Raw genomic sequence first — 226184 nt, 5'->3', positions numbered from 1 at the left:
CGCCATCGAGTGTCTGTCCCGGGTAACCCGCAGATCCTCACCCAGCACTACCCGCACCATCCCAATGGGCGCAGTGTCCACCAGCCGAAACCGCGGCCGCGCAGCGAGGCGGAGGTCGCGTTCCTGGGCATCGGGCCGGGCGCCAAGCGGTGGCTGACCGAGGCCGGACCAGCCGGAGCCGTGCGCATCCGCGCCAAGATGGCACGCGCCGTCGAACTGGCCGCGGTGCTCGGCGCTGAGCGTGTCGATGAGGCACTCGGCCTGGCCGCGATCGCCGGCCGCTTCGCCGACGACGACCTGCCCGCCATCGTCGACCATCTGAGCGACCACCGGGCCGTTGGCGAACTCGTGCGCGCCGATGAGACGCATTCGGCTCAGCCCGGCACCGCCTCCTGGCAGGCCCTGGGCCAGTGACCACCCCACCACCCGCCCGGCCTGCGCGGCCGGGCGGGCGCCCACGATGAGGAGAACCCCACCCCATGACCTCGCCCACCCCACCGGCTCTGCCCGACGAACTGGACCGGCTGCTACGCCGGATGCGCCTGCCCTACCTGCGCAAAGCCGCCCCCGACGTGCTGGCCACCGCCCGCGCGCAACGCTGGGACCCCGCCGAAGTCCTGCGGATTCTCATCCACGAGGAGGTCACCGGCCGCGACGCGGCCACCCGGCGGCTGCGCCGCACCTCGGCCAACTTCCCCACCGGCAAGACCCTCGCGTCCTGGCGACCGGAGGAGTCCTCCATCCCCGAACCCACCCAGAACGCCCTGGCCACGCTGGAATGGATCGGCCGGGCCGAAAACCTCGTGATCGCCGGCCCGTCGGGCACCGGCAAATCGCACTTCACCGAGGGCCTGGCCCACGCGGCCATCGAGAAGGACCTACGCGTGGCCTGGTTCACCCTGGAAACCCTCACCACCACGATCGGCAAGGCCAAAGTCGACGGCTCCATCGCGCGCACCGTCGCCCGCATCTGCCGCGCCGACCTCATCGTCATCGACGACATCGGCCTGCTCCCGGCCGGAACCGACGCCGCCGAGGCGTTCTACCGGATCATCGATGCCGCCTACGAACGCCGCTCGATCGCGATCACCAGCAACATCCACCCGAGCGGGTTCGACACCATCATGCCCAAGACCCTGGCCACCGCCTCGGTCGACCGGCTCCTCCACCACGCCCACCTGGTCCTGACCAAGGGCGATTCCCACCGACTCGCCGAGGCTCTGGCGGGCAAGGGCGTCACCCCGTTGACCTGACCACCCATCAGGACCACCCCGGCCATCAGCATGGATTTCTGGTGGCCACCAGCCGAGAGAACCCAAGTCCACCTACCTGGGGATCTTCATGACCGTTGACAGCTGGGACGGCAGAGATCTGGCAGAGAGCGCAGGTAGGTACCTGTGGCGCAGGCGTGGGGTGCCGCGGCCAGAAGCGGTCGCGGCGCTTGGCGCCGGGATCGCGATGAGTTTTGCAGGCCGGTCCGGTCCTTGTTACCACCGACGAGAGGAGACACGACGTGACCGCATCTGAAGTGCTGATGGAGGGAGTCGTGTTCGGCGAGTCACCGCGCTGGCACGACGGACGAGTGTGGTTTTCCGATTGGGGCGCGAACCGGGTGATCGCGCTCGGCACCGATGGCAGCCACGAGGTGGTGGCGACCGTTCCGTCGTTCCCGATGTGCATCGACTTCCTACCCGACGGGCGGCTACTGGTGGTGGACTCCGCACAGCGACGGCTTCTGCGCCGTGAGTCCGATGGGTCGCTGGTCACCCATGCGCACCTTGCCGAGATCTCGAAGAAGCCGTGGAACGACATCGTGGTCGACGACCGGGGCAACGCCTACGTCAACACGATCGGTTTTGACTTCCCCGGCGGCGAGTTCGCGCCCGGCCTGGTCGTCCTCGTCACGCCGGACGGCCACGTCCGTCAGGTCGCCGACGACCTCGCGTTCCCGAACGGGATGGCGATCGTACCGGACGGCAGGACGTTGGTTGTTGCCGAGTCGTACGCCAACCGGCTCACGGCCTACGACATCGGGCTGGACGGCGGCCTGAGCAACCGCCGGGTCTGGGCGGAGACTCCAGGCGATCACCCGGACGGGATCTGCCTGGATGCCGAGGGCGCGATCTGGTACGCCGACGTGGGTAACCAGCACTGTGTGCGCGTGCGGGAGGGAGGTGAGGTGATGGACACGGTGGATCTGGACCGGGGTGCCTTCGCCTGTACGCTCAGCCGGGGGGAGGATCCGCACTTGTACGTCGTGGGCCAGAACTGGGGCGGACCGGAGCCCGCGCAGCCCAGCGGGCTCGTCGTGGCGTTCCCGGCGCCTGCGCCGGGCGCCGGGAAGCCCTGACCTCGCCCATATGGTTGATGGCCGGCCATGTGGCTCCGACGCCTCCGGCCGTCTGTCGACCCCGAAGATGCGAACGATGTCTGGACGTATCGAGGGGTTCACTGGCCTGAGTCCAGATTCGCCCCTCGCGCCGATCCGGCCGTTCACCGCCGAGCAGAGCGGATGTCTTCCCTACTCGTCAAGGTCCTTTGCCCGGCGTGGGTTTACTCGAACGAGGCTCTCCGTTCGGGCATCGGATCATGGTCGACTCCGCCGATAAGACCGTGCACATAAGCAGCTCCGACGACAGTCAACGAATCCTCCAAGCTGCGCACGTGCCTATGAGAGGGGGTTGAGGTTGGCGGAAGAGGCTTGCAGAGGCTGGAATATGAGAAGGAAACGCCTCGTGGCGTGCGGTGACCCGCTGCGGGCCCGCGGTGCATTCGGCCGGTTCTGCCTTCGGTCGCGCTGTTCGCGGCCGCGGCCGCAGCCGTGCAGGGTTGCGGCCCTGCACGGCTCCTGGTGGTGACGCGGGCACATCACGGTTCGGGGTCGGTGCATGGTGTGTCCGGCCGGACCGGCCTGAGCGGGGAGCGGCAGGCCTGCGCATGGCCGGTCGGTGCGGCGGAAACCGCAGCAGCGGCTCATCGGCCGCCCTTCTGCTGTTTGTCCTCGTCCACGATCTCGGCGTCCACGACGTCCTGTTCCTGTTCGCCGCCTCCCTGCCGGGCATCAGCGCCCGGGCCGGCGCCTGCGGCAGGGCCCTGTGCCTGCGCGTAGATCGCCTGACCCACCTTCTGGGCAGCGGCCGACAGCTTCTCACCGGCCTGCCTGATGGCGCCGACGTCCTCGCCCTTCAGCTTCTCCTTCAGCTCGGCGAGCGCGGCCTCCACTTCGGCTCTCACATCCGTCGGCACCTTCTCCGGATTGTCGCGCAGCACCGTTTCCGTGGAGTAGACGAGCGACTCGGCGTTGTTGCGGGTCTCGGCGGCCTCGCGCCTGCGGCGGTCCTCTTCGGCGTGCTGCTCGGCCTCGCGCACCATCCGGTCGATGTCGTCCTTCGGCAGCGCCGAGCCGCCGGTGATCGCGATCGACTGTTCCTTGCCGGTGCCGAGATCCTTCGCGGAGACGTTCATGATGCCGTTGGCGTCGATGTCGAAGGCGACCTCGATCTGCGGGACCCCGCGCGGCGCGGGTGGCAGACCGGTCAGCTCGAACATGCCGAGTTTCTTGTTGTACGCGGCGATCTCGCGTTCGCCCTGGTAGACCTGGATGGCCACGGACGGCTGGTTGTCCTCGGCCGTGGTGAAAACCTCCGATCGCCTGGTCGGGATCGTGGTGTTGCGCTCGATGAGCCGGGTCATGATGCCGCCCTTGGTCTCGATGCCCAGCGACAGCGGGGTAACGTCCAGCAGCAGGACGTCCTTGACCTCCCCCTTGAGCACCCCGGCCTGCAGCGCGGCGCCTACCGCGACGACTTCATCGGGGTTGACGCCCTTGTGCGGCTCCTTGCCGCCGGTCAGCTCCCGTACCAGGTCGACCACGGCCGGCATGCGGGTGGCGCCGCCGACGAGAATGACCTGGTCGATGTCGGACACCTGGAGCCTGGCATCCTTGACCGCCTGGTGGAAGGGCCCCTTGCAGCGGTCCAGCAGGTCCTGGGTGAGCCGCTGGAACTGCCCCCGGTTGAGCTTCTCGTCGAGGTGCAGCGCGCCCTCGGCGGAGGCGGTGATGTAGGGCAGGTTGACCGCGGTCTCCGTCACCGTGGACAGCTCGATCTTGGCTCGCTCGGCGGCTTCCCGCAGCCGTTGCATCGCCATCTTGTCCTTGGACAGGTCCACCCCGTAGCCGTTCTTGAACTGCGTGACCAGGTGATCGGCGATGCGCTGGTCCCAGTCGTCGCCGCCTAGGTGAGTGTCACCGGCGGTGGCCTTCACCTCGACCACGCCCTCGCCGATGGACAGCAGCGACACATCGAACGTTCCGCCGCCCAGGTCGAAAACCAGGATGGTCTGGTCGTTCTCCTTGTCGAGGCCGTAGGCCAGGGCGGCGGCCGTCGGCTCGTTGATGATCCGCAGCACCTTCAGGCCGGCGATCTCGCCTGCCTCCTTGGTGGCGGTTCTTTGCGTGTCGTCGAAGTACGCCGGCACGGTGATGACGGCGTCTGCGACGCTCTCGCCGAGGTAGGCCTCGGCGTCGCGCTTCAGCTTCTGCAGCACCCGGGCGGAGATCTCCTGTGCGGTGTAGCGCTTGCCGTCAATGCTGTCTGTCTCGGGAAAGCGCCAATGCGGATCGCCCATGTGGCGTTTCACGGATCGGGCGGTGCGCTCCACGTTGGTGATCGCCTGCCGCTTGGCGATCTCGCCGACCAGCACCTCACCGGTCTTGGCGAACGCGACGACCGAAGGAGTCGTCCGCGATCCCTCGGTGTTGGTGACGACGGTCGGCTCACCGCCTTCCAGCACGCAGACGACCGAGTTGGTCGTTCCCAGGTCGATGCCGACGGGTCGTGTCATCGCAGGCCTCCTTCCTCACCCCCTGACAAGGAGGCGGGACCGCTGCGGCCGGGCTCGGCCTCACAGCAACCAGACGTGCGCCGTGCCCCAGGGAGTGTCGTAGCCGAGGAGGGGCATGTCATGCCTGTCCCGGCGGCTCGGCGAAAGCCGGGACGGGCCCACCCGCAGGAGCACATGCGCCCGCGGCCCCACGTCAGGGAATGGATCAATTGTCATACCGAGGCCGAGCACGTCGGCGAGAGTCCGTCGACGGCCGGCTGCCGACGGCACGCCGGTGTCCGGGCTTGGCGTGCGGGTGACCTTGACGGGGACGGGCCGGCCGCTGACAGCGTCTGGAGCAGCGCGTCCGAACTCAGCGTCGTAGGCCGCGCGCCGGGCGGGGTCGCGCAGGACGGCGTAAGCGTCGACCACCTCGGCGAACCGATCCCGCGCCGCCGGCCCAGCGGGACGGGCATCCGGGTGCAGCACACGCACCAGGCGGCGGTAGGCCGAGGTGATCTGCGCTGTGGATGCCGAGGGTTCGACCCCGAGCACCATGTAATGGTCCCGGCGGGGCCACGTGGCGTCATACGGTGTGGGCACCGCGTTCACCTCCTGCGTCAAACCGTCGGCATGCAGTCCCGACCTGCAGGTATGAAACGAAACCTCGAGAGGGATTTTATCGTGCAGCCACGGCAAGATATGCCACGATGACCGAATTATGCCCATAACCAAGGTTCCCGGGGCTCGGTGTCACAAGTCAAAACCCCCAATGCCAGGAATTTACGTTGTATCGATAAAGAATCGACCCATATCGCCGCGTGGTTGTCCTAGATCTGGAACTGGGATGGGCCATGCGGGCGATACACCGGGATGTCCCGCCGAGGGCTCCGCGGCCGAGGTGCTGGGCGGGGCGGGGTCCGCCGCAGCCGTCACGAGATCGAAAGCGCGAGCTGAAGGAGGGATCGGCATGACGACCTTGAGCATCATCAAGGCTGACACCGGGGGATTCGTCGGCCACGGAGCCGTCCACCCGGACATGATGGACGAGGCCCGCCGTGAGCTCGGCCGGGCCATCGACTCGGGACTCCTCATCGACGGGCACGTCGCCAACTGCGGCGACGACATCTCGCTCATCATGACCCACACCTACGGCGCCGATTCCGCGCTGATCCATTCGTTCGCGTGGGACACCTTCCAGGCCACCACGCACATTGCCAAGGAACTCGGCCTGTATGGAGCGGGCCAGGACCTGCTGTCGGATGCCTTCTCCGGCAACCTGCGGGGGATGGGCCCCGGCTACGCCGAACTGGAGTTCCAGGAGCGGCCGTCCGAACCCGTCCTCTGCTTCCTGGCCGACAAGACCGAACCGGGAGCCTGGAACCTTCCGCTGTACAAGATCTTCGCCGACCCGTTCAACACGGCCGGCCTGGTCATCGACACCAAGATGCACACCGGCTTCGCTTTCGAGGTCTACGACCTGCAGCAGGAGAAGCGCATCACCTTCGACTGCCCGGCCGAGGTGTACGACATGCTCATGTACATCGGCGCCCCGTCCCGCTACGTGATCCACAGCGTCCGGTCCAAGACCCTGGACGAGACCGCGGCCGCGACCAGCACGCAGCGGTTGTCCCTCATCGCAGGCAAGTACGTCGGCAAGGACGACCCCGTGATGATCGTCCGCTGCCAGTCCGGGCTGCCCGCCGTGGGGGAGGCTCTGGAGCCGTTCGCGTTCCCGTACACCGTGGCCGGCTGCATGCGCGGCTCGCACCACGCGCCGTTCCTGCCGGTCTCGACCGACCACGGGCACCCGTCCCGCTTCGACGGACCGCCACGCGTCGTGGCCCTGGGGTTCCAGATCCACGACGGGAAAATGATCGGGCCGCGCGACATGTTCGCCGATCCGGCCTTCGACCGGGCGCGCGACCAGGCCGGGGAGATCATGGACTACCTGCGCCGGCACGGCCCGTTTGAGCCGCACCGGCTGCCGCTGGAGGACCTCGAGTACACCACCATGGCGGAGCTCACCAAGCGGCACGCCGACCGCTGGACCTCCATGACCACCGAGGTGATGACCACCGAGGACGCCGAGTCCGGCGCCGGGGCCGCACGGGTCGGCTGAGCCCGGACCGGGCACCGGACCGCCGGAGACCGGACGGCAGCCCGGCCTCCGGCGGGTTGCGGGAATCGCCACATGATCAAGTCTGATCCGGCCGCTTGGTCCACCGCGTGACCGGCACTCTTGCCGGGCGAGGGCGCCGAGACGTGAGTGAGTAGCCTGCCGGACAGCCCTCTCCCCGCAGGTCAGCCCGCTTCAAGCGGTCGGACCCTTCACCGCAACCGACCCGAGCCGTGTCGCTTCCGACGTCACCATCTGGACCGTTCAGGCATCTCGAGCACACGCAGCCCTCACCATAGACCCCTCGCCCGACCTCTGAAACAGGCCCTGGAGCTCATCGATGATTTCGGTGGCCACAGCACGATCAGGGCGTGAATCAGGCGGGCTGAATGCCGCGCAGGGCGTGCGCGATGAGCGTGCGGAGTTGCTCAGCGTCGGGCATGCCGAGGTGGAAGACGAGCCGGTGGTAGATGGGACCGTAGATCAGGTCGAGGGCGACGTCGAGGTCCGCGTCGGGGGCCAATTGCCCGCTGGCCTGGGCTATGCGCATGCGTTCCTTGAACGCGGTGATGCGCGGCCGGATAAGTCGTTCCCGGAGGTCGTTTGCCAGGTCTTTGTCGTGGAGGGCTTCGGCGATGAGCCCGGTGATGGCGGAGTTGTTCGGCGGGGTGAGCAACTCGATGACGGCAGACAGCTGGGTGTGCAAATCGGCGGCGAGGTTGCCGGTATCGACGTGGTCGGCGAGCAGGTTCGCCATATCGTCGATGGCCTCCAGGATGACGGCTCCTTTGGAGGGCCACCACCGATAGATCGTTTTCTTGCTGACGCCGGCGTGGGCGGCGATGGCCTCAATCGTCAGCCGCCCGTAGCCGTCCTCGGCACACAGCTGCAACGCCGCCTCGAGGATGGCCCGGCGGCTGGATTCATTGCGGCGCAGCGGGTTCGGCGGTGTGGACATGGCTTTGACCCTAGCAGGAAACGGCACGTGTCGTGTTGACAGCTCGGCCATGCGACCTATAGCGTGCCGGCATCTGACTACACGACACGTGCCGTGTCGCCAGAACGATCCCGCAGCACTCCTCCCGGAAAGTAGATCATGTTCATCACTTACGTCACGGTGACCATCCTGGCCGCCCTCTTCACCGGCAGCGCCGCCGTCTTTTACCTGATGGGCCACGACTACCCCAAGGCGCAAATGAAGATGAAGCGGCTGCCCCTGTCGTGGGGACCGATGTTGGGCGGCTTGCTGGCGGCGGGGTCTTTGGGGCTGGTGGCCGGGTTCGCGGTGCCGCTGCTGGGGCTGCTCGCCGCTATCGGTCTGGAGCTGTACTTCATCGGCGCGTTCATCGCCCACCTCCGGGTGGGCTCCCGGAAGCTGGTCGGCTGGGCCGTCTTCTTCGTCACCGAGTCCGCCGCCCTGGCCGTCCACCTCGGTTACCACGGCCTTTCGTAGCTCGGCACCGCATGCCCAGCTCGGCCGAGTGAGTCCGCCTCACACGCTGTCGCAACGTCCGATCAAGCGGTGTCTAGAAGTCGAACGCACACCAGAAACCGAAGCTTGATCGAGCACCTGGCGCGCGAGGCACACAAGCCGGGTTCGTACACCTGGAAAGTCAAGGATCCCAACCGCCCGGAGCGGCTGCAGGCCAAGCGCGGCAAGGCGCCGGCCGTCCGCTGAACGACGAGGACCCTGCTGTGAATGCACCCGACCCGGCAACCGAGACGTTCGTCGCCCATCGCAATCTGCTGTTCACCGTCGCCTACGAGATGCTCGGATCAGCGGTCGACGCGGAAGACGTCCTGCAGGAAACCTGGCTGCGCTGGGTCAAGGTCGACCAGGCGCAGGTGAGCGACCAGCGCGCCTACCTGCTCCGGATCACGACCCGGCGCTCGCTCGACCAGCTGCGTACCATGAAGCGGCGCAAGGAGGCGTATGTCGGCCCCTGGCTGCCGGAGCCGCTGCTCACCGCGCCGGACGTGGCCGAGGACGTCGAACTCGCCGAGAGCGTGTCGATGGCGCTCATGCTCGTCCTCGAAACGCTGATGCCGACCGAGCGCGAGGTCTTCGTGCTGCGCGAGGCCTTCGATGTCAGCTACGACGAGATCGCGGCTGCCGTCGGCAAGAGCCCCGCGGCCGTCCGCCAGATCGCCCACCGCGCCCGAGGGCACATCGGTGCCCGCCGCTCACGCCAGGTGGTCTCCGAGAGCGAAACCCGGGCAGCTCTGCAGTCGCTTCGGTACGCGCTCGAAACGGGTGACCCGCAGCGCCTGCTCGACGTGCTCCAGTGAATCCACCGTGGTGAACGGCAACCCGGCACTCATCCTCCGCCTTAACGGCGAACTCGACGGCGCCCTGGCAGTCCGTGTGGATAAGGCCCGCATCAGCGGCATCTCCTACGTGCGCAATCCGGAAAAGCTGACCCGCGTCGAGTCCGAAACCCCGCTCACCCGGCGATGAACTCCCCCTTCTGAAGGAGAAGTCATGTCCACTCAGGCCGCGCCCGTCGCCCGGAGACCTCTTCTGTTGTCGATCTACGACATCCGGCACCTCAGAACAGCGGACTCCTCCATTCACTTCTGAAACACGCCTAGGGTGGTCCGCCGTGGACAGCACCGCCACTGACCGCTTCGACACCAGTCGGTTCGAGGCCAGCCGAAACCGGCTGACCTCGCTGGCGCACCGGCTGCTGGGCTCCGCCGCCGACGCCGAAGACGCCGTGCAGGATGCGTTCCTGCACTGGCAGGCCGCCGACCGGCAGCGGATCAAGGTGCCGGAAGCATGGCTGACCAAGGTCGTCACCAACCTGTGCCTCGACCGGCTCCGCTCGGCACAAGCCCGCCGCGAACGCACCGTCGGCGTCTGGCTGCCCGAACGCTCCTCGACGACCAGCGTCCAGACCTCGATCAGGTCCCCCGGCTCCCAGTCCTGCCGCACCGTACCCTCCGCCCCACCCGCGATCACTCGTTCAGCTCAACGAATCGCCCGGCAGGGGGAAACGACGGCCCAGGAGGGTCTGTCCAGTGATCGGTGTATCTCGATCTTGACTTGATCTATCGGGTGGTCGGGGTCAGGCGGCCTTCGAAGGTGATGGCGAAGGCGTTCAGAGCGGCCTTCCAGCGGGTGATCCAGCGTTTGCGGCCCTTGCCGGTCGGGTCCAGGCTCATGATCGCCATGTAGACGCACTTGAGCGCGGCCTGCTCGTTCGGGAAGTGGCCGCGGGCCTTGACCGCCCTCCTGATACGGGCGTTGACCGACTCGATGGCGTTGGTCGAGCAGATCACCCGGCGGATCTCGGTGTCGAAGTTGAGGAAGGGCACGAACTCGGCCCAGGCGTCCTCCCACAACTTCACGATCGCCGGATACTTACCGCCCCAGACCTCGGCGAACTCATAGAACCGCTCGAGCGCCGCCGCCTCGGTCGGCGCGGTGTAGACCGGCTTGAGCGCCTTGGCGATGGCGTCCCAGTGCTGGCGGGCGGCATACCGGAACGAGGCACGCAGCAGGTGAACGACGCACGTTTGGACGACGGCCTGCGGCCAGACGGTCTCGATGGCCTGCGGCAGCCCCTTGAGCCCGTCGCAGACCACCATCAGCGCATCAGCGACGCCACGGTTCTTAATCTCGGTCAGCACGTGCAGCCAGAACTTGGCGCCCTCGCCGCCGTCGCCGGCCCACAAGCCGAGGATGTCGCGCTCGCCATCGACGGTGACCGCCATCGCCACGTAGACCGGCCGGTTGGCCACCTGGCCGTCCCGCAGCTTCACATGGATGGCATCGATGAAGATCACCGGGTAGACGGCGTCGAGCGGCCGGTTCTGCCACTCGGCCATGCCGTCCAGCACCTTGTCGGTGATGGTGGAGATGGTCTGCTTAGAGACTTCGGCGCCGTAGACCTCGGCCAGGTGCGCGGAGATCTCGCCGGTGGTCAGGCCCTTGGCGGCCAGCGAGATGACCATCTCATCGACGCCGGACAGGCGCCGCTGCCGCTTACGCACGATCTTCGGCTCGAAGCTGCCGTCCCGATCCCGCGGGACGGTGATCTCCACCGGGCCGACGTCGGTGATGACGGTCTTGGACCGGGTCCCGTTGCGCGAGTTGCCTGTCTCGCTGCCAGCGCGCTCGTGCTTGTCGTAGCCGAGATGGTCGGTGATCTCGCCTTCGAGAGCGGACTCCAGCACCAGCTTGGTCAGCCGGCCCAGCAGCCCGTTCTCACCGACCAGCTCCACCCCTTCGGCTCGCGCCTGGTCGACCAGCCTGGCCACCAGCTCCCGATCCGTCGAGCTCTCCGACTTCTTACGCGCCACCGCGGCGTCCTCCAGGTCGATCTCCGTCGATGCCTGGATCACAGTACTCATCAGGTGCGTTCTCCTTGATCAGGAGTTACACCGAAGACCGTACAGTCCCGCCCAGGACCGCCACTCAGCGCTACACGCCACCTGGCCGTAGCTATACGAGGACAGGGCCGACCACGGCGAACCGGTCGACACAGCAGTGAGTATGTGATCATCTCGGTACTTTGCGCCGTGGGTCACGGATAGGAGTCAGGAGCCCATACGGCACGCCTACCTGAGGGCAGGTGAGGCGCTGGTGGAGGGGTGACTGGTCGGCGTATGCCCAGATCCCGGTGCGTCTTGCCGCCAGCTCGGATGAACTGGAGGCAAGGTCTGACCTACGTCGCCCGCTCTTGGCACGGACGCGTCGTCCACCCGGATAGGGCTTACTCCTGCAGGATGGACAGGGCTCGGGACGGGCACAGGGTGACGGCGTGGCGCGCCTGTGCCGCGCTCTGGTCGTCTGGGTGGTCGGTCAGCAGGGCCACGATGCCGTCGTCGGCTTGGTCGAAGACGGCCGGCTCGGTCAGGACGCACTGGCCGGAGCCGACGCAGAGGCCGGTGTCCGCGTTGATCCGCATCATGTCCTGCTCACCAGGTGACCGGGAGTTCGTGAACGCCGTAGATGACGGCGTCGGTCTTGAACGGCAGGTCCTCGGCCGGTGCGGCGAGATGCAGGGTGGGGATGCGGCGGAACAGCGTGTCGAAGACGATCTGCAGTTCCAGCCGGGCCAGGTTCTGGCCGAGGCACTGGTGCGGGCCGAAGCCGAAGGCGAGGTGGTGGCGGGCCCCGCGCTCGACATCCAGTTCGGCCGGATCCTTGAACGCCGCCGGGTCCCAGTTGGCCGACAGGCCGGAGACGATGACGCCCTCGCCGGCCTTGATGCTCACCCCGCCGATCTCCACGTCTTCGGTGGCCAGCCGGGAGGTGACCCCGTCGGCGATGGTGAAGTAGCGCAGCAGTTCCTCCACGGCCATGGGTGTCTTGCCCGGGTCAGCCTTGACCAAGGCCAGTTGCTCCGGATGGGAGAGCAACCCGACCACGCCGAGCGAGATCATGTTCGCCGTGGTCTCGTGTCCGGCGGTCAGCAGCAGGAAGGCCAGGCTCACCAGGCCCGCGTGGTCGAGGGTGCCCTGCTGGCGTTGCCGGGCGATCTGCCGGCCGAACAGGTCATCGCCGGGTTCGGACTCCTTGCGGGTGACCAGGTCGTCGATGTAGGCGCGCAGGTCGGCGAAGGCTCGCCGGCGGTCTTCCAGCGAGGTCCGGCGCACCATCATGGTGGTGCGGCTTTGGAAGAAGTCGTGGTCGGGGTAGGGGACGCCGAGCAGTTCGCAGATCACCAGGGAGGGAACCGGCAGGGACAGCGCCTGCACCAGGTCGACCGGCCGCTGGTCGGCGGCGAGCATGTCGTCGATGAAGTGGTCGACGATGTCCTGGATCCGCGGGCGTAGCGCGGCCAGGCGCTTCACGGTGAACTCGCCGATCACCGGGCGGCGGGCCGCGGAGTGTTCCGCGCCGTCCATGCCGAGCATCAACGGCGGCTGGCTGCGGAGCTGCTGCAGGGTCGCCGCATCGAGGGTGAAGAGCGGGAAGCCGTCCTTGCGCTTGTCGGAGGAGAAGCGGCCGTCGGCGAGGACGGTACGGGCCTCGTCATGCCCGGACACCCACCACGCCTTGCCGCCGCTGGTCAGGCGGACCTTGCTGATCGGCGCCTGCTCGCGCAGTCGCTCGTAGGCGGCGGGCGGGGCGAACGGGCAGCCACGCTCGACCGGCAGTTCCAGGCTGGCGAGTTCGCCGGCGACGCTCTTCGTCATGAACAACCTCCTAGTAATGGATCTGGCTGGGATCTGTTCTGCGTGCCGGCGACCTCGGCAGCGTGATCGACACCGCCGCCATCGGGTTCCCGACCTGCCGGACCGTGCTGCACAGGACGAGAGGCTCTTGTGCCACCGTCAGGCCCAGGTCGCTGCGAGGTCGCGGGCCGGCTTGTCACCGTGTTGATCGCAGGGTGAGCGGGGTCTCGGATCCGATGCGGGTCAGCTTCTCCGGGTTACGGACGTAGTAGAGGCCGGCGATGCGGGCGTCCTCGACACGGACTGCTATGACGCCGTCGATCTCGCCGTTCACGCGGAGGACGAGTGCCGGGTTGCCGTTGACCAGCGTGTGGTCGCTGGTGAGCACGACGTCGGCCTTGCCGAGGCCGCCGATGATGAAGCGAGCCACCTTCTCGGCACCGGTGATCGGCCGCGGCGCGGCCTGCTTGACGCCGCCGCCGTCGCTGATCAGGACGATTTGCGGGGTGAGCACGTCGAGGAGGCCCTGCAGGTCCCTGGTTTCAAACGCGCGCTGGAACGACTCCAACACCGCCCGGGTCTGGCCCGGGGAGACCGCCTCGCGCGGGCGGCGGGCATCGACGTGCCCTCGGGCGCGGTGGGCGATCTGGCGGACGGCCGCGGGGCTTTTGCCGACGGCGGCCGCGGGGCTTTTGCCGACGGCGGCCGCGATCTCGTCGTGACTGATACCGAAGGCCTCGCGCAGCACGAAGACGGCGCGCTCGGTCGGCGACAGCGTCTCCAGGACGATCATGAGCGCCATCGAGACGCTCTCCGCGAGCTCGACGTCCTCGGCCACGTCCGGCGCGGTGAGCAGCGGCTCCGGCAGCCAGGAGCCGACATAGTCCTCCTTACGGCGACTCATGGTGCGCAGCCGGTCGAGCGAGCGTCTGGTCGTGATTCGGACCAGGTAGGCCCGCTGGTCGCGTACCTGCTCCATGTCGACCTTCATCCACCGCAGCCAGGTCTCCTGCAGGACGTCTTCGGCGTCGACCGCTGATCCGAGCATCTCGTAGGCGACGGTGAAGAGCAGGTTGCGGTGGGCGACGAACACCTCGGTCGCGGCGTCCATCCGGCCGCCGGCGAGCGGTTCGGCTGCGCCCGTCGTCGGCTCGCTGTGCTCGTTCAGTGCCGGCTCCTGCCTGTTCGCCCTCAACTGCGCTCCATGCACAAGACGCCGGCCCGCACCGCTGTGTGACACTCGTGATCGGTGGCGCACGTCACATGACCGCCCTGTCGCAGAAGCCGGGGGTCGCCGGCGCCTCATGGCGTCAGGACGCCGCGCGAACGATCCGCGCGGCCGCACCTTCGTCGAGGCCGCTCTGTCCCGCGGTGACAAGGTGGCCGCGACCGCCCGGAGCACCGAAAGCCTCGACGAGTTGGTCGCCGCCCATGGCGACGCAGTGCTCCCGCTGGAGCGGGACGTGACCGACAAGGCCGCCGTCTTCGAGAGCGTCAAGCGGGCCACGGAGCACGTCGGCCGTCTCGACGTCATCGTGAACAACGCCGGCTACGCCCAGATGGGCGCGATCGAGGAGCTGACCGAACAGCAACTGCGCGACCAGCTGGAGACCAGCGTGTTCGGCGCGGTGTGGGTGATCCAGGCCGCGCTGCCCTACCTGCGTGAGCAGGGCGCAGGGCACATCATCCAGATGTCCTCGGCCGCCGGGCTCATCGCGATGCCGCTCGGCGGCGTGGCTGCGCCTGCAGATCCCCCTTTCCGCGCCCCGCCAGCATGCTGGTGCGCCCGGCAGACGGTGGAATCGACGCTCACATCCCAACCGATCGTCCCTGCCGCGTCCGCCCGGGCCTGTAAGGGCTGGTCGGGTAACGCGGACCCGGCGGCGCGGAAAGAGTTGCTTGCCCTGCTCGTGGCGGCGCACCGGCTGACGTCGACGCCGTGCGTGACAGACGGCTATTACTGTGACGCCACTGGCGAGCACCTACGCGGCTCATTCACCGGGTCCCTGTCGTCCCGTCTCTCCATCACGCCAGGTAGACCCGGCACCTAACCACGCCAGGTGCCCCGTCTACCCCAGCGGACGGCAGCACATGGCTAACCGGCTTTTCGCTCACATTACTGGTACCTGACGACGAGTTTGATGAGCTCATAACTGCTTCCCCGTCCAGCGGTTCCGGGGTTGGCGGTGACGGTCACCGTATTGTTCGCTGCGTCGAAGTCGGTGACAGGGATCCCAGTGATATTCGCCGCTTGCTTGATCGCATCGGGATCCGTCATCCACATGACGTGCCCGGAAAGAACCTGCGTGACATCCGTGTTTGCGAAATGCAGAGTGATGGCCTGGTTGGACAGCTCCTTCGAAGGGATCAGCACCGTGACGGTCTTGTTGCTGACATTGTGTGAGGCCACCGTTTCCGGGGTGCCGGTGGTCGCAACCGAATATCCCATCATCTCCTTAGCCATCCACCTGAATGCCTGACCATGCGGCAAGTCCTGGTAAACCCCATCGCTCACCTCGTTAAGCAAGCCGATTCCCGGCGCGATATCCGGTGCCGGCCAGTAGGACATGGACGTCACTCCGGCCCTGATCATGGCGTGCATGACGATTACCATGTTGTTCACCGAACGCAAGGCTCTCTTGTTGCCCACGGAGTTTGCCTTGGTGGCCGCCCATTCCGAGGCGAAGATCTTCGTCTTGCCGGTTCTCGATTTGATAGCTTCTAGGTTGCGGGGGATGTTTCGGTAATCTGTGGCGGAACCGTCGTCGCCTGCATAGATGTGCAGATCCACACCATCCACGTAGCGCCAGGCGGATGTGGCGTCGAACCCGTTCCTGATCCAGGTGAACTCCCACGGAGCCGTCCAGTCGCCGGTCACGTACACATTGATCGCGGGGTTGGCGGCCTTCATTTCCTGCGCAATGGCCCGTGCAACGGTCACGTATCTGCGGATTTTGTCCTGCCGGTCGCCCCCTCCAGCAGACTGCAGCCACCATTCGTTGCCGATCAACCAGTGCTTCACTGTGCCGCCGTGCGTTTGCACCAGGTTGCCGGCCTGGTTCCTTAGCATGTTCAGATTGGCTGTAGTCGGGTTACTGATATATGGACTCGTTTTGACCACGAATGCTATACTTGCAGCGGCCGCTTTTGCCTGTGCCGCATTCGCGCCAGGCTGTGGTGGGGATTGGCTCCAGCCCGGTGTGGTATTGGTTGCCCAGTCGTAGTGTTCCGATTCCCAGCCACCCGGAAATCGCAACAGCCGGTATCCGAAGCTCTGTAGTTTGGTATTGAAGGCCGGGAACTCGGCGCTGGTGATTCTGCGCCATTCATTGTTCACGCCGTACACCGTCGGCTGGATGGCCACCCTGTTGCCGGGATAAACCCAGACATGCAATGGGGCGTTGGCCGCGGAGGCAGGGACCCCAGAAGGGACGGCAGCCACAAGGCCGACGAGAAAGACGGCGGCGGCACGTACCGAACGCCGGAGAAACTGACGCATGATTCCGCCACCTGCACGAGATCGTGACTCTTGGTAGTCGTCACATGCACACAGTATGATCCACGTGGATGCGCTGCCACGTCCGCCACGGTAAGGAACGTGTCTAGGCATGCGCGGCGGAGCGGCCGGCGTCCGGTGCGGGGTTGGAGGGCGGCAGGGCCGGTCAGCGCCGAGCTCGGGACGGCCGTGTAGATCGCCTGCAACACCCAGTCGGCACGGGCATGGAGGGTCCCACTACGGGAGACGCCTAGGGATGGGACGGCCAGCCCACCGTGGCGGTTGTGCTGGCGAGCGCCCGCGGCTCATTCAGCGGGTCCCTGCTTCCCCGCTTCACCAGCACACCGGCTAGACCCGGCGCCTGGCCACGGCAGGTGCCGCCCGGTCCTATACGCGGTCCTGCATTCGCCGACGATCGTTCGCACCCGCCAGCCCCAAGCAAGGGCGATGTAGCAAAGGATCGGTCACCGCCGAGTTCCGTCAGTGGCGACGTCGCCCCCTGGAGTTGAGCCGCGGGGCCTCAACTGTGCGCGGCGTGGCCCCGCAGTCGGCCGGGTCGGGTGTGATGGTGAAGGCGCTGGTCAAACCAGTTATGTCCAGGACGCGGCGTACCCTGCCGTGTACGTGAGTCAGCTCCAGGGCGCTGCCCGCACTGGTGATCTCGCGTTGGGCCTCCCGTAGGGCGTCTAGCCCGTGAGAGTCGCAGAAGGTCAGTCCCGCCATGTCTATCGTCAGTGGGCGCTGTTCTGCCGCCAGTGCCTCGGCGACGGCGGACAGCAGGCAGGGAGCCGAGCATAGGTCCAGTTCGCCGTCCAACGCTACGACGCTGTGGTCGGCGTGGTGCGTCATCCGCGCCGAGAGGGTCATCACGATCATCCGTCCGGCAGGTCGGCAGTCGCTGCCTTCCACTTTCAGGCTATGCCGTGACCGTGGGTCACCTCTTTGTCGCGTGGTGGCGCAGGACCGCGGCGGTGGGAGCCCGGGACGGATCCCACGGAACGAGGACGTAGACGCCGTCGATCTCGACGTCAGAGTAGTCGCCATCGAGAGGGACAGGATGGCGCACGAGGACGGCCATCAGTGACTACACCTACAGTAACACTGTGTTGCCATTACGGTACGTTCAGTGAAGATTCGCTGTCGGCAGGAAGGGATCCGCATGGCAATCTCCCGGCGTACTGTCCTCGTCTGCGCAGGCGCCCGAGCCGTGATGGCACTCGTTGGGATGGTCTGGCTGATAACCGGGGCGTTCGTGGCCATGCCCGCGGCGGCCAACACCGATGGTCGCATCCGGGTCGATCTGGCGAGGGGCACAGGACCGGCCGTGACCGGCTGGGGTTTCGACATCAAACAGTCGGGCAAGGCGGGGGGCTCGCGACTGATGCGAGCCTAGCGAAGCGGATCTTCGGTGACACCAGCGTCGGTGGGCTCGGGATGTCGGTGCTGCGGATCCCGATCTATGCCACGTCCGATGTGCATCCGCGTGCGGGGAGCGTGAACGACAATGTCACGGGCAAGAGCTACCGCACCGTCGCCCAGGCGGTGACGAACGCCAAGGCGGCCGCCACGCCTCGTCGCGTGCAGGTCTTCTCCAGCCTGAAACTCGACGACGGCGGCGGTCAGAGCTTCGCCGGCTGGACCAAGTCGGCCAACGACGGGGTCGACCCGGAGCGGTACGCCACGCTGCTGCTGGACTACCTGAACTGGATGACCGACCACGGCATCCGGCCCGACGTGCTGGGCGTGGACAACGAGAGCAGATTCAACGAGGGTCGGATCACACCGGAGAAGCACGCCGCGATCGTGCGGTGGCTGCGTGAGAAGATCGCCACGCACAATGGGAACACCCCTGACCCGGCGAAGAAGATCCGTGTGCCACGGTTCATCGCGCCAGAATCCTTCCAGCCGCAGGAATGGTTCCTTGACCGGCTCGCCCAGAACGGCGCCTGGGGCACGGTCGACATCGTCGGCGTGCACTACTACAACACCCTGCGCCGCAACTATGCGGGATACCTGGCCAGTTGGCGCCGTTTCGCCGCGAAGGCGCGGGAACAGGGCAAACCGCTGTGGGACTCAGAGTTCCACTGGGATCGTCTGGACGGCCTTGCCAGCAGCCCGGGAGAGCAGTACCGCATCTCCGTTAGCGGCATGGTTGGCGCGGCCGACCACTTCGACCAGGGCTTCACCGGGATCACCTGGTGGGCGTTCGCCACGGACGGGTCCTACCTGGCGCAGGTGCAGGCAGAGTTGGTGCGATCAACCGCCGGCGCCCGGCCGTATGCCAGCGTGGACGACGGCGACGGCCCAGCCGCTGCCAGCGGCACGCTCACCACCCGCGCGTTTCGCCAGGGCAATGCGATCGTGGTGTGGATCATCAACGACACGGCGGGACAAGACCGCTCCAAGTGGATCCAGCTCGCCGGCGCCCCGGCAGTGTCCAGGCCGCAGTTCGACCGCTGGCAGTACGTAGACGGGCAGCTGAGTCGTGCTCAAGGCACCGGTTCGGTGGTGTCAGCCGACGCGGTCGCCGTGCCGGTGTCACCGCACTCGATCCAGGTGGTGCGGATCTCGGGGGTGTTCTGACCCACGAGTCGGAGGAGTGGGGCTTGGTCGGGCGTCTTCGGGGCCGCACTGGCAGAAAGGGGCCGCGAGGGCGATCGGCGCAGGCGGTGCAGCCACTTGGTAACGGCCGAGAGCGAGGGGCCAGGACGTAGCGGCGCTGCTCATCGGTGACATCGACTGAACTCGTCGCCGGGCTCAAGGTGCCGTCGATTGGGAAGGTCGTCAGGTCCTGCGGCAGGGGCTCGGACCAGGACGTCGGCGGGGCGTCTACCGGACGTTCACTATTAGCGTTCCTATTAGCGTAGGTAGGGCAGTCCCTAGGAAGAGAAACCGTCGTAGAGGTACCATCGGTGCTATGGCTAAGAACGCATCGTTCAGCTTGAGCGAAACCGTGCTCGACCTCATCGCGGCCGGCGCCGAGCGCGAGGGATTGAGCAAGTCCGCATGGATGGAGCGGGCCGCCGTCTACTATGCCGTGGTGAAGGGCGCACCGGCCGACCAGAGCAGTGACGAGCTCCTCGCCGAGGCACTTGCCGATGAGCAGGAAGCCGCCGCCGCCGATGACGAGTTCCACGAGCGAGGCGCAGCGTGATCCAACTCCAGACCGGCGGGGTCTACCTCTACGCCCCCAAGGGCATCGACCGGGAGCGGCTGATGCTCGTCATCTCTGCGCCCGGCGTGGTGGACTCCCGCCGGCGGTTCATCACCGGCCTGACAGTCATGTCCTCTCACGACGGCGACACGCTCACGGTTCCGATCACTGTCGAGGGCGCCCGCCGCTACGTCAACACCACCCAGCCGCAACGGCTGATACGTGACTGGTTCCTGGAGTACCACGGATCCCTGTCCCCCCAGGAGATGGAAGCCGTAAGGGCTTACCGGCGCCTCGCCGAGGATCTGTAACCGGCGACGAAGCGCTGAGAGACTCAACGAGGGACGTCGGCCACAACCGAACCTCCCTGCGGTTTCCGGTTCAATCACCCCAGAGCAGGACCCTACGTCACCAAAGATAACGCTTCGCGATTCTCGCAAATGATCAGTTGTTGAGGTCCGCGGTGCTCGGGTTCCGTGAGTCATTCGCTCAGGTCGCCGTTCGCAGAACTCCTCTTACGACGCAGGCGATCTGCAAGGCGGTTCTGAGACGACCTGCCTGCTCGGACGCTGTAGTTCTCGGGGCCGACATCGAGTGGGCAGGTAGCCGCTTACCAGCTGGTGCTGATCCGTTCGGACCTGTTGATCCCAGCAAAAGACAGGGTGGAGACGATCTGGCCGCGCCACAGGAGCAGGAAGTCGCGATCACCCCACAGCCGCGGCCGGTCGGGTCGCTGGGTCACGTTGGTTCTTCTTCGAGAGTCGGCAATTCTCACCGGAGCTGCATTGGCTCCCCGAACGGATCCCACTTCACTACGACGAGACCGCCATATCGCTCGGCCAGCCTGTGGCGCAGATCCTGGTCAAAGGTGTTCGTTCGACGACAACCCGGTTGACCTTCGCGTCGATCCCCATCCCGAGGGCGCCGGGCTCGTCAAGCAGCCCGTCCCCGTCAAGCACCCGCCTCAGCGCCGCTTGACTGTTGGCGACCCGCCGCACCTGCGGCACGATGTCGTACCTGACCTGTTTCCCCTCGGACCAGTACGCCCCCGAGAGCGCCGGAGCGGCCAGCGCGCGTCCTCGCGCCGTGACGTAAGGGGCGACGAGCCGGTACGGTCCGCCGTGGGCGATGTAAGGGGGAGCGAGGTCGTCCGGATACGCCTCCGCCCGCTGCTCCGCGATTGCCTGCGCCCGATTGAACGGCTCGATGCCCTCGTACGACCGGAGCATCACGGGTGAGACGGGCTCGTAGTACACCTCGACCGCGTCGTCGGTAGCCGGCTGGACGACCACCCGCAGCTCACCGGGCAGGAACAAGGGCGCCGCCGTGATGGTGTAGAGCACGAGCAGCATGAAGATCATCTTTAATCGCATGCGCGCAGAGTGTACGGGAAACCGCACCACCGTACTGAACACCAGACAGATCTGGGCTCGGCTGGGATCCTGCTGATCGTCGGTGGCGATGCGGGTCAGCAGCTCGATCGCCTCCCGCTCGCCGAGCACGTCCAGGGGTAGCACTCGCGCGCCCAGCCGATGCCAGCCCTCGCGCAGCCGGCTGGTCACCAGCACCTGTCCGGTCAGCATCCGCGCCAGCAGCGGGGCCACATCGGCCGGCTCGACGACGTCGTCGAGCACCACCAGCCAACCCTCATGAGCAGCCAGCCAGTTGGCCGGCCCGGTGCGCCAATGCCTCCAACGGCAACGCCGTGGCCAACTCCGGCTGCAGCGCCAACGCCAGTGCGGCCAGGCCCGCCTGCACCGAGGCGGCGGAATCAGCGGTGATCCACCACACCGGATTGAGCCTGCCGCCATCGCGCCGTACAGCCTGCGCCCGCGCGTAGCGGGCGGCCAGCGTGGACTTGCCGACGCCGCCCAGCCCGTGCACCGCGGCCACCACTACCTCGCCCTCGTCGCGCAGCACCGCCTCCATCGCGGCCAGCTCATCGTCGCGCCCGACGAACACACCAGTGTGCCCAGGCACGGTAACCATGCGTGGCGGCGCGGCCACCTCGGTGACCGAGCGCAGCGCCGCATCCGGCAGCACCACCTCGGTGATCATCTGATCGTGCCCGGCCTGATAGGCCCGGCCGTGCCCAACAGCCGTGGCCTGCATCCGCGTCGGCGGCTGCTGGTGCCCGGGATCGCTCGATGCCGGAGGGATGCTCACTTCTCGTTGATGGTCTGGTCGCGGCCTGCCTGATAGACGCGGCCGCGTCCGCTGGCGGTCGCCTTCATCATCAGCGAACCGACACGCGCTTGGTCGGCCGGCTCCAGCGCCGGGGTGAGGACCTCGTCCACCACCCGCTTAATCTCGTGTGCCAGGGACGGGTCGGCGCGCAGCAACTGCTGCAGCCGAAGCTGCCAGGAGCCGACCAGGGCCTGTTCGGTGTCGGCGTCGCCATCCCGCCGGGCCTCGAGCACCTGCTCGCGCACCTCGACCAGCTCCGCGTCGACGACGTCGACCTGCTCGGGGCGGGCTTTACGCCATAACGCGACCACGCCATCGCGAGCCGACTGCCAGGCGTCGGTGACCATCGCCGTCACCAGCTCGGTACCCGCGGCCACAACGATCGGATCCATGGCGGTCCCTCTCCCGGCCGACGCACGGCCTCGGGGCCCACGTTGGCCAAGCGCAGATAAGCATCGCCAGTCGCTCGGCAGCACGATCACCAGCGGCGGACCAGCGGTTCACCGGAACATCGCGGACGATCTAAGACTCGTTACCGCTGATAAGAGCGCACTATCTGCGATAGCTGACCCAGTTCTCAAGGGCACGTGCCCTTCAGGAGGGGGCGCCAGGCCCACCTCGAAGGGGGACTCGATTGCGTCGCGTGCCCCCCGGTGCAGATCCTTGGCGTTGAACGCCGAGCTCGGTGCCCCGCCCCGGGGCGCCCACGCTGAAAGGTTGTGCATGCACGAACCCTCGCGCGCCTGCGCGTAGGCAGCCGTGGCACTTACGCGGAAGGGCTCAATGAAGTGGCGTCCCGTGTCACATTCCAGGAGGCTGCGTCGTCAGACTACTGAGACAGCAGAGACCGTCGCCAGGCGAGCTGGTTGCGGTCAGATTCCTTGAACGGAGGATGCGATGACTTCACCTACCACGATTCGCATGAAGAGCATGCTATTAGCAGCCCTCGTCGCAGCGGCGACGGTCGTCGCCATCGCTCCTGGCGTGGCGCACGCGGATCCACCACCAAGCGGGTGCAAAAGCGGGATCAGCCGCAGTGAGCCATCCACCTGGGCCGGGTGCACGACCGGATCGGGATATGTGCGGGCCGTCGCAACCTGCGCCAATAAGTCTGACAAAACAACAAGTTTGGGCCGCTGGGTGTCAGTTGGTCTTTACTCCTGGGCCTTCTGCCCTGCCAGCCACCCCACGCCTGTAGCCCATGCATACAAGATCAAAACATACTAATGAACAGATTCCGGCTCTACCTCGGGTGCCACCGGAATGCCCAGGAATCGTCGTCAAGTTCCCCTCTGCTCAAGGCTGCCGCCCGCCTGCTTCTGAATGACGCCCGCGAACGGCCAACCCTGCGCGAGGCAGCCCATGAACTCATCACCACTTTGTGATCTGGCCCACGAGCGCACACCTTCACGCAAATGCTCTTTGGTTGCGGGCGGCCCCGGGTGGTGATCAGCGGGTCGTTAGCATGCCGGGAGTGGGGAGAGGGGTCTGGCCTTTCCTGGAGGAACGTCAGGCCCCTCCACCAAGCTCTGGATTCTTGGGTTCGGCCTCGTGAACCGGTAGTTTGGGGTGCCGGTAACGCCCATGCCATCGGGCGCACTATCTGACCAACGTGATGGCAGAGCACATGGGGTTCTATGTGATCTCTACCAAGCGGCAGTACATTCGCCCGATCGTGGAGGAACGGCTCCTTGAAGAGGTGCGGGCCGAGCTCGGCTACAACCTGGAGGCGCACGAGGGCTCTGTACAGGCCATGGTGAAGCATTTCACCACAACCCTTCAGGGGGTCGCGGCCCGTACTGCCGGACCGCTGGGCACAGGTGGCTCCCTACATCGAAGACACCTGCAGGCAACTGCGATCTTCGTCGTTGAAGTGGGCCGGCAGGGAAGAGCTGACAAGCGATCTTGCCGAAATCGCTTCCCGGGTACTCGGGGAGGACGCCAGGTGGCGCACCGTGTAGGCCCAGGTCCATGGCTAGCCTAATACTCCAGCCGTAGATCGTGATCTTCGTGGTCGTGGAGTGGCGTGGAACAATGGCGCCAGCGAGCCGGGGGTGTTCCTGCCGAACAGCGCCGGTCACGGACACCCGTCTGCGAACGTGTTATCAGGTTCCAACGCCGCTTGATGGTTGCATTGCCGGGCGGAGGAAGGTCCGGTCGAAGCGGCGGATGCAGCGGGTCTTCGTGCTCAGCTGCCAGAGCTGCTGAGCATCCGGATCTTGCCGGATGGCAGCACGGTAGTCCTCGTAGGCAGCCAGGCTGGGGAAGGAGAACAAGGCGTAGGCGATGTCGTTGGCTCCTTCGTGCGGCAAGAAGCAACCGTGATGCGTGCCGCCGAAGCGGGTGACGATCGGGATCCATCCCGTCACGTACGTCTCGAACGCTGCAGTCTGGCTGGGGTCGATTTCGTAGCGCAGATGACAAGTGATCATATGAATATTCTTCCTGGCTCGGTGAGGTGCCCAGTTCGGTTCGAGCGCTGAGCGCCTCGGCGGCGGGCTGGCCGAGATGCGGGCTTCATGATTGGAGGGCGGCCTGGCGGTGGTAGTGGCTTGCGCGGGCACGGGCTTGGTGACGCCGTCGCCAGCGGGACCAGTGCAAGACGAACGCGATGCTGCGGATAGGTCCGCTAGTCAGGCGCGTGAACAGGCGCTGGGCTTCGGGCAAGGTCATCGGCACGAGGTCGGGCTGGGCGTTGTGGTCGCTGCGTTCGCGGGCGGTCACTGCGGCCAGGAAGGCGTGGGCAAGCAGGACCAGGGTGGTCCACCGATACCATGACGTCCAGGTGCGGACCTGGTGTTGGTCCAGTCCGGTCAGGCCGTTGCCGGTCTGAAACGACTCCTCGATGCGCCAGCGCGTGCCGGCCACCTTGACCAGGACCGGCAGCGGCACCGGACCGGGCGCATAACAGCGGTAGAAGGCCAGCTCGCCGGTGCGGTGGTGGCGGCGGATCAGCAGCCAGCGGCGGCCCGGCTGCTCGGAGGCGATGGTGATGAGCGCCCAGTCGTAGTAACGCTGTCCCTTGGCTCCGGCTCCGACCGACAGCCGTTGCCAGGCGGTCTTGGGCAGCCGGGCGGCGATCTCGTCGGCGCGCCGGGTTCCGGCCGCGGTGGTGATGCGATGGTTGGATGCCACCGCCATGGCGTAGCTGACCTGGCCTGTTTCCAGCACGGTGCGCAGCGGGGTGCTGGAGCCGTAGACCTCATCACCGGTCACCCAGCCGCGGATCCCCGTGGCCAGTGCGCGGCCGATCATCTGTGCGGCCAGCTCGGGCTTGGTCGCGAATCGCCGCTCGGCGGGTACCTTGGCCCGCTCACGCCGCACCTGATCACCTGACCAGCTCTCGGGCAGATACAGCTCCCGGTCGATCAACGCGTGCCCCGCTGCGGTGACGTAGGTCAGGAACACGCCGACCTGGCTGTTTTCGATACGCCCGGCGGTTCCGGTGTATTGGCGCTGCACCGCGACCGTCGCGTTGCCCTTCTTCAGATCACCGGTCTCGTCGATTACCAGCACCACGTCGGCCTCGCCGAGCTGTTCCACGACGTAGTCGCGGATGTCGTCGCGTACCGCGTCGGCGTCCCAGCGGGCCCGGGCCAGCAGGTGCTGCATGCCATCGGGGGTCAGGTCTCCGGCGTGTTCGGCCAGTGTCCAGCAGTTCTTGCGCGGTAGTTCGGACAGCAGCCCGGCGACGAACGCCGCTGCCCGTCGGCGCGGCTCGACGCGGGCGAACCGGCCAGCGATCCTGGCCATCAGCTCGTCCAGCATCGCGCTCCACCGGCCAGGCGTTACGCTATGGCTCGCGGCCACCGTTCGATCTTCGTTTGTCCTCACAAACACACGATGATCACGCGGTGGCCGTACGCATTCTCATCCGACCCAGTGCAAGATCACGATCTATGGCTGGAGTACTAAGCAGCTCGTTCGCTACCGTCGCATCATGGGCTTACCAAACAAGGCGACAGTGGTATACCTGATTGAAGATCATGATAAATGCCCAGGTGGAAGGCGCGTTATAAGCTGGCGGGGAGATGCCTGGTCAAACTGGCCGAGTACGAAAACCGGCCGGAAGCGCGACTTTCGTCGGGCGTCAACGTGAGATGTCCGATGTGCGGCACTTGATGCCGAGAACGCGGCTGCTGACGCTGACCGGTCCGGGAGGGGTCGGCAAGACCCGGCTGGCGTTGCACGCCGCCCACGCGTTGCGGTCGCGCTTTCGCGACGGGGTGGCGGTCGTAGAAGTGCATCCACTCACGCATGACGATCTGCTCGCCCCAGCGGTGGCCGCCGCGCTGGGAGCGCGGGACCTCCACCGGCCGGTACGGCCGCAGCTGGCAGAGCACCTGGCCGACAAGCGGATGCTGCTCGTGCTGGACGGCTGCGAACATCTGGTGCAGGCGTGCGCGGAGTTGACGCAGTGGCTGCTGGGCACGGCTCCCCGCGTGCGCGTCATGACGACCAGCCGGCACCGTCTGGGCGTGATCGGCGAGCAGGTGCTGGAGATCGGACCGCTGCCGTACGCCGACCAGCACGCCCCGGTACGCGAGATCGCCCGCAGTGACGCGGTACGGCTGCTGATTGAGCGGGCTGTCACCGCCCAGGTCGGCTTGAGGGTCGATGCCGCCACGATTCCGGTACTCGCCCGCATCTGCCGGCGGCTGGACGGCATCCCGCTGGCCATCGAGCTGGCCGCGGCGCGATTGCGCGCTTGCCCCCTGGAGCAGCTCGAGCGGGAGCTGGAGGACGACGGCACCGGCCTGGCCGGCCACAGCTCATCGCCGTCCGCCGACTTCCACGACAGTCTGCGTGCCACCATCGACTGGAGCTACCGGCTGTGCTCACCTGCCGAACGACGGCTTTGGGGGCGTCTTTCGCTCTTCCCAGGTGGCGTCGATCTGGAGACGGCCGAGGAGGTGTGCTCCGGTGCCGGCATCGCCGTCGAGGATATCGTCGACGTGATCGCCGCCTTGGTCGACCATTCGATCCTGTCAGCTCGGCCGTCGGCGACAGGCATGCGCTACTGGTTGCTGGACACCCTGCGCGCCTACGGGGGTCAATGCCTGACCTCCCACGATGAAGAGTTGCTGCGGGAGCGGTACTGCGCTCACTACCGGTCCCTGGCCGAACGGCAGTCGATCGACCGGCTCAGCCCCGACCAGCTCGAGAGCTTCCGCATCCTGCAGATCGAGTTGCCCAACGTGCGCACCGCTCTGAAGTTCTTCTATAGCAGTCCTGCCTCGGCTGAAGGCGGCCTGAACATGGCCGCCCGGCTTGGAGCCTTCTGGCTGCTGGCCGGGGCTTTGACCGAGGGCAGGCATTGGCTGGATCATGGCCTCGACCTCGTACCAGCGCGGACCCGGACGCGTATCACCGCACTGTGGGTTGACGCCCTGCTGGCGATCTACCAGCGAGATCCCGCTGCGGCCACGGCATGGCTTGGCCAGTGTCATGTCTTGGCCGAGGAGCTCGAAGATGAGACAGGCCGGACATACGCCGCCATGACGGACGGCATCGCCGAGCTGGCGGCCGGCAACACCGGACATGGCCTGGCCTTGATGGAGGCGGCACGCGCACGCCAGCGGGCGGCCGGCGATCTCGACGCGGTTGGCCTCAACCTCTATCTGGCCGCGACGTTCTGCGCCGCCGACGATCCCGATACCGCCGAGGCACTCGGCCGTGAGCTGCTGGCGTTGTGCGAGGTCCACGGCGCGCCTTTGTTCCGCGCGTACGCGCTGTTCCTCATCGGCGTCGCGGCCTGGAAACACGGAGACTCCCGCCAGACCGAGAGACTAGTCCAGCAGGCCACCGCGCCATGGATGGCCGTCAACGACCACTGGGGGCTGGCCAAGGCGTTGGAGGTGCTGGCTTGGACCGCCGAAGCCCGCCATGCCCACGAGCGCGCCGCCCGCCTGCTGGGCGCCGCCGAGGCACTGTGGCAAGAGATCGGCTTCGCCCCGACCCTGCTGCCCTACCACACCCACTCCCACCAGGACTGTGAGCGCGGCGCCCGCCAAGCGCTCGGACAACGGGCGTTCGCCGCCGCCTTCCGCCGCGGAGCCGAACTCGATCTCCACACCGCGGTGGCATATGCGATCAGCAACGACGATCGCCAATGAACGCCGAGCCTGGCCGTGACGTTCCGGGATCCCGGCCAGGACGCCTCGACATGCAGCCCGATGTCCTCATCGACCACCACCCACGACACCGACTCGTCGGCGGCCACCGCCCGCTCAGGCCGGTAGAACCGAGGCAGTGCACCTGACATGGCTGACATGCCTGAAGACCCCTAGATATCTGGTCAGGCAAGTACACGCCAACCTTACTTGCCTGACTACTAAGGTCACCCAAGATAACGCGAAGGCCTGGGGTACCATCCGGCCCCCGTTCTGGTGGAAGAAGAGGCGGCACGGAGCAAGGCACTCGCCGGTGACGTCGATCGCACAGACCGCATACGCTATCCGCCCTGGCGGGGGTCGTCGTGCCGGTCGAGGCCGTCATGGTAGCCCTGCTGCCTGGCCTCGGTCAGCGCACGACTGTGGTAGCGCCGGCCGGCCCGCAGGAGCAGGAACAAGCCCACGATGACCACCAGCATCCCTATGGCCTCGCGAAGCGGCAACACTGTGATGGACGCCTCCCGCGTGATGGTCTTCCCGTTTCCGTCGACACGCTGATCGAGGCGCGGCACAGGCACAACAGGGGCGGGTCGGTCCATTCGGCGGTGACGACGCGGGTGGAGGTGCCAAGCACGGTGAAGTCGGGGAACGCCAGTTTCTTCTCGCCCACCTGAGTGACCAGGCCGTGGGGGCGCACGTAGTCCTGGTGCACGTTGCCCCGGTTGTGCACGGGAAGGGACAAGACGACCGGCCCGCCCGAGGTGATCTTGGGGGCCTGGAGGTCTCCGAGGTCGATGTCGCGGGTCACGGTTCCGGGCACGGAGATGAGCAGCTTGGCGGCGATGGACCGCTCCAGCAGGACGTTCTCGGCCGCCTGCACCGGCGGGGCCTTGAACAGCAGCCCGACGTAGCGCTCACCCGGTTCCGGGCGGTCGGGGGACGGTGATCTGCACGCGGACTTTGCGGGTGCGGCCGGGCTCCAGTGTGAAGTGCTGGGGCCGCGTTTGCACCCAGGAGGCCGCCGACCATGATCCGGCCGGGTGGAAGGTGAGGGTGCCGTCAGAGTCTTGGGTGAACTCGGCCGCGCCCATCTCGATGGACGCCGCGGCGCTGCCCCCGTTCTTGATGTGCACGACCGCATTCTTGAGAGGTGGACAACCCGTGTGGCCATACCCCTGATTGGCGGCTGGGGCCGTCGAGATAGACTCCAAATAGTAGGTCACCCATAGTAATGATTCAAGTGCTGATCGCAAGTAGTGCGGCCCACAGATGGGGATGGGTAGCCGAGGAATCACACAGGATGGTGACGAGAGCGGCTCCCGCCATGGCCGCCCCTCGGCTGTGGTGTGGCGAGGGCGCGGCTTAATGGCCAGACAGCTCCGGATCTGCGCACGGTCCGCGGACTCGCCGCGCTCGGCCGGGGTTTGCCGGCCCGTAGCCCATCACGGCCGGGCCTGCAAGCACAGCTCGAACCAGATGACGCCGTCCTGGGTGCCCCAGCAGCAGGCCAGCCGCTCCAGCAGCGCGTGCACGCGTCGAGCCGGCTGCGCCGGCGCGGCGCCGGCCTGGTGTGCACGTCCGATCTCGCAGCGCAGCAGCCCATCCTCGGCCCACAGCGTGAGCCGGATCCTGTCGGCGCTGTGCCGCAGGGCGTCGGCGATCAGCTCCCCGGCCAGCAGCGCGGCAGGTTCGGCTGGCGCATGCAGGCGCCAAGCCGAAAGCCGGGCGGTGACCATCCGACGCGCGGCAGGCACGGCCGAGGGCCGCGCTGACAGCGTCCAAGCCGCCGTCCGCTCCTGGCCCAACCATCCCGCACGAACGGCCAGGTCATGTCCCATAGCCAGCAGCCCGTTCCAGGACCGGAGCCGCCAGGCAGGCGGAGGCGGCGGCAGGCCGCCCGACGTTGGTTGCATCTCACACATGACTCCCACGTTGACCCTTCCCCCGATGGCGTGAGCAGACCTCCAGCCTGTGCGCCACATCACACCGGACGACATGGGACAAATCCCCAGATAGCTACGTAGATGGGACTGCGTACCTAGCGCACGCGCGCAACTGACGAGGTCGTTAGTGATCGGCCATTCCAGCCGGAACCCGCCCGACCTCTTGGCCCAGCCCCTTACGCTTGGCCCATGACCTCCCTTGATGAGCTGAAGCTGACCTCAGAGGATCTGGAGCTGCTGGTTTCTCTATCTGCATCATCAAGCTCATGTGATAGGGGGAGGCGGTGGACGCCACCGCGGCGCAAACGCGAGACTTGCTCGCTCAAGAGATCATGACCAACGCGGGTGACCTGACTGAGGTCACCTTCTGGCTGATCCTGGCGGATATGAGCGTCCCCTGCCCCGGTCCACTCCTATCCCGCGCCGCCGGCCATTGTTCACAGCGACGAGCCGGTGGAAGTCAAGATTGAGATGCACCGACACCTCGACGGCGGTTACGGCTCGGAGACCGCTTCACCCCGCTGCTGACCGTCTTGGCCCTCTACAGCGAAGCCGCTCGAATCCTCACCCTCTCTGCCGACGACCCGTCCAAGCATGGCGAAGGTGGCCCTGAACGCTCCCTGACAGACGAATTTAAGCCGGATAGGGCCGCGTACGGCCGGAAGGGGCAGCGGGTCGTATCGAGCACCACGGCCTGGAAAGAACGTGGTGATGATCGTTATCTCGCCGGGCTTACCCCGTCATGGTCGAGCCGGAAACCGCCCCCTGATCTACGTCACGAGCTGATCGGGCAGAGAGCGTCGGCGATGTTGATGATCTCGGGCAGCGCATACCGTTCCCGCAGGTTCTCTAGCGCCTCCCAGTGCGCCATGGGCGGCTTCTCTCCGGTGGTGATCGTGGTGGTCACGTCACGCACGCGGACGATCAGCGAGTGAGCGAGCGCGAGCGTCTGCGTGTAGCTGCCCGCGTAGGGCAGCGCCACCTCGCCGGCCTCGGTGACCACGGCGATCTGCTGCTCGACCAGCCAGCGCGCGAACGGAGATTCCGCGGGCCGGATCACCACGTGGCTGTAGGCCCCGCTGTGCCCGAGCAGTGCAGCGGAGGGCTCGGCCTGCGCCGCCTCGAAATAGGCGACCAGCAACGCTTTCTCGAACCGCTCGAACATCATGATCAGGACTCTGCTCGTGGCCGAGTCACCGCTATCCAAGGTGCCGGTCAAGGCAGCCAACAAGGGGACTTCCCCCGCCGGCGCCATCGTGAGCAAATTCCTGCTCCGCTGGCAACGTGATACACATGCCCAGCCAGTGACCTGCGGACATACTGGCGAACACCGATCGGGGCTGCTCAGTCGAGCACCGCGAGGTGGTCGGCGGCGCCCCCGTGCCACTCGATCATGAAAAGGGTGGCGTCGTCGCTGGTGCGCCCGCCCCGTTCCCCCTTCAGCGTGTGCGAGAGCCGGCGCAGATCCGCCCGCACCCCCTCGACGGCTCATCCCCCAGACGGTTGACGCAGCGGATGAGACGTTCCTCACCGAACGGCTCCCCGCCGGCCACGTGTCGCTCCTCGACGATGCCATCGGTGTACGGGGTTGAGGAACCCAGGAACAGCCATTGGCGGTGAGAATGATCTTGAGCGAAGAGTGATGCCCAACGCCGGTGTGTGATTGCTTGGGGCGGGGCGATGATCCTGCGTTCTACGTGGAGGTTTCTGGCCCGTGGATGATGCGGTGGATGGTGGAGCGTCCGACGCTGTACTCGGTGGCCAGGTCGGCCAGGGACATCTCGCCCTCGGCGTATCGGCGGCGGATGGAACGTCGGGCGGATTCGGGCAGCTTGGGTTGTTTGCCCTTGAGCTTGCCGTTCTTCTTGGCCAGGGCCATGCCCCTCGCGGGTGCGCATGTGCCCGAGATTGGCCTCGAACTCGGCGACCATGGCCAGGGTCTGCAGGAACAGCCGCCCGAACGGGTCGTTCCAGTCGTAGACCGAGCCGCCGAGTCCGAACAGGACGCCGCGTCCGGACAGGTCGGTGAGGATCTCGTTGGCCTCGGCCATGTTGCGGGCGAACCGATCGAACTTGGTCACGGTGAACACCGGCCCGTTCCAGACGGCGGCGAGGGCCTGGTCGAGGCCGGCGCGGTTGCGACGGGTGGTGCCGGAGAAGCCGCGGTCGATGTAGATGCGGTCTTCGGGGACGCCGAGGGTCAGGAGTTGCTCGGTCTGGATCACGACGTCTTGCTCGTCGGTCGAGCAGCGGGCGTAGCCGACGCGAGTTCCGTTCACGCGCTCGAGTGTTCCGGATGGGGGGCCTTCACCGGAACAGTTCGCGGAACACCTATACGGAACACCCTGACCTGGGGCGGTTGTCCGGGCGGCTGGTGTTCCGGTGGGGGATCTCCTTACGGAACATTAGTTCAACCACAGGCAGGGACGAGGGCTGCCCGGTTTCAGGCGCCAGATCTCCTCCGGGAAGCGCATCTTTTTGGGATCATCAACACCAACCGGCGAAGATCTCAACGCGGAAGCGATGCTATGGCCGACCCCCTACGCGACAGCGATCCGACCCACATCGGCCCCTACCGGCTGCACTCACGGCTCGGCGGGGGCGGGATGGGACAGGTGTTCCTGGGCCGTTCCCCGGGCGGACGCCTGGTGGCCGTCAAGGTGGTGCGCCCCGAACTGGCCGACGACACCGACTTCCGAAGGCGCTTCGCCGCCGAGGTGGAGGCCGCCCGCAAGGTCGGCGGGTTCTATACCGCTCAGGTTGTGGACGCCGGCACCGACGCCTCCCCGCCGTGGCTGGCCACCGCCTATATCCCCGGCCCCTCTCTGCACCAGGCCATCGAAGAGCATGGGCCGCTCCCCTTGCAGTCGGTCGCAGTGCTGGGAGCCGGGCTGGCTGAAGGACTCGCCGCCGTGCATACCTGCGCGGTGGTGCACCGGGACCTCAAACCCGCCAACGTCATCCTCGCCGAGGACGGGCCCCGCCTGATCGACTTCGGTATCGCCCGGGCCCTGGACGCCACCAGCCACACCCAGAGCGCCACCGTGCTGGGCACCGCCGCGTTCATGTCCCCCGAACAGGCCATGGCCCAGAAGGTCGGGCCAGCCTCGGACGTGTTCTCGCTCGGCAGCGTGCTCGCCTTCGCCGCAACCGGCCACAGCCCCTTCGGAACGGGGCCCGTCCACGCGGTCCTCTTCCGCGTCGTGCACGCCGAGCCGGACCTGAGCGGTGTGCCCGCCCCGCTGGCCGCTCTGCTGACAGCCTGCCTGGCCAAGGACCCCACCGCCCGGCCCGACCTGCAGCAGGTGCTGGCCCACCTCACCGCGCTCGCTTCGCCTGGCACCGGCCCCGGCCAGGGGCGGTGGCTGCCGGAAGCGCTCACCCAGATCATCGCCGAACGCCGAACCCTGACGCTGACCGCTGTCGACCGCCCAGCTGCAGGCGGCACGGACAGTGACAATCCCCCGACGATGGCGCCACCACCGCCCGGCCACGCGGGCCAGCCGCGGCCACCGCAGCCGGTCAATGAACGCCACCACATGCACGGCGGCAGCCTGCCGTACCCGGCCACCGGCTACCGGATCGCCGTCTACGTACTGCTCGCCCTCTTCGCTCTGGTCTCCGTGAGCACGGCGATGCACCAGCTCGCCTACGCCGAAGACGCGGGACAGATGCGCCTGCTGGAGAACTACAACGACATCCACGAATTCAGTGAGACGTCCAGCACCATCATGTTGGCAGCCCAAATGATCGTGGGCGTGGGACTTCTGGTCTGCTGGCTGCTCTGGTTCTTCCGGGTGCGAGTGGGCGCCGAGCGGCTCGCACCCGGCCAGCTGCGGTACCGCCCCTCCATGGCCGTGTACAGCTGGTTCATCCCGATCGGCAACCTGTGGCTGCCCAAGCAGATCGCCGACGACATCTGGCGCGCCTCCAGCCCGCCCGGACGCAGCGGCACGATGGCCCCGGCCGGTCTCCTGCACACGTGGTGGGCCCTGTGGCTGGTCACTTTCCTGACCTGGCCCCTCTTCTGGTACGAGTGGACGGAATTTCTCAGCACACACAGCGAACACATGGCCTACGACGGCTCCCTGTACCATGCGTACGAGTACACACCAGCCGTCTGGGCCAGCCTGGCCCTGCACGTGCTGGTCGTGCCGACGGCGATCGTCACCGCTCGGTATGTGCGGAGACTGAGCGCCATGCAGGCGGCCAAACTCAACAGCTGACCGCCGAGCCCCCACACGGCTCAAGGAAAGCTTCGGTGGAAGGGAACGATCGCCGTGGCCGCAAGCCTGCGGTCTACACCCCCTCCTCGTCCTCCCCACCGCCGTCGGAGAGGTCGGCAGGTCGGGGATCTCGCCGAGGGGCCGCAGGCCCTCGGCCGCCGCGGAGGAGGAGATGGAGTAGCGGCCCAGGACGTTCAGGCGGGCGTGGCCGAGCGGGCTGAGCCGGGCGGCGTCCTCGTCCTTGACCGGGACGCCGTCGGCGCGCAGCCGGTCGACCGCGGCCGACAGATACTTCGAGTTCCACAGCGACCGCGTTGACGACGAGCCCCAGAGCCGCCTTCAGGCTCGGCATCCTGCTCATCAACAACGACGCCCCCCAAGAAGGCGTTCTGTTCCTCCAGCGCGCCGCCCGCGTGAACAGCAAGCTGAGGCTCACCCTGCCCGACCTCACCGTCCGCGACCGGCTGTGCGGCGCCATCGTCAGCGACGTCTGCCGCGACATCGCCGACGCCTACCGCGCCAGCGGCATGAAGACCAGGGCGAGAAGGTGGAATGCCTACAGTGACACCATCGACACCACCTTCCCGCTCGCCGCCCTGCTCTACCGCCGCACACAGCCCGCCGGCCGCCACGCACGCGACGTCACCCATGACTGGTCCGCCTTGAAGACAGCGAGATCAAGCAGATCAGCACCATCTACACGTTCAAGCGCGCCGCCGGCCCTTCACCCACGACGCCCCCGGGTGGCGCGGCGGCTCCCACCCTGTACCCCTCGTACCCCTTCGACAGCTCTCGGCAGGCCGACCTCTGGGATCAGATCTTCAGCAATCTCGATTCTGACGACGACTTCTGGAACGAGATCACCACAATCGGTTAGCAGGTGTACGAACAAAATCAGGCCGAGACGATGGACCGTCGTCATTGTTTGAGTGATCATTCGCGGCACTGCGGTCGACGCCGACGCCCTGAGACGGATGTGGGCGGAGGGGTCTGCCGACGTTCGGGGTCCGGTCGCGCTGATTAGAGGAGCCGCGATATCTCGGTCGCGGCGCTGAGCACCAGTGGGGCGATCGTGCTCTCATCCCGCACGCCGATGGTGACCACGCCCACGCTGGCGTTGGCCGGGCGCCGTGGCGTGGTGATCGGGGCGGCGACACCCCACGCCCCGGGCTGCAGCTCACCCGCGGTGACCGAGTAACCGGAGACGCGGGCCTCCGCTATCGCCGCGCGCTCCCCCGGGCAGGGCGGGCGGCCGGCCAGGATGGCGATCCCTGAGGCGCCGCGGTCTGCCGGATGCCGGGTACCGGGGCGATAGCTGACGTGGATCTGTGAGGCGCGCGGCTCGGCCACGGTGAGCACGACCGCCTGGCTCTCGTCGATGTCGAGCACCGTGATGAAAGCGGTGGCGTTGCAGGTGTCGGCCAGCATCTGGAGCGCGGAGGCGGCCGCGCTGCGGAGCCTGTGCTGCACGGCGGCGTTGAGCTCGACGATGCCGAGGCCGAGGGTGTAGCGGGTGCCGATCCGTGCGACCAGCCGGTGGTTGCCGAGGGCGGCCAGATGGCGGGAGACGGCGTTGCGATGGATCCCGGCCAATTGCGCGAGTTCGGTGATCGTCAAACCGTCCGGGTGGTCCCTGAGGATCTCCAGGAGCCGCAGTCCGGTGTCGATCGTCTTCGAGCCCGCCATGGAGGCGGCCGTGCTGTGGTGCTCCGCGGTCATCGGACGCCTTGGCGAGGTACGGGTGTGTAGCGTACGGGCAGGTGCTTGATGCCGCCGATGAAGTTCGACACCAGCCGGACAGGTGGTCCGGCGAGCTCGACGTCGGGCAGCCGCCAAAGAAGTTCGCGGTAGAACGCGCGGAGTTGCAGCCGGGCGAAATGGGAGCCGAGGCACACGTGCGGGCCGTTTCCGAACGAGATGTGGTCATTGGGCCGGCGTGCGATGTCGAAACGTATCGGGTCGGGGAACTGCCGCTCGTCGAAGTTGGCGGCACCGTGAAAGACGACGACCTTGTCGCCCGCGGCGATGGCTCGTCCGGCCAGGACGGTGTCGCGTACTGCTGTACGTCGGAAGCTGAGGACGGGGGGATGCCAGCGCAGCATCTCCTCGATGGCCGAGTCGAGGAGCTCAGGCTGATCGAGCAGCCGACGATGCTGGTCTGGATGGTCGAGCAAGGCGAGCATCCCGCCGGGCAGGGCCGAACGCACCGTGTCGTTGCCCGCGATGACCAGGAGAAAGAAGAACATCGAGAGTTCGGGATCGGTGAGACGCTGCCCGTCCACCTCCGCCGTGGCGAGCGCGGTCATGACGTCGGTTGCCGGGTTCCGGCGCTTGTAGGCGGCGAGGGAGTGAGCGTACTCGAACATGTCGCTGAGCATGGCCGGGGATCGCGGATTGACCGGCTTGCCGTCCGGGCCGCGTACGACGGTCGCGTGGTCGGGATCCTGGTAGCCGATCACGCGGTTGGTCCACTCCAGGATCTGGCCGCGATCGGCGGAGGGGATGCCGAGGAGATCGGCGAGGTTGTGGATCGGGTAGTCGTCGGTCACGTCCACCGGCAGGTCGCACTCGCCTCGCTCGGCGATCTCGTCGACGAGCAGGCGCGCCCGTGCCGCGATGCCGGTCCTGAAGCGCTCGATGCGCCTGGCGGTGAACACGCCGGAGACTATCCGCCGGAGCCGGCCGTGGTCCGGCGGATCGAGGTTGAGCATCGTGCGCCGGATGAACGACAGGTCGGCGGGGTCCGGGTCACGGATCTGGGTGGCGCCGAGCCAGGAGCTGTACTCCATCGGCGTGCGCAGCACGCGTACGACGTCCGCGTGGCGGGTCACCGCCCAGAACCCGGGCCCTGCCGGCCAGTCACCGACCTCGTGCTCCTCGTGCCAGTGCACGGGGTCGTGGTCGCGCAGCCAGCGGTACGTCTCATGCGGGATGCCTTGTGCGTAGATACGCGGGTCGAACACGTTGACCGTCGTATTCATGTCGATCATGGACATCCCATCTGGAGATCGTCAGGCGGACAGGAAACGTTCGATGGCGGACACCAGGGCCAACGGTGTCTCATCCATCGCGTAGTGGCCGGCGTCCGCGAATGTCAGCAGCTCGGCGTTCGGGTACCACTGCAGCCACGTACCCCGCATGACATCGGCGGAAAGTGCGGGGTCGTGCTCACCGGCGATGACGAGCACGGGCGTGGCGGCGCCGGCCACCTCGGTGTGGAAGTCGGTGCGCGCCCAGGCGTCCAGGTAGGCCCGGTAGGCGGTCACCGTGGAGTTCCGCAGCGAGTTGTCCACCATCTCATCGAGCCATGTGCCCGGAAGCCGGTTGCCGGTGGTGAGATCGATGATCGCACGACGGTTGGCGGGCTCCTCGGCGGAGCCGGAGAACAACGCCCAGCCCTGCTCGTCGAACGGCACGCCGGAGGCCGGCACCGGAGAGATGCCGACGAGCTTGCGGACCCGGCCGGGCGCGTCCAGCATCACCCGCTGCATCGCCGTGCCGCCCATGGAGTGACCAACCAGGGAGAAGCTCTCCCAGCCCAGCTTGTCGGCGAGTGCTATCACATCGCCGGCGATCTCGGCGAGGGTGTACTCGCCGGTGAGGTCGCGGGCCTCGCCGTACCCCCGGTAGTCGGGGAAGGCGTAGGTGAAGGCGTCGCCGTCCAGGTAGGGCTGGATCTTCCTGAAGGAGCCGCGGTCTCCCAACCAGCCGTGCAACGCGATTACGCGGTGCGGCCCGGAGCCGCGGACGTCGTGAGGAAGGACGACGGGGGACATGGGGGATTCTCCTTCGTGTTCGTGGCGCCGGATGGGGAACGCTCAGCGAATGTCCTGCCAGTCGGCACCTCGCCCGCCCGTCGGGCGCCGCCGAGGCACTCCAGGCTGAACCAGACGTACTTGCCGGCTTCGTGCTGGACGGCGCCCCACTGGTCGGCCTGCGCCTCCACCAGGAACAGCCCACGCCCGCTTTCGGAGAAGAAGTCAGGGGCTCGCTGCGTGGGGAGGGTCGGATCGGAGTCGCAGACCGCCAGCCAGACCGTGGTGTCCCCCACCCGCACGTTGATCCTTATACCGGAGGATCCCCGAGCGGGAGGGGCGGCGTGCTGGACCGCGTTCGTGACCAGCTCGCTGGTCAGCTCGGCGATCGTCGCCTCGTCGGCGGCGCAGAGAGACAGATCCCAGGAGGCGAGCATTGCCGACACCCAGCGGCGGGCGATTGATGACGCGATGGGGGAGCAGGGCAGATCGCACCAGCCGGAGAGCCGTCTGCTCGTGAGGTCGCTGACGATGGTCACCGCGCGCTCGCTCCGATCGGCGGTGAAGGGCAGGTCGGCGTGCCGTTACGGCACCGCGCCGCACTCCGCGGCTTGGCGGCTCCCGGGCCCGCGCCACCCTCCATGGGGCGCCTTGATAAGGCGGCGGCCGGCCCGCCCTCGGGTTTCAGGCAATGCATCGCGAACACGGCGTGAACTTCTCCCGGGATGCCCAAATATTGGGCATGGTGGTCAAAAGATGGGCGCGCAGAGAAGAAAGCATCGATCGGAATAAAGCTGTTGTCAACGCGAATGGCGCAAAACGTGGATCATTCGTGTTGAGGGCGGAATGCGGGAGCCCCGCTGCGGGGGGGTACGCCGTACTGACCTCGCTGGAACTCGAGCTGGAACCGGCCGGGCACCTGGCGGAGCTGGCCAGCGCGTTGGAGGGCGCCTATGTCCGGGTGCTGGATGGGCTCGGCGGCAACACCGCGGTGCAGTTCGTCGGCGGCCGGCTGCAGTTGGAGAAGCTTGGCCCGCTGGCCGAACCACCGCTGATGAAGGAGCTGCGCAGCCTCATCGACGGGCCGCCGAAGCCGACGCGTGGATCCTCGGCGCCGGCATCGGAAAGATCGCCCAACGCCTGCCGTCGATCAACCCGGCCGAGCTGTCGCCCGGCGACTTGATCAGGCTGATGGACGTGACGACGCAGCATCGGCGCAGCCTGTTCGGCGACCCGGCCGCCACCCTGGCGCCGGCCGACGCGGAGGCGGCCGAGCGGCAGGCCCGCCTGTCGGAGGAGCAAGGCCTGATGTTGTCCGAGGTGATTCGCCGCATCTGCGACGCGCTGCAGGGCGAGGTGCTGGGGCTGGTCACCGAACTGGCCGGGCCGCAAGACGGGGAGGACGGGCAGGCCGTGGAGCGGTTCGCCGCGACGGTCGCCGGCGCGGTGCGGACGCGCTGGCCTGCCTGGTTGTCCCGGATCGTGCCGGAGCAGATCGCCGCCGTCACGGGAGAGGAAGAGACACCGACATGGGCGAAACCCGCACCCACCCCCGAACGCTTGAGAGGACCCCAGCCGTGACCGACCCGCACGTGACCATCAACCTCACCTTCCGCACCCCGGCGGCCGCCCCCGTCGTGCTCGAACACATCGTGGCCGCCATCAACAAGCACGGCATGCCGTACCAGCTGGCGAACGCCGGGTGCGACAGCTTCGACCTCGACGAAATGGAGGAGACGTGACCGGCGGCCGGCCGCCCGTGAACGCCTCCGCGCGATACCAGAGGAGGTAACGCCTTGCCGATCAACGCGGACGCCTGCCCGGGCCCATGCAACCGCGCGGCCAGGCTGGCGTGAAACACCTATGACCAGGCCGTCGTCGACCACGGCATCGCGATGGACGTCTACGCGGACGCCTACGAGCGGTACAGGGCCGACCTGGAGGCCTGGCATCCGCCGCTCGCCTGGCCGAGCGAACCGCACCGGCCGGCCCGGCCGCAGCCTCCGACCTCGCCCGTCGCCGTGGGCGCGCCGGTCTGGTGCGGCCTCTGCCCGCGCATCATCGAGGCCGCGCTCGCCGAGCTCGACGACACCGCCGCCCTCCTGGCCGCGGAGGTCGACGGCCACTGCGGCGGCTGCACGACCGGACCGAACGGAGTCGCTGCCCCCACGCCCGAGACGATCGTGGACACGCTCGACGAGCTGTACGGCGTCCTCGTCCACGTCGAAGACCAGTGGCGGACCGCCCGCGGCTACCCGCCCCGGCCGCGTCGAGCCCGCGGCGCGCACGCGCGGGCTGTTGCCGTGGGCTGGCTGCTGGGCCAGTTGGACGACATCCTGCTGGACCCGTGGTCGGCCGATGTAGGACTGGACGTGCTCCACTGGCACCGCAAGCTGTTGCACATGTCCAAGTCGGATCCTGCCAGCCGGCGGAGCCCGATCGCCTGCCCGCGCTGCCGGGAGCGCCAGGTGATTCGACGCGATGACGGCTACTACGAGTGCGGCAGCTGCGGGCGGCTGTTGAATGAGACCGAACACGACCGGGAGTTTTCTGAGCAGGCCGACCAGCACGACCACTAGCAGCCCGAGATGACCACATCGTGATCGACGACCACGATGGGGAGACTGCCCTCCTACCTTCGCCCAGGCCGTCATCGAGCCTTGGTTCTGCGGTGGGGGGAATGAATACCGGAGGCACTCGGGGGCGGTTCGTCTCGCGCACTTGTACGCACGCGGCGCTGATGGGCAGGCGTCCGTCGGCGCTGGCAGCGACTTCGCCGAGCTGATGGAGGCTTTCGCGCATTTGGGCGAGAGTGAGCGGCGCCTCGCCGAGCTGCGCACGCTGCTCGTACGCACCACTACCGACGCAGGCGGGGGTCTGCTGGCGCTGCTCGGCCCGCCAACGCAGCACGATCTCGCGGCTGCTCTTGCTGACCCGTCGCGGCTCGAAGAAGGGCTGCTCGCCGCAATGCGCGGCGCTGTCGGCGACGTGAATGGACGAGTCGGCTCGGTGCCGTTCGTGCGGCTGCAGCTGTTACTCGCCCCGATCATCGAGTCGTGTCGGCGACTGCTCGACGCGCCCGTCCCCGACGCGCTCGTGCCCGACTTACGGTCGATCGCCGCACAGGCGTACACCCTCGCCGGCCGGTTCGCCTTCGAGACCCAAGCCGACGAGGCGTCGAGGGCGTTGTATGCCGCGGCGACCGATGCCTCCGGCAGCCTTGGTGAGCCTTGGCGCCGTGCCGTTGTCCACATGAGTCATGCGCTCGTCACGCTGTACTCGACGCCTGGCCTTGCTGCCGCGAGGGCGCTCGTCGACGCTGCAGTGCGTGATGCCCGCGCTGGTGAGAGCGTGACGGTCCGGGCTCGTGCTCACGCCCTGCAGGCGGAGATCGCAGCCCGAGCTGGTGCGGAGAAACATGCCCGGGCGGCGCTCGCGCTCGCGTGGTACGACATGGACAAGGACCACGATGGAGACCCCGCGACGAGCTCTTTTTCGCCTGCCCACCTGCGCGGGTTCGAGGGCGTCACCTCGCTGTATATCGGCGATCCAGCCGAGGCGCACGAGTACTTTGCCCGCTCGGCCGCGTCGCTTGTAGCTCCGCGTGAGCGGGTACAGCGGGCGATCGTCTCGACCGACCAGCCGCTCGCCCGCATCCTCCTCGGAGATCCCCACTCGGCCGCCGAGCTGCTGCACGAGTGCATAGACGCCGCATCCCAAACTGGCGGTCGAGTCGCTGCGATCCGCTTGCGCCGTGCGCGCCGCGACCTGCGTCCGTGGCGGCGCGAGACCTTCGTAGCCGACCTCGACGACCACTTGATCGAGTCGCTCGGGCCGTAGCAGCCGCTGTTGGGACTGCGTGCGCGACCTTGTACGGCATCCCCTGGTTCTCTCAGTCGGCGTCGGCCCAGAGCCGATCCATCTCCTCAAATAAAGTCGGTTCGCTCCTGGAACACCCAGTGACCGCACTCCTCGATGACGCCGCCGTGTACGTTCGTCGCGATGGCCTTTGCGCTGTCGATGCAGTGAGATCCGAAGGACGATCGGCCGCCCCATGCCATCATCGGCACGGTCAGCTTCTCCGCGGTCAGCTCCCTCATCTGCTCGGCCGACGGCGACGAACTGCCAGCCGATCGTCGCGCACGCCCAGGCCGGCGCCGCCAGATTGGCGGCGCCCACGGTGCCGGATCTGAACACCTCCAGCGGGACGAGCGGCGCGGGCCGCCGGCGCTCGATGAGGACGAAGGCGCCCAGGAGCAGCACGGCCACGACACAGGCCGGCCAGTTCCGCTCCGTCAGCGCGAACACCGCCATCAGCACGCCGCCAATGACCGCGATCGCGCCGGCGGCGTCGAACCCCTCGCGCGTCGCGAGCGGCCGAACGCCGCGTGGCAGCACCAGCGGCGCTCGGCGAGGCGCTACGCCTGCTGCATGACAACCCCGCCCACCGGTGGACGGTCGCCTCCCTGGCCACCAAGGTCGGCCTGTCCCGCGCCGCCTTCGCCCAGCGCTTCACCGCCCTGGTCGGACAGCCACCGCTGGGCTACCTCACCGACTGGCGCATGACCATCGCTGCCGACCTGCTCCGCGACACCCAGCAGACCGTGGCCCACCAGGTCGGTTACAGTGACCCGTTCGCGTTCAGCGTCGCCTTCAAGCGCGCCAGCGGCCGTACACCGTCGGCTTGGCGAGGCTCCTGCCAGCAGGGGTACGGCATACGGTGACGGCTTGACCACCCACCGAGCCGACTCCCTCCGCTCCCGCCGCCATCTAAAGCTCAACCAGGCCTAGCCCGGGCGGAACGATGCCGGCTGCTCGCCGAGGGTTGAGTGCACAACACGGCCGCGCCTCATCGTGGCCGCGGTCCGACCCAACACGACAGAGCGAGTCCCTTGGGGATGTTAGGCGCCTGCCGTACATGTGCCGCTCTATTGACGGCAGTGCACCTTAGAAAGTCCAGAACTCATGCGCGTTGTCCTTGATCGCCAGCTTGATGGGAACCGCCACCGACTTGGCGATGACCTGCCCCCTTGCAACCTTGATGGCGTCGTTCACCGCTCGCGAGCCGATCAGCCTCGGCTGCTGGGCGACCGTGGCGGCCATCGTGCCGGCCCGCACCGCCTTGATCCCGTCCGGCGTGCCGTCGAAGCCTACGACCTTGACCTGCCGCCCTGCTCTGTTCCCCAGCGCCTGGATCGCGCCCAGCGCCATTTCGTCGTTGCTCGCGAACACCCCTGTAATGTCGGGGTGACGCTGAATCAGGTTCGTCATGACGTCCTGCCCCTTGGCCCTGTTGAAGTCGGCTGGGTGCCTGGCGATGACCTTGATTTTCGGGTACGCCGCGATGCCGTCGGTGAAACCCCGGTCGCGGTCACGCGAGGCTGAGGTACCGGCTGTACCTCGGAGCACCACCACGTTGCCCTTTCCGCTGAGCTGCTTGGCCAACACCTGCGCACCCAGCTTGCCTCCGGCCACATTGTCGGAGGTCACGGTTTGTGCCGTCTCGTAGCCATTGACGCTGCGGTCGGCCGCGATCACCGGGATGCCGGCCTGACCGGCCGCCTTGACTGCCGGGGCGACCGCGTCGGAATCCACCGGGTTGAGGATGATCGCCTTGACGCGTTGTTTGGTGAAGTTTCGGATCTGGCCGGCCTGCCGCACGCTGTCGTTGTGGGCGTCGGTGACCGTCAACGTGACCCCCGAACGCTGCGCCGCGGCCTCCGCTCCGTCACGGAACTGGACGAAATAGGGATTGCTCAGCGTTGACACCGACATACCGATCGCGAGATCTCCCGAGACGTTGCCTGCGACGGGCGAGCCACAGGCGGCCAGACCGAACGCGCCGCCGAATATGAGAATCGCGAAAACTCGCATGACCTTTCTTCTTACCGGTTCGTGGCCTGCGCCGTCGGGTGTCAAGGAAGACCGCGAGCGCGGTCACCACCGTGCACGGCCCGTTGCCGAAACACTTGGATCGGCAGCAGGTTCAGGCCTGTTGCAGGACGGTCAGGATGGCGCGCTGACGAACGTGCCGAGCGCCGGGTCCTTCCCACCGGGCAGGTCGCGTGTCGATCACGAGGACCGCGATCACGCCGGCTCGTGGCCGGCCGACTCCTAGTCCCTCAAGACCAGGCCGCTGCCGGGCCCGATCCGGTCACCACCGCGAAACTGCTGGACACAGTGTATGTGATGAAATTCACGTTTCGGACACGCTGCCCGGCAGCGCGCCGGTAGCATGATCTGCCTCGAGGGTCTGCGCGGCTGAGAGATCACGCCGCTCGGCAGCGAGTTTCAAGGGCCTGCGTTTCGCCGGTGTGGATCCGCTCGCCTCGTCCCCGAACCGGTGTCGAGCGGCTCTGCTATACGCAGAACAGGCCGTTCTTGCTATGCGCAGCGGCCGGGGCGGTAACGGGCATCGGGCGGGGTAGTGTGGCGGTATGCGGGCCTGGCTCTTCGGCCGCTGAGTCTCAACCGTGGGGTGGTGTGGCGGTGGATGGCCCCAGGACGGTCAGGCGGGGCCTCGGTAGTCGGGGGTGAGCGCTGGCCCTCGAAGGCGGGCACCGGACGGCCGGGCAGAAACGTCTGCAGGAGTCCGAGATACGCCTCGCTCTGGTATGTGTCAGCGCCGAGGTAGGTGAGCGTGGCCGAGGGTAGTGCCCGCTGGAAGTCCCTGGCCGACGCCCAGCTCTGCTCGTCGCACCCGCCCTTGACGATCAGTATGGGCGCCCTCACCTTGGCCAGGCTCAGCCGGAGCGAGCGAGGCGCGGCCCGCCCGGTCAGGCCGACGTAACCCCCCGAAACCGGTTGCGGTGGCGGAGCAGGGATGCGAGGCTCCCCGGCGGACCAGGTGGAGGTAGGCGTCCAGTTCCCGATCATCCGCAAACGCGCGCGCCGCCCGCACCCACAACAACGTGAAGACGCCGCGTTGTTCTTTACGGGCTTGTCGGTGCTGCGACCGGCTTCCGTCCTTGCCCGGGCATGGCCCCGTCTCTCGTGCGTTCACTGGCTTAGGAGTTCAGCGAAGCGGTCCAGCGCACGATCGGTGCGGTGGCTGCACCGGCTACGAGACTACGACGTCGTGCCCATCGACTACCGCCAGCAGGAGGTCGCCAAGGTCGTACGCGCCGAGCACCCCGAGGGTGTCCGGATCGTCTACGACCACCTGGGCGGCCCTACCGTGCGCGCCAACCACCGCCTCCTGGCGCCAGGCGGCGTACTGGTCAACTATGCCTTCATCGGACGGCCTGGACACGTCCTGGCCGACACCATCCGCGGTGCGCTGCGGAACCGAATGCTGAACCTGCTGCCCGGCAAGCGCACGGCCATCTGCTCCCTCCCCCGGGAGATCGCCGCGGATCCATCACGACATCAGGCACTGCTCACACACTTGTTCGAGCTCGCACGAAGAGCGCGACGGGCGAGCCGAGTCCCTGCTCGGTGTCACCGCGTCGCCCACCGTGGGATTGTGCGGTCTGGGAGCCGTGGCCGCCGCTTGTGCTGCGGTGCCGCCTACGCGTCCGTATCCGCGCGGGCAGCCCCTACGGACGTGACGACCAGCGGGCCGTCTCGGACCTGAACTCGCGCGGCGACACGCCGTAAGCCGTGCGGAAGGCGCGGCTGAACTCGGCTGGTCGGCCGAACCCCCACCGGGCGGCGATCTCATGAATCGGCACGTCGACCAGAGCCGCGTCGCCGAGGTCACGGCGGGCGCGCTGCAGCCGTTGATCGCGTATCCACGCCGCCACCGTGTCGCCTTCTTCCTGGAAGAGCCGGTGTAGGTAGCTGACCGAGATGTGGTGGGCGGTGGCAACCGACCGCGGGGTGAGGTCGGGATCGTCCAGATGGCGCTGAATGTAGGTGCGAATGCGCAGGGCGAGGGTCTGCCGTTGGGAACCCGGCCGCGGGCCAGGCCCCGATTCCAGGACACTGGAGACACACGCGGCCACGAGATCCACCAGCACCATCCCCAGCCGCTGCCCATCCGCAGGGTTGAGCGACAGCTTCTCATCGGACAGATCCTCGATGAATCCCTTGAGCAGCCCGCTCACTCCACCGTCAACAGGCACGCCATGCCCGAGCAGCGGAGCCATCGACTCGCCCCCCAGCGGCAGCACCGGCTTCGGGATGGCGACCAGGGCCAACTCCAGAGCATCGTCGTCCCCGTCGGATTCCAGGCGTATCTCGTCGAGCTGGGCAAGGTCGTGGAGGTAAAGATCACCCACGCTCACGGTGTCCTGCCGCCCCGCCCACGTCGCGTTCACGGTGCCGCGCCTTGGCACGATGAGCTGGACAATGTCAGCATCTCCAGTCCACACCGGGTCGGTCTCCCACTGGAGGTGTATCGGGCGGAACCGCTTCACCCCCAGTGCGGCCACGCCGAGATCGACCACACGTGTGCCAGCGAAAAGACCACTCCCATCGACGGTGGCGAACTCACGACACACATCGGCATTGGTGATCCAGTCACTCCAGGCCGTCGCCCGCCGGCGAGCTATCCCTTCTCCACGCACTCGTATCCTCATTTCCAATAGATGGAACCGGGCGAGCGAGGCCGGATCCTCATGGTTTTGGGTCTTCCTTCTGTCCTGAGGGCCGGTCAGACGAGTTTGCTGCGACGGTCAGGCGTACACGTCCCGGGATCTGCCCGTGCGCTCCCGCAGCCACCGCGAAGATTCCTCCGGCGTGCGGTTGCTCGCGCAGCTCCGCCTCGGACAGGCCCACCCGGGCGGTGGTCACGTACAGTGTGCCGAGGCCGGCGCCGCCGAAGGCGCAGCTCGTCACCTTGCGTGCGGGGATGTCGACGGTCGTGACGAGCCGACCCTCCGGCGAGAACCGCTGCACCGCCCATCCCTCCCACAGCGCCACCCAGAGACATCCCTCCGCATCGACCGTCAGCCCGTCGGGACGTCCGCGCTCGATGTCGATCAGGCGGCACCGGTTGCCGAGGGCGCCCGTCTCCGGGTCGTGGTCGAAGGCGTCCACGCCGCCCGTGGGGGAGTCCGCGTAGTAGAACGTGCGCCCGTCGGGGCTCCAGCCGAGGCCATTGGAGACCGAGACACCGGTCACCATGGTGCGGAGCGTGCCGTCGGGGTCAAGGCGGTAGAGCGCGCCCGCGCCTTGGATGCCGGAGAGCAGGGTCCCGGCCCAAAAGCGTCCCCAGGGGTCGGCCTTCCCGTCGTTGAACCGTCCGCCCGGCGGATCGGTGTCCACCTCGTGCAGGACCGTACGTCCCGAGCCGTCGGCGGCGCAGCCGACGATCCCCGTCGCCGTCGCGAGCAGCAGGCCGCCGTCGTGGCGGGCGGCCACGGCGCCGACCGCCTCGCCCGCGGTGAAGCTCACGTTCTCGCCGGTCGCGGGGGAGAAGCGGTGCACCCGGCCCGCCGGGATGTCGACCCACCACAGCCCCTGCCGCACGGGATCCCAGATCGGGCACTCTGCCACCGTCGCGTGCGCGTCTAGCACCAGGTCGGCCGTCATGGGCGGGGCACCGCGATGCTCTGATGGGCGAGGAACGGCAGCAGGCCGGGCAGGCCGCCCTCGTAGCCGATGCCGCTGTCGCCGCGGCCGCCGAAGGGGATCTCCGGCGTGGTGGGGGTGGCCACATTGACGCTCGCGATTCCCACGTCGAGCCGGGCGAGCAGCTCTGCGCCCGCGGCGGCGTCGCCGGTGCAGACGTACCCGGCCAGGCCGTGCGCGGTGGCCGAGGCGTCGATGATCGGCTCTTTCAGGTCGGCGAAGGAGCGGACCAGCGCGACGGGGCCGAAGACCTCCTCCCGCCACTCCGGTCGGTTTGTTGCCGGATCGACGATCAGTGCCGGTGCGACGTACCAGCCGCTCGACTCCGGCCGCCGGCCCTGGTGCACCCGTGCGCCTGCCGAGCCCAGCGCGGCGACGAGACCTTCCAGGCGTGCGGCCATCTCGGGGGTGCGTACGGGGCCGAGGGTCGTACGTTCGTCCAGCGGGTCGCCGGGGACTAGGGCCGAGACCCGCGCGGCGAGGCGGTCGAGGAAGTCCGCGCGTATGTCGTGGTGCACCCAGATGTTGTTCGCGGCGATGCACGAGGCTCCGTTGTTGCGGAACTTCGCCACCATGAGTGTGTCCGCCGCCTCGTCGAGGTCGGCGTCGGGCAGCACGATGAACGGCGCGCGCCCGCCGAGCTCCATCACCACGGGCGTCAGGGCCGCCCCGGCCGCCCGGGCGATGGTCCGGCCGACGGCGGTGGAGCCGGTGAAGTGCAGCAGGCGGACGCGGCTGTCGTCCAGCCAGGCGCCGCTGATCTCCGGCCCGTCCCCGGCCACCGTGTTCAGCAGGCCCTCGGGGAGCTCGGACTCGCAGAGCTCGGCGAAGGCGAGGCTGGACAGCAGCGACAGCTCGGAGGGCTTGAAGACCACGGCGCAGCCGGTGGCCAGAGCGGGTGCGATCTTGCGGGCGGGAATCGAGACGGGGAAGTTCCACGGTGTCAGGACGGCGGCCACGCCCACCGGTCCGGTGCGTACGAGGTGCCGTAGGCCGGGACGTACCGAGTGCGCCTGGTCGGTGAGGGTGTGTGCGAGGTCGGCGTACCAGTCGAAGTAGTCAGCTGCCAGAGCGAGCTCGGCGCTCGCCTCGCGGAGGCATTTGCCGGTTTCGCGCGCGACCGTCTCGGCCAGGTCGTCGGCGGTGCGCAGTCGCCGGGTGATCGCGCGCAGCACCGCGCCCCGTTGCGGGGCCGGCGTGGCGCGCCATCCCTCCAGCGAGGCGGCGGCGACGTCCACGGCGCGTGCGGCGTCGCGGCCGGTGCCCGCGGTGACGTGCCCGATCGTCCGCCCGGTCGCGGGCTCCACCACCTCGTAGCGGGTTCCGTCACCGGCATGTTGCCGGCCGCTCAGCCGCACCCCAGAGATGTCGTCCTGCATGATTCGTCCCCCCTGCGTCATTGGTCCTCGCCGCCCAGCACGGCCAGGTAGTGGAGCGCGCCGTCGGCCAGCCGGTCCCAGTCCCTGTCCCTGACGGCATCCGCATCGACCAGCCCGGCGCCGACCCCCACCGTCGCGCACCCGGCCAGCAGGCACTGGCTGGCGAGCTCGGCGGTGAGCCCGCCGGTGGCGAGCAGCGGCACGTCGGGCAGCGGCTGGCGCAGTTGCCGGACGTACTCGGCGCCGACGGGGGCGATGGGGAAGATCTTGACAAGGTCCGCGCCGGCGGCGTGCGCCCGGACGACCTCGGTCGGCGTGAACGCCCCAGGGATCGAAACCAGCCCGGCCGCCTTCGTCGCCTGGACCACCTCGGCGTCCAGATGAGGGGAGAGCAGAAACGAGGCGCCCGCGTCCGCGGCAGCCTTGACGTGGTCGAGCGTGCGTACGCTGCCCGCGCCGATCAAGGCGTCACCGAACCGTCGCGACAGCCCGGCGATCGAGGTGAGTGCGCCGGGGCTGTCCATGGTCGTCTCAAAGGCCGTGACCCCGATGGCGTGGAGGGCGTCGGAGGCCGCGAGCACGTCGTCAGGGCCCAGGCCACGGTAAATGATCAAGAGTTCGGGAAAATCCATGTCTCTCACCAGTTCGTGAAGGAGCCGTCAGAGCGGGACAGACGTGGCGGCTCGTTCCAGGTCTCGGTACGGAAGGCCGCCAGCGCGTCGAGGTCGATCGGCAGGCCCAGCCCCGGCCCCTCCAGCGGCAGCAGGCTCCCGCCGCGCCACTCCGGCGCCGCCGGAAACACCTCGGGCAGCAGGTCGCCGGGCCGGTAGGGCTGTTCCTGGACGCCGAACGCGGTGCAGGCGAGGTTGAAGTGGAGCGCCGCGGCGGTGGCCACCGGGCCGAGGGGGTTGTGCACGGCCACGCGGATGTAGTGAGTCTCGCACCAGCCGGCGATCTTCGCGGCCTCGGTGAGCCCGCCCGCGATGCACAGGTCGATCCGAGTGTAGTCGATCAGCTCCTCCTCGATCAGCGGTCGGAACTCCCACTTCGACGCCAGTTGCTCGCCGGCCGCCAGCGGCACGGCCGTGCGTTCGCGAAGCCTGCGGTAGGCGTCGAGGTTCTCGCACCGCAGCGGGTCCTCGACGAACAGCGGGCGCAGCGGCTCCAGCTCGCGGCAGAGCAGGGCGGCCTCGGGCGGGTCGAGGCGGGTGTGGACGTCGAGGATCAGGTCGACGTCATCGCCCACCGCCTCCCTGGCCGCCGCGAATGTCTCGACGCCCGCACGTATCGCCGCGCGGGGCTCGAACGTCTCTCCGGACGCGGGGAGTGTCAGCCGCAACGCCCGCCATCCCGCCTCGCGCAGCTCCGTGCAGGCCCGCGCGACTTCGGCGGGACCGCTTCCGGCCGGCCGTACGTGCGTGTAGCACGCAACGCGGTCGCGGACCCGCCCGCCGAGCAGGACGTGCACGGGCACGCCGAGTGCTTTGCCCTTGATGTCCCACAGCGCGAGGTCGACGGCGGCGAGCGCCGAGGCCACCACCCGGTCGGCGGGGAAGAAGCCGCCGCGGGACATCAGCTGCCACAACCGCTCCGTGCGTAGCGGGTCCTGGCCGACCAGCAACGGCGTGAGGTGCTCGAGCGCTCCGCACACCGCCGCCCCACGGCTCGCGAGCCCCGACTCGCCTATGCCGAGCACGCCCTCGTCGGTGTCGACGAGCACGAACAGATAGGTACGCGGCCCGCCCCGTACGGGCACCGCACGAATGTCGGTGATCTTCACGCCGTCTCCTCGCTGAAGTGGCAGGCCGACCAGCGGCCCGGCGCGACCTCGCGCGCGACCGGCCGCTCGGTGCGGCAGATCTCCCGTGCCGCCCGCACCGCGCACCGCGTGTGGAAGGGACAGCCGGAGGGAGGTGACAGCGGGCTGGGCACCTCTCCCGACAGCGCCACCCGGCTCCGCCGGCGCTCGACCGCGGGGTCGGGCTCGGGTACCGCCGACAGCAGGGCGGCCGTGTACGGGTGCAGCGGCCGGGCGCACACCTCGCCGGCCGGTCCCTCCTCCATGATCTGTCCCAGGTACATCACGGCGATGCGGTCGCTCATGTGCCTGACCACGGCGATGTCGTGGGCGACCAGCAGGTACGCGATACCGAGACGGTCCTTCAGGTCGAGCAGCAGGTTGACGATCTGCGCCTGGAGCGAGACGTCAAGGGCGGAGACGGGCTCGTCGAGCACCAGCACCGACGGGCTGACGGCCAGGGCCCTGGCCAGGGCGATGCGCTGGCGCTGGCCGCCGGAGAAGTCGCGCGGCAGCCGGGCCGTCATGGCGGGGTCGAGGCCGACCAGCTCCAGCAGTTCGGCCACCCTGCGTTCGGCCTGGCCAGGGCCCGCCAGGCCGTGGACGCGCAGCGGCTCGGCCACCAGGCGGCCGACGGTGTGCCGCGGGTTGAGCGAGGCGTACGGGTCCTGCAGGACGAGCTGGACCTGCCTGCGCAGTCCGGCCAGCCCGCGGCGGTCCGTGGACGTCAGGTCGTGGTCCCTCACCAGCACGGACCCTGCATCGGGTTTCTCCAGGCCGAGCAGGATGCGCGTGAGCGTGGACTTGCCGCAGCCAGACTCGCCGACCAGCCCGAGCGTCTCGCCGGCGCCCAGCCGCAGGCTCACCCCGCGCACGGCCCTGACCTCGCCTTTGGCACGCCGCCCGATCCCGCGCCCGCGCACGGCGTAGCTCTTGTGCACGTCGCGCAGGACGAGAACGTCGGCGCCGGGCTCGTCAGGCCGCGGCGAGGGCTCGGAGGCGGCAGGCGCGCCCCCCGCCTGCGAGCGATCGGTCACGGTGAGGCGTAAGCCGTCGGCGGTGACCCAGCAGGCGGCCCGGTGGCCGTGGTCCCGCTCGGTCAGCGGCGGAGCCTCGGTGTGGCAGCGGTCCTCGGCGAACGCGCAGCGCGGTGCGAAGGCACAGCCGCCGGGAGGACGACGCAGGTCCGGTGGCCGGCCGGGGATCGCCTGCAGCCGGTTCGCGCCGCCCGTGAGCCGGGGCATCGACTTGAGCAGGCTCCACGCGTACGGATGCCGCGGCGCGTCGTGGAGCACGGCCACGGGGGCCTCCTCGACGATCTGGCCCGCGTACATGACCAGGGCCCGGTCGCACAGCCGGGCCACCAGGCCGAGATTGTGGGTGATGACGGCGATCGCGGTGCCCAGCTCCTGGTTCAGTCGCGCGAACACCTCCAGGATCTGGGCCTGCACCGTGACGTCCAGGGCGGTGGTGGGCTCGTCGGCGATGATGAGCGACGGGTCGCCCGCCAGCGCGATGGCGATCATGACACGCTGCCGCATGCCGCCGGAGAACTGGTGCGGATAGTCGGCCAGCCGCCGCGCGGGGTCGGGCACGCCTACGAGCTCCAGCAGCTCGGCGGCCCGGGACCGGGCGCGGCGGCGGTCGTGGCCGTGTGCCCGTACGGCCTCGGCGACCTGCTCGCCGATGGTCATGACCGGGTTGAGCGAGGACAGGGGGTCCTGGAAGACCATGCCGATCTCGCCGCCGCGCAGCCGGGCGAGCTCGGCCCCGGACATGTCGAGGACCTCGCGTCCCCGGTACCGGATGGAGCCGGAGGTGATCCGGCCCGGGTCGCGTACGAGCCGCAGCACGCTGCGGGCCGTCACGGACTTGCCGGAGCCTGACTCGCCGACGATGGCGAGTGACTCGCCGGGATGGACGTCGAAGCCCACCCCGCGCACGGCCCGCACGCGGCCCTGTCGCCCGGGGAACTCGACTCTCAGGTCGCGCACCTGGAGGAGGGCGTCTTGGTTGTCGTTCACGAATTCTCCAGGGGGTCTCCGGGGTCAGTGGCCGCGGCGCAGGGCCGCGTTGAGTGCGTCGCCGAGCAGGTTGAGTCCGATGACCAGGCCCGTGAGCACGGCGATGGGCGCCAGAACAGCCCAGTGCTGCTCCGCCAGGTAGGGGAGCCCTTTCTCGATCATTCCGCCGAGCGACGGGGCGGGCGGCTGGATGCCGAAGCCCAGCAGGCTGAGCGCGCCCTCCAGGAACACGGCGCCGGCCGCGGACATCACGAAGTTCACCACGAGCGCGTCGACCGCGTTCGGCAGGATGTGCGTCACCAGGATCGCGGCGCGCGAGGCGCCCACGACGCGGGCTCCGGTGACGTACTCCCGCTCGCGCTCCGTGAGCACGGCCGTCCTGGTCAGTCGGGCGGTGACGGGGATGCCGCTGATGACGATGACGATCAGCACGGTGGAGAACCCGGGGCCGAGGAACGCGGCCAGCGCCGCGCCCATGATCACCGTCGGGAAGGCCAGTTTGACGTCGAGCACCCGCTGGACGAGGACATCCACGATCCGGTGCGTGGTCGCCAGCAGCCCGACGACGATGCCGATGGCCTTGCTGAGCGGCACTGCCAGGACAATGATGATCACGTCCTGCCTGATGCCGTACAGCAGCCGGGACAGCACGTCCCTGCCCAGGTCGTCGGTGCCGAACCAGTGGCCGGCCGAGGGCCCTTCCAGCACCGCGCCAGTTTGCTGGAAGTCCGGCGGGTACGGGCTGAGCCACGGCGCGAGCACGCCGGCCGCGACCAGTACCAGGACGATCGCCGTGCCTGCCGCGCCCCCGGGGGAGCGCAGCGCGCCGGAGCTCGGGGGCATTCTCATGACGCCTCGCCCTCCAGCCTCACGCGCGGGTCGAGAGCCGCGTGGATCAGGTCGCCGGTCACCTGTACGACGATGAAGACGACGACGAAATAGACGACCAGGTCCTGGATGATCAGGTAGTCGTGGCTGACGACCGCGTTCGCCAGCACCTGGCCGAGCCCGGGCCAAGCGAACACCGCCTCGATGACCACGGCGCCGCCGAGTACGTGGCCGACGCGCATGCCCAGCACCGTGACGACTGGCGGCAGGGCGTTGGGCAGAGCGTGCCGCCAGAGCACCCGCCGGGCGGAGACGCCCTTGGCACGCGCGGTGTCGAGGTACTCCTCCTCCAGCTGCCTGCGTAGCTCCGTCTCCAGGAACCTGCCCACGACCACTCCGGAATGCAGCCCCAGCGCGATGGCGGGCATGGCCAGGTACTGGATGCCGATCTCCGGGTCTGCCAGCAGCGGCTCACGGCCGCCGGCGGGCAGCAGGCGCACGGTGATCGCAAACAGCAGGATCAGCAGGATGCCCAGCACATACTCCGGGACCCCGAAGATCAGCGCGCTGGCGCCGCGGATCACTGCCTGGGTCGCCCGCCGCCGTGCCGTGGCGGCGGCGATGCCGAACGCCGCGCCGGTGAGGGCGGTGACGATCAGGCTGGCCAGCGCCAGCTCCGCGGTCGCGCCCGCCGCCGCGCCGAGGGTCTCGGCGATCGGCGCGCCGGAGATGTAAGAGGTGCCGAGGTCGCCGGTGACCAGGCCGCGGGCCCAGTCCGCGTACTGCTGCACCATCGGCCGGTCCAGGCCCATGCGTTGTTCCAGGGCGGCCACGGCGGCCGGGTCGGCCTGGTCGCCCAGGATGACCGAGGCGGGGCTGCCCGGCAGCAGGCCGATGAGCAGGAAGACGACGACCGAGGTCAGGACGACGGTGAGCGCCGCGGTCGGCAGGCGGCGGACGATGTAGGACAGCACGCGTCAGGCCACCGTGGACTTCCCCAGCAGCACGTCGTCCCAGACGGTGTAGTCCCAGTCGGAGACACCGTGGGTGACCGCGGTGCTGGTGGCGTGCACGAGGTCGCAGCAGAACGCCTCGTCCAAGATGAACTCGGTGACGGCGTCGTAGGCCGCGCGCTGCTCGGACTCGCCCGTGGCGCGCAGGGCGGCCTGGGCGAGCTTCTCGTATCGCTCTGAGGCGAAGTTGAACAGGTTCTGCGTGGTCCGGTAGGGCATGGCGCTGTAAAGGAGGTTGGTGGGGGAGAGGTTGTTGTACCCGTGCTGGCCCATCCACATCCCCTCGAACGAGCGGCTCTCGATGCGTTCCTGCTGCTGGGTGGCGTTGAGCACGCGCAACCGTGGCTTGAGCCCGGCTTCGCGCAGGTTGAACTCCACGATCTCCGCGGACTTCCCGACCGGCTGCGCCGATTCCAGGATCAGCTCGGCGCCGTCGGCTCCGGCCTCCTTCAGCAGGCTCACGGCCCGGGTAAGGTCGCGGGCGTAGTGATCGGCGAGCCGCTGGTTGTGCGCCGGGCTGGTGGCCGACCAGGGGGTGGCGTTCGGGGTGGCCTTGCCGCGGTAGATCTCCTCCGCGATCCTGCGGCGGTCCAGCGCGTAGTGGACGGCCTGGCGCACCCGCTTGTCCTTCAGGGGGCCGGCGTTGACGTTGCAGCCAAGGTAGACGCCGGAGCTGTAGGTGTCGTACGGCGTCACGGTGAACGTCCGGTCGGACTCCACCTGCTTGAGCTCCATGGGGCCGACCCCGGTGGCCAGGTGCACCTGGCCCGAGCGCAGCGCCGACATGCGGGCCTCCGGCTTGGTGATCACCCTCACCAGGACGCTGTCGAGGGCGGGCCGGCCGGACTCCCAGTACTTGGCATAGCGGTCGAGCCGAAGGCTCGTGCCCTGCCGGTACTCGGCGAAGGTGAACGGCCCGGTGCCGATCACCCTGGCGCCGGTCGTGAGCTCCTGGGCCGACTCTCGGTCCAGCATGATCATCAGGGAGAGCGCGTCGAAGAGGTTGTTCACCGGCTCCTCGAAGGCCAGCCGTACGGTGCCGGAGTCCACCGCCTCGACGCCGGAGAGCCGCTCGAGCAGCCACGCGAAGGCGAACGGCGGCTGCATGTCGCGCTGGAACTCCACGGAGAACCGCACGTCGTCCACTGTGAAAGGGCGGCCGGAGTGCCAGGTGACGCCCTCGCGGAGGGTCAGGGTGGTGACGCGGCCGCCGTCGCTCGTCTTCCAGGCGGTCGCCAGCTCCGGGAGCACCTCGTGCGTCTTCCTGTCGAGGCGGATCAGGCTGTTGAAGACCTGCCTGCGCCAGGTGGCGTTCTGCGCGGACTGGTTGACCACGGTCTTGGGGATGATGTCCGTGCCCTGTGCGATGACGAGCCGGCCGCCGCGCGTCCCGGGCGTGCTCGTCCTGTTCCTGGCCTCCCGCTCGACGGCGGAGGTGCAGGCGCTCGCCCCCAGCAGGGCCAGGCTCGCGGCGCCCCAGCGCAGGATGTCTCTTCGCGGCACCAAGCCGTCGGGAGGGGGCTGGTTGCTCATGGTGGAATACCTCCGTCGCGCGTCGGCCCGCGGGGCCGTGGCTCGTCCGGCCCGGACTTCTGGCTGCTCAGCCGATTTAATTCCTGTCAGAAGTTAATCTCTGGGTGCCGGGGTCGTCAAGACGTTCCGGGGGAGAGGATTGACGTCCGTCCCGCGCGTTGACGCTCAGGGTCCCGACTATTATCTTCCGTAGACAACTTATGTATGACCAGATGAAAGGGCCCGAATGAGCATGCGCATCACCGACCTCCGCCTGCGCCGCTTCCGCGCCACTCACCGATCGACGTGGATGTTCCTCGAAGTCGAGACGGAGGACGGCCTGGTGGGGACCGGCGAGTGCTCCGACAGCGGGTGGCCGGAGCAGGTTCCGGAGACGGTCGCCCTGCTGGCGCCCCGCGTGCGCGGGACCGACGCGCTGGCCGGCGGGCAGGACCTCTGCGACCGGCTGCGCCGCGAGTGCGCGGCCCACGGCGACCCCAGGACGCGTTTCCTGCGGCGCACCGTCATCGGGGGCCTGGACATGGCGCTGGCCGACCTGGCCGCGCAGGCGGAGGGGGTGCCGCTGTGGCGGTGGATGGGGGGCGAGCGGCGGGAGGACGTCCCGGTCTACGCCAACATCAATCGCAGCGGCGGCCGGCGCCGACCGCAGGACTTCGCCGTCAAGGCCACCGCCGCGGTCGCCGACGGCCACGGCAAGATCAAGGTCGCCCCGTTCGACGGGCCGCCGCTGCCCGGTGAGTCCATCGTGGACACCGGGCTCGCCATCGCCCGGGCCGTACGCGAGGCCATCGGCGAGGACGCCGAGCTGATGATCGACGTGCATCACAAGCTCTCCAAGGACGAGCTCGCCGCGGCCGTGCCGCGGCTGGACGACCTCGGCGTCGCCTGGTTGGAGGACGCCGTGGACGTCACCGACCCGGAGGCCATGCGCTGGCTGGCGGCCCGAGCCAAGGCGCCCATCGCCGGTGGCGAGACGCTCCACACTGCGGAACAACTGGCCGCCGCCCTGTCCACGGGGCACCTGAAGGTGCTGCTGCTCGACCCCAAATACACCGCCGGCGTGACTCCGCTGCTGCGCCTGGCCGAGCGGATCACGGGCGTGGACGTCACGTACCACAATCCCTGCGGCCCGATCAGCACCGCCGTGTGCGCCCATCTGTCGACCGTTCACCCCGGCTTCACGCTGGTGGAGTACATGTACGGCGAGGACGTGGACCGCGCCGCCGTGGTCAGCCCGCGCGAGAGTGTGACCGCCGCGACCCTGCCCCTGTCCATGACGCGCGGACTCGGTGTCGCCCTCGCCCCTGGCCTAACGTTCCTCCCGGACCTTCCGGAATCGGCGTGAGCGGCGGCGGCGTGGCGGAGGGAGGGCCGGTGATCCGGGGCGTCAGCCCCGTGCTGCCGACTCCCTTCCGCGCCGATGGGTCGATCGACCGCCGCTCCTTCGAGCGGGTGATCACACACACCTGGGAGCTGGGCGTCGGCTCGGTCATGTTCCCGGGCTTCGCCTCCGAGTATTTCGCGCTGAGCGACCTGGAGCGGCTCTGGCTCCTGTCCGACCTGGCCGAGACCGTGCCGCCGGGACGCCTGCTGGTCGCCTCCGTGGCCGAGCACGCCACGCACCTCGCCGTCCGGCAGGTCAGGCGGTACGCTGACCTCGGCGCGGGCGCGATCAACGTCCTGCCGCCCCACTTCTGCGGCCCTCCCCGCGCCATGATCCTCGACCATCTGGCCGCGGTGCTCCAGGGGGCCGGGCCGCTGCCGGTGGTCGTGCAGCTCGCCCCGCGCGACACCGGCACCCGCCTCGATCCCGGCGACCTCGCGAGGTTACGCGCCGACCACCCCAACCTGGCCGCAGTGAAGGTCGAATGCCGCTCGCCCGGCTCCTACATCCGTGCGCTCACCCGGCATGGCGTGCCGTGCCTGGCGGGGAACGCGGGCATCGACCTTCCCGAAGCACTGGAGGCGGGGGCGGTGGGCATACAGCCGGGGGGCGGCTTCGTCGATCTCTACCTCCGGATCCTGCGGCTGTGGGACACGGGTGAGCGCGCGGCGGCCCTGGACCTGCACGCGCGGCTCGCCGCCTGGCTGGAGTCGTGGTGGCCGGTGCCGGGCGCGCCGCTCGCGATGGGCAAGGCGATCGCCTGGCGGCGCGGCATCATCGACGAGCCGCACTGCCGGGCACCCGGCCCGACGATCCCCTCCGGCTCAGTGGATCCGGCCCTGGCCGAAGTGGACCGGTTCATCCGCGAATTCTCCCTCGGCCGCCACGCCCCGGAATGACGGTGGCCGGCTCGACGGGGAGATGATCGGGGCCGGCTCGACGACCTGTCGCACGGCTCGCGCCTCGTGACCCTGACCGACCTGTCCACAGGCACCGGCGGTCGTTTGCCGGGCGCCCGCCATCGGGGGCGGCCCTCGGTCACGACGAGTACGAGGGCAGCCCCCGAGCCTTCGCCGCGGCCGTGCGGCGCCGCGCCCGGCCGCCCGACGAGGAGGCGCCGGTCTGCGCGCTGCTGGAGAGCCGGAGCGCGGGAAGCCCCGAACCGCAGGGGGACCGGGTCGTTCTCCGGTCACGCCGATACCGGTTCCGCCTCACGCCAGGTGAACTCCGGGCGCCAGCCGAGCATCCGGGCCGCCTTGCCGGTGTCCCACACGGACGTGTGCCCAGGCAGCGGACGGCGGATGATGGTGTCCGGGTGGTGGCGGCGCAGGAGCTCTTCGGTGGGTACGTCGCTCAGGGTGTCGCCCGCGGCCACCGCGAACACCTCCCACCCGATGCCGTCGGCGGCCACCGCGGCGGCGAAGGCCCGGGCCAGGTCGCGCACCTCGACGTACGCCCACAGGCCGCGGCGCAGGAAGCCCGGCTCCGCCCGCTCCCGGAGGACCCGCTCCCGCAGCAGGCCGGAGGTGCCGATGGCGGGGAAGCGCAGCGCCGCGACCGACAGCCCGGTGGCCCGGTGAAACATCGCGCACGCGGCCTCATCGGCCTGCTTGGACAGGGCATAGCCGTCCTGCGGACGTGCCGGGTGCTCCTCGTCGAGGGGCGCGTACAGCGGAGACAAGTCGTGCGGCCCGCCGGAGATGCCGAGCATCGACCCGCTCGACGCCGTCACCACGCGCGGCACGCCCTCCTCGGCGGCGGCGTCGAGTACGGCGTAGGTGGCCGCGGTGTTGGTGGTGTAGATCGTATGCCCGGGGCCGGTGCGCGGGTTCGGCATGGCGGCGAGATGGATGACGGCCCGGGCGCCCCGGAACACGGGCCGCAGAGCCCCGGGGTCCCTGACCGGCATGGTGTGCACACGCACGCCCGGGGGCGCCGGCGCGGCCTCGCGGTCCACGCCGACCACCCGGACACCCGCCGCCGCCAGGTGCTCGACGACCGCCCTGCCGAGCCGCCCCGCCGAGCCGGTGACGACGACGGCCTCCTGCCGATCGATCATGGTCCTCATATCATGTGGACGGATTCGGGGCGGTGAATGAGGTTCTTGAAGGTGTCGAGCCGTTCGCCGTCGAGCACCCAGGTGCCGTTCGGAGACTCCACCCCGGAGTTGAAGTACGACAGCGCGACCAGCCCCTGCTCCAGCGCGTACTCATAGGCGTGGGTCAGCCAGGCGGCGGACCTGCCCGGCTCCCGGTAGGCATAGCGGACGCCGTACTCGGCCACGAACAGCGGCTTGCCCCACCGGCGGCAGGTGGCGATGGGCTCGCCCCAGATCCTTTCCGGGGTCTTCCACGGACGGTAGTTGGGCTCCGTGGTGTCGTACGTCCACCAGGGATTGTAGTCGTCGACGCCGATGAGGTCGGCCTCCGGGATGTGCCACGCTTCGACGTCGTCGCCGCCCTGCCAGATCCAGCCGTTGAGAATCGGGGTCACCGCGATGTTGGGGAAGCGATGCAGGATCGGGGCGGCGTGCTTATACATCGCCCGGTAGGCCGCGGGTGTCTGCTCGCCGCGCGGCTCGTGGTGCAGGCAGAACCACACCGGGCCCGGCACGCTACCGAGACCTGCGGCCACGTTGCGCAGCCAGCCGTCGTGCTTGCCGTCGGCCACCTCCTGCCACGGGCCGGGCAGCTTGGTGGAGATGACGGGCACGCGATGGTTGTTGATGTCGTCGAGGGCGACCCGCCGCATGTCGCGCCACTGCTCGTCGTGGACGTACTTGAAGTAGCTGCGGTGGCAGCCGAGCGTCGTGCCGATGCCCTTCTCGAAGTCCGGCACCGTCTGCTGCGGGCCCATCGAGGACCCGTACACGATCTTGCCATTGCCCGGGTCGCCCGGGAAACGGCCCCTCCGCCACCAGGGCGTGGCCGCCGCGGCCGGGGCTGCAGGCAGCAGGCCGAGGCCCGCGGCGCCGAGCGCGGCCGCGCCGCCGAGCAGGATCGAACGCCGCGAGGGCGTGTTGTCGTCGGTCATACCGCTCCTCCATCAATTGAAGCCGGGATATAAACTTCTAACAGAAGTTAATCGACAAGACCAGCCCCTGGTACGATCTTCTGTAGGACGGCGCACCCATTGACGGAGCCTGGTCTCCGGATCTTTAATTTCAGCTGACAGAAAATTGGACGACGGGCAAGGGGAGTGATGGCCATGCGTAGCCCGAGCGCGGCCCCCCGGGCCGCGGCGACGCTCGACGTGCGCCGGCACAACGTGGCCGCGCTGCTGCGGGCCCTGCTCAGGGAGGGGCCAGCGCCGCGCATCGATCTCGCCGAGCGGCTCTCGCTGAGCTCCGGGGCGACGACCCGCATCACGGCCGAGCTGACCCGGGCGGGCCTGCTGGAAGAGCTGCCCGCGCTCCCGTCGCGCGACGCCGGCCGCCCGCGCGTGCCACTCGACCTCGCCTCCGCGCGTTTCCACGCTGTGGGGATCCACGTCGGCCTGCGGCGCACCACCATCGGCCTGGTGGACCTGCGCGGCCGTCTCGTCGGCGAGGCGGTGCGTATCGCGCACGACGGTGAGCTCGACCCCGCGGTCGTGGTCGCCGAGGCCGCCGAGCGCGTGGCCGAGCTCGCCGCCGACACCTCCGCGCGGATCCTCGGCACCGGCTTCACCACCGTCGGCCGGGTCGACGCGGCCTCCGGCCGGATAAGGGAGCAGGACGTGCTCGGCTGGACCGACGTCGACATCCCAGCCCTGGCGGCCGGTCGCTTCCCCGGCCTGCTCGTCGTAGAGTCGACCCAGCGCGCCCTGTGCCGGGCCGAAATGTGGTTCGGGGCCGATCAGGGCGTGCAGGACTTCGTGCACCTGTTCATCGGCAACGTGATCGGCGCGGGCCTCGTCGTCGGCCGCGAGCTCTACCACGGGCAGGGCGAGGGCGCCGGGCAGATCGCCCATCTCCCGCTGTCCCGGCCCGCCCAGATGCCCTGCGAGTGCGGCCGCGGCGGTTGTCTCATGTCGGTGGCGGGGGATCGCGCCGTCGTCGCCAGGGCCGTGCGCGAGGGGCTGCTCAGGGAGGGGCAATCGGTCCACGACCTGGCCGAGCTCGCCCGCGGCGGCGATGCCCTGGCCGACTACCTGCTGCGCGACCGCGCCCGCGCGATCGGGGAAGCCGTCGTGATCGTGATGGACCTGCTGGCCCCCGATCAGGTCATCATCTTCGGCACACCGTTGCTGGTTCCCGACCACATCACCGAGATCCGAGGGGAGGCGCGGCGATGGGTGCGCCGGGAGTTCGACGCCGACAAGGTGATCAAACCGAGCGCCCTCGACGACAACGCACCAGTGATCTCCGCCGCCACCTGCGTGCTCGAGCGCTTCTACGCCGACCCGTTCGCGCTCATCGGCTGAGAACGGCCTGGTCATTTTCTGCTGGACAAAGTTAAGCAGGGACGGCCGGTGGCGCCGGTCGGGTGGACCGGGCGTGGGCCGCGCCGGTGAAGCGCGTCCATACTGCCACTCCGATTAGGGCCGGGTGAGCCTGGTCGGCGACGCCGCATACTGCCCGGGGCCGGCGGTCGGTGCCAGCACCAGCATGGCGGTGATCGGGGCGCACGTGCTCGCCGGCGAGTTGGCCGCCGCCAGTGACCACACCGCGGCCTGGGCCGCCTACGAGCGTGAGATGGCCGATTACGTACGCAAGGCGCGGGCCCACGCCGCCCGGATGGTCAAGCAGGTCATTCCCGGCAGCCGGGCCCAGGTATGGACGGGCGCCCAGGCACTGCGCCTGATCGGCGGCCTGCCCACCCGGCTGGGCCGTGCCCTGGCCAAGCGCGCCAACAGCACGGGCGTCCACGACGACGTCGAGGTCAAGCACTACCCCGACAACATGCAGATCCGACGGCGGCAACTTCACGGTTCACTCCTCGATGATGCCCGCAGATCACGCCGGACGGGTGGTACCGCGGGTCCCGTGCCCCGGCGGTCCTGGCGGGCTCGGGCACGCTCATCGACGATCGTCCCCATGACAGAGGCGAAGACGGTGGCGCTGGTCACCGGAGCGAACAAAGGGGACCGTACGCCGCCAGCCCGCCAGGCGGTAGCGGCTCTTCCTGGCCGCGCGGGACCCGGGGCCCGCGGCATGCGGGCCGTGGACACGCTCGCGGCCGGCGGGCTCGACGTCGAGCTCGACGTGACCTCGGACGAGTCGGCCGCGGCGGCCGCCAAGGCCGTCGCCGAGCGGGTGGATCGGCTGGATGTGCTGGTCAACAACGCAGGAGTCGGCGGGCCTTCGCTGGATCCGGCCGACATGGACCCTGGCACCGTGCGGCGGCTCTACGAGGTCAACGTGTTCGGCCAGGTGCGGATCACCCCATTTGTTCCTACCGTTTATGCGGAAGTCGGAGCATCCACGCGTGGTCATGGTGTCGAGCGCGCTGGCGTCGCTGATCTACGCTGGCGACCGCGCCGCCTCGAGTACGGCTTCCTCAGCCTGGCCTATGCCTCGTCGAAGGCGGCGCTCAACATGATCGTGTCCCAGTACGCGCGGGCGCTGCCCACGTTCAAGGTCAATGCCGCCGATCCGGTAACCCCGCCACCGACATGAACCCGCGCACGGGTGTCCACACCGTCGCCGAGGGTGCCGCTCCGATCATCAGGCTGGCTACCGTGGATCATGACGGGCCGACCGCAGGCTTCTACGACCGTAACGGTCCCGTCCCCTGGTAGGAGCGAACGTGACCAAGATCCTCACGATCGAACTGCATTCGAGCGCGATCGACTACAGCAAGCATCCGGGCCTCGACGAGGCCACGCTCGCCGCGCGGATCGAGCAGGGCCACGCGGCGCCGCGGGCGGCGGGCTTCGACGCGGTGTCGTGCCTGATCGGCACCCACCCGGCGAAGCGGAAAGGACCATCCGTGAATGGCTGCCCGAGGGGCCCATCGGCGTGGCCATGATCGGAGCCGGGGTGCGCGTGGCTCCCGAGCACACCCTCCTCTTCGAACGGCTCATCAACGTGCTGGTGTCGGCGGCACCCGGCATCCGGTTCTGCTTCAGCACCTCACCAGAGACGACGATCGACGCCATTCGCCGCTGGACGTAGGCCGCGGGGGCACAGGCCACTGCACGGTGGCCATTTTGCGCTCCGTGCCCGACCACTGTGCGATGACTCGCCTGGCGTGCCGAAATCGCTCAGCGGTGCGACCCGATTTGCTGTGATTCTCTCCGACTTTCATCACGCGAACCGCTAGCGGATGTCGGCGTAGGAGGAACGAGACCGTGGAGGACACGCGGGCCGAAGGGCTGGAAGGGCTGTTGCGCGAGGTGCGGCGTCAGGTGCACAGCCCGGACGAGCCAGACGTACAGGAGGTGCTCGATTGGCTGCGCCGGCGGACCGGCATGGACGCCGCGCTGGTCGGGGAGGCCGCCGCCACCGTGGAGTCGGCCACCGCGGAATTTCCCCGGAGGATACTGCGTCCGCTCGCTCCGCTGCTCGCCCGGCTGTCCGGCGGGGAGATGGCCGCGGCCACTACGCAGGCTGGCCCGCTGTACGTGCACTGCGAAGCCCTCGGTGCCGACGATCCGCGCCCGGTGCTGGTGACGGCCTGCCGTTCGGCACCGGGTCCTGAGACGGTCGCGCTGGTTTCGCGCACCGGCAGCGTCATCGCGCTCATGCGCCGCGCCCAGGGCGCCGACCAGGCCAGGCACGGCTACCAGCACAAGGCACGCCAGCTGCGGTTCGCCGTGCTCTCGGCGCTGCTGGCGGGGGAGCCGACACTCGCCCGCCGGATGACGACAGGTGTCGTGCCGCCGCTGCTGGAGGCCGATCGGCTGAGGATCTTCCTGCTGCACTGCCCGACGACCGACCGTGACCGGATCTCGCGGGGCTTCCAGGATCCCTCCGGCTACCACGGCCGGGACCTGATGGTGGAGTGCCCCGTCATCAAGCAGCACCTGATCTGTCTCATCGCCGAGGACGCGGACGGACCCGGCGGGCGGGGCGAGAGCCTGCGCCGCCTGGTACGCGACAATCCGCGATACGCGCTGGGCATCAGCGGCCCGCACCCCCTCGGCGAGACAGCCGCGGCCTACAGCGAGGCGGCCCACGCCCTGGCCGCCGCCCTCACCGTCCCCGCCCGTGTGGCATTCCACCATGGCCGGACTCCGCTGGAAGGCGTCCTGCCCCGCGGCCCCGCCCTCGCCTGGGCCCGCGACCTGCTGCGCCCGCTGGACCACCTCCCGAAGGCCACCGCCGACATCACCCGCTTACTCATGAGCATGCCTCGATCCGCCGTGGCCAAGCTGCTCGGCCTGAGCCGCAACACCGTCACCGCGCACATCGTCCGCGCGGAACAGGCCCTCGGCCTCGACCTCGCCGACGTCCGCTCTCGCGCCGAAGTCCACCTAGCGCTCGCCGTCACCAGCGCATGCGCCCCCCCGAACCCGGTGACCGCCACCAGACCCTCACCCTGGACGACCTGCTGGGCACCGAACGCGCCGCTGCCTGGGCTCAGACGTTCCTCCGCCAACTGCGGGTCCCACACCGTCGCACCCTGCAGGCATGGATCGACGCCAACACCGACGCCCAGCAGGCCGCCCGCAGCCTCGGCATCAGCCGAAACACCGTCCGCACCCACCTTCGCACCGCCGAAGCTCTGCTAGGCCGCGACCTGCTGACCACCGGCACCGGCATCCACGACGTCGTCTACGCCCTCCTCATCACCACCGCCCGGATCACCTGAGCATCGTGCACAACCAGTACCGGAATTGAGCACCATGCACGGTGGCCCGGAAAGTGCGACGTCTTTTACGGTCTTGGCGACGGTCCATCTGTTGCGCGGGGACAATGCCGCCCGCCCGACGGGTGGAGTCTGTGAAGCGATCGAACGGTGCGATCAAGCGGGGAGAAACCATGAACGGTAAGGCTAAAGTCGGCATCGTCGCCGGCGTGGTAACGCTCGGAATGCTCAACGCGGGTACCGCCGTGGCGGCACCAGCGGGAGGGATGGGAATCGCTGTTCCGACAGCGAGGTCAGCCGCAGCCGCGGTGGACAGAGCCGGCAGTGCTTCTTATTCGGCCGCTGCGAAGCCCGTGAAGTGCGTGTCCTCCGTGGTTTGTGACCTGAGGAAGAAGAAGTTCATCGGGAAGAAGTGCAAGCTCACCCAGAACAAGATGATCGCAAACACAGAGGGCAGAGGCCCGACAACCCTGGTGATATCCAAAAGCAGGTCGGTGTCGGCGGAGGTGGAGACGACCATAGGGGTCGACTATGACCTGGTGTCCGCGGAAGTGGGTTTCAAGGTCACCAAGAGCTACTCGGTAGAGATACAGACGCGCTATGAGGTGTCGAAGGGAAGGATGGGATACGTGGAGGCCTACCCCTGCTACAAGGTGTACACCTTCGAGGTGTGGTCGAAGGCCGCGTTCGGAGCGGAGGAGAAGTTCCTTGGCTTTGGCCACGCCGCAAAGCCCGTCGGGGTTCACTTCAAGCAGTGGACCAAGAAGGCGTGACACGGTGAGCGTGTGAGGCCGTTCTAGGCTGAGATTTAAAAGATCACGACTGTTGGGCGTCGGTGATCGTTATAAGAAGAGGTCTCCGGTAGTTGGTTCAACGACCAAGAAGAACGAAACGCCGGAGGCCTCGTGGCCAGCGTAGCGGTGACGAGGCGGCACGACCTCCCCGACGCGCAATGGGTGCGGCTGGAGCCGCACCTGCCCGCCGCATCGGGCAAGGGGCGTCCGTCGATGCTCTGCCGGAACGTCGGGCGTGCTTCGCCGTGCCGTACCGGCACCCACGTCCGCTACGTCTCGTAGTTCACCCGAGGATGATCCGCACGGGCAACAGGTTAGGGGCAGCGTGTCTGATCAGACCTGGACGTTCGGCGTCGTGTTCGGCTGGACTGGGCCGGTCACGCCGCTCTACCTGCTCCGCAAGCACGGCACCCTCGAACAGGTCGACAGCGGCGATCACGCATGGACTGTCCCTGTGACCGGTGACCCGGGCCCGGGCACTGCGGACGAGAGAGCTGGCCGGGCCGAGTGGATCGCCCAGGAGGCGCTGGTCGCCCTGCTCGGCAGGGTGGCCGGGACGGACGAAAGCGACGACCCGGCCCGATACTTCGCCCACCGGTCCACAACGCGCGTCGCTGGAGACGGCGATGAGTGAGCGGTCTCCGGAGCTGATGGGGATCGCATTTCGTGTGCAGCTGCAGCGGCCCCCGGCGGGCCCCGGTGCCAGCAGGTCGTCATCGGCCTGCCGCAGCCGCCGCATATTGCCGCCTTCCTGCCGAGCAAGCGAGAGCCCCCGGATGGCGTTGCTACATTCCCGGCTGTCGCACCTGCGGCTGGCGTCAAAGGGCCTTCAATGCGCAGGCCGCGGACGCCGCGGGCGCTTCCACTACCTGACCCATCCCTACCAGCGGCCCGACCCGCAACGAACCGGGTCCACTACGATGGCCGGGTCCGCGAGGCGCCTCGCGCCCGGCCAGCGCGCACATTATCTGCCGCCCGGGAAACGCCGGTTTGACGATCATTGATTTGATATCAAGAGCATATTGTGTGACGCTGCCGATATGGCGAAGGCATCGGAGGCGGAGTGGGAAGCCGCGCGGGCCGCCCTCCGGAGCGCCTAGCGATCTTTGGTCTCGCGTTTCTGGACGTTTGTGTCAAGTTTCACGACGCCCGAGGGAGCCGAGCTTGGGTGGCGTAGTCGTCGACGTGCCGGGTGATGGTCTTGAGCGCGGCTCGGAGTTCGGGCGGCGCCTGGGCTTGATCGGCAGCGGTCAACGGGACGAGTAAACGGTTGTAGATCTTGGTGTAGAAGACGGCGATGCGCACGCCATCCTCGGTCAGGACGTAGCGGTTGGATCGGGGTAGCCGGCGGATCAGGCCGTTGAGCCGTAGGCGTCGTAAGTCGTAGGTCATCTGGCCCGTGCTGTAGCTGGTGGTGCCGAGCAGTCCGGTCATCAAGACGCGAAGGTTCTTGTTGGTGAAGCCGGTCGCGGCAAGCAGCGTCTGGCACAGGGCGCCGGCCAGGGCCATGACCCGAGGATCGCCGAAGCGTAGCGCCGGGGTCCTCCGCCCCAACCCCATCAGTGGTGGGGTGCGCGATCCGCTCAAAGGCTGGACTCGCAAGGACGCAACCCTGGCCGGCACGTTCGACCTCCAGTATGCGCCGGTTGGCGGCGCGGGCCTTGGCCTGAAGCTCCGGAGGCCACCGCGCGCCGGAACCGATCACCCAGCTGCTTGAACAGCACCGGCGAGGGAAACGGGAAGCCCAGATGCCCGGACAGGAACGCCACCACCTGCGAGCTGGTCTGCAGGATCGGCACGTAGGCGTTGAGGTAGATCCGGTCCAGGCACTCGATGTCCAGCCTCACGTGCCCGTCGAGCACATCATTCACCGTCACGACTCGCGCCATGGTGACCACCCACCGCAACCGTTTCTATGGTCGTGACGATGAACTCACCGATGCGAGATCGCCAGCGGAACCAGCAAACTCGGCGGTCCGAGGCGGAGCCTCAGTAGTACTCCAGTGACACTTCGCGATCATGGTCGGGATCTGCGCTGGTAGTGGCAGCGACGGGCGGTTGCTTGATGGCGGCGGCGCCATTGTGACCAGTGCAGGACCCGCCTTGTGGTCGGGTTGCCGGCCAGGACGAGGACGGCCAGCAGCCGGCGCATTTCGGGCATGGTCAGCGGAATGTGCTCCTCGTCGCAGGCGGGCTGGAGCGCGGCGAGGGCGGCGAGGAAGGCAGGGCGAGCATGGCCAGGGTGATGTGCCGGTACCGGGCCCTCCAGCCACGCACTTGGTAGTGGTCCAGCCCGACCTGGCCCTTGGCGGCCTGGAAGGACTCCGCCACCGCCCACCGGATGCCGGCGATCTTCACCAGGGCCCGTCAGCGGCATCGGAGTGGGTGTGTAGCAGCGGTAGAAGGCCAGCTCACCGGTGGTCAGGTTACGGCGGATCAGCAGCTACCGATACCTCTCGCGCTCGGAGGCGGCATCGTCGATGAGTGCCCAGGCCCAGGCGTACCAGCTCGGGCCCTTGGCGCCTTGACCGGCGCGGTAGTGGTGCCAGTACCGATCGGCCACGCCGGCGGCGATGTCGGCCGCGCTGCGGTCGAGCCCGGCCAGGTTCACCCGCCGGTTGCCTGCGATCGCCAGCACGTAGCCACCCGGCGCCGCTCCAGCAGGGCGCAGGCGCGGGTCTTGGCCGTAGACCTCATCACCGCTCATCCACCGTGCGGGCAGCCCGGCATCCAGCGCATCGGCGATCATCTCAGCGGCCAGGGCGGGCTTGGTGGCAAATGCGGCTTCCTCGGGCACCCCGGCCTTGACGCACCGGCCGGGATCGGCCAGCCAGGAATGCTCGGGCAGGTGGTCTTACCCGCCAGGTTGGGAGTCCCTGGGGCGCCCGGCCTTGGGCGTCGGCCTGCCGGCCCTGCCTTCGGGCGTTTGCCCCAGGTGCTTTCGAGGCCTACGAGTTCTGGGAGTAGGTGTTGGTGACGGCGGCGATCCGGTCGGCGCTGGTTGTCTGATCCTCGGCGTCATTCCCGAGGTCAATGCCACCGGACAGCCAGCCGCCGTCGATGGTGAACACGCTGCCGGTGATGAATGACGCGCTCTCACTGGCCAGGAACGAGACCAGGTTGGCGACCTCCTCGGTGCGCCCCGGCCGGCCCAGCGGAAACCGGCTGGCGACGCCGAGCTCCTCGCCCAGCCTCCGCATGAGATCGTTACTGACGATGTATCCAGGGCAGATGGCGTTGACCCGGATACCGACCGGTCCCAGCTCCAGGGCAGCCGACTTGACCAGACCCAGCACACCGTGCTTCGACGCCGCGTACGCCGGTGACATCCGCACACCGGTGAGCCCGGCCGCCGACGAGGTGACCACAACCGAGCCACCGCCCACGTCGCGCATCGCCCGACCCGCTGCCTGCAGACCGAGCAGCACACCCCGCAGGTTCACCGCCATCGTGCGGTCCCACTCCTCCAGCGGGTAGTCCAGAACACCGGCCCAGTGCCCTATTGCAGCGTTGAGATGTGCGATATGCACGGCGCCGTAACGGGCAACCGTCTCACGGACCATCGCCTCGTTGTCCTCCGGCGATGCCACGTCGACCCGCAACCCAAACGCCTCACCGCCGGCGGCCACGATCTTCTCGGCCGTCCGCTCGACTTTCTCGGCGGTACGGCCGGCGCAGCACACCCGCGCTCCCAGGGACGCCAGCGTTGCCGCGGTCGCCGCGCCAATACCGGACCCCGCCCCGGTCACCACCGCAACCCGCCCGGCCAGCGAAGCCCCTCCTTGTCCCACCACGTTCACTCTTGTTTCCTTTCCTGATCTAGATTCATGACATGTCTGACTGCAGGGTGTCGTTTCCCGTTAAGACATCGGGGACCGGCCCGCTCTCCCGGCTCGGGCGTCAGCCCGTCGTCCAAGGCCGGAGCTTCTCGGGATTCAGGACCGACCAGATGTGCCTGATCCGCTCGCCTACGACATCGAACGCCAGCACCACCACGGTGACACCGCCTTGCTGAACCACCAGGCCGGGCTGACCGTTGACCGTACGCTCCAGGATCGTCAGGCCCGGTGCCAGACCGGCGACAGTGACGAAAGTGCGGGCGATGCGCTCACCTCCTTCCATCGGGCGGAGCATGGCGCTGACCAAGCCGCCACCGTCTGCGGTCCCCGTGGCGTCGGGGTCGAGGAGACCGATGAGAGCATCGATGTCCTTGGCTTCCCAAGCCTTCTTGAAGTCCCTGACGATCCTGGCTTGCTGGGCCGTCGGAACCGCGGGCACCTCAGCCGCGTGAACACGGCGGCGGGCCAACCAGGCCAACTGGCGACATGCCGCCGGAGTACGGCCGACGATCTCGGCCACTTCAGCGAAGGAGTAGCAGAAGACGTCGTGCAGGATGAACGCGACGCGCTCGGCCGGATTCATCGATTCGAGCACGACGAGGAAGGCCATGTTGACCGACTCGTCAAGGGTGACCCGGTCGGCCGGGTCGACCCTGCCGCCGCCCGGCCGCCCTTCGGTCCACTCCGTACGATCGGGCAGCGGATCCGGGATCCATTCGCCCACGTACCTCTCACGCCGGGCCCGTGCCGAGCCGAGCAGGTCGAGGCAGATGCGACTGGCGACCGTGGTGAACCAGGCACCGGGCGAATCGATGACCTCCCGTTGCTGCCGAGACATGGCGTACCACCGGGCGTAGGTCTCCTGGACGACATCCTCGGCATCGGCCAAAGACCCGAGGAGCCGGTAGGCAAGGTTGATCAGCTGACGCCGCTCGCTCATGATCGCACTCAGGCTCGGATCGAGCCGACCATGTCCTCGCTCGGACGGGTTGGTCATGATGTTGCCGACTCCCTTGGTCGCAACTGCCCTCACCAGTTCGATGCGACAGCGCACCGAACTGTGAGATTCACACGTCGCCCCGTACTCCGAGGGGCTGCGTCGTCGAGGTGTTGTGTCGTCGCACGGCCGAGACGAACCTCGTTCCGCGCACGCCGGCCTCGAGATGGTCGATGTCGCTATCCATGCTGGCTGATCTGGTTGATCTGGCCTGTTTGGTAGTCGCCGGCGGGCTGCTGGGTGATGACGTTCAGCCGATTGACGGTGTTCATGATGGCGATGAGGCCCACCAGAACGGCGAGCTCGTCCTCGTCGTAGTGCTTGGCGGCGTTCGCCCAGACCTCATCGGAGACGCCACCGGCGGCGTCGGCGATACGGGTGCCCTGTTCGGCCAGTTCCAGCGCGGCCCGCTCGGCGTCGGTGAAGACCTTCGCCTCCCGCCACACCGCAACCAGATTGAGCCGCACCGCGGATTCCCCCGCGTGCGCGGCTTCCTTTGTATGCATGTCGACGCAGACGCTGCAGCCGTTGATCTGGCTCACGCGGATCGCCACCAGTTCCTGCGTCGTGGCAGGCAAGGCCGAATCGTGCGCAGCTTTGCCCGCGGACAGGACATGCTTCAGGAGCTTCGCCGCGATCGGGCTGCGAAGGAAGCTGAGACGGGCGTTCACGCTGTCCTCCTTGTCGTGTTGGCTCTTACACCCCACCGACGAAACAGTCCGGCGAGATGTCACAGCCAACCGAATGTGATCTGCGTCTCCTTCTCGCGAGGGCCTGTACGGCTGAAGCTTGCGTGGGTGGGGGCGATGGTCGAGCGGCAGGCGTACCGACCGAGCCGGTGATCGCGGATACCGGCCGCCTTGACCAGGGTGGCGAAGGTGTAGTCGACGGTGTTGACCTGGAGTCGGCCCTGGGCGGAGACGAAGAACGCGGGCGCGCCGACCGGGCCGACAGCCTGGTCACGCAGCTCGGCGTAGACGTGCAACTCGGTGACGGTGGAGGGGGACAGGAGCACCTGGCGCGATTTGCCGTACTTGGAATCGACGATGGCCAGGATGCCGGCGTCGAGGTCGACGTGCTCGCGGTCCAGGCGCACGGCGTCGCCGGTGCGCAGTCCGGTCACCGAGAGCAACCCGATCAGAAGCCGGTGGGTAGCGACGCGCAGCGCCTGCCGGAACACCCGACCTGGAGTACTCATCAGAGAGAGAATCTCCTGGTCGGAGAACAGATGCGGCGGAACACGGTTGGCGAAGCACGGCAGTATCCCGGGCGGCACCTCGCAGGCCGGATCCAGCGCGTTCAGGTGGCGGGCATAGCCGCGCACCACCGACAGCCTGCGCCGCCAATAAATCGGCTTGGCCCGGGTGGGCAAGGTGCCCCATGCCACCGCGGCCTCGGTGGTGATCGTGCTCAGCCCTGCCCGCTCGAGATGGTCGAGGAACTGCCGAAGCAGCCGCTCGTTGTCGGCCAGCTTGTAGCCGAGTGCTCGCCGTACCGCCACGGGGTCAGGTAGCGACGCCTGGCATAGCGGATGTCGTCCTCGCCATGCGTGTGGCCATCAGAGGCGACCGTGCGTATCCCGGTGTTGGTGCCGCAACCGCAGATCGCCAGTATGAGCCGCTCGGCCAGCACCTCGGGCCTTGAGGCTGGAGGCTACCCGCCACAGGGGTGACAGCGTTCAGGCGGCCGGTGTGCAGCACCGCCTCCTACGGCATGTCGATCTGCGCGCCGAACCCCAGCGGCGGCTCGCCTCGGACATGCGGGAACATGGCATGCCTAGTAGAGAAGTGTCTATAGTTGGAAAAGTATGCCTAGTAGTACTAGTTATCTTTGATCCTAGGAGAAACATGGTCGGGAAGATGATCGAAGGGCCGGACGGTCGCTACATCGTAGGGACGGTCAAGATCGGGGAGAAGGGGCAGATCGTCATCCCGAAGGATGCGCGGGATCTGCTCGGCCTGCAGCCGGGCGACACCCTGCTCGTCCTGCTCGACATCAAGCAAGGCATCGCGCTGGTCGACAACGAGCGCTTCCAGCAGTTCGCCAAAGGCGTGCTGGCCGTTCAGGAGGAGACGCCGGCCGACCCGGAGACCGACGGATGACCCTGCGCAGATTCGTCCGCACCGCATTGCTGGTCACCGGGGGACTGCTCGTGCTGGCCGCGCTGGCGGCAGGCGGCTACGTGTACCGGAACGTCACCTACGCCGAGCGGGACGCTGACGGCGTACGAGAGGCCGGCTTCGTCGAGAAGCAGACCACGGTCAACGGATCCCTGATGAACTACGCCGAGGGCCCCGACAACGGGACGCCCCTCCTGCTCATCCACGGCCAGTCGACGGACTGGCGCCACTGGAGCCGAGTGCTGCCCGATGTGGCCGAGCGCTACCACGTCTTCGCCATCGACTGCTACGGTCACGGCAAATCGGCGCGCGTCCCGGAGAAGTACACCGCCAAAGCCTTGGCGGCCGACACGCGTCAGTTCCTGGCCCAGGTCGTGAAGGAGCCCGCGGTCGTCGTCGGTCACTCCTCCGGAGGGTTGATTGCGGCCGTGCTCGCCGCAGACGCACCCGCCCAGGTCCAGGCGCTCGTGCTGGAGGATCCGCCGTTCTTCTCCTCCGTGCTGCCGCGCGCGGAAAAGACGTTCAACTATGTCGGCCTGGCTTCCTCCGCCCACGGCTTCCTACGCAGCGGCGAGAGCGACTTCACCGCTTACCAGATCCGACACGGCGCGATCTGGGACCTGTTCAAGGGCGCCAAGCAAAGCATGCAGAAGTACGCTCTCTCCTACCGCAAGGAGCATCCCCGTGAACCACTCATGATCTTCTACATGCCGCCGGAGTTCAACGAATCTTTTCGCGCCATGGACTCATACGACCCCCGTTTCGGCGAGACCTTCTACGACGACAGGTTCCACCAGGGATTCGATCATGCCGCCACACTCTCGGGCATCCGCGTGCCCGCCGTCCTGATCCACGTCAAGGACCTGTACGACGACAAGGGCATCCTGCTGGCCGCCATGAGCACCAGCGACGCCCAGCAAGCGCGCGCCCTGCTGAAGGACGTGCGGTTCTACCAAGTCGACTCCGGTCACGGCTTCCACTTCGAACGCCCCGACGAGTTCAATGACATCATGCTGGACCTCGAGAAGCGGCTGAAGAAATAGGCCAGGTTGGCACTGCTAGCCTAGCGGTAGTCCGTTGATCAGGGTGGCCGGCAGGACCGTCCAGCGTCCGATGGTGAGCGCGTCCTTGCCCATCTTGTGGATCTCTACGACATCGCCCGGCTTGAGCTCGTGCGCATCGACCAGGGCCGACCTGTCGGAGGGCACGGGGGAAGTCATGTAGCGAACGGTACTCTCACCGTCGCGACCAGTGAAGAAGCCTTCGACCGCCACGTACCGTCGTCAGCATGACGCTCACCTTGACGCCGGGATGCGGCAACTGCGACTGCCACGTCGTGGAGTGCGGGACCTTGTCCTTCACGCTGGGCAGCCAGGAACGGTAGGCAAGAGGCCGGTCAAGTACGGCCGGGAACGCCTCCGCAAGCTGGGACGCTCGCAAGCGCCGTGCGAGGTGCGCGGAGGAATCGACCATCCGCGCGTGCGCGATCACTGCCACGCCCAAGGCTGGATCCGGTGACGGCCGACAGCGATGCATGGGACGCCCGCCACCAGCAGAACCTCATCGATCTGGCCGACGACCTCGCCGAGCTGGACGCGGCGCTGATGGCGCAGCTGGACCCGGTCGACCGGGCCCGCCAAGCGCGCACGCCGGCTGGTGGCGCCGGGCCAGGTGGAGCGTTCGAAGGCCCAGGTGAAGCCGAGCGCCGAGCAGATCTGGGTGCACGTGGACGGCGCGCAGGCGCGACTGCCCGCGGCCGAGCTCGTGGCGGCAAGGGTGGGGCGGCTGCCGGAGAACCACCCGCTGGACCCGCGGATCGCGGCGGCGTAGCGCTGGCCGTGCGGCCGCCGGCGGTGTCATCGGGGACCGAAGTCCTGCCGCTCGCCGGGCCGCGCCGCGTCCAGAACCGCGGCGAGGTCGGCCGCGCCTTTGCCCGTCATCGTCTCCTCAAGGGATGGGCCGTCTGGCCCTTCGGACGCCCGCTCATTCATGGTCGCCGCGGCGGACTGGATCCGGCCCTCGGACTCACCGTCACCGATCACCCCACCGTCATACGGCAGCACCGAACTCTCCCCGAGTCCACGCCACTGGCCGGGGACTGTCTCCCCGCCATCGGTGAACGCGGGCACCCAGACGATGGCCAGGACGTAGGTGTGCCCGACCTCGATGCGGGGCCGGCCTTCCACCGCCAGCGGGCGCCTTCCCTGCTCGCTGAACGTCCAGCCGGCGGCCGGCCAGGCGAACTCCGCCACCGGGGCCGGCTTCGCGGCGCCGTCGCGGGACCACAGCGTGTTCTCGACCTCGAGGGTGACCTCACGGGGCAGGTAGCCCTGTCCGGCCTCGATCTCCTCCTGGTGTGCGGGCAGCTCGCGCTCCGCTTTGGCGGTGACGACGACCACGTGGTCGGCGTAGGTCACCCAGTCCGAGGCGGTGTGGTTCGGCAGCCGGTCCGACCCGTGGGCCAGGACGACCCCGTCCGCGCGGCCGCCGTCGTGCCCGGCCCGCTCCCCGTTCGCCGCGAGGGCCGACGCGATGACGACGCCGGCAAGAACCGCGCCCGCCGTGGCGGCCGCCCGTACTTTCCCAAGTTTCACGGCCGACTCCTCAGTAGACGCCGTTGATGTTGTCCTTGTTGACGCTGCCGAGCACGGCGTCGTATGGCGGGGTCTTCTTCATGCAGCCGAGCTGGTGGTGCTGGTTGCCCACCTGCGGCCAGGCGTTCTGCCCGTGCAGCAGCCCGACGGCATGTCCCGCCTCATGGCAGATGAGCCCGTTGGTGTAGGAGCCCTTCTGGATGCGCACCATGTGCTGGTCGCACTCGTACATTTGCACGGGATCATCGCACCAGGTGATGCCTTCGTTGTCCCCCGGCACATCGCCTTCGGCGAAAATGAGGTCCGTTTCGTTGTCGCCGGTCCATACCGCGTCGCTCGGGAAGTGAACCTCCAGGTCGGTGGGACCGAACTGCTCCTGCAGCACCGTCTTCACGCGAGTCTTCTCAACCGACTCGAGCGTGTCCTCCCGGAAGATCGTCCAGTAGGTGTTGTCGGTCTGGCAAACGGTCCCGCTGCCGTACTTGTCGCCCTTAACGCAGATATTGTCGTAATTGCTGTTCGGCACGATGTTCTGGATCTCGGCGTTCTGGATCTCGGCGGCCCACGCCGTGCTAGTGGTCACCACGAGCGCCGCCACGGCGATGGCCATGAAACGCCGCCACCGTCCTCGTACGAATGTCCTGACATCGGACACGTGCCACCTCATCTCTGGAAGTCCCAAGCCATGATGGAGGGGCCTGCGCCCTGCCGTCGTTAGCCTGGCGTCCACAGTGATGGTCGCAGAGTCCTCTCTTCGTCCACGCCCGGCGCAACATTCGATACTGGTTCCGCCAAGGACGGCGACGCCGCGTCGCCATGCGGCTACCCACGCGGCCAAGGCCACCAAGCCCGGTGAGGGCAGCCCGGTGCAGGTGGCGGTGTCGAAGGCGTCGCCGTTCATGCGGGCGAGCAGCCGGCCCAGCGTGCTGGCGGTCAGCCGGACCGTGCCGGGTAAGCCGGCTCGGGCGCGCAGCTCTGGGTCGTATCCGGCGATGAATCGGATGATCCTCGTGAGAGATGTTGCTCCGCCGAGTACGGCGAGCAGGGATAACGCCAGCAGCGGGCCGAGCCGGTAGCGGCGCCCCCGGCGACTGCGCGGGTCGGGGACGCCGCCCAGGACTTCGGCCAGGGTCGGCAGATCGAGCGGATCGGTCAGCGGGTCGGCGACGGTGACGTGCTCCAGGTGGCGGGCGAGCACGTCGATCGGGGATGACGGCACGCGAACGGCCCCTGTTCTTGATCGACTGGCGTAGACACCCAACGATCGTGAGGGGTCGCATTTGTCATCTGCAGCCCGGGTGCCCTCGACCACCCTGCCGTCTCAGTCCCTTGTGCGTCCCACCAACCGAGAACGCTTCAGCCCTGGCCCCCTCCTCCGGCGGCAACCGAACCATCCGCAGGAAGGCGTCCTTGGCCGCCGGCAGCCCTAGTGTTTCCGCGCCCTGAAATTCGCTGGAGATATCGGGCGAGGGAGCCGAGGTCTTCTTCGGCGAAGGGATGGGGCTATCTCCGAGGGGCGTCGTGCGTAGCGACACCTGAGCTAGCAAACCGTCGTTCTGCAAAGTCCTTGCCAGATCACATTGCGGCGGAAGACCCGACCGGATTTGTTGGCCAAGCCTGCATGCCGTGCGCAGAATCTGTCGATTCCAGGCTAACGACTACGGCAACGAAATCCGGAACACTTATATCTGATTGGTCGCGATGAGAGGGGGTGTCCTGCGTACCACCGGTTGGGGCTAAATCTGGGCTCTATATGCGGCAGCACTCCAGGGCGAGTCCTCGAGTGCTGCCCTAAGCCGTGCCCAATGGTCAACGTTTCCGAATGCCGAATATGAACAGGCGGCACCGTGGCGGGAATAGTGCGAGAATCTGCCCGCCTGACGCTGTTCGCTCAACTTCATCGAGGCCTGAGCGCTTTGCCTCCTACGCATTTGCCCTGGATCCTGTATACGGGCACAGTAGATTGCTTCGCGTGCCGTGTCCGGAATCATCGTCCTGGCAGGGCCAGGCAGCCATTAAGGTCGGCGTTATCGACCCGTTGGGACAGGCTAGGGCCCGCTGGGTCTGCGCGCGCGTGGATTGAGTTCCGATAATGGCTACGTTCGCAAGTCTGTTCAGGGTGCGGGAGTTCCGTTATCTCTATCCGGCCTATGCCCTTTCCTATCTGGGTGACCAGCTGTCGTCTGTCGCCGTGGCCGTCTTGGTGTTCGATCGGACAGGTTCGGCGGCGGTCACCGCCGTGGCGTTCGCGGCGGCTTTCCTGCCGTCCGCTCTCGGTCCGGTGCTGGGTTCATTCGCCGACAGGTTCCCTCGCCGGAGGCTGCTCATAGCTTGTGACCTGGCCCGTGCCGTACTGGTCGCGGCGCTGGCGATTCCGGGAATGCCGATGGGTGCGGCGATCGCACTGCTCTATCTCGCGCACCTGTTCACTCCGCCGTTCACGAGCGCCCGCGCCGCGTTGATGCCGGAGGTGCTTAGCGGCGAGGCGTATGTCATCGGCAACGGCCTGACCAATCTCACCTACCAGATCAGCCAGGTGGCCGGGTTCGCGATCGGCGGCGCCACCGTCCTCCTGATCACACCCGTTGGCGCTTTGCTCGTGAACGCAGCGACATTCGCGATCTCCGCGATGCTCATCTGGCGAGGGATCCGGCCTCGGTCCGCACTCGGGAGCCAAGGCGTCCATTGGTCACCCATCAGGGGCGCGGTGGAGGGTGTGCGGTACGTATTCGCCGATTCCTGGTTGCGGCAGTGCCTTCTCCTGGTCTGGCTGGTGCCGGCGTTCGCTTTCGGCGTCGAGGCGATCGCCTATCCCCTCGCCCGCGAGCTGGGTGGCGGCCCGTCGCTTGCCGGAATGCTCATGGCCACGATCGCCCTCGGCTACGCGACCGGAGCAACGGTCCTGACTCGGTGGACTTCACCGCCCGTGCGCGACCGCATCCTGGTACCGCTCGCCCTACTTCCCGGACTTGCGCTGCTTCCCCTGCTCGCGCACCCGCCCACACCCGTGGTTCTCATCCTGCTGTTCTGCTCCGGGTTGGGATGCTCGTTCAGTACGCCACTCAACGCGATGTTCGTCCTGCGGGCCGCCCCGGCTTACCGGGGACGCGCCATGGGCGTCGCGATCGCCGGCATCGCGGCCGGTCAGGGTGGCGGATTCCTTCTCTCGGGATGGGTGTCCGAGCTCGGGGTCACTGCTTCGGCCACCGTGGGATTGTGCGGCATCGGCGCCGTCGCCGCCGCGGTGTGCTGCGGCGCCGCCTACTCATCCGCGTCCGCGCGTTCGATGTCTACGGACGTGGCGTCCGGCGAGCCGTCCGGGACCTGAACTCGCGCGGCGACTCGCCGTAGGTCCGGCGGAAGGCACGACTGAAGTCGCCTGCCCGGCCGAACCCCCACCGGGCGGCGATCTCGTGGATCGGCACGTCGATCAGCGCGGCGTCTGCGAGGTCACGACGAGTGCGCCGCAGCCGTTGGTCGCGTATCCACGCCGAAACCGTGTCGCCTTCCTCCTGGAAGAGCCGGTGGAGATAGCTGACCGAGATGTGGTGTGCGGCCGCGACCGACCGCGGGCTGAGCTCGGGATCGGCCAGATGGCACTGAATGTAGGTGCGAATGCGCAGGGCGAGGGTCTGCCGTTGGGAACCCGGCCGCGGGCCCGGACCCGATTCCGAGAGACTGGAAAAGCAGGCGGCCACGAGATCCACCAGCACCGCCCCCAGCCGCTGCCCATCCGCAGCGTTGAGCGACAGCTTCTCATCGGCCAGATCCTCGATGAACCCTTTGAGTAGCCCGCTCACTCCGTGGTCACCAGGCACGCCATGCCCCAGCACGGATTCCATCGCCTCGCCCCGCAGCGGCAGCACTGGCTTTGGGATGGCGACCACGGCCAGTTCCAGAGACTCACGCCCGTCGGACTGCAGATTTACCTCATCGAGCTGAGCAAGGTCATGTACGTACAGATCACCCACGGTCACGGAGTCGTGCCGTCCCTCCCAGGTCACATCCACGGTGCCGCGCATGGGCACGACGAGCTGTACCACATCCTGGTCGTGAGTCCGTACCCGATCGGCCTCCCGCCGCAGGTGTACCGGGCGAAGTCTCTTCACTTCCAATACAGCCACGCCGAGATCGACCACACGCCCACCAGCCGAGAGATCGGTCCCGTCGGCGGTCGCGATCTCACGACACAGATCGGCATTGGCGAGCCAGTCCTTCCAGGTCGTCGCCCGCGAAGGAGCTGTCCCTTCCGGGCTCACCCGTATCCCCATTTCACATCGTCAATCCGTGGCCAGCGAGCCTGGTTCGCCTCGCGGGTGACCGCCCAGGCGTCCGCCAGCCGACCCGCCTGCCCGAGCTTGTCGGGGTTGATCACCGCGCGGATCGCCTGGATTCGCCCGTCGAGGATGTCGAGCGCCAAGGTGTTGAGCACCTTGGCATCTCTGTCACGGACGATCGCGCCCGGCTGGCCGTTCGCCTCGTACGGGTCCACGGTCTGGACGGACGGCGGGATGATCGCGGCGCACACCCGGGCCACGTTCTCAACGCCGATGATGGGCCTGGTTGCGTACGGGGCTTTGCCACAGTGGTCGGGGACCATGTGGACGTCGGCGGCGAGGAGCTCCCGCAGCCCGCCGACGTCGCCTTCCCTGAAGGCCTCGAGGAATCGCCCGGCGAGTTCCTCGCGCTCCCGCCGGTCGGCCTCGAACCGGGGCCGGAAGACCGCGCGCTCGAGCGGGGGCAGCCGCACGAGCAGGAGTAGCGCTGCCATGGACAACGAGTCAGTCGGCTGCGCCGAGCGCTCCAGGTCCTCATAGGGGTCGGTCAGCATCAGCTCGGGGAACCACGGCCCGACATACTCCTCTCGCCGGCGGCGGGTCGACCGCAGTACGTCGATCGAGATCCGGGTGACCACGGCCGACAGGAAAGCCTTGGTCGACGTGGGTTGCATCGGGGAGGCCTCGTAGCGCAACCAGGTCTCCTGGACCGTGTCCTCGCCATCGCTCACGCTGCCGAGGATCCGGTAGGAGACCGCGAACAGCAGCGGCCGCAACTCCTCAAACTCCTCAGCCTGGCTCATCCGAGGCCCTGCCGAACGCCCTGCCGCCAGGACGCGTAGTGCAGCTGCCGGCCGAGCTCCCGCTTGGCCTTGGCGTCGGAGAAGCCGCGCCCCTCGGTCATCATCGTTACCGCCACTTCCCCGACCGACAGCCGGGCCAGCCACTTGGGGACCCGCATGGCCATCACCTTCCTGATTTCAGAATTGACTCTCAGTCCAGAGACGAGACAGTCCAGGGCGTTTGTGACATGGGCAGGGCAGACGGTTGAGAGAAGATCGTCGGCGGTGGCTGGCCGATGCGCCCACTGTGTCAAGGGCTGGGGAGCTGGCTCCGTCCGCTTCGAGCCGCGAATCGCGCCCGATCTGTGTGCTATGACCACCCCCGCCAGTGGGGAAGATTGCCCACGTGGTAGAGGACGGCCCAGGATGGCGCGCCGAGCCCGATCGCGGTGAGCGTGTTCAGTAGGGCGGTGAACCGTCGCCGCCGTGCTACTCCAGAGCCCGGGGGTCAAGGCGTTCAACACCGTGTTCGCCGTCGCCTTGGAGCACGTACTCAGATTGCTGAAGCGGGAAGGCCTCCAGTGGTGGCGTTTTAGCTCAGAGAGCAGATCACCGCGATCACTAACCGCAACGAACCCTTCCACTGGTTCGCCGACTTGCTGACGTGCGGCGGCAAGCTGATCGCCCACAACCACCCCAACTACCAGGAGAAGGTCGTTAAGTTCAAGGAACTGATCGCCAGCTGCGTCATGTACTCCACCGTCGGCGACATCACCGACGCCGCCAACCAGCTCACGGCCGAAAGTCATGCCGTCGACCTGGACGACCTGGCCACCGTTTCGCCCTCCATCACCCTCACGGTCCGCCGGTTCGGCAGTGGGACCCTCACCCTCATCCCGCCCGGCCAGATCCACCACCCGGCTCGGCCTGAGGCCCGTCCACGTTTTCCCGCTCGCCCCGAGCTCGCTGAGGGAGGAGTGACCGGTCGCCTTGCCCCAGATCCCCGCTCGCCTTGCGTCCAGCTCGGATGTACTGGATGCGCTGGAGGCAAGGGCCGGCCTATCGCGCCGGACGTCGTCGCCCGTTACCGGGACGGACACATCATCCGTCCCGGACGTGCTCACTCCTGCAGGATGGACAGGGCACGGGACGGGCACAGGGTGATGGCGTCGCGCACCTGTGCCTCCGTCTCGTCGCTGGGGTGGTCGGTCAGCAGGACCACGATGCCGTCGCCGTCCTGGTCGAAGACGGCTGGCTCGGTCAGGACGCACTGGCCGGAGCCGACGCAGAGGCCGGTGTCCGCGTTGATCCGCATCATGTGCTCCTCACCAGGTGACCGGGAGTTCGTGAACGCCGTAGATGACGGCGTCGGTCTTGAACGGCAGGCCCTCGGCCGGTGCGGCGAGATGCAGGGTGGGGATGCGGCGGAACAGCGTGTCGAAGACGATCTGCAGTTCCAGCCGGGCCAGGTTCTGGCCGAGGCACTGGTGCGGGCCGAAGCCGAAGGCGAGGTGGTGGCGGGCCCCGCGCTCGACATCCAGTTCGGCCGGGTTCTTGAACAGTGCGGGGTCCCAGTTGGCCGACAGGCTCGAGACGATGACGCCCTCGCCGGCCTTGATGCTCACCCCGCCGATCTCCACGTCCTCGGTGGCCACCCGGGAGGTGACAGTGTCGGTGATGGTGAAGTAGCGCAGCAGTTCCTCCACGGCCATGGGCGTCCTGCCCGGGTCGGCCTTGACCAAGGCCAGTTGCTCCGGATGGGAGAGCAACCCGATCACGCCGAGCGAGATCATGTTCGCCGTGGTCTCGTGTCCGGCGGTCAGCAGCAAAAGGGCCAGGCTCACCAGGCCCGCATGGTCGAGGGCGCCCTGCTGGCGTTGCCGGGCGATCTGCCGGCCGAACAGGTCATCGCCGGGTTCGGACTCCTTGCGGGTGACCAGGTCGTCGATGTAGGCGCGCAGGTCGGCGAGGGCTCGCCGGCGGTCCTCCGACGACGACGTCCGGCGTACCGCCACGGCGGTGCGGCTCTGGAAGAAGTCATGGTCGGTGTAGGGGACGCCGAGCAGTTCGCAGATCACCAGGGAGGGAACCGGCAGGGACAGCGCCTGCACCAGGTCGACCGGGCGCCGGTCGGTGGCGAGCATGTCGTCGATGAAGTGGTCGACGATGTCCTGGATCCGCGGGCGAAGCGCGGCCAGCCGTTTCACGGTGAACTCGCCGATCACCGGGCGGCGGACCGCGGCGTGTTCCGCGCCGTCCATGCCGATCATCAACTGTGGCTGGCTGCGGAACTGCTGCTGGATCGCCGCATCGAGGTTGAGGAGCGGGAATCCGTCCTTGCGCCGGTCGGAGGAGAAGCGGCGGTCGGCGAGGATGGCACGGCCTTCCTCATGCCCGGACACCCACCACGCCTCGCCGCCGCTGGTCAGGCGGACCTTGCTGATGGGCGCCTGCTCGCGCAGCCGCTCGTAGGCGTCGGGCGGGGCGAACGGGCAGCCCCGCTCGACCGGCAACTGCAGGCCGGCGAGTTCGCCGGAAACGCTCTTCGTCATGAATGACCTCCCAGTTAATAGATCTGGCTGAGTTTGTTCTGGTTGTCGCACCCTCGGGAGCGGGATCGACACCACCACCACCGGTCCCCGAACTGCCGGACCGCCTTGCGCAGCGCCACCACGTCCCGCCATAGATCGCCGCTCAATAGCTCCACCCGGTCCCGCGTTCGCCCGCCGCCGTACCTGATCGTCATTTCGCCACTGGTGTTCATCGCAGGGTGAGCGGGGTCTCGGAGTCGACGCGGGTCAGCTTCTCCGGGTTGCTGACGAAGTAAAGACCGGTGATGCGGGCGTCCTCCACATGAACGGCGAGGACTCCGCCGACCTCGCCGTTCAGTCGTACGACGAGTGCCGGGTTGCCGTTGATCACAGTGGGGTCAACGGTGATCGCGCCTTCAACCCTGCCGAGACCACCGACGGCGAAGCGGGCCACCTTCTCGGCGCCGATGACCGGCCGCAGCGCAGCATGCTTGAGGCCGCCGCCGTCGCCGATCAGGACGACCTCAGGGGCGAGCACGTCGAGCAGACCCTGCAGGTCCCGGGTCTCGAGCGCGCGCCGGAACGACTCCACGGCCGCCCGGGCCTGGCTCGGGGAGACCACTTCGCGAGGGTGGCGGGCATCGACGTGCCGGCGGGCGCGGTAGGCGATCTGGCGGACGGCCGCAGGGCTCTTGCCGACGGCGGCCGCGATCTCGTCGTAGCCGACATCGAAGGCCTCGTGCAGCACGAAGACGGCGCGCTCGGTCGGCGACAGCGTCTCGAGGACGAGCATCAGCGCCATCGACAGACTTTCGGCGAGCTCGACGTCCTCGGCCACGTCCGGCGCGGTGCGCAGCGGCTCGGGCAACCAGGGGCCGACATACGCTTCCTTGCGGCGCCTCATCGTGCGCAGCCGGTTGAGCGACTGCCGGGTCGTGATCCGGACGAGGTAGGCGCGGTGGTCGCTCACCTGTCTCACGTCGACCTTGACCCACCGCAGCCAGGTCTCCTGCAGCACGTCTTCGGCGTCGGCCGCCGATCCGAGCATCTCGTAGGCGACGGTGAACAGCAGGTTGCGGTGGGCGACGAACGTCTCGGTCGCCGGGTCAGTGGCGTGGTCGCTCATTTCTCGACCACCCTCCTTCGCGGGCCGGCCCTGGTCGCAGAAGGCGTTCGAGTGTGTATCCACGGTAAGGTCCTTTCGCTGGCAGCAGTTCGATCCGCCTTCGCGGTCCGGTGCGGTGGTGAGCGGGACACCACCCGGTGCGCGGCTGCGACACGCCACGGTGACGGTGATCCGTCGCTCAGTCGTTCGGAGAACCGCCGATGAGCGCGTGCGTGAGGCGGCGCCCCGCGATGAGGGCGTCGCCGCACGCACGCGGTTCAGCTCCGTTGACGGTCGCCTGGGCCGATCGCGAATGCTTGGCTGGGCCGGCCGTTCAGCGGGTGGCCAGCGCTTCGCCGCGCCTGGCCTGCAGCAACTGCTGGCGCTTGTCATCCCTGATCCAGGCCGGCCAGTTGAGCGAACCGGGCTTGCATGCCTCCTTAGCGAGCATCTTGACAAGGCCCGAGCACACGAACTCCTTGACCTTCGCGCCCGGGCGCCCGCCGATGTAGAGCATCATCGCGGTGTCGTCCCGGTGGGCGAACTGGTAGATCCCGGCGCGACGACCCACGCTGATGCACTGGGCCGAGAGCGCCACGTGCAACGGGGCAGGCTGCTTGCCCGCGATCCGGCTGAGCACCGTGTCCGCAGCGTGCGGGCCCAGCTGAACCGCGGCCTGGCAGCTCATCCGGTACGGCAGATCCGACGGCGCCGCCGAATCCCCGGCCGCGACGATGCGCGCGTCATCCACGCTGGTCAACGTTTCGTCCGTGAGCAGGCGGCCCACGGCGTCGGTGCTCAGCCCGCTGCGCGCGGCCAGGTCCGGCACGCCGAACCCGGCGGTCCAGATGGTCACCGCGCTCGGCAGCTCGCGGCCGTCAGCAAGCTGCACGGTGTCGCGCGTCACAGCCGTCACCGTCGCGTCGGGGCCGTCGAGCACGGTCACACCGAGTCGGGCCAGCTGCTTGGCGACCGAGCGCCGCCCCCGCGGGTGCAGGTACGGGCCCAGCACCCCGCCGCAGAGCAGGGTGACGGCGCGGCCGGCCTCCGCCAGCTCGGCGGCGGTCTCGATGCCGGCCGGACCCGCTCCGATCACGGTCACCGCTTCCCTTGCGGGAGCGGCGTCGAGGACCGCCCGTAGCCGCTGAGCCTCCTCAAGGCTGGCGATCTGGTAGGCGAACTCGGCCGCTCCGGGCACACTCGGGTCGGCGCTGCCACTTCCCACCGCGTAGATCAGGTAGTCGTAGCCGATGGTGCCGCCGGTCGCCAACATCACGCGCCGCTCGGCCGCGTCGATCCGCGTCACGGTGTCGACCACCAGCCAGATACCCCCGGCCAAGATGTCGCGGTAATCGACGACCGCGTCGTGGGTTCCGCCCACCAGTTGGTGCAGGCGGATCCGGTCGACGAAGGTCGGGCGCGGGTTGATCAGCGTCACTGTCACGTCGTCGCGCTGCATCAGGCGATTGGCCGCCAGGACGCCGGCGTATCCGCCGCCGATCACCACCACATCGGTGTTCCCAGTCATGGTGTCTCCTTGCTTCTTGGGCGTTCAGCATCAAGACACCGCGTGGCCCATCGTTATAACAGCGTGTGAGACAGATCACTCGATCGGTGTGGACTCGGCTGAGAAATAGCCCCAGTGCTCACTGAGCCTCCTCCAGCTGATTTCACGCACGGACGGACCCGCGGGGGTTTCGGAGCTCCGTCCCGTCCATGCTCACCTGGCCAGCGGACCCGAATCCACCAGCCGGGCACCGGACGCCCACCGGGCATCCCCAACCGTCGTCCCCCGGCCCATTTACGAGGTCGGCAGAACCGCCAAACAGGGTTCCTCTGACCGGATGGGCGCCGGAGGGCGGGGTCACCGCCTCGGCCAGCGTGGGGCGGAGCGGCATCGGGTCCGTCGCTGCCGCGCTGTGCTGCGGCACCGCCCACCAATCCCTATCCGCACGTCCAGTATTTACGAACGTGACGACCGGCGGGCCGTCTGGGACCTGAACTCCCGTGGGGACACGCCGTAGGCCGTGCGGAAGGCGCGGCTGAAGTCGGCCGCTCTGGTGAAACCCCATCGAGCGGCGATTTTGTAGATAGGCACGTCGATCAAGGCCGCGTCGGCGAGGTCACGACGTGTGCGCTCCAGGCGTTGATCGCGTATCCACGCCGAGACCGTGTCGCCTTGCTCCTGGAAGAGCCGGTGAAGGTGGCTGACCGAGATGTGGTGTGCCGCGGCGACCGACCGCGGGGTCAGCTCGGAATCGTGCAGATGGCGCTGAATGTAGGTGCGGATGCGCAGGGCGAGGGCCTGCCGTGGGGGCCCGGCCGCAGGGCCGGCCTGGATTCGAGCAGGCTGGAAAAGCATGCGGTCACGAGCGCCACCAGGACTGTGCCCAGCCGCTGGTGGTCTGCCGCGTTGAGCGACAGCTTCTCATCGGAGAGCTTCTCGATGAATCGCTTGAGCAGCGCGCTCATTCCGCGGTCGCCGGGCATGCTATGTCCCAGCGCGGAATTGATCACGCCGCCTGGAAGGGGCAGCACCGGCTTCGGGATGGCGACCAGGGCCAGTTCCAGGGCATCTCGCCCATCGGATCGCAGGCTCATCTCCTGGAGCTGGGCCAGGTCGTGCGCGTACAAATCGCCCACGCTCACGGTGTCCTGCCGTCCGGCCCACGTCGCGTTCACGGTCCCGTGCAGGGGCAAGATGAGCTGGATGATGTCCTCGCCTTCGGCCCGCATCCGATCGGCCTCTCGCTTCAGGTTTGCCGGGCGGAATCGCTTCACCGCCAAAACGACCACGCCGAGATCGACCACGCGTGTGCCTGTGGAGAGATCACCTCCGTCGGAGGAGATGAGCTCACGACGAACATCCGTGCCGGTGACCCAGTCATTCCAGATCGTCACCCGTAAGCCCCCATCTACCCAGGGGGCGTCGTTCGGTCCACGGGCATCGGACGGGGCCGACGTGGCCGCGCGGAAACCGCTAGCTGGGGCGACCATGAGACGTCCTCCTCTTGTTACTGGTTGCCTGGGCTGTTGACATGCGGTTTCCTCTTCAGAGTCGATGTGATCATTTCGGATGGTTGTCGCTGCTCACAGCAGCGGGAGACACGGCTGCCGGTGTGCGGCAGGCGTCCGGGGCGGGTCACTTCTCCAGGACGGCCTGGATCTCGAGGCTGATCGACACCTTGTCGCCGAGCACGACGCCACCGCCGTCCGTCGGGATGGCGATGTCGATGCCGAAGTCACGCCGGTTGAACTGCGTGGTCGCAGAGAAGCCGGCCCGCTGCCCGCCCCACCAGCCCGGGCCGAAGCCGTGCTCTGCCGGCAGCACGCGATGGCCCAAGGGTCGCGGGGAGGCGGTTCATGGCTTCCTCAATGGATGTGGCGCGACGGCAACGCGGCGCGGCGGTGGCTGGGACACTGCGGCGCGCGGCGTTGGGATTGGGCTCAGAGCCGGCCGTGCTCAGGATGAGGCACGTTGCCGTGCCCTCACCCTGAGACTGTCGGGCGTTACCTGCTGTAATTCTTCCCCGGGGCCTTACCGGGGATCGGCTTGGCGATGAGAGCGACGGGGATGAAGAAGCAGATCTGGCTGATCGCCAGGGTCAGCGTCCAGAGCGCCTTGTCGTCGTAGTGGGCGGACGCCTTGGCGTACAGCTCGTCGGGGACGCGCTCCCCGGACGGGTTCGGGGTGAGGACGGCCTCCACGAGCTCCAGCGCGACCCGTTCGGCGTCGGTGAAGTAGGGGGCGTCCTGCCATGACGCCACGGCGGTGATGCGCTCCTCCGTCTCCCCGGCCTTGCGGAGGAGGCCGGTCTGCCGGACGGTGTGATACGTGCTGCCGACGATCTGCCCGGCACGGAGCTGCACCAGGCTGATGGTGGTCCGCGGAATCGAACCGTTCAGTGTGGCCTTGGACATGCCTCCCGCGATCTCCGCCATCTCGGGGAAGAACTGGGCGGGGTCGGGCAGACGCGACTGGAGGTCGTCCTGCTGAGGCATCGTGGGCGTGGACATGGAGGGATTCCCTTCTCAATCTCACCAGTGTTTCGAGGCTTGTGACCTGATGGAGTTGGTCATCCATCAAGGGAACGCGGGGACGATCACGCGTTCCGACACGGGTACTCAACGGCGATCCGCGTCCCGGCCGGGGTCGCTGAGCTTTCCTGCCTCCTGGATGGTGTCTCACTAGTCCGACGACACAGCCTCTCGAAATGTGAGGCGACGCGCCGACGTCACAATCCGGTGCGCTGTCTCGTCGATCTGGTGAGGGCAGATGCGACCAAGGGAGTCGGCGACACCATGACCACCCCATCCGACTCAGGACATGGCCGGTTCGATCCGACTCTGAACGCGATCGTGAGCGAGCGGCGCCAGCTGATCAACGTCGCGTACCGGCTTCTCGGTTCACTGGCCGACGCTGAGGACGTTGTTCAGGAGACCTACCTCCGCTGGTACGCGATGTCCCCGCAGCAGCGGGAAGCCATCGAATCCCCCCGCGCCTGGCTGACGAAGGTCGCCAGTCGCGTCTGCCTCGACCTGCTCGGCTCGGCACCGGCGCGGCGGGAGCGCTACGTGGGCGAGTGGGTCCCGGAGCCGCTGCCCGATCGTACGGAGTGGATCACCGGGCAGCCAGGCGGCACAACGGCCGACCCGGCCGACCGGGTCACCCTCGACGAGTCGGTCAACATGGCCTTCCTCGTCGTACTCGAATCGATGACCCCGGCCGAGCGCGTCACGTTCGTCCTCCACGATGTCTTCCGCTACTCCTTCGCCGAAGTGGCCGAGATCGTCGGCCGTACCCCGGCGGCATGCCGCCAGCTGGCCTCTTCGGCCCGCCGTCGCATTCGCGCCTCGCAGGCTCCTACGACTCCGGCAGCCCAGCGGTCCCGCATCGTCAGCGACTTCAAGCAGGCATGGCAAGCCAAGGACATCGACGCCCTCGTCGGCCTCCTCGACCCCGACGCGACGGCGATCGGCGACGGCGGCGGCCTCGTCGACGCAGGGCTCCACCCCATCGCAGGCAGCGAGCAGATCGCGCGCTACGCCCTGGCCATCGCCGGCAAGGCACCCGGCCTGACGGTCCTGGAGCGTACGGTCAACGGTCAGCCTGGTCTGGTGGCTCAGCAGGATGGCGTCACTGTGGTGGTGATGGCGTTCGAGGTCGCAGGCGACCGGATCAAGCACATCTGGGCGGTACGCAACCCCGAGAAGCTCCGGTCTTGGAGGATGGGGCCACAGCAGTAGGCCGCTTCTGATGTGGTGAATCCGGCAGTGTGGATGAGATCGTCAAGGGCCTGGTCGAAGGCGCGGTGCGCTTGTCGTGATCGGCTGTGCTGTGGCGGGTCGGGGTCGTGGAGTTCGGCCAGGCCGTCCGCAGGATACGGGCGTGAACCCGGGTGAGCAGCTGCGCGTGGCGGTGGCCGAGGTCGGTCATCACCGAGGGCGTCATCCGAGCCAGCGCATCGGCTACAAGTCGACCAAGATCAAGCAGTACCACAAGGAAGGCAGAGCCCTGCGGACCGAGACCCGAGGACTTCTACCTCGGCAAACGGCTGTCCGACCTACCCCCTCTGGCGCAGGTCGGCTTTCACGCCAATCAGCGTCTGTGGCTTCTTGCGGCCGTGGATGGATCTGCTTGGCGAACACTAGGCCGACCTTGTCGGGGTGGCCGATGTCGAGATTGTCGGGCAGCATCTGCTCGAAGAAGATCCGCCCGGAGACGGGCCGGTCGAGCATCAGAGCGAGGGAGAACTCGTCATCGTTTCGCCGCCGACCGGAGCCCTTTTCCGCCCACAGCAACCGGAGCCCCGTCAGGATTCATGGGGTGGGGCGCAGCCCCGGTAGTGGTCCGCGCTGGAGGTTTCTCAGAGGTTGACTTCGACTGCTGGGATGTGGTTGATCTCATCAGGGCATCGGTGTGGGAAGCCCTCCATGGCGATCCGCGTGGCACGTACGGCGATCTCCGCCATGGGTGCGGCGTCCTGCCCTTTGCCAAGGTTGGCCATCGAGGCGCTGATCACGGCGCCCATCACCGACCCGATGAGGGCGTGGGCGGTGATGTCGTCCAGTTCTCCCGGATAGGCCGCCTCTAGCGCCTGGGCCCACTCGTGCTGCGCGTCGAACAGCCATCGCAACGTGATCGCGCGCAGCGCAGGCACAGTCGTGATGAGACGGGTCCGGATCGCGGCGAGGTCGCTTTCACCCGGTGCGAGGACCCACCGCTTGGGGTCCAGCGCCGTCGCCATGCAGCGGGTGATCAGGGACTCCAGCGACTCGCCCGGCTGGCGACCGGCTATGAGGTCGCAGACGGCCGCGATCCGTTCGGGCTGGTCGGCGAAGACGAGGTCGTCCTTGCCCGGGAAGTGCTTATAAAACGCCGCAGGCGACAACTCGGCCGCCGCACAGATGTCGGCGACCGTGGTGGCCTCGTATCCTACCTCGTCGAAGAGGCGCATCCCGGTCTCGATGAGGGTGCGCCGCGTGCGCTGCTTCTTGCGCTCGCGCAGCCCGATCGGTTCGTCCATGACGGCCATGATAGTAAGTAGCCCATAATTGTATAGATTCTCTACTAAGAAGGAATCTCTACTTAAGGTGGAACATGGAGAACCTGTCTGGCGCGACGGCCTTCATCACCGGGGGCGCGCAAGGCATCGGGCTCGGCATCGCACGGGCTCTGGCCCGCCAGGGAGTGCGAGTGGCGCTGGCCGATATCGACGCCGCGGCTCTCGACGCGGCCAAGAGCGAGCTGGCGGCCCTCACCCCGGATGCTGAGAGCGTGCAGACCTTCGAGCTCGACGTCCGCGACCGCACCGCCTTCACCGCCGTGGCCGACGCGACCGAGCAGCGGCTCGGCCCGGTCACCCCGCTGATCAACAACGTCGGCGTCGGCCTCAGCCTGCGCAAGATCTCCGAGCAGGTCACCTATCCGATCTGGGACTACATCGCCGGTGTGAACCTCGACGGCGTGAACAACGGCGTGCAGACTTTCCTGCCCAGGATGCTGAGCCGGGGAGGACCCGGCCACATCGTCAACACCGCCTCGGTCGCCGGCCTGGGCGTCTTCCCGGGTCGCAGCGCCGCCTACGACTACACCGCCTCCAAGGCTGCCGTCATCGCACTGACCGAGGCGCTTCACTCGGCTTGCGCGACGAAGGCACCTCCATCGGGGCGAGCGTGCTCCTCCCGGGCCTGGTGGCCACAGGCATCCCGATCAACAGCCTGAACGCGGCGCCCGACGACGTCCTGCCGCCCGGGGAGCGGGCGCGGGTGGCGCAGCTGGCAAGGCAGGGGACCGAGATCATCGGCGCTCACGGCCGCGACATCGACACGGTGGGCGAGCAGGTCGTCGAGGCGTTCCTGGACGGCCGTCTCTATATCCTGACCGACCGGATGGCGGCCGACCTGGTGGCCTCCCGCGCCCGCGCCATCCTCGACGCGATGCCCGCCGAGGATGGCCGGACCGAGCGGGTTCTCGGCCTGGTCTCCGGTACGAGCTCGGGCACGGGGGAGTGACCGTTCGACGGGACCTTCCGCCGCTTCGAAAACCAAGTCCTGCCGTTCGGCTGATCAGGGCTGGGGCCACCTGGCGGTCGCACTCGTGAGCTAAGTAGTCCGGCCGGGAAGGCTCTCGTAGGTTGACGGATTGGGGCCGGTCGTGCGTCGGCGTTCAGGTGTCGATGCTGGTGACATATAGGTCGCACACCAGGTTCAGTCGAAGTCGACCACTTAGGTGGGCATTGAGATCCCGGCGCCGACGTCGCTTGTGGTCAATAATCCGGGCGGGGATCTCATCCACCTGCAGGACGTGAAGCGGTGGATGCCTTCCGGGCGGCGGGGGATGGGCATCTCCGCCCATCGTGCGCGCCGTCCGCCGACTGCTCAGGCAGCCCGGCTACCAGGTCACCCAGACGGTCCCCTGGGTGGCGGCCTGCGGCCTGATAGAGCGCGAGACCACGGCGAGTCCCAGCCGGTGTCACATTTCGGCAAGACGGTCTCGTCCAATGTGTATGAAGCTCCGCACCAAACGACTACTTGCCGCCGTGATGGCAGTGGTAGCGGCAGGCATCGGCGTGTGGGCGCAGTTCGCTCCCCACTCCTTCTACACCTCGTTCCCGCTGCCCGGGCGGCACTGGGTATCGGCGCTGGGCCCCTACAACGAGCACATGACACGCGACACCGGCGGCCTGTTCCTCTCGATGCTGCTCGTCAGCACCTGGGCGACGGCACGCCCGCGAACGGAGACGATGCGCTTGGCCGGAGCCGCATGGCTGGTGTTCAGCATCCCGCACTTCGTCTTCCACATGTTGCACCTGGACATGTACGACACGGTTGACAAGATCGCAAATATCATCGCGCTCGGCGGAATGGTCGTTCTGGCCGCACTGCTGCTCCTGCCCACCCGGCCGGCCATGCCCGTCAGCGTGAATGGAGAGGGGAAGACGTGAAGATCGCAGTGGCCGGGGGCACTGGCTGGGTCGGCAGGCTGGTTGTGGATGCGGTGTACGCCGCCGGCGACACCCCAGTGGTGCTCGCCCGCTCGACCGGCGTCGACCTGACCACGGGTGCGGGCCTTGAAGAAGCGCTCCATGGCGTGACGGCTGTGATCGACGTGAGCAATGTGGGCACCCTCGCCAAGAGGCAAGCCATCGCGTTCTTCGAATCCGCTACGACGAACCTGCTCACAGCGGGCGAGCGTGCCGGAGTTGTCCATCATGTCGCCCTCTCGATTGTGGGCAGCGACCGTGTGGACCTGGGTTACTACCTCGGCAAGCGGCGTCAGGAGGAACTGGTGCTCTCCGGCAAAGTCCCGGGGAGCGTGCTGCGGACGACGCAGTTCCACGAGTTCGCCGCGCAGACGCTGGCACGCGGGGGACCGTTCGTGTTCGTGCCCCAGCAGCTCAGCCAGCCCATCGCGGCCCGAGAGGTCGCCGAAGCCCTGGTCGAACTCGCCCGAAGGAGCACACCCACCGGTCTGGCTCCCGAGCTCGCCGGTCCCGAGAGGCACACGATGCCGGACCTGGTGCGCCGATTGCTCCGAGCGCGCGGCGAACACCGGCTTGTCATCCCGGTGCGCCTGCCTGGTCCGGTCGGCAAGGCCATGGGTGGCGGCGGGCTGCTGCCCACCGAGCCCGGGCCACGCGGCAAGATCACCTTCGCTGAATGGGTCGCCACCGACGCCAAGACGCCGGCGCCCGCCCACGGCCGAGACCGCAGCGCCGAACCCCACAGCATGCCGGGACCGGGCCGGTCGTGAACGCCCGAGAGAGCGAACTCGCCGCTGCCTACGAGCAGGTCCGGCCACGCCTCGTCCGTGTGGCGTATGCCGTGCTCGGCAGCCATGCCGAGGCCGAGGACGTCGTCTCCGAATGCTGGCTGCGTCTGATCGCCGCGGACGGCCGAGAGCCGATTGCCGACGTGGAGGCGTTCGCCACGACCACCGTCGCCCGCGCCGCCCTCGACACGCTGCGCTCTGCTCGTCTACGCCGTGAGCTCTACCTCGGACCATGGCTGCCCGAGCCCATCGTCGAACTCGGCCCGACAGATCAGGACCCGGCCGACCGGGTAACCCTCGACGACACGATCAGCTACGCGCTCCTGGTCGTCCTGGAGACGCTGACCCCGGCCGAGCGCACCGCTTGGGTCCTGCACGACCTGTTCGGCATGAGGTTCACCGACGTCGCACAGACGGTCGGCCGCACACCTGCCGCCGTCCGCCAACTCGCGGCCCGCGCCCGCGCGCACATCAACGCCCGGGCACCACGCGTCACAGTCCGTGCCACCGAGCACAACGAGGCTGTGACAAGGTTCCTCCAGGCGGCAATCGGCGGCGACCTGGCGCCCCTCCTTGAGGCGCTTGACCCGGACGTCATCTTGACCAGCGACGGCGGCGGCCAGGTCACCGCTGCCCGCCGTCCCGTGCACGGCGCCGATAACGTGGCGCGCTTCCTCAGCGGAGCGATCAGAATGCTCAAGCCGTCCGAGCATGCGAAGATCCTCAACGTCAACGGCACCCCCGGCCTCGGCTTCTTCGACGGCGACTCGCTGACCAGCGTCGTCTCGTTGACGCTCCTCGAGAACCGCATCAGCCGCATCGACATCATCCGCGCCCCCTCCAAGCTGCCTCGACCCTCTCGACATGACGAACCGTATGACCCGCGCCTCACGGCACACCCGCGCTCCGACACCTCGCACGAGCCGGTCGCCAAGCAACGCCCGGCTCGCCCAGTGGACCCGGGCCGCGATCAGCGGGGTGGCTAGGACGATCAGACCAATCATGGCCACGAGCCCGAGTGCCGCGCCATTGCTCAACCTGGGATTGCTGCGTTCGTCCAGCGGCACCAGGGCGGTGCCGCGGTTGTGCCGATCGTCGGGACGGTACCGCCGGACGGCCTTTGAGGCACCGGGGGCGGGGAGAGAGGAGGGTTACCACCCCACTCCTCCTGGGGCTGCGTCATCAAGGGTCCCGCAACGAGGTCGTCCGCGGACACCACCTGTCGGCGACTACGAGTCCGGCCAGTGGGGAAAGCGACACCGATCTGAGGCCGGGTGGGCGAACTCCAGGGCCCAGTCCCACCCCGCTTGACGCGACACAGTTCAACGCCTCGGGCCTGCATCAAGACACGACGTGAACCAGTTCGACGAGACATCTCAGCGGAGGTGAAGTTGCCGCGCCGCCTCGCATTTCGAGGGGCTGTGTCGTCGTACTGCTAGGCGGCTTGCCCTAGCTGTCCTCACTGAGGACGCAATAGCCACTGCGGCTTCACGACCGGAGTCGCCCATACCCCTGGAAGGAGAAACTTCATGGACGCAATGAACAACGGCGGCCGCCGAGCTCTGGTGGTCGGGCTGGGCATCAGTGGGATCGCGACAGCGCTGCGGCTGCGGCAGATCGGCTGGACGCCGGTCATCATCGAGCGGGCCGCCGGTCGGCGGTCCGGTGGATACTTCATAGCGCTGTTCGGCGCCGGCCGTGCTGCTGCCCAACGCCTGGGCATTTTGGACAAGCTGACCGATCGAGGTCCGGACGGCGCCGGTTACGACATCGACCGGGCTGGCAGGCGTCGGCCCGGGATGACCTTCAAGGACTTCGGCCAGCCGTGGATGATGATGCGGGGAGACGTGGAGGAAGCCGGTTTTGCCGCGCTGCCGTCCGATGTCGAGATCCGTTACGCCACCGTGCCGACCCGGATCGAGCAGGACGCCGACGGGGTGAACGTGACGCTGGCCGGCACCGCCGGCGGGACCTCGGTGACCGAGCGCTTCGATCTGGTCGTCGGCGCGGACGGGCTGCGCTCCACGGTTCGGCAACTGGTGTTCGGGCCGCACGAGAACCACCTGCGCCGGATGAACTACATGGCAGTCGCCTACCAACTGCCCGGCGCGCTCCCCGGCTACGACCAGAGCGATTCCGTCATCCTGGCCGAAGCCGGGCGTTCGATGTGGATCTTCCCGTTCAAGGACCGTCCGCCGACCGTGTTGCTGAGCTACCGTACCGACGATGTGGATGCCGAATTCACCCGGCCGAAGGCCGAGCGGGTGCGCGAGGTGTTCGGCCCGGAGCCGACCGGCCCGGTCTTGGGCGCGGCGCTGGACGCGCTGGAGTCGGCCGAGCATGTGCTGTTCGACTCGGTCGAGCAGGTCCACATGGACAGCTGGCATCGCGGCCGAGTGGTGCTCGTCGGCGACGCGGCCTGGTGCGTGACCCTGTATGCGGGGATGGGCGCCTCGACCGGGATGGCCGGGGCCGACCTGCTGGGCACCATGCTGGCCCGCCACCCCGGCAGCGTGACCGAGGCACTGACACAATGGGAGCAGCGGCTGCGTCCCTCCATCAGCTACCTGCAAAGCAACGGGATGCAGATGCGCAGCCTGTTCGTCCCGGCCACGCGCTTGCAACTTGCGTGGCGCAGGATGATGGTGCGAGTGAGCAAGATGCCGGTGACCTCCCCGTTGTTCTTTCGGTGGCGGACCAAGGGCAAGGCGGCCCGGATGAAAGACATTGATTTCGCCCACCCCGACTTGGCACACCCCGGTCCCGCCGAGCGCGTCCGCGCGCACGCGTGAGGGCCGATGGCGTGACGGCGCAGGCCGGCATGGCGCACCTGGTGGCACAGTATGCGATCCCTTTCCGGCCGAGGCATCCACGAGCTCCTGGAGGCGCCCCCGCGGTGCGCCTGCGCCGCGCCGTCCTGGCCCTGCTCGCGGCTCGCCAGCAGTACGGCACTGCACGGTTGTCATCCTCGCAACCAGGACAGGCTACTCAGGCTCGCGAGCCCGCAAGTACGAAGCGATCATCACCGCCTGAGATGTCACAACCGCGGCTGCCGTACCGTCTGGAGGGAGACGCATTGGCGACGACCGATTCGGCTCCTCATTGTGGTCCGGTCGACGCGTGGGCGACTGAGACAGTGACTGCCCCGCGGCGCGACTCCACGTCCTGGACGGCTGGGGCACGCATTCCAGTTCTCCTGCCCTGAGCCGTCAACCGCCACCTACGGGCGTTGTTGGCGGACTGACGCCGCTCGGACATTCCACGCGCGGCACCCCGCACCGACTGTGAGTGATCGGCTGAAACGGAAAGCATGGCAAAGTGTTCACCGCATATGTGATCGTCAGCGTCCTCACGATCGTGGCCAACGTCTGGGCCGCCATCGTTGACTTCGCCGGGGCCAGGTTCGTTCTCGCCAATCAGGTGGAACTGGGCCTTCCCACGTCCTGGATCCCTACGCTCGGCCTGCTCAAGGCCGCTGGAGCCGCCGGGCTGGTTCTCGGGCTCATGGGCGTTCGGCTCCTCGGCATCGCCGCCGCGATCGGGCTCGTCCTGTACTTTGCCGGCGCCATCGTCGCCCACATCCGCGCCCGCGTGCTCCTCAAGATCATATTTCCCGGATGCTATCTCGCGCTGGCAGTCGCCTCCCTTTCCCTGGCCGTGACGCAATAAACGCCCCATATGGACTCGCCCGGGGGTGGGCTCGGTGGCCCACGTCAGGTTCGCCGTCCACCAGACTTCACCGTCCGGGTGTACCGCGTGGGCGGAGAACGCGCGTACCGAAGATCGTTTTTGACCATGTTCGCCGAGCGCACTGGTGGCGATGCTCGGACCTCTCCCTGCCAAGATGGACAGATGTGGCAAACGGACATGTAACTCTGTGCCGAGGATGGGAAATAGACATCCCCTCGGGGAGCAAGCAAGCCGGATCCGGCATTCCCTGATCCTCAGTACGCGAACGATCACGTTCGCGCAGCTGGTCCGCCGCTCAAAGACCCTGACCGTGGAGGGGTACGACCAGCTCGACAAGGCCGGGGGCTCAAGGACACCATCTCACTGCGGCAGGGAAAGCCTGTGCAGATCATCACCCATTTCGACGGCTACCGCGGCCGCTATCTCTTCCACTGCCACAAGGTTGAACCGCCCGCCCCGCACCAATACCACGTCGTCACGGCGATCGCCTCCTTCCTACGGGCAAGCACAGCCTGGCACGCGGACCGGCGCCTGCGGCAGGGCCCTCAACGGGCGATGGCGTCCCATCGAGTGGTGTAGTTCGTGACGATCTGACTGAGATCTAGCACAAAGTGAGCCACCCTCTCTGTCAGGGTTTGTTGAGACTGATGTGACTACAGTTCATCTGACTGATGAGGGTGAGTAAGGATCTCAACGAACCGTGAGCATGAGACTGGCCGAGCGTTCCCCGGCGTCGATCGCCGATGATGGAGCAATGAGCTCGGGTAAGGGCAAGCAGGGGCCACGCGCGGACCGGCCGCGGCGGCGGACGTTCACGCCCGAGTACAAGCAGGCGATCTTGGCCGAATACGACGCGCTGACCGAACCGGGCGCGCGGGGCGCGCTGCTGCGGCGGGAAGGGCTGTACTCCTCGCATCTCGTGGAGTGGCGGCGGGCGGCCGAGGCGGGAGCGCTGGACGGCCTGGCCAAGGGCGGCAAACGCTCGGGCAAGAGCGGCGAGCAGGCCGAGCTGGAGCGGCTGCGGCGCAAGGTGGAAGCGCTCGAGGCCGAACTCACGATGGTGATCGGTGCCGCCCCGACCAGCGCACCCCGGAATCGCTGTGATGAATCACTCCGGCGTGCGGGCGGCGCTGGTGGATCGCCATCGCAGCGCGTCGGTCACCAACTCGGTGCGCATGTGCTCGACCATCGCCCAGCCGACGATCCGGCGGGAGAACACATCCAGCACCACGGCCAGATAGACGAAGTCCTGCCAGGTCGGCACGTACGTGATGTCGGCCGTCCAGATCCGGTTCGGCTCATCGGCGCAGAACCGGCGCCGGACCAGATCGGAGGCGGCCGCGGCACACGGGTCGGCGACGGTGGTGCGCAGCCCTTGCGCCGGCTCACTCCGGCCAGCCCGGCGGCGCGCATCAGCCGGGCCACTCGCTTGCGGCCCACCCGGACCCCATCCAGCTCGCGCAGTCCGGCCGTGGATGCGCGGCGACCCGTAGATCTCATCAGAGGCCTGGTGATGCCGGCGAATCTGCTCGGTCAGCTCGGCGTCGCGGCGCCCTCGTGCCGATGGGCCGCGTCCCTGCCGGGCCGCCCAGGCGTAGTAACCCTGGCGCGACACACCCAGCACCCGGGCCAGCAGGGAGACATCGTGGTGGTCCTTCTCCACATCGATCAGCCAGAACCTCATCTCGGCAGATCCGTCTCCCGGATGCTCCTATGTCGTCAAGCCGCCATGGCCATCTTGTGGTCACTCGTCTGGGAGGCGGTGGTGTCGGTGCGCTTGAGGGTGCGGTAGACCACGTCGGAGATGCGTCGGGGCAGCAGGCGGACGGCCTCGGTGCGGGTCTTGCCCTCGGCCATCAGGCGCTCGACGTAGGCCTTGCCCGGGCCGACGCCACGCGTCTGGGTCACGGCGATCATGTGCAGCGCTGAGTTCAACCGCCGATTGCCGCCACGGTTGAGCCGTACTCGGCTGCTGTTGCCCGACCAGACCGGGATGGGCGCGGTTCCGGTGAAGCGGGCGAAGGCCGCCTTGGACCGGAAACGGTGCACGCCCGCGGTCTCCCCGATGATGGTCGCCGCGCCGAGCACGCCACACCCCGGGATGGGTGTAGCTCTTCCGCAGTGACTGGTTAGATCAGGCTGTGAGGGTGTATCCGTCCTGGTGACGGCTGTGGCAAATGCGCTGGTTCTCGCGGTCGACATGGAAAGCCCAGTACTGATCGGGATCGCTCTTGGCGATGTACGTGATAATTCACCCGATGCCGGCGCGCCCGTGATCAATTTGTTCACGAGTCACTTACTCCAGCTGGACCGGCCGAACTCGTTCACAGCCTGCATGACGCTCTCGCGCAATTCAAACCGCGGCGCGACCAACCCTTGCCGGTGAAAACGCTCGAAGAGGTCCGCCGCCTCCGCAATGGGCAGACACCCTCCAAACGAAATCACCCGCTTCGTAGCGGCGATGACGGCCCCAACTCCCGCATCGTCCCAGGCGGAGACGCCACCCAGATCGAGGACCAAGCGCTGAGCGCCGATCTCGCCAAGACTCATCGACTCATCGCGAAGGCGAGCGTCATGGACGAACTTGCCCTCCACTCGTAAAACGATGCACTCAACGTGAATCGTTTTCTGCACCTCAAGCCCGAACTCGGGTTTCTCGCTCGGCGTTGCACAATTACTTTCCCGTTTCTGCTCGTTGCTGCCTATGTCTTCCTCTGCCTGGGCATTCGCACAGCGCCTACGGACGCCCGTCGCCTGGCGTGACCAGCCCGACCTCGTAGGCGACGATCACTGCTTGGACCCGGTCTCGTACTCCCAGCTTGGCGAACAGCTCGCTCACGCGGTTCTTCACCGTCGACATCGACAGCCCCACCTCCTCCGCGATCTGCGCGTTGGACAGGCCGCGCGCGATGAGCTCCAGCACCCGCAGCTCGCGCTCGCTCAGAAGGGACAACTCCGCGGGGGCCACGACCGCACGCGGGCGGGCCGGGCGCACGAACGTGCCGATCAGGCCGAGCAGCAGCCGAGGTGCCACCGTCGCCTCGCCCCGGTGCACGATCCGGATGCCCTCGATCAGTTCCTCCGGCGACACGTCTTTGGGCAGGAACCCGGATGCCCCGGCCCGCAGTGCCGCGACCACGTGCTCCTCCAGATCGAACGTGCTCAATGCCAGCACCCTGACCTCCGGCAGCTCGGAGATGATCCGCTCAGTGGCGGCCACCCCGTCCAGGCCGGGCAGGTGCAGGTCCATCAGCACGACGTCGGGACGCAGGTCATGGCTGAGGCGTATCGCGTCAAGTCCGTCGGCCGCCTCGCCCACCGTGGTCAGGTCGGGCGCGGTGTCGAGCAGCAGGCGCAGCCCCACGCGGACCACCGCGTGGTCGTCCACGAGCAGTACCTTGATCACATCTTCTCCGGCAGTGGGATGCGGACGTGTACGGTGAAGCCTCCCTCACGGGAGGGTCCGGCGTGTATCTCGCCGCCGCACAGCGACACCCGCTCGGCCATCCCCGCCAGCCCGAGCCCCGGCCTGACGGCGCCGGGCCGCGCCCGCCCGTCGTCGTTGATCTCCACTTCCACCAGGTCGGGCAGGTACGCCAGCCGTACCCGTGTCCGGGCCCCCGCTGCGTGCTTGCGCGTGTTGGTGAGCGCCTCCTGAACGATGCGGTAGACCGCGTGGTCCACGGTCGTCGGCAGCTCAACGGCCTCTCCCGAGACCTCCAGCGTCGCGTTGCCCGACTCCTCGATCAGCGTCGGCAGTCGCCGTATCCCGACGCCCGCCTGGTTCTCGATCGGCTCGCCGTCGGTACGCAGCACGTCCAGCAGGCGGCGCATCTCCGTCATCGCCTGACGGGCGGTGCCCTCACCGGTGAGCAGGGCGAGCTGGGCACGTTCCGGGTCGGTCGGGATCGTCCGCCTGGCCACACCCATGTAGAGGCCGACGACGCTGACATGGTGGGCGATCACGTCGTGCAACTCGCGGGCGATGCGGCGGCGTTCGGCACGTACCGCGTGCTCGGCGATCTGCTGCTCACGCCGGTGGGATAACTCGGCTTGCAGGCGCACGATGTGCCCGGCCGCTACCGGGAACGCCGGGGTCAGCGCGAGGGGCAGGATCATCACGGGCGAGCTGCCCGCGAGCGCCCCAGACAAGTTGTGGACCACCCAGCCGCCGACCACGGCCAGCGTCGCCATGGCGATCGAGGCAGGCGCCGGGGTATATCTGCCCACGGTGTAAAGAGCGATGAGCATGGCGCTGACCGGCGCATCGTAGGAGGACGGCTGCGCGCCCACCACGTAAAGCACGCCGACAAGCCCGGCCACGACGATCGGATACCGCCGCCGCACCACCATCAATCCCGCCGCCCCCACCGCGATCAACACCACCCTGACGTCCAACCCCGCCTGGGGGAAGCCGCCGAGCTCCGCCGCCAGCACCAGCGCGGCCGTCGCGGCGTCTGACACCCAGGGGCGGTTCCTCCAGATCGTGCTGATCATTCCTCCAGGGCATCACAGGCGGCGGCCGCGAGGCAATCGCCGTCGGGGATTCGCCGGGCGTGTCAGCACCAGCAGCCCGATCAGTGTCATCGCGCAGACCGGCATCCAGGCCAGCCGCAGTGTCAGCCAGGTTGCACTGGTCGGCGGGCTGGTCAGCCCGGCGACCGGTCCAAGCCGGACCGTGACCAGCGAGATGAGGGCGAGCGCCGTCTGATGCCAGAGGAAGAGCGGGAACGCGGCGTCGCTGATCACGACCGTGATCCTGGATCCTGCGGTGCGGCGGCCGAGCCGGTCGCCGGCCAATGCGGCGAGCCCGCACTGCGCGCAGCCAAAGGCCAGAAGGGCCGCAGTCGGCGGTGCGACATTCGACATCGGCGCGCCGGGCACGTCCACCATGCTGGTGGGGTAATCGCCGAGGGCGATCAGTGCCGCCGCGAGCATCCCGCCCCCGCCGAGCAGCCATGCCCCGTTGATACGGCCCTGCCTCCACGCCAGGCCCAGGAGGAACGGCACCGCCCAGGCCGAGACCGCGTTGACGTAGCCCAGCCATCCCGACGAGGGCCAGGTGAAGCGGACGAAGTCGACGAGGGCCACGCAGACCGCGGGAACGAGGGCCGTCGTCCAGCCGTAGCGCAGCACCGCCCGGCGCAGCCATGGAGAGATCGCGGTCAGCAGGAGGTACGGCACCAGGAACCACAGCGGCTGGAACGCAGTCCCGACAATCTCCCCGATGGTGGCGAGGGAGAACCCGTTGACCGACAGGACGGCCGTGCCCGCGGTCCAGGCGAGCAGGAAGATCAGCATCTTTCTCAGGCGCGGCGGACTTGAGGACTGTCCATGCGCGTATCCGCTTGCGAAGAAGAACACGGGCAGGGTCTGCAGCAGCCAGGTGGCGGGCGCCCACTCCGGCAGGGCCATGAGCGGGCTCGCCACGTGCAGGCCGTCTGCGACGTCGTAGGAGGTGACGAGCCATTGCCCGAGGACACCAGTCGTGATCGACGTGGCGAGCAGCACGTCGATTCGCTGCTCACGCTGCACGCTCGGTCCCCGTCACCGCGATGTGGGCGATCCGCGCCAAGGTCGGGCTGCCTGGCGTGAGGTACGTGTGATGCCGGGCATCGCCGCCATCGATGACCTGCGCGCCGAACTCGGCACTCACCGGATCGGTGCCGAACCCGAACGGTCCGATGAGCACGCCGGGGCGGAACACGTCGTCGTTGCTGCCGAGCGCCGCCCAGACCCGTGCCCGCGTACGCAGGTCCGAGACCTTTCTGACGCCCAGGCCGGGACTGCCGGTGACGATGAGGTCGTGGACCGGTAATCCCGCGACGGCGCGACCGCAGACCACGGAGCCATAGCTGTGGCAGACCAGGCTGATCCGTACATTCGGTGGCAGCGCGGAGAGGAAGGACCTCAGCCGCTCGGCCCCCCGGTCGGCCGGCCAGCTGGTGGCGATCTCCGGGTTGACGAGGTCCGGCGTGTCGTACCCCAGCCAGCCGATCACCGCGGTCCCCGGCCCCGACCTGGCGGCCTCGTCGTAGAGCGCGTGGGCCGCTCGCCCGGGACTTTCCGGGGAGTGGTCGAAGGAGGCCAGGCTCTGCCCGGAGCCGGGCACGTAGACGATGACCCTCGCCGCACCGGCGAGATCTCCCACGACCTCGATCGCCTGGCCGTCGCCCTTGCGGCTCAACGCCAGAAACTGGCGGCCGGGCCACGCGTGGCGTTCGTAGCGGTCCTGGAGCGCGGGAGCGCTGAAGGCGGGCGGAAGAGGCAACTCGTCCACCACCGGCCGGCCGGCGGCAGCTGTTCCCACGGCGAGCGCGACGGCCGGCAGCAGCGCTCGGAAGGGCAGCGAACGCGAACGAGAGGCATGCGCCGCCGTAGCCGAGCCGGGCTCCACCCGTTCGTACACGGTGACGGCGTACGGGCGCACCGGGTGCTCGTACGGGTGCTCGCTCACCTTGCGGAAGCCCGGGTTCTCGTCGAGGTGCCGGTAGAGGCGGCGGGCCTCGGGCCATTCGTGCACCAGGACCAGGACCGCGCCCGGCTCCATGAACGAGCGGAACCGCCCGAAGACCGAGCGTAGCCGTTCGCCGCGACCCGTGTAGTACAACGTTTCGGCGCAGATGACCAGGTCGAAGGTGCCGCCGGGATCCTTGTTGAGGAAATCCAGCGCCGCGAATCTCGCCGCCCCGCTTGCCTTCGTCGCCGCCCGGCTGACCGCCCGATCCGAGATGTCCACCCCCCAGCACTCTGCGCCCGGGTATGCATCCGCCAGTCGGCGAGTGAATGCCCCTTCGCTGCATCCCACGTCCAGAATCCGGCGGTAGGCACGGCGGGGCACGTGCTGCAACGTCATCTCATACTTGTCGATCTCATATGGCGCTGTGTCATATCGCCACGGGTCAGGGACATGATGAACCCACTCGAAGTAGTGGCGGAGGAAGCGACCCTGAACGGAGGTGGGAAGAAGCGAAACGAGTCGGAAGAGCATCCGGTGCAGGCGAGCGTGGACGGTAGACATGTGCTTAAGCCTGCTGATGCCCCTGCTCAAGTTCATCAACGGCAGGAACGATCTCTCGCCGAGACCACGTTCCTGGCGGTGCGCCGCTTTCAGTACTCCAGTACGGGGCACTGGGGTCTTCTGGCCAGGCCAGGCATGGAGACGGCGCCTGCGCCTCCGGCCGAACCACCGCGGGGAGCCTTCGCCCTCGAAATGTCTCTCTTCGATACTGATAAGCAGGTCACCCTTGGTCAGCGCGTCTCCCGCCCTATCCGCCCGATCGCCGGCTAGCGATTTTTGGTCTCGCGTTTCTGGACGTTTGTGTCAAGTTTCACGACGCCCGAGGGAGCCGAGCTTGGGTGGCGTAGTCGTCGACGTGCCGGGTGATGGTCTTGAGCGCGGCTCGGAGTTCGGGCGGCGCCTGGGCTTGATCGGCAGCGGTCAACGGGACGAGTAACCGCTTGTAGATCTTGGTGAAGAAGACGGCGATGCGCACGCCGTCGTCGGTCAGGACGTAGCGGTTGGATCGGGGTAGCCGGCGGATCAGTCCGTTGAGCCGTAGGCGGCGCAGGTCGTAGGTCATCTGGCCCGTGCTGTAGCTGGTGGTGCCGAGCAGTCCGGTCATCAAGACGCGAAGGTTCTTGTTGGTGAAGCCGGTCGCGGCAAGCAGCGTGTGGCATAGGGCGCCGGCCAGGGCCATGACCCGAGGATCGCCGAAGCGTAGCGCCGGGGTCCTGCGCCCCACCTCGTCGGTGGTGGGGCGCGCGATCCGCTCAAAGGCTGGACTCGCAAGGACGCAACCCTTGCCGGCCCGTTCGACCTCCAGTATGCGCCGATTGGCGGCGCGGGCCTTGGCCTGAAGCTCTTCCAAGTTGTGCAGGGGGCCTGACAGCCCAGATCACGAGCGGCGTTGACGACGGTCTCGATGCGCATCGCCCGGCCGTCCTTGAGGTACTGCTTGATCCGGGAATGCTTGTAGAACACGTTGACAGCACCCCGCCGTTGTCACGGCGATCGATCGCGGTGCGGAAAGTCCCGACGGTGTCACGGCGCACCCGCCGGGCGAAGATGATCTCGACGTTGTGCGGGCGGCCGATGTCGAGGTTGTCGGCGATGAGCGCTTCGAAGAAGCCGCGGGCGTGCCTGGGAGCGTCGAAGACCAGGGTGCGGGAGATCTCGATCTGCCGCATGGAGGTTTCCCACCAGTAGCCCGCGTCGTGATCTTTGTTGTCGAAGGGCAGCGGCAGCCGGTTCAGCCAGCGCTGGACGAACACGTTGATGGTGCCGGAGGTGAGCCGGTCGCAGATCTCTTGCAAGGCGAGTGGGTCATCGCAGGTGGCGAACCCGTTGGACAGTTCGGTGAAGCCGAGGCCGGCCTTGGCGGCTTGGCGTTTGGCCCACTCGTGACCGTTGACCCAGATCTTGCCCGGATAGGGGAAGTAGGCGCAGACCTTGATGAAGGCCGGGCCGAAGTCGGCGTCCCACAGATAGAAGTAGTAGCAGGTCACCCGCCGGCCGCGGACACTGCGGCCCGGCAATGATGGTGCGGCGCTTGTGATCGCCGCGGATGGCGCCGGACAGCCCGAGCCGGCGCATCAGCCGGGCAACCGTGCAGCGGGCCACACGCACGCCTTGGCGGTTGAGCGCCTTCCACATCTTGCGCACCCCGTACACCTCGAAGTTGTCGTTCCACAGCCGGATGATCTCGGCCGTCAGCTGCGCGTCTCGCTGCTCGCGGGCCGAGGGCGGCCGGTTCTTGGCCGCGTAGTACGTCGAGGGCGCCAGCTCGAGCGTCTGGCAGATCGGCTCGACGCCGAACTCGTCGCGATGGGCGTCGATGAAGGCGATCATCTGGGCGGTCGAGGGTCGAGTTCGCGGATGCTCCTATGTCGTCAAGCCGCCATGGCCATCTTGTGGTCACTCGTCTGGGAGGCGGTGGTGTCGGTGCGCTTGAGGGTGCGGTAGACCACGTCGGAGATGCGTCGGGGCAGCAGGCGGACGGCCTCGGTGCGGGTCTTGCCCTCGGCCATCAGGCGCTCGACGTAGGCCTTGCCCGGGCCGACGCCGCGCGTCTGGGTCACGGCGATCATGTGCAGCGCTGAGTTCAACCGCCGATTGCCGCCACGGTTGAGCCGTACTCGGCTGCTGTTGCCCGACCAGACCGGGATGGGCGCGGTTCCGGTGAAGCGGGCGAAGGCCGCCTTGGACCGGAAACGGTGCACGCCCGCGGTCTCCCCGATGATGGTCGCCGCGCCGAGCACGCCACACCCCGGGATGGCCAGCAGTTGTGGGGCCAGGGTCTGGACGAGCTTGCGCAGCTGGCTCTCCAGCTGGTTGATGCGCACGGTCAGCTGTCGGCAGCTTTCCAGCAGTTCACGGGCGAGCTGGAGATGGTCTTCACCATCTACACCAACGTCCTGGAGATCGATGAAAACGGCCAGGTGGACGACGGATACGCCCAGTACCGGGCAGCCCAATGGATCCGCCGATACTGCGACCCCACGTACGTGATCGATCCCCCGTACGAATAGTGGGAGACGCGGTTGATTGGTCCTTAACGCGGACACTGGCCGCCACCCGGTCCCGGGTTTCTGTCGATGTCGCTCCTGTCCAGACGGGGTGATCAGGCGGCGAGGTGGCGCCCTTCTCGGTGGCGGGCGTGGTGAACGCGGTGGTGCTCTTGATCAAGACGGAATCGCCAGTAGGTGGGAAAGTCGGCGTTGGCGATCAGAGCGCGAAGCTTCAAGATGGACTCGGCTCCAGCCAGACCCCAGTGAGCACCGAATCGGGGCCGGCTTCGGGGTGTCGACGGCGACCGCGTGGCGGTATGTGGAGGAGACGGTGACGCTGTTGTCGGCGCGCTCGCCCAAGCTCGGTCAGGCGTTACGGAAGGCCAAGCAGGACGGACTGCATTACCTGGTGCTGGACGGCACGCTGATCCGCACCGACGGGATCAAGGCCGACCGGCCCTACTTCTCCGGCAAACATCGCGTGCACGGCATGAACGTACAGGTCATCGCCACACCGGACGGGATGATCCTGTGGACCTCTGGAGCGTTGCCCGGCAAGACCCATGATCTGAGCGCCGCCCGCATCTGGGCTGTCCTGCGCGCCCTGGAGCAGGCCGGGATCATCACCCTGGCTGACAAGGCGTATCAGGGGGCCGAGGGCCTGGTCCTCACGCCCTACAAGGGCAAGGACAAGCCAGAGTCCCAGAAGCAGGCCAACCGCGCCCACGCCAAGCTCCGGGGACCCGGCGAACGTGCTAACGCCCAAATGAAGAGCTGGAGAATCCTCCGCAAGCTACGCTGCAGCCCGAGTAAGGCCGGCCACCTGTGCAAGGCCATCGCCGTTCTTCAGAACCACCGCGCCGCCCAGGCCGCGTGAAGATGAAAGGTTCAGTGGGGATCGCTCCAGAACGTGTACCACGGGCCCCACAGGGGCAATGTGTCGCCCGGCCTCCTGTCAGGGCTCCATATGTACGCGCGGTGGCTGTCGCTGAGGGAGAAGACCACCGCGTCGCCGTCCCAGTAGACCGCATCGAACGTGAGCACGCCGATTGTCTGGCGCTTGAGCACCTCGTCCTTCCCCAACGTGCGAGCGACGGCTTCCATCTGGGGAGCCGAGCCAGCGAACCGATCGTCCTCGCCGGGCGTGAGCCAGACGAGCCCCATGAGGAGGAGTGCACCGGCCAGGAGCACCGCTGCCCAGCGTAAGACCGGGCCGCCGGTGGTCGTTCGTCTCATGCGAGCATCTTCACATGCTTCCGCGCAGCAGCCTGTTCGTCTTCCCGTCCGATCTGGTCGATGGGGGAGTGGACGAGGTGCTGGCGCGCAGGCCATCCTCGTCCTCCAACTCGTCGAAGACGGCCGTTACTCGGGATGAAAAGAGCTCATTGGCCATCCTCATCCGCGGCCGCTGGTGCTCCGCCGGTGAATGCAACGGCGGTCGTCACAGCGGCGGCGGGGCCGGCGGTGAACGCGGCCATGCGGAGCTTGTCACCGAAGATGCTGCCGCCGGTGCAAGTGGAGGAGGCGTCGGCAAGCACGGCAACGCGGTGCCTCTGCCTAGTGACATGCGTGCCCCAGGACGTCGATGAAGGTGGGCTTGCCGACGCCCGGCACGCCCGAGATGCCGACCCGCCTGACCTCTCCCGACAGCGGGGTCATCTTCACCAGCAGGCGCTGGGCCAGCTCTCTGTGCCGGCCCGAGGGGGCGCGACCAGGGTGATCGCGCGTGCGAGCAACGTCAGTGAGCCCTCTGGCAGGTCTTGTACGTAGTCGTCGCGGTCAGGCGGTGTCATGTCCGAGCCGCCCGGAGAGGTCGCACAGCAGTCCTCAGCCGCGTCGGCGTTGACCGTGCCGGACGGGAAGATCGCGGCGTCGGCGGCGCGCAGCGCGTCGTGGTCGTCCGGCGGGATAACGCCGCACTACAGATCATGATGTGGTCGCGCGGCGTCTCGAACAACGGGCCGACCTCCACGTCGAAGCCGAGATCGACGATCACCGTTGATGCGTCATGTCTCTGGTGGTGGCCGCGGCGATCGCGGTCAGCGTCCGCCGCCCAGTTCGAGATCACCGGAGGATACCTCGCCGGTGTATCGCGCGGCAGTACTGCCAGAGACCCACGGTGAGCACCCACACGCCGATGTCGACGAGTGAGAACCGGGGTCCGAGGATGGCCCATCGGTCCATGAATCCGAACGTGATGACGAGGAGGCACAACTGAGAGGCTGCGGCGATCAACGTGGCTGGGGCCGCCCAGCGGGAGCGGAACAGCAGCAGCACAGCCGCCGCGAGTCCGGCGGCGATGTTGATGGTCCAGAAGACGGCCGGAATCGCCGGGTAGTCGCTGAAATACGCTATCTGGTCGGGTCCGTAGCCTTGTTCGTCAAAGTATCCCTGGTTCACGGTCCTGGCCAAGATGTAGTCGCGCCCGCCGACGAGGTACAGGGCCAGAAAGCCGAGCCCTACCACCCACAGATGCCACGGACCTGCCGTACGACGGTGCTGGGCGCGCTCAGCCTGATCCATCAGTTTCTCCCTTGTCGTCGAACTTTGCGGCGGACGGCTCGCCGAAGATGGTCTCGACCAAGCCGACCACCATCTCCTGAGAGGGGACGGCGATGCCTTTGCCGATGTCGGCGCGCAGTAGCAGGGTGTCGCCCGGGCTGATCTCGAACATGTCACGCATGTCTTTCGGATGACGATCGGACCCTTCTCGCCGACCCTCGCAGTGCCGGGCGACTTGCCTGGCGGCGGAGGTGGTACAGACATGCGCAGACTTCCCTTCGATGTCTCACTCGCCAACTCGCACCTGACCCCGCTGGGCCTTCTCGACCGGGGCCCACCCGCGCTAAACCGTCCTCGGCGCGCTGCGCAACGTGCACTCAACCTCCTGCCGGACAAGCGCACGACCATCCGCTCACTGCCACCGGAGATCGCCGCAAACCGCGGAGCACCAAGCGCTCCTCGGCCACCTGGTCTCCCTCGCACTCCGGCACCACATCGGCCGCGGATCGGCGCCTGCTTCCCACTCGCCGCACACCGGGCGCTGGAGAGCGGGAAATTCCCGGAAAAGCCATCCTCGCGATGATCGGATCTCCGACGGCCACCCTGTACCACCAATAAAGAGCGGATCATAGAGCCATCGCCACTCCATACATGATCAGAAAAACGAGCGGCAGGACGACTGATATCCAACTCCACCAGGGCACTGGCGTACGGTGGCCGAGTTCCAGGCGTGGCCATCGGAGGACGGCGAGGGCGATGGCCACCGCCAGCACACCAGCCCCAAGAATCCAGACAACAGGCGGTACGGCATCCCATGGACCTGCATTGCGTGTCAGCCAGAGCAGCAGCACTGCCCACAGCGCCTGGCCGGTGACCGACAGCCGCTTGATCCCGCGAGCGCGGGCCGCTGATACCACGAACCCGAGGCCGCTGAAGGTGAAAAGGATCATCACGACGGTCATGGCGGGGGACGAGTTTTCACCGTCCGGTCTCTCGATGCCGAGCAGACGCAGGCCCAAAGCGTCCACCCGCTTGTCGGTGTTGCTAAGGACGACCACACCGCGTCCGGTGGCCCGGTCGAAGCCCGCGTACGAGGTGAACCCGCCGGTGGCGCCGTTGTGCCAGGTGATGGTCCGGTTGTCGTACCGGGTGGTGAACCAGCCGTAGCCGATGCGCTGGCGATCGTTCTGGTTCCAGCGCGGGGTGGCGGCGTCGGCGCCCGGGGCAGTGTCGTTCATGACGGCGTTGACCAGCTTGGCGACGTCCTCCGCAGTGGACCACACGCCGCCGCCCGCCGCGGCATGACCGTGGGCGCGCCAGGGGTCCATGGCGAGGCCGTTCTCCGCCCGGCCGGTGGCGTGGCCGGGCGGAAGGCCGTCCCGAGGGCCGAGTGCCGTCGTGGACGTCATGCCCAGCGGGACGAGGACGCGGGTGCGGAGCAGGTCGGCGTAGGTCGTGTGGGAATGTTCGGCCAGGGCCAGGCCCAGCAGGGCCATGCCCAGGTTCGAGTAGGCGACCTTGCCTCGTTCGCCGGTCTTGACCGCGGCCGCGTCGGCCAGCACCGTCTCCGGCCCGGCTCCCCTGTAGGGATCGCCGCCGGTGTACGGGCTCAGCAAGGCTCCGGCGATGATCTGGGGCGTCAGGCGGAGCCGCGGCATGCCGGAGCGATGCGAGGCCAGCTCGGCCAGAGTCGCAGGGGCGGACAGGCCTGCGTCCGGCAGCAGGTCGCGGACCAGTGTGTCGGGCGACAAACCGTCCTCGGCCAGGTCCGCCAGGACCATGCCGGTCATGGCCTTGGCGATCGAGCCCAGCTCGTACGGGGTTCGCTGGTCGACGGGACGCGTGCCATCGGCGGAGCCGAGCCCGGCGAACCGGGTCCGGCCGCCCTCGATCAGAGCCACCGACAGGCTCTGGTAGCCGTCGGCCCCGGCGGCGCGCCGCACCTGGGCGGCCAGAGCAGGGTCGCCAGTCACTGGCGGGCCTAGCACGGGTGGCCGTGGGGCGACGAAGAGAGCGAGGGCGAATACCGCCAGAGCCGAGAGCGCAGCGATCATCTTCACGAGCACTTCGACTATCTTGAGCACCGCCAACGACGAAATCCATAGCACACGATCCGCACTTTCTTAGCCCAGCCTCCACTGGCGGCTGGACCGCCGCCCAGCGACATGTACACGGCACGGTTCAGGTGCGAGCTTGCCGTCGCGGAAGCGCCCGAATTCTGCGATGCATGCACGGCCGACCGCGCCGTCGCCGTCAAGCTGGATCGTGCCTGGGCGTGCGTTGGGACTGTACGGTCTTCGGTGTAACTCCTGATCAAGGAGAACGCACCTGATGAGTACTGTGATCCAGGCATCGACGGAGATCGACCTGGAGGACGCCGCGGTGGCGCGTAAGAAGTCGGAGAGCTCGACGGATCGGGAGCTGGTGGCCAGGCTGGTCGACCAGGCGCGAGCCGAAGGGGTGGAGCTGGTCGGTGAGAACGGGCTGCTGGGCCGGCTGACCAAGCTGGTGCTGGAGTCCGCTCTCGAAGGCGAGATCACCGACCATCTCGGCTACGACAAGCACGAGCGCGCTGGCAGCGAGACAGGCAACTCGCGCAACGGGACCCGGTCCAAGACCGTCATCACCGACGTCGGCCCGGTGGAGATCACCGTCCCGCGGGATCGGGACGGCAGCTTCGAGCCGAAGATCGTGCGTAAGCGGCAGCGGCGCCTGTCCGGCGTCGATGAGATGGTCATCTCGCTGGCCGCCAAGGGCCTGACCACCGGCGAGATCTCCGCGCACCTGGCCGAGGTCTACGGCGCCGAAGTCTCTAAGCAGACCATCTCCACCATCACCGACAAGGTGCTGGACGGCATGGCCGAGTGGCAGAACCGGCCGCTCGACGCCGTCTACCCGGTGATCTTCATCGATGCCATCCATGTGAAGCTGCGGGACGGCCAGGTGGCCAACCGGCCGGTCTACGTGGCGATGGCGGTCACCGTCGATGGCGAGCGCGACATCCTCGGCTTGTGGGCCGGCGACGGCGGCGAGGGCGCCAAGTTCTGGCTGCACGTGCTGACCGAGATTAAGAACCGTGGCGTCGCTGATGCGCTGATGGTGGTCTGCGACGGGCTCAAGGGGCTGCCGCAGGCCATCGAGACCGTCTGGCCGCAGGCCGTCGTCCAAACGTGCGTCGTTCACCTGCTGCGTGCCTCGTTCCGGTATGCCGCCCGCCAGCACTGGGACGCCATCGCCAAGGCGCTCAAGCCGGTCTACACCGCGCCGACCGAGGCGGCGGCGCTCGAGCGGTTCTATGAGTTCGCCGAGGTCTGGGGCGGTAAGTATCCGGCGATCGTGAAGTTGTGGGAGGACGCCTGGGCCGAGTTCGTGCCCTTCCTCAACTTCGACACCGAGATCCGCCGGGTGATCTGCTCGACCAACGCCATCGAGTCGGTCAACGCCCGTATCAGGAGGGCGGTCAAGGCCCGCGGCCACTTCCCGAACGAGCAGGCCGCGCTCAAGTGCGTCTACATGGCGATCATGAGCCTGGACCCGACCGGCAAGGGCCGCAAACGCTGGATCACCCGCTGGAAGGCCGCTCTGAACGCCTTCGCCATCACCTTCGAAGGCCGCCTGACCCCGACCACCCGATAGATCAAGTCAAGATCGAGATACACCGATCACTGGACAGACCCCGTGCGTTTGGCATGCAGCAGTGCTAGAGAAGCTTCGTCGAGGCACTCCTTAAACGTGTAAGCGCTGCCTGCGTTCTTGGTCTCGGGTGTCGGGGCCTACTTCTTGCTGGCCCTGCGCCTGTTTCCCTTGGTCGGCTACTGTCAATGTGCAACCGAGGTAGTCGCGGGGCGCCACGTCATGGCGGAGAGCGCGCTGCCGGCGCGGCATCGCGGGCGCGACGATGGCGCCTAATCGGCGGGGTCTGTCCAGCGTGGGCGAACGAACATACCTCTAGCACTTCTGGCGACTACTGCTCCTCGTAGGTGATCTCGTACTTGGCGGCGATGGTGTTGAGCTTCTTCGGGTCGAACTGTCCGTCAGTGGTGGAGGCGTCCGGTCCGGCCTCGGCGAGGTCCTCGATGTAGCACTCCCATCCTCCTGGCGTGGAGATCTGTATCACCCGCGGGGGATGGTCGGAGCCTCGGCGCAGGGCGTGCGGGACACCGTGCGGTAGCAGCACGAACCCTCCCGCGGCGACATGCTCCACACGGTCGTCGAACTCCACCTCCAGCACGCCGTCGAGCACGTTGATACATTCGTCGGCGACGCGATGGACGTGGCGGGGGATGTCGCGAGCCAGGATGACCTCCAGCAGGGACAGTCTGCCTTCGGTGTCCTCGGTCCTCGCCTTGAAGCCGAACACGGGTGGAACTGGGACACGGGCGGGCCGTACCTCGCCGGGGTTAAGCAGGATGAAACGGTCTTTCGACATGACGATGAGCCTTTCGGTCTTCCATGCATGACATAATAGGAATCTGGAGTCCGGATTCCGTTATTGAGTTAGACAGAGGACACCTGATATGTCAACTCCTCCCACCCGGCGTAAGCCGCGTATCGACGCCGAGCGCAACCGTGACCGTGTCCTGGAGGCGGCGCGGGCGCTGTTCGCCGAGCAGGGCTACGACGTGCAGATGACGGAGGTCGCCAAGGTTGCCGGAGTCGGAGTTGGGACCCTCTACCGGAAGTTCCCCACCCGCGAGGCCCTGATCGAGGCGGTCGCAGAGCGCAGGTCCGCCGAGATGGCGGCCTTCGCGCGGGCGCGATGCCTCGCCGAGGCGGATCCGTTCCAGGCGCTCCGCGTCTTCCTGTGCCACGTCGGAGAGGTGCTGGCGGACGATCGCGGCATGTCAGAGGTGATCGAGAAGGCTATGGGCTCGACCGAACCTCGTGGGGAGACACGCGCGGCCCTACTGGCCGTCATCGCGGAACTGATCCATCGGGCACAGGCCGGTGGCGTGATCCGATCTGATGTGACGACCGAGGACGTCAACATGATCGTTTGTGGTATGGCGGCCGTCATTCGCCATTCGGCCGGTGACTGGCAGCGGCTCGTCGAGATCGCGCTCGATGGCCTACGTCCCCGTTGACCACCTCATTGTCAAGCTCCAGGCCCACACCCGTCGCACGGCCGGCCCTCCACCCACGGGATTCCGAACGGCATGCCGTGGATAAGCCAACCGATCTGCCATGCGGGGCGCCGCTCGTGAACTCCAGATCGCGAGTCGCCCTCGCCGTTGGCGGTTCCTGGGGTTCAGACTTGCGACACCAGGGCAACGCTCCCGCCGAACAGCAGCACGCCTAGCTTGCAGGAAGAATGCTGCTGACCGTGCTGGCGACGGCCATCGTCCCCGGGCGCGTGCGTCCACCCTATGTCCTGGCCAAGGGCTGGCACTGGCGCAGTGGGGTTGGCCCCTTCTGACGTGCACGGGCTCTTACTGCGCGGCACTGGCCCGCCATTTGAGCGCTTCGGAATCGAGGTCCTGGAGGTCAATCAGCCCGACAAAGTCGCACGTCCACGCAGGGTAGGACTGACGCGTTGGGGCCGAGGCGGCGGGCCGTGCCTGTCCGGCAGCGCCACGGCTCTGGCCAAGGGCGGCGACGGACTGGTGGAAATGCTCAGTGTCGGCTGTTCAGACTGGCCAAAACCTCAGCTATCAAATCAAGATCACAGGCGATCAACCAGCTGAAGGCCGTTCTGGCTGCGGCCTAACCCGAGCTTCGTGACTCACTGGCAGGCCTGAGCAACCCCAAACCGATTCGCCGATGCCCTCTCTGTCAGGGTTTGTTGAGACTGATGTGACTACAGTTCATCTGACTGATGAGGGTGAGTAAGGATCTCAACGAACCGTGAGCATGAGACTGGCCGAGCGTTCCCCGGCGTCGATCGCCGATGATGGAGCAATGAGCTCGGGTAAGGGCAAGCAGGGGCCACGCGCGGACCGGCCGCGGCGGCGGACGTTCACGCCCGAGTACAAGCAGGCGATCTTGGCCGAATACGACGCGCTGACCGAACCGGGCGCGCGGGGCGCGCTGCTGCGGCGGGAAGGGCTGTACTCCTCGCATCTCGTGGAGTGGCGGCGGGCGGCCGAGGCGGGAGCGCTGGACGGCCTGGCCAAGGGCGGCAAACGCTCGGGCAAGAGCGGCGAGCAGGCCGAGCTGGAGCGGCTGCGGCGCAAGGTGGAAGCGCTCGAGGCCGAACTGGCCCGAAAAGACGCGGCGTTGGATCTGGTGGGAAAAGCACATGCGCTCTTGGAGACGCTCTCCGAGAGCGCGGCCTCAAAGCCGAGGTCGAACAGGCGATAGGCGAGGTCTTCGCTGACCTGGAAGCCGTCACCTCGACCAGCGCGGCGTGCGCGCTGCTGGGCAAGTCGCGGGCCAGCCTGTATCGCCAACGCGCCCGGGCCAGTGGCCCGCCGCGTAAGCCCGGCCCCGTCGAGCCGCCGCCCAACGCGCTGACGCTCGACGAGCGTGAGCGCGTGCTGGCAGTGCTGACCGAGCCGCGCTTCGCCGACAAGGCAGTCGCGCAGATCTGGGCCGAATTGCTGGACGAAGGGGTCTACCTGGCCTCTCAATCGACCATGTACCGGCTGCTGCGCGAGCAGGGACTGGTGCGCGAGCGGCGTCGGCTGGCCGCGCATCCGGCCCATGTCAAACCCGAGTTGGTGGCCCATCAGCCGAACGACGTGTGGAGCTGGGATATCACCCGCCTGCCCGGCCCGACCCGCGGCACCTTCTACCAGCTGTATGTGATGCTCGATATCTTCAGCCGTTACCCGGTGGGCTGGCGGCTGGAGGCGGCCGAGGACGCCGCCATCGCCGAGCGGTGGATGGCCGGACTGATCACGGCACACGGCCGGCCCAAGGCGATCCACGCCGACCGGGGCAGCGCGATGACGTCCAAGAACGTCGCTCAGTTACTGGTGGACCTGGGGGTGCAGCGCAGCCATTCCCGCCCGCGCGTGTCCAACGACAACCCCTATTCGGAAGCCCAGTTCAAGACGCTGAAGTACCGCTTCGACTTCCCCGAGCAGTTCTCCTCGATCGAGCACGCGCACGCCTGGTGCACCGATTTCTTCGACTACTACCGGCACGAGCACCGTCATGCGGCGCTGGGGCTGCACACCCCGGCCTCGGTCTACTTCGGCACCGCCGGGCAGATCCAGCTCCAGCGAGCTCAGGTTCTGGCCGCGGCCTATGCGGCCAATCCAACGCGGTTCGGCCGACCGCCGACCCCGCCCCCTATGCCCACCGCGGCGTGGATCAATCCACCGACCCCACAAGCGCTCATAGCGTCCACATAGCAAGAGACTGTCTCAAGATCCTTGACAGGTACCGATGCGCGGCTTGATACAGAGGCACCCGCCAGCATCACCTCTGCCGCCACCTACACTCTGCGGCTCCTGGCACAACGCATCAGTCACCGCACCCAGGAAAATCACCGATCTCGAGTCAGATCACCGCTGTTATCTCCGACTACGCTACCGGCCTACTCGACACCTACGGCGTCGGCCCGGACACCGCCTTCGCCCTGCGATCACCGCCGGAGACAATGCCGAGCGGCTTGGCAGCGAGGCGTCCTTCACGGCACTCTGCGGAGTCAGCCCTGTCGAGGTATCTTCCGGCAAGGTTCAACGCCACCGCCTCAATCGAGGCGGCGACGGACAAGCCAACTCAGCCCTGCATGCCATCGTCCTCCCGATCCCGCAGCACTTCCAAAGCCTTCTTGATCCGTCGTATGCGCGTCTCGGGCTTCTTCGCTCTTTCGATGGCCAGCACGTGCTCGCGCTTGTGGCTGTAGGGCAGGCGGTCGTAAACGCCGCGGGCAACCGGGTCGGCGTCCAGGGCGCGGGCAAAGTCCGCGGGCTCTACCACGGCAGGGGGCTCGGCATCCAATTCGACCTCGACCTCGACCTCGTCACCGGTCACGACACCGGCGGCTTGCCGGTTGGCGTTGCTCAGGCCGAGCAGGTAGCGGCCGCGCATGATGGCGACCCTGCTCTTCCATGCGTGCCCGTTGATCGTGATGGTCACCCTCGGCCGCTTACCTCCACCGAGCGCCTCCACAACGTCTTCGGGAACCTCAAGCCCCCTCATGGGCTCCGCAGACTCGACGTAGGCACGAAACTTCATGATCTGCTCTCGCTATCTTGCCAGCTCACTGCGGATCCAGCCCGCCCCGCCCCGAATACCGGTCTACTTTCCTCACCGAGGCTGCCGCCGCGCCCGGGACGGCTGCGGCAACGGTGATCAAGCACCGCGCCCGGTCATAGAGGAGGCGGCACACGTCCGGCCGTCCCCTGTCCGGGCCCTCGCGTTCTTGAACGAGGACCCGGGCTGGCCCCTGGCCTCACCAGTGTGGCGTGTCCGGGACCCTCCGTGACGTCTATCGGTCAGGAGGCGTAGGTGGTGACTTTCCACAGATAGCCGTCGGGGTCGCTGAAGTAGCCGAAGTACCCGCCCCACTGGGCGGGGGCCGCCTCCTTGACCACGCTGCCGCCGGCAGCCACCGCGTTGCGCATCATCTCATCCACCACTTCCCTGGAGTCGGGGTTGAAGTGGAATGAGGCACCGCGGAATCCGGATCCCTCCGGGGAGACGCCGGCGTCCTGTGCCGCCGCCTCCCATTCGTAGAGAGCCAGCTGCGGGGACCCCTCGCCCAGGTTGAACGAAACGAAATTGCGGGTGTCCTTGTCGATCTTGCAGCCCAGGCCTTCGGCATAGAACTTCTTGGCGCGGGCCAGGTCCTTGACGCCCAGCATGATGGAGCTCACCTGCAGTGACACGGTTTCTCTCCTGATGATTTCGGTGTATTTGCCGCCTGAACTGGCGGGCCGGACATCCGGGCCGGGCCTGGATGTCACATCGGCGTGGGTTCGCCGGTCAATTGATATGACCGGCGAAACGGAGGAATGTGACAGATGGTCGAGCAGGATTGGCTGAGCGAGCGGTTCGCCGAGCACCAGGACCGCTTGCACGCGGTGGCCTACCGGATGCTCGGCTCACCCGGCGAGGCCGAGGATGCGGTGCAGGAGGCGTGGCTGCGGGTCAGCCGCGCCGACACCGGCCAGGTGGAGAACCCGGCCGGGTGGCTGACCACCATCGTCGCCCGGGTCTGTCTGAACATGCTCGAGGCGCGCCGGGCCCGGCGCGAGGAGTCGGCCGGGGCGCTGCCGCCCGAGCCAGCCGGGCCGCAGGAGAGTCTCCACCCACCTGGCCAGGCCAGCCCCGAGGACGAGGCGCTGCTGGCCGATTCGGTCGGTGTCGCGCTGATGGTGGTGCTGGACACGCTGACTCCTGCCGAGCGGCTCGCGTTCGTCTTGCATGACGTCTTCGCTGTGTCGTTCGGCGAGATCGGCGCCATCATCGACCGCTCCCCGGTGGCGGCCCGGCAGCTCGCCAGCCGGGCTCGGCGCCGGGTGCAAGGAGCGGCCGGGGCATCGGATGCCGCGCGATCGGCGAAGCGGGACATCGTCGAGGCATTCCTTGCCGCCTCCCGGGGTGGGGATTTCGTCGCTCTGCTCGAGTTGCTGGATCCGGACGCCGTGGTCGGCGAGATCCGCGGCGGCCACGCGGTGGCGGCCTTCTTCGCCGCACGACGAGCTCAGGCCGCCCGGCTCGCTCTGGTCGACGGCGTCCCGGCGGCCGTCTGGTCGCATCTCGGCCGGCCGAAGGCCGTCTTCACGTTCACCATCAGCAAGGGAAAGATCACCCGCATCGATATCGACACCGACCCGGGCGGGCTCCGCAGCCTCGACATCGTCTTCCTTACCGCCAACAACAAGGAGCGGTGATGAGCCAGACTCCCCGACCGGTCCACAGCATGACCGGCCTGGATCTCAAGCTCTCGTCTCTTACCCTCGCTGTCCACGACCTCGACGAGGCGCTCGGCTTCTACCGTGACGTGCTCGGCTTCGAGGTACGCAATGACGTCGAGCGCGAGGGGAAACGGTGGGTAAGTGTCGGCCCGCCGTCCCAGCCGGACGTGCAGATCCTCCTCAAATCACCTGATGTGGACCCAGGTGTCTCCCTGTCCGACCGGCGGGCGATCGAGGATCTGATGGCCAAGGGCCTGCTGGGCTGTCTCGTCTTCGTGACCGACAACTGCGACGCCACCTTCGAGCACATCGAGGCGGCGGGCGCTGATGTGATGCAAGAACCGATCAACCAGCCCCACGGTGGCCGCGACTGTGCCTTCCTCGACCCCTCCGGCAACATGCTGCGATTCACTCACCCCCGCGGCCGGTAGTACTGGTACTCGCGTCGCGGCAGGTGCCGAGCTAGTCGTCGATGACCTGGCGGATCGCGCCGGTTATGTGCTGGTCACAGCACGCGCCGGCGGAGCACCCGTGAGCTGTCCGGAAGTGCGGGCAGTCCGGCTGCACGGGTCACTGTCGGCGACTGCTTCATGACCTGCCGCTGGCGGTCTCCAGGTCCAGATCCAGGTACATCTCACTGCACGGCGACTGAAATGCCGGAACGTGGCGTGCCAGGCCTGCACGTTCGCGAGCCGCCAGGCGGCGTGGCCGATCGGCACCCGTGCAGCAGCCAGCTGCTGCGGCGCATGCCGGAGCAGCTGGCGTGGGCGATGGCCGGCCGAGGCCGCTTCGCCGCTGCACGACACCGGCGGCCGAGACGACGGCCAGGCTGCGCCAGGGCCCGCGGGGCTTGAACAGCTCGGTCTTGTAGAGGCCGATCTGTGATTCCATCAGGGTGTTGTCGAGGGCTTATCCGGCTAATGACGCTGGTTTTGGGCGTTGGCCGGGTAACGCTTTCAGCTGACCCGGGTAGTAAGTCGGCGGAGTTGCTCTTCGTGGCGACGGACGCGTGCAGCGACGGCTTCCAGAGCGGTGTGGAGGTTTCGTATTTCGTCGAGGAGGCCGGTGAGGGTGCCGTTGGTGGCGGCGCGGCGGCGGTTTTCCTCGATGATGGCGCGGAGGGTGGCACTGCGGTAGAGGGTGGTGCGGCCTAGCCCGGTGAGGTTGGCGACGGCGATGAAGGTGACGGGTTGGCCGTCGCGGTGGAGCTGGGCGCATGCCTTCTCGACGCGGTGGAGGGTGTCGCTGCTGGTCATCCGGCGTGGGCCTCGCTGATCAGGTGGTCGAGTCGGGTGATGAGTCGGCGGTGTCGTTCGGCTTCGGCGATCCAGCCTCGATTCTCGGCGTCCTGGGCGAGCGCGTCTGCGTCGACACGCTGGGCGGCGAGGATGGGCAGCGAGCTGGGTTCGGTGTGGAAGCTGGGGCAGTGTTCGCAGATGTTGGCGTAGGTGCAGGCGCCTTGGGCGGGTGCGCGTAGGCAGAAGCCGCCGGCCATTCTGGGTTTGATCAGCGGGGTGTCTTTCCAGTCCTTGCCGCCGGTGATGTCGGCCAGGGGCAGGTGGACCCGGCCGGGGGCTGGGGTGCGGGCTTGTTGTTTGGCCAGGTCGAGGGCTCGTTCGTATTCGGCGCGGACTGTGGTGTCGAACAACCGTCCGTAGCGCAGGCTCATTTCTGCGGAGGCGTGTCCGAGCAACGCCATCAGCGCCTGCAACGAGACTCCGGCGTTCACCAGAGCGGTGGCGTAGGTGTGGCGGAGCTGGTGGGAGGTGATGTGACCGAGTCCGGCTTGCTGAGCGGCGCGATCGAGTTCGGCGCGGACGGCGCCTTGGCCGAGGCGGCGTCCGTGGTGGGTGAACAGGAACTGAGCCGGACGCCGGTAGCGGGGATGTGGCATGGGTCTGCCGTGTGTTCGGAGCTCGATGATGCGGTCGATCAGGTCGAGGATCTCTTCATCGAGGGGGACCATGCGTTCGGTCTCCAGCTTCCCGAGGCCGATCTTCAGCCAGTTGCCGTGGCCGGGAACTTCATGGACGCAGTCGAGCTCCAGGTCCAGGAGTTCCCCGATGCGTAGCCCGCAGGCGCGTTGCAACCTTAGGGCGCAGGCGGCCAGCTGGTTGCCGGGACGGTCGCGGAGCTCTTCGGTCAGGCGGCGATCGGCATCGACGGGCAGGTAGCGGGGCAGCACCTGCGGGAGCTTGGGGTTGTCATCGCGGAACACCAGCTTGCGGGCGGGTGCCTCGGCCCAGCCCCACTCGGTGATGTCGGTGAGGAAGCCGGTCAGCGCGATCACCCGGCGGGAGCGGTCGGCGACGGTGATGGCTTCGCCGTTCTTGGGGTTGACGGCGTCGACCAGGGCGGTGAGGTAGGGCTCGATGTGATGCTGCCGGTCCAGCTTGGCGATCGAGGTGAGTCCGGGATCGATGTGGGTGAGGAAGAGGCCGAAGTGTTTGAGCCGGGTGGCGATCGCGGAGACGGTCTTGGGCTGGCAGGTGGCGCGCTTGCGTTCCAGGTAGGCGATCATCGTGGTGCAGATCGGTTCTGCCACCTCGGCCAGCCGCTGTTCGAAGGGGACCGGCCCGCCCATCCTCGGCAGCGTGTCGATAATGCCCAGGTGGAACAGGACTCGCTGGGCGTTGCTGAGCGCGGACAGATAGTGGCGGTGGTCCTTGCCGGTGCGGGCGCTGCGGGCGACGCAGGCGGCGGCGAACTCTTCCAGGTCGGCCAGGGTGAGCTGTTCAAGGACGGGTCCGGCCTGGATGAGCAGCCGGGCCGGCACCTGAGAGCCGGTGGCCAGACGCACGCGCAAGGAGAAGCCGAGGTCCTCGGCGGCGGTCACGAAGCGCTGCACTCCCGCAGCGACGGGCGAGTCCTCCATCTCTCGCCAGAACGTGGACAGTTTGCGTTCCAGCAGGTAGTCGTAGCCGGGTCGTAGTCCGCGGTGCAGCATGAGGAAGGTAATGATCGGCCGAGTGTGCGCATCAGCCGACAAGCGGATCTCCAACGGTTCGGCGGCCCAGCACCCGGGGCCGGGCCAACGCTCGAAGAACACCCGCGCGGCCTGCTGATAGGGACGGTTGCCTCGCCCGGTCCGCTGCAGATAGTCGAGGTAGTCGGCGTGCAGGCTATTGCTGGGCGCGGATGCGGCTGCGTGCGGCATCGAACTCGGCTTTCACGTGGGCGGGTGCCAGATGGATATAGCGGGCGGTGGTGTCGACGTGCGCGTGACCGAGCAACGCCTGCATCACCGCCAGGTCGACTCCGGCTTCGGCCAGTGCGGTGCCGAAGGTGTGCCGCAGCGCGTGGGAATGACCTGCGGTGATCCCGCTGACGGCGCGGTGATAGCGGAAGATCGTGCGCAGCCCTGCTGCCGTGAGCGGTCGTCCCCGGTTGGGGCCCTTGGCCACCAGGAACAGCCGCTGCTCGGTCGACTCGGGCCGCTCGGCCAGCAGATATACCTGGATGACCGAGGCGACGTCGGCGTCCAACGGGACGCGCCGCTGCCGATCACCCTTGCCGAGCACGCTCGCCCAGCGGCCACCGATGTCGGCGTCGGCGACGTTCAAGCCGAGCACCTCGGCCGAGCGCAGCCCGCAATACAGCATCAGCCCCGCGATCGCTCGGTCGCGCCAGGTGTGGAAGCTGGCCAGCAGCTCCGCCGCCTGGGTCTGGGACAGTGCTTTGGGCAGGCGCCGGGGCTCGCGCAGTCGTAGCGAGGAGCGATTCTTCGGGCGGCGGATCGTGTGCGCGAGCATCCCGGACCGCTCGCCGGCCACCCGCCAGCGCGCCTCGCGTCCTTTCGGGACCGGGTTGATCGACTCCGGGTCGCGCATCGTGACGAACGTGAACAGCCCCGAGATGGCCGCAAGCCGCCGATTGATCGTCGTGGCGGCGTACCGATCAATCCGACGGCCCGACAAGGTGACCACGTTCGGGCCGGCGCGACGCCCGGGAACCTTGGCCTCACGACAGGCGTGCAAGAACTTCAGCAGCGTCTCGGTCGTCACCTCACCCAGCGACACGTCCTCGGTCGCCAGCCAGCGGCAGAACGCCAGCAGGTCATAGCCGTAGGAGCGGACGGTCTTGGGCGAGTAGTTCCGGTCGGCCAGATACGCCAGATACTCATCGACCAGGACGAACTGCCCGGCGGACGGTCCGGCCAGCATCCAGCTACCCTCATGTGCTTCCAGCCGGAGTCCTTGTTCGATCATGAGAACAGATGTACCCGCAATGACCTCATCCGGCTAGCAGGTAGCAGATCACGGCGAGTCGCTGACCTGGGGAAACATACGTATTAGCCGGTTAAGAGGGAATCGCCCACTGTTCCCATGGAACCGAGCAAGCCCGCATCCCGCAGCCGCTTGCCAAAGACCCAAGACGTATATTGCGTGCCGTGATCGGAATGCAGAACAGTCGAGCGGGCGTCCGGCTTTCGCCGAGCCACGGCCATCGCCAATGCATTCACCACGAGATCCGTATTCTGCCGTGCGTCGATGGACCAGCCGATGACGCGTCGTGAATAGGCGTCCATGACGGCGGCGCAATACACCTTCCCTCCGCCGGTGGGATGCTCGGCGATGTCGGTCAACCAGAGCCGATCGGGCGCCTCGACGTCGAAGCGGCGCTGCACCAGGTCCTCCTCGGTGGCCTGGTTGACCAGGTTGCTGCGGCCCTTGCGCCGGTAGACGCCCTGCAGGCCGGCCTCGCGCATGAGCCGCTCCACGCGTTTGCGGTTGACCTTCTCACCCAGCCCGAGTGTGAGCTCGGCATGCACCCGCGGCGAGCCGTAACTGCCGCGCGAGTCGGCATGTATCTGCCGGATTACTTTGGTGAGTTCCTTATTACGGAGTTCCCGCGGCGGCTCGGGCCGGCCGAGCCACTCGTAATATCCCGAGGTCGACACCTGGAGCACTCGGCAGGCCACCGCGACCGGAATGCGGTCGTCGGCGAGTTCGCGGACCAGCGAGTAGATTACCTTGGGAGGACGTTCTCCCGGGCGAAGTACGCCGCCGCCCGCTTGAGAATGTCGTTCTCCATCTCCAGCTGCTTGTTGCGGCGGCGCAGCTCGGCGAGTTCCTTCTTCTCCGCACTGGTCAGGCGGTCACCGGTACCGGCGTTTTCATCGGCGTCGGCCTGGTTGAGCCAGTTCTGCAGGCACGACCGGCTGACGCCCAGGTCCTTGGCGAGTTGGAGGAGCGGTTTGTCACCTTGGCGTGCGAGCTCGACCGCGCGGCGCCGGAACTCGGGAGGGTGTGGCGAGGGCATGAAGGACATCCTTCCTGATGATCAAGGGTGACCTCAGGTCAAGTATCCGGAGAACAGGGGGAAGCTCACACTGCTGCGGATCTGCTTGCCGCAGTGCCAAACGATCGCGACACGCCGACAAGTTGATCTTTTACGGCTTCACTACCTGCGCAACCTTCTGACCTGCGTCAATAAGGGGCTTCCCCCAAGGCCAGGTAGTTAGCGTTTTCGGGTGCCTGTCAAGGGGGTGGCAGGGTGGGCACGGCGGTGTAGAGGCCCGGGCTGATCTTGTGGATGAGTCCGGTTGCGGACCATCGGGACAGTTGCCGATACATGGTGTTCAGGGTGATGTCGCCGAGGTGGCGAGCGATGTCGCGGGCCGGCCAGGGGCGGTCGGGGTCGTGGTGGAGGAGGGCCAGGACCCGTTGTTGTCTGCGGCGGTCGGCCGGGGCGATGGGTCGCTCGTCTCGGGATGCGGCAGGCAGTGCGGGTGGGGGTGGCAGGAGGGTGATGTCGAGGCGGGTGATGGCGCGGCTGGTGTCGGGGCGGCCGTCGTCCAGCCGTTCGCCGTAGCAGGAGATCGGTGACTTGACCTTGCGGGTGCTGATTCGTGGGCGTCGTGGTGGGAGCAGCCTGGCCAGCACCCGGCGTCCGATCGTTCCGATGGGGTCGAGAGCTTCGGGCAGGACGCCTTCGGCTTGGATCACCGGGTCACGGGCCGCGTGGAAGGCGATGGTGAACCCGCATCGATCGGGATCGGTTCCGGGACGGGACTGCGCGGCGTCAACGATGACGGTGCGCAGCAGTTGGTAGAGCGTGAGCAGCGCCCACATCTCCTGCTCGACGCCGACCGGGTCGCCCGACCTCAGCACGCGGCCGCGCAGGATCGTGTGCCGGAGTGCGTAGTAAGCCGATTCGTGTTCCCAGCGCTGGTGATACAAGGAGACCAGGGCGCCGGCGGGGTGGCGGCGGGCGTTGGTCAGCGTGGTGACCAGCCGGTAGGAGGCGTTGAAGACGGTGCCGTCAGCGCAGGTCACGGTGATCTGGGCGTCGACGATCCGCACCGGGACCGAGCCGATCACCGACAGGTAGGAGCCGTCGGTCAGGAGGGACAGGATCGGGACGCGGCGGTTGCTGCGCAGGCGGCCGACGATCTGAGCTCCGGTGCCCGTCACCGCGGTGATGAAGTCGTTGCCATCGAATCCCTTGTCCCACAGCACGAGCATGTCCGACCTCAGCAGATGCAGCAGCCGCTTGGCGCATGCGGTCTCGCCCGTGGTAGTGGGCCGTGATCGGAGTGGAAGATCGCCCCGGTCATGCTGCCCCGCGTTGCGGCGGCGGCCTGTAGTGCGTCGGTCACCAGCTCGGTGCGCATGTGGTCGGCGATCGACCAGCCCGCCAGCCGCCGCGAGCACAGGTCCAGCACGGTCGCCAGATACAGGAACCGGCCCTCGCCGATGGGCAGATAGGTGATGTCGCCCACGTAGCGCTGGTTGGGGGCGGGCGCGGTGAAGTCCCGCTTGATCAGGTCGGGCACCTTCTGATGGGACGGCTCGGGCACGGTGGTGCGCATCTTCTTACGCAAGTGCAGCCCGACGATGCCGAAGCGGCGCATGACCCGCGCGACGCGCTTGTGGTTGACCTTCCGACCCTGGGGGCGCAGTTCGGCGGTGACACGGGGACTGCCGTAGGTGCCGTCGAACGCGCCGTGGATCTGTTTGATCTCCGCCGCCAGCGCGGCATCGGCCTCCGCCCGCTCCGCCTGGACCGGCGCGGCCTTGCGCCACCGGTAGAAGCCTGACCGGGAGACTTTCAGGACCCGGCACAGCCGCTTGACGCCGAAGGCGCCCGCGTGGTCGGCGACGAACTGGAAGCGGCTCACCAGTTGGTCTCGCCGGCGAAATATTTGGCCGCCCGGCGCAGAATGTCGCGCTCCATCTCCAGCTCCCGGATCCGGGCCTTGAGCTGCTTGTTCTCCTCTTCCAGCACGTCGTCGGACGATAGCGGGCGGTGCGCGGGCTTGTTCACCGGGCCTGCCCTCCTTCGCCCCCGCCGTGCCATCTGCCTGCGCCTGACGCACCCAGTTACGCAACGTCTCCCGGCTGATCCCCAAGTCCTGCGCCACCGACGCCAGCGTCCGCGCCGGATCCGATAGGTACAACGCGACGGCGTCCGCCTTGAACTCCGGCGGGTACGACTTCATCGCCACGTGGAACTCCTTGTCTCCGGATTTCCATCATCCGGTACGCAAGGTGTCCACACCTCGGGGGGAGCGCCCAAGGCTCCACTCGCGCCACCACCCACCCCGAACTCGACAAGGCCGTCGCCCTGGCCCGGGAACTGCGGGCAGCCGGGGTGGCGGTCACCCTCGCGGTCCACGAGCACAAACGACTCGGCCGCGGCCTCGACTTTGACGCCCTGGCCGAGCACCTGCGCGCCGCCGGCATCGGCCTGGAATTCCCCACCGGCGAACGACAGGGCACCCACGACCCACCCGGGGCCGTGTTCACCGTGCTCGCGGCACTGAACGTTTTTCAACCTCCCGAAAGCGCGGGAGTTCGCGGATTCCTGAGCGTGAAACAGCGAAAAACCGCGATGGGTGGGCGCAGAGCGTGCGATCGGTGCAGGTTGCGCTGTCTGAGCCGGAGAGGGTCTGAGGGATGTTGACGGGATCTCAGCCGAGCAGAAGCTGCGGTGATGGCATTCGACGACGCCATCGTTGCTGAGTGACAAGGAGCCGACGTGCTCGATCGGCGGCCGTCACCGACGGGATCATCCGGGTTCCTTGCCGGTTACGCAGCAGGACGCATGTGCCTGCTCCGCTTGTTTTATCGTTTTTCGATGCTATCGTGAGCTACGTCATCATCGATAAACGATAAAGGAGGCGGCCGATGCCCGGCAGCCCGACAGCAACCGCGCCCTCGGCAGTCGGCGCGTGGACCCGGCGCCTGCACGCGCTCCTGACCACCGCCCTCGTCCTTGGCGTGCTCGCTTCCCTCACGCGGCTGATTGCCGACGTCATCCTCGCCTTGCCGACGGCGAAGGCCGACTACGGCTTCACCGGGCTCTGGCCGTCGCACGCCAGCGTGTCGCTCGACGGGGCTCTGGCCCCGGGAGTACGCGCGGTGGACGTCATGATCGAAGCAACACTCTACGATCCGGCGCGCGCGCCGCTGCTGGCCGCTCTGCACCTGCTCGCCTGGCTGCCCGGCGCGCTGGTGATGCTCTTGCCCCTGTTCTGGCTCGTCCGCATCACCAGCCGGGGCGTGGCCGGAGACCGCGCGCTGTTCTCCGCCGACACGGTGCAAGACCTACGGAGGATCGGTGCGATCCTCACCCTTGGCTCACTGGCGGCCTGCGCCCTCGACTTCGCGGCCAAGACTGCGGCAGCCCGGATGATGACCATCGACGCGTATGTGGTGCCCGGCGACGTCGACTGGCCGCTCGTCGCCGTGCTGATGGGTGTGGGAGCGTTCGTGGTGGCTGAAGTGATCGGGCGCGGCCTGGCCATGCTCGACGAGATCGAGGGCACGATCTGAGTGCCACCAGGCGAACTTAATGGGCGCATCGAGATCCGGCTCGATGAGCTGCTCGCTCAGCGCGGCATGACGTTGACCGAGCTGTCCTACCGGGTCGAGGTGACGATCGCCAACCTGTCCATCCTCAAGACCGGCAAAGGCAAGGCCATCAGGTTCTCCACCCTGGCCCGGCTGTGCGAGGTGCTCGAATGCCAGCCGGGAGACCTGTTGCGCTACACGGACAATCCCGCCGACGACCCGTGACGGTTACATGATCGCGATGCTGATGTTCGGCCAGTGACGTGAAGAAGCTCCTGGTAGACGGGTTGATCACCACAACCCACCCCGTCACAACCAAGAGCTTCCGGTGCTGTTCTACCAGTGAGACCGGTGCTATCGGGAACGACTGCCGCTGCGGATGAAGTTGCAGAGGCAGGAAGTGTTCTCCCCTGAGGTTGACCCTTGTCTTACCTGGCCCTGGTCCTCCCGGTGCCATCGGCAGGATCTGTCGCCTCTTGCGGGGAGGCGCTCCCGAAGATGCGTGTCGGGCTGGCCGTGTGTGGCTTGATAGAAGCCTCGGCGGGAGAACCCGTCCCGTCACTGGTCTGCCTGCTCGGCCACCCCCGGCGCGCACCGCCTTCGGAAAATCCTCGAGCCCGATGAGGGTGCACATGACGGAGTTCAAGAAGCCCAAGGCACGTCGGATCGCGGGCGGCCTCGACACGCATGCCGACAATCACCACGCCGCAGTGGTGTTGATGAACGTGCGCCGGGTCGCCGATCGCGAGTTCCCAGCAACCAGAGCCGGATACGCGGACCTGCTGGAGTGGATGCGTTCCTTCGGTCGGCTGCATGCGGTGGGGGTCGCAGGTACCGGCTCCTACGGTGCCCTGGCTCGCCACCTGAGCAGCGCGAAGGTCAAGGTGGTCGAGGTCAATCGCCCTGACCGGCAGCAGCGCAGGGCCAAGGGCAAGTCTGATCCGCTGGACTCCTACTCCGCTGCCGAAGCTGTCCTGGCCGACAGGGCTCGCGCTGTCCCGAAGAGCGGAAACGGAATGGCCGAGTCGATCCGTGTGCTGCATCTGGTCCGCGCGGGTGCGGTGAAGGCTCGCACCGCCTGCCTCAACGAACTGCAGGCGCTGCTCGTCACTGCCCCGGCCGAGCTCCGCGAGCAGCTGGCCGACCTGAAGAAGGCCCGGCTAGTCGACGCCTGCTCGCGGTTGAGGCCCTCCACGACCTGGCCGACCCCGCTCAGAGCGTCAAAGCGGCGCTGCGGCACCTCGCTGCTGGCTCCCGCGCCCTCAGCGCCGAGATCGACGCCACCTACAAGCAGTTGAAGGCGCTGATCGAGCAGGCCCGGCCCGAGCTGCTCACCACCCAAGGCGTGGGTGTCGAGACCGCCGCGCAGCTACTGACCACCTGCGGCGACAACCCCGATCGACTGCGCTCCGAGGGATCGTTCGCGGCCCTATGCGAAGTGTCGCCCGGGAGATCCGCCGGCGCACCCACGTGGTCGGCATCTTCCCCAACCGAGCGGCGATCATCCGCCTCGTCGGCGCGGTGCTGGCCGAGCAGACCGACGAGTGGGTCGAAGCCCGCCGCTCCATGGGCTTGGACGTCCTGGCCAAAGCCCGGATCCGCGTGATCCCCGGCGACACATCCGCACAGAACCCACTGCCGCAGACAATTACCGCTTAACCTGCAGAAACAGGATCACGCGAAGATCGATACATACACCACGTCCGTGGACGTGACCGTGCCAAGGTCCAGCGGGTCGGTGCCGTACCCCAAAAACCGCGAGACCTGGAACACTCTCCGACATGTGCCAGTTGCTCCGGCCTCATCTGTACGACGGCTCATCACCGTCTCGCCGCGCCCCAGGTGACCACGGCGGTGCTCACGTCCGATGAGCTGTAGGCACGCCACTTGGGCAGACGCTTCCGCGGGGCACAGTCCCCTGTCTTGCAGGTGTCGTCGGACCGCCGAGATTACTGGTTCCGCCGGCGATCTGGCTCGGGTGAGTTCATCGTCTGTGGGCGCTCACGGGATTGACCCACCTTCGGCTCACGGAATTGACCCACGGGACGGTGAACGACGGCCGACCGACCGAAGCACAGTGCGGAGCCGACACGTCCGCACCAAGCTGCGGCCCACCTACTCCTCGCTGCTGCTTTTGCCCTGTCCGCTCGCCCGGACGGTGCCGTGGACGACGAGCGACCACACTGTCCACGGCGAGCGGACAGCGGGTCAATTGCGTGAGCGGATCACGCCCCAACGGGAACATTCCGTGAGCGCCGACAATCGTCACGACCATGGAAACGGTTGCGGTGGGTGGTCGCCAGCGCGGGTCGTGACGGTGAACGACGTTCTCGACGGGCACGTGAGGCTGGATATCGAGTGTCTGGATCGGATCTACCTCAATGCTTACGTTCCGATCCTGCTGACCAGCGCCCCAGGTGGTGGCCTTCCTGCCGGGGCATCTGGGCTTCCCGTTTCCTTCGCCGACGCTGTTCAAGCAGCTGGGTGGCCGGTTCCGGCGCGCGGTGGCCTCCTTCGCCGAGACCAACCGCATTCCCTGGATCACATTCACCAAGGACGAGGCCAAGCTGGACGTGATGACCCCGTATCTGGCCCGCCAGGCCGCCACCCGACGCTCCGGGGTCGCAGCGATCGGGGTGGAGCAGGATTTCCAGCGCGTGTGGACTGCGCACGAGGGCAAGACCTCCACCGGCACCCCGCGCTGGTCGTTCGTCAAGGCCGACCGGCGGGTGACCTGCTACTACTTGTATCTGTGGGACGCCGACTTCGGCCTGGCCTTCATCAAAGTCTGCGCCTACTTCCCCTACCCGGGCAAGATCTGGATCAACGGCCACGAGTGGGCCAAACGCCAAGCCACCAAGGCCGGCCTCGGCTTCACCGAGCTGTCCAACGGCTTCGCCACCTGCACCGATCCTGCCGCCCTTCAAGAGATCTGCGACCGGCTCACCTCCGGCACCGTCAACGTGTCGTCCAGCGGTGGCTGCACCGGCTGCTACTTCCGTTCGGCGAGAAAGACCATGATGCGGGCTACTGGTGGGAAGACCTCCATGCGGCGGATCGAGATCTCCCGCACCCTGGTCTTCGACGCTCCCAAGCACGCCCGCGGCTTCTTCAAAGCCCTCGTCGCCGACAACCTCGACTTCGGCCCCCCGCACCGAGACAGTCGTCAACGCGCCCCGTGACCTGTGCTGCAACGCCCGCCTGCCCAATCTTGAGGAACTTGAGGCCAAGGCCCGCGCCGCCAACCGGCGCATACTGGAGGTCGAACGTGCCGGCCAGGGTTGCGTCCTTGCGAGTCCAGCCTTTGAGCGGATCGCGCACCCCACCACCGATGAGGTGGGGCGGAGAGCCCCGGCGCTACGCTTCGGCGATCCTCGGGTCATGGCCCTGGCCGGCGCCCTGTGCCAGACGTTGCTCGCCGCGACCGGCTTCACCAACAAGAACCTTCGCGTCTTGATGACCGGACTGCTCGGCAACGCCGCCTACAGCACGGGCCAGATGACCTACGACCTGCGTCACCTACGGCTCAACGGACTGATCCGCCGGCTACCCCGCTCCAACCGCTACGTCCTGACCGAGGATGGCGTGCGCATCGCCGTCTTCTACACCAAGATCTACAACCGTTTACTCGTCCCGTTGACCGCTGCCGATCAAGCCCAGGCGCCGCCCGAACTCCGAGCCGCGCTCAAGACCATCACCCGGCACGTCGACGACTACGCCACCCAAGCTCGGCTCCCTCGGGCGTCGTGAAACTTGACACAAACGTCCAGAAACGCGAGACCAAAGATCGTTAGTTCACGCGAGCAGAGACCCAGTGAACAACGGCCTCTGGTCCGGGCTCGCAGACGCCGGCTACGAAGGCCGCCTTTCCGTGCCGAGAGGGCCTTGCCTGCCACGGCACGGTGACCGCTCCGCTCCTTTCGCATCTCATCACTGGCACCCAGTACTCAATGTTGCTACCCCGCCGATAGCCACGGGCCATGACGAATACTGGACGACTGGCTTTCCACTTGTAGACGAGTTTCCCCTTTGATTTACGAAGGTAACGGCAGCCGATCGACTCCGGACTCCACTTTCCCGAGCCGGGGGCGATGACGTGCCGCCCGCATGGACGATCCTGCGCCACGGCGGCCTGCGCCGGCAGCGAGGAAACCAACAGCAGGGCAGGCATCAGGAGGATCGGCACGCTTCTCAGTTTCCGCATTCCTTCACCATGCCCTTGGCCGCCGGCGCCGTCAGCTGCCTCGGACAAGGTGTGGAGCGAGCGCGAAGATTTTGTGCACTCGGTGGGTGGGCGGTCGATCGTCAGCGATGGACTCTCTGCGGAGGTCGCCGCCACAATGGGCCTGTCAGGGGCGGCCTCGACGCCGAGGCCGGCTGGAGATGGTCCACTTCGATCCGCGTGCGCTGCGTCATGGCTCACACTCGCTGGCGATGCTCGCCCTGGCCTTTCTCGCGTTTCTGCGCGCCACTCCAAAAAGGAGGTCCACCCCCTGTGGACAACCGCAGCCGACCGTGAGGACCTCCTCGCCCCTGGATGAACAGGGCCTGGTAGATCGCCTCGTGTGAAATCCGCATGGCGTCATCCTCGGGGAAATCGACCTTCAGCCGATGTGCGATCTGTTCGGGGCTCCATGATGTCGTCCAGTGGCGGTCCTGACGCCGGGGCTTGTTCCGCCCCTTCCAGGGCGCCGTCTGTGGCCCCGCCACCGGGGTGCCGTCCGGGTGGCGGATCTCCCCGGCCAGCCGCTCCTGCACATACTCGCGCAGCTGCTGGTCGGCCGCCAGTTTGGCGGTCTTCGGCCGGCGGGCTCGGCGCTCGGCGTGCCATTGCGCGACCGTCGCTCGATACTCACGTCATACGTCCGCGTGGGGCGTTGCGCCGGATCTCGCGGGAGATCATCGACGGCGACCGCCCAGACGCCGCGCGATCTCGCGCACGCCGACCTTCTGGGCACGGCATAACGCGATCTCTTCCCGCTCCGCGAGCGACAGATAACGGCCCGACACCGTCGGGGCAAGGCATGGTCCCACCCCGCCAGCCTGGCGAAACCAGCGCGTCCCCACCGCCGGCGACACGCCGATCTCCGCTGCGGCGTCCTCCGAGCTCAGCCCTCGAGCGATCGCTTGTCAGAACCGGACACGGTCCTGGCGCCAGGCGACAGTCGGCCGTCCCGGCGAGGGGATCTGACCGCGACACAACCGGACAGCCTGCTGTCTCTTGCCCAGGCCCATTCACCACACCTCCAACGACGAAGTGTTTCGAGCACCGGTCGAATTCACCTGCACTGATCGGAGTCGATGATCGTGCCGGTCGGCGGCGTGCGGTTGCCGATGGCCATCCCAAAGGCGCTGGTCACCAGCGTGGCGGTCTGGGTCGAGTCGATCGACCAGCCGACCACGCGGCGGGAGTAGGCATCCAGCACCACGCAGCGGTACACCTTGCCCTCCCGAGTGGGGTGCTCGGTGATGTCGGTGATCCACAGCTGGTTGAGCCCGTTCCGCGTGAACGCCCGCTCGACCAGGTCCCTGGCGATCTGGTCCGGCCCGGCGCGTCGCCACTTGGGCCGGCCGCTGAGGTCTGCCAGCCCGGCCCGGCGCATGAGCAGCTCCACCGCGCCGTGGCTGACCAGGACCTGGTGGCCAAGGGTCAGCTCAGCTGCACCCGACGAGCCCCGTAGGTGCCGCGCGAGCGCTGGTGGATCTGTCGGATCACATCGGTCAGCCAGGCGTGCCGGATGGCCCGCGGCGAGGGCGGCCGATCTCGCCAGGCGTAGTAGCCCGACACCGAGACCGCCAGGACGCGGCAGGCGACCTCGACCGGGATGCCTTCACCGGCCATCACCGCGATGGCTTCGAACCGCCTTTTGGGGCGCCGCCAGGTGTAGATCGTCTGGGTGCTAATGTCCAGATCACGGGCCAGCTCGGTGGCCGTGCGGCCTGCTTCGAGCAGATCCAGCACCTTGCGCCAGAACTCCGGCGGGTAGCCGCGTCGTCCCATGCCACTTTCCTCTCATCAAGTGGCACAAGAATCCAGAAATCCGCCTCCACTTAACCCGGGCACACCACTCCAAGAAACCTGGCGCGGTTCAGGACATTGCCAGCACGCCTCACTGCCATGGGTGGCCTGTCGACGTGCCCTGCAGCCAGGTTGGCGGAATGGTTTGTCAATGGCCTTTGAGCTCTCCCCGCTGGCGGCCAGATAGTTCACACGCTGGTGGCCATGAGGGGGTCCCCAACGGCGGCCAGATATCTCCCCGCCGTTGCTGGACTGATGGTTAGGAGAAGGGCTTGACGCCCTGTCCCGAGGTGGCCTGGGTGAGCCGGAAGCTGTCACCCTGCGTGACCACGATGTGAGCATGGTGCATGAGCCGGTCGACGGTGGCCGTAGCCAGGGTCTTGGGCATGATCTCGTCGAAGCCGGAGGGGTGGAGGTTGGAGCTGACGGCCAGCGAGCGGCGCTCGTAGGCGGCATCGACCAGCCGGTAGAAGCCTTCGGCGGCGTCCGGGGAGACCGGGAGCAGGCCGATGTCGTCGACGATGATCAAATCGGAGCGGATGACGCGGGCCAAGGCGCGGGCGATGGAGTCGTCGGCGCGGTGGCGGCGAACCAGGGCGCCGAGGTCTTCGATGGTGAACCAGGCCACCGTCATCCCGGCCTCGACTGCTGCTTGGCCGAGTGCCTCGCTGAAGTGCGATTTTCCGGTGCCTGACGGCCCGCAGACGCATAGATTCTCCCTTCGTCGCACCCATTCCAGGCTCTTGAGGGCATCTTGGGTGGGGCGGGGGATGGAAGAGGCGCCCTCGTCCCAGTCGCCGAAGGTCTTGCCTGCGGGAAAGCCCGCGCGTCGGCGGCGGGTGTGCAGGTTGGCCCGGTCGCGGCCGGCGGCTTCTTCGGCGAGCAGGACGCGCACCACCTCGGCAGGATCCCAGCGTTGGGCTTTGGCGGTGGGGATCAGATCAGCCAGCGCCCGGCGGATGTGCGGCAGCTTCAACCGTTTGGTGAGCTCGACGGCCTCGGCGAGCGGGTCTCCGGTGGAGGCGTGGACGGAGCGCAAGGGTGTGGCCATCAGAAGGTGTCCTCGTCGAGGTCGGTGCTTGCAGGGGCGGGGGTGGTGCCGAAGCGGGCCCAGGCGGAGGTGCCCGGCTGCAGGCTGTGAGTCTCGCTGGCGCGGGTCGGCTGGTCGCTGTCGTGTTTGACCTGGTAGTCCAGGATGGACAGCAGGTCGGCGTCGGCGAAGCGGCCGGTCAGCGCGGCAGTGCCGAGCGCCCGGTCGACCTGGGCGCTGGAGTAGAGCTTGGCCAGGGCGACGGCCTCGGCCATCTTGGCCTTGACGCGGCGGGTGCCCGCGGCGGCGGCCTCGACCAGCCAGGTGGCCGCGCCGGGGCCGATCATCAAGAACGCGGCCTCCTCGGCGCTGGTGGCTTTCGGGGTGCGGTCGGCTTCCTTGTTCTCCCGGGGCGGGTAGTGCGCGGCGTCGATAACGGGGGTGCCGGCCTGGCCGCGGGCGTGCCGGGCGATCTCGCGGGCGGTGCCGTCGCCGTCCACCGCGGTGACGACGAGCTCGTCGCCGTGGAAACGGGCCCAGACGCGGGTGTCGATCAGGTGGTGGGGCACCGAATAGCGCACCGCTTCCACCGAGATGGTGGAGTCCCAGCAGACTCGGCGGGTGGTGCCGAAGGCGACGGTGAAGGGCTGCTTGGGCAGGGGGTGCAGGCGCGTGCGTTCCTCGGCCAGCAACTCGATCGGGCGGCGCTTGGTCTCCCGGTGGATCCGCCCGTTGACCTCTTCGCCGAAGGCGCGGCAGGCCGCTTCCAGCTCGCCGAACGTGCGGTATTCGGCCAGCAGGTTGACCTCGGTAGGCACCAGGTCGGCCTTGGCGATGCGCACGGTCGCCTCGCTGCCGCCCTTGGACTCGGGGTCGGCCGGCACGCACGTGCGGATGGTCATCCCGTAGTGCCGGGCAATCTCGACGATCTCCGGGTTGCGCACCGCGATCCCCGCGATGTGGTCGGTGGTGACCGTCTTCTCGTTGTCGGTCAACGCATAGGCAGGCACCCCGCCGATCCGCCGCAACGTCGCATCCAGGCACGCGACGATCGTCGGCATGGTCTTGTCCCAGACCGGGATGACCACGCGAAACCGCGACCAGGCCAGCCATGCGCACCACAGGATCGTCTGCCGGCCCTTGATCACCGGGCCCCATCCCCAGTCCCACTGCAGCCACAGCCCCGGCTCAGTGATCCACGGCCGATAGATGCGCCGCTGCCCCGCGCGATGCTGCGCCTTCGCCTCGGCCACCGTGCGGCGGGTGGTGCGTTCCCCGCCGGTGAACCCCATCGCGACCAGCCGCTTGTGCACGACATCGGCGCGGATCTTCCCGTTCGAGCGGACCACCAGTTCCTCGATCTTCGGCAGGAACGCGTCGATCGCCCGCTCACGATGCCGCTTGTCGGCCGGGTTCTGCCCAGCAGCCCGCATCTTCACATACCGGGCCACCGTGTGGTGGTCACACCCGGCCAGCTCGGCCGCCGCGCGGTAACTGCCCGTGAGGTCGTACGCCTCCAGGATTTCCATGATCTCCCTGCTGTTCTTCACCCGGACGATGATCACCGTCCAGGTCGGACGGGACGAACCGGGGAGATATCTGGCCGTACGCGGGGAACCTCGTGGCCGTCAGTGGGGCGGTAAATGGCCGCCTATGGGGAGTATCTCGTGGCCGCTGTCAATGGTTCAGTTCCGTTGATGCCGTATTGAGTCAGGGAAGCACCTCTTAAGTGTGATGATCAGGGTTGCGGCAAACAGGAGCGCAAGACCAGCGAAGGTCTGTCTCAGCTCGAACGCCTCGGCGAACCAGCCGACCGCCATGGGACCGAGGATTTGCCCGCTGTAGGTAAGTGTCCCGACCTTGGACAGCGCGGCTGCGGCATTGGCAGCCTCGGCACCGGCGCCGTCGTGGCCGGCCGCGCTGAGAATGACGGGGATCAGGACCGACAGTCCCAAGCCAAGGATGGCGAATCCGGCGATGGCCGAGCCAGGGACGGGGCTGAACACGACGATGGAGAGACCGATGACGGCGATCAGGCCGCTGATCCGGACAAGAGTTGAGGAACCGAGGCGTTCGTGCAGGCGATCGCCCAAGAGGCGGGCGCCGGCCTCGCAGAGGCTGAAGCAGATGTAACCAAGCGCGGCGATGGACAAGGAAGCACCGAGGTCTTCGTGAAGGAACACCCCACTCCAGCTGCCCACGACTCCGGACAGGACGAAGACCAGAACGCCGGCGGCACCGAGCAGCAGGATACGAGAGTTCCAGCCGGTCCACGATGAAGCGCGGGCGACGGAGCGGCGCCGCAGGGCATTGCGGTCGGCGTGGGCCGGCAGCAGATGCCGTCCAGTGATGAGCGCTACGAGCAGGGCCAAGGCGGCGACGAGCACAAAATGCTGGGCGAGTGACAAGCCGGCATTGATGGCGGCACCGCCGAGCAGAGAGCCGACAGCGGCGCCGATGCTCCATGCAGCGTGGCAGGAGTTCATGACAGGCCTGTGGCGGGCACGCTCCACGGCGACGGCGTGAGCATTCATCGCGATGTCGATGAGCCCGTCGACCGCGCCGAACACCAGCAGGACGAGCCCGAAGGTCACCTGATCACGGACGAGAGCGAAAGCCAGAAGGGCCAGAGAAAGTGCGAGCGTGGTGACACGGACGAGGGGCCCACTGCCGAACCGGCCGACGAGCCGTCCCGTCAGTTGCATGGCGATCAGGCCCGAGACGATGGGCAGCGCCAGGAAGACGCCAAGACGGCCCTCGGACAGGTCGAGAGCGAGTTTCAGCGAGGGTATCTGGACGAAGTAGCTGGCGAACAGCAACCCCGTGATGAAAAACGGCGCGGCCGCCGCCCGACGAGCGCGGCGAAAGCCCAGCCAGTCACTGTCTGAGGAAAGATGCGGAGTCGAGGTGGGCATCGAGTGTCATGTCCTCCGGGTAGGTGGTGTGTTTCTCCTTGGTGGACATGACGAAGTTCATCCCGGCCTCCTCGATCGATCGGCGCTCTTGGGGGCAGTCCAACAAATCCGGCCGACGGCACGCAACTCTTTATCGACACCCTGCCGATCCATAAGGAACAGCGTTGACGCGCTTTGCCGCTGCGGTACCTGTCAAGGATCTTGAGACAGTCTCTTGCTATGTGGACGCTATGAGCGCTTGTGGGGTCGGTGGATTGATCCACGCCGCGGTGGGCATAGGGGGCGGGGTCGGCGGTCGGCCGAACCGCGTTGGATTGGCCGCATAGGCCGCGGCCAGAACCTGAGCTCGCTGGAGCTGGATCTGCCCGGCGGTGCCGAAGTAGACCGAGGCCGGGGTGTGCAGCCCCAGCGCCGCATGACGGTGCTCGTGCCGGTAGTAGTCGAAGAAATCGGTGCACCAGGCGTGCGCGTGCTCGATCGAGGAGAACTGCTCGGGGAAGTCGAAGCGGTACTTCAGCGTCTTGAACTGGGCTTCCGAATAGGGGTTGTCGTTGGACACGCGCGGGCGGGAATGGCTGCGCTGCACCCCCAGGTCCACCAGTAACTGAGCGACGTTCTTGGACGTCATCGCGCTGCCCCGGTCGGCGTGGATCGCCTTGGGCCGGCCGTGTGCCGTGATCAGTCCGGCCATCCACCGCTCGGCGATGGCGGCGTCCTCGGCCGCCTCCAGCCGCCAGCCCACCGGGTAACGGCTGAAGATATCGAGCATCACATACAGCTGGTAGAAGGTGCCGCGGGTCGGGCCGGGCAGGCGGGTGATATCCCAGCTCCACACGTCGTTCGGCTGATGGGCCACCAACTCGGGTTTGACATGGGCCGGATGCGCGGCCAGCCGACGCCGCTCGCGCACCAGTCCCTGCTCGCGCAGCAGCCGGTACATGGTCGATTGAGAGGCCAGGTAGACCCCTTCGTCCAGCAATTCGGCCCAGATCTGCGCGACTGCCTTGTCGGCGAAGCGCGGCTCGGTCAGCACTGCCAGCACGCGCTCACGCTCGTCGAGCGTCAGCGCGTTGGGCGGCGGCTCGACGGGGCCGGGCTTACGCGGCGGGCCACTGGCCCGGGCGCGTTGGCGATACAGGCTGGCCCGCGACTTGCCCAGCAGCGCGCACGCCGCGCTGGTCGAGGTGACGGCTTCCAGGTCAGCGAAGACCTCGCCTATCGCCTGTTCGACCTCGGCTTTGAGGCCGCGCTCTCGGAGAGCGTCTCCAAGAGCGCATGTGCTTTTCCCACCAGATCCAACGCCGCGTCTTTTCGGGCCAGTTCGGCCTCGAGCGCTTCCACCTTGCGCCGCAGCCGCTCCAGCTCGGCCTGCTCGCCGCTCTTGCCCGAGCGTTTGCCGCCCTTGGCCAGGCCGTCCAGCGCTCCCGCCTCGGCCGCCCGCCGCCACTCCACGAGATGCGAGGAGTACAGCCCTTCCCGCCGCAGCAGCGCGCCCCGCGCGCCCGGTTCGGTCAGCGCGTCGTATTCGGCCAAGATCGCCTGCTTGTACTCGGGCGTGAACGTCCGCCGCCGCGGCCGGTCCGCGCGTGGCCCCTGCTTGCCCTTACCCGAGCTCATTGCTCCATCATCGGCGATCGACGCCGGGGAACGCTCGGCCAGTCTCATGCTCACGGTTCGTTGAGATCCTTACTCACCCTCATCAGTCAGATGAACTGTAGTCACATCAGTCTCAACAAACCCTGACAGAGAGGGATGCGCGATCCGTTCCAGTGAAGAGATCAGAACGGAGCTACTGTGAACTCGGTACCTGCGTAGACCTCGCAGGACAGCGTCCTGGGCGACGTGTCTTAATCAGTATTTGGTCAGTGCTTCACGAGGATGTCGATCCGGGAGCGTCGCGAACTGGCCTGGGCTGGAGTGTCAATCCCGCCAGCCCAACCTCCGCGCTGTGCACATCCGCCGACAGGGTAGGCGTCTACGACATCATCAGCATGCCGATTATCCGGACTGCTGATCGACCACCTTTCCTCCCTCGTCTGCTGCAGTGGTTGCCCGTCGACGCCGGATCTGCAGGGCGCCACTGAGTGCAAAGAATCAGTGGACTCTCGGGTATCGACGCTCCCAGACTGTCAACGGGATCATTGACCTCGTTTCGGAACCTCTTCCGCTCGGTTGAAGGGCAGAGTGCAATGAATATCTTGAAGCGGGTAAGCATGCTTACCGGAGCTGCGGTTCTGGCACTGACCGGACTGTTGACTCCCAGCACTCCCGCGGTCGCTGATTCATCACCGATTTCCGTTTGTGGCGGCGGCCGATATCACGTTATCGACTCACATAAACTGTCCAAGAACAGAGTCGTCTACGCGACGATATACCTCCTCTACAACGGCTCAACTAACTGTGTGATCACATGGAAGAGCGGTTCACATATAGGCAACTCCGCCAAGCTCTACAGCTTCATTGCAAGGCAGAGCGACAAGAAGCAGAAATCAGACCTTGGAAGATATGACATCTATGCCGGGCCACGAAAGCTGAAGGCTCCGGGCGAATGCATCCGATGGGGCGGAGGCTACTATCCCAAGCGGGGAGAGCGGCTCTGGTGGTTCAGCTCGTGGGAACACTGTGGCTGAGTATTGATTGGCGGATTCAATCGGCACTCGCCGGAGCACAGGCATATCCGACTCCGATCGGGGTGTGCGGCGGCGGCAAAATGTACGTGATCGACAAGCACAGGCTTAAGTTCGGCGGCCATGGGAAGACCTACGCCACGATCTACCTGCTGTACGACGGCAGCAGGAATTGCGTGGTCACATGGAAAAGCCGCGAGTTCGCCGGCTCGACCCGGCTGCGCGTTGAGGCCTATCTGCAGGTCGAGGGGTCACCCACACGCGCGGCTAGGGACCGGCATCCCTACCTGTACGCAGGACCGGTCATCGCCAACGCGGCCAAGAAGTGCATCAAATGGGGTGGCCGGATCACCCTTCAGCCCCGTCCCGGTCATCCCGTGCTTGGCCAGCGCTGGCTGCCCAAGAACCCCGGGCACTGCGGCGCCTGACGCCGATCTTCATTCCATGTTCCGCCAGCGTGGCACCGCACGTCCCACGGCGTACTCACGCCGTCAACGTGTGGAGTGAGCGCGCGGATTCTGTGGACTCGGTGAACCGGACCGGCCGATCGAGCTTAGCCGCCTGGGTTGCGCTCTAACGAAAAATCCAACGCGAGGAGGTTCACGAAATGTGGGATCGAGTTCTCTGGGCGGGAGCCGCCGTCGCCCTGGCGGCGTCACTGTCCATCGTGTCGGCGCCCACCGCGTCCGCGTCGACCGCTCTGCACCCGGTGGCCGCGGCCACCGGTCAGGGCAAGTGCCTGGGTGACAACGCGGTCGCGGCGCCGATGCGGTGGAGCCAGTGGCGACACGCCTGTCGGCTGAAACTCGGCGCCAAGCTTCTCTATCGATGGGAGGCATCCAGCCGGGTCTGCGTGCAGGTCCGCGGCTACAAGCAGGACAAGCCATATCGTCGTTCCGCCGGGTGTGGCAGGAAAGGAGAGATCACTGTCTCCTGGACGGACCATCCCAAGCACGACACCTGCAAGACAGGGGACTGTCCCCCGCGGAAGCGTCTGCCCAAGTTGCGTGCCTACAGCTCATCGGACGTGAGCACCGCCGTGGTCACCTGGGGCGCGGCCAGACGGTGATGAGCCGTCGTACGGATGAGGCAGGAGCAACTGGCACATGTCGGAGAGCGTTCCAGGTCTCGTGGTTTTGGGTACGGCACTGACCCGCTGGATCTGGCACTGGAACGGTGCGCTGCTGAGCGTCAAACGGAGAGAGCCCTCGAGGATCCTGGTCCTCGAGGGCTGCGTCTTTCTCGGGGCACTGGCGGCGGCTCTGACAAATCGACAGTGCAGAGTGACCAAACACCACGCACAGGGTAACCACGCGGTTGCGGTGCGCACCGGCTCGGTTCTCGCGCGATCCGCTGTCGAGGCGGGCCGCCTGCAGAGCAGTACGCGGTGTCAATACCAGAGAGACCACATTCTATTGCTCGCGGGTCTACACATTGGCCGCACGCCCCGAAACGTCGATGAATCCTAGTGATTCTCCTGGTCAGTGTCTGTACGATCACGATCGTGAACAGAAAAGTCTCTGCTGCGCTCGTATCGGCTGCCGCTATCGCCGTACTCTCGCTGACGGCCGGCGTTGCGAAGGCGGATCCCCCGCCAACTGACTGCCACCATAATTTCGGTTGGCAGGATGACTACACGTGGGCTCGCTGCGACAAAGGTGCGGGTTATGTGCGAGCCGTCGCTCATGCTCAAACGGCAGCACCAAGAAGACTGCCCTGGGCCCGTGGAAGGAAATCGGCGTTCAGTCATCCGCCCACTGCCCGGACACGCACCCCAAGGCAGTGGGCCATAGTTATACCATCAAGACATACTGACCACCTTTCAATGTGAAATTCTCACATCACCATCGACCCGGTCGATGCCCGACGATTATCTCTGCAGAATCTGCTGGCCTCCACCCACGCTCTCCGGTGTACCGCACCGGCAAGCCGGTGGTCTGATGCAACTGTACGGATGATCTGGACGCTCTCGCCAACCGAATTCCGCCCAGGTTGATCGTTGGCATGAGAAAGTGCCGCTTAAGTCGGCCTCCAGGCGGGACGGTGCGGAAGCCATGATCTCGCACCAGCTTCTGGATGATCAACGTGCGGATCTGGACGAACTCCTTGTTGCCGTGCGTGGCCTCTCCGATCCCGACCACGCGTTTGCCTGCACATCGCACACCAATCGACCCTCAATCAGCTCAGTGCACGTTCAGAGGAGACTGGCGTCGCGTACTTTCATGGCGACTTGGACACGGCTGTCAACTCCCAGTTTCGCGAAGATCCGGGTGATGTTGGCCTTCACAGTGGCGACGCTCATGTAGAGGTGTTCGGCGATTTCGGCGTTGGAGTTGCCCTGGGCGACCTCGATCGCGACTTGCTGCTCGCGTTCGGTGAGTTTGGCCAGCTCCCGCTGCGCCTCCGGGCGCTGTGGTTCGCCTCCGCCGGTGGCTGCGGCGATCACCTGTCTTGCGACACTCGGCGACAGCACCGGCTCGCCCTTCGCCACGGTCCGGACCGCCTCGATCATCTTCGGCGGAGGCGTGTCCTTCAGCAGAAAGCCGTCGGCACCGAGTCGCAAAGCCCGCAGCACCATGTCGTCGGCGTCGAAGGTGGTGAGCACGAGGATCCGGGGCGGGTCCGGCTGGGCCAGCAGCAGTTCAGTGGTGATCAGCCCGTCCTGGTCGGGCATCCGGATGTCCATCAGCACGACATCGGGCCGCAGGTCACGGATCACGGTCATGGCCTGCCGTCCGTCCGCGGCCTCGCCGACGAGGTCCAGATCGGGCTCACCACCGAGAATGAGGCGCAGACCGGTGCGCACCATCGGATCGTCATCCACGATCACCAATCGAGTCACGGTGTAAAGCCTCCCATGGCAGCCGGGCGTCGAGGATGAAGCGCCCCTCCTGGGCGGCGTGGCTGAGAGTGCCGTCGGCCATCCGGATCCGTTCGGCCAGGCCGACCAGCCCCATCCTGCCGCCGGGTCCCGCGGCCGTACCGGACGGCGCCGGGTTGCTCACCCGGATGCGCAGGCCGTGCCCCGGCCGTCCGGCGAGCTCGACCGTCACCCGGCTGCCCGGCGCATGCTTACGGGCATTGGTAAGAGCCTCCTGCACAATCCGGTACGCATGCCGGCCCGTCTGCGTCGGCAGGAGTTCCCTGTCGGCGATGGTGTCGTCCACATCGACGTGCTGGCCGGCGGCGCACACCTCGTCGAACAGGGCGTCCAGGTGGCCCAGATTCGGCTGCGGGGCCTCTATGGCGCCGTCGCGCCGGAGCGTGCCGAGCACGGTGCGCAGCTCGTTCAGCGACTGGTGCGCGTTCTCCTGGATCGCCAACGCGACCTCGCGGGTCTCCTCGGCGGTGAGGTCCTTTCGGTAGGCCAGGCCGCCGGCGAGCATGGACAGCAGGGATATCCGATGCGCCAGGACGTCGTGCATCTCCTGAGCGATCTTGAGCCGTTCCGCCAGCTTGGCCTGCTCAATCAGCTGCAGCTGCTGGCGTTCGGCGAGCCATGCCATCTCCTGCCGCGAGGTGGCCAGCTCTTGACGGCCGCGAAAGTACAGGCCGAAGACGGTCAGCCCGCCAAGGATGATGGTTCCGGTCGCAATGGAGACGTCGGTCGCCTCGCTGATGGCGGGCAAGGTGGCGCGTCCCACCACGCACAGCCAGGCGACGGCCGCGACGGGGATGATCTGACGCCACCGACGATGCATGCACAAGGAGACATACGCGACGTATGCGGGGCCACCCGCCGTACTGGAGAGCGTGTGCAGCAGGGCGGTGGCCAGGGCGATCTGCCACGGCCAGCGACGCCGCCATCCCATCAGAACCAGACCGATCACACCGAGCCCCACATCGGCCAGCGCCATCGGAAGCAGGTCCGGGTTACGGGAAAGGCCCGAGCCAATGACAGTTACACGGAATAGCATCGGCAGCACGGCACACACGTAGGGCAGGGTGGTGCCCCATTGGTCCGGGGCCAGCCGGTTCTCCGTACGGTCGTGCACGCTCCACAGCATAGATACCGCCTGGTCGATGCCTTAGCTACCCAGGTCCAATCCGGGTGGCCGAAGGTCTACAGTCTGGGGCGAGCGATCTAGCCCTCGCGCCCGGCCGCCCTCGACCTGGGTTCGATGACGAGTGGCCGCGTGTCCTGTGGACTTGATCCATGATCGAGTTCGACCACGTCAGCAAGCTCTACAAGGACGTGAAGGCACTTGACGACGTGTCCTTCACCGTCGAAGCGGGAAGTATCACCGGGTTCCTAGGGCCCAACGGTGCCGGGAAGTCCACGGCTATGCGCATTCTGGTGGGCTTGTCCCGCCCTACATCGGGCTCGGCCACCGTACTAGGCCGCCCGTACACCGAATTGGGCTGTCCGGGTTCCCAGGTGGGCGTTCTTCTTGACGCCGGCGCTCAGCATCCCGGCCGGACCGGCCGGGAGATCCTGACCCTGAGCGCGATGCTGCTCGGACTGCCGAAGTCGCGGGTCTGCGAGGTCCTCGACATGGTCGGACTGGCGGCCAGGGAGAGCCGACGGACGGTCGGTGGCTACTCACTCGGCATGCGCCAGCGTCTCGGCGTCGCTCATGCACTCCTCGGCCGGCCCAAAGTGCTCGTCCTGGACGAGCCCGCCAACGGTCTCGACCCCCAGGGCATCCAGTGGATGCGCGGGCTGCTGCGCAACCTCGCCGACTCGGGACACACTGTGCTGCTCAGCTCGCACCTGCTGCACGAGGTGGAGCGGGTCGCCGACCGAATCGTGATGATCGGCCGGGGCCGCGTCCTCGCCCAGGGCACCGTTGACGAGCTCGGCCAGGGCCGCGACCTCGAACAGACCTTCCTCGAACTGACCGCGAACGCCAACCGGAGCGCAGCGTGACCGACACCGGCATCCCCGCAGGCAAGAGCGACCGGAATGGCACCATGACGCACGACGTCGGCACCGGCAGCCCCAAGACCACGGACCGGATCGAGGCCGCGATCCCGTTCCACCGGCTGCTGTCGGTCGAGACCCGCAAGCTTTTCGACACCCGCAGCGGCAAGATCATGACGGTGATCCTGCTCTTTCTGACTTTGGCGTCCATCGTGGCTCGCGGCGTCGTTTCCGGACCACAGCTGCAGACCCTCGTCCACACTGCCGGGATCGGATTCGGCATCTTGCTCCCCGTGATCGGCATCCTCACGGTGACCGGCGAATGGAGCCACCGCACCGCCCTGACCACGTTCGTTCTCGAACCTCGACGCCGGCGGGTGCTGGCGGCCAAGTGCCTGCCACCGCTGATCACGACTGCGGCGGCCTCTCTGTTCGCGATGCTGGTCGCGGTGCCGGTGACGGCCGCCGTCGCCAGTGCCCAAGCCGTCCCTGCCAATTGGGAGATCGCCTCTGTAACCCTTCTGGGCTGGGCCGTGGCGAACGTCCTCGTGGTCGCGATGGGTCTTTCCGTCGGCATGCTCCTCCTGAACGCGCCGGCCGCGATCGTGATTTACCTGGCGACACCGATGCTGTGGAGCGTCGTCGCTCAGCTCGGTGCCACCGGAGAGGTCCTGACCGAGTGGCTCGACCTGGGCACCGCCGCCGCCCCCCTGATGTCCGGCGACATGACCGGAGGCGACACCGCCCGGCTGGCCGTGTCAGTGATCTTCTGGATCGTCATTCCGATGACGCTCGGCGTCGCGCGCGTGACCCGCAAGGAAGTGAGCTGACATGGGGCGCAGGCTCCGAACTCTCCTGGGCATCGTCTTGATCGCTCTGCCGGCGACCGGATGCGGGGGTGTGGACACCTCGCGGGTGACGTCCGACACAGTGGTTTCCCTCGACCGGGCCTCCCTCGCCGACGCTGCCGGGAAACGTGTGGTCGGGATCGGTGAGGCCACGCATGGCAACAAGGAGTTCGTCCAGACCCGCTTGTTGATCATCCGAAAGCTGGTGCGCGAGTACGGCTTCCGCACTCTCGCCATGGAGGCAGACTACGGCGGCACAGCCACGGCCAACGACTACGTCATCAAGGGCCAGGGCAGCGCGCAGGACGCGGCGACAGCGCTCGGCTTCGACCTCTACCGGACCCGCGAGACGGCGAATCTGCTCCAGTGGCTCCATGACCACAACGCCGCCGTCGCTGACGTGGACAAGGTGCGTCTCTACGGCTTCGACATGCAGCGTTACGACCGGAACAAGGAGCGGCTGCTGCGCTATCTCGCGACGGTCGACCCTGCCCGGGTTCGTCCGGTCGAAGCGTCACTGGCCGCCCTCACCGATGCCACCAGGTCCGAACAGGACAAGGAGAAGGTCACTGCGGCCGCTACCGCAGCTGGGCAACTCGTCGGCCAAATGAAGGACAATCGGGAGAAGTACGTCACGGCGAGCTCCCAGGAGGCGTTCGCCCTCGCTGTGCACCACGCCGAGACAATCCAGCACGGAGCACAACTGCAGGTCTCAGGCAATGACTACGGCAGCAAGCGGGACGCATGGATGGCCGAGAACGTCAGGTGGATCGCCGACGTGGAGAGCGTCCGGGGACGAAAGAACATCATCGTGGCCGGTCACAACGGCCACATCGACAAGAGCGGTGCGGCATTCGTTTTCGAGTCGATGGGTCGGCGGCTGGCCAAGGCGTACGGCAAGGACTACTTCGCCATTGGCACTGACTTCGGCACGAGCACCTTCGTCAGCAAGGACGACGGCTCGGGCGAACGCAAGCAGTTCACTGTGAGCCACACCTCGCCTTTGGCCAAGCTGTTCGGCACCGAGCCGTTGGGCTACATAAACCTCGCACAGGCCTCGACGAAGCCCGGCAACCGCGAGTTGCTCACGTCGGAGGTCCGAATGGGGAACGTCGGCGACGGCTTCCGGTCGATCTACAGTTCGCTGAGCTGGACTTACACGGTGAAGATGGTGCCCGCCAAGGCATACGACGCTCTGGTGTACGTGCCGCAGGCCAGCCCAGTCACACCTCTGTGACGGCAGTCAGGTCGGTAGCCAGTTCAAAGCGTGAGCGCAACGGCGCGCTCGCGGCCCTCCCGGCGGGAACACGATCAATCTGAAGGTCTGGACGACCGGTCGGCCCACTTGGCGCTCTGATAGTCGGCAAGGCCCACTGAGCCGTGCCAGGCCATGCCGAGCAGCACGGCTGAACCCGTCCGGGTTCAGTCTCCGCGTGTACGAGCTTGGTGTTCGGGCGCACGCGCGGCGGACCGCGCCGAGATCGCCCACGTCGACGAACGTTGCCTGAATGCCGTACTTCTCCGGAAGCAGTTCGCTGAAGAGCCGCCAGACGGCCTCGTACGTCACGTCCGAGACCACCACATGGTCTCCCGTGCCCTGCTACCGATGTTGTTCTATGGCGCCATCTGGAGCTGGCTTGTTCTCCGGAACCCTGACCGGCTTCCGTCGGCTCTGATCGGCGTAGGACTCGGCGTGACCGGTCTGGTTCTGATGGGATGGCGGCGTCGCTGGCCGTGGCAGATCGCCCTGGCCACCGCCCTGCTGCACACGCTCTCCAGTACGGCGGGTGGCCCCGCATACGTCGCGTATGTCTCCTTGTGCATGCATCGTCGGTGGCGTCAGATCATCCCCGTCGCGGCCGTCGCCTGGCTGTGCGTGGTGGGACGCGCCACCTTGCCCGCCATCAGCGAGGCGACCGACGTCTCCATTGCGACCGGAACCATCATCCTTGGCGGGCTGACCGTCTTCGGCCTGTACTTTCGCGGCCGTCAAGAGCTGGCCACCTCGCGGCAGGAGATGGCATGGCTCGCCGAACGCCAGCAGCTGCAGCTGATTGAGCAGGCCAAGCTGGCGGAACGGCTCAAGATCGCTCAGGAGATGCACGACGTCCTGGCGCATCGGATATCCCTGCTGTCCATGCTCGCCGGCGGCCTGGCCTACCGAAAGGACCTCACCGCCGAGGAGACCCGCGAGGTCGCGTTGGCGATCCAGGAGAACGCGCACCAGTCGCTGAACGAGCTGCGCACCGTGCTCGGCACGCTCCGGCGCGACGGCGCCATAGAGGCCCCGCAGCCGAATCTGGGCCACCTGGACGCCCTGTTCGACGAGGTGTGCGCCGCCGGCCAGCACGTCGATGTGGACGACACCATCGCCGACAGGGAACTCCTGCCGACGCAGACGGGCCGGCATGCGTACCGGATTGTGCAGGAGGCTCTTACCAATGCCCGTAAGCATGCGCCGGGCAGCCGGGTGACGGTCGAGCTCGCCGGACGGCCGGGGCACGGCCTGCGCATCCGGGTGAGCAACCCGGCGCCGTCCGGTACGGCCGCGGGACCCGGCGGCAGGATGGGGCTGGTCGGCCTGGCCGAACGGATCCGGATGGCCGACGGCACTCTCAGCCACGCCGCCCAGGAGGGGCGCTTCATCCTCGACGCCCGGCTGCCATGGGAGGCTTTACACCGTGACTCGATTGGTGATCGTGGATGACGATCCGATGGTGCGCACCGGTCTGCGCCTCATTCTCGGTGGTGAGCCCGATCTGGACCTCGTCGGCGAGGCCGCGGACGGACGGCAGGCCATGACCGTGATCCGTGACCTGCGGCCCGATGTCGTGCTGATGGACATCCGGATGCCCGACCAGGACGGGCTGATCACCACTGAACTGCTGCTGGCCCAGCCGGACCCGCCCCGGATCCTCGTGCTCACCACCTTCGACGCCGACGACATGGTGCTGCGGGCTTTGCGACTCGGTGCCGACGGCTTTCTGCTGAAGGACACGCCTCCGCCGAAGATGATCGAGGCGGTCCGGACCGTGGCGAAGGGCGAGCCGGTGCTGTCGCCGAGTGTCGCAAGACAGGTGATCGCCGCAGCCACCGGCGGAGGCGAACCACAGCGCCCGGAGGCGCAGCGGGAGCTGGCCAAACTCACCGAACGCGAGCAGCAAGTCGCGATCGAGGTCGCCCAGGGCAACTCCAACGCCGAAATCGCCGAACACCTCTACATGAGCGTCGCCACTGTGAAGGCCAACATCACCCGGATCTTCGCGAAACTGGGAGTTGACAGCCGTGTCCAAGTCGCCATGAAAGTACGCGACGCCGGTCTCCTGTGAACACACACCTGGCTGGCCGCGGGGCTCACCCGCGTCCTTCAGGCGACGCTTGACCGCCAGGGTTCGGCATAGGCCGCGGCGGATCCGCCACGGCGGTAGACGAGAAAGTTCGGCACAGGCGTAGCGGCGAAGCCGGTGCGCTGGGAGGAAACCAGAAGTCAAGGCGGCGGCTGCACGCTGGGACCCCAATCTCGCCTGGGCGCCTATCTGCTCGACGATCAGGGGCACGTGGCCAGGCGCCGGCTTGAGTGTCGGCGTCGGTTTGGGCGAAGTAGGCGGCGTTCCGGCAACCGCTCCGCACTGACCGGCGAACGCAGGTGCTTCCGGCTCTTTGCGCACCTGGCGCCTCGTCCACCTGGCATACGTTCGCGCCAGCGCGGGACACACGCTGATCGACTCGCGGCAGTGGATCCTCACCGAGGATATCAGCGGCTCTGTCAAGGGGATCAGCACAGGGCCTGCCCCTGGAACTGGCATTCGCCACCAAGGGTGAGCTGGCCATTGATCTGCTCGCCGACAGCGTGCGCCTGGACTTCGTTGCGGGCGATGAGGTCTACGGCGCCTGCACGACACTGCGTACCTTCCTGGAAGAGCATGGCCACGCCTACGTGCTGCCGCATCCGCGCTACCGTCACTCTCACGCTCGGCGGCGGCACCTGCCTGATCTGCGAAGCAGTGGCCAAGCGCCTGAAGCAGAACGCAAAATGGACCGTCCGCTCGCCGGGACGGCTCCAAGGGCGAGCGCACCTACGCCTGGGCCTGGATCACCCACGGCCGGCCCGACCCACTATCTGCTGGTCCGCAAGCACCGCACGACCGGGGAGCTGGCCTTTCACTACTGCTTCGTACCCGACGGCAAGCCCGTCACCCTGCTCCACCTGATAACCGCCGGAGCTTGTCACCTGAAGTGTGTAAAGATCGTTTCTGGGTGATGGAGAACCCTCTTTACCTGATCCGTCCTGGATAGGGTCTGTCCAGTGATCGGTGTATCTCGATCTTGACTTGATCTATCGGGTGGTCGGGGTCAGGCGGCCTTCGAAGGTGATGGCGAAGGCGTTCAGAGCGGCCTTCCAGCGGGTGATCCAGCGTTTGCGGCCCTTGCCGGTCGGGTCCAGGCTCATGATCGCCATGTAGACGCACTTGAGCGCGGCCTGCTCGTTCGGGAAGTGGCCGCGGGCCTTGACCGCCCTCCTGATACGGGCGTTGACCGACTCGATGGCGTTGGTCGAGCAGATCACCCGGCGGATCTCGGTGTCGAAGTTGAGGAAGGGCACGAACTCGGCCCAGGCGTCCTCCCACAACTTCACGATCGCCGGATACTTACCGCCCCAGACCTCGGCGAACTCATAGAACCGCTCGAGCGCCGCCGCCTCGGTCGGCGCGGTGTAGACCGGCTTGAGCGCCTTGGCGATGGCGTCCCAGTGCTGGCGGGCGGCATACCGGAACGAGGCACGCAGCAGGTGAACGACGCACGTTTGGACGACGGCCTGCGGCCAGACGGTCTCGATGGCCTGCGGCAGCCCCTTGAGCCCGTCGCAGACCACCATCAGCGCATCAGCGACGCCACGGTTCTTAATCTCGGTCAGCACGTGCAGCCAGAACTTGGCGCCCTCGCCGCCGTCGCCGGCCCACAAGCCGAGGATGTCGCGCTCGCCATCGACGGTGACCGCCATCGCCACGTAGACCGGCCGGTTGGCCACCTGGCCGTCCCGCAGCTTCACATGGATGGCATCGATGAAGATCACCGGGTAGACGGCGTCGAGCGGCCGGTTCTGCCACTCGGCCATGCCGTCCAGCACCTTGTCGGTGATGGTGGAGATGGTCTGCTTAGAGACTTCGGCGCCGTAGACCTCGGCCAGGTGCGCGGAGATCTCGCCGGTGGTCAGGCCCTTGGCGGCCAGCGAGATGACCATCTCATCGACGCCGGACAGGCGCCGCTGCCGCTTACGCACGATCTTCGGCTCGAAGCTGCCGTCCCGATCCCGCGGGACGGTGATCTCCACCGGGCCGACGTCGGTGATGACGGTCTTGGACCGGGTCCCGTTGCGCGAGTTGCCTGTCTCGCTGCCAGCGCGCTCGTGCTTGTCGTAGCCGAGATGGTCGGTGATCTTGCCTTCGAGAGCGGACTCCAGCACCAGCTTGGTCAGCCGGCCCAGCAGCCCGTTCTCACCGACCAGCTCCACCCCTTCGGCTCGCGCCTGGTCGACCAGCCTGGCCACCAGCTCCCGATCCGTCGAGCTCTCCGACTTCTTACGCGCCACCGCGGCGTCCTCCAGGTCGATCTCCGTCGATGCCTGGATCACAGTACTCATCAGGTGCGTTCTCCTTGATCAGGAGTTACACCGAAGACCGTACAGTCCCAAAGTGGGCCAGAGCCGATCACTGGACAGACCCGTTTAATCAGACACCAGTGTCCACGAATTCCGCACTGTTGTCCTTTGCTCTGGATCGACAGATTCTTCGCGCGGCATGCAGTCAGGGGTTTCCGGAATCAGTCTCCGCGTCTTGAACAGTTGAGCGTTGATTTCATAGAGCTCCGTGGGCAGGCCGACCCGGCAGCTATGAACGGTTGTAGCGAGCAGGTCGCCCGGCTGCCCTCAGGTGGGCGCAAAGCCTCAGAACAGCCGAAAAATCGGTAGCATCGGCGATGGCAAGAGTGGTTGCCTAGCGGCATGTCTGGGTTTGATGATGCGGCGTTCTTCGGTGACCGATGGGCGGACCACTACGGCGACGGACCGGATCCAACTGCGGCAGTGGAGTTCTTGGCCGGGCTTGCAGGTGCGGGGCGGGTTCTTGAACTCGCGAGTGGCACCGGCCGCATCACACTGCCTCTCGCCGCACGAGGCATCGCCGTCGAGGGCGTCGAGGGTTCGGCCGCGATGGTTGAACGGATGCGCGAGAGACCAGGTGGAACACGGATTCCGGTCACTGTAGGCGACATGGCGGACGTGCCCGTCGAAGGGTCTTTCAGGTTGGTCTTTCTTGTTTTCAACACACTGTTCAACCTGCCGAGCCAGGAACGGCAGATGGACTGCTTCCACAACGTCGCGCGGGCTCTCCAGCCGGATGGCGCGTTCGTAATCGAGTGCTTCGTACCGGACCCGGCCAAGTTCGATCGGGGTTCGCGGGTTGAAGCGCTTGAGGTGACCGAGGACTCCGCGACGATCCAGGTTTACCGACATGACGCGGTCGCCCAGCGGTATGCGAAGCAGACCATCACCTTCACCACCGACGAAACTCGCATGTTGCCCGTGGCGCTTCGGTATTGCTGGCCCAGCGAGTTGGACCTGATGGCGAGCCAAGCCGGTCTTCAACTTCACGAGCGGCATGCGGACTGGGATCGTCGGCCGTTCGACTCGAACAGCACCAGCCATATCTCGGTCTACCGACCTGCCGCCGAGGTCACCAGGTAGGTCACTCGTCATAGGCGTCGCCCGACAGTGAGGGCGGTGGACCAGTGTCGGGTGAGCCCAATGTCCGGGCGGGCGGCGAGGCGACAGCGTATTTCGTGGTAGAGGTGTTCGCGTTTGGCGGGCTCCAGCGCGTGGTCGTCGGCGATCAGGACACGGATCACTGCGGCTCCACGGGCGGGGAGAAGGCGGACGGCGTACCCGCCGTCCGCGGCGGGACCGACATTCAGCGTTCCACCGTAGAGACGGCTGCTCCTGCATCCCGAGCAGGCCGTGCCCGGAGCAGGCCGACGGCGCTGCACGGATGAGGCCGGTAGTGCTTGTCTGGACGCGGCCGGCGGTGCTTGTCCGGTTCCGGGAACGTTGTCGACTTCCAGGCCAAGCTCCCAGTCTCCGTAGGTCACCTGGACCTCAGTGTCGGCCGCACCGGCGTGCCGCCGGAAGTTGGTCAGCGCCTCTCGGGCGATCCGGTAGGCGGCCGAGCAATCGTCAAGACCTGTGGACGGAGTTTCTAGGCTGCTGCCGATGAGGGTTGGTCATCGGGTCGTTCGACAAGCTTGCCGTTGATGAAGGTCGCTCCGGCGCGAACCAGAGCGACGAGGTGCGGGGCGTTGACGGCGCGCCAGCGCGCCTGGGCCGATTCGATCAGCTTGAAGGCCATGGCCAGCCCGGCCGCGCGCGAGCCCGGTCCCTTGGTGACCTTGGTGCGGTGCCGGACGGTGGCGAACGTCGACTCAATGGGGTTGGTCGTGCGCAGGTGGACCCAATGTTCGGCCGGGTATTCGTGGAAGGCCAGCAGCTCATCGAGGTCGTCGGCGACCTTGGCCACCGCCTTGCCGTATTTGGCGCCATAGGCGGACTGGAACGCCTTCACCGCGGCCAGGGCGTGCGTCTTGTCCTCGGCGTTCCAGATCTCCGCGAGGGCCTTCTTCGCGGCCGGGTGCGCGGACTTCGGTAGCGCCCCGAGCACGTTTGCGTTCTTGTCGAGGCCGTCAAGAAATAAGGCGTTGCTTTTCGATCTTGAGGTCGTTGGGATGGTATGGCGATCTCCCGCGAGGTCCGCGACCAGCTCGCGCGGAAACTCGAGGCATTACTCCCGCATCTAAACGAACGGCAGCAGCGGCTGGTGCTGGCGGCCGAGGCGCGGCTGCTGGGTCACGGTGGGGTGCGTGCTGTGGCCCAGGTCGCTGGGGTCAGCGAGACGACCATCCGCGGCGGCATCGTCGAGCGCGAAGAAGGTCGGGAGCCACTTGCGGCGGGTCGCGTCCGGCGGCCTGGCGGCGGTCGCAAGCGCGTGGAACACGACGATCCGGCCGTCCTGACGGCACTGCTGGGGCTGGTCGAGCCGGATGAGCGCGGTGATCCACAGTCCCCGCTGCGGTGGACGACTAAGTCGCTGCGGCACCTGGCCGCCGAGCTGACGCGGCAAGGACACGCGGTCTCGCCTCCCACGGTGGGGCGACTGTTGAAGTCGGCGGGGTTCAGTCTGCAGGCCAACGTCAAGACCCTGGAAGGGGCTCAGCATCCCGACCGCGATGCACAGTTCCGCTATATCAACGAGCAGGTCAAAGCCCATCAGACCGGCGGGGAGCCGGTGATCAGCGTGGATACCAAGAAGCGGGAGCAACTGGGTCGGCTGCCGATGGCGGGACGTGAGTGGCGGCCCAAGGGCGAGCCGGTCGAGGTCGAAGACCACCATTTCTTCTTCACCGGCCCGGATGTCGAGCAGGCGATCCCGTACGGAATCTACGACATCACCGCCAACACCGGCTGGGTGAACGTCGGGGTCGACCACGACACCAGCGTCATTGCGGTGGAGTCCATCCGCCGCTGGTGGAAGGCGCGCGGCAGCCACGACTACCCGGCCGCCTTGCGTCTACTGATCACCGCGGATGCGGGTGGCTCCAACGGCTACCGCTACCGGGTCTGGAAGAGCGAGCTGGCTGCTCTTGCCGCCGAGACCGGGCTGGCGATCACGGTCTGTCACTTCCCGCCGAGCACCCCCAAATGGAACAAGATCGAGCATCGGCTGTTCTCCCACATCACCCTCAATTGGCGCGGCAGGCCGTTGACCAGCCACGAGGTGGTGGTCAACTGGAGTTGCCCGGCGAACCCCCCTTCTTGGAGAAGATGCGGGTGACGCTTGCGGCCTTGAGTGAGTCGAGTTGACTGTCCAGCGACTGGCGGACGGTGGAGGCGCGGGCGTACCCGTTCCGCACATGCCCGGGTCGGCTCGACGCCGGTCACGGCCGGACGGGGTAGTTCGAACCAGGCCAAGCCCGGCTTGCGGATGGCCGGGGTCGGTATGTTGAGCGCCTTGGCGAGCGAGGGCACGAGCCGGAAGCGGGCAGTGTGGTATTGGATGGCCACCTTGCCGCGGCGGGTGCGGTAGGACGAGCCGGCAGGGACGGCGCAGGCGGTCATCGGGCAGGCATGGGCCCCGAAGCGGCAGGAGGGCGGAGGTGGGGGTTGTGAGCCCCCGCTGAGCTATTCGCGGCGTGATGCACGAGGTGATCCGGCACCTTCGACTTCGTCGCGGGTTCGGTGCGCCGCCGATTGGACAAAGCCGGTTGCCATATCGTTTTTCGATGCTATCGTTCCTCGATAGCATCGAAAAACGATAAAGATCGGAGCAAGCTGATGGCTGCACAGCACAGCATCATCGGACGAATGGCGCGCCGACCTGTGGTCTTCACGGCTCTCGTCCTGGTGACGGGGGTGATCACCGGCTTGGTGCTCTACTCAAGGGCCGGATTCTTCGGCCTGACCCATCAGGTCGTGGTGGCCCAGTCACCCAGCGGCTATGGCATCGGTCTCGATGAGCCGGCGTTCACGGAAAAGACCCGGCCAGGTGTCATGGCCCTGGCAGGTGATCTTCGATTCATCGACGGTTCTCCTGACACCGGCCAGTACATCCTGCAGGCTCTGACCACCTTCCCGGGCTTCGCCGTGTCGGTCGGCGCGTTCTTCCTGCTGTGGCGGCTCCTGTGGCGGGCTCGCGACGGTGTCTACCTGCCGCAGGTCGCGGGCCAGGTGCGCGTCTTGGGCTGGTGGCTGCTCGCCGGTGGCCTGCTGGCTCCCCAGATCGAGCACTTCGCGATGATGGCGCTGCTGGACACGATGGCCGTGGGCGAGTCCTACTATGGGATCAAGGAAATCCCGGTGGTCGTGCCGCTTGTCGGGCTCGGGTTGCTTGCGCTGGCGAGCGTCTTGCGTACTGGGGTGCGGATGCGCGACGACCTGGAAGGCACCGTCTGATGGCGTCGGCCGAGCCGGACGCCCACGCCATCACCGTTCACCTCGACCGGCTCCTGACCGAGCGTGACCTGACGCTCGGTCAGGCCGACCGGGTTGGAGTGACCGTCGCTAACCTGTCCATCCTGAAGAACGGCCGGGCCAAGGCCATCCGCTTCACCACGCTGACCAAGATTTGCGGGTACTCGACTGCCAGCCAGGTGACCTGCTCGGCTATCACCGCGCGGAAGAACGATAAGCGGACGCGTGCGCTCGCCCATCGCACCAGCCACACTGTCGGCGTGCTGATCGCCGCGCACGTGGTCGTCTTTTCCACGGCGCGCGGGTGGTGCTGATGACGGCGACGCCGCATCCCCGCCACGCCTGGTTTCCTGCTCGTGGCCTTGCTCTCACGGGCTCGGCCAGTGCTGGACATCCGCTCTGACCGCGAGTCGGTCCACGCTGTGCACACCGCCCCGAGCGGCCGCAGGCCCCGCTCCGGCGCCGAGGAGGCGATCGCGTAGCGGCCGAGGCAGTTGAGATGGGCGTGCCCCAGCGGGGACAGCCGGGCCACGTCCTCGTCTGCGATCGGCACGCCCTGGCCGCACAACTGGTCGACGCTCGCCGACAGATACGTCGCATTCCACAACACCACCGCATTGACGACCAGCCCCAGCGCAGTTAAGTGATCTTCTGGCCCTCCCGGTAGGCCTGCCGGATCTTCCCGGCGTTGCCGTGACAGATCTTGCGGGCCAGCCGATGCCGGGACTCATGGACCGACAGCTGCCTGCCCAGGCTGCGCCGGTAGGCCGAACCCATCCGGTCCAGCACGCTGGGCAGGTGCAGCGTCTTGTCGATCCGGCCGTACTCGGCGAATGCCCGATCCAGCGGGGTCGCGCGGTCCTGGTGGCCGAACCTGCGCAGCAGGTCGTAGGCACGCACCGGGTTGATCACCAGCGATCCGGCGACGCGCAGCATGCCCGGCCACTGGGTGATCACTTTGGTGAGGTTCACCTTCTGCCGGGCGATCACCTCCAACAGCCCGTACTCGCCGGTGGTGCCGTCGGGCAGGTTGGCCTGCCAGACCGCTGGTCGCCCAGATCGGCGAAGTGAGGCGCGAACCGGTAGCCGAGCATCGAGAAGATCCCGAACATCATGTCGCTGTCGCCGACCTGGTCGGTCGTGACCACCTCGGGCTTGGGTTCGGCGTCCAGATTGATCAGGCAGTCCAGGATGTGGAGGGAATCGCACGGGGTGCCCGGCACCACCATTTGCCCGATCCCCGCCACATGATCATTAACGGCGTTTAGCCAGGTGATCCCGCGTTCGTAGCCGTAGTACTTGGGTGAGGGACCGGCGTTGACCGTCTTGACCGGGACGACGAAGCGCAGCCCGTCCACCAAGGCCAGCAACCCGCCACTCCACGCCGCGACGATCGGCACGTCGCCCTGGTGTTCAGATCAGGATCGCGTTGGCCGCGGCGTGGGTCTCGGCGCGTACGCCGCACCATCGCCGCCAGGATCGCGGCCTGCGGGGTGGCCCCTCCAACCGCTTGGACTTTGGCCTCTTTGAGGAGAGCCCATACTGGAGTAGGCACCTCGACAAGCCCAGGTCGCCCCCGCCAGCCCAAGAAGACCACAGTCACAAAGCTCTTACCGGTACTTGCGGCTGGGGTCAGAGATAGGAGTCCGGGGGACACCATAGATCACAAAACCTGGCTGTAGTAAAGGCCTCGTCCAACAACGCGCGGTGGTTTGGCGTCGACACGATCCTGTGTCGACGCCAAACCTACTCCTCGGCACCGGTCACGCCGGTCATGCTGAGGGACCATCCGTTCAGAGAAGTCCAGCCAGCGTGCCCGACAATGGCCGCGTTACCGACACTCGCCAGAGGCTTCCTCGGCGGCTACTCCGCGTAGGGCTGATCCGTTCCCTGCGCGCTGTAGCCGAGACTCCAGATGTAGCCGTCCGGGTCCGCGAAGGAGCCGCCGTACCCGCCCCACGGCAGGGCGTCGGCGGGCTTGAGGATCGTGGCGCCGGCCTTCTCGGCCTCCGCGATGATCTCGTCGACCCGCGCCTCACTACGGACGACGTAGGTGAGGACCAGCCCGCTGAAGCCGCTGCCTTCCGGGCTGGTGCCCACCTGGTCGGCCAGTCCTTCGCGGCCGTAGAAACCGACGGGCGAGGCTCCGTCCGATTCGAAGAACACCGAGACGCCGTAGTCGTCCTTGACCTTCCAGCCGAGCCCTTCTGTGTAGAACTGCTTGGCCCGGTCCAGGTCCCGGACGCCGAGGAGGATCGAGCTAACGTGCGCTTTCATGCCTTGTCTCCTTTGTGCTTGAGGTGTATGTGCTGCCTGAACTGGCGGGCCGGACATCCGGGCCGGGCCTGGATGTCACATCGGCGTGGGTTCGCCGGTCAATTGATATGACCGGCGAAACGGAGGAATGTGACAGATGGTCGAGCAGGATTGGCTGAGCGAGCGGTTCGCCGAGCACCAGGACCGCTTGCACGCGGTGGCCTACCGGATGCTCGGCTCACCCGGCGAGGCTGAGGATGCGGTGCAGGAGGCGTGGCTGCGGGTTAGCCGCGCCGACACCGGCCAGGTGGAGAACCCGGCCCCGGGGACGAGGCGCTGCTGGCCGATTCGGTCGGTGTCGCGCTGATGGTGGTGCTGGACACGCTGACTCCTGCCGAGCGGCTCGCGTTCGTCTTGCATGACGTCTTCGCTGTGTCGTTCGGCGAGATCGGCGCCATCATCGACCGCTCCCCGGTGGCGGCCCGGCAGCTCGCCAGCCGGGCTCGGCGCCGGGTGCAAGGAGCGGCCGGGGCATCGGATGCCGCGCGATCGGCGAAGCGGGACATCGTCGAGGCATTCCTTGCCGCCTCCCGGGGTGGGGATTTCGTCGCTCTGCTCGAGTTGCTGGATCCGGACGCCGTGGTCGGCGAGATCCGCGGCGGCCACGCGGTGGCGGCCTTCTTCGCCGCACGACGAGCTCAGGCCGCCCGGCTCGCTCTGGTCGACGGCGTCCCGGCGGCCGTCTGGTCGCATCTCGGCCGGCCGAAGGCCGTCTTCACGTTCACCATCAGCAAGGGAAAGATCACCCGCATCGATATCGACACCGACCCGGGCGGGCTCCGCAGCCTCGACATCGTCTTCCTTACCGCCAACAACAAGGAGCGGTGATGAGCCAGACTCCCCGACCGGTCCACAGCATGACCGGCCTGGATCTCAAGCTCTCGTCTCTTACCCTCGCTGTCCACGACCTCGACGAGGCGCTCGGCTTCTACCGTGACGTGCTCGGCTTCGAGGTACGCAATGACGTCGAGCGCGAGGGGAAACGGTGGGTAAGTGTCGGCCCGCCGTCCCAGCCGGACGTGCAGATCCTCCTCAAATCACCTGATGTGGACCCAGGTGTCTCCCTGTCCGACCGGCGGGCGATCGAGGATCTGATGGCCAAGGGCCTGCTGGGCTGTCTCGTCTTCGTGACCGACAACTGCGACGCCACCTTCGAGCACATCGAGGCGGCGGGCGCTGATGTGATGCAAGAACCGATCAACCAGCCCCACGGTGGCCGCGACTGTGCCTTCCTCGACCCCTCCGGCAACATGCTGCGATTCACTCACCCCCGCGGCCGGTAGAACGGAACCGTCTCCGCGCTGCGGGCATACATGACCAGCAATAAAATTCCCCTGATTTCAGGCTGCTTGAGTTCACCGGCGCCGCGAGCCCCCGGCAGTCCGTCACCGCACTCCACGACACCTCGCGGCCTGCAGACCATCCCGCCGCGATGATGGACCGTGCCTTGTCCGTGGGGCAGTCGGCCGAGGCCAGCGAGTTGCGGCTGCTCGCCGACGATGTCGTGGCGCTGCCCGGCTACGCTCGTGGGCGTCTCAACGTCACCAGCGCCGGTCACCACCCCAAGGCCGCCGTCCATCCCTGGTGCCGCAGCTCCTTGCCGAGACGGGCCTGCCGGAGCAGGAGCTTCTCCACAAGCCGGTCCCCGCCGACGCCGCCCGCGCCGCCGACGTGTTCATCGTGCTGGGCGTGGCCACCAAATCCCCCGACGCATCCCAGGCCCGCGAGGCGGGCCGCGTCCTGCGCTGGACGTCGGCGGCGAGTGGAGGAGGACGTCAGGGCGCTGTGCGCCGACCTCGACCGCCGTGTCCTGCACCTGCTGGCCGACCGGCTCACCCCGCTAACCGTCTCATGACCGGCCCGAACCCGGCCGCCGGGCAGTGCCGCCCACGCTGCAGCCGAGCCGCCATGGCCGCCGCGTGGCGGCCATGGCGGTGCAGGTTGCGGCACACGACATCGTGGCCATCGCGGAGATGGTCCTCGGCCGTCACCTGCTGCTGGGGCTGGATCATCCTGACACCCTGGCTCTCCTCGACTGCTGGCCGGCGTGCTGGAGACGGTTGGACGCACTGAAGCAGGCGCTGCCCTTCGCGAGGTGACTTGGGAACGGTTGGGGCCCGGCGCCCGCCGAGCCGGCTCATCCTCTCCGTAACACGAGCTCCCATCCGGACACTGCTCTCTACCGAACTACCGAACTACCGAACTACCGACGGCACGGCGTGCGGCGGCTGCAGCAAGGGCGTACGCGCGCCTGACGAACAGGCCGCCGATGATTGATCTGCCAAGCGCGATCCGAGGAGTGTTCACCGCGGTCGCTTCGGCCACGCGTCACCTAAAGACCCTCTTCAGTGTCAACGGTCATGAAGATCCCCAGGTAGGTGGACTTGGGTTCTCTCGGCTGGTGGCCACCAGAAATCCATGCTGATGGCCGGGGTGGTCCTGATGGGTGGTCAGGTCAACGGGGTGACGCCCTTGCCCGCCAGAGCCTCGGCGAGTCGGTGGGAATCGCCCTTGGTCAGGACCAGGTGGGCGTGGTGGAGGAGCCGGTCGACCGAGGCGGTGGCCAGGGTCTTGGGCATGATGGTGTCGAACCCGCTCGGGTGGATGTTGCTGGTGATCGCGATCGAGCGGCGTTCGTAGGCGGCATCGATGATCCGGTAGAACGCCTCGGCGGCGTCGGTTCCGGCCGGGAGCAGGCCGATGTCGTCGATGACGATGAGGTCGGCGCGGCAGATGCGGGCGACGGTGCGCGCGATGGAGCCGTCGACTTTGGCCTTGCCGATCGTGGTGGTGAGGGTTTCCAGGGTGAACCAGGCCACGCGTAGGTCCTTCTCGATGGCCGCGTGGGCCAGGCCCTCGGTGAAGTGCGATTTGCCGGTGCCCGACGGGCCGGCGATCACGAGGTTTTCGGCCCGGCCGATCCATTCCAGCGTGGCCAGGGCGTTCTGGGTGGGTTCGGGGATGGAGGACTCCTCCGGTCGCCAGGACGCGAGGGTCTTGCCGGTGGGGAAGTTGGCCGAGGTGCGGCGCAGCCGCCGGGTGGCCGCGTCGCGGCCGGTGACCTCCTCGTGGATGAGAATCCGCAGGACTTCGGCGGGGTCCCAGCGTTGCGCGCGGGCGGTGGCCAGCACGTCGGGGGCGGCTTTGCGCAGGTAGGGCAGGCGCATCCGGCGTAGCAGCCGGTCCAGTTCGTCGGGCAGAGCCGGTGGGGTGGGCGAGGTCATGGGGTGGGGTTCTCCTCATCGTGGGCGCCCGCCCGGCCGCGCAGGCCGGGCGGGTGGTGGGGTGGTCACTGGCCCAGGGCCTGCCAGGAGGCGGTGCCGGGCTGAGCCGAATGCGTCTCATCGGCGCGCACGAGTTCGCCAACGGCCCGGTGGTCGCTCAGATGGTCGACGATGGCGGGCAGGTCGTCGTCGGCGAAGCGGCCGGCGATCGCGGCCAGGCCGAGTGCCTCATCGACACGCTCAGCGCCGAGCACCGCGGCCAGTTCGACGGCGCGTGCCATCTTGGCGCGGATGCGCACGGCTCCGGCTGGTCCGGCCTCGGTCAGCCACCGCTTGGCGCCCGGCCCGATGCCCAGGAACGCGACCTCCGCCTCGCTGCGCGGCCGCGGTTTCGGCTGGTGGACACTGCGCCCATTGGGATGGTGCGGGTAGTGCTGGGTGAGGATCTGCGGGTTACCCGGGACAGACACTCGATGGCGGGCGATCTCGGCCAGCTCCCCGCCGACGGCCCGGGCGGTGATGACGAGTTCCTCGCCGACCACACGCACCCAGACCTTGGTGTCGATGTGTCCGGGTGGGGTGGAGTAGCGCACCGAGGCGAAGCTGATGGTCTGGTCGTCATAGACGATCCGCTGCTCGCCCAGCGCCAGCGCGAACGGCTCGGCCGGCAGCACGTGCAACGCCTGCTGCTCGATCAACAGCTGCTCGGCGGGGACCTGGCCGCTGCCGCGATGCCGGCGGGCGTTGATCTTCTCGCACCAGGTCCGGCATTGTTCGGCCAGCTCGGCGAAACTGCCGTACTCGCTGCGGAGGTTGGCCTCGGTGGGTACCAGATCCGCCTTGGCCAGGCGGACGGTGGCCTCCACCCCGCCCTTGGATTCAGGATCGTAAGGCACGCAGGTCTCCACCGTGCAGCCGTAATACCGGCCCGCGGCGACGATCTGCGGATGCCGCACCGCGATCCCGGCGACGTGGTCGCTGGTCACCGTCTTGGCGTTGTCGGTGAGGACGTAGGTGGGGGCGCCGCCGATCCGCCGCAGCGTCGAATCAAGGCACGACACCAACGTGCCGAGCGTGCAGTCCCAGACCGGGATCACTACCCGAAACTTCGACCAGGCCAGCCAAGCGCACCACAGCCAGGTGCGTCTCCCGCCGACCCGCGGGCCTTCGCCCCAGTCGAACTGCAGCCACATGCCCGGCTCGGGGATCCACGGCCGGTAGGTGCGCCGCCGCCCGGCCCGCCACGCAGCCTTGGCGGCGTTGACCGCCCGCCGGGTGGAGCGGGGGCTGCCCCGATATCCCATCGCGACCAGCTTGTCGTGGGCGACATCAGCGCGGATCTTCGCCTTCGACGCCTCCACCCATTCTTCGATCTTCTCCAGGAACGGGTCGATCAGCTTCGGCCGGGCCGCCCGCTCATACGGGTTGAGGCCCAGCTGGCGCAGTTCGACGTAGCGTTTGACGGTCTTGGGGTCCGCGCCGGACAGTTGCGCGGCGGAGTGGACGGTCTTGGTCAGGTCGTACGCCTCAAAGATCTTCATGATCTCTCTGTCAGACTTTGTCACGGGACCTCTTCGGTCGGCTTGCGAAATGCGGCAAACATCAGCAAACCGGACTGGAGAGGTCTCCAAGGGGACAGGCGAAGATCAGGACACCCGAGGCCATCCACCGGGAATTCTCGTGGCCATCAGCCGGGACTCAACTGGCCGCCCACCAGGAGTCTTCCATGGCCGTCGGCAGTGCGCACTGGCCTCGCTGATCCATCCACGTTGTGTTGTAGCGCGCTACGCGTTCATGGGTGAGGGCTGACCAGTCCTGTTCGGTAAGCGATGACGACCAGTTGGGCACGGTCGCGCGCTCCCAGTTTCGCCATCGCGTGGCTGACATGGGTGCGCGCGGTGGCTGGGCTGAGAGACAGCGCCGTACCGATCTCATTGTTGCTCAGGCCCTGTCCCACCAGGGCCAGCACTTCACGCTCGCGCTCGGTCAGCACCGCGAGCCGGTCCTCCGCGGCCTGGGCAGCTTTACGATGCGCAGTGAACTGGCCGATGAGGCGTCGGGTGATCCGTGGCGCGAGCAGCGCGTCCCCGGCAGCGACCACCCGGATGGCATGCAAGAGTTCGGCCGGTCCGGCGTCTTTGAGCAGGAAGCCGCTGGCACCGGCTTGCAATGCTTCGAAGACGTACTCGTCTGTGTCGTAGGTGGTGAGGATGAGGACTCGGACCTGCTCCAACCCGTGCGTCTCGGCGATCTGGGCGGTGGCTTGAATCCCGTCCAGCTTTGGCATGCGGATGTCCATGAGGACGACGTCAGGGCGGGTGGCCCGGGCCTGCTCGACGGCGTCGGCGCCGTTGGTGGCCTCTCCAACCACCGCGATGTCGTCCTCGAGGTCGAGCAGGACCTTGAACCCGGATCGGACGAGCCCCTCATCGTCGGCGAGCAGCACCTTGATCGGAGGGTTGGTTGACGGTGACGCGGCCGCTGTGTTCATAGGCGCGACCCGGTCGGTGCGAGGGGCAGTCGTGCCTTGACTTGGAACCCGCCGCCCGGAAGCGGCCCGGCGTCGAGTTCGCCGCCCAGCAGTTGACAGCGCTCGCGCATGCCGAGGATCCCGCGGCTGGGCTTGGCTGAGCTGCCGGTGCTGGTCGGATGCTGGGCCGACAAGTGCTGGTCAGCAGGGTCATCGCCTGGGGCGGCACGGCGGCCCTCATCGGTCACGCGGATCTCCAAGACTTCGAACCCGGGGTTCAGCACCACCGTCACCCGAGTCGGGCCGACGTGGCGGATCACGTTGGTGATCGATTCTTGCAGGATTCGGTAGGCAGCGCTTTCCACCGCGCTCGGCAACGGCGCCGCGGCCGAGGTCGCCTCGAGCTTGATATCGAGTCCGGCCTCGCGTGCCTTGGCGGTCAGCTCGTCGATCTGCTCCAGCCCGGGGTACGGCACGCGCCCGTTGCCGTCGTCACGGAGGACCCCGAGGATGGCCCGCATCTCTCGCAGCGCCCGGGAACTGGTCTGCTCGATGGCTTGCAGCGCCTCGCGCGCCACTTCCGGCCGTTTGTCGAGCACGTGTGCGGTGACACCGGACTGGACGTTGATGATCGCTATGGCGTGAGCGACCGTGTCGTGGACCTCGCGAGCGATCCGGAGCCGTTCGGCGTCGACCCGCGCCCGCGCTTCCTCCTCGCGAGTCCGTTCAGCCAACTCCGCGCGCTCCTGAGCTTCGGCCGCGATGACCCGTCGGGACCGGACGGACTCACCAAGGGCCGCGCTCATGACCGACGCACCGATCCGGAAGAACACCCAGCCGATGGCGTCGCGTGGCTCGATGTCGGCCGCGGCGACGAGCCATCCGATAGCGAGGACTGCGGTGCCCACGCCGGCTGTCACCAGCGACCGGCGCCCGTCACCGTACGCGGCGAGGGTGTACAGGGCGACGAAAAGCCCGAGCCAGCCAGACCCGTTCGGAAAGTCCAGGCCGTAGTACACCAAGCTGGCGAGCGCCGTGGTGCCGAACACCGGCACCGGCCACCGGCGACGGGCGGCAACGACCACACCACTCACGATCAGCAGGACGTATCCCAGGTATCCGAAGTCGGTCAGGGGCCGCGACCCCACCTCGCCGGCACCGCGGGCCACGCTGCCCTCCACGTGAATCACGGTGATGAAGAGCGCGAGCAACACGTCCTGCGCCAGCACCGGCAGGCGTAATGACACGGCGCGGTGTTCCATGCCGCGATCCTAAGGTTCCCGCGCGCGAGAACACTCCCCCCAGAGGCGCGACCGCCTACGACGACGGGCGTATGAGGGTCCGGGTCGGCTACGCAGAACTGCGTAGACGTAGCCATCCGCTGTCGGAGGCCGCGACCGCCTCGACGGCGCGATGATCGATTCCGTCAGACCCTCCTAGGCGCTCGTTCACCGGCGCATCGACCGGCATGGGCCGAGCCACCGCGCTCCGGTTCGACGGGACGGCGGCATCCGAACGATGCGAGATTCCGGCAGTGGGCGCTGCCCACGTGGACCAGTGGACTCCCGGTCAGAAGAGATGAGGAACAGTATGCGAAATCTGCAACGTCGATCGACTGCGGCTATCGCCACCCTGGTGTTCGGCACGGTGCTGGCCGTCGCGACGTCGGCGGCGGTCCCGGCGACGGCCAAGACCGGTCCCGACGCAGCGGGCACGGGCAGGGCGGTGGCGGCCGCGGCGGCACCCGCCTTCCCGACGTTCGTGCATCTGCCGGCTGATCAGGCGGCGCATCCGAACGCACGCCAGGAATGGTGGTACGTGGTCGGCCATGTCAACGCCCACGGTCACCGATTCGGCTACGAGGTCATGATCAACGACGTCGAAGAGGCGCCGCAGGTTTCCATCGGGATCACGGATAAGACCACCGGCGAGTACTACACGCACAGCCAGCGCTACTCGCCTGACCAGGCCAGCTTCTCCACAACCGAGCTCGACGCACGTGTGCCCTCGGCGAGGCTGTCTGGGCCGATGCAGGCGATGCAACTGCACGCCACCCTGCCGGTCGGCGAAATCAAACTGACGCTCAGCGCGCGGGGACCCGCCATGTACAACAACGGGACCGGGCTGATGCCCTTTCTCGGCGGCACGAGCTACTACTATTCGCTGCCCAGCCTGGCGACACGGGGCACGCTTACCGTGAAAAACCGTACCTACCCGGTGACCGGCGAGTCGTGGTTGGACCGCCAGTGGGGTACCTGGGACTGGAACACCCTGCAGAAATGGACCTGGATGAGCCTGCAACTGTCCAACGGCGACCGGGTCAGCCTCTGGGACCTGTTCGCCCAGGGTGGTGAGTCTCCCTACGCCACTGTGCTCCGCCGGGACGGAACTCACGAGATTGTCGCGGTGAAGCCGCTCGCCGACGGCACCTCCGGCTTCTGGACCAGCCCGACCACCGGGAAGCGGTACGGCACTCGGTGGACCGTGAACATTCCCGCGCTGGATGCCCGTCTCACCGTGGTCGCCGAGCCGCAGGGACAGGAAGTCCAGGCGTTCGGTGGCGTCTACGAGGGTGCGGCCACCGTCGCTGGACGGTACCGGGGCAAGCCGGTCACGGGGCAGGCGTACGTCGAACAGCTCGGCAACTGGCGCTAGCGCTCCAGCACTTGCCCCGCTCCGAACGGCCCGTAAAAGGCCAGTTCCGCCGCCCTATCGTCACATTGACGCCCCGGTGGTGTGCGTCCTGCTGCTGGTTGCAGCCGCCGGAAACGCTTTCTGACTCCGCCCTGGTCGCGGGCCCAGCCGGGCCCCTCGAACCCCTGGGCGGCCGGCACCTGCATCGGCGGCGCCTACGCCGCGATCGCGCCGTACCGCGTGACCGCTGCCGACGTCGCCGCCTGGCGCGGCTCCAGGACCGACGAGGACCTGGCATGGCTCTGCGTCTTCGGCGCGATCATCGCCACAGTACGCGCCGAGGCCCTCATCACCCGAACACACAGGAGAAAGATCATGACCACACACCAGCACGTCGCCGCCTCTTCGCGGACCACGCAGGCGCTCCGGGCCGTGGTGGTGCTGCACGTCGTCGCGCTGCTGTTCCAGGCGGTGACGGCGGGAATGTTGTTGTCCTCGCCCGGCGGCCGGGCCCTGCATATGTCCTCCGGGATCGCCCTGGCCGTCATCGGGCTGCTGCACCTGGTCGTGGCGGTCCTGGTCTGGAGGCCCGGCGGCGGGTCGGCGCGGTTCATCGCCCCGGCCGCGTTGCTGCTGGTGTTCACGATCGTCGCGTCGACCCTCGGGGAGATGGGCGCCAAGACCCTGCACGTGCCGCTCGGCGTGCTGCTGTTCGGCGGCGGCGTCGCACAGCTCTTCAGGGTGCTGGCCCGGCCCGCGGCATGAACCCGAACGGACGCGACGTACTGTGCCTGATGGGCCTCGGCGCGGTGGCGGTGGCCGGGGTCCCGGCCTGCTCGCTGCCGGCCGGCACCCCGCAGCCGCAGCTTCTGGCCGCCGCGGCGGCGCCGCCCAAGCCGACGGCACGCTGCTGTACCGGGCGCTGTGCGACCGGCGGGGGTGCGGGAAGGTACAAGGGCGGCGTGCTCGGCGACGTGATCCTGATGAACGGGGCGTCGTGGCCGGAGTTGCGGTCGCCAGGGCCCGCTACCGGCTGCGGCTGTGCAACGGCTCCAACGCGCGCGTCTACGAGCTCGCCACCGGCGGGCCGATGATCCAGATCGGCAGCGACGGCGGGCTGCTGAGCGCGCCGCGCACGGTGAAGCAGATCAGGCTGTCTCCGGGCGGGGGCGCGGACGTGGTCGTCGACTGCCCCGCCTACAAGCTCGGTCAGCACGTCGAGCTGCGGAATCTGGCGGGGCAGGGCGCGCACGCCAAGGTGACCAGGGACTTCGAGTTCAGCAGCGGCAGCGTGAACGGCGGCGTCGGCTGGCTGATCAACGGCCGGCCGTTCGACCCGAAGCACATGGAGGCCAGGCCGAAGCGCGGCGACGTCGAGCTGCGCGACGCGCAGCCCGTCCGGCACCGGTACCCCGGCGGCGCGGCAGAGCATGGCGAACAACTCCATGGTGGAGACTTGGGTTCGGTCAGCGCGGAGCTGGTCCCGCTTGCTCAGGTAGATGACGGGCGATCAGGAGGATTGATGCCGCGCAGTCCTAGGCGGGCCACGCTGGCCACCGTCGCCGCCTCGGCCGGCGTGTCGGTGTCCACGGTGTCCAAGGTGCTCAACGGCCGCAGCGACGTCGCACCGGCCACGCGGTCACTGGTGCAGTCCCTGCTGCTGGAACACGGCTACGTCGCCCCCGCGTCAGGCCGGTGGCAGGCGGAGCCGTCGGCCCCGGTGGAGGTGCAGGTGGACGGAGAGCTGTGCGCCTACTCCAGCGAGATCATCAAGGGTGCGGTCGAAGCCGGCGCGGAGTTCGGTGTGGCGGTTGTCGTCGCCACCACCACAGGCATGGCCGGCGGCGCCTCTTGGGCTCGCGATCTGGTCGCCGCCGGACGGCGAGCGATGATCACTCTCATCAAGGAGCCGAGACCCGCCCAGCTCGCCGTGCTGTCGCGGGTCAGTCTGCCGGTGGTCGTCATCGACCCGCTGAACGTCCCCGACACCCTTGTGACCAGCGTCGGCTCGACCAACTTCGCCGGCGGCCTGGCCGCCACCCAGCATCTGCTGACGCTCGGCCACCGCCGCATCGCCTACCTCGGCGGCCCTGCCACCGCCGCCTCCAACCAGGCGCGCATGTACGGCTATCGCGCCGCGATGGAGGCGGCGGGTGTGCCCGTACCACCTCAATATGTTCGCGCCGCGGGCTACTGCCATCCCGACGGGCTGAAAGAGGGAGCCATCCTGCTCGATCTGGAACCGCCTCCCACGGCCATCTTCGCGGCCAGCGACGAGTCCGCTCTGGGCGTCATCCAGGCGGCCAGTGCTCGGGGCCTGCGCGTTCCCGAAGATCTCAGCGTCGTGGGCTTCGACGACAGCCGAATCGCCTCCATGACGTCGCCCCAGCTGACCACCGTACGCCAGCCGCTGCGGGAGATGGGCCTCGTCGCCCTGCGGACCGCGCTGCGCCTGGCTGCCGGCGAGAAGATCGAGTCCCGCCACATCGAGCTCGCTACCGAGCTGGTCGTACGCGGATCCAGCATTGCCCTCTCCCTAGAAAGGGAATCGGACAGCTGATAGGAACTCGCCTGAAATGCCGCCACAGTGGTTGCCTGCCAAACCTCAGCGGGCCGGACAGGCGGAACCACGACTGCGTGGTGGTGAACGCCGCGTGTCCCAGATCACTAGGAACTCTCGCCAAGGCAGGCCTTCCGGCGGAGGCATCCCCGCCGAATGGTTCAGTTTCGGAGGATGCGTACGGGAGGAGACGGGAAGCACCTCTTGGCGGCGATGCTGAGGACTGCGACGAGCAGGATCGGCAAGCCGGCGAAGGTCCGTGGCATCCCGAGCGCCTCGGCGGGCCAGCCGACCGCCATGGGGCCGAGAAGGTGACCGCTGTAGGTGAGGGTGCCGACCTTGGACAATGCGGCCGCCGCGTTGGAGGTGTCCGAGTCTGCGCCGTCGCGGGCGGCCGCGCTGAGAATGATGGGGATCAGTACGGAAAGGCCGAGGCCGAGGATGGCGAAGCCGGTGATGGCCGGACCGGGGACGCGGCTGAACACGACCACGACGAGGCCGGTGACGGCGATCAGGCCGCTGATGCGGACAAGAATTGAAGGCCCAAGGCGTTGCTGGAAGCGGTCGCCGAGGAGGCGAGCGCCGGCCTCGCAGAGGCTGTAGCAGATGTAGCCCAAGAACGCGGTGCTCAGCGGGGCGCCGAGGTCCTCGTGGAGGAACACCCCGCTCCAGCTGCCCACGACGCCGGAGATGACGAACACCAGGACTCCGGTCACCCCGAGGAGAAGGATGCGAGAGGTCCAGCCGGTCCACCACCCCGTCCGCGGTGCGGGGCGGGGCGGTTGTGCGCGGCGGTCGGCGTGGGCAGGCAGCAGGTGGCGTCCGGTGATGAGCGCCATGGCCACAGTGACAGCGGTGATGAGCAGGAAGTGCTGGGTGAGAGGCAGTCCGGCGGCGAGGGCGGCACCGCCGAGTAGGGAGCCGGCGCGGCGCCGATGCTCCAGGCGGCATGGGAAATGCTGTTCCGCAAGCTGAGCCGGGTCCCGGCTGTCACGATCTCCAAGCTACGCGGCCGCGCCCGGGGAGCGGGCAGTGAGTTCCTCCTTGCATTGAGGCAGCCGGTCCAGGAGTGCACCTCCAGCAGCGCTTCGGGCAGGTCCACGATGGGCATGCGGGTGTCGATGTCGGCGCGCAGCGTGGTCAGGGAGGCGGGCTCATCCAGGTGGTCCAGGCCGGTGAGCACCAGGTGGTCCTTGCCGTCATCGTCTGGCCAGGCGTACCCACTCGTTGCGGCCGTCGTCTTCGCCGGACAGTCCGGCGGCTAGTTGGCGGTAGGCGAAGTCCAGCGTGCCGGCCCACCGCTCCACGTCGGTGCCGGGCTGCGGAGACAGGTTCAGCTCATCGCAGATGCTGCGCCCCACCAGGGTTCACGTCACGGGGCTGTCTTTCTGCTCGACCCATGACCCCGCTGCCCCGGAGAACGAGACAATCAGGGGTGTTATCCCGGACTGTACAGATTTCTGCGACAGAGCCGGTAGTGGACACACCCTGTCCGCCGCCCTTCAGAACCAGCCGGGCAGGCGGGGTAGGGGAGCGATTGGCGTGGGCCAGGTCTGCGCCGACGTCGGTGTGCCCGTGTAGGGCACTGCCGGGCAGCGCATGCCAGGAGCGGGAAGCGTCTGCTCAATGAGGTAACGGTCGATCGCGCGGCGGGTGCACTCGCTGCGGTTGTAGATGCTGTGTCCCCAGCCTTCGTAGGTCAGCAGCCGCGCCTCACTGCCGATCTGGCCGGCCGCGTTCACCGCCCAAGCGTAGCCGGTGGCTGGATCATGCCGTGCGTTGCCCAGCAGCAACGCCGGGGTGCCATCAACCTGCAGCCGCTGCTGCGGGTTGGGGATCGCGGCGGGCTCGCCGAGGCAGGCCATGGTGAAGGAGAAGGCCAGCGGGCTCACCCGCATGTCAGGCGCGATGCGCTGCGAGCGGCGCAGGAGGGCCGCGAACTCGTGGAAGTCCCGGATGGGCAGATGGAAGTCCTGGCAGACGACCCGCAAGGGATTGGCGATAAGATCTTCCGTAGGTTGCCGAGCCTGGCGCCGCTCCTCCTGGCGCTGCGTCAGCTGACGCGTGAAGATCTCTGGCAGCGCTCTCGAGGGCGTGGCGCCGCTGCCGATCGCCACCATCAGCTCGGCGAGTTCCCGCCAGTAGGGCCCGTAGGCGGCCTGAAAGGGAAGCCTGATGAGGTCAAGCTGGGTCAGCACGAGGGTGGGGTCGCCGGGGTAGTGCAACTCGCCGCGTTCGGCGTGGGCGAGCAGCTTCGCCCAGAATGCGCGCAGGTCGCTGCCATGCAGTACGCAGGCGCTGTCTCGTTCACACCAGGCCGCGAACTCCTCGTAGGAGTCCTGGGCCGCGGCGGCCCCCGTGTCGAGGAAGGCGGCGGTGCGCAGGCTGTGGTCGATGTTGCTGTCCAGGGCGAGCGCCCGGACCCGGCCGGGGAAACGCTCGGCGTAGAGCTGCCCTATGAGTGTGCCATAGGAAAGGCCGTAGTAGGTGAGCTTCCTGTCACCGACGGCGGCGCGCAGCGCGTCCACGTCATTGACCACGCTGAGTGTGTCGACGTGGTCGAACAGTGGTCCGGTCCTGGCGCGGCAGTCGGTGCGGAGCCGTTTGTTGTAGTCGAGCCATCGATCGAAGTCGGTCTGGCTCTTCAGGAATAGGTCGGCTGGTGCCTGCTGCATGAGTTCGGCGGAGCAGACCACGGGATTGCTGCGCGCCACACCGCGAGGGTCGAAACCGACGATGTCGAACCTTCGGGTGATCTCTTCGCTGAAGTAGTCCTGGCGTCTCAGGGTGAAGTCGACCCCGGATTCGCCGGGACCACCCGGGTTGATGATCAGGGAGCCCATTCTGGTCGTGGGATCGGTGGCCTTCCGCCTGGCCACGGCCAGGTCGATGGTGGGGCCGCCGGGCTTCGCCCAATCGGTGGGGACGGTCAAGACGCCGCACTCCGCGGTTGTGTCCTCGGCGCACGGTGCCCAGGCGATAGCCCGGCTGGCCGACGTACCGGCACTCTCAGAAACGACCGCCGCCGCGTTCCCGAGGGGGATCAGGACCGTGACCATCGTCAGAAGAACGGTGAGGATGCGAACGAATCTTGTCATGCTTCTCCGATCGTCAAGTGGGTTGGCCGGTCGCGCACCGCGGTTATCGGGAGGACGATTCGTCCCGATAATCGATCATGCTCAGCAGGTGTGCCCATCGGGCGTGAGGATGAGATGACTGATCGTCCATTCGGGGGTTGTCAGTGTGTTGGTGAGCATCCCAAGCGCTTGGCCACCATGACGTCCGGGGGCGCGGGAGGCATGCGAGGAGGCGGCGACGTCGATCAGACCCAGGCCAGTTCTCGCCGCCCTCCTTCTCATAAACGCTCGTTTGTGAGAGCTGTTTGCGTCACTCGATCAACCTGCGTGCCTCCTCATGGTCTCGCGGTGGTGCTGATCGGGCAGCCGACTCCAATCGATATGGCTGTCATTCGGCAGGGCAGGTGGTACCCGGCTTGGGCAGCTTCAGGTCGGTCAGGTACGTGGTGGCGTGTTGGATAGGGCACGTCTTGCCCGATGTCAGTGGACACGGCAGAATCCCCAATGGCGGACATGAACGGCCCCCATCGACGGACATGAGTTCTCCCCGCTGACGGACACCGGATCTCCCCACGGGTTCGTCCTGGCCTACTCGGCAGAGTGGGCGCTCGTGAAGAGCGATGAGGAGATCATGGAGATTCTTGAGGCGTATGACCTCACGGGCAGTTACCGCGCAGCGGCTGAGCTGGCGGGTTGTGACCATCACACGGTGCGCCGGTATGTGCTGCTGCGGGGCACGGGAGTGGATCCGACGGTGCGGGCAGACCGGCCGAAGATGATCGACGAGTTCATGCCGAAGATCGAGGAGCTGGTCGAGCGGTCGGGCGGCCGGATCGGCGGCGATGTCGTCCATAAGAAGCTGCGGGCGATGGGGTTCACCGGCACCGACCGCACAACCCGGCGGGCGGTCGCGGCGGCGAAGAAGTCGTATCGGGCGGGCAACCGCCGGGTGCACCGGCCGTGGATCGTCGAGCCGGGGTTGTGGATGCAGTGGGACTGGGGGTTTGGTCCCAAGGTCGATGGACGTCAGACGCAGTTGTGGTGCGCGTGGCTGGCCTGGTCGCGGTTTCGGGTGGTGATCCCGACCTTCGACAAGACGCTGCCGACGATCGCGGCCTGCCTGGATACGACGTTTCGCCAGTTCGGCGGGGTGCCGACGTATTGCCTGACCGACAACGAGAAGACCGTGACGGTCGATCATGTGGCCCGGGTCGCGGTCCGTAACCCTGACATTCTCCCGATCGGGCGGCATTACGGGACGGTGATGCGCACCTGCATGCCGGCCGACCCGCAGTCCAAGGGCGGGACCGAGGCGACAGTACGGATCGCTAAGCGGGACCTGGTGCCGACCGAGGTGAACCTGCGGGTCGCCTACTCGGCCTTCGCCGATCTGGAGGTGGCGTGCGCTGAGTTCACGGCCGAGGTGAACGGCCGCCTGCATCGAGAGACCCGCCAAGTCCCGGCCCAGATGCTCGCCGAGGAGCGGCTCCGGCTGCATCTGGTGCCTGAGCAGCCCTATGTCGGCGTGTTCGGCGAGACTCGAAAGGTGGGCAAGGACTCGACCGTGTCGGTCGGGTCCGTCCGCTACTCCGTCCCGCACGCGCTGATCGACTCGAAGGTCTGGGTGCGCTTCCACGGCGACGAGCTCGTCGTGGCCGCCGTCATCGACGGGATGGTCACCGAGATCGCCCGGCATCAGCGCTCCACCCCGGGCAACCCCCGCATCCGCGACGAGCACTACCCCGACACCGCCCGCGGCCAGCGCACTCCCAAGCCGGTCAACGCCGCGGAAGCCGCCTTCCTGGCGATCGGGCCCGGCGCGGCTCAGTGGCTGATGGAGGCCGCCGCCCAGGGCGTGACGCGCATCCGATTCAAGATGGCCGAGGCCGTCACCCTGGCCAAACTCCGCGGCAACCAGGCCGTCGACCGGGCGCTGGGCACCGCAGCGCTCGCCGGCCGGTTCGCCGAACATGACCTGATGGCCATCCTGGACTACCAAAGCGCCCGCGAACCCGACATCCCCTCACGGGCGAGCGAGACCCACAGCCTGCAACCCGGCACCTCGGCCTGGGCCCAACTTGGCCGCTGACCTCAGCCCACCCCTCGGCACCGTCCCGCACGAGCATCCCGCCCGCATGACCTGACCTGCCGCGTTCGGGCTGCACGCTGCCCGAAACCACCGCCCAAGGAGAAGCACGTTGACGACCACCCCGATCCCGACCACGGCCCCGCCTCGCCTGGCAGCCCCAGCCGCGGCAGGCGCCGCCGTCTCGGGCGCCGCCTATGACGAGGCGATCGCACTCACCAGACGCCTCAAACTCCCGCACATCCGCCGGGCACTGGCCGAAATCGTCCCCACCGCCAAGGCCCAGCGCTGGGATCCCGCCGAAGTAGTGCGGGCCTTGCTCGCCGAGGAAGCCGCAGGCCGAGACGCCGCGAACCTGCGAACCCGCCGCAGCCGGGCGGCGTTCCCCACCGGCAAGACCTTCCACATCTGGAACGAAGACGCCTCTTCCATCCCCATCCCGACCCAGTCCGCCCTGCGCACCCTGGAATGGGTCGGCCGCCGGGAGAACCTATGCATCTGCGGCCCATCCGGGACCGGCAAAAGCCACTTCTGCGAAGCCCTCGGCCAAGCCGCCGTCGACGCAGGCCTCACCGTCGCCTGGTTCACCATCGAAGACCTCGGCGCCCTGGTCCGCCGCCACCGCGTCGACGACTCCGTCAGCAAGGCGATGACCCGCATCACCCGCACCGACCTCATCATCGTCGACGACATCGGCCTGCTACCCGTCTCCGCCGACGCCGCCGAAGGCTTCTACCGCCTGGTCGATGCCGCCTACGAGCGGCGAAGTCTCGCCGTCAGCAGCAACCTGCATCCGTCCGGCTTCGACGAGATCATGCCCAAGACCCTCGCCACCGCGACCGTCGACCGACTCCTGCACCACGCCCACGTCGTCGTCACCCAAGGTGACAGCCACCGGCTCACCGAAGCCACCACCGGCAACGGCGTCGTCCCACTCAACTAACCCCAGCCCCGGGGAGAAACCGTGTCCATCCCGGGGAGAACCGCTGTCCACCAGCGGGGACATCTCAAGTCCGTCACCGGGGAAATCTCAGAGTCCATTGACAGCCCGACAGGTACATGACATGGCCGGGCCCGTCGTAGCCGACGGTCACTGATCCCGGGATCATCCTGGTGAAGCTCTCGGTCCATGCGTAGTCGCCCCACGTGCTGCCGACTCCCAGGAATGGCGGCAGGCCACGAGTCAGCAGGGGGCGGGAAGGGTTGGCGACCGGTAGCGGCCAACCGGTGCATCCGAGCGCGTCGAATGACGCTCCCCCGAAGTTCGGCGAGATCTTCTCCGCCTGACGGCGGAACTTCCGCAGCTGCGCGTAGCTGCTGTAGCCACGGTCATCTGCGCACGTCATCGCCAGCGCTCCGGGCGCGGCCCAGATCCGCGCGTTGCCGAGAGCGAAATCGGCGAAACCGGACCCGTCCCCGCCCCGGGCCTTGTTGACCGCCTCGGCGAAGGCCAGCCACCGCGAGTTGTTCGGTCCGGGGTCGCCGATGAAGCCGAAACTCCTCAGATGCCATCCGGTCAGCTCGCCCTTGCCGAACTCGGACGACGTGACCGGGATCGGCCTGCGATCGGCGTCTCGAATGAGCTTGCGCCAGACCGCCCCGGCGTCCTGTCCGTGCAACGCGCAGGCGGGGGTGTCCGCACACCAGGTGGTGAATCTGGTGAAGACCCGTTCCAGGACGGGCAGAGTCCGCAGCGTCTGGTCGCGCCAGCCGTCGACCTGGTTGATCGTCCCGTCGAGGTACATGGCTCGGATGCGCTGCGGGAACAGCCGGGCATAGGCGGCGGCGGGCACCCCTCCGTAGGAGTTGGCCATGAAGCTCAGCCGTTCCTCGCCCAGAGCCTCGCGAACCGCGTCCATGTCTCTGGCCACCGACAGAGAGTCCATGTGGGCGAACAGGCCGGTCTTGTCCGCGTTCTGGCACTCTTTGAGGGCCTTGGTCATCGCCGCGGCCAAGGCCTTGTACTGCTTCTGCCCCTGTGGCTCGAACAGTGACGTTCCAGGCTGCATGCAAGATGGGGGCATCTGATCACGCCACACGGTGGTGCGCGGCTTGTAGGCGACGAGGTCGAACCTGCGCCGCAGTTCGGTGAGGTCGGTCGCAGCGCGCTTCAGGTCGTCGATCCCGTTGGCCCCGGGACCGCCGGGAACCCCCAGCACGCTGCCGATCCGGTGCGCAGACTCGGTGGCGGGCAGCCGGGCCAGGTCCAGTTTGACCTTCGACTCGTCCGGCTTGGCCCAGTCCACCGGCACCTCGATCTCAGCGCACTGCATGCCCGCCGGTATGCCCTGGCCGACGCAGTCCCGCCAGGTCGGCTGCGCATCCCGAGCGGCGGAGGCCCCCGGGGTCATTCCCGCCAGCGCCGCCACCGTTACACCGATGACCAGCCCTCTGGTCCTCGCGCGCCTGCGCCGCTGCTTGGTTGTCGTCATGGTGATCACTCTGGTGACACCGACCGGATGGCCACCACCGGGACGTCCTCCGTTTTGGTTTCGGGATGTCCCCCACGGGCTGTCCGGCTGTTCTCGCGCGAGCGTGTCCGTCAGGCTGGACGGCGTGCGGCGTCTGGCGAGGAGGAGCGTGGACAGGCAAGCAGAGAGGTGGCGTGTGCTGATCACTACTCCGGTGCGGGAGCGGTCGCAGCGTGAGCTCGCTTACGCGCTGATGTTGCCGTTCATGGTGGGAGCCGGCCTGGTCCATCTCGTTCTCGTGCTGCTGAGCGTCATGCTGACGGCGAATCTCGTCGGAGTGCCGATGCTGGCCCTGAGCGTGATGGCGGCCAGAGGGCTCGGCACGGCCAATCGACGGCTGGCACGAGCGTGGGCCGGGGTGCGGGTGCCCGATCCCGGCCCGTTCTGTGCCGGGCCGGGCCTGCTGAACCGGCTCGGCGCGGCGCTCGGTGACGTGACGGGATGGCGCGCCGTCATCCACAGCCTGCTCCGGCTGCCGGTGGCCGTGGTCGCCTGTGCGGCCGCCGCCGCGTTGTGGGGAGGCGGCCTGCTCCTGCTCGGCTGCCCCCTGTGGGCGCAGTTCTCCGCCTTGGCGCACCTGTCTCCCCCCGGCTGGCCGGTTGCGGCGCTGGTGAGCGCGGCCGGACTGGCGCTGCTGCTCCTCGCCCCGTGGGGCGTCCACCTCGCTCTGGCCCCCGAGCGCATGCTCGCCCGTACGCTGCTCGGGCCCGCGCCGGGCGACACCCGGATCCGCCGACTGGAGCAGGCACGGGCGCTGGCCGCAGAGGACGCGATCGCCAGGCTCCGCCGGATCGAGCGAGACCTGCACGACGGGACGGCGGCACGGCTGGTGACGCTGGCCATGAGCCTGGGCATGGCCCAGGACGAGCTCGAGCAGGCCGACCAGCCCGAACGGCTCCAGCGCGCCCGCGTCCTCGTCGACAGCGCGCACCGCAGCGCCAAGGAGACCGTGGCGGAGCTGCGTGACCTGATCCGCGGCATCCACCCGCCGGCACTCGACCAAGGGCTGGAGGTCGCCCTGGCCACGCTCACCGGACGGAGCCCGATCCCCGCCCGGTTCGAAGCCGACCTGCCCGAGCGACCGGCTCCGGCCATCGAGGCCATCGCCTACTTCTGCACGACGGAACTGCTCGCCAACGTGGTCAAGCACAGCGGCGCCAGGCACGCCGCCATCGAGGTACAGGTGCGTGATGGACTGCTGACCCTCCGGGTGCGCGACGACGGCACCGGCGGCGCGGCGATCGGCACCGGATCCGGATTACGCGGACTGGCCGCCCGGGTCCAGACGTTGGACGGCATGATCGACATTCACAGCCCGGCCGGAGGACCTACGGTGATCACAGTCGAACTCCCCCTGCACATCTGAACGGAGCAGTGCATGCGCATCGTGATCGCCGAGGACGCCGTGATGCTCCGGGAGGGCCTGTGCATGCTGCTCACCTCCCGCGACCACGAGGTGGTGGCCGCCGTGGGCGATGGCGACGCGCTCCTGGCCGCCGTGGCGGAACACGGTCCCGACATCGCCGTGGTCGACGTACGCATGCCGCCTACCCACACCGACGAGGGCCTGCGAGCCGCGATCCAGATTCGCCGTGATCACCCAGAGGTGGGCGTGCTGGTGTTCTCCCAGTACATCGAGACGCGTTACGCGACCCAGTTGCTCGCCGGCGGCGCCCATGGCGTGGGATACCTGCTGAAGGAGCGCGTCGCCGACGTCAAGGACTTCCTGGCCGCGCTCGACCAGATCGCGGTCGGGCAGACCGTCCTCGATCCCGAGGTCGTCACCCAGATCATGGGCGCCAGCCGCCGCGCGGAGACCCTGGGCACGCTCACCCCGAGGGAACGCGAGGTGCTGGCCATGATGGCGGAGGGGCGTTCCAACAACTCCATCGCCGCCGCGCTGTTCCTGTCGTACGGCTCGGTGGAGAAGCACGTGACGCAGATCTTCACCAAGCTCGGCCTGTCTCCGTCGGACAACGACCACCGCCGGGTACTCGCCGTCCTGCACTACCTGCAGGCCTGACCCTCCCCATCCGTGCGGGAGCGCGGATGGGGACTTCAGCGTCAGAAGGCGTCCTACGGCGCTGAGATCGCGTGAGAACTGGCCACCGTGGCCATGGCCTCAGCACGCCATCGAGGTCGGCCAGCGGGGGGTTACTCGCCCCGGCGTGGCTCGACGCCCGGTGCGGTGAGAGCCGCACGCCGGGTACGACGGGCGGGCGGGGGAAATCAGCGGTCCCCGCTTCGGCCGACCCCGATCGTTCGAGCCGTTGGAGCCGGGCCGGTCAAGGCTCCGGCCGAGGGCTGGGAACGGCCTTGCCCCGGTAGCGATACCGAGCTTTTCGAAAGTCACCTGGCACAGGCATTCGCGGCCCCTCTTCTGCCATGTGGGGGCCGCGATACACCTCTCGTCGGCCAGAACGTTCCAGTTGCTGGAAAATTCCATTAGGCGTATTTTTGACGGCATGCAGGAGTCGCGGCGGGAGCGGAAGAAGCGTGAGACCCGGCAGCGCATCGTGATGGCGGCCCTCAGGCTGTTCGAGGAGCAGGGGTATGAGCAGACCACCGTGGCGCAGATCGCCGCGGCGGCGGACGTCGATCCCAAGACGTTCTTCAATTACTTCCGCACCAAAGACGAGGTGTTGTACGTCGACGTGGAGCGGGACTTCGACGTGCTGGTCGGGGCGATCGCGGACCGCCGGCCGGGGGAGGGTCCGGGCGAGGTGCTGGCCAGGGCGGTCGAGCGGTACGCCGCCCACCGCCGGCCCAAGGTCCCCGTCAAGGAGCCCGAGGAACTGTCGGCCGTGGCCCGGTTGGCTCTGACCACGCCAGCACTTCAGGCCAAGGGGCTCTACCTGCTGCTGGACCTGCAGCAGCGTATCGCAGGCGAGCTGCGGAAGGCGTTCCCCGGCCTCGACCCGGTCACCGCGGCCGCGATGACTGGAGCCCTGATGGGGGCCATCCAGCAGGCGGGCCTGGCGAGCGTCCAGCTCGGCCGGTCCCAGGAGGAGCTGTGGGAGGCGAGCCGGCACGGCGTGGAGATCGCCATGCGCGGCCTGCTCTCGGTGCGGCCGCCCACCGCGAACCCTTGACACATCACCAGAGAGAGGACCGACGATCATGGGGGAAAGCATCCGGCAGCTCGCCCGCGACATGCGGCGCGCCGTACGGGAAGGCTCCGAGGCGATCGCCCGGCGGCGGCAAGCCCGCCTGGCCGAGCTGGTAGCCTACGCCCGCGCTCACTCGCCCTACTACTGCGAGCTGTACGGCGACCTGCCTGCGCGGGTCGACGACCCCGAGCTCCTCCCGGTCACCAGCAAGAAGACACTGATGGCCCGCTTCGACGACTGGGTCACCGACCGCGAGGTGACCCGTGAGCGGGTCGAGGCGTTCGTGGCCGATCCGGGCCTCGTGGGGCACCGGTTCCTCGGCCGCTACCTGGTCACCACGACCACCGGCACCAGCGGACAGCGAGGCCTCTTCGTGCAGGACGACCGGTGCCTGGCCGTGCACACCGCCACCGGGTTGCGCACCGGCGGCGGGCTGTCGGCGCGTGATGTCTTCCGGACCCTCGCCCGTGCCGGCCGCACCGCCATCGTCACCGCGCCCCGCGGCCATTTCGCCACCGTCGCGGGAGCGGCCAGGGCGGCCCTGGAACGGCCGTGGCTCGGCCGGATGATGCGGGTCATCCCGACCGACCAGTCGATGGAGAGGGTAGTCGACGAGCTCAACCGGTTCGATCCGGCCAGCGTCGCCGGTTTCGTTGGCATGCTCACGCTGCTGGCCGGCGAACAGGAGGCCGGCCGGTTGCGCATCCGCCCGGCGGTCGTCGTCCTCGGCGGTGAGACGCTGACCCCGGAGACCCGGGAGCGGCTCGCCATCGCGTTCGGGGCCAAGGTCCGCGCCGCCTACGCCTGCGGCGAGTGCGGCTTCCTCACAGCCGGCTGCGAGCACGGCTGGTACCACGTCAACAGCGACTGGGTCGTCCTGGAGCCGGTCGATGCCGACCACCGGCCCGTCCCGCCGGGCCAGTTCTCGCACACCGTGCTAATCAGCAACCTCGCCAACCGGATCCAGCCGATCCTGCGCTACGACCTCGGCGACAGCGTCCTGGTGCGTCCCGACCCCTGTCCGTGCGGCAGCCCGCTCCCGGCCGTCCAGGTGCAGGGCCGCGCCGCCGACCTGCTCACCTTCCCCATCGACCGCGGCGAGCACGTCGGCATCTCGCCCATGTCCTTCGGCACCGCGCTGGCCGTTCCCGGTATGGAGCAGTTCCAGCTCGTCCAGACCGCGCCCACCGTCCTGCGGGTACGCCTGCGGGCCGCGAACGGCGCCGACGCGGACCGCGTCTGGCAGACCGCGCGCGACCGGGTCGTCCACCTGCTCACCGAGCACAAAGCCGGTCACGTGACGATCGAGCGCGCCGAGGAGCCGCCGCAACAGTCGCCCGGCGGGAAATACCGCAGGATCATCCCCCTGCCGCGGCTCTGACGACCAGGCATCCGGCTGCTTCGCTCGGGTCTCTGCAGATAGCCGCGAAGTGGCCGTATCACCGCAGGCAAATCCCCTCCAATCCCCGGGCTGAAAAGCAGTTGAGGCGACAGCCGGGGTGAACCATGATCCCATCATGCCGGACACGACGCCCTCTAGCTAGGCCATGAACGCCTATCCGAAGACGTGGCCGAAGCTGCCGCGGGTGACCTGATTGCGACTTAGAACTTGGTTGTTTTGTCTATCTTTGCGACTTTGCGGATCTCTTCTGGCGTCATGCCCCTGACGTTTCTCAGGTCCGCGCCTCTCAGGTCAGCGACGCTGTCCGAGCCGTCCAGTTTCGCGCCTCTCAGGTCGGCGCCTCTCAGGTCAGCGCCTCTCAGGTCAGCGCTTCCCAGCTTCGCGTTGGTCAGGTTCGCGCCGTTTAGGAGCGCGTCGTTCAGGTCCGCGTAGTTCAGGTACGCGTAGCGCAGGTCCGCGCCACTCAAGTCCGCGCCACTCAGGTCCGCGACGGTCAGGTCCGCGCCGAACAGGTTCGCGCCGTTCAGGTTCGCAACGGCTAGGTCCGCGCCGTTCAGGTTCGCGCCACTCAGGTCCGCTCCGGTCAGGTACACGTATTGCCAGTCTGCGAATTCGAAGTGAGCGGCAATCAAAGGCGGTATCTCTGTCACGCTGATGCGGGGGAAGGTGCCGAGAACTCGAAGCGCGGTTCCTACGTCAGCTTCTGGCTTCCAGCGATCGTCTCCCTTGCTCGTGGCGGGGCGATCACGTTCCAGGATGAACGCCACAATGACGTGCCGGATCGTTTCGGCGTCGGATGGAGAGTCTTTGGCGATCCGCTCCAGCGCGTAGAGACCGCCGATGCGCACCTCGACGGACTTGTCTGAGCCGATCTGCTCAACGGCCTTGGTGTACCGGTCGGTGATCTGCTGCTGCTGGGTGGTCCGGAGCGTTTCCTGCCCTGTCTCCCACGTTTTGGCTGTGTAGACGAGACCGCCGGCAGTGAAGACCAGGCCGAAGAGCACGCCGAGCGAGGTGAGGTACTGCCAAGGTCGCTGCTGTCGCGCATCGTGTAGCTCTTGCCGTTTCTCCACGGGTAAGGCGTCCAACTCCGCTTGCGTCGGCGGAGTGACCCGTGGCTGGCGGCCTCCCCGCCAGCGTCGTCGCGCTGGGCTGGGCGGTGATGCTGACTGCGGTATCGGTCGGGCGAGGTTTTGGAAGGTTCTCGTCACGCGCTGGGGACGTGCCGAAGTCTGTGGGCTGCTGGTCGGCTCCGGCCCAGGAGGTGGCAGCCGAACGGTGGGTTCGTCAGGCGCGGTCACGCTCGGGACGGTAACCGAAATGTTGATGATCTCGCTACGACTTGTGAGACATCACGTCGGGTGAGCTGATCTCACACATCCGTAACGGACACGGACTTGGGTCGTGCCTGCACAGGAGTACGGACAGCCAGGGAGATCCGAAGTTCTCTGCACACCGACCGAAGCCCCAGGATGGCCGTGCAGGCGGACTTCGGGACATCGACACCGGTCACCGGCACGGCCGGCGTGGTGCTGTCGGCGTTTCTTTGGCGGGCATGTGGCGCTACATCGCCGCCGGTGGTGCCGTGGCGCTGACCACCAAGGCCCGCGTGGCCGCGATCGGCGACGGGGCGCTGCCCACTCAGGTCGGCGTCATGATCCACGTCCACGCCTCGCTCCGGGCTGGCCGCCGTGATCGACGACGTCGGCTGGCCGTCGGACGACGTGACGCCCCTGCCGGGTGACGGCGTCGGCCCAGCAGCACGTACACCTGACGCCGCGAGATCCCCAGTTCGGCCGCCGTCGCGTCAGTGGCCACCAATCCCACCCGCGGCTCGGCGGCCAGCCTGGCCGATCACCTCCGCCTGGCGTACCGCCACGTCCCACGCCTCATCCGGGACGGTCAGCACGCCCCGCTCAATGATCTGCGCCCGCCCGCCATCCATGCCGGGACCTCACCGTCGCGCAGGCAAGTAGGGGAACAACTGCACCGTGGCGCAGAGAACTACGGACAAGCCGGTGCTTCACAGTCCTCTGCATAGACACCCGAAAGCCCAGGACAATCGTGCAGACGACTTCGGAAACTGACAACGGGTTTCGGGCCGATCGTTCTGCGAAAAGGCGATCACGACACGGCCCATCGATACCCGTCCCGCAAACGAGCGTTATCTTTAGCTTGATCAACTTCTGGCGTTCTGAACTGGGTGTTTGTGTCAACGACGTTGTCTGCAAGGTGCGCGCGGTGGCTCAGCTCACCCGGCTGGGCATCGTCTGATCGTTATCAGAGTGGGATGCGTTGATCTGTTGGAGCGCTTCACGGGGTGTCCGCCGCTCCCGAGGCCGGCCGGTGCTGTGCTTGGCGGATTTCCTCGTCCCGTTCGCATTGGGCGGTCTGCCGGAGGGCCTGATAGCGGTGGATCGCGTCGCTGTCGCTGAGGTGTTCGGCCGCGGCGAGCGCGGCGTCGAGGACTCCGTCCATCCAGAGCCGCGGAATGCCCTGAAGATGCCGGCCGCTTGCGGTGAGCAGCCGCCGGGCTGTGGGTCGGTCGGGCGCGGCGGGGACGAGGAGGAAGTACTCCTTGACGAAGTGCCGCCAAATCCCCTGTTCGAACCCTTGCTTGTCCGGCGGCAGGGCGCTTTCGATCTCTGCGAGCGCTTGAAACGCGCCCGGGAAGTTGCCGGCTTGCCGTTGCAGTCTGACCAGCGTCAGCAGTTTGCTGGCCTTGGCACCCGACCACGACGAGTCGCCGATCGCGACGGCTTCTTTCTGCACCTCCACCGCCTCAGGCACGTAGCCGAGCTGCGCCAGATGGAACTGCAGCGTGTTGAGGGTGGTCTCCGTGCGGGGCTGTCCCTCGGCCCATCTGATCATGAACAACCGGGACGCTTCGCGCTCACCCAGACGTGCGGCATGGTGGGCCCACGTCTGCCAGCTCTCGTCCGCTGGGTCGGAGGGGAACCTTTCTTGTTGCTGGGTCAGCCAGTCCTGGACGGCGGCGTCGGTGTGGCGGTCGGGATGGATGTCGCCGAGGACGCGGTCGCGGTCAGGATGTGAACTCGTCCGAACGGCGTCGAGAGTGGCGGCGACGCCGGGTGTGAGCAGGTGGAAGATGCTGTAGCCGAGGGCGGTGTCGAAGCTGATGTTCTTGGCCTCCCAGTGCAGCCACACGTCCTGGACCTGGCGGTGCTCGGTCACCAGGAAGCCGGCCAGCGTGAGATCAGGAGCCAATCCCCACGGCACTGCCTGGCGGTAGTAGCTGATCTGTTGCTGGAGCAGGAAACGCAGCAGCGGCAGATCCCGGTCGTCGCGGTCGTATTGCAGCGCCCACAACACCTTGAACCGGGCCGCGCGGTTGCGGTCGAGCACGCGGCCTTCGTCGGTGTGCGCAGCCGTGAAGGCAAGATCTGCCCATATGTCCGGGTTCTGCCGGGCCCGGTCAAGGTCACGTCGCAGTGCTTGCAGCAGCCGTTCCTGCTCGTTTTCGGTGATCATCGATCTCCTCTCGCCGGGTCCGTCATGATTCTGGCCGCCCGGTGCTCGCCGAGAGCACGGGCGAGCGACTTCCGCCGCCCGCAAGACGAACCACCGGTCACCCGGAACTTCTTGAACCACAGCCCTGCTTGCGATCGAGGCGACCTGGTGCTGGGCCAGTACCGCGACCGACTGCCGGACCGCGACGGCCGAGCAGGCCGGGGGCGATCCAGGCGATCAAGGAAAAGGTGAAGGCGAAGACCTACAGGTCAACCCGCCATATGAGCCTGGCCGAGCTGATCGTCGGCCTCAACCGGCTCTTACGTGGGTGGGCGAACTACTTCCGGCATGCGGTGGCGAAAGACGTGTTCAACGCGATCGACTCCTTCACCTGGCGTCGCGTCGCGAACTGGATCTTCTGCAAACACTCGCTGCTCAGCCGCCAGGAAATGCGCCGCAGATTCTGCCGGCAGAGCACCTGGAAGATCGTTCATGACGGCATCGAACTCACCGGCGCAGCCAGCGTGAAGGTGACTCGATACCGCTACCGGGGGCACAACATCGCAACCCCCTCGACCCCGACACCGGCAGCCGCCACACCCAGCGGCTGACCACCAATTGACAGGTGGAGAGCCCGGTGCTTTGAGAGGAGCACGCCAGATTCGGCGGGCGGGCCGGGGAAATGGACTGATCGCAAGGTCAGCACCGCGCCCTGGCCCGACCCAACAACGACGTTGATCTTTCTGTGACTTGCCTGATCAATGCTGGGTGGTGATGAAACACCCCCCGATGCACATCGACGAGCTGGACGAGCACTGGACGATCCTGGACGAAAAGCACGACCTCATCGCCGGGAAACGGAACGCCACGCGGCTCGGCTCCGCGATCTTGCGCCTTGCATAAGGGCGCGGCATGAGGCGTCTCGTGCCTTGGCTGGCAATGATCTGTCTCGTCGGTTTCTGTGTCGTGCTCGCTGTACAGGCCTGGCCTGAGGAAGATCCGGATCCCGCCGCCGACGGTACGGCCGGCGGCACGGCTGCCCGTGTTGCCAGGCAAGAAGGCGCCGCGTCTCGACTACGCGGTGTTGTACGACCCGGAGGTCATCCGGGAACCCGCGGCCGCGCACCATTTTTGGAGAGCGGGGAGCGGCTCCGGCCAGGAATGGCGGATCGAGGAGGCGCTCGGCTTCGTTCCCAAGGACGGCGGGCTTCTCACGTGGAGGTCGTTGTCGGCGGTGAGGCGGGCGGAGGTCCCCTCACCGAGCCGGACGTAGTGCCCAAGAGTGGCCAGGTGCTTGTGGCGGCTTTTAGCCTGCAGCTCCGGGGCGCTCCTGCCGCTGGCGGCCAGATGCTTGAGCGCGGAGTGCCGCAGTTGGTGCAGGGTCCACCCGCTGCCGTGCGGATCGTGGCGCATCGAGGCCTGCTTGAACAGGTATTCGGCACGGGGGTAGGACAGACGGCCGCGCCCGCTGACGGGGTCGATGTCGGTCAGCGCCCTGGCGCGTTTGCCTGAAGCGGGTGAGCGCCGGTCGGCCAGGAACACCGGCCCCGCGGTACGGTCGGCCAGCAGCCGGGCAGGAGCACGGGCGGTGGCGGTGGCCCAGTGCAGGTACTCGGTGTCGCCGCCCTTGCTGCGGGTGCGGGCCCGGCGAAACTCCGGATCGAGATCGTCGATGTCCAGGGTGAGGATCTCCTCGGCTCGGGCGGCGGTGTCATAGAGCAGCCGCCACAGCACCCGCTCGCGAATGGCGTTGCGATCGTCGGTGAACAGCGCTTCCAGTCGTGCCCGTGGCACGGCCTGGTCGCCGCGCTGGGTGATCTTCCGGCGTTCCAGGTGCCGGGCGGGTCGGCGGTGATCCACTCGTTGCGGATCGCGTAGGCGGCGAAGGATCGCAGCTCGGACAGGTGCTTGTTCCACGTCGCCGGGGCCCGCTCGTCCCAGCGGGCCATCACCACGGCGTAGATCGGCGGGCCAAGTTCGGCGATGGGCGTGTTCTGTCCGCCGGCGGCCAGCAGGTGGGTGAGGGCCTCGGCGTAGGTGGCGGCGGTGCGGGGCTCATCGCGGTAGCGGTCCAGGAAGCGGGCGACCGCGTCGCCGAGCGAGGCGGCACCGTGGCCAGTGCGCAGTCGCGTGATCGACATTGAGGCGCCTTCCCAGCGGTTGGGAGTCGCGGTCATCGCCGCGGGACCGATCCGCAGGTCGCTGTGATCGCCGGACCCTCTGCGTGACACAGAATAGCTAATTCTGTGTCACAGGTTGCCGCGGCCTCAACCGTGTTCGTCATGAAGAGGTGCTTGATCGGCTGCTCGCATGGCCTCGACCACGGGAGCAGAGCGGCATGGTTCGACCGATGCTTGAGGCTTTCCCGGCTACCGGCACAGAACCGTCCACGAAAGGCGGCGAAAAGTCTCCGGGCTCGGTTCAACGACAGCCTTGAAGTCATGAGTGCTGGTGACAACGAGCAGCCCGGCGCGGAGCCTGCCATCGAGACCCGCGGCCGGCGGCCGCGCCGCGGACGGATCGATGCACGGAACGTCTCCATGGCCGGGGCCAGCGAGTCCGAACCCCGAAAAGCCCACCTCGGCCCCCGACGAACTGAGGGAGATGACCGCGTGATTCCCGATTCAACCCCCGCCCCGCCTGCCTGGCGGGAACTGCTAGGCCCCGAACATCTCGGAGCTGCGATCGTGCTGGCGGGCGGCGTGCTCGTCGGTGCGGTCAATATCTATCTGGCCTCGAGCCTGCTGCCGACCGCGGTGGCCGACATCGGCGGCGCCGGCTTCTACGCGTGGAACATGACGATCTACCTCGTCGCCATGGTGATCGCGACGATGCTGGTCAGTCGGCTCCTGGCCCGGTGGGGGAACGTCGGCGCCTACCGCCTCGGCTTCGCCGTGTTCCTGGTGGGCTCGCTGGCCTGTGCGGCGAGCCCGGCGATGCCGGTACTGCTGGCCGGCCGCGGCGTCCAGGGATTTGGGGCGGGGGTGCTGTCCGGGCTGGGGTTCGCCGTCATCCGCTCGGCCCTGCCGCGCCGACTGTGGACCCGCGGCAACGCCCTGATGTCAGCGATGTACGGTGTCGGCAACTTCGTCGGTCCGGCGCTCGGCGGCCTGTTCGCCCAGTTCGGCTCGTGGCGCCTGGCGTTCGTGGCGATGGCGGTGATCGCGGCGGCGTGCTGCGCGGTGGTGCCCCAGGTGCTGCCGCGCGGCGAACGCAGCGACGCGCGGGCTCCGGTCCCGGCCGTGTCGCTGCTGCTGGTCACGGCGGCCACCGCGGCTGTCAGCCTGGCGGGGATATTGCCCGGCACCATGGCGATGGCGGGCGGCATCGTGGTGGCACTGCTGCTGGTGGCCGCCTTCGTCGCCTACGAGCGGCGCAGCGAGCTGCGGGTCTTCCCGCGCACTACCTACCAGGCCGGCTCACCACTGAAGTGGATCTATCTGACGCTCGGGCTACTGGCCTTCGGCGTCGCGGTCGAGTCGTTCGTCCCGCTGTTCGGCCAGCAGCTGGGTGGGCTGCCCCCGCTCGCGGCCGGCCTGTTCGGGGCGGCCATCTCGCTCGGCTGGTCATTGACCCAGCTCGGCAGCTCATCGGCCACCAGGGAGCGCGCGGTACGCCGTTTGCGCATCATCGGCCCGCTGCTCCTGGCGTCCGGCTTCCTCCTCCAGGGACTGCTGCAGCGCGAGGACACGCCGACCTGGCTGGTACTCATCTGGGTACCGGTGTTGTTCATCGCGGGTTCCGGCATCGGCCTGGCCTACCCACACCTGTCCGTGGCCGCCATGTCCAGCACCCAGGATCCGGGGGAAGGACGCAGGGCCGCCGCGGCGATCGCCACCGTGACGAGCCTGTCGATCGCGTTCGGCACGGCCGTGGCCGGAGTCCTGGTCAACCTCGGCGACCCGTCGATGCTCGACTCGGCACGGTACGTACTGTTCGGATTCGCGATCATCTGTGCGATCGGCGCCATCACCGCACGCGCGGCGAACCGTTCGAGCCGCCCGGAGCCCGCCGAGCCGGCCGCCCACACTCCGCTGCAACAGGGCTCGTGACTCGCGATCCACCGACATGACGTCCACCCCCCGGGGATGACCGGCTCGGGGTTCCGATCGCCTGTTACCACGTGCCCGAGACCGTTGCTCCGGAAAGTGCGTCCGGGCAGCGCCTACGTCACCGGTGACCTGCGCCGCCAGCCCGACCCCTTCGACCAGCGCCGGACTTCAGGCCGTCGATCTGGCCATCTGAATCTCGGGCGTGCAGTGAAGGGGTCGGAGGCCGAGGACAGAGTCTGGATGTTTCAGGTCCATCCCGCAACCCTCACGTACCTGTCGTTAGACGTTTGCCGGACTAGAGGCGGTGGTGCCGGTTCTGGCCAGCCACGCCGTGACTGTCAACACCGCCATCGAGAGCGCAGCCACCACCGGAAGGTTCGCCGGCTCCTCCACCCAGCGCAGCCAGCCGAGGGTGACGCCCATGAGCGGCAACACAATGAACACCGCCCGCCGCCCCACGGGGGAGCACACTGCCACTACCGCCGCCACCGCGAGCACGAGAAGCGGGAGGTAACTTGCCGCTGGCAAGGGAATCTGAAGCGCCACGACGCTGGCGAGTAAGACGGCGGTCCATCCGACCAACCGCCGGGTTCCCAACGGAGCGGGACCGGATGACGGAGTGAACGTCAGCATCACGGCGGCCAGGCAGGCGGGCAGAACGAACCGCACGACGCTTGCGAATCCCGTGCTTCCGTTCCACACCACGTGGATGGGAGAAAGGCCAAGATCGGGCGGGCTGGCGACGAGCCCGGCGTACAGCACGGTCCAGCCCCATGCCACGGCGGCCGCGACCTTTCGCGAGTTCCGCCATGCCAGGAAGGCGATGACCCCGTAAGGCAGGGCCATGGCGAGCGTCTTCAACGCCATTTCCGGGCCGTTGTTCGCGGATCGCAGCGCATGCCCGGCGTAGGCGGTGGCCCGACCGAGGTCGAGGATGAGCAGCCAGATCGGTGCGAGAAGCGCCGCAAGGTTGAAGGCGGCATGCCAGTGCCGGCGGGAGACGGGCCCCACGGCACGGTGCAACCGGATGGCGAAGGCTCCTCGCAGCAGGTCGAAGGTCTCGCGGGCACTCGGCCGGTCTCGGCCGGGCGTGGCTGCCGCGAGGAGCACCGCGACCATTTCCTCTTCGTGCGACGCTCGGTGCTCCTTCGGATACCACGCCAGTAACCGCCGGTAACGATCCTCCAAGTTCACGTGGCGCTCCTGAAGACCATGGCGAGGCCCGCTTCCCGAGACGCCGCCGGTTTGATGCTGAACGCCGGGCGGAGTCTGGTGCGCAGGCGAGAGGTGGCGGTGTCGGCGTTGCGACGCAGGTGCTCCGCTTCTGTGGCCAGCCGGGCTTCGCCCTCTGAGGTGAGACGGTAGTAACGCCGCGCGCGGCCGTCGACGACCTCCTCGCGGTCGGTCGCGACCAGCCCCTCGCCCTGGAGGCGGTCGAGCGCGGCGTACAGCGTGCCGGCTTGCAGTCGTACCCGTTCACCCGAGATCTGCACAACGTCCGTGATGATGCCGTAGCCGTGCTGGGGCCCAGCGGCGAGCGCTGTAAGGATCAGGAACGTCGGTTCCTGCATAGATCTTCGACTCATGCGATCTATATATAAAGATTAATTGACTCGCTCGCAAGTCATACCTGGAAGCCTGTCCCGCTCGAAAACACGATTGAACAGGGTGGGCCGAGCGGCGAGGTGCCTGGTGTTCAGTCCTTTTCCGGCGCGGCCTCCCTCCGAACCACGCGGGCTGGTTTCCCAACACGTGGCTCTCCAGCGATCTATGCCGCGTTCGCGGCGGGTTGCCCGTGGTGGATGGCCTCATGGCAGGCGCGGCAGACTACGAGGGTCTTGCGCCGCTTCTTGATCATGAGAGCTGCCCAGGCGGGCTGGTCTGGTCCCGGCCACGGCGTCGCCGAGCTCGCCCGGCCGGTCAGCTGAACAGGCTGATGATCAGGTCCATGCTGAGAACGGCCGGGGTGAGGCGGTGCTCCGGCGGTTCGATCCCCATGAGGTTGCGGACGAGGAAGTCCCACTTGCGCCGGTAGACGTGATGCTCGTAGCCGACGAAGAAGTGCTCGGCGCCGGGAACGACGAGGAGCTCGACGTCCTTGTCGGCGGTGATGAGCCGCTCGGCCAACCGCATGGAGTGGTGGACGTGCACGACGTCGTCCACCCCTCCGTGGATGAGCAGCAGTTTTCCTTCGAGCCTGTCAGCCAGATCCACGTTCGACGATCGGGCCCAGGCCGCGGGGTCCAGACCGTCGTACGCCTCGGCGAACTGCAGATGGAAGAGGCGGTTGTCGTGGTTGCCCGACTCGGCGACCCCGACCCGGTAAACCTCGGGGCAGGCGAGCATGGCGCGGACGGTGGCAAATCCGCCGCCGGAGTGGCCGGTGGCCCCGACTCGTCCGAGGTCCATCCAGGGGCGGGTCGCGGCGAGTTGCCGCAGGGCGGCGACGTGGTCGGCGATGCCGCCGGCGGAGGCGTAGTTGCCGTAGGAGGCGTCGTGGAAGGCCTTGTCGCGGCCGGGCGTGCCGCGCCCGTCGACGGCAACGACGACGAAGCCGAGCGCCGCCAGCACCTCGGCTTCGCGGCCGAGCATGCCGGGGTCGAAGGCAGGGGAGACGCGCGTGCTCTGCGGGCCTGGATAGAGGTGGTCTATGACCGGGTAGCTGCGGCCGGGGTCGAAGTCGTGCGGCCGGTACAGCACTCCGTAGACGTTGGTAACCCCGTCGGCCGCCGTGGCGCGGAAGCGCTCGGGAGGAGTCCAGCCCGTCGCAAGGAGCGGTTCGATATCGGCCCGCTCCAGCTCGACCTGCACCTGCCCGTCCAGGTCGCGCACGCATGCGCAGCGTCGGTCCGAGATGGGGTCCGTTGACGCCCCAGGTGCCGGTCTTCGTGCCCGGACGCAGTTCGCTGACGCCCGCTTGGAGCCGCAGGTCGAACGAGCCGCCCTCCAGCAGCGGCGGGATCCGTAACGGCAGATCGAACGCCAGCTCATCCACGTTGCCCGTAGTGGACGATAGCCAGGCCCAGCCGAATCCGCCGCCACCCGCGACGGCCAGCGCCGACACGCTCGCCAACCCTGCCTTCAAGAACTTCCGCCGCCGCATTCACCGACTCCTGTCAACGTCCATGCCGATAACAGGCAGACCCTTCCAACAGGGCGGGATCAGCGGCATCAGGCATATTCCCTATTCGGCTCCTCAGCTTGCGTCGCACGGCCGGGGGTCCGCAGCGAGCCGACTGTCACGATCCCGCACCGTGCTCTACAGGATCAGAGGAAACCGGCGGAATTTGAAGCTCCCAGGCCATCGCGCGAGACGACCAAGATGCGCCGATCGTCTACCCGAATGCAATCCACCAGGGCTGACAAAGGGTCACGATGGTGGGCGTAAGACGCAACATCCGCATACGAGCAAATGCGGCCCTGGGCTCCTGTCCCATGGTCTTCTTCGGCAGGCTGGCCCGCAGCGCCCACGTCAAGCTCCACGACCACTGCCATGAGTCGGCCGGTGTGGGGCTCGGCTTGGACGGACACAGGCCGGATCTTCACGCGTGAGGACGGCCGCGATTTGACGCCCGACTGGGTCAGTACGCACTTTGAGCGGCTGACGCTCTGGGCCGACCTGCCGCCAATCCGACTGCATGATCTCCGGCATGGTGCGGCCACGCTGTCACTGGCGGCCGGGAACGACATGAAGACGACGTCGACGATGCTACGGCATTCGAGCATTTCGATCACTGCTGATCTATACACGGCGGTTTTGCCTGATGTGGCGCGGGCGGCAGCCGAAGCCAGCGCTGCTTTGGTGCCTCGGACGGTCACGGTGGGGGAGTCGTTCAGGACAAACGGTCTTCGTGGCGTAGGTTCCGACCGTCACTAGAGAGATCAATGGACGTGCGATCGCTTGGTGACCGTGTCTGCCGGAGGACCGTCTCGAACTCGTGGTCTCCCTTCGGTCTCCCACGTGGTCGGTAGGTTGCCAGCGGCATTAGGGAAGCTCGAACAATCGCAGCTCACGTGAGGTGGGGCGAGGCAGAGCGGCTTTCGCCGTTGACGGACGCGAAAGCCGGTGTTCAGCCCCGCCCGTGTCTTCGGACTGGTGAGGAACGTGCAGCTCAACGCTGCAATGCTGCCGGAACTTAAGGGTCTGTTCTGCTATTTGAAGGAACGGGCCACCTTCCGCCAGTCCACGAACTTGAAGTTGGTGACCTCACGGTCGCCGTCCGGCGGGCTGTCGGCGCCATCGTGCACCACCAGCAGGCCCTCGGGGTAGGCGTGGCCGAGCGGGGCGCTGGTGGCCATCGCGCCGTCGCTGGCCTCGGCGCCGTCGGCGCGGTCGCCCGGGCCGACCCTGAACTGGCCGAGGTAGGTGTTGCGGCCGGCGCGGTCGTAGACGGCGAAGGTGTCGTCGCCCTGGCTGGAGGCCAGCAGGTAGCCGCTGTCGCGGCCGGTCTCGTACACGGTCAGGCCCTCGGCGTCGGCCGCCAGATGCTCGCCGCCGAAGCCGCGGTCCTGGCCGGGCACGCACTCCTCGGTCGCCGGGTCGTAGGTGTCCTGCCTGCCGTACTCCTTGACGCGGTCCATCAGGACCGGACGGCCGGTCAGGTCCGCCCGCAGGCGCCAGATGCCGACGTCCTCCTGCGCGGCGTAGAGCACACCGCGGTCCACGACCATGCCCTCGGCCTGCGGGAGCTCGCCCGGCTCCAGGCACGGCGCCCAGGTGGAGCCGTCGGGAAGGGCGAAGCTCGACGGGAGGTCGAGGGTGCGGACCTTCCGGTAGGTGACCTTGCCGCCGGGCGCGGCGACCAGGTCCAGCAGGCCGAGCCTGGTCTCGTGGCGGCGGCTGACCAGCACCTGGGTGCCATGGACGGCCAGGCCGTAGACGGTCTCGGCCGCGTCGACCTCCTCCTGGGTGCTGTTGAAGACGAACGGCACCGCGGGGTCGGTGACGTCGGTCAGCGGTGGCTGCCCGGCGGCCGCCTTGGCCGGGTCGACGGCGTACACGCGCAGGTGATCGCGGCCCCGGTCGGAGGCGACGGCCAGGTCCACCTTCGCGCCCGTGGACAGGCGGAAGCGGTGGACGAGGTCGACGTTGTTGAGCCGGCCCGGCTCGTGACCGGGGCCGGGAGGCGGCTGGGCGGGCACGTGCTGGAGCTGGGCGCCGGACAGGGAGTAGGCGTACAGGCCGCCTTCCTTGGCGGTGGCGATCACGACGCTCTTGCCGGGGCGCGTGGGGTGCACCCAGATCGCCGGGTCGTCGCCGTTGGCGTGGCCGCCGGCTTCGTCGTCGTACAGGGGCGGGGTCTCGGCGGCGGCCGTGACGGTCGCGACGCCGGGGGAGAGGGGGGTGAGCAGCAACAGGACTGTGGCGAAGAGTGGGCGCACAAGCACCTCCGTACGGTCGCCGCCTCGTGTGAACGAAGGGTGTCGGTGTTCGTCCTTATGTCTATACAAAGAGTTGACATTGAGGTACAACCAGGCCAAGCCCGTTGGTCTTGGAGGTGTCCTATGAGACGTACCCCGATCGTGCTGGCCCTGTTCGGCGCCCTCGTCGTGACCGGCTGCTCCTCCGGAGGACAGACCGCGCAGAGCGCCCCACCCGCGTCATCCGCAGCCCCCCAGGCAGGTGGCGGCCGGTTCGCCGTCATCACCCACGGGGCGCCCGGCGACTCCTTCTGGGACGTGGTCAAGAACGGCGCCGAGGCCGCGGGCAAGCAGTACGGGGTGCGCGTCACCTACCAGGGCGACGGCGACCCCGCCAAGCAGTCCCAGCTCATCGACCAGGCCGTCTCCGAGAAGGTGGACGGCATCGTGGTCTCCATGGCCAACCCCGACGCGTTGAAGGAGGCCATCGGCAAGGCCGTCACCGCCAAGATCCCGGTGGTGACCATCAACTCCGGAGCCGACTCCTCCAAGGCGTTCGGCGCCCTGACGCACGTCGGCCAGTCGGAGGACGTGGCCGGGCGCGGCGCGGGTGAGCAGCTCAAGGCCGCCGGCGTCACCAAGCTGCTGTGCGTCATCCACGAGGCCGGCAACGTCGGCCTCGACCAGCGCTGCAAGGGCGCCGAGGAGATCCTCGGCGGGACCGTCGAGCGGCTGCAGGTGGACGTCAGCAACCTGGCCGACGTGACGTCCAAGGTCACCGCCAAGCTCCAGTCGGACCAGCAGGTCAACGGCGTATTGTCGCTCAACCCGGCCATCGCGATCGCCGCCAGGGACGCGATCAAGGACTCGGGATCGCAGGCCAAGCTGGCGACGTTCGACCTGTCGGCGGACGTCGTGGACGCGATCAAGGCGGACGAGGTCCTGTTCGCCGTGGACCAGCAGCAGTACCTGCAGGGCTACCTGCCGATCACGTTCCTCACCCTGTACAAGGCCAACCTCAACACCGTCGGCGGCGGCCTGCCCGTCAACACCGGGCCCGGGTTCGTGACCGAGGACAACGCCGAGCAGGTGGCCAAGCTGGCCGAGGCCGGCACCCGATGACGGTCACGGCCGATGAGCGGATCGCCCGCGTCGGCCTGGCCCGGCGCCTGCTGATCCGGCCCGAGCTGGGCGCGGTCGTCGGCATGGTCGTGGTGTTCGTGTTCTTCGCCGTCCAGTCGCCGGTGTTCCGGTCGCCGGCCGGGATCGCGAACTGGCTCGACCCGGCCGCCACGCTCGGCATCATGGCGGTCGCGGTCGCCCTGCTGATGATCGGCGGCGAGTTCGACCTGTCGGCGGGCGTGCTGACCGGCACGAGCGGCCTGATCCTGGTCACCCTCGCCACCCGCTTCGGGTTCGATGTGTGGCTCGCCATGCTCGTGGGCCTGGTCGTGGCGCTGGCCGTGGGCTTCGCCAACGGGCTGGTCGTGACGCGGACCAAGCTGCCCAGCTTCATCGTCACGCTGGGCACGTTCCTCATGCTGCAGGGCGTGAACCTGGGCGTGACCAAGGCCATCACCGGGACCGTGCAGGTCAGCGGCCTGCGCCGGGCCGACGGGTTCGAGGGCGCGAACGCGATCTTCGCCGGGACGATCCAGCTCGGCGGTACGTCGTTCCGGGTGGCGATCGTGTGGTGGATCCTGGTCACCGCGGCGGCCACCTGGGTGCTCATGCGTTCCAAGGCCGGCAACTGGATCTTCGCGGTGGGCGGCAACGAGCAGGCGGCGCGCGCGGTCGGCGTGCCGGCCGCCCGTACGAAGATCGCGTTGTTCATGACGACGGCGTTCGCGGCCTGGCTGGTCGGCTCGATCCTGGCGCTGCGCTACACCTCGGTCCAGGCCAACATCGGCATCGGTCAGGAGTTCATCTACATCATCGCGGCCGTGATCGGCGGCTGCCTGCTCACCGGCGGCTACGGCTCGGCCATCGGGGCCGCCATCGGCGCGGTCATCTTCGGCATGGCCGACAAGGGCATCGTGTTCCTGGGCTGGGACGCCGACTGGTTCACGTTCTTCCTGGGCGGGATGTTGCTGCTGGCGACGCTGGCCAACCGCCTGGTCCGCCGCTACGCCGAGGAGGTGCGGCATTGATCCTCGAGACCCGGGACATCGGCAAGACGTTCGGCTCGGTGCTGGCGCTGCGCGACGTGTCGATGGGCGTGGCGGCCGGGCAGGTCACCTGCGTGCTCGGCGACAACGGCGCGGGCAAGTCCACCCTCATCAAGATCCTCGCCGGGGTGCACCAGCATGACACGGGCACCCTGCTGGTGGACGGCGCGGAGGTGCGCTTCTCCAGCCCGCGTGACGCGCTCGACCGCGGCATCGCCACCGTCTACCAGGACCTGGCGATGATCCCCCTCATGTCGGTCTGGCGTAACTTCTTCCTCGGCTCCGAGCCGACCAAGGGCCTGGCCTTCGACGTGGCCACGGCCCGCCGGGTGGCCCGCGAGGAGCTGAAGGCGATGGGCATCGACATCCGCGACGTCGACCAGCCGGTCGGCACGCTGTCCGGCGGGGAACGCCAGTCGGTGGCCATCGCCAGGGCCGTCCACTTCGGCGCCCGCGTGCTCATCCTCGACGAGCCCACCTCGGCGCTGGGCGTCAAGCAGGCGGGCGTGGTGCTGCGCTACGTCGCCCGGGCCCGCGACCGCGGGCTCGGCGTGGTGTTCATCACCCACAACCCGCATCACGCCTATCCGGTGGGGGACCGGTTCCTGCTGCTCAACCGGGGGACCAGCATGGGCGAGTACGCCAAGGCCGACATCACCCCGCAGGCGCTGACCTCGCTCATGGCGGGCGGGGCGGAGCTGGAGGAACTGGCGCACGAGCTGAAACGACAATGACCGGAATTTGATGGTTTAGGGCGATACCCCAGACGCGCTCGGAGGTAGAAAAGGCCTGACGCGAGAGGCTGGGGGGATAGCCTTTGATCTACATTGTAAAAGCGTCCGGCGTGTTGTTGAGCGGGCCATTATTACCCGGGGCGCGCCGAGGCCCGGAGGGCGTCCGTCCTCCGGGCTTTATGCGTGCGGACGAAACAGGGTCAGAGCCGGGCCTGCGGCAGGCCGCCGACAGCGCGCGTACCGGGCCGTTGCCCCCGCCGGCACCGGCCAGTGCAAGAGGATCAGTCACATAACCCTCCCCGTGTCAAAACGGTAGAACCCGGGAATTTCTCTAGACAACTGGCAAGCGCGTCACGGAGGACCGGTTGAGCACGAAGGACGCCATCGCCCTTCTCGCGGGAGCCGTCATCGTCGCTTCCTTCGTCGGCACCACCAAGACCCCGCCGGCCACCGCCGCCAGCCCGCTGAGCAACGTCAGCGGTACGCTGCCCGGCCTGGCACCCATCGTCTCCGACGCCGACAAGGCCAAAGCGCGCGACGTCATCCAGCGGTTACGCGTGAAGGGCTTAGGCCCCAACACCGGCTACGCCCGCACCCGGTACGGGGAGAACTGGGCGGACACGGCGACCGGCGTGCCGTACGCGCGCAACGGGTGCCGTACCCGCGACGACCTGCTGGCCCGCGACGGCCGCGACGTGACCTACCGGGAGGGCTCCTCCTGCGAGGTCGTGTCGATGACCCTGGACGACCCTTACACCGGCAGGACCATCTACTGGCACAAGGACAACCCCGACGAGGTGCAGGTGGACCACGTGGTGCCGCTGAACTACGGCTGGCGCATGGGCGCGCCGCGCTGGCCGATGTCCAAGCGGCTCGACTTCGCCCAGGATCCGCTGAACCTGCTGCCGGTGGACGGCGACGCCAACGAGGAGAAGGACGCGTCAGGGCCGGCGAGCTGGTTGCCGCCGCAGCGGCGCATCCGCTGTGCGTACGTGACCCGCTTCGCGCAGGTGGCGTTCAAGTACAACATGCCGGTCACCGCCGCCGACAAGAAGACGATGCTGGCGCAGTGCCGTTAGCGGCCGGCCCTGCTTTCCGCACCTCGCCGCGAACAGGGCCGAGGCGGCTGACGCAGGACAACGGGGCTATCGCGGGTCGATCCAGTCGAAGCCGTTCTTGAACGTCAGCTCGGCCAGCGCCCGCTGCCCGGCCGTGCTCGGGTGGAAGAAGTCCCACTTGCTGACGTGGTCGAGGGTGAAGGGGAAGGTGAACACCGCGCCGCCGTCGGTGTCGCAGCGGGGACCGTACGCGGCGCACGCCTGGGCGGCGGCCCGGTTGTAGGCGATCACCCGTTCGCGTACCCGGTTGCGGCGCTCGGTGTCGGCCCGCTTGGTCGAGGACGGGTTGGCGAGCATCGTGGGGCAGATGCGGCCGAGCGTCCAGAACGTCCTGGCCAGCGGGTTGTGCCTGCCTGCCTGCCACAGCCGCCGCAGGTCGGGGATGCTGGCGATGAGCACCCTGGCTCTGGGCATGCCGGCGCGCAGCTCGGCCAGCGCCGCCTCCAGCCTGCGCTGGTAGGTCGCGACCGGCGTCATGGCCTGCTCGGTGCGCGCGCAGGCGTCCTGGGCTCCGATGAGGATCGTCACGTAGTCGCTCTTGGCCGCGACCGCCTTCTTCACCTGGCCGAGCAGGTCGGCGCTGGTGGAGCCGGGCACGGCGAAGTTGAGGTTGTGCTTGTGGAGCGTTCCAGACAATTTCGACAGACGCAGGTAGTGGCTGCTGATCTCCCGGTGGTCGCCCGCCGACCACGAGCGTGAGGTGCAGGAGACGTACCAGCCGCAGGCGTTGAAGCCGGTGGAGACGGAGTCGCCGAGCGCGGCCATGACCTCGGGTACGGGCTGAGCCCCGGCGGCCTGCGCCGGGGTGGACGCGGAAAGGACGACGGCCGCGGCGAGGACGGGGCCCAGGCGAGCGATCATGGCCCCAAGGTAGAGAGCTGATCATGCGCGGACTATGGCGTCGAGGCAAGGTCTGTCATTTCAGGACCGTCTTCATATGGCCGCTTGACAGCCCGAAGACGATCAGGGTGAGCCCAATCTCCAGGGGTGTCCGGTTTTTTCCGGGTTCGCTGGCCGTAACGTGGCATTCACGGGGGTCCGAGTCGAACATGTTCAGGTCGCGAATAGCATGTCTTGAGTGAGTGTCGCGCTCGGAACAATCCGCCCGCTGCCGGTTCGCACCACACCTGTCGGCGATCCCGGTAACCTGCTGGCCTCCTTGGCCTCCCTGCCAAGTACGGCGCCGTACGCGTGGATCAGGAACGGCGAAGGGCTCATCGGCTGGGGCCAGGCCGCCAAAGTCGTCGTGCCACCGGGTCCGGGACGGTTCGCCTGGGCCCGGCAGTGGCTGGCCGGCGTGTTCGGCGACGCCCACGTCGACGAGGCCGTGCGCACGCCCGGCTGGGGCCCCGTGGCCTTCGGCAGCTTCACCTTCGACGAGGACGCCCACGGCTCGGTTCTGGTCGTGCCGCAGGCCGTGCTGGCCCGCCGCGACGGCCGCGCCTGGATGACCACCATCGGGGAAGCGCCGCTGCAGACCGTCTCCCACCTGCGCGATCCCGGCCGCATCAGCTACGGCGACGGCAGCCTCACCGCACCCGAGTGGGAGCACGTCGTCGCCCGCGCCGCCCGGCGCATCCGCGACGGCGAGCTGGAGAAGGTCGTGCTCGCCCGCGACCTCGTCGCCACCGCCGAACACCCCATCGACGTGCGCCTGCTGCTGGACCGGCTGGCCCGCCGCTACCCCGAGTGCTACACGTTCTCCGTCGCCGGCCTGGTCGGCGCCACGCCGGAGCTGCTGATCCGGCGCACCGGGCAGGAGATCGAGTCGCTCGTGCTGGCCGGCACGACCCCGCGCGGCATCAGCGCGGCCGACGACCTCGCCCGCGGGGCCGCGCTGTTCGCCTCGGCCAAGGATCGCTACGAGCACGAATGCGCGATCGCCTCGGTCCGCGAGACCCTGGCCCCGCTGTGCTCATCGCTCACCACCCCGGACGAGCCCGAGCTGCTCGTGCTGCCCAACGTCCAGCACCTGGCCAGCCACGTCAGCGGCCGGCTGGCCGACGGGGCGTCGGTGCTGGACGTGGTCGCGGCCATGCATCCCACCGCCGCCGTCGGCGGCACGCCGACCGACACCGCGATCAAGGTCATCCGCGAGCTGGAGGGCATGGACCGGGCCGGGTACGCCGGCCCGGTCGGCTGGATCGACGCCCACGGCGACGGCGAGTGGGGCATCGCGCTGCGCTCGGGGCTCATCCGGGGCCGCCGCGCCCGCCTGTTCGCCGGCGGCGGCATCATGGGCGACTCCGACCCGGCCGCCGAGCTGGCCGAAGCGCAGGCCAAGTTCCGCGTCATGCAATACGCGCTGGAGGGCTGACCCGGCCCGGCCCCGCGCCAGGCGCGTGGCCGGGCTCGGCGAAGGAAGCGGGCTCGGGAGGGGCGCGCTCGGCGGCGGGGCGGGCTCCTGTCAGGCGGGGACGTGGACGTCCTCGCCGACGTCCACGCGGGCCCGCCCGGCCGTCAACGTCGCCACCCAGTCGGCGAACGCCGCCACCTCGTCCTCGCCCACCGCCACGGCGAAGGTGACGTCTCTGGCGTACACCACGTCCTCGACCGCGTGCCGCGAGGCCCGCAGGTCGTTCTCCACCCGCCCGGCCTGATCGTGTGCCACCGAGACGCGGACCCGCTTGGCCGGCACCATCCGCACCGGCTCGGCCCGGTCCAGCGTCTCGGTCACCGCCGACCCGTAGGCGCGCACCAGCCCGCCCGCCCCCAGCAACACACCGCCGAAGTAGCGGGTCACCACCGCCACCACGTCGCTGAACCCCCGCCCCACCAGGGCCTGCACCATCGGCGTGCCCGCGGTGCCGCCCGGCTCCCCGTCGTCGTCGCCCTTCTGGACGCGCTGCCCGATGACGTAGGCGGTGCAGTTGTGGGTGGCGTCGGCGTGCTCTCGGCGCCGCCCGGCGATGAACGCCGCCGCCTCCTCCACGCTGCGCGCGGGCGCCACGGCGCAGATGAAGCGAGATCGCCGCACCTCGGTCTCGTGCTCGACGACGGTCTTCAGCGTGAGGTACGGAGCAGGCACATCCGACAGCGTAATGCCGTCGCCGCCGGAACCATCCGGGCTACCATCACGTTCAATCCATCAAGACCTCGGGGAGGGTCTCCATGGACACTGCGAACGACGTCATGCCCTTCGTCACCTCGGCGATCGGTGCCTACGGCGTCAGCGTGCTGGCCAAGACCAGCGAATTGGCCGCCGACACTCCCGTCGCCCGCGGCGCCCGCATCCTGCAGCGTGTGTTCGGCCGCGGCGACGCATCGTCCCAAGCGGTGATCGAGGCGGTGGCCGAGGCCAAGCCGGACGACGGGCCCAGCCATAGGGCGTTGAAGCTGGCGATCGTGGCGGCGTTCCGGGCCGATCCCCACCTGGCGCGCGAGGTCGCCGCGATGTTGCCGCGCGCCACGGCCGCCTCGGGGGAGCGGCCGGTCGCGGTGGGCGAGGCGAGGATCGACTCACCCCGGTGACCTCCCGCCGGTCAGGCGGCCGAGCCGCTCGCCCAGGCGGGTGGCGGTGGACGGGCCTTCGCGAAGGACCGGTGGCGATTTCCGAGCGGCGCGCACTGGTCCAGGGTGGAGTTAGCGTGTAATCCTGTAAGCAAAGGAGTGCACGTAATGGCGGATCACCTCGACGCCTACTCGCGCGTCGTCTCTTCCGTGGCGGCCGAGTTGCTGCCGAAAGTGGCCAGCGTGCGGGCCGGCCGGGGCAGCGGGTCCGCGGTGGTGTTCACGGCCGACGGGTTCCTGCTGACCAACGCGCACGTGGTCGGCTCCTCGCGCGCGGGCACGCTCGCGTTCGCCGACGGCACCTCGGGCGACTTCGTGGTGGTCGGACGCGACCCGCTGTCGGATCTGGCGGTGATCAGGGCGCAGACGGCCACGCCCGCGCCCGCCGTGCTCGGTGACAGCGACGAGCTGGTCGTCGGGCAGCTGGTGGTGGCCGTGGGCACGCCGCTCGGGCTGGCCGGGTCGGTGACGGCCGGGGTGGTGTCGGGGCTGGGCCGGTCGTTACCCGCGCGGAGCGGGTCCAATGTGCGGCTGATCGAGGACGTGATCCAGACCGATGCGGCGCTCAACCCGGGCAACTCCGGCGGGGCGCTGGCCGACTCCCAGGCGCGGGTGGTCGGGATCAACACGGCCGTGGCCGGGGTCGGGGTGGGGCTGGCCGTGCCGATGAACAGCACGACCCGCTCCATCATCGCCGCGCTGATCAGGGACGGCCGGGTCAGGCGGGCGTTCCTGGGACTGGTGACCTCGCCCGCGCCGCTGCCCGAGCAGCTGCGGCGGCGGACCGGTCAGGACGGGGCGCTGCGCGTGGTCGAGGTGGTGCCGGGCTCGCCCGCAGACCGGGCCGGACTGCGGGCGGGCGACCTGGTGCTGAGCGCCGGACGTACCCCTGTGGGCGACGCGCAGAGCCTGCAGCGGCTGATGTTCGCCGACGCCATCGGGCGGCCGCTGCCGATCACCGTCTACCGCAACGGGGCGCTGGTCGACGTCATCGCTGAGCCGGTGGAGCTGACGGGCTCTGGGGTGTGACCTGCGGGGGATCCGGCTTGACGTACGTTCCGGTGCGGCGGGCCAGGAGCTCGGCCAGCAGCGCGTCCCACTTCTGCCCGATCACGTCCACGTCGTAGGTGTGGGCCGTCTCCAGCGCCCGCGAGGCCAGGTCCCTGCGCAGCTGCTCGTCCTCGATGACCCGGTTGATGGACTCCGCCAGGTTGGCGTTGGTACGCGGCTTGACCAGCAACCCGTCCACCTCGTGCGTGATCATCTCCTTGGGGCCGTGCGGGCTGTTGAAGCTGACGATCGCCAGCCCCTTGGCCATGGCCTCCAGGATCGTCATGGGGAAACCCTCGTGGCGGGAGCTGAGCACGTAAATGGAGGCCTTCTCCAGCTCGGCGCCCACATCGGAGGTGGGGCCCGGCAGCTCGACCTTGCCCTCGAGCCCGGCGTCGATGATCTGCTGGCGAAGGTTGTCCTCCTGCGGACCGGCGCCGAAGATCCGCAGCTTCCAGTCGGGGTGGGCGGCGGCGACGGTCTCCCAGGCGGTGATGAGCCGGTGGAAGCCCTTGATGCGGGTCATGCGGCCGACCGCGATGGCGACCTTGGCGTCCAGTTTGGCCACGTCACCCGTCATGGGCGGCACGGCGTTGGGGATCCGGACCAGCTTACGAGGCTTCTTCGGCAGCGTCTCCCGGTAGTCGCGCAGGTCGGCCTTGGTGAGCGTGACCAGGGCGTCGAGCCGGCGGTAGCGCCACTTGATGAGCTCCTGGATCGGCTCGGCCTGGGTGCGCAGCGCCACGTGCTCCTGCCCGATCGTGATGACGCCCGGCAGCGCTAACTGGGCCATCGCCAGGTTGAGCCCCGGCCGGGTGGCCATGAGCACGCCGGTGTCGAGCGAGCGGATGAAGCGGGTCAGCTTGAGGTCGGTCCACAGGTTGAAGCGGTGGTAGGCCGTCTCCTCCTTGGGCATCAACTTGCTGGGCAGCTTCGACAACATCGCGCGCAGCGGGTCGGGACTGGGGTTCAGCCGGTCGTCGAGGAAGCGGAACTTGACGCGCGGGTCGATCGGGAAGAACGGCTCCTCGGCCTCCTTCAGGATGCTCACGATCTCCACATCGTGCTCTCTGGCCAGGTAGCTCGCCAGGTTGAACACGGTCCTGATGGTGCCGCCCATGCCGTAGGCGTGCAGCAGCAGGATGCGTACCTGCTGGGTGGAGGGCGGCGGCGCGTTGCGCATCTTGCGCCGGTTGTACCCCCGATAGAGCCGGACCGCGGCCGACTTTCCCTTGCGTGCCAGTGCGCGCACCTGACAAGTCCCCCTTAGGACCGAAGACGTCAACAACACACGTGGCCGACGGCAAGAGTCACGCCTTTGCCATCGGCCATTGTCTCGCGTTGGTGGAGTGCACCGTTCATCCCCTATGCGCTTTCCCCACCACTGATCGTTAGACGCCCGCTAAACCCCTAAGGTTGCATTCGCGGCCTATGTGAGGGATCGGGGGTGTGCGGGGGCTGTTCCGCCAGCAGCTCGAGTGCGACGTCGATGGCCCGCTCCAGCTGCGTGTCCACGCCCCGCGCGTAGTCCTGCGGGGTGATGTCGACTTCGATGTCCGGGTCGGTGCCGTAGTTCTCCACCTGCCAGCCGACGTCGTCGAAGGCGAAGGAGAACTCCGGCTGCGTCGTCACGGTCCCGTCGGCGAGCTGGTGCCGCGGCCAGATCCCGATCACCCCGCCCCAGGTGCGCTTGCCGACCAGCGGGCCCAGCTTCAGCACCTTGAAGGTGTGGCTGAAGATGTCGCCGTCGGAGCCCGCCCACTCGTTGGTGATGGCCACGAGAGGCCCGCGCGGCGACTCCGGCGGGTACGGCTCCGGCGCCCCCCACCGGGGGTAGTCGTAGCCGAGCCGGCGCCGCGACAACTTCTCCAGCAGCAGCGCCGACACGTGCCCGCCTCCGTTGAAGCGCACGTCCACGATGAGCGCGTGCCGGTCGTACTCGGCCAGGAACCCTCGGTGGAACTCGCCGAACCCGTCCGTCCCCATGTCCGGGACGTGCAGGTAGCCGACCCGGCCGGCGGAGCGCTGGTGGCAGCGGGCGCGGTTGAGGTTGACCCAGTCGCGGTAGCGGGCCGGCTGGTCGTCGGCGATCGCCCGCACGGTGACCGTGAAGACGCGCTGCTCCCGGCGGAGCGTCAGCTCGACCTCCTCGCCGGCCTGGTTGACCAGGCGCTCGTTGGGGGTGGCCGCCGCGCCGATGGGCGCGCCGTTGATCGCCAGGACCGCGTCGCCGGGACGTACGTCCACGCCGAGCCGGTTCAGCGGCGAGGTGGCCTTCGGGTCCCACGGATCGCCGGTGACCACGGAACGGATGTGGTAGACGCCGTCGCGATAGTCCCAGTCCACGCCCAGCTTGCCCTGGGAGTAGTCCGGCCCGGGACGGTACTCGCCGCCGCTTTCGTAGGCGTGGCTGGTGGCCAGCTCGCCGTGCAGCTCCCACAGCAGGTCGGAGAACTCGCCCCGGGTCGTGACCCGGTCCACCAGCGGCTGGTACCGCTCGTACACGGCCGGCCAGTCCACGCCCGCCATGTCCTCGGTCCAGAAGTTCTCCCGCTGCAGCCGCCACGCCTCGCGGAACATCTGCCGCCACTCCGCCTCCGGGACCACCGACACCTTGACGCGCGACAGGTCGACCCAGCCGCTCTCGCGCCCGGTACGGTCCTCGTCGTCCGGCGCCTCGCCCGCCTTGACCACGCGCAGCCGGGAGCCGGTCCGGTACAGCAGCGTCTTGTGGTCGCGGCCCAGCTCGAAGTCGGTGACGCCGTCGGCGAACGTCTCCTTGCTCGCCTTGGCGACGTCGTACAGATGCAGCGTGTTCTCGCCCTCGGTGTGGCTGGCCAGGATCAGCACCTTGCCCTTGAGCCCGGCCACCCGCTCGTAGCGGCCCTCGGGCAGCGGGAAGGTCCGGACCCGGCGGGCCAGCCCGTCGACGTCCACCCGCAGCGGCTCCGGCTCCTCGCCGTCGTCCTCGTCGTCCTTCGCTTCCAGCGGGCGCGGCTCGGGCACGAACGGGTCCGGCACGTCGGCGCGCAGCGCCACCGCGTACAGGCGGGTGCCCAGCGGGAAACCCAGGTCGAACTGGAGCTGGTCGTAGACGGGGGAGAAGGTGCGCTGGCCGATGAAGTACAGGTAGCGGCCCTGCGGGTCGAACGCCGGCCGCGAATCCTTGAGCACCGGCTCGGTGGCCTGCATGGTCAGCCCCGTCTCCGGGTGGTGCAGCTTGATCGCACTGGTCTGGGCGTTGAGCGGGGCCGCGTAGGCGAGCCACCGCCCGTCGTGCGACCAGGCGGGGTCCTCGGGCGAGCCGTGCGGGTTGGCCTCGATCAGGTCGGAGCGGCCCGTGGCCAGGTCGAGCAGGTGCAGCTCGAGGCGGTGGTTGACGATCGCCACCCGGTCGTGCGCCGGGTCGGGGACGAGTGCGTTGATCCGGCCCAGCCTGGCGACCTCCGTGCCGGGGCCGCCCTCGCCGCCTTCGAGGATCACCAGCTTCTCCTCGTCGCCGTCGTCACTGGCCGCCGCGATCAGCCGCCGGCCGTCGTTGAGCCAGGTCAGGAACCGGTAGCGCACGCCGTCCTCCGCGCCGTGCTGGTGGACCGGGCCCTCCCAGTTGGCCATCGCGTACGCCTTGCCGCGCGCCGTGATCGCCAGCGCGCTGCCGTCGGGGCTGAGCGTGGCGTTGTCGAGGTAGTCGGAGGCCTCGACGAAGCGGCGGTTGCGCTGCGTGCGCGCGCTGGCCAGCCGCACCTCCAGCCTGCGCGGCCGCTCGCCGGGGTCGAGCAGGTAGAGGTCCGCGCCCGCGTGGTAGACCAGCCGGTGCCCGTCGCCGGACAGGTTGCGTGCGTAGTAGTCGTCGTGGTGGGTGTGCTTGCGCAGGTCCTGGCCGTCGGGATCGCAGGAGTAGACGTTGCCGACGCCCTCGTGATCGGAGATGAAGCACACCCGGCCGCCGCTCCAGCAGGGCGAGGCGAGGTTGCCGGGCAGCCTGATCAGCCGCCGGAACTCGCCCGCGCCGCTCGGGTCGATCCACAGGTCGCCGACGGTGCCGCCGCGGTAACGCTTCCAGCGGGCCGGGTCGGCGGTGTTGCGGCCGAGCACGATCATGCCGCCGGGGCCGTAGGCGATCGAGTTCGCCGGGCCGTACGGCAGCCGCTCCGGCACCCCGCCGGGCGCCACCCGGTGCAGCCATCCGCGGCCCTCGAACGGCTGGGCGGCGTCGCTGGCGTACAGGACGCGGCCCTCGGGGTCCCAGCCGGTCACCGTGCACCGGGCCCCGTGGAAGGTGACCCGGCGGGCCGCGCCGCCGTCGGCCGGCATGACGTAGACCTCTTCCGGGCCCTCCTCGCGGCCGACGAACGCCAGCTGGTCGCCACGCGGCGAGATCCGCGGATAGCCGGCCTCGGCCAGCCCGGCGGTCAGCCGGAAGGCCCGTCCGCCCTGGGCGGAGACCATCCACAGGTCGTCTTCGGCGGCGAAGACGACGACGTCGTGGAAGACGGCGGGGAAGCGCAGGTAGGCCGACATGGCAGCAGCTCCACGGTCGATCGGACAGCAGGGGGCGGCGACGGATCCGCGGCGAAGCGAGGACATCGGTCGCGGCCACGCCGGCTCGTGCCCGGCCAGTGAGACACTGCCCCGGCTGTCCGATCATGTCACCCGGCGGGCGGGCGGCCCGCGCCGCCCGCCCGCCGGCTCCAGGTCATCCCTCGTCCGAAGGCTTCCTGGTCTCTTTCTTCGTCTCCTTGGCCTGCCTGTTGGTCTTGATGGCCTGCCGCTTCGACTTGCCCGACTTGGCGGCGGGTTTCTTCTTCGTGTCTGCCATGGAAATCCCCCTGTGCGGACGAGGTGCCCCCCATTGGTACACCAAAGTCGTTAATACCCATCTAACGCCGAAAACCGACATTCCGCCTATCTCGTGGGCCGGTCTCCGGCGGGCTCGGACCACCACGCGCCCTCGCCGTGTGACAGGCCCGGCAGCCGCTGCTCGAACTCGTGCACCACGGCCGCCGGGAGCTCGCCCGTGATCACCCACATGTCGTCGCGCCGCACCGTGCCGTCGAGCTCGCCGCCCAGCGCTGCCAGCGCGCCGGTGACCGCGCTGAACGTCTCCAGCGGGACCTCCACCTCGAAGCGGTGGCACGGCTCGTACACCGTGGTGCCCGCCCGGCGCAGCGCCCGCATGAGCACGATCGGCGTACGCCCGCGGAAGTCGGCCGCCACGGTGACCGGCGCGTCGTAGCCGGTCCTGGTCAGCGTGACCATGACGTCCGTGACCGGCCAGCCGTGCGGGCCGTCCCGCAGCGCCAGGCGCACGCTCTCCTCGATCGCCCGGTGGAAGGCCAGGGGCAGCGACCCGAGATCGACCTCCAGCCGGTAGCCGACGCCCGAGCCCGGCGCGGCCGGCTCCACGCGCAGGCCGACGGTCGCCATGAATTCGCCGGGCCCGTTGCGCATCTCCTCCACGGCCTCGCCCGTGCCGGACGGGCGCTCGAAATAGACGGGGCGGCTCGGCTCGAACACCGCCTCGACGCCGAACTCCCTGGCCAGGGTCTCGCCGATGACCTCCTTCTGCACCTCCCCGTAGAGCAGGACCGACGTCTCGCCGCCGGCCAGCGTGCGGGTGGCGATCAGGGGGTCCTGCTCGGCGAGCGTCAGCAGGGCGGCGTGCAGGCGGGGTTCGTGGCCGGGCACGCGGGGGCGTACGACCGTCTCCAGGCTGGGCGGGCTGAAGTGCCGTCCCCGGTCGGCCGGGGGCGGCTCGCCGACATGGTCGCCGACGCGGATCTCCGGCACGCCCCAGACCTTGGCGATGTCGCCCGCCATCGCCTGGCGTTGCTCCGGCGCCCCGGCGACGGTCAGCGCGGTCAGGCGGCCGTCGTAGGCTCCGCCCTGGTGCCGGGCGCGGTGGAAAGTGAGGTGCTCGCGCGGCCGCAGCACCCCTGCGCGGACCCGGAGGTAGGCGGCCTTCTCGCCGGACGGGGCACGCTCGATCGCGAACACGGTCGCGGTGCCGGGACGGTCGTCGTCCCCGTCAGGCCGGTGGACCGGCGGCAGCAGGCCGGCGATGGCGTCCAGGAGGTCGCCGACACCCTGGCCGGTGATCGCGGAGCCGTACAGGACCGGATGCGCCACCCCGTCGGCGCAGTGCCGGGCCAGCACCGCGCGTACCTGCTCCAGGTCGGGGGTCTTGCCGTCCACGAGCGACTCCAGCAGGTCGTCGTCCCGTTCGGCCAGGACCTCCGCCGCCTCCTCCACCCGCTCGGCGGGCAGGCCGTGGGTCGTGGCGGCGGCGCAGCCGATGTCCCGCACGGTGTTCAGCGCCACGCTGTACGGCGAGAGCCGCCGGCGGATGTCGGCGAGCACCTCCCGTTCCCTGGCGCCGGTCCGGTCGATCTTGTTCACGAAGATCAGCGTGGGCAGGCGCACCTTGCGCAGGGTCTTCATGAGGACCCGGGTGTGCGGCTGGACGCCCTCGACGGCCGACACCACCAGGACGGCGCCGTCGAGCACGCCGAGCGCCCGCTCCACCTCGGCCACGAAGTCGGCGTGGCCGGGCGTGTCCACCAGGTTGACCCGCAGGTCACCCAGGGTGAAAGAGGCGACGGCCGTGCGGATCGTGATGCCGCGGCGGCGTTCGATCTCGCCGGTGTCGGTCTGTGTGCTGCCCTCGTCGACGCTGCCGAGCCGGTCGATGACGCCGGTCTCGAACAGCAGCCGCTCAGTGAGGCTGGTCTTGCCCGCGTCTACATGCGCGAGGATGCCGATGTTCAGGATGTGCATGTGTGGTGGAGCCCTCGAGAACTCTCGTGCCAATGGGGCGCTGGGAGATTTCGAGGCGGCCTCGCATCGCATGCTCCTGGTAGTCGGTCTGCAGGTCCCGGCCATCGTGCCATCGGGGGTCGGGCGGATGCGAGCGATTTAACGGTGGCGGCGTCGCAGCCTGCGGCGTGGTGGCCGGGCCTGGGCCGGTACGCGCCGGATGCGCATGCGGGGGCATGACCTGTGGGCGGCGTGGCGCTCTTGCGCGCGGGTTGCGGCGGACCGGCGACCGGACGCGGTCAGAGGAGGCGGAGTTGCTCCGGGGCCGGTGGGGCAGGAGCGGGGCGGGGTGGCAGGCGGCGGGCCATGGCCGGGGTGGCGCGGCCGACGCCGAAGCGATCGGCCAGCTCCTTGACCTGCGACGTGATCCGTTGCTGGTACGCCTTCGGCGCGTAGGCCCCGCGCCCGTAGAGCTCCAGGTAACGCGGCACCAGGCGGGGGTGCTCCCGCGACAGCCAGCCCAGCCACCACTCCCGCGCCCCCGGCCGCAGGTGCAGCACGATCGGGGCGATGTGGGTGGCGCCCGCGTCGGCGATCTCCTTCACCGTACGTTCGAGCTGAGCGGGGGAGTCGGTGAGATAGGGCAGGACGGGCGCCATCAGCACCCCGCACGCGATGCCGTTGTCGTTGAGCGTGGCGCAGACCTCCAGCCGCCGGCGCGGATTGGGCGTGCCGGGCTCGACCGCCCGCCACATCCCCGGATCGACGAAGCCGACCGACACGTTGGCGCCCACCTCGGTCACGTCGGCGGCCTCGGTGAGCAGATCGAGGTCGCGCAGGATCAGCGTGCCCTTGGTGAGGATCGAGAACGGGTTGGCGGCGTCGCGCAGCGCGGCCAGGATGCCGCGCATCAAACGGTAGCGGCCCTCGGCACGCTGGTAGCAGTCGACGTTGGTGCCCATCGCGACGGGGAAACGGCCCCTCATGTGGTGGCCGCCCCAGCGGGGCGCGGCCAGCTCCTTGCGGGCCAGCTCGGCGGCGTTGACCTTGACGACGATCTTGGAGTCGAAGTCCGCTCCGGCATCCAAATCCAGATATTCGTGCGTTTTTCGGGCAAAACAGTAAATGCAGCTGTGGCTGCACCCGCGGTAGGGGTTGATCGTGTACTCGAACGGCACCCGGCTCGCCGCCGGCACGCGATTGATGATGGATCGGGCCCTGATCTCATAGAAGGTCATGCCCTTGAACTCGGGCGTGTCGAAGGTGCGGGTGACCGCGCCGCGCGCGAAGAGCGGCACGGTCGGATCGTTCTCATCAGGGCCTGTCAGGCGCAGGTTGTCCCAGCGCATACCTTGATTAGAACAAAAGTTCGAGCTTGATCGCAAACTGAAAAGAGGGTGCAATTACCTAGTCAGGCTGGGGCTAATGATCTTCATGGTTGGGCAGAAAGACGCCGTAGAGCTTGCGTTCCGGAGGTGCACCTATGGCCTGGTCGCAGGACGAGGAGCGGATGCTGGCCCAGATTGAGCAGCACCTCGTCGAGGACGATCCGCGACTCGTCGCACGGCTGGAGTCGTTCAACGAGCGGGTCCGCCGCAGCGAGGCGAGGTCGACGGGGCAGTCCGAAGGCCGGCGACGGCCGCGCCGCTCGACGGTCATCATCCTGATCAGCTGGTTGCTCATCGCCACGCTGGTCGCCACTCTTCTGATCATGGTTCTCCGTGACGACGCCGCCGCGCTGGCCTGGGTGTCCGTGGCCTGAGTGTCACCCCGTCCAGGCGCGCTGGACGACGTCGTAGCCGATCACGGTGATCCCTTCTCGCCGCAGCAGCTCGCGTGCCTGGGGTGAGGTGAGGAACGCGTAGTCGCTCCGGCGTACCCGCCATCCCTGCGGATCGACCGTGCGCGACTCCTCGCCTCCCAGCGCGGGATGCACCGCCCACTCGCTCAGGCCCGGCGGCAGGTCGCGCAGCCGCCGCGCGTACGCCGCCTCCTTGCCCTCCAGATCCAGGGCGAAGCTGTCGAGGAAATCATGATCGATCGCCGGCAGGCCGCGGCCGCGCAGCACCGCGCGGGCGGGGTCCAGCCAGGCCCGCACCGCCAGACCGTACTCGCCGGCCAGGGCCGCGGTCAGCTCGAACACGTCCTCCCGTCCGCCGTCGGCCAGGCAGTGCCAGTCCAGATGAGCCGGCGCCAGGCCCGCGTCGAGCACGGCGTGGATCTGGGCGCGGAACTCGGTCTCGACCTCGTCGATCCGGGCGCGGGCGAGCAGCTCGGGGATGCGTTCGTGGGTGGAGAGTCCGCCCGTCCCGTCGAGCAGCGACGGCACCTTCTCCCGGTCGGCGAGCGGCCCCCACGGGCGGCCGGGCAGCTCGCACACCAGGGTCAGATGGATGCCGAACGGCAGCTCCGGCCGGTCGCGCAGCAAGCCCATGGCGTGGCCCGCGGCCGGGCACGGCGTCATCAGGCTGCACGAGGCCGCGATCCCCTCCTCGATCGAGCGGACGACGGCCTCGTTGACATCCCGGTACATGCCGAAGTCGTCGTTGTTGACGATCAGCAGGCGGGCGTCCGGCGGGAAGCCCAGCAACTCGCTGGAGGACTGTGCAGGCATGCCTTCAGCCTGATCACCGTGAACCTCCTGCACAAACGAATATTCAGTGCAGCCCGCGTTTGCCCGGCGTCCAGAACGGTTTGACCTTGATGGAGGCGCGCGGCCAGTTACGCTCGCGTACGAGATAGTCCCTGATCATCTGGCACGTCCGTGCCTCGCCGGCGAGGTAGGCGGCTCCGGCGTCGCCCGGCAGGGCCAGCTCGGCGACGGCGGCGAGCAGCGTGCGCGAGGAGGCGGCGGGCGCCCCCGCCCGATGCACCCGGCGCAGCTCGTGCGGCCCGGCATGGGCGGGTCGTGCTCCGGCGATTCGCTCTCCAGCACGCCGTGGACCTGCGCCCGCGGCTTCCTGTCCTGCTGGATCAGGCTGTACGGGCTGTTGTGCATGGAAGTGCTCAACCAGCTCGACTTCGCCTACACGGATCTGGAGCCGGTCTTCGAGGAGTGCCTGCGGGAGATCGCCCCGAGGCTCGGGCTGGACTACGAGGCCCCGGCGTCCTGAACGCGGACGACGGGCTCGTGGTGCACCGGGAAGTTGACCGAGGAGGCGATGAAGCAGGCCTTGTGGGCGTCGGTGTGCAGGCGCATGGCCGTCTCGGCCATCTCGGGCGCGGCCACGGTGACCTCCGGGCGCAGGACGACCTCGGTGAAGTGGCCGCCGTCCGCGGTCTCGGCCATGGTGCCGACGGCGCGGTCGACGTACGCGGTGACCACGACGCCCGCCGTCGAGCACAGGTGCAGAAACCACAACATGTGGCACTGCGACAGCGAGCCGACCAGCAGTTGCTCCGGGTTCCAGCGTGCCGGGTCGCCGCGGAAGGCGGGGTCGGAGCTGCCCGGGATGACCGGCGGGCCGTCGGCCGACAGCTCGTGGTCGCGGCCGTAGTCGCGGTAGCCGCTGGTGCCGGTGCCCTTGTTGCCGGTCCAGGTCACAACCGTCGGGTACGTGTGCAGGCGGGTCATGTGTGCTCTTCCTTGTCGGGTCGGGCGGTGATGCGGGTGTCGAGGACATGGTCGCGGGCGATGGCGGCGGCCTCCTCGGGGCGCCCGCCGGTGATCGCGGCGACCAGCCGCTCGTGCTGGTCTGACACGTGCGCCGGCCGGGACGGCGGGACGAGCGAGTGCAGGGTGGACACCTGGATCTGGTCCCAGATCCGCTCCAGCGCCCGCAGGGCCATCGTGTTGCCCGCCAGCTCCGCGATCGTGCGGTGGAAACGCCGGTTGAGCCGCACGGCGTCGGCCAGGCGCCCTTCGGCCGTGGCGGTCGCGGTCAGCGTCGCGACCTCGCGCAGCGCCCGCAGGTCCGCCGGGGCGATCCGGCCCTCGCGCTGGCGGGCCGCGGCCAGCTCGGCGGTGAGCGCCTCCAGTGCCGCGCGCACCTGATAGGCCTCGTCCAGGTCGCCTGCTTCCAGCGCCACGACGACCACGCCGCGCCCGGCAGGGCGGACGAGGCCGTCGGCGGCCAGCATCCGCAGGGCCTCCCGCACCGGGGTGCGGCTCATCTCCAGGGTCGCCGCGGCCTCCGTCTCGGTGAGCCGCGCGCCCGGCGGGTAGGAACCGTCGAGGATCAGCTCCCGCAGGCGGCTGCACGCCACGTCGGTCTGCATGCCCCACAGGATTGCATACATTGCATGCAAAGTCGAGGCACTTGACCTCAAGCTTGGTTGAGTTCCTACGGTCGGGGCCATGACGGAAAACGTGGCTATCCGAGCGGGACGCCGGGAGTGGGCCGGTCTGGCCGTGCTCATCCTGCCGACCCTGCTGCTGTCCATTGACGTGACCGTGCTGCATCTGGCCGTGCCGATGCTCAGCGCCGACCTGCGGCCCAGCGCGTCCCAGTTGTTGTGGATCAACGACGTGTACGGGTTCCTCATCGCCGGATTCCTCATCACCATGGGGGCGATCGGCGACCGGATCGGGCGCAAACGGCTGCTGCTGATCGGTGCGACCGCGTTCGCCGTGGCGTCGGCTCTGGCCGCGTACGCGCCGAGCGCCGGCCTGCTCATCGTGGCCCGCGGGCTGCTCGGCATCGCCGGCGCGACGCTGATGCCCTCCACCTTGTCGCTGATCCGCACCATGTTCCGCGACCCCGCGCAGCGGACGGTGGCCATCAGCCTCTGGATGACCGGGTTCACCGGTGGCATGGTGATCGGGCCGCTGGTGGGCGGGGCGATGCTGGAGAGCTTCTGGTGGGGGTCGGTGTTCCTGCTGGGCGTGCCGGTGATGGCGGTGCTGCTGGTGGCGGGGCCCTGGCTGCTGCCGGAGTACCGTGATCCGGCCCCGGGGAGGCTGGACCTGGTCAGCGTGGCGCTCTCGCTGGCCGCCGTCATCTCGGCCATCTACGGGATCAAGGAGATCGCCGCGTACGGGCTCGGCGCTGGGCCCGCGGCGGCCGTCGTGGCCGGTGTCGTCCTGGGCGCGGTGTTCGTCCGGCGGCAGCGGCGGCTGGCGGACCCGCTGCTGGACCTGGCGTTGTTCGCCGAGCGCCGGTTCAGCGCCTCGCTGGGCGTCCTGATGCTGGTCATCCTGGTCGGGCCGGGGATCATGCTGCTGACCGCGCAGTACCTGCAGCTGGTGGCCGGCCTGACGCCGCTGCAGGCGGGACTGTGGTCGCTGCCGCAGGCCGCCTCGCTCGTGCTGGGATTCACCGCCGCGCCGGCGCTGGCCCGGCGGGTCCGGCCGGGGTCGGTCATGGCCGGTGGCCTGGTGGTGTCCGCGGCCGGCATGGGCCTGATGGCGGCGGCGAACGGGACGTCAGGGCTGGCGTTCGTGGTGACCGCGCAGGTGCTGTTCTTCTTCGGCGCGGCGCCTCTCATGGTGCTGGGCACCGACATGGTCGTCGGCTCCGCCCCGCCGGAGCGGGCAGGGGCGGCCTCCGCCCTGTCGGAGACGGTGCAGGAGTTCGGGGGCGCACTAGGGCTGGCGGTGTTCGGCTCGATCGCGGCGGCCGTGTACCGGGCGCGGATGGCCGTGCCCGAGGGGGTGCCGGCCGGGATCGGGGAGGAGGCCCGCGACACGCTCGGCGCCGCGGCCGCCGCCGCCGCGCGGCTGTCCGATCCGGCCGCCACCGCGCTGCTCGACTCCGCGCGGGCTGCCTTCACCGCCTCGCTGCAGGTCACGGCCGTGGTCGGAGCGATTCTCGTGGCCCTCACGGCGGCCCTGACGGCCGTGGTCATGCGCCCGCTGCCCGTCGCGGCCCCGGCCGCCCCGCAGGAGGAGAAGGTGGATCAGGCGGTCTGATCCGGGCCCTTGTGCCGTCATGCTCGTACACGTATATTCGTAGACGAGTATTCGAGCGGAGGTGATGAGGGATGGCGAAACGGCGGCCGGTCGCGAACCTGCTGGCCCTGGCCGTGCTGACCGTGGTCGTCCAGCGCCCCATGCACCCGTACGAGATGGCCTCGGTCCTGCGGGCCCGTGCCAAGGATCAGGACATGCGGATCAAATGGGGATCCCTCTACACCGTCGTCCGCAATCTGGAGAAACACGGCCTGCTGGAGGCGGTGGAGAGCACCCGGCAGGGCGCCCGCCCCGAGCGGACCGTCTACCGCATCACCGACGCCGGGCGGGAGGAAGCAGAGGACTGGACCCGCGAGCTGCTGTCCACTCCGCGGGCCGAGCCCTCGGCGTTCGAGGCCGGTCTGTCGGTGATGGGCGGGCTCGGCCCCGACGAGGTGGCGCCGCTGCTGCGGCAGCGGCTGGAGCTGCTGGAGCGGCGGATCGAGGCCGGCCGGGCGGACCTGGAGCGGGAGCGGCGGGAGATGCCGCGGCTGTTCCTCGTCGAGTCCGAATACGCGCTGGCCATGCGGGAGGCGGAGGCGGGCTGGGTGCGCTCGCTGCTTGCGGAGCTGGCGGCCGGCACATTCCCCGGCCAGGACGCCTGGCGGGCCTACCACGAGACCGGCCTGCTGCCCGCCGACGTGGCGGACCTCGCGGAAAGGGGCCGCACGGACGAATGAAAGACCCGGCGGCGGTGCTGGCACACCGGCCGCCGGGTGAAATCTCGCACCGACAGACCCGCGGAGCGGACCCCGGCCACGAGATGGCACTGGCAACAATAGCCGGGCTCCCTCCACGGACCGAACCATGGGGAGCCATCATGATCACTCTGGATGAAGTGACGTCCAAGGACGGCACCACGATCACCTACGACCGGCTCGGCGACGGACCCGGGCTGGTGGTGTTGCACGGCGTCATGCAGACCGGCCACAGCAACATCGAACTGGCCCAGGCGCTGGCGAGCGACTTCACCTGCTACGTGCCCGACCGAAGAGGGCGCGGACGCAGCGGCCCGTACGGACCGGACTACGGACTCCAGCGCGAGGTCGAGGACCTGGACGCGCTGCTCGAAGCGACCGGCGCGCAGCATGTCGTCGGCGTGAGCTCGGGCGCCATCGTCACCTTACGGACCGCGCTCGCCCGGCCGGCCCTGCGCAAGGTCGTCGCGTTCGAGCCGCCCCTCGACCTCGGCGGCAGCTACCCGGCCGGCTGGCTGGACCGCTTCGACGGGGAGCTCGCCGCGGGGCGCATCCCGGCGGCGCTGGTCACCGGCATGCTCGCCACCCGGCTGGGGCCGCCGGTCTTCCACGTGATGCCGCGGGCCCTGCTGGAGCTGCTCACCGCCATGATGCTGAAAAAACAGGAAAAGGCGGCCGGGGCTGGGGAGCCGACGTACCGGGAGCTGGCGCCGACCCTGCACTACGACGGCCAGGTGGTGGCGGAGACAGCCGCCGATCTCGACGTCTACAGGTCTGTGCAAGCCGAGGTGCTGCTGCTCGGCGGCACGAAGAGCCCGGCGCACCTGAGGTCGGTGCTCACCGCGCTGGAAGGCGTGCTGCCGCGCGCCCGCCGCGTCGACATGGCGGGCCTGGACCACAGTGCCACGTCCAACGCCGCCATGAGGGGCAAACCGGAGCGGGTGGCGGAGGAGATCCGCCGTTTCCTCACAGCCCCTTGAGGAAGTCCGCCGCCACGGGGGCGGCCACCTTGCCGCCCCCGCCGCCGCCCTCCACGACCACCGCGAACGCCACGTCGCCCTTGAAGCCCATGAACCAGGCGTGGCTCTCGAGCTTCTCCCCGGTGCCGTACTCGGCCGTGCCGGTCTTGCCGTGCGTGCCGGCCGGCAACCCCGCCGCCTTGGCGGTGCCCTTGGTGACCACAGCCGCCATCATGGCGTGCAGGTGCTCCTTCACCCCGTCGGGCAGCGGCCGCTCGGCGGCCTTCTGCTTCAGCGAAGGCACCAGCGTCGGCGGCCGCCAGGTGCCGTCGGCGATGGCGGCGGCCACCGACGCCATCGACAACGGGCTGGCGGTGATCCTGGCCTGGCCGAACGCCTCCGCCGCCAGCTCCGCGTCCGTCTCCGCCTTGGGGAAGCTCGCCTTGGTGGCCGGCACCCCGATGTTGAGCGGCTGGTTGAAGCCCACGTCCTGGGCCACGTCGAGGAGCTTGTCCGCGCCCAGCTTCGACTGGGCCAGCGGCGCGAACGTGGTGTTGCACGAGTGAGCGAAGGAATCCAGGAACGACAGCGACCCGAACTCCTCCTTGTCCGAGTTGCGGATCTTCAGGCCGCCGACGGTGGCGTACATGGGGCACGTGACCGTGTCCTGCGGCGACATCCCCGCCGCGAGCAGCCCGATCGCGGTGACGGCCTTGAACGTGGAGCCCGGCGGGTAGCGGCCGTCCAGCGCCCGGTTGAAGCCGCCCTGGTTGTTGACCACGGAAAGGATCTCGCCGGTCGAGGGCTTGATCGCCACCATCGACGTCGGCTTGTCCATGTCCTTGACCGCGTTCACCGCGGCGGCCTGCACGTGCGGGTCGAGCGTCGTCTGCACCGGCTCGCCCTCGGTGCCCTTGATGGTCGTCAGCGTCTTGCCGCCGAGCTGGATGTCGGTCGCGGGAGTGCCGGCCAGCTGCTTCTGGAACGTCTCCTGCAGCCCGTCCCGGCCGACCGCCTGCCCGACCTTGTAGGCGGAGCCGAGCTTGGCCACGTCCTTCTTGGTCGCCTTGTCCAGGTAGCCGACGAGCTGCTGCACCGACCCGCCCACCGTGCCGTCGTCGATGCGGCCGCCGTCGGCGTCGGTGATCTCGGCCCGCTGCGGCCAGCGCGTCTTGATCCCGAACGTCGCTCCCGCCGTCATCGACGGGTGCAGCGTCGTGGGCGCCCAGTCCACTTTCCAGGCGCGGTCGGCCACCACCAGGTCGATCCGGCCGTCGTAGGTCCACTCGCCGATGTTCTTCAAGGTCAGGGTCGCGGTGTACGGGACGCGTGCCATGCCGTCGCCCTCGGTGACCTTGCCCAGCCGGATCGAGGTCCGCTCCACCGCGAGCGCCCTGCGCTGCTGGTCATAGCCGCCGAGCTGCTGCGCGGTGGCGAGCTCCTTGCCCATGGCGGACCAGTCGCCGGCCTGCCACGCGGCGGCGAAGCGCTGCGCGGTCTCGGCCGGGGTGCCGCGGGTGTGCAGGACGTAGTAAGCGCCGCCGGCCGCGGCGCCCACGCCGAGCACGGTCGCGGCGGACACGATCGCGATCGTACGGCCCCGCGCCACTGATCAGCCCCCTTGTCCTTGACTGGCCTAGTTCGACCCGTTGGATGCCTTGACGCTCGCAGCATAGACCGGGACGTACTCCTGCCCGGAGAGCTTCTGGATCGCGGCCATGATCTCGTCGGTGACGCGGCGCCGGTCCTGCGCCTTGGTGTGGTCGCCGGTGAAGCGCATCGGCTGGCCGATGGCGATGCCGATCTTCGCGGGCCGCGGCACGCTGGCGCCGACCGGCAGCACCTTCTCGGTGCCGCTGAGCGCCACCGGCAGCACCGGCGCCCCCGTCTTGAGCGCCAGCCACGCCACCCCGACCTTGCCCCGGTAGAGCCGCCCGTCGGGGGAGCGGGTGCCCTCGGGGTGGATGCCGAACAACTCGCCTCGCTCCAGCAGCGCGGCGGCCTCATCCAGCATGGTCTGCGCGGCGTGGGCGCTCTCGCGGTCGATCGGCAGGCTGCCCCCCAGCTTCATGAAGAACCCGGAGACCGGGTTGCCGGAGAAGTATTCGTTCTTCGCGGTGAACGTCACGTGCCGCGGCAGCAGCGCGGGCAGCAGGAACGAGTCCAGCATCGAGAGGTGGTTGGCGGCCAGGATCGCGGGCCCGCTCCTCGGCACGTGCGCCGCGCCGGAGATGTGCGGCCGGCACATCGCGTGAGCGAGCGGCGCTGCGGCGAACTTGACCACTTGGTACAGCAACAGGCTCTCCTGGTTGATCGGGCGATCGGCCACCCCACCATAAGCCAGGCGCCTCGCAGGTGAGCGGGGCGCCTGGGAAGACGTTAAGGCCGATGTGGCGGTCGCCTCCTCGGCGAGATGCACAACACGGCTCCAGCCGAACGGTATTCCGTGAAGGCGGTAATTTGCGGCCCGGGGGACACTAACCACATCGGCATCTTGAGTTAAGCACACGGGTCGGCTCCGGAGGTAATCGTGCCCTCCGCATGGGCGCCCCGTGACCCGCGTGCCGCGCCTCCGTCACGTCCTCGTCCAGTGCGGCTGCGCGACGTCGAAGACCCGTTGCTCGCGGCCGCGCAGCGCCACCTCGGCGAACTGCCACAAGATGGCGCCCGTCGGCGCGTGGACGACGATCGAGGGGCCCAGCGGCATCTGCAGCTGCTCGCCCTCCCAGCGCGGCACCCCGGGCGCCAGGAACCGCTCCAGCGGCACCGCGTGCACCGAGGCCACCTCCCGCGGATCGGCCACCGGCTCCTGCCTGCCGCCGAACGCCACCACCGGCGTGATCACGAACCCCGAGTCGGTGACGAAGTCGTCGAGCAGCCCGGCCACCTCCACCTCGGTGACGCCGGTCTCCTCGGCCAGCTCCCGCAACGCCGCCGCGACCGGCAGCTCCCCGTCGTCCAGCCGCCCGCCGGGCAGCGCCCACTGCCCGGGATTGCGGCCGTGCGGCGCCCGCTTGATCAGCATCGTGTACGGGGCGGCCTCGGCGTCCTCCAGCACGCACACGGTGACGGCGGCCCGGCGTATCCCCCCGGCCGGCGGCACCTCACGGCGGTCGAACGCGGCCAGCCGGGCGGTGATCTGCGCACGCAGCGCGTCAATCGGCGACGACAGCACGTTCCCAGGATCTCACGGCGCTCCCGCCGCGCGGCTGAAGGGCTCACGCCGCCCCGCGCGGCAGCCGGACGGTGACCCGCAACCCGCCCTCGGGCCGCGCCACCGCCCCGACCTCGCCGCCGTGCGCCGCCACGATGGCCCGCACGATCGACAACCCCAGCCCCGCTCCCTTGTACGAGCGCACCCGATCTCCCTGCATCCGGCTGAACGGCTCGAACAGATCGTCCACCTCGTACGGCGGCACCTGCGGCCCGGTGTTCTCCACCGCGATCACCGCCATCCCGCCCTCCCGCCGCAGCGCCAGCCAGATCTCGCCGTCGCGCACGTTGTACTTGGAGGCGTTCTCCAGCAGGTTGAACACGCACCGCTCCAGGAACAGCGGATCCCCTTCGACGAGCACCGGCCGCAGGTCCTGGTGCAGCGTGACGGGCCGTTTGCGCGACTGCAGGTCGATCTGCTCCAGCACCACCCGCACGACCTGCTCCAGGTCCACCGGCCGGCGCGCGGTCAGCTCCTGCTCCGACTGCGCGAGCAGCAGCAGCCCCTCGATGAGCCGCTCGTAGCGGGCGTTGGTGCCCAGCAGCGCCCTGGCCAGCGCCCTGAGGTCCGCCGAAACCGCCGGCTCCTCCAGCGACACCTCCAGCACCGTACGGTTGATCGCCAGCGGCGTGCGCAGCTCGTGCGAGGCGTTGGCGATGAAGCGCCGCTGCCCCTCGAACACCCGGTGCAGCCGGTCCAGCATCGCGTCGAACGTGTCGGCCAGCCGCTTGACCTCGTCCGGCGGGCCGCGCAGCCCGATCCGCTCGTGCAGGGTGCTCTCCGACAGCCGCTGCGCGGTCTCCGTCACCCGGTCCAGCGGCCGCAGCGCCCGGTCGGCGACCGCGTACCCGAGCAACAGGGCAGTGATCCCCACGAGGATCAGCGCGAGCAACGACCAGCGCACGAGCCGGCCGAGCACGCTTTCCGCCCGGCTCTCGATGTCGCCGGCGAACCGGATGACCTTGAGATCCGGGGGCGGCGCCTCCCCGGCCAGCGGGGCCCTGCCGACCGCGGTGACGAACTCCTGCTCCATCGCCTGCGCCGTGATCAGGTACGTGATCCACAGCAGCAGCGCTCCCGCCACGAAGAACAGCCCGCCGTACAGCAGGGTCAGCCGCAGCCGCAACCGCCTGCTCTGCCACCAGGAGATCAAAGCCGATACCCCTTGCCCGGCACGTTCTGGATCGGCGTCGGGACGCCGAGCTTCTTGCGTAACGACGTGATCGTGACCCGCAGCGCGCCCGTGCCGGGGTCGGCGTGCTCGTCCCACACGCTCTTGCGCAGCTCGCCGGAGGTGACCAGCCCGCCGCCGGCTTCCAGGAGGACACGCAGCACGTCGAACTCCTTGCGGTTCAGCGACAGCGTCCGCCCGTCCCTGGTGACCGTGCGGCGGGCCGGGTCCAGCGTGATCCCGGCCCGCTCCAGCGGCGCCGACGCCGCGCGCGGCGCCCGCCGGGCCAGCGCCCTGACCCTGGCCACCAGCTCGGCGAACGCGAACGGCTTGACCAGGTAGTCGTCCGCGCCCAGGGCCAGCCCGTCCACCTTGTCGCGGATCTGGCCCGCCGCCGTCAGCATGAGCACCCGGCCGCCCCCGCCGCTCGCACGCAGCCGCCGGCACACGTCGTCGCCGTGCACCTCGGGCAGGTCCCGATCGAGCACGACCACGTCGTAGTCGACGTACGAGGCCATGTCGAGGGCGTCCTGCCCGTCGTAGGCCACGTCCACGGCGATCGCGTGCAGCCTCAGCCCGTGCGCGACCGCGTCCGCCAGCCGTTCCTCGTCCTCGACGACAAGCACCCGCATCGCCGCCCCCCTTCCTCGGCCACGAGCGTGACGGATCACGTGTTAGCCGCAGGTAAGCGCAGTTCCTGCTGCTTGTGGCGGGCTGCTGGACGCAGCCCGCCACAAGGGCTTATCCGGTTCTAGCACCCGTTCGGCTGGAGTAGGGCCGTGCCGGGGGAAGGACCCACGGCGCTGAGGAGCGAAAGCCCATGACCCCAAGGTTCTTTCTGGCCGCCGTCCCCCTCGCGCTGGCGCTGGCCGCGTGCGGTGGCACCGCGGCCAAGGACGACGGCGTCGCCAGCGCGAACGGCGGCACCTCGCCGGCCGCCCCCGCGGCCTCCCCGTCGGCCAAGACGGACCCGCAGGCGGCGGCGCTGCAGTTCGCCAAGTGCATGCGCGAGCACGGCATCAACATGCCCGACCCGAAGATCGACGAGGGCAACTTCCAGATCAGCCTGCCCCGGGGCGTGACCCCGGAGAAGGCCGAGAAGGCGCACAAGGCGTGCGAGCACCTCATCGAGTCCGCCATACCGGAAGGCGAGAAGCCCAGCGCGGAGGACCACGACCAGATGGTCAAGTTCGCGCAGTGCATGCGCGAGCACGGGATCGACATGGCCGACCCCAAACCGGGCGAGCCGATGCGCATCAAGATGAGGGGCGGCTCGAAGGAGAAGATGGAGGCCGCACACAAGGCCTGCGAGGAGCACGCGCCAGGCGGAAAGGGCGGGAGCTTCACCAGAGGGGGCAAGCCGTGAGCAAGGGCCTCCTGCTGGGCGGCGGCGCCGTCCTGGCGGTGGCCGCCACGTGGACCGCGGTGGCGGTCATGAGCGACCCCGGCACCGGCGCCGCCGCGCCGACCGCGTCCCCCGTCCCGGCCACCGCCGAGATCACCAGGCAGGACCTGGTGGAGACCAAGACCGTGAGCGGCTCGCTCACGTACGCGGGCGAGCGGCAGCTCAGCTCCGGCGCGTCCGGCACCGTGACATGGGTGGCGGGCCAGGGGACGGTGATCCGCCGCGGCCGCCCGCTGCTCAAGGTCGACCGCAAGCCGCTGGTCCTGATGTACGGCAAACTGCCGCTGTACCGGACCCTGCAGCGCGGCATGTCCGACGGCCCCGATGTCGAGCAGCTCGAACGCAACCTCAAGGCGCTCGGCTACGGCGACTACCTGACGGTGGACGACCACTTCAGCTACGCCACCGAGCAGGCCGTCAAGGAGTGGCAGGAGGACCGCGGGCTGGCGGAGACCGGGCAGGTTGACGCCGCCCAGGTGGTGTTCCAGCCCGCGGCCGTCCGCGTCACCGAGGCCAAGGCCGATGTCGGCGCCAAGACGGCGCCGGGGCAGCAGGTGCTCACCGTCAGCGGCATCCGCCGGCTCGTGCACGTGGACCTCGACACCGGCGACCAGTCGCTGGCCCGCAAAGGCGCCAAGGTGACCGTGACGCTGCCCGGCGGCGAGCAGGCGAACGGCACCATCACGTCGGTCGGCACGGTCGCCGAGACCTCCGGCCAGGAGCAGGACGCGAGCACCACCATCGACGTCGACATCACGCTGGCCAAGACGCCGAAGACCAAGCTGGACCAGGCGCCGGTCGAGGTGGAGATGCAGAGCGAGCGGCACGAGAACGTGCTGGCCGTGCCCGTGGAGGCGCTGCTGGCGCTCCGCGAGGGCGGCTTCGGCGTCGAGGTCGTCGAGGGGCCGGCCACCAGGATCGTGGCGGTGGAGACCGGGGCGTTCGGCGGCGGGATGGTGGAGATCGAGGGCGAAGGGCTGGCCGAGGGCATGAAGGTCGGGGTGCCCGCCCCATGACCGCGATCGTGGAATTGGCCGACGTGACCAAGACGTATCCCGGCGACGTGCATGCGCTGCGCGGGGTGGACCTGACCGTCGCCTATGGCGAGTTGCTGGCCATCGTCGGGCCGTCCGGATCCGGCAAATCGACCATGCTTCACATGATCGGCACGCTCGACCGGCCCACCACCGGCACCGTACGCGTCGCCGGGCACGACATCGCCGCCCTGTCCGACCGCGAGCTGTCCGCACTGCGCTCGCGTTACATGGGCTTCGTCTTCCAGCAGTTCCACCTCGCGCCCGGTGTCAGCGCGCTGGACAACGTGGCCGACGGCCTGCTCTACACCGGCACCAACCGCCGCGTCCGCCGCGAGCGCGCCGCCGCGGCGCTGGAACGCGTCGGGCTCGGCCACCGGCTGCGGCACAAGCCGTCGGAGCTGTCCGGAGGCGAGCAGCAGCGGGTGGCGGTCGCCCGCGCGGTGGCCGGGGACCCGCCGCTGCTGCTGGCCGACGAGCCCACCGGCAACCTGGACTCGAAGGCCGGCGCCGATGTGTTGTCCGTCCTGTCCGCCCTGCACGAGTCCGGCACCACGATCGCCGTCATCACCCACGACTCCGAGATCGCCGGCTGGTGCCACCGCCAGGTACGCCTGCGCGACGGTCTGATCGTCGACGGCCACGACCACGACGACCGGGGACCGGTCGAGCTGCTGAAGGGAGCTGGGCGATGAGGCGCGGCGAGGGGCGGCCGGCCACGGGCGAGCGGCTCGGGGCCGGGCGGCAGGCTACGGGCGAACGGCTCGCCCCTGGGCGGCTCAGCGCCGGCGACGTGCTGCGGGTCGGGGCGGCTGGGCTGCGGGCCCGTCCCACGCGGGTGATCCTTTCCGCGCTCGGCATCGCCATCGGCATCGCCACCATGATCGCCGTGATCGGGATCTCGTCGTCCTCCCGCGAGCAGCTCCTGCGCCAGCTCGACAAGCTCGGCACCAACCTGCTGACCGTCACACCGGGCCGGACCATGTTCGGCGAGGACGCCAAGCTTCCCACCACTGCGCTGGCCATGGTGCAGCGCATAGGCCCGGTCCGCACGGCGGCCGCCACCGGCAGCGTGGAGGCCAGCGTACGGCGCACCAACCACATCCCCGAGGCGGTCACCGGCGGCATCTCCGTCCAGGCGGCCAGCACCGGCCTGCTGACCACGCTGGAGGGCGCCGTGGTCAAGGGCGCCTGGCTGAACGACGCGACCGCCAGGCAGCCGGCCGTCGTGCTCGGCGCCGCGGCGGCCGAGCGGCTCGGGCTGGCCAGGACCGGCGTGCAGGTGTGGATGGGCGGGCGCTGGTTCACCGTGATCGGGATACTCGGGCCGATGCCGCTCGCGCCGGAGATCGAACGCTCGGCCCTCGTGGGGTTCCCGGCCGCTGAGGAGCTGCTCGGGTTCGACGGCTACCCGACGACCGTCTACGAACGTTCGTCCGACGAGTCCGTGGAGTCGGTGCGGGCGGTGCTGCCGCGTACCGTCAATCCGTCGAACCCCGAAGAGGTCACGGTCAGCAGGCCGTCGGACGCGCTGGAGGCCAAGGCCGCCGCCGCGGGCGCGTTCACGAACCTGCTGCTGGGTCTGGGCGCGGTCGCGCTGCTCGTGGGCGGGGTGGGCGTGGCCAACACCATGGTCATCTCCGTGCTGGAACGCCGCAAGGAGATCGGCCTGCGCCGCTCTCTCGGCGCCACCCGGGGGCAGGTGCGGCTGCAGTTCCTGTCGGAGTCGCTGCTGCTGTCGGCGCTTGGCGGGGTGGTGGGCGCGGTGCTCGGGGCGCTGGCCACCGCAGGGTACGCGGTGTCTCGGGACTGGCCGCCGGTGGTGCCGCCGTGGGCGATCGGCGGCGCGATCGCGGCGACCCTGCTCATCGGGACGGCCGCGGGCATCTACCCGGCCATGCGAGCGGCCCGCCTGTCACCCACCGTCGCCCTCTCCACCACCTGACGGCCACGGCCGGCGCCCGGTCGGCATGGCCACCACCCGGCCGCCGCTGACGTGAGGGACCGACCAGGTGGATCGCCGGGGCTGCCGTCTGCGGGAGCGAGCCGCCGGGCGGGAGCCGTCGTCTGGGGGAGCGGGCCGCCGGGTGGCCGGATCGGGCGGCGCGTTGCCGGCCAGCGCGGCGCCTCGCTCCCTCAGGAACCGGTC

The 226184-nt window shown here is 68.2% G+C and carries 229 protein-coding genes and 15 pseudogenes (2 of these 244 cut by a window edge); 107 read left to right on the top strand and 137 right to left on the bottom strand.

All coding sequences use genetic code 11. From position 1 onward, the window contains the following. The 3 genes from istA (EDD27_RS22605) to EDD27_RS22595 all read left to right on the top strand — a co-directional run. A protein-coding gene (istA, locus tag EDD27_RS22605) for an IS21 family transposase (protein WP_127934029.1) crosses the window boundary here: on the top strand, positions 1-414 show its 3' end. 1062 nt of this gene lie to the left of the window's left edge; the window shows 414 of its 1476 coding nt (coding positions 1063-1476); its start codon lies off the left edge, out of view; it ends in the stop codon at positions 412-414. A gap of 65 nt (positions 415-479) precedes the next feature. After that, complete coding sequence (istB, locus tag EDD27_RS22600; RefSeq protein WP_127934030.1) at positions 480-1253, top strand: IS21-like element helper ATPase IstB; 774 nt, start codon at positions 480-482, stop codon at positions 1251-1253. A gap of 260 nt (positions 1254-1513) precedes the next feature. After that, complete coding sequence (locus EDD27_RS22595) at positions 1514-2350, top strand: SMP-30/gluconolactonase/LRE family protein (protein ID WP_206641607.1); 837 nt, start codon at positions 1514-1516, stop codon at positions 2348-2350. Between the two features lie 623 nt (positions 2351-2973). Here the strand turns inward: EDD27_RS22595 and dnaK are convergent. Then, positions 2974-4845 (bottom strand): molecular chaperone DnaK, encoded by a 1872-nt coding sequence (gene dnaK / locus EDD27_RS22590; RefSeq protein ID WP_127934139.1) that lies wholly within the window; start codon positions 4843-4845, stop codon positions 2974-2976. Between the two features lie 60 nt (positions 4846-4905). Beyond that, a complete protein-coding gene (locus EDD27_RS22585) occupies positions 4906-5427 on the bottom strand; it encodes a J domain-containing protein (RefSeq protein WP_206641606.1) in 522 nt (173 codons plus the stop codon). Between the two features lie 367 nt (positions 5428-5794). Here EDD27_RS22585 and fbp point away from each other — a divergent pair, with 367 nt between their 5' ends. Next, on the top strand, positions 5795-6946 hold the full coding sequence (gene fbp / locus EDD27_RS22580; RefSeq protein WP_127934138.1) for a fructose-1,6-bisphosphate aldolase/phosphatase: 1152 nt from the start codon (positions 5795-5797) through the stop codon (positions 6944-6946). A gap of 373 nt (positions 6947-7319) precedes the next feature. Here fbp and EDD27_RS22575 read toward each other — a convergent pair whose 3' ends face one another. Beyond that, on the bottom strand, positions 7320-7901 hold the full coding sequence (locus tag EDD27_RS22575; protein WP_127934137.1) for a TetR/AcrR family transcriptional regulator: 582 nt from the start codon (positions 7899-7901) through the stop codon (positions 7320-7322). Between the two features lie 138 nt (positions 7902-8039). On the opposite strand from EDD27_RS22575, the gene EDD27_RS22570 reads away from it, so the two are divergent. The 4 genes from EDD27_RS22570 to EDD27_RS58365 all read left to right on the top strand — a co-directional run bounded on the left by EDD27_RS22570 (position 8040) and on the right by EDD27_RS58365 (position 9993). After that, positions 8040-8396, top strand: a complete 357-nt coding sequence (locus EDD27_RS22570; protein WP_127934136.1) for a DoxX family protein — start codon at positions 8040-8042, stop codon at positions 8394-8396. A 242-nt stretch (positions 8397-8638) separates the two neighbouring features. Then, positions 8639-9232, top strand: a complete 594-nt coding sequence (locus tag EDD27_RS22565) for a sigma-70 family RNA polymerase sigma factor (protein WP_338324659.1) — start codon at positions 8639-8641, stop codon at positions 9230-9232. A gap of 7 nt (positions 9233-9239) precedes the next feature. After that, positions 9240-9401 carry a hypothetical protein gene (locus tag EDD27_RS58370; protein WP_338324658.1) on the top strand — a complete coding sequence of 54 codons (162 nt, stop codon included), beginning with the start codon at positions 9240-9242 and terminating at the stop codon, positions 9399-9401. Between the two features lie 145 nt (positions 9402-9546). After that, the gene (locus tag EDD27_RS58365; RefSeq protein WP_338324657.1) at positions 9547-9993 is read left to right on the top strand and encodes a sigma factor; all 447 of its coding nucleotides are present in this window, start codon (positions 9547-9549) and stop codon (positions 9991-9993) included. Between the two features lies 1 nt (position 9994). Here EDD27_RS58365 and EDD27_RS22555 read toward each other — a convergent pair whose 3' ends face one another. The 4 genes from EDD27_RS22555 to EDD27_RS22540 form a co-directional block, all read right to left on the bottom strand. Continuing rightward, a complete protein-coding gene (locus EDD27_RS22555) occupies positions 9995-11299 on the bottom strand; it encodes an IS256 family transposase (protein WP_127932211.1) in 1305 nt (434 codons plus the stop codon). Positions 11300-11661: 362 nt separating this feature from the next. Continuing rightward, entirely contained in the window at positions 11662-11859 is a 198-nt protein-coding gene (locus EDD27_RS22550; RefSeq protein ID WP_338324656.1) for a ferredoxin, read from the bottom strand. A 7-nt stretch (positions 11860-11866) separates the two neighbouring features. Further along, positions 11867-13090, bottom strand: coding sequence for a cytochrome P450 (locus tag EDD27_RS22545; protein WP_127934135.1), 1224 nt, complete (start codon positions 13088-13090; stop codon positions 11867-11869). Between the two features lie 175 nt (positions 13091-13265). Next, positions 13266-14180: an RNA polymerase sigma-70 factor gene (locus EDD27_RS22540; protein ID WP_127940874.1), complete on the bottom strand. Its 915-nt coding sequence runs from the start codon at positions 14178-14180 to the stop codon at positions 13266-13268. On the opposite strand from EDD27_RS22540, the gene EDD27_RS57870 reads away from it, so the two are divergent. After that, the gene (locus tag EDD27_RS57870; protein ID WP_421915647.1) at positions 14131-15120 is read left to right on the top strand and encodes an SDR family NAD(P)-dependent oxidoreductase; all 990 of its coding nucleotides are present in this window, start codon (positions 14131-14133) and stop codon (positions 15118-15120) included. The two genes, EDD27_RS22540 and EDD27_RS57870, sit on opposite strands and share 50 nt — an antisense overlap. Positions 15121-15185: 65 nt before the next feature. On the opposite strand, the gene EDD27_RS22525 is transcribed toward EDD27_RS57870, so the two are convergent. Next, complete coding sequence (locus EDD27_RS22525; protein ID WP_127934134.1) at positions 15186-16568, bottom strand: hypothetical protein; 1383 nt, start codon at positions 16566-16568, stop codon at positions 15186-15188. A 477-nt stretch (positions 16569-17045) separates the two neighbouring features. Then, positions 17046-17432: an STAS domain-containing protein gene (locus tag EDD27_RS22520; protein WP_164903754.1), complete on the bottom strand. Its 387-nt coding sequence runs from the start codon at positions 17430-17432 to the stop codon at positions 17046-17048. A 358-nt stretch (positions 17433-17790) separates the two neighbouring features. Between EDD27_RS22520 and EDD27_RS54515 the strand changes: the two genes are divergently transcribed. The 4 genes from EDD27_RS54515 to EDD27_RS22505 all read left to right on the top strand — a co-directional run bounded on the left by EDD27_RS54515 (position 17791) and on the right by EDD27_RS22505 (position 20030). Continuing rightward, complete coding sequence (locus EDD27_RS54515; protein WP_164903753.1) at positions 17791-17958, top strand: hypothetical protein; 168 nt, start codon at positions 17791-17793, stop codon at positions 17956-17958. Between the two features lie 101 nt (positions 17959-18059). Then, a complete protein-coding gene (locus EDD27_RS22515; protein ID WP_127934132.1) occupies positions 18060-19148 on the top strand; it encodes a hypothetical protein in 1089 nt (362 codons plus the stop codon). A gap of 334 nt (positions 19149-19482) precedes the next feature. Beyond that, entirely contained in the window at positions 19483-19719 is a 237-nt protein-coding gene (locus tag EDD27_RS22510) for a hypothetical protein (protein WP_127934131.1), read from the top strand. Next, complete coding sequence (locus EDD27_RS22505; RefSeq protein WP_127934130.1) at positions 19716-20030, top strand: hypothetical protein; 315 nt, start codon at positions 19716-19718, stop codon at positions 20028-20030. Before EDD27_RS22510 ends, EDD27_RS22505 begins: the two co-directional genes overlap by 4 nt. A gap of 299 nt (positions 20031-20329) precedes the next feature. Here EDD27_RS22505 and EDD27_RS57865 read toward each other — a convergent pair whose 3' ends face one another. The 6 genes from EDD27_RS57865 to EDD27_RS22480 all read right to left on the bottom strand — a co-directional run bounded on the left by EDD27_RS57865 (position 20330) and on the right by EDD27_RS22480 (position 25659). Next, positions 20330-20461: a hypothetical protein gene (locus EDD27_RS57865; RefSeq protein ID WP_277750744.1), complete on the bottom strand. Its 132-nt coding sequence runs from the start codon at positions 20459-20461 to the stop codon at positions 20330-20332. A gap of 70 nt (positions 20462-20531) precedes the next feature. Then, positions 20532-21356, bottom strand: a complete 825-nt coding sequence (locus tag EDD27_RS22500) for a hypothetical protein (RefSeq protein WP_127934129.1) — start codon at positions 21354-21356, stop codon at positions 20532-20534. Positions 21357-21366: 10 nt separating this feature from the next. Continuing rightward, complete coding sequence (locus tag EDD27_RS22495; protein ID WP_127934128.1) at positions 21367-21885, bottom strand: ATP-binding protein; 519 nt, start codon at positions 21883-21885, stop codon at positions 21367-21369. Further along, positions 21882-22298, bottom strand: a complete 417-nt coding sequence (locus EDD27_RS22490) for a hypothetical protein (protein WP_127934127.1) — start codon at positions 22296-22298, stop codon at positions 21882-21884. The genes EDD27_RS22495 and EDD27_RS22490 overlap by 4 nt, the downstream gene beginning before the upstream one ends. 1713 nt (positions 22299-24011) lie before the next feature. Continuing rightward, positions 24012-24338 (bottom strand): NIPSNAP family protein, encoded by a 327-nt coding sequence (locus EDD27_RS22485; RefSeq protein WP_127934126.1) that lies wholly within the window; start codon positions 24336-24338, stop codon positions 24012-24014. 85 nt (positions 24339-24423) lie between these two features. Beyond that, on the bottom strand, positions 24424-25659 hold the full coding sequence (locus EDD27_RS22480; protein WP_127940873.1) for an IS701 family transposase: 1236 nt from the start codon (positions 25657-25659) through the stop codon (positions 24424-24426). Between the two features lie 368 nt (positions 25660-26027). Here EDD27_RS22480 and EDD27_RS22475 point away from each other — a divergent pair, with 368 nt between their 5' ends. Beyond that, positions 26028-28022: an ATP-binding protein gene (locus tag EDD27_RS22475; RefSeq protein ID WP_164903752.1), complete on the top strand. Its 1995-nt coding sequence runs from the start codon at positions 26028-26030 to the stop codon at positions 28020-28022. Between the two features lie 338 nt (positions 28023-28360). On the opposite strand, the gene EDD27_RS54510 is transcribed toward EDD27_RS22475, so the two are convergent. The 7 genes from EDD27_RS54510 to EDD27_RS22445 all read right to left on the bottom strand — a co-directional run bounded on the left by EDD27_RS54510 (position 28361) and on the right by EDD27_RS22445 (position 32241). Then, entirely contained in the window at positions 28361-28498 is a 138-nt protein-coding gene (locus tag EDD27_RS54510) for a hypothetical protein (protein WP_164903751.1), read from the bottom strand. Positions 28499-28500: 2 nt separating this feature from the next. Continuing rightward, positions 28501-28899, bottom strand: coding sequence for a hypothetical protein (locus EDD27_RS22470; protein ID WP_127934124.1), 399 nt, complete (start codon positions 28897-28899; stop codon positions 28501-28503). A gap of 34 nt (positions 28900-28933) precedes the next feature. Next, entirely contained in the window at positions 28934-29152 is a 219-nt protein-coding gene (locus EDD27_RS22465) for a hypothetical protein (RefSeq protein ID WP_127934123.1), read from the bottom strand. A gap of 309 nt (positions 29153-29461) precedes the next feature. After that, complete coding sequence (locus EDD27_RS22460) at positions 29462-29932, bottom strand: hypothetical protein (RefSeq protein ID WP_127934122.1); 471 nt, start codon at positions 29930-29932, stop codon at positions 29462-29464. An 805-nt stretch (positions 29933-30737) separates the two neighbouring features. After that, positions 30738-31130: a hypothetical protein gene (locus EDD27_RS22455; RefSeq protein WP_127934121.1), complete on the bottom strand. Its 393-nt coding sequence runs from the start codon at positions 31128-31130 to the stop codon at positions 30738-30740. Between the two features lie 176 nt (positions 31131-31306). Then, positions 31307-31438, bottom strand: a complete 132-nt coding sequence (locus tag EDD27_RS57860; protein ID WP_277750743.1) for a hypothetical protein — start codon at positions 31436-31438, stop codon at positions 31307-31309. Then, a complete protein-coding gene (locus tag EDD27_RS22445) occupies positions 31402-32241 on the bottom strand; it encodes a recombinase family protein (protein ID WP_206641605.1) in 840 nt (279 codons plus the stop codon). Before EDD27_RS22445 ends, EDD27_RS57860 begins: the two co-directional genes overlap by 37 nt. A gap of 249 nt (positions 32242-32490) precedes the next feature. On the opposite strand from EDD27_RS22445, the gene EDD27_RS22440 reads away from it, so the two are divergent. Beyond that, positions 32491-34188 (top strand): protein kinase domain-containing protein, encoded by a 1698-nt coding sequence (locus tag EDD27_RS22440; protein WP_127934120.1) that lies wholly within the window; start codon positions 32491-32493, stop codon positions 34186-34188. Between the two features lie 1020 nt (positions 34189-35208). Here EDD27_RS22440 and EDD27_RS22430 read toward each other — a convergent pair. The 4 genes from EDD27_RS22430 to EDD27_RS22415 are packed head-to-tail and all read right to left on the bottom strand — an operon-like array spanning position 35209 to position 38482. Next, positions 35209-35907: an IclR family transcriptional regulator gene (locus tag EDD27_RS22430; RefSeq protein ID WP_127934119.1), complete on the bottom strand. Its 699-nt coding sequence runs from the start codon at positions 35905-35907 to the stop codon at positions 35209-35211. Further along, a complete protein-coding gene (locus tag EDD27_RS22425) occupies positions 35904-37178 on the bottom strand; it encodes a cytochrome P450 (RefSeq protein ID WP_241564194.1) in 1275 nt (424 codons plus the stop codon). Before EDD27_RS22425 ends, EDD27_RS22430 begins: the two co-directional genes overlap by 4 nt. A 21-nt stretch (positions 37179-37199) precedes the next feature. Beyond that, positions 37200-37964: an alpha/beta fold hydrolase gene (locus EDD27_RS22420; RefSeq protein ID WP_127934118.1), complete on the bottom strand. Its 765-nt coding sequence runs from the start codon at positions 37962-37964 to the stop codon at positions 37200-37202. Then, a complete protein-coding gene (locus EDD27_RS22415; protein ID WP_127934117.1) occupies positions 37910-38482 on the bottom strand; it encodes an ATP-binding protein in 573 nt (190 codons plus the stop codon). Before EDD27_RS22415 ends, EDD27_RS22420 begins: the two co-directional genes overlap by 55 nt. A gap of 152 nt (positions 38483-38634) precedes the next feature. On the opposite strand from EDD27_RS22415, the gene EDD27_RS54505 reads away from it, so the two are divergent. From EDD27_RS54505 to EDD27_RS22400, 5 genes are all read left to right on the top strand, one after another. Then, positions 38635-39126 carry a hypothetical protein gene (locus EDD27_RS54505; RefSeq protein ID WP_164903385.1) on the top strand — a complete coding sequence of 164 codons (492 nt, stop codon included), beginning with the start codon at positions 38635-38637 and terminating at the stop codon, positions 39124-39126. Between the two features lie 14 nt (positions 39127-39140). Further along, a complete protein-coding gene (locus EDD27_RS54500) occupies positions 39141-39524 on the top strand; it encodes a hypothetical protein (RefSeq protein WP_164903384.1) in 384 nt (127 codons plus the stop codon). Next, positions 39521-39685: a hypothetical protein gene (locus EDD27_RS54495; RefSeq protein WP_164903750.1), complete on the top strand. Its 165-nt coding sequence runs from the start codon at positions 39521-39523 to the stop codon at positions 39683-39685. Before EDD27_RS54500 ends, EDD27_RS54495 begins: the two co-directional genes overlap by 4 nt. A 153-nt stretch (positions 39686-39838) precedes the next feature. Then, the gene (locus EDD27_RS22405) at positions 39839-40522 is read left to right on the top strand and encodes a hypothetical protein (RefSeq protein ID WP_127934115.1); all 684 of its coding nucleotides are present in this window, start codon (positions 39839-39841) and stop codon (positions 40520-40522) included. Positions 40523-40664: 142 nt separating this feature from the next. Beyond that, complete coding sequence (locus tag EDD27_RS22400) at positions 40665-41783, top strand: NsdA family TPR-like regulatory protein (protein WP_206641604.1); 1119 nt, start codon at positions 40665-40667, stop codon at positions 41781-41783. Positions 41784-41869: 86 nt separating this feature from the next. On the opposite strand, the gene EDD27_RS54490 is transcribed toward EDD27_RS22400, so the two are convergent. Continuing rightward, complete coding sequence (locus EDD27_RS54490; protein WP_164903749.1) at positions 41870-42043, bottom strand: hypothetical protein; 174 nt, start codon at positions 42041-42043, stop codon at positions 41870-41872. A 288-nt stretch (positions 42044-42331) separates the two neighbouring features. Here EDD27_RS54490 and EDD27_RS22395 point away from each other — a divergent pair, with 288 nt between their 5' ends. Continuing rightward, on the top strand, positions 42332-42667 hold the full coding sequence (locus EDD27_RS22395; protein WP_127934114.1) for a helix-turn-helix transcriptional regulator: 336 nt from the start codon (positions 42332-42334) through the stop codon (positions 42665-42667). Positions 42668-42890: 223 nt separating this feature from the next. Here the strand turns inward: EDD27_RS22395 and EDD27_RS22390 are convergent, their stop codons facing one another. Then, the gene (locus EDD27_RS22390) at positions 42891-43817 is read right to left on the bottom strand and encodes a substrate-binding domain-containing protein (RefSeq protein ID WP_127934113.1); all 927 of its coding nucleotides are present in this window, start codon (positions 43815-43817) and stop codon (positions 42891-42893) included. A gap of 766 nt (positions 43818-44583) precedes the next feature. Here EDD27_RS22390 and EDD27_RS54485 point away from each other — a divergent pair. Beyond that, a complete protein-coding gene (locus tag EDD27_RS54485) occupies positions 44584-44733 on the top strand; it encodes a hypothetical protein (protein WP_164903748.1) in 150 nt (49 codons plus the stop codon). A 748-nt stretch (positions 44734-45481) separates the two neighbouring features. Here EDD27_RS54485 and EDD27_RS22385 read toward each other — a convergent pair. The 9 genes from EDD27_RS22385 to EDD27_RS22345 form a co-directional block, all read right to left on the bottom strand. Further along, positions 45482-46204, bottom strand: a complete 723-nt coding sequence (locus tag EDD27_RS22385) for a helix-turn-helix transcriptional regulator (protein WP_164903747.1) — start codon at positions 46202-46204, stop codon at positions 45482-45484. A 298-nt stretch (positions 46205-46502) separates the two neighbouring features. Beyond that, positions 46503-47420 (bottom strand): SMP-30/gluconolactonase/LRE family protein, encoded by a 918-nt coding sequence (locus tag EDD27_RS22380; protein WP_127934111.1) that lies wholly within the window; start codon positions 47418-47420, stop codon positions 46503-46505. Beyond that, positions 47417-48838 carry an aldehyde dehydrogenase family protein gene (locus EDD27_RS22375; RefSeq protein WP_164903746.1) on the bottom strand — a complete coding sequence of 474 codons (1422 nt, stop codon included), beginning with the start codon at positions 48836-48838 and terminating at the stop codon, positions 47417-47419. The genes EDD27_RS22380 and EDD27_RS22375 overlap by 4 nt, the downstream gene beginning before the upstream one ends. Before the next feature lie 17 nt (positions 48839-48855). After that, positions 48856-49470: a bifunctional 4-hydroxy-2-oxoglutarate aldolase/2-dehydro-3-deoxy-phosphogluconate aldolase gene (locus tag EDD27_RS22370; protein WP_127934109.1), complete on the bottom strand. Its 615-nt coding sequence runs from the start codon at positions 49468-49470 to the stop codon at positions 48856-48858. A 5-nt stretch (positions 49471-49475) separates the two neighbouring features. Next, positions 49476-50618 (bottom strand): galactonate dehydratase, encoded by a 1143-nt coding sequence (dgoD, locus tag EDD27_RS22365; RefSeq protein ID WP_164903745.1) that lies wholly within the window; start codon positions 50616-50618, stop codon positions 49476-49478. Then, entirely contained in the window at positions 50615-52660 is a 2046-nt protein-coding gene (locus EDD27_RS22360; RefSeq protein ID WP_127934107.1) for a dipeptide ABC transporter ATP-binding protein, read from the bottom strand. The genes dgoD and EDD27_RS22360 overlap by 4 nt, the downstream gene beginning before the upstream one ends. Positions 52661-52684: 24 nt before the next feature. After that, positions 52685-53509 (bottom strand): ABC transporter permease, encoded by an 825-nt coding sequence (locus EDD27_RS22355; protein WP_127934106.1) that lies wholly within the window; start codon positions 53507-53509, stop codon positions 52685-52687. Next, positions 53506-54462 (bottom strand): ABC transporter permease, encoded by a 957-nt coding sequence (locus EDD27_RS22350; protein WP_127934105.1) that lies wholly within the window; start codon positions 54460-54462, stop codon positions 53506-53508. The genes EDD27_RS22355 and EDD27_RS22350 overlap by 4 nt, the downstream gene beginning before the upstream one ends. A gap of 3 nt (positions 54463-54465) precedes the next feature. Further along, entirely contained in the window at positions 54466-56034 is a 1569-nt protein-coding gene (locus EDD27_RS22345; RefSeq protein ID WP_127934104.1) for an ABC transporter substrate-binding protein, read from the bottom strand. 226 nt (positions 56035-56260) lie between these two features. Here EDD27_RS22345 and EDD27_RS22340 point away from each other — a divergent pair, with 226 nt between their 5' ends. Both EDD27_RS22340 and EDD27_RS22335 read left to right on the top strand, forming a co-directional pair. After that, on the top strand, positions 56261-57379 hold the full coding sequence (locus EDD27_RS22340) for a mandelate racemase/muconate lactonizing enzyme family protein (protein ID WP_127934103.1): 1119 nt from the start codon (positions 56261-56263) through the stop codon (positions 57377-57379). Between the two features lie 29 nt (positions 57380-57408). Continuing rightward, a complete protein-coding gene (locus EDD27_RS22335) occupies positions 57409-58317 on the top strand; it encodes a dihydrodipicolinate synthase family protein (protein WP_164903744.1) in 909 nt (302 codons plus the stop codon). A gap of 290 nt (positions 58318-58607) precedes the next feature. On the opposite strand, the gene EDD27_RS22330 is transcribed toward EDD27_RS22335, so the two are convergent. Both EDD27_RS22330 and EDD27_RS22325 read right to left on the bottom strand, forming a co-directional pair. Next, a complete protein-coding gene (locus EDD27_RS22330; RefSeq protein ID WP_164903743.1) occupies positions 58608-59477 on the bottom strand; it encodes an NAD-dependent epimerase/dehydratase family protein in 870 nt (289 codons plus the stop codon). 5 nt (positions 59478-59482) lie between these two features. Further along, a complete protein-coding gene (locus EDD27_RS22325; protein ID WP_127934100.1) occupies positions 59483-60451 on the bottom strand; it encodes a hypothetical protein in 969 nt (322 codons plus the stop codon). A gap of 174 nt (positions 60452-60625) precedes the next feature. Between EDD27_RS22325 and EDD27_RS22320 the strand changes: the two genes are divergently transcribed. From EDD27_RS22320 to EDD27_RS22290, 9 genes and pseudogenes are all read left to right on the top strand, one after another. Continuing rightward, positions 60626-61822 (top strand): ROK family transcriptional regulator, encoded by a 1197-nt coding sequence (locus EDD27_RS22320; RefSeq protein WP_164903742.1) that lies wholly within the window; start codon positions 60626-60628, stop codon positions 61820-61822. Positions 61823-61946: 124 nt separating this feature from the next. Beyond that, positions 61947-63017, top strand: coding sequence for an SDR family NAD(P)-dependent oxidoreductase (locus tag EDD27_RS56825; protein ID WP_241564193.1), 1071 nt, complete (start codon positions 61947-61949; stop codon positions 63015-63017). Between the two features lie 130 nt (positions 63018-63147). Next, positions 63148-63369, top strand: coding sequence for a hypothetical protein (locus tag EDD27_RS55730; RefSeq protein ID WP_206641603.1), 222 nt, complete (start codon positions 63148-63150; stop codon positions 63367-63369). Beyond that, positions 63360-63515 (top strand): hypothetical protein, encoded by a 156-nt coding sequence (locus EDD27_RS55725; protein ID WP_206641602.1) that lies wholly within the window; start codon positions 63360-63362, stop codon positions 63513-63515. Before EDD27_RS55730 ends, EDD27_RS55725 begins: the two co-directional genes overlap by 10 nt. A 296-nt stretch (positions 63516-63811) precedes the next feature. Next, positions 63812-64816 (top strand): annotated as a pseudogene (locus tag EDD27_RS22305) (helix-turn-helix domain-containing protein); the annotation flags it as partial. Between the two features lie 23 nt (positions 64817-64839). Then, positions 64840-65154, top strand: coding sequence for a helix-turn-helix domain-containing protein (locus EDD27_RS58855; RefSeq protein WP_421915635.1), 315 nt, complete (start codon positions 64840-64842; stop codon positions 65152-65154). A 170-nt stretch (positions 65155-65324) separates the two neighbouring features. Further along, on the top strand, positions 65325-65924 hold the full coding sequence (locus EDD27_RS22300) for a hypothetical protein (RefSeq protein WP_127934098.1): 600 nt from the start codon (positions 65325-65327) through the stop codon (positions 65922-65924). A gap of 132 nt (positions 65925-66056) precedes the next feature. Continuing rightward, positions 66057-66227, top strand: a complete 171-nt coding sequence (locus tag EDD27_RS55720; protein ID WP_206641600.1) for a hypothetical protein — start codon at positions 66057-66059, stop codon at positions 66225-66227. Positions 66228-66270: 43 nt separating this feature from the next. After that, entirely contained in the window at positions 66271-66579 is a 309-nt protein-coding gene (locus EDD27_RS22290) for a hypothetical protein (RefSeq protein WP_127934097.1), read from the top strand. A 506-nt stretch (positions 66580-67085) separates the two neighbouring features. On the opposite strand, the gene EDD27_RS55715 is transcribed toward EDD27_RS22290, so the two are convergent. From EDD27_RS55715 to EDD27_RS22255, 7 genes and pseudogenes are all read right to left on the bottom strand, one after another. Continuing rightward, on the bottom strand, positions 67086-67454 hold the full coding sequence (locus EDD27_RS55715) for a hypothetical protein (protein WP_206641599.1): 369 nt from the start codon (positions 67452-67454) through the stop codon (positions 67086-67088). 74 nt (positions 67455-67528) lie between these two features. Further along, entirely contained in the window at positions 67529-67822 is a 294-nt protein-coding gene (locus EDD27_RS55710) for a hypothetical protein (protein ID WP_206641598.1), read from the bottom strand. Between the two features lie 140 nt (positions 67823-67962). Then, positions 67963-68796: pseudogene (locus EDD27_RS58850) on the bottom strand (IS701 family transposase); the annotation flags it as partial. A gap of 97 nt (positions 68797-68893) precedes the next feature. Next, positions 68894-69745 (bottom strand): SDR family NAD(P)-dependent oxidoreductase, encoded by an 852-nt coding sequence (locus tag EDD27_RS22270; RefSeq protein WP_127934094.1) that lies wholly within the window; start codon positions 69743-69745, stop codon positions 68894-68896. Positions 69746-69845: 100 nt separating this feature from the next. Then, positions 69846-70817, bottom strand: coding sequence for an RNA polymerase sigma factor SigJ (gene sigJ, locus EDD27_RS22265; RefSeq protein WP_241564191.1), 972 nt, complete (start codon positions 70815-70817; stop codon positions 69846-69848). A 143-nt stretch (positions 70818-70960) separates the two neighbouring features. Then, on the bottom strand, positions 70961-71452 hold the full coding sequence (locus EDD27_RS22260) for a carboxymuconolactone decarboxylase family protein (protein WP_127934093.1): 492 nt from the start codon (positions 71450-71452) through the stop codon (positions 70961-70963). A 59-nt stretch (positions 71453-71511) separates the two neighbouring features. Then, positions 71512-72282, bottom strand: a complete 771-nt coding sequence (locus EDD27_RS22255) for a tyrosine-type recombinase/integrase (RefSeq protein ID WP_127934092.1) — start codon at positions 72280-72282, stop codon at positions 71512-71514. 346 nt (positions 72283-72628) lie between these two features. Here EDD27_RS22255 and EDD27_RS22250 point away from each other — a divergent pair, with 346 nt between their 5' ends. Continuing rightward, on the top strand, positions 72629-72883 hold the full coding sequence (locus EDD27_RS22250) for an AbrB/MazE/SpoVT family DNA-binding domain-containing protein (protein ID WP_241564190.1): 255 nt from the start codon (positions 72629-72631) through the stop codon (positions 72881-72883). After that, entirely contained in the window at positions 72880-73944 is a 1065-nt protein-coding gene (locus EDD27_RS22245; protein ID WP_127934091.1) for an alpha/beta fold hydrolase, read from the top strand. Before EDD27_RS22250 ends, EDD27_RS22245 begins: the two co-directional genes overlap by 4 nt. 15 nt (positions 73945-73959) lie before the next feature. Here EDD27_RS22245 and EDD27_RS54480 read toward each other — a convergent pair whose 3' ends face one another. Further along, positions 73960-74121 (bottom strand): hypothetical protein, encoded by a 162-nt coding sequence (locus EDD27_RS54480; protein ID WP_164903741.1) that lies wholly within the window; start codon positions 74119-74121, stop codon positions 73960-73962. Positions 74122-74572: 451 nt separating this feature from the next. Between EDD27_RS54480 and EDD27_RS54475 the strand changes: the two genes are divergently transcribed. Next, entirely contained in the window at positions 74573-74731 is a 159-nt protein-coding gene (locus EDD27_RS54475; RefSeq protein ID WP_164903740.1) for a hypothetical protein, read from the top strand. Positions 74732-74757: 26 nt separating this feature from the next. Here EDD27_RS54475 and EDD27_RS22240 read toward each other — a convergent pair whose 3' ends face one another. Continuing rightward, on the bottom strand, positions 74758-75495 hold the full coding sequence (locus tag EDD27_RS22240) for a hypothetical protein (protein WP_127934090.1): 738 nt from the start codon (positions 75493-75495) through the stop codon (positions 74758-74760). Positions 75496-75505: 10 nt separating this feature from the next. Beyond that, a complete protein-coding gene (locus EDD27_RS22235) occupies positions 75506-76714 on the bottom strand; it encodes a transposase family protein (RefSeq protein ID WP_164903739.1) in 1209 nt (402 codons plus the stop codon). Between the two features lie 873 nt (positions 76715-77587). Between EDD27_RS22235 and EDD27_RS22230 the strand changes: the two genes are divergently transcribed. Then, positions 77588-78823, top strand: a complete 1236-nt coding sequence (locus EDD27_RS22230; protein WP_127934088.1) for an MFS transporter — start codon at positions 77588-77590, stop codon at positions 78821-78823. Here the strand turns inward: EDD27_RS22230 and EDD27_RS22225 are convergent. Genes EDD27_RS22225 through EDD27_RS22215 form a run of 3 tightly spaced genes read right to left on the bottom strand, consistent with a single transcriptional unit; the run spans position 78786 to position 80733 of the window. After that, positions 78786-79754, bottom strand: a complete 969-nt coding sequence (locus EDD27_RS22225; RefSeq protein ID WP_164903738.1) for a helix-turn-helix domain-containing protein — start codon at positions 79752-79754, stop codon at positions 78786-78788. The two genes, EDD27_RS22230 and EDD27_RS22225, sit on opposite strands and share 38 nt — an antisense overlap. Further along, entirely contained in the window at positions 79751-80575 is an 825-nt protein-coding gene (locus EDD27_RS22220) for a sigma factor (protein ID WP_127934086.1), read from the bottom strand. The genes EDD27_RS22225 and EDD27_RS22220 overlap by 4 nt, the downstream gene beginning before the upstream one ends. Next, positions 80572-80733: a hypothetical protein gene (locus EDD27_RS22215; RefSeq protein ID WP_206641597.1), complete on the bottom strand. Its 162-nt coding sequence runs from the start codon at positions 80731-80733 to the stop codon at positions 80572-80574. Before EDD27_RS22215 ends, EDD27_RS22220 begins: the two co-directional genes overlap by 4 nt. Positions 80734-81162: 429 nt before the next feature. On the opposite strand from EDD27_RS22215, the pseudogene EDD27_RS58845 reads away from it, so the two are divergent. Next, positions 81163-81417: pseudogene (locus EDD27_RS58845) on the top strand (Tn3 family transposase); the annotation flags it as partial. Between the two features lie 257 nt (positions 81418-81674). Here EDD27_RS58845 and EDD27_RS22205 read toward each other — a convergent pair. From EDD27_RS22205 to EDD27_RS22170, 9 genes are all read right to left on the bottom strand, one after another. Further along, positions 81675-81872 carry a ferredoxin gene (locus tag EDD27_RS22205; RefSeq protein ID WP_338324655.1) on the bottom strand — a complete coding sequence of 66 codons (198 nt, stop codon included), beginning with the start codon at positions 81870-81872 and terminating at the stop codon, positions 81675-81677. A gap of 7 nt (positions 81873-81879) precedes the next feature. Beyond that, positions 81880-83106 (bottom strand): cytochrome P450, encoded by a 1227-nt coding sequence (locus EDD27_RS22200; RefSeq protein ID WP_127934084.1) that lies wholly within the window; start codon positions 83104-83106, stop codon positions 81880-81882. 14 nt (positions 83107-83120) lie between these two features. Further along, complete coding sequence (locus EDD27_RS22195) at positions 83121-83300, bottom strand: hypothetical protein (RefSeq protein ID WP_127934083.1); 180 nt, start codon at positions 83298-83300, stop codon at positions 83121-83123. A 14-nt stretch (positions 83301-83314) separates the two neighbouring features. After that, positions 83315-84274: an RNA polymerase sigma-70 factor gene (locus EDD27_RS22190; protein ID WP_421915627.1), complete on the bottom strand. Its 960-nt coding sequence runs from the start codon at positions 84272-84274 to the stop codon at positions 83315-83317. A gap of 250 nt (positions 84275-84524) precedes the next feature. Further along, positions 84525-85718, bottom strand: a complete 1194-nt coding sequence (locus tag EDD27_RS22185) for an NAD(P)/FAD-dependent oxidoreductase (protein WP_127934082.1) — start codon at positions 85716-85718, stop codon at positions 84525-84527. Positions 85719-86153: 435 nt separating this feature from the next. Next, positions 86154-86552 carry a helix-turn-helix domain-containing protein gene (locus tag EDD27_RS58840; RefSeq protein WP_206641596.1) on the bottom strand — a complete coding sequence of 133 codons (399 nt, stop codon included), beginning with the start codon at positions 86550-86552 and terminating at the stop codon, positions 86154-86156. Next, on the bottom strand, positions 86438-87091 hold the full coding sequence (locus EDD27_RS55700) for an AraC-like ligand-binding domain-containing protein (RefSeq protein WP_206641595.1): 654 nt from the start codon (positions 87089-87091) through the stop codon (positions 86438-86440). Before EDD27_RS55700 ends, EDD27_RS58840 begins: the two co-directional genes overlap by 115 nt. Before the next feature lie 241 nt (positions 87092-87332). Then, positions 87333-87521 (bottom strand): YceI family protein, encoded by a 189-nt coding sequence (locus tag EDD27_RS22175; RefSeq protein ID WP_206641594.1) that lies wholly within the window; start codon positions 87519-87521, stop codon positions 87333-87335. Positions 87522-87700: 179 nt separating this feature from the next. Next, positions 87701-88207, bottom strand: a complete 507-nt coding sequence (locus EDD27_RS22170; protein ID WP_206641593.1) for a carboxymuconolactone decarboxylase family protein — start codon at positions 88205-88207, stop codon at positions 87701-87703. A 285-nt stretch (positions 88208-88492) separates the two neighbouring features. Here EDD27_RS22170 and sigJ (EDD27_RS22165) point away from each other — a divergent pair, with 285 nt between their 5' ends. Beyond that, positions 88493-89437 (top strand): RNA polymerase sigma factor SigJ, encoded by a 945-nt coding sequence (gene sigJ, locus EDD27_RS22165; RefSeq protein ID WP_127934081.1) that lies wholly within the window; start codon positions 88493-88495, stop codon positions 89435-89437. A gap of 620 nt (positions 89438-90057) precedes the next feature. On the opposite strand, the gene EDD27_RS22160 is transcribed toward sigJ (EDD27_RS22165), so the two are convergent. Then, positions 90058-90717, bottom strand: a complete 660-nt coding sequence (locus EDD27_RS22160) for a TetR/AcrR family transcriptional regulator (protein ID WP_164903737.1) — start codon at positions 90715-90717, stop codon at positions 90058-90060. A 74-nt stretch (positions 90718-90791) separates the two neighbouring features. Here EDD27_RS22160 and EDD27_RS22155 point away from each other — a divergent pair, with 74 nt between their 5' ends. The 8 genes from EDD27_RS22155 to EDD27_RS55690 all read left to right on the top strand — a co-directional run bounded on the left by EDD27_RS22155 (position 90792) and on the right by EDD27_RS55690 (position 97733). Beyond that, the gene (locus tag EDD27_RS22155) at positions 90792-91415 is read left to right on the top strand and encodes an SDR family oxidoreductase (RefSeq protein WP_206641592.1); all 624 of its coding nucleotides are present in this window, start codon (positions 90792-90794) and stop codon (positions 91413-91415) included. Further along, the gene (locus tag EDD27_RS55695; protein ID WP_206641591.1) at positions 91385-91705 is read left to right on the top strand and encodes a hypothetical protein; all 321 of its coding nucleotides are present in this window, start codon (positions 91385-91387) and stop codon (positions 91703-91705) included. Before EDD27_RS22155 ends, EDD27_RS55695 begins: the two co-directional genes overlap by 31 nt. A 527-nt stretch (positions 91706-92232) precedes the next feature. Further along, on the top strand, positions 92233-92637 hold the full coding sequence (locus EDD27_RS22150; protein ID WP_206641590.1) for a hypothetical protein: 405 nt from the start codon (positions 92233-92235) through the stop codon (positions 92635-92637). Continuing rightward, positions 92634-93446 (top strand): SDR family oxidoreductase, encoded by an 813-nt coding sequence (locus tag EDD27_RS22145; protein WP_206641589.1) that lies wholly within the window; start codon positions 92634-92636, stop codon positions 93444-93446. Before EDD27_RS22150 ends, EDD27_RS22145 begins: the two co-directional genes overlap by 4 nt. Beyond that, the gene (gene sigJ / locus EDD27_RS22140) at positions 93443-94450 is read left to right on the top strand and encodes an RNA polymerase sigma factor SigJ (RefSeq protein ID WP_241564189.1); all 1008 of its coding nucleotides are present in this window, start codon (positions 93443-93445) and stop codon (positions 94448-94450) included. The genes EDD27_RS22145 and sigJ (EDD27_RS22140) overlap by 4 nt, the downstream gene beginning before the upstream one ends. A 552-nt stretch (positions 94451-95002) precedes the next feature. Then, the gene (locus EDD27_RS22135) at positions 95003-96256 is read left to right on the top strand and encodes an FAD-dependent monooxygenase (protein ID WP_206641588.1); all 1254 of its coding nucleotides are present in this window, start codon (positions 95003-95005) and stop codon (positions 96254-96256) included. 526 nt (positions 96257-96782) lie between these two features. Further along, positions 96783-97133: a DoxX family protein gene (locus EDD27_RS22130; RefSeq protein ID WP_127934076.1), complete on the top strand. Its 351-nt coding sequence runs from the start codon at positions 96783-96785 to the stop codon at positions 97131-97133. 402 nt (positions 97134-97535) lie between these two features. Then, positions 97536-97733 (top strand): hypothetical protein, encoded by a 198-nt coding sequence (locus tag EDD27_RS55690; protein ID WP_206641587.1) that lies wholly within the window; start codon positions 97536-97538, stop codon positions 97731-97733. A gap of 529 nt (positions 97734-98262) precedes the next feature. Here the strand turns inward: EDD27_RS55690 and EDD27_RS56820 are convergent. The 11 genes and pseudogenes from EDD27_RS56820 to EDD27_RS22070 form a co-directional block, all read right to left on the bottom strand. Then, positions 98263-98838 (bottom strand): DDE-type integrase/transposase/recombinase, encoded by a 576-nt coding sequence (locus EDD27_RS56820; RefSeq protein ID WP_127934075.1) that lies wholly within the window; start codon positions 98836-98838, stop codon positions 98263-98265. 35 nt (positions 98839-98873) lie between these two features. Continuing rightward, the gene (locus tag EDD27_RS22110; RefSeq protein ID WP_277750742.1) at positions 98874-99356 is read right to left on the bottom strand and encodes an IS110 family transposase; all 483 of its coding nucleotides are present in this window, start codon (positions 99354-99356) and stop codon (positions 98874-98876) included. Positions 99357-99446: 90 nt separating this feature from the next. Next, positions 99447-99749: an STAS domain-containing protein gene (locus EDD27_RS22105; protein WP_127934074.1), complete on the bottom strand. Its 303-nt coding sequence runs from the start codon at positions 99747-99749 to the stop codon at positions 99447-99449. A 142-nt stretch (positions 99750-99891) separates the two neighbouring features. Beyond that, on the bottom strand, positions 99892-100560 hold the full coding sequence (locus tag EDD27_RS22100; RefSeq protein WP_127934073.1) for a response regulator: 669 nt from the start codon (positions 100558-100560) through the stop codon (positions 99892-99894). Beyond that, positions 100557-101651 (bottom strand): sensor histidine kinase, encoded by a 1095-nt coding sequence (locus tag EDD27_RS22095; RefSeq protein WP_421915621.1) that lies wholly within the window; start codon positions 101649-101651, stop codon positions 100557-100559. Before EDD27_RS22095 ends, EDD27_RS22100 begins: the two co-directional genes overlap by 4 nt. A 12-nt stretch (positions 101652-101663) precedes the next feature. After that, positions 101664-102689, bottom strand: coding sequence for an acyltransferase family protein (locus EDD27_RS22090; RefSeq protein ID WP_127934071.1), 1026 nt, complete (start codon positions 102687-102689; stop codon positions 101664-101666). Further along, positions 102679-104145, bottom strand: coding sequence for an alpha/beta hydrolase (locus EDD27_RS22085; RefSeq protein ID WP_277750843.1), 1467 nt, complete (start codon positions 104143-104145; stop codon positions 102679-102681). The genes EDD27_RS22090 and EDD27_RS22085 overlap by 11 nt, the downstream gene beginning before the upstream one ends. A gap of 340 nt (positions 104146-104485) precedes the next feature. After that, positions 104486-104854: a hypothetical protein gene (locus tag EDD27_RS55685; RefSeq protein ID WP_206641585.1), complete on the bottom strand. Its 369-nt coding sequence runs from the start codon at positions 104852-104854 to the stop codon at positions 104486-104488. 73 nt (positions 104855-104927) lie between these two features. Then, positions 104928-105662 carry a hypothetical protein gene (locus EDD27_RS56815; protein WP_241564187.1) on the bottom strand — a complete coding sequence of 245 codons (735 nt, stop codon included), beginning with the start codon at positions 105660-105662 and terminating at the stop codon, positions 104928-104930. Positions 105663-105693: 31 nt separating this feature from the next. After that, positions 105694-106023: pseudogene (locus EDD27_RS56810) on the bottom strand (IS3 family transposase); the annotation flags it as partial. 23 nt (positions 106024-106046) lie between these two features. Then, on the bottom strand, positions 106047-106499 hold the full coding sequence (locus EDD27_RS22070; protein ID WP_206641584.1) for a transposase: 453 nt from the start codon (positions 106497-106499) through the stop codon (positions 106047-106049). On the opposite strand from EDD27_RS22070, the gene EDD27_RS58835 reads away from it, so the two are divergent. Both EDD27_RS58835 and EDD27_RS22065 read left to right on the top strand, forming a co-directional pair. Next, positions 106440-106685 (top strand): DUF7677 family protein, encoded by a 246-nt coding sequence (locus EDD27_RS58835; RefSeq protein WP_421915618.1) that lies wholly within the window; start codon positions 106440-106442, stop codon positions 106683-106685. The two genes, EDD27_RS22070 and EDD27_RS58835, sit on opposite strands and share 60 nt — an antisense overlap. 253 nt (positions 106686-106938) lie before the next feature. Continuing rightward, a pseudogene (locus EDD27_RS22065) lies at positions 106939-107541 on the top strand (transposase); the annotation flags it as partial. Positions 107542-107552: 11 nt separating this feature from the next. Here EDD27_RS22065 and EDD27_RS22060 read toward each other — a convergent pair. The 6 genes from EDD27_RS22060 to EDD27_RS22040 all read right to left on the bottom strand — a co-directional run bounded on the left by EDD27_RS22060 (position 107553) and on the right by EDD27_RS22040 (position 111139). Then, on the bottom strand, positions 107553-107900 hold the full coding sequence (locus tag EDD27_RS22060) for a hypothetical protein (protein ID WP_127934067.1): 348 nt from the start codon (positions 107898-107900) through the stop codon (positions 107553-107555). A 146-nt stretch (positions 107901-108046) separates the two neighbouring features. Then, complete coding sequence (locus tag EDD27_RS58830; protein ID WP_421915616.1) at positions 108047-108202, bottom strand: hypothetical protein; 156 nt, start codon at positions 108200-108202, stop codon at positions 108047-108049. A 19-nt stretch (positions 108203-108221) separates the two neighbouring features. Continuing rightward, on the bottom strand, positions 108222-108323 hold the full coding sequence (locus EDD27_RS58825; protein WP_421917312.1) for a hypothetical protein: 102 nt from the start codon (positions 108321-108323) through the stop codon (positions 108222-108224). Between the two features lie 405 nt (positions 108324-108728). Further along, complete coding sequence (locus EDD27_RS22050) at positions 108729-109187, bottom strand: hypothetical protein (RefSeq protein WP_127934066.1); 459 nt, start codon at positions 109185-109187, stop codon at positions 108729-108731. Beyond that, complete coding sequence (locus EDD27_RS22045; RefSeq protein ID WP_206641583.1) at positions 109174-109347, bottom strand: hypothetical protein; 174 nt, start codon at positions 109345-109347, stop codon at positions 109174-109176. Before EDD27_RS22045 ends, EDD27_RS22050 begins: the two co-directional genes overlap by 14 nt. A gap of 445 nt (positions 109348-109792) precedes the next feature. Further along, a complete protein-coding gene (locus EDD27_RS22040) occupies positions 109793-111139 on the bottom strand; it encodes a serine hydrolase domain-containing protein (RefSeq protein ID WP_164903731.1) in 1347 nt (448 codons plus the stop codon). A 358-nt stretch (positions 111140-111497) separates the two neighbouring features. On the opposite strand from EDD27_RS22040, the gene EDD27_RS22030 reads away from it, so the two are divergent. Then, a complete protein-coding gene (locus EDD27_RS22030; protein ID WP_127932211.1) occupies positions 111498-112802 on the top strand; it encodes an IS256 family transposase in 1305 nt (434 codons plus the stop codon). A gap of 328 nt (positions 112803-113130) precedes the next feature. Here the strand turns inward: EDD27_RS22030 and EDD27_RS22025 are convergent, their stop codons facing one another. After that, positions 113131-113595, bottom strand: a complete 465-nt coding sequence (locus EDD27_RS22025) for a cupin domain-containing protein (RefSeq protein WP_127934064.1) — start codon at positions 113593-113595, stop codon at positions 113131-113133. Between the two features lie 88 nt (positions 113596-113683). On the opposite strand from EDD27_RS22025, the gene EDD27_RS22020 reads away from it, so the two are divergent. The 3 genes and pseudogenes from EDD27_RS22020 to EDD27_RS58820 form a co-directional block, all read left to right on the top strand. Continuing rightward, complete coding sequence (locus EDD27_RS22020) at positions 113684-114250, top strand: TetR/AcrR family transcriptional regulator (protein ID WP_127934063.1); 567 nt, start codon at positions 113684-113686, stop codon at positions 114248-114250. Between the two features lie 814 nt (positions 114251-115064). Continuing rightward, positions 115065-116464, top strand: a pseudogene (locus tag EDD27_RS22010) (IS3 family transposase). A 227-nt stretch (positions 116465-116691) separates the two neighbouring features. Further along, a pseudogene (locus EDD27_RS58820) lies at positions 116692-116858 on the top strand (transposase); the annotation flags it as partial. On the opposite strand, the gene EDD27_RS22000 reads toward EDD27_RS58820, so the two are convergent. Together EDD27_RS22000 and EDD27_RS21995 are read right to left on the bottom strand one after the other, a co-directional pair. Beyond that, on the bottom strand, positions 116835-117293 hold the full coding sequence (locus tag EDD27_RS22000; RefSeq protein ID WP_127934061.1) for a YdeI/OmpD-associated family protein: 459 nt from the start codon (positions 117291-117293) through the stop codon (positions 116835-116837). The pseudogene EDD27_RS58820 and the gene EDD27_RS22000 sit on opposite strands and share 24 nt — an antisense overlap. A gap of 260 nt (positions 117294-117553) precedes the next feature. After that, entirely contained in the window at positions 117554-117946 is a 393-nt protein-coding gene (locus tag EDD27_RS21995; RefSeq protein ID WP_127934060.1) for a VOC family protein, read from the bottom strand. Between the two features lie 135 nt (positions 117947-118081). Here EDD27_RS21995 and EDD27_RS21990 point away from each other — a divergent pair, with 135 nt between their 5' ends. Then, positions 118082-118954 (top strand): sigma-70 family RNA polymerase sigma factor, encoded by an 873-nt coding sequence (locus tag EDD27_RS21990; RefSeq protein WP_127934059.1) that lies wholly within the window; start codon positions 118082-118084, stop codon positions 118952-118954. Next, the gene (locus EDD27_RS21985; protein ID WP_241564185.1) at positions 118954-119409 is read left to right on the top strand and encodes a VOC family protein; all 456 of its coding nucleotides are present in this window, start codon (positions 118954-118956) and stop codon (positions 119407-119409) included. Before EDD27_RS21990 ends, EDD27_RS21985 begins: the two co-directional genes overlap by 1 nt. A gap of 525 nt (positions 119410-119934) precedes the next feature. Here the strand turns inward: EDD27_RS21985 and EDD27_RS21980 are convergent. From EDD27_RS21980 to EDD27_RS56795, 7 genes and pseudogenes are all read right to left on the bottom strand, one after another. Beyond that, on the bottom strand, positions 119935-120234 hold the full coding sequence (locus EDD27_RS21980; RefSeq protein ID WP_127934058.1) for a hypothetical protein: 300 nt from the start codon (positions 120232-120234) through the stop codon (positions 119935-119937). Continuing rightward, complete coding sequence (locus EDD27_RS21975; protein WP_127934057.1) at positions 120231-122135, bottom strand: tyrosine-type recombinase/integrase; 1905 nt, start codon at positions 122133-122135, stop codon at positions 120231-120233. Before EDD27_RS21975 ends, EDD27_RS21980 begins: the two co-directional genes overlap by 4 nt. After that, entirely contained in the window at positions 122101-123186 is a 1086-nt protein-coding gene (locus tag EDD27_RS21970) for a tyrosine-type recombinase/integrase (RefSeq protein ID WP_127934056.1), read from the bottom strand. The genes EDD27_RS21975 and EDD27_RS21970 overlap by 35 nt, the downstream gene beginning before the upstream one ends. Before the next feature lie 83 nt (positions 123187-123269). Next, positions 123270-123938: an IS3 family transposase gene (locus EDD27_RS21965; protein WP_241564831.1), complete on the bottom strand. Its 669-nt coding sequence runs from the start codon at positions 123936-123938 to the stop codon at positions 123270-123272. A gap of 8 nt (positions 123939-123946) precedes the next feature. After that, entirely contained in the window at positions 123947-124240 is a 294-nt protein-coding gene (locus tag EDD27_RS21960) for a transposase (RefSeq protein WP_164903730.1), read from the bottom strand. 218 nt (positions 124241-124458) lie between these two features. Continuing rightward, on the bottom strand, positions 124459-125613 hold the full coding sequence (locus tag EDD27_RS21955) for a transposase (RefSeq protein WP_277750842.1): 1155 nt from the start codon (positions 125611-125613) through the stop codon (positions 124459-124461). Continuing rightward, positions 125514-126422: pseudogene (locus tag EDD27_RS56795) on the bottom strand (IS3 family transposase); the annotation flags it as partial. The pseudogene EDD27_RS56795 and the gene EDD27_RS21955, both read right to left, overlap by 100 nt. A 688-nt stretch (positions 126423-127110) precedes the next feature. On the opposite strand from EDD27_RS56795, the gene EDD27_RS21940 reads away from it, so the two are divergent. The 6 genes and pseudogenes from EDD27_RS21940 (at position 127111) to EDD27_RS55660 (ending at position 131526) form a co-directional block, all read left to right on the top strand. Further along, the gene (locus EDD27_RS21940; RefSeq protein WP_127934051.1) at positions 127111-127758 is read left to right on the top strand and encodes a DUF2975 domain-containing protein; all 648 of its coding nucleotides are present in this window, start codon (positions 127111-127113) and stop codon (positions 127756-127758) included. Then, positions 127759-128001 carry a helix-turn-helix domain-containing protein gene (locus EDD27_RS21935; protein WP_127933242.1) on the top strand — a complete coding sequence of 81 codons (243 nt, stop codon included), beginning with the start codon at positions 127759-127761 and terminating at the stop codon, positions 127999-128001. A 407-nt stretch (positions 128002-128408) separates the two neighbouring features. Further along, positions 128409-129074 carry an IS110 family transposase gene (locus EDD27_RS21930; RefSeq protein ID WP_164903729.1) on the top strand — a complete coding sequence of 222 codons (666 nt, stop codon included), beginning with the start codon at positions 128409-128411 and terminating at the stop codon, positions 129072-129074. A gap of 130 nt (positions 129075-129204) precedes the next feature. Then, positions 129205-129435, top strand: a pseudogene (locus EDD27_RS21925) (transposase); the annotation flags it as partial. Between the two features lie 761 nt (positions 129436-130196). Then, positions 130197-130958: a hypothetical protein gene (locus EDD27_RS55665; protein ID WP_206641581.1), complete on the top strand. Its 762-nt coding sequence runs from the start codon at positions 130197-130199 to the stop codon at positions 130956-130958. 199 nt (positions 130959-131157) lie between these two features. Continuing rightward, positions 131158-131526, top strand: a complete 369-nt coding sequence (locus EDD27_RS55660; RefSeq protein ID WP_206641580.1) for a hypothetical protein — start codon at positions 131158-131160, stop codon at positions 131524-131526. Positions 131527-132300: 774 nt separating this feature from the next. On the opposite strand, the pseudogene EDD27_RS56790 reads toward EDD27_RS55660, so the two are convergent. The 7 genes and pseudogenes from EDD27_RS56790 to EDD27_RS21885 form a co-directional block, all read right to left on the bottom strand. Then, positions 132301-133011, bottom strand: a pseudogene (locus EDD27_RS56790) (transposase); the annotation flags it as partial. 44 nt (positions 133012-133055) lie between these two features. Continuing rightward, positions 133056-133391, bottom strand: coding sequence for a DDE-type integrase/transposase/recombinase (locus EDD27_RS21910; protein WP_127934049.1), 336 nt, complete (start codon positions 133389-133391; stop codon positions 133056-133058). Between the two features lie 35 nt (positions 133392-133426). Beyond that, positions 133427-133777 carry a transposase gene (locus EDD27_RS21905; RefSeq protein ID WP_127934048.1) on the bottom strand — a complete coding sequence of 117 codons (351 nt, stop codon included), beginning with the start codon at positions 133775-133777 and terminating at the stop codon, positions 133427-133429. A 277-nt stretch (positions 133778-134054) separates the two neighbouring features. Further along, a complete protein-coding gene (istB, locus tag EDD27_RS21900) occupies positions 134055-134846 on the bottom strand; it encodes an IS21-like element helper ATPase IstB (RefSeq protein ID WP_127934047.1) in 792 nt (263 codons plus the stop codon). Next, complete coding sequence (istA, locus tag EDD27_RS21895) at positions 134846-136375, bottom strand: IS21 family transposase (RefSeq protein ID WP_127934046.1); 1530 nt, start codon at positions 136373-136375, stop codon at positions 134846-134848. The genes istB (EDD27_RS21900) and istA (EDD27_RS21895) overlap by 1 nt, the downstream gene beginning before the upstream one ends. Before the next feature lie 135 nt (positions 136376-136510). Beyond that, positions 136511-137740, bottom strand: coding sequence for an MFS transporter (locus EDD27_RS21890; RefSeq protein ID WP_127934045.1), 1230 nt, complete (start codon positions 137738-137740; stop codon positions 136511-136513). Positions 137741-137957: 217 nt separating this feature from the next. After that, positions 137958-139357, bottom strand: a pseudogene (locus EDD27_RS21885) (IS3 family transposase). 572 nt (positions 139358-139929) lie between these two features. Here EDD27_RS21885 and EDD27_RS21875 point away from each other — a divergent pair. The 3 genes from EDD27_RS21875 to EDD27_RS21865 all read left to right on the top strand — a co-directional run bounded on the left by EDD27_RS21875 (position 139930) and on the right by EDD27_RS21865 (position 141436). Beyond that, positions 139930-140370: a hypothetical protein gene (locus tag EDD27_RS21875; RefSeq protein WP_127934044.1), complete on the top strand. Its 441-nt coding sequence runs from the start codon at positions 139930-139932 to the stop codon at positions 140368-140370. After that, complete coding sequence (locus tag EDD27_RS21870) at positions 140340-140795, top strand: hypothetical protein (RefSeq protein ID WP_127934043.1); 456 nt, start codon at positions 140340-140342, stop codon at positions 140793-140795. Before EDD27_RS21875 ends, EDD27_RS21870 begins: the two co-directional genes overlap by 31 nt. Positions 140796-140974: 179 nt before the next feature. Continuing rightward, positions 140975-141436, top strand: coding sequence for a hypothetical protein (locus tag EDD27_RS21865; RefSeq protein ID WP_127934042.1), 462 nt, complete (start codon positions 140975-140977; stop codon positions 141434-141436). 1125 nt (positions 141437-142561) lie between these two features. Here the strand turns inward: EDD27_RS21865 and EDD27_RS21860 are convergent. Together EDD27_RS21860 and EDD27_RS21855 are read right to left on the bottom strand one after the other, a co-directional pair. Next, positions 142562-143197, bottom strand: a complete 636-nt coding sequence (locus tag EDD27_RS21860; RefSeq protein ID WP_338324758.1) for a response regulator — start codon at positions 143195-143197, stop codon at positions 142562-142564. Continuing rightward, a complete protein-coding gene (locus tag EDD27_RS21855; RefSeq protein ID WP_164903727.1) occupies positions 143184-144362 on the bottom strand; it encodes a sensor histidine kinase in 1179 nt (392 codons plus the stop codon). The genes EDD27_RS21860 and EDD27_RS21855 overlap by 14 nt, the downstream gene beginning before the upstream one ends. Before the next feature lie 161 nt (positions 144363-144523). On the opposite strand from EDD27_RS21855, the gene EDD27_RS21850 reads away from it, so the two are divergent. The 5 genes from EDD27_RS21850 to EDD27_RS21825 all read left to right on the top strand — a co-directional run bounded on the left by EDD27_RS21850 (position 144524) and on the right by EDD27_RS21825 (position 149408). Continuing rightward, positions 144524-145237, top strand: coding sequence for an ABC transporter ATP-binding protein (locus EDD27_RS21850; protein WP_127934039.1), 714 nt, complete (start codon positions 144524-144526; stop codon positions 145235-145237). Next, entirely contained in the window at positions 145234-146061 is an 828-nt protein-coding gene (locus EDD27_RS21845) for an ABC transporter permease (protein WP_127934038.1), read from the top strand. The genes EDD27_RS21850 and EDD27_RS21845 overlap by 4 nt, the downstream gene beginning before the upstream one ends. A gap of 1 nt (position 146062) precedes the next feature. After that, positions 146063-147316, top strand: coding sequence for an erythromycin esterase family protein (locus EDD27_RS21840; protein ID WP_127934037.1), 1254 nt, complete (start codon positions 146063-146065; stop codon positions 147314-147316). A gap of 456 nt (positions 147317-147772) precedes the next feature. Next, entirely contained in the window at positions 147773-148786 is a 1014-nt protein-coding gene (locus EDD27_RS21830) for a sensor histidine kinase (RefSeq protein WP_164903726.1), read from the top strand. Next, on the top strand, positions 148761-149408 hold the full coding sequence (locus EDD27_RS21825) for a response regulator (protein ID WP_127934035.1): 648 nt from the start codon (positions 148761-148763) through the stop codon (positions 149406-149408). Before EDD27_RS21830 ends, EDD27_RS21825 begins: the two co-directional genes overlap by 26 nt. Positions 149409-149854: 446 nt before the next feature. Here the strand turns inward: EDD27_RS21825 and EDD27_RS54445 are convergent, their stop codons facing one another. Both EDD27_RS54445 and EDD27_RS21820 read right to left on the bottom strand, forming a co-directional pair. Continuing rightward, the gene (locus EDD27_RS54445; protein WP_164903725.1) at positions 149855-150028 is read right to left on the bottom strand and encodes a hypothetical protein; all 174 of its coding nucleotides are present in this window, start codon (positions 150026-150028) and stop codon (positions 149855-149857) included. 387 nt (positions 150029-150415) lie between these two features. Further along, positions 150416-151720 (bottom strand): IS256 family transposase, encoded by a 1305-nt coding sequence (locus EDD27_RS21820; RefSeq protein ID WP_127934034.1) that lies wholly within the window; start codon positions 151718-151720, stop codon positions 150416-150418. Between the two features lie 360 nt (positions 151721-152080). Between EDD27_RS21820 and EDD27_RS21815 the strand changes: the two genes are divergently transcribed. Next, positions 152081-152821, top strand: coding sequence for a class I SAM-dependent methyltransferase (locus EDD27_RS21815; RefSeq protein ID WP_127934033.1), 741 nt, complete (start codon positions 152081-152083; stop codon positions 152819-152821). Between the two features lie 508 nt (positions 152822-153329). On the opposite strand, the pseudogene EDD27_RS21805 reads toward EDD27_RS21815, so the two are convergent. Beyond that, positions 153330-153800, bottom strand: a pseudogene (locus EDD27_RS21805) (transposase); the annotation flags it as partial. A 57-nt stretch (positions 153801-153857) separates the two neighbouring features. Here EDD27_RS21805 and EDD27_RS21800 point away from each other — a divergent pair. The 3 genes and pseudogenes from EDD27_RS21800 to EDD27_RS21785 all read left to right on the top strand — a co-directional run. Further along, positions 153858-154910, top strand: a pseudogene (locus tag EDD27_RS21800) (ISAzo13 family transposase); the annotation flags it as partial. 464 nt (positions 154911-155374) lie between these two features. Continuing rightward, entirely contained in the window at positions 155375-156076 is a 702-nt protein-coding gene (locus tag EDD27_RS21790) for a DUF2975 domain-containing protein (RefSeq protein ID WP_127934032.1), read from the top strand. Continuing rightward, positions 156076-156311: pseudogene (locus EDD27_RS21785) on the top strand (helix-turn-helix domain-containing protein). Before EDD27_RS21790 ends, EDD27_RS21785 begins: the two are co-directional and overlap by 1 nt. Before the next feature lie 321 nt (positions 156312-156632). On the opposite strand, the pseudogene EDD27_RS55645 reads toward EDD27_RS21785, so the two are convergent. From EDD27_RS55645 to EDD27_RS21775, 3 genes and pseudogenes are all read right to left on the bottom strand, one after another. Next, a pseudogene (locus EDD27_RS55645) lies at positions 156633-157051 on the bottom strand (Tn3 family transposase); the annotation flags it as partial. Positions 157052-157080: 29 nt separating this feature from the next. Beyond that, positions 157081-157494, bottom strand: a complete 414-nt coding sequence (locus EDD27_RS55640) for a Tn3 family transposase (protein WP_206641577.1) — start codon at positions 157492-157494, stop codon at positions 157081-157083. A gap of 463 nt (positions 157495-157957) precedes the next feature. Beyond that, a complete protein-coding gene (locus EDD27_RS21775) occupies positions 157958-158371 on the bottom strand; it encodes a VOC family protein (RefSeq protein WP_127934031.1) in 414 nt (137 codons plus the stop codon). Positions 158372-158507: 136 nt separating this feature from the next. Here EDD27_RS21775 and EDD27_RS58815 point away from each other — a divergent pair, with 136 nt between their 5' ends. From EDD27_RS58815 to EDD27_RS54440, 4 genes are all read left to right on the top strand, one after another. Then, the gene (locus EDD27_RS58815) at positions 158508-158717 is read left to right on the top strand and encodes a sigma factor (protein ID WP_421915606.1); all 210 of its coding nucleotides are present in this window, start codon (positions 158508-158510) and stop codon (positions 158715-158717) included. Further along, a complete protein-coding gene (locus EDD27_RS21770) occupies positions 158717-159238 on the top strand; it encodes a sigma factor-like helix-turn-helix DNA-binding protein (RefSeq protein WP_421915604.1) in 522 nt (173 codons plus the stop codon). The genes EDD27_RS58815 and EDD27_RS21770 overlap by 1 nt, the downstream gene beginning before the upstream one ends. After that, the gene (locus EDD27_RS21765; protein WP_241564185.1) at positions 159238-159693 is read left to right on the top strand and encodes a VOC family protein; all 456 of its coding nucleotides are present in this window, start codon (positions 159238-159240) and stop codon (positions 159691-159693) included. Before EDD27_RS21770 ends, EDD27_RS21765 begins: the two co-directional genes overlap by 1 nt. Positions 159694-160338: 645 nt before the next feature. After that, a complete protein-coding gene (locus EDD27_RS54440; protein ID WP_164903724.1) occupies positions 160339-160509 on the top strand; it encodes a hypothetical protein in 171 nt (56 codons plus the stop codon). A gap of 351 nt (positions 160510-160860) precedes the next feature. On the opposite strand, the gene istB (EDD27_RS21755) is transcribed toward EDD27_RS54440, so the two are convergent. From istB (EDD27_RS21755) to EDD27_RS21740, 4 genes are all read right to left on the bottom strand, one after another. Next, complete coding sequence (gene istB / locus EDD27_RS21755; protein ID WP_127934030.1) at positions 160861-161634, bottom strand: IS21-like element helper ATPase IstB; 774 nt, start codon at positions 161632-161634, stop codon at positions 160861-160863. Positions 161635-161699: 65 nt separating this feature from the next. Continuing rightward, positions 161700-163175 (bottom strand): IS21 family transposase, encoded by a 1476-nt coding sequence (istA, locus tag EDD27_RS21750; protein WP_127934029.1) that lies wholly within the window; start codon positions 163173-163175, stop codon positions 161700-161702. Positions 163176-163426: 251 nt separating this feature from the next. After that, positions 163427-164125: a response regulator transcription factor gene (locus EDD27_RS21745; RefSeq protein WP_127934028.1), complete on the bottom strand. Its 699-nt coding sequence runs from the start codon at positions 164123-164125 to the stop codon at positions 163427-163429. Next, positions 164122-165366, bottom strand: coding sequence for a sensor histidine kinase (locus tag EDD27_RS21740; RefSeq protein ID WP_127934027.1), 1245 nt, complete (start codon positions 165364-165366; stop codon positions 164122-164124). The genes EDD27_RS21745 and EDD27_RS21740 overlap by 4 nt, the downstream gene beginning before the upstream one ends. Before the next feature lie 295 nt (positions 165367-165661). Here EDD27_RS21740 and EDD27_RS21735 point away from each other — a divergent pair, with 295 nt between their 5' ends. The 3 genes from EDD27_RS21735 to EDD27_RS21725 all read left to right on the top strand — a co-directional run bounded on the left by EDD27_RS21735 (position 165662) and on the right by EDD27_RS21725 (position 169298). After that, on the top strand, positions 165662-166759 hold the full coding sequence (locus tag EDD27_RS21735; protein ID WP_127934026.1) for a lipocalin-like domain-containing protein: 1098 nt from the start codon (positions 165662-165664) through the stop codon (positions 166757-166759). A 219-nt stretch (positions 166760-166978) separates the two neighbouring features. After that, positions 166979-167503 carry a hypothetical protein gene (locus EDD27_RS55635; RefSeq protein ID WP_206641576.1) on the top strand — a complete coding sequence of 175 codons (525 nt, stop codon included), beginning with the start codon at positions 166979-166981 and terminating at the stop codon, positions 167501-167503. A gap of 232 nt (positions 167504-167735) precedes the next feature. Beyond that, positions 167736-169298 (top strand): substrate-binding domain-containing protein, encoded by a 1563-nt coding sequence (locus tag EDD27_RS21725; protein WP_241564184.1) that lies wholly within the window; start codon positions 167736-167738, stop codon positions 169296-169298. Positions 169299-169459: 161 nt separating this feature from the next. Here the strand turns inward: EDD27_RS21725 and EDD27_RS21720 are convergent, their stop codons facing one another. The 3 genes from EDD27_RS21720 to EDD27_RS21710 all read right to left on the bottom strand — a co-directional run bounded on the left by EDD27_RS21720 (position 169460) and on the right by EDD27_RS21710 (position 172231). Beyond that, positions 169460-170137 carry an MFS transporter gene (locus EDD27_RS21720; protein WP_127934025.1) on the bottom strand — a complete coding sequence of 226 codons (678 nt, stop codon included), beginning with the start codon at positions 170135-170137 and terminating at the stop codon, positions 169460-169462. A gap of 360 nt (positions 170138-170497) precedes the next feature. Continuing rightward, the gene (locus EDD27_RS54435) at positions 170498-170659 is read right to left on the bottom strand and encodes a hypothetical protein (protein ID WP_164903723.1); all 162 of its coding nucleotides are present in this window, start codon (positions 170657-170659) and stop codon (positions 170498-170500) included. A 141-nt stretch (positions 170660-170800) separates the two neighbouring features. Then, positions 170801-172231, bottom strand: coding sequence for an alpha/beta hydrolase (locus tag EDD27_RS21710; protein ID WP_206641575.1), 1431 nt, complete (start codon positions 172229-172231; stop codon positions 170801-170803). Positions 172232-172985: 754 nt separating this feature from the next. Between EDD27_RS21710 and istA (EDD27_RS21705) the strand changes: the two genes are divergently transcribed. Next, complete coding sequence (gene istA, locus EDD27_RS21705) at positions 172986-174464, top strand: IS21 family transposase (protein WP_127933418.1); 1479 nt, start codon at positions 172986-172988, stop codon at positions 174462-174464. A gap of 109 nt (positions 174465-174573) precedes the next feature. Then, positions 174574-175404, top strand: a complete 831-nt coding sequence (istB, locus tag EDD27_RS21700) for an IS21-like element helper ATPase IstB (protein WP_277750727.1) — start codon at positions 174574-174576, stop codon at positions 175402-175404. Positions 175405-175477: 73 nt separating this feature from the next. On the opposite strand, the gene EDD27_RS21695 is transcribed toward istB (EDD27_RS21700), so the two are convergent. Beyond that, entirely contained in the window at positions 175478-176893 is a 1416-nt protein-coding gene (locus tag EDD27_RS21695; protein WP_127934023.1) for an alpha/beta fold hydrolase, read from the bottom strand. Positions 176894-177041: 148 nt separating this feature from the next. Here EDD27_RS21695 and EDD27_RS21690 point away from each other — a divergent pair, with 148 nt between their 5' ends. From EDD27_RS21690 to EDD27_RS21675, 4 genes are all read left to right on the top strand, one after another. Further along, positions 177042-178298, top strand: a complete 1257-nt coding sequence (locus EDD27_RS21690) for a sensor histidine kinase (protein WP_164903671.1) — start codon at positions 177042-177044, stop codon at positions 178296-178298. A gap of 12 nt (positions 178299-178310) precedes the next feature. After that, positions 178311-178955: a LuxR C-terminal-related transcriptional regulator gene (locus tag EDD27_RS21685; protein WP_127933465.1), complete on the top strand. Its 645-nt coding sequence runs from the start codon at positions 178311-178313 to the stop codon at positions 178953-178955. Positions 178956-179397: 442 nt separating this feature from the next. Continuing rightward, positions 179398-180024: a TetR/AcrR family transcriptional regulator gene (locus EDD27_RS21680; RefSeq protein WP_127934022.1), complete on the top strand. Its 627-nt coding sequence runs from the start codon at positions 179398-179400 to the stop codon at positions 180022-180024. Positions 180025-180052: 28 nt separating this feature from the next. Beyond that, positions 180053-181423 carry a phenylacetate--CoA ligase family protein gene (locus tag EDD27_RS21675; RefSeq protein WP_127934021.1) on the top strand — a complete coding sequence of 457 codons (1371 nt, stop codon included), beginning with the start codon at positions 180053-180055 and terminating at the stop codon, positions 181421-181423. 221 nt (positions 181424-181644) lie between these two features. Here the strand turns inward: EDD27_RS21675 and EDD27_RS21670 are convergent, their stop codons facing one another. Then, positions 181645-182532, bottom strand: coding sequence for a pentapeptide repeat-containing protein (locus EDD27_RS21670; protein ID WP_164903722.1), 888 nt, complete (start codon positions 182530-182532; stop codon positions 181645-181647). Positions 182533-182999: 467 nt separating this feature from the next. Between EDD27_RS21670 and EDD27_RS21665 the strand changes: the two genes are divergently transcribed. Beyond that, positions 183000-183188, top strand: coding sequence for a hypothetical protein (locus tag EDD27_RS21665; RefSeq protein ID WP_127934019.1), 189 nt, complete (start codon positions 183000-183002; stop codon positions 183186-183188). 569 nt (positions 183189-183757) lie between these two features. Here EDD27_RS21665 and EDD27_RS21660 read toward each other — a convergent pair. Further along, complete coding sequence (locus EDD27_RS21660) at positions 183758-184936, bottom strand: hypothetical protein (protein ID WP_127934018.1); 1179 nt, start codon at positions 184934-184936, stop codon at positions 183758-183760. 41 nt (positions 184937-184977) lie between these two features. Between EDD27_RS21660 and EDD27_RS54430 the strand changes: the two genes are divergently transcribed. Next, positions 184978-185526 carry a group II intron maturase-specific domain-containing protein gene (locus tag EDD27_RS54430; protein WP_277750740.1) on the top strand — a complete coding sequence of 183 codons (549 nt, stop codon included), beginning with the start codon at positions 184978-184980 and terminating at the stop codon, positions 185524-185526. 163 nt (positions 185527-185689) lie between these two features. Further along, entirely contained in the window at positions 185690-185818 is a 129-nt protein-coding gene (locus tag EDD27_RS57855) for a hypothetical protein (RefSeq protein WP_277750739.1), read from the top strand. A gap of 171 nt (positions 185819-185989) precedes the next feature. Here the strand turns inward: EDD27_RS57855 and EDD27_RS21650 are convergent, their stop codons facing one another. Next, positions 185990-186775 (bottom strand): site-specific integrase, encoded by a 786-nt coding sequence (locus EDD27_RS21650; protein WP_206641574.1) that lies wholly within the window; start codon positions 186773-186775, stop codon positions 185990-185992. A 752-nt stretch (positions 186776-187527) separates the two neighbouring features. Here EDD27_RS21650 and EDD27_RS21645 point away from each other — a divergent pair. Next, a complete protein-coding gene (locus EDD27_RS21645; RefSeq protein WP_127934016.1) occupies positions 187528-188967 on the top strand; it encodes an MFS transporter in 1440 nt (479 codons plus the stop codon). A gap of 279 nt (positions 188968-189246) precedes the next feature. Here the strand turns inward: EDD27_RS21645 and EDD27_RS21640 are convergent, their stop codons facing one another. The 4 genes from EDD27_RS21640 to EDD27_RS21625 all read right to left on the bottom strand — a co-directional run bounded on the left by EDD27_RS21640 (position 189247) and on the right by EDD27_RS21625 (position 191799). Beyond that, positions 189247-190155: a hypothetical protein gene (locus EDD27_RS21640; RefSeq protein WP_127934015.1), complete on the bottom strand. Its 909-nt coding sequence runs from the start codon at positions 190153-190155 to the stop codon at positions 189247-189249. A 2-nt stretch (positions 190156-190157) separates the two neighbouring features. Further along, entirely contained in the window at positions 190158-190553 is a 396-nt protein-coding gene (locus EDD27_RS21635) for a PadR family transcriptional regulator (RefSeq protein WP_241564183.1), read from the bottom strand. A gap of 182 nt (positions 190554-190735) precedes the next feature. Continuing rightward, positions 190736-190990, bottom strand: a complete 255-nt coding sequence (locus EDD27_RS58810; protein ID WP_127933669.1) for an HNH endonuclease — start codon at positions 190988-190990, stop codon at positions 190736-190738. Then, a complete protein-coding gene (locus EDD27_RS21625) occupies positions 190888-191799 on the bottom strand; it encodes an alpha/beta hydrolase family protein (RefSeq protein WP_206641573.1) in 912 nt (303 codons plus the stop codon). Before EDD27_RS21625 ends, EDD27_RS58810 begins: the two co-directional genes overlap by 103 nt. A 580-nt stretch (positions 191800-192379) precedes the next feature. On the opposite strand from EDD27_RS21625, the gene EDD27_RS58805 reads away from it, so the two are divergent. Beyond that, complete coding sequence (locus tag EDD27_RS58805; protein ID WP_127934014.1) at positions 192380-192844, top strand: tyrosine-type recombinase/integrase; 465 nt, start codon at positions 192380-192382, stop codon at positions 192842-192844. 275 nt (positions 192845-193119) lie between these two features. Here the strand turns inward: EDD27_RS58805 and EDD27_RS21615 are convergent, their stop codons facing one another. Next, positions 193120-194355 (bottom strand): phytase, encoded by a 1236-nt coding sequence (locus tag EDD27_RS21615; RefSeq protein WP_127934013.1) that lies wholly within the window; start codon positions 194353-194355, stop codon positions 193120-193122. A 117-nt stretch (positions 194356-194472) separates the two neighbouring features. On the opposite strand from EDD27_RS21615, the gene EDD27_RS21610 reads away from it, so the two are divergent. From EDD27_RS21610 to EDD27_RS21595, 4 genes are all read left to right on the top strand, one after another. Next, on the top strand, positions 194473-195450 hold the full coding sequence (locus EDD27_RS21610) for a sugar ABC transporter substrate-binding protein (RefSeq protein WP_127934012.1): 978 nt from the start codon (positions 194473-194475) through the stop codon (positions 195448-195450). Further along, complete coding sequence (locus EDD27_RS21605; protein ID WP_127934011.1) at positions 195447-196478, top strand: ABC transporter permease; 1032 nt, start codon at positions 195447-195449, stop codon at positions 196476-196478. The genes EDD27_RS21610 and EDD27_RS21605 overlap by 4 nt, the downstream gene beginning before the upstream one ends. Beyond that, complete coding sequence (locus EDD27_RS21600) at positions 196475-197230, top strand: ATP-binding cassette domain-containing protein (RefSeq protein ID WP_127934010.1); 756 nt, start codon at positions 196475-196477, stop codon at positions 197228-197230. Before EDD27_RS21605 ends, EDD27_RS21600 begins: the two co-directional genes overlap by 4 nt. 365 nt (positions 197231-197595) lie before the next feature. Then, entirely contained in the window at positions 197596-198309 is a 714-nt protein-coding gene (locus EDD27_RS21595) for an HNH endonuclease family protein (protein ID WP_127934009.1), read from the top strand. Positions 198310-198375: 66 nt separating this feature from the next. On the opposite strand, the gene EDD27_RS21590 is transcribed toward EDD27_RS21595, so the two are convergent. Continuing rightward, a complete protein-coding gene (locus tag EDD27_RS21590) occupies positions 198376-199209 on the bottom strand; it encodes an SGNH/GDSL hydrolase family protein (protein WP_127934008.1) in 834 nt (277 codons plus the stop codon). 217 nt (positions 199210-199426) lie between these two features. On the opposite strand from EDD27_RS21590, the gene EDD27_RS21585 reads away from it, so the two are divergent. Next, positions 199427-200665: an isochorismate synthase gene (locus EDD27_RS21585; protein ID WP_127934007.1), complete on the top strand. Its 1239-nt coding sequence runs from the start codon at positions 199427-199429 to the stop codon at positions 200663-200665. Positions 200666-200755: 90 nt separating this feature from the next. Here EDD27_RS21585 and EDD27_RS21580 read toward each other — a convergent pair whose 3' ends face one another. Beyond that, positions 200756-201376 (bottom strand): YigZ family protein, encoded by a 621-nt coding sequence (locus EDD27_RS21580; protein ID WP_127934006.1) that lies wholly within the window; start codon positions 201374-201376, stop codon positions 200756-200758. Between the two features lie 83 nt (positions 201377-201459). Between EDD27_RS21580 and EDD27_RS21575 the strand changes: the two genes are divergently transcribed. After that, positions 201460-201819: a hypothetical protein gene (locus EDD27_RS21575; protein ID WP_127934005.1), complete on the top strand. Its 360-nt coding sequence runs from the start codon at positions 201460-201462 to the stop codon at positions 201817-201819. Positions 201820-201966: 147 nt separating this feature from the next. After that, a complete protein-coding gene (locus tag EDD27_RS21570) occupies positions 201967-202887 on the top strand; it encodes a S1C family serine protease (RefSeq protein WP_127934004.1) in 921 nt (306 codons plus the stop codon). Here EDD27_RS21570 and EDD27_RS21565 read toward each other — a convergent pair. The 5 genes from EDD27_RS21565 to EDD27_RS21550 form a co-directional block, all read right to left on the bottom strand. Continuing rightward, complete coding sequence (locus tag EDD27_RS21565; RefSeq protein ID WP_127934003.1) at positions 202847-204160, bottom strand: glycosyltransferase family 4 protein; 1314 nt, start codon at positions 204158-204160, stop codon at positions 202847-202849. The two genes, EDD27_RS21570 and EDD27_RS21565, sit on opposite strands and share 41 nt — an antisense overlap. Positions 204161-204318: 158 nt before the next feature. Next, the gene (locus tag EDD27_RS21560) at positions 204319-207429 is read right to left on the bottom strand and encodes a S41 family peptidase (RefSeq protein ID WP_127934002.1); all 3111 of its coding nucleotides are present in this window, start codon (positions 207427-207429) and stop codon (positions 204319-204321) included. A 175-nt stretch (positions 207430-207604) separates the two neighbouring features. After that, positions 207605-207727 carry a hypothetical protein gene (locus tag EDD27_RS57850; RefSeq protein ID WP_277750738.1) on the bottom strand — a complete coding sequence of 41 codons (123 nt, stop codon included), beginning with the start codon at positions 207725-207727 and terminating at the stop codon, positions 207605-207607. Between the two features lie 86 nt (positions 207728-207813). Further along, on the bottom strand, positions 207814-209685 hold the full coding sequence (locus tag EDD27_RS21555) for an elongation factor G (protein ID WP_127934001.1): 1872 nt from the start codon (positions 209683-209685) through the stop codon (positions 207814-207816). Positions 209686-209963: 278 nt separating this feature from the next. Further along, positions 209964-211013, bottom strand: a complete 1050-nt coding sequence (locus tag EDD27_RS21550; protein WP_127934000.1) for an Rv2578c family radical SAM protein — start codon at positions 211011-211013, stop codon at positions 209964-209966. Positions 211014-211147: 134 nt separating this feature from the next. On the opposite strand from EDD27_RS21550, the gene EDD27_RS21545 reads away from it, so the two are divergent. Then, positions 211148-211426, top strand: a complete 279-nt coding sequence (locus tag EDD27_RS21545) for a DUF3040 domain-containing protein (RefSeq protein ID WP_127933999.1) — start codon at positions 211148-211150, stop codon at positions 211424-211426. A gap of 3 nt (positions 211427-211429) precedes the next feature. On the opposite strand, the gene EDD27_RS21540 is transcribed toward EDD27_RS21545, so the two are convergent. After that, entirely contained in the window at positions 211430-212278 is an 849-nt protein-coding gene (locus EDD27_RS21540) for a polysaccharide deacetylase family protein (protein WP_127933998.1), read from the bottom strand. A gap of 43 nt (positions 212279-212321) precedes the next feature. Further along, entirely contained in the window at positions 212322-212537 is a 216-nt protein-coding gene (locus tag EDD27_RS21535; protein ID WP_241564182.1) for an SIP domain-containing protein, read from the bottom strand. Between EDD27_RS21535 and EDD27_RS56785 the strand changes: the two genes are divergently transcribed. Then, positions 212532-212777 (top strand): hypothetical protein, encoded by a 246-nt coding sequence (locus tag EDD27_RS56785; RefSeq protein WP_241564181.1) that lies wholly within the window; start codon positions 212532-212534, stop codon positions 212775-212777. The two genes, EDD27_RS21535 and EDD27_RS56785, sit on opposite strands and share 6 nt — an antisense overlap. Here EDD27_RS56785 and EDD27_RS21525 read toward each other — a convergent pair. Further along, positions 212756-213238 (bottom strand): OsmC family protein, encoded by a 483-nt coding sequence (locus tag EDD27_RS21525; protein ID WP_127933997.1) that lies wholly within the window; start codon positions 213236-213238, stop codon positions 212756-212758. The genes EDD27_RS56785 and EDD27_RS21525 overlap by 22 nt on opposite strands. Continuing rightward, the gene (locus tag EDD27_RS21520; protein ID WP_127933996.1) at positions 213235-213882 is read right to left on the bottom strand and encodes a GntR family transcriptional regulator; all 648 of its coding nucleotides are present in this window, start codon (positions 213880-213882) and stop codon (positions 213235-213237) included. The genes EDD27_RS21525 and EDD27_RS21520 overlap by 4 nt, the downstream gene beginning before the upstream one ends. A gap of 79 nt (positions 213883-213961) precedes the next feature. Here EDD27_RS21520 and EDD27_RS21515 point away from each other — a divergent pair, with 79 nt between their 5' ends. The 3 genes from EDD27_RS21515 (at position 213962) to EDD27_RS21505 (ending at position 217232) form a co-directional block, all read left to right on the top strand. After that, positions 213962-215515 (top strand): MFS transporter, encoded by a 1554-nt coding sequence (locus EDD27_RS21515; protein ID WP_127933995.1) that lies wholly within the window; start codon positions 213962-213964, stop codon positions 215513-215515. A gap of 71 nt (positions 215516-215586) precedes the next feature. Further along, positions 215587-216234: a PadR family transcriptional regulator gene (locus EDD27_RS21510; RefSeq protein ID WP_127933994.1), complete on the top strand. Its 648-nt coding sequence runs from the start codon at positions 215587-215589 to the stop codon at positions 216232-216234. Positions 216235-216374: 140 nt separating this feature from the next. After that, positions 216375-217232 (top strand): alpha/beta fold hydrolase, encoded by an 858-nt coding sequence (locus tag EDD27_RS21505; RefSeq protein WP_164903720.1) that lies wholly within the window; start codon positions 216375-216377, stop codon positions 217230-217232. On the opposite strand, the gene EDD27_RS21500 is transcribed toward EDD27_RS21505, so the two are convergent. From EDD27_RS21500 to EDD27_RS21480, 5 genes are all read right to left on the bottom strand, one after another. Next, positions 217219-218793, bottom strand: coding sequence for a penicillin-binding transpeptidase domain-containing protein (locus EDD27_RS21500; protein WP_241564180.1), 1575 nt, complete (start codon positions 218791-218793; stop codon positions 217219-217221). The genes EDD27_RS21505 and EDD27_RS21500 overlap by 14 nt on opposite strands. A 54-nt stretch (positions 218794-218847) precedes the next feature. Then, the gene (locus EDD27_RS21495) at positions 218848-219540 is read right to left on the bottom strand and encodes a lysophospholipid acyltransferase family protein (RefSeq protein ID WP_241564179.1); all 693 of its coding nucleotides are present in this window, start codon (positions 219538-219540) and stop codon (positions 218848-218850) included. Between the two features lie 246 nt (positions 219541-219786). Next, a complete protein-coding gene (locus EDD27_RS21490; RefSeq protein ID WP_241564178.1) occupies positions 219787-220386 on the bottom strand; it encodes an NUDIX hydrolase in 600 nt (199 codons plus the stop codon). Between the two features lie 43 nt (positions 220387-220429). After that, on the bottom strand, positions 220430-221578 hold the full coding sequence (locus tag EDD27_RS21485; protein ID WP_127933991.1) for a sensor histidine kinase: 1149 nt from the start codon (positions 221576-221578) through the stop codon (positions 220430-220432). Further along, positions 221575-222228 carry a response regulator transcription factor gene (locus EDD27_RS21480; protein ID WP_127933990.1) on the bottom strand — a complete coding sequence of 218 codons (654 nt, stop codon included), beginning with the start codon at positions 222226-222228 and terminating at the stop codon, positions 221575-221577. Before EDD27_RS21480 ends, EDD27_RS21485 begins: the two co-directional genes overlap by 4 nt. Before the next feature lie 188 nt (positions 222229-222416). Here EDD27_RS21480 and EDD27_RS21475 point away from each other — a divergent pair, with 188 nt between their 5' ends. Genes EDD27_RS21475 through EDD27_RS21460 form a run of 4 tightly spaced genes read left to right on the top strand, consistent with a single transcriptional unit; the run spans position 222417 to position 225980 of the window. After that, on the top strand, positions 222417-222962 hold the full coding sequence (locus EDD27_RS21475; protein ID WP_127933989.1) for a hypothetical protein: 546 nt from the start codon (positions 222417-222419) through the stop codon (positions 222960-222962). After that, complete coding sequence (locus EDD27_RS21470; RefSeq protein WP_241564177.1) at positions 222959-224017, top strand: efflux RND transporter periplasmic adaptor subunit; 1059 nt, start codon at positions 222959-222961, stop codon at positions 224015-224017. The genes EDD27_RS21475 and EDD27_RS21470 overlap by 4 nt, the downstream gene beginning before the upstream one ends. Continuing rightward, positions 224014-224730 (top strand): ABC transporter ATP-binding protein, encoded by a 717-nt coding sequence (locus tag EDD27_RS21465; protein WP_127933988.1) that lies wholly within the window; start codon positions 224014-224016, stop codon positions 224728-224730. Before EDD27_RS21470 ends, EDD27_RS21465 begins: the two co-directional genes overlap by 4 nt. After that, positions 224727-225980 (top strand): ABC transporter permease, encoded by a 1254-nt coding sequence (locus EDD27_RS21460; protein ID WP_127933987.1) that lies wholly within the window; start codon positions 224727-224729, stop codon positions 225978-225980. Before EDD27_RS21465 ends, EDD27_RS21460 begins: the two co-directional genes overlap by 4 nt. Here the strand turns inward: EDD27_RS21460 and EDD27_RS21455 are convergent. Continuing rightward, positions 225951-226184 carry the 3' portion of a hypothetical protein gene (locus tag EDD27_RS21455; protein WP_127933986.1) on the bottom strand. It continues 96 nt past the right edge of the window, so 234 of the gene's 330 nt are visible here — the last part of the coding sequence; the start codon falls outside the window, past its right edge; its stop codon occupies positions 225951-225953. The two genes, EDD27_RS21460 and EDD27_RS21455, sit on opposite strands and share 30 nt — an antisense overlap.

The sequence above is a fragment of the Nonomuraea polychroma genome (assembly GCF_004011505.1).
GTDB classification, from domain to species: Bacteria; Actinomycetota; Actinomycetes; order Streptosporangiales; family Streptosporangiaceae; genus Nonomuraea; species Nonomuraea polychroma.
Note: the sequence above shows the minus strand (reverse complement) of the source record. Positions and strands in the feature narration are given on the sequence as shown.

Excerpts from the sequence above, each read along its gene's own strand:
- EDD27_RS22355 (WP_127934106.1), bottom strand. The coding sequence starts at position 53,509 with ATGAGAATGCCCCCGAGCTCCGGCGCGCTGCGCTCCCCCGGGGGCGCG.
- EDD27_RS22245 (WP_127934091.1), top strand. The coding sequence starts at position 72,880 with ATGACCCTGCGCAGATTCGTCCGCACCGCATTGCTGGTCACCGGGGGA.
- EDD27_RS22000 (WP_127934061.1), bottom strand. The coding sequence starts at position 117,293 with ATGAAGTTTCGTGCCTACGTCGAGTCTGCGGAGCCCATGAGGGGGCTT.
- istB (WP_127934047.1), bottom strand. The coding sequence starts at position 134,846 with ATGGCCACACCCTTGCGCTCCGTCCACGCCTCCACCGGAGACCCGCTC.
- EDD27_RS22135 (WP_206641588.1), top strand. The coding sequence starts at position 95,003 with ATGAACAACGGCGGCCGCCGAGCTCTGGTGGTCGGGCTGGGCATCAGT.
- EDD27_RS21515 (WP_127933995.1), top strand. The coding sequence starts at position 213,962 with ATGACGGAAAACGTGGCTATCCGAGCGGGACGCCGGGAGTGGGCCGGT.
- EDD27_RS55660 (WP_206641580.1), top strand. The coding sequence starts at position 131,158 with ATGGCCCTGGCCGGCGCCCTGTGCCAGACGTTGCTCGCCGCGACCGGC.
- EDD27_RS54510 (WP_164903751.1), bottom strand. The coding sequence starts at position 28,498 with ATGCTGGTGGTCATCGTGGGCTTGTTCCTGCTCCTGCGGGCCGGCCGG.
- EDD27_RS22405 (WP_127934115.1), top strand. The coding sequence starts at position 39,839 with ATGGACGTCTACGCGGACGCCTACGAGCGGTACAGGGCCGACCTGGAG.
- EDD27_RS21545 (WP_127933999.1), top strand. The coding sequence starts at position 211,148 with ATGGCCTGGTCGCAGGACGAGGAGCGGATGCTGGCCCAGATTGAGCAG.
- fbp (WP_127934138.1), top strand. The coding sequence starts at position 5,795 with ATGACGACCTTGAGCATCATCAAGGCTGACACCGGGGGATTCGTCGGC.
- EDD27_RS22155 (WP_206641592.1), top strand. The coding sequence starts at position 90,792 with ATGGAGAACCTGTCTGGCGCGACGGCCTTCATCACCGGGGGCGCGCAA.
- EDD27_RS22425 (WP_241564194.1), bottom strand. The coding sequence starts at position 37,178 with ATGATCGACATGAATACGACGGTCAACGTGTTCGACCCGCGTATCTAC.
- EDD27_RS54515 (WP_164903753.1), top strand. The coding sequence starts at position 17,791 with ATGGTCTGGCTGATAACCGGGGCGTTCGTGGCCATGCCCGCGGCGGCC.
- EDD27_RS22060 (WP_127934067.1), bottom strand. The coding sequence starts at position 107,900 with ATGAGACGAACGACCACCGGCGGCCCGGTCTTACGCTGGGCAGCGGTG.
- EDD27_RS21865 (WP_127934042.1), top strand. The coding sequence starts at position 140,975 with ATGTGGGATCGAGTTCTCTGGGCGGGAGCCGCCGTCGCCCTGGCGGCG.
- EDD27_RS21550 (WP_127934000.1), bottom strand. The coding sequence starts at position 211,013 with ATGCGCTGGGACAACCTGCGCCTGACAGGCCCTGATGAGAACGATCCG.
- EDD27_RS22030 (WP_127932211.1), top strand. The coding sequence starts at position 111,498 with ATGAGTACTGTGATCCAGGCATCGACGGAGATCGACCTGGAGGACGCC.
- sigJ (WP_127934081.1), top strand. The coding sequence starts at position 88,493 with ATGACCACCCCATCCGACTCAGGACATGGCCGGTTCGATCCGACTCTG.
- EDD27_RS22485 (WP_127934126.1), bottom strand. The coding sequence starts at position 24,338 with ATGATCACTTGTCATCTGCGCTACGAAATCGACCCCAGCCAGACTGCA.
- EDD27_RS58840 (WP_206641596.1), bottom strand. The coding sequence starts at position 86,552 with ATGCTTTTCCAGCCTGCTCGAATCCAGGCCGGCCCTGCGGCCGGGCCC.
- EDD27_RS58815 (WP_421915606.1), top strand. The coding sequence starts at position 158,508 with ATGGTCGAGCAGGATTGGCTGAGCGAGCGGTTCGCCGAGCACCAGGAC.
- EDD27_RS22170 (WP_206641593.1), bottom strand. The coding sequence starts at position 88,207 with ATGTCCACGCCCACGATGCCTCAGCAGGACGACCTCCAGTCGCGTCTG.
- EDD27_RS54490 (WP_164903749.1), bottom strand. The coding sequence starts at position 42,043 with ATGAGGGAGCTGACCGCGGAGAAGCTGACCGTGCCGATGATGGCATGG.
- EDD27_RS21745 (WP_127934028.1), bottom strand. The coding sequence starts at position 164,125 with ATGAACACAGCGGCCGCGTCACCGTCAACCAACCCTCCGATCAAGGTG.
- EDD27_RS21980 (WP_127934058.1), bottom strand. The coding sequence starts at position 120,234 with ATGACCAGCAGCGACACCCTCCACCGCGTCGAGAAGGCATGCGCCCAG.
- EDD27_RS22050 (WP_127934066.1), bottom strand. The coding sequence starts at position 109,187 with ATGGATCAGGCTGAGCGCGCCCAGCACCGTCGTACGGCAGGTCCGTGG.
- EDD27_RS21765 (WP_241564185.1), top strand. The coding sequence starts at position 159,238 with ATGAGCCAGACTCCCCGACCGGTCCACAGCATGACCGGCCTGGATCTC.
- EDD27_RS21820 (WP_127934034.1), bottom strand. The coding sequence starts at position 151,720 with ATGAGTACTGTGATCCAGGCATCGACGGAGATCGACCTGGAGGACGCC.
- EDD27_RS21460 (WP_127933987.1), top strand. The coding sequence starts at position 224,727 with ATGAGGCGCGGCGAGGGGCGGCCGGCCACGGGCGAGCGGCTCGGGGCC.
- EDD27_RS22085 (WP_277750843.1), bottom strand. The coding sequence starts at position 104,145 with ATGCTCTTCCGACTCGTTTCGCTTCTTCCCACCTCCGTTCAGGGTCGC.
- EDD27_RS22215 (WP_206641597.1), bottom strand. The coding sequence starts at position 80,733 with ATGCGGGTCCCCAAGTGGCTGGCCCGGCTGTCGGTCGGGGAAGTGGCG.
- EDD27_RS22045 (WP_206641583.1), bottom strand. The coding sequence starts at position 109,347 with ATGCGTGACATGTTCGAGATCAGCCCGGGCGACACCCTGCTACTGCGC.
- EDD27_RS54505 (WP_164903385.1), top strand. The coding sequence starts at position 38,635 with ATGCATCGCGAACACGGCGTGAACTTCTCCCGGGATGCCCAAATATTG.
- EDD27_RS21475 (WP_127933989.1), top strand. The coding sequence starts at position 222,417 with ATGACCCCAAGGTTCTTTCTGGCCGCCGTCCCCCTCGCGCTGGCGCTG.
- EDD27_RS22430 (WP_127934119.1), bottom strand. The coding sequence starts at position 35,907 with ATGACCGCGGAGCACCACAGCACGGCCGCCTCCATGGCGGGCTCGAAG.
- EDD27_RS21575 (WP_127934005.1), top strand. The coding sequence starts at position 201,460 with ATGGACACTGCGAACGACGTCATGCCCTTCGTCACCTCGGCGATCGGT.
- EDD27_RS22320 (WP_164903742.1), top strand. The coding sequence starts at position 60,626 with ATGCGTAGCCCGAGCGCGGCCCCCCGGGCCGCGGCGACGCTCGACGTG.
- EDD27_RS21840 (WP_127934037.1), top strand. The coding sequence starts at position 146,063 with ATGGGGCGCAGGCTCCGAACTCTCCTGGGCATCGTCTTGATCGCTCTG.
- EDD27_RS21890 (WP_127934045.1), bottom strand. The coding sequence starts at position 137,740 with ATGCCCACCTCGACTCCGCATCTTTCCTCAGACAGTGACTGGCTGGGC.
- EDD27_RS22220 (WP_127934086.1), bottom strand. The coding sequence starts at position 80,575 with ATGAGCCAGGCTGAGGAGTTTGAGGAGTTGCGGCCGCTGCTGTTCGCG.
- EDD27_RS21590 (WP_127934008.1), bottom strand. The coding sequence starts at position 199,209 with ATGATCGCTCGCCTGGGCCCCGTCCTCGCCGCGGCCGTCGTCCTTTCC.
- EDD27_RS21675 (WP_127934021.1), top strand. The coding sequence starts at position 180,053 with ATGGGGGAAAGCATCCGGCAGCTCGCCCGCGACATGCGGCGCGCCGTA.
- EDD27_RS22375 (WP_164903746.1), bottom strand. The coding sequence starts at position 48,838 with ATGCAGGACGACATCTCTGGGGTGCGGCTGAGCGGCCGGCAACATGCC.
- EDD27_RS21660 (WP_127934018.1), bottom strand. The coding sequence starts at position 184,936 with ATGATCACCGAAAACGAGCAGGAACGGCTGCTGCAAGCACTGCGACGT.
- EDD27_RS22300 (WP_127934098.1), top strand. The coding sequence starts at position 65,325 with ATGAACGGTAAGGCTAAAGTCGGCATCGTCGCCGGCGTGGTAACGCTC.
- EDD27_RS22250 (WP_241564190.1), top strand. The coding sequence starts at position 72,629 with ATGGTCGGGAAGATGATCGAAGGGCCGGACGGTCGCTACATCGTAGGG.
- EDD27_RS21555 (WP_127934001.1), bottom strand. The coding sequence starts at position 209,685 with ATGCACATCCTGAACATCGGCATCCTCGCGCATGTAGACGCGGGCAAG.
- EDD27_RS22340 (WP_127934103.1), top strand. The coding sequence starts at position 56,261 with ATGAGCATGCGCATCACCGACCTCCGCCTGCGCCGCTTCCGCGCCACT.
- EDD27_RS21505 (WP_164903720.1), top strand. The coding sequence starts at position 216,375 with ATGATCACTCTGGATGAAGTGACGTCCAAGGACGGCACCACGATCACC.
- EDD27_RS21905 (WP_127934048.1), bottom strand. The coding sequence starts at position 133,777 with ATGGGACGACGCGGCTACCCGCCGGAGTTCTGGCGCAAGGTGCTGGAT.
- EDD27_RS22475 (WP_164903752.1), top strand. The coding sequence starts at position 26,028 with ATGCCGAGAACGCGGCTGCTGACGCTGACCGGTCCGGGAGGGGTCGGC.
- EDD27_RS22195 (WP_127934083.1), bottom strand. The coding sequence starts at position 83,300 with ATGACGATCAGGTACGGCGGCGGGCGAACGCGGGACCGGGTGGAGCTA.
- EDD27_RS22020 (WP_127934063.1), top strand. The coding sequence starts at position 113,684 with ATGTCAACTCCTCCCACCCGGCGTAAGCCGCGTATCGACGCCGAGCGC.
- istA (WP_127934029.1), bottom strand. The coding sequence starts at position 163,175 with ATGAAGATCTTTGAGGCGTACGACCTGACCAAGACCGTCCACTCCGCC.
- EDD27_RS22110 (WP_277750742.1), bottom strand. The coding sequence starts at position 99,356 with ATGTCGACCGCGAGAACCAGCGCATTTGCCACAGCCGTCACCAGGACG.
- EDD27_RS21815 (WP_127934033.1), top strand. The coding sequence starts at position 152,081 with ATGTCTGGGTTTGATGATGCGGCGTTCTTCGGTGACCGATGGGCGGAC.
- EDD27_RS22185 (WP_127934082.1), bottom strand. The coding sequence starts at position 85,718 with ATGACTGGGAACACCGATGTGGTGGTGATCGGCGGCGGATACGCCGGC.
- dnaK (WP_127934139.1), bottom strand. The coding sequence starts at position 4,845 with ATGACACGACCCGTCGGCATCGACCTGGGAACGACCAACTCGGTCGTC.
- EDD27_RS21520 (WP_127933996.1), bottom strand. The coding sequence starts at position 213,882 with ATGCAGACCGACGTGGCGTGCAGCCGCCTGCGGGAGCTGATCCTCGAC.
- EDD27_RS22325 (WP_127934100.1), bottom strand. The coding sequence starts at position 60,451 with ATGACCGACGACAACACGCCCTCGCGGCGTTCGATCCTGCTCGGCGGC.
- EDD27_RS21775 (WP_127934031.1), bottom strand. The coding sequence starts at position 158,371 with ATGAAAGCGCACGTTAGCTCGATCCTCCTCGGCGTCCGGGACCTGGAC.
- EDD27_RS58855 (WP_421915635.1), top strand. The coding sequence starts at position 64,840 with ATGCGCCCCCCCGAACCCGGTGACCGCCACCAGACCCTCACCCTGGAC.
- EDD27_RS58825 (WP_421917312.1), bottom strand. The coding sequence starts at position 108,323 with ATGACCCCGCTGTCGGGAGAGGTCAGGCGGGTCGGCATCTCGGGCGTG.
- EDD27_RS22095 (WP_421915621.1), bottom strand. The coding sequence starts at position 101,651 with ATGATCAGCACGATCTGGAGGAACCGCCCCTGGGTGTCAGACGCCGCG.
- EDD27_RS21605 (WP_127934011.1), top strand. The coding sequence starts at position 195,447 with ATGACGGTCACGGCCGATGAGCGGATCGCCCGCGTCGGCCTGGCCCGG.
- EDD27_RS21665 (WP_127934019.1), top strand. The coding sequence starts at position 183,000 with ATGTGGCGCTACATCGCCGCCGGTGGTGCCGTGGCGCTGACCACCAAG.
- EDD27_RS21940 (WP_127934051.1), top strand. The coding sequence starts at position 127,111 with ATGCCCGGCAGCCCGACAGCAACCGCGCCCTCGGCAGTCGGCGCGTGG.
- EDD27_RS21510 (WP_127933994.1), top strand. The coding sequence starts at position 215,587 with ATGGCGAAACGGCGGCCGGTCGCGAACCTGCTGGCCCTGGCCGTGCTG.
- EDD27_RS21560 (WP_127934002.1), bottom strand. The coding sequence starts at position 207,429 with ATGTCGGCCTACCTGCGCTTCCCCGCCGTCTTCCACGACGTCGTCGTC.
- EDD27_RS56820 (WP_127934075.1), bottom strand. The coding sequence starts at position 98,838 with ATGAGGTTCTGGCTGATCGATGTGGAGAAGGACCACCACGATGTCTCC.
- EDD27_RS21695 (WP_127934023.1), bottom strand. The coding sequence starts at position 176,893 with ATGACGACAACCAAGCAGCGGCGCAGGCGCGCGAGGACCAGAGGGCTG.
- EDD27_RS56785 (WP_241564181.1), top strand. The coding sequence starts at position 212,532 with ATGCACCCGGCGCAGCTCGTGCGGCCCGGCATGGGCGGGTCGTGCTCC.
- EDD27_RS21570 (WP_127934004.1), top strand. The coding sequence starts at position 201,967 with ATGGCGGATCACCTCGACGCCTACTCGCGCGTCGTCTCTTCCGTGGCG.
- EDD27_RS21975 (WP_127934057.1), bottom strand. The coding sequence starts at position 122,135 with ATGCCGCACGCAGCCGCATCCGCGCCCAGCAATAGCCTGCACGCCGAC.
- EDD27_RS58805 (WP_127934014.1), top strand. The coding sequence starts at position 192,380 with ATGCGGCCCTGGGCTCCTGTCCCATGGTCTTCTTCGGCAGGCTGGCCC.
- EDD27_RS21875 (WP_127934044.1), top strand. The coding sequence starts at position 139,930 with ATGAATATCTTGAAGCGGGTAAGCATGCTTACCGGAGCTGCGGTTCTG.
- EDD27_RS22455 (WP_127934121.1), bottom strand. The coding sequence starts at position 31,130 with ATGATGTTCGAGCGGTTCGAGAAAGCGTTGCTGGTCGCCTATTTCGAG.
- EDD27_RS22390 (WP_127934113.1), bottom strand. The coding sequence starts at position 43,817 with ATGCGAGTTTTCGCGATTCTCATATTCGGCGGCGCGTTCGGTCTGGCC.
- EDD27_RS21480 (WP_127933990.1), bottom strand. The coding sequence starts at position 222,228 with ATGCGGGTGCTTGTCGTCGAGGACGAGGAACGGCTGGCGGACGCGGTC.
- EDD27_RS21930 (WP_164903729.1), top strand. The coding sequence starts at position 128,409 with ATGACGGAGTTCAAGAAGCCCAAGGCACGTCGGATCGCGGGCGGCCTC.
- EDD27_RS22380 (WP_127934111.1), bottom strand. The coding sequence starts at position 47,420 with ATGACGGCCGACCTGGTGCTAGACGCGCACGCGACGGTGGCAGAGTGC.
- EDD27_RS21685 (WP_127933465.1), top strand. The coding sequence starts at position 178,311 with ATGCGCATCGTGATCGCCGAGGACGCCGTGATGCTCCGGGAGGGCCTG.
- EDD27_RS21990 (WP_127934059.1), top strand. The coding sequence starts at position 118,082 with ATGGTCGAGCAGGATTGGCTGAGCGAGCGGTTCGCCGAGCACCAGGAC.
- EDD27_RS22160 (WP_164903737.1), bottom strand. The coding sequence starts at position 90,717 with ATGGACGAACCGATCGGGCTGCGCGAGCGCAAGAAGCAGCGCACGCGG.
- EDD27_RS22550 (WP_338324656.1), bottom strand. The coding sequence starts at position 11,859 with ATGATGCGGATCAACGCGGACACCGGCCTCTGCGTCGGCTCCGGCCAG.
- EDD27_RS22230 (WP_127934088.1), top strand. The coding sequence starts at position 77,588 with ATGGCTACGTTCGCAAGTCTGTTCAGGGTGCGGGAGTTCCGTTATCTC.
- EDD27_RS22575 (WP_127934137.1), bottom strand. The coding sequence starts at position 7,901 with ATGTCCACACCGCCGAACCCGCTGCGCCGCAATGAATCCAGCCGCCGG.
- EDD27_RS22370 (WP_127934109.1), bottom strand. The coding sequence starts at position 49,470 with ATGGATTTTCCCGAACTCTTGATCATTTACCGTGGCCTGGGCCCTGAC.
- EDD27_RS21740 (WP_127934027.1), bottom strand. The coding sequence starts at position 165,366 with ATGGAACACCGCGCCGTGTCATTACGCCTGCCGGTGCTGGCGCAGGAC.
- EDD27_RS21970 (WP_127934056.1), bottom strand. The coding sequence starts at position 123,186 with ATGATCGAACAAGGACTCCGGCTGGAAGCACATGAGGGTAGCTGGATG.
- EDD27_RS21525 (WP_127933997.1), bottom strand. The coding sequence starts at position 213,238 with ATGACCCGCCTGCACACGTACCCGACGGTTGTGACCTGGACCGGCAAC.
- EDD27_RS21540 (WP_127933998.1), bottom strand. The coding sequence starts at position 212,278 with ATGCCTGCACAGTCCTCCAGCGAGTTGCTGGGCTTCCCGCCGGACGCC.
- EDD27_RS57850 (WP_277750738.1), bottom strand. The coding sequence starts at position 207,727 with ATGGCAGACACGAAGAAGAAACCCGCCGCCAAGTCGGGCAAGTCGAAG.
- EDD27_RS54440 (WP_164903724.1), top strand. The coding sequence starts at position 160,339 with ATGGCGGTGCAGGTTGCGGCACACGACATCGTGGCCATCGCGGAGATG.
- EDD27_RS21635 (WP_241564183.1), bottom strand. The coding sequence starts at position 190,553 with ATGAGTCGAAGATCTATGCAGGAACCGACGTTCCTGATCCTTACAGCG.
- EDD27_RS22545 (WP_127934135.1), bottom strand. The coding sequence starts at position 13,090 with ATGACGAAGAGCGTCGCCGGCGAACTCGCCAGCCTGGAACTGCCGGTC.
- EDD27_RS21960 (WP_164903730.1), bottom strand. The coding sequence starts at position 124,240 with ATGCCCTCGCCACACCCTCCCGAGTTCCGGCGCCGCGCGGTCGAGCTC.
- EDD27_RS22330 (WP_164903743.1), bottom strand. The coding sequence starts at position 59,477 with ATGATCGATCGGCAGGAGGCCGTCGTCGTCACCGGCTCGGCGGGGCGG.
- EDD27_RS22200 (WP_127934084.1), bottom strand. The coding sequence starts at position 83,106 with ATGACGAAGAGCGTTTCCGGCGAACTCGCCGGCCTGCAGTTGCCGGTC.
- EDD27_RS55715 (WP_206641599.1), bottom strand. The coding sequence starts at position 67,454 with ATGGCCCTGGCCGGCGCCCTGTGCCAGACGCTGCTTGCCGCGACCGGC.
- EDD27_RS21985 (WP_241564185.1), top strand. The coding sequence starts at position 118,954 with ATGAGCCAGACTCCCCGACCGGTCCACAGCATGACCGGCCTGGATCTC.
- istB (WP_127934030.1), top strand. The coding sequence starts at position 480 with ATGACCTCGCCCACCCCACCGGCTCTGCCCGACGAACTGGACCGGCTG.
- EDD27_RS22490 (WP_127934127.1), bottom strand. The coding sequence starts at position 22,298 with ATGGATCCGATCGTTGTGGCCGCGGGTACCGAGCTGGTGACGGCGATG.
- EDD27_RS22555 (WP_127932211.1), bottom strand. The coding sequence starts at position 11,299 with ATGAGTACTGTGATCCAGGCATCGACGGAGATCGACCTGGAGGACGCC.
- EDD27_RS57855 (WP_277750739.1), top strand. The coding sequence starts at position 185,690 with ATGAAACACCCCCCGATGCACATCGACGAGCTGGACGAGCACTGGACG.
- EDD27_RS22520 (WP_164903754.1), bottom strand. The coding sequence starts at position 17,432 with ATGACCCTCTCGGCGCGGATGACGCACCACGCCGACCACAGCGTCGTA.
- EDD27_RS54480 (WP_164903741.1), bottom strand. The coding sequence starts at position 74,121 with ATGACTTCCCCCGTGCCCTCCGACAGGTCGGCCCTGGTCGATGCGCAC.
- EDD27_RS54445 (WP_164903725.1), bottom strand. The coding sequence starts at position 150,028 with ATGCGGCAGCACGTAGGCGTGGCCATGCTCTTCCAGGAAGGTACGCAG.
- EDD27_RS22525 (WP_127934134.1), bottom strand. The coding sequence starts at position 16,568 with ATGCGTCAGTTTCTCCGGCGTTCGGTACGTGCCGCCGCCGTCTTTCTC.
- EDD27_RS22510 (WP_127934131.1), top strand. The coding sequence starts at position 19,483 with ATGGCTAAGAACGCATCGTTCAGCTTGAGCGAAACCGTGCTCGACCTC.
- EDD27_RS55685 (WP_206641585.1), bottom strand. The coding sequence starts at position 104,854 with ATGGCCCTGGCCGGCGCCCTATGCCACACGCTGCTTGCCGCGACCGGC.
- EDD27_RS22570 (WP_127934136.1), top strand. The coding sequence starts at position 8,040 with ATGTTCATCACTTACGTCACGGTGACCATCCTGGCCGCCCTCTTCACC.
- EDD27_RS22540 (WP_127940874.1), bottom strand. The coding sequence starts at position 14,180 with ATGGACGCCGCGACCGAGGTGTTCGTCGCCCACCGCAACCTGCTCTTC.
- EDD27_RS21720 (WP_127934025.1), bottom strand. The coding sequence starts at position 170,137 with ATGGCGCTCATCACCGGACGCCACCTGCTGCCTGCCCACGCCGACCGC.
- EDD27_RS22480 (WP_127940873.1), bottom strand. The coding sequence starts at position 25,659 with ATGGCCAGGATCGCTGGCCGGTTCGCCCGCGTCGAGCCGCGCCGACGG.
- EDD27_RS22460 (WP_127934122.1), bottom strand. The coding sequence starts at position 29,932 with ATGCAACCAACGTCGGGCGGCCTGCCGCCGCCTCCGCCTGCCTGGCGG.
- EDD27_RS21850 (WP_127934039.1), top strand. The coding sequence starts at position 144,524 with ATGATCGAGTTCGACCACGTCAGCAAGCTCTACAAGGACGTGAAGGCA.
- EDD27_RS22345 (WP_127934104.1), bottom strand. The coding sequence starts at position 56,034 with ATGAGCAACCAGCCCCCTCCCGACGGCTTGGTGCCGCGAAGAGACATC.
- istB (WP_127934030.1), bottom strand. The coding sequence starts at position 161,634 with ATGACCTCGCCCACCCCACCGGCTCTGCCCGACGAACTGGACCGGCTG.
- EDD27_RS22205 (WP_338324655.1), bottom strand. The coding sequence starts at position 81,872 with ATGATGCGGATCAACGCGGACACCGGCCTCTGCGTCGGCTCCGGCCAG.
- EDD27_RS22025 (WP_127934064.1), bottom strand. The coding sequence starts at position 113,595 with ATGTCGAAAGACCGTTTCATCCTGCTTAACCCCGGCGAGGTACGGCCC.
- EDD27_RS21465 (WP_127933988.1), top strand. The coding sequence starts at position 224,014 with ATGACCGCGATCGTGGAATTGGCCGACGTGACCAAGACGTATCCCGGC.
- EDD27_RS21610 (WP_127934012.1), top strand. The coding sequence starts at position 194,473 with ATGAGACGTACCCCGATCGTGCTGGCCCTGTTCGGCGCCCTCGTCGTG.
- EDD27_RS22420 (WP_127934118.1), bottom strand. The coding sequence starts at position 37,964 with ATGTCCCCCGTCGTCCTTCCTCACGACGTCCGCGGCTCCGGGCCGCAC.
- EDD27_RS22440 (WP_127934120.1), top strand. The coding sequence starts at position 32,491 with ATGGCCGACCCCCTACGCGACAGCGATCCGACCCACATCGGCCCCTAC.
- EDD27_RS21770 (WP_421915604.1), top strand. The coding sequence starts at position 158,717 with ATGGTGGTGCTGGACACGCTGACTCCTGCCGAGCGGCTCGCGTTCGTC.
- EDD27_RS21680 (WP_127934022.1), top strand. The coding sequence starts at position 179,398 with ATGCAGGAGTCGCGGCGGGAGCGGAAGAAGCGTGAGACCCGGCAGCGC.